Here is a 230,686-nt window from a genome sequence, read left to right on the forward strand (position 1 = left end):
ATATTTCTTTAAGTGAAGATGTTGATTTCTTCAGTAAACTTGGTGCTGGTTACTCCACTTACGACGAAGCTAAAGATGACCTAAACCTTTTGGCAGGACTTGGCTTCGAAGGTAAAATCACCGAAGCTCTTCGTGCTCGAATTGAATACCAATTGATGACAGAAATTAATGCGGGACCAGCTGACGACAGCACAGCAAGCATGTTCACGTTAGGTCTTAATTATCATTTCGGTGCTAAAGCAAAACCAGCGCCTGTAGCGAAAGCTGAACCACGCCCAGTCGCTGAACCAGCTCCTGCACCAGCGCCTGTCGTTGAAGAAAAGAAACCAGAGCCACCTAAAAAGCAAACTATTACTTTCCAATCACAACAAGACGTAAGCTTGTTTGAAACTGGAAGCAGTAAATTAAGTGCCGTTGGTACACGTCGTTTTGAATCGGTAGCGACTCTTCTTACCACCTACCCTCAATCAAAAGTAGACGTTGTTGGTCACACCGACAGCCGCGGTAGCGCTAAATTCAACCAGAAACTATCTGAAGAACGCGCTCAAGCAGTAGCTGATTACTTCGTTGCAAAAGGTGTAGATTCTAGCCGTATTACTGTTAAAGGTGATGGCGAGTCTAATCCAATCGCTTCTAATGACACTGCAGCAGGACGCGAGCAAAACCGTCGTGTTGAAGTAACAATTGAAGAGTTCACTGTAGAAGAGTAAAAGTAACTTCTAAATAAAAATGGCTTCCAAGAATGGAAGCCATTTTTTTTACTACTATTGTAGGTAATTCATTGCAATGTCACTGGTGCAAACATGAAACTTCGAATTACTTCACGTATCCAATTGAGGCACAAAATAGCTTTTCCAGTTATCACGGTTGCGCTTATTTTTACTGCTATCATTCTGTTGAGTACTTATCAACTACGCGAGCAAAATCGAGTTGATAGAGAATCACTTTCTCAACTTTCTCCGGCTATTAACGCGTTAAACTCCTTATCTAAATCGATGATTTCTCTAAGAAGTCTTTCCGAAAAGTTAGCTTTCGATTTCGACAGCGATAATAAACGCGCACAATACTCAGAAAGTTTTAAAAAGTTACAATCCGAAATCACCAGCGATGTTTCAATTATCACGGCGTCGCCAGTACCTGAGAAATCTGCTGTACAAGAGTTAGAACAAAACATTGCTCATTACATAGCAAGCCAAGAGAAAATGTATGCAAATGCTTCGCCTTCTACCTACTTTTTTGAAAATAAGCCAGATTTTAGCGAATTAGAGCAAACAACATGGCAATCTATCTGGTTATTGGATGCCAGTTTACTCAAGCATCAATCGGCAATATCGGATAATCGAGAGTCCCTAACTAGGCAAGCAACGCTTATTCTTGAGATCGGTGGTGCAGTTGCGATTTTAATTGCACTTTCACTTGCCTTTATGGTGAGTCGCTGGGTGAGTTCCGCCGTTGTTAAATTAACAGAATCGTTAAAGCAAATTGCATCAGGTGAAGCCGACTTAACTTATCGTATGCCACTAGAAAGCCAAGATGAGCTAGGTCAACTTGCAAAGGCATTTAATAGCTTTATTACCTCTCTTCAAGAAACGATCACAGAGATTATTCTCGCTTCTAACTCGGTAAGAGCAGAGATGGAAAATATTCGTAGTTTAACTCAAGGAATCGTTATTCATGTGTCGGAACAACAATCTCAAAGTGATCAAGTTGACTGCGCGGCACAGAGCCTTGATACGCTTAATTCCGACATGTCGACGAATATATCCACAACAGAATCCGCCAATGCTACCAGTGTAGAGAACTTACACTCTGCAACCGATTTTTTAAACAAAACAAGTCTTTCAATACAAAAGCTAGGTGAAGAGAATGTATTGGCTTGTCGGGTACTTGGAACTCTGGATAGCAGTGTAAGTGGGATCGTATCGATACTGGACGTCATCGTTGAAATTGCAGAACAAACCAATTTACTAGCGTTAAACGCTGCAATTGAAGCTGCTCGCGCTGGTGAGCAAGGGAGAGGATTCGCAGTCGTCGCAGACGAAGTTCGTACCCTCGCAACAAAAACTCAAAACAGCACCGATCAGATAAAAGGATTAGTTGAAGCGTTACAAAACAGTGCCAATGAAGCTAATTCAGCCATTCAAGTGAGCCAAGAAACGGGGGCGATAACGTTAAAACAAGCTGACGAAACCAGTACAACGCTTAAATTGATTTCTAGTAGCATCCATAAAGCATCAGAATCAAATACGTTATTTACTCGTACAGCCCAAAAACAGTTAGAGATTTCTAACGACATTCATCGAAATATGCAAAGTATTATAGAAAGTAGCTACCAAATGGTTGAAATGATAAGTAGTGCTGAGAATGCTTGCGAAACTCTGGCCGTGCAGTGCGAGAACATGGACAACTTAGTCGCGAAATTTGATGTGTAACGAAATACACTAAAACTCGAGACAGGAAATGCATCCTGTCTCAGAGTGATTATTATTTTAGGTCACCATCAAAATTGATAAGCAACGGACAATTTAACGTTTCGACCTGGCTCTAAGTCGTCTAGGCTAAATACTTCGCCCGAACGAGATTTAGACGTGCCAGAAGTGGATGCATGAGACACGTACGCCGCATCAAATAGATTATCGATACCAAATGTAAGAGCTAGCCCTTCTACTTGACTCGGAGCCCACTGAGCATAGATCTTATGAACATCGTAGGCTTCCTTAACTGGGTTGCCTTCAAGTACATTGCTTTCTTCCATTACATAGTTTGAATTCCAACCAAATATTGCATCAATATCGTAGGCTACGTATTCAAGGTTAAGAGAAACAATGTCTCCAACATCTGTACTGCGAGCACCGCGACCTGTTGCGTTAATCGGGTCACCAGATTCGAAGAACTTATTGTTTGAACGCGAATACGACAGGCGGGAGTTGAACGCATCGTACCCATAGTGGAAGCTCGCCTCAAAACCCGTTAGTTCAGCGTCTTCTCCGTTAAGTAACAGGTATGGTTTAGATGATCCCTGATACTTTTTGATGATGTAGTCATTAATTCTTGTGTTAAACACAGTCAAGTTTGCAGCAACAGAGTGATCGTTAATGCTTTTGGCAAACTTAATGCCGCCTTGATGGTTGAAACCTGTTTCCGGTGCAATGTCGTCAGAAAGCTTGTCTTCAAAGTTAATAAACGTTTCTAGAAGTTCTGGCGCTTTAAACAAAGTACGAGTACTGGCAAATAAGGTAACAGACTCAGTAATTCGCCAATCTACGCCACCAGCCCACGTTACTTTATCAAAAGATGTGTCATCTAAGTTAGTCTTACGCTTCACATTGTCATAGCGAACACCCACGGTTACATCAACTGTATCCGTTGCAGCCGTTTTGTCTTCAACATACAGTGAATGAGTGATTGCTTTAGAAGTATTAGAGTCACCTAGGGCGTATTCGTTCTCACTGTTTTGCTGTTTCATTTCGTAGCCGTAGGTTAATGTATTCGCTAAGCCGAGTACTGAAAGTTCCGATTGCCCTTTTACATTTCCTCCAGTATTCGTGCTTTCCGCCGTGTTTTCCCCAATTCTGTCTGTGGGCCAGAATCCAGGAATGCCAACTTCGTTTCGGAAAAGGTGAATTTTATTTTGATAAAGTGCCGCATTTAAAACTGAATTTTCTGTTTTTAGTTCATAACCTAACGTGTAAGTGTGGCGCGAATACTTGGTGTCGATTAAAGCATCAGACGATCTGAATTCATTTCCTTCGGCACCCCAGTTCGGGCGCGGGTTGTAATCGCCATGATCTCGGTAATAGTCGTATGAGAGCTCTATACGCTGTGCTTCATCAATATCCCACCCAGCTTTTGCTAAAAGGTTATTAACTTGCCCTTCTGAACCAATTGTTTCCGTTCCGTCACCATCTTTGAAGTTACTGCGCTTTATGCCATACAAATACACAAGTGCATCACCGCTATCAGAAAGCTTTCCGTATGCTGTCAAAGAGCCTGTTGAAAATGCATTAGATCCGATACCGCCGTATACGCGAGCGCCATACGTTTCATCGTAACGAAGTAAGTCTTTTGCGTCTTTCGTTTCAAAATAAACAGAACCGCCTATAGCGTTACTTGTTACCGAATTTGCGCCCACCTGAATATCGGCTGATTTTATGATGTCTGGGTTTAGTGTTAGGTTCCCCACATGGTGGAACATATTAGCGTTCTGAGATGCGCCATCTAGACGAATGTCGAGGTCAGTTTCATCCAAACCACGAATGTTGATACGCTGGTTAACGGAATGCGTTCCACCGACGTCTACCCCAGGAATGTCTCTTAGAAGATCGGACATGTGATCAGCTTGTTTTAGCGCGAAGTCATCAGAACTTAATGACTCAGAACTACTTTTTACACTAGTCCCCCACACCATTACTTCTTCAATATGAGACTTTTCTTCTGAAGCAGACGATATCGCAGGCGCACATATGCCAGCAATGACAAGGCTAATCAATGTTCTTCGGCTAGTAAAAGCACGTAACTTATCCATGGGTACCACATCCTAATTTTTACAAATGATAATTATTCGCAGATATGGTATTTGCTGATAGTATTGTTGAAAAGAATAAACAGTTATCCAAAATCGCTAAACGCTTATTAGGAACAATATAGAATGCCACCCGCAAAAATAGAACGGAGTTCCCGCTCTCATGAAACTTTCGCTATTACTCAATTTGTGAATAACGGAGGCGATCAACAAAGCGTTATCAATTCCACCCGTTCATCTAAAGACGTGATTGTAAAGGGAGAGTTTGTCGACTATCGCTCGAAAGCGGGTATCACCGTGCATGGCGGAGTCACTTCCGACTTAACAGACTGTCATATAGTTGCAACTGCTCCAACATCCGTCATTATCACGATTTTACTCGAGGGTAAGCTCGTTTTCGGTTATGACGACTTGCACTTTGAACTTGATGCTATCGATGCGCCACAGGCACTTATCGCCAATCTTAAAACGCCAGCTACGTTCCATAAACGAACTCAAAGTGGAAATAACGTCAAAAAGATCAACATAATGATCAAGCCGGAATGGTTCAATCAAAGATTGAATTTAACTTCTGAAGACAATATGTGGGATTTTCTTAATACAGACAAAGCACATGTTCGCTTTGAACCTAACAGAGATATCATTGAACTACTTAATGATTTTCTTCAAATAAAGAACCCTCAAACGCTCACTGAGATGCTGAAATTCGAAACCAACACTCTACTGGTTATGTCGAACGCCTTTGAGCAAGTTTCTTCTGAGATTCACTCTTCGTTATCTTCAGATCAACCTTTCAATTTCAACGGAAACATCTCGCACCTAATTAGTTACCTTGAAAGCAATTTGGATCAGGAACTTTCGTTGGAAGATATAGCTTCATATGCAGCCATGAGCACCTCAAACCTGCAGAGGCGCTTTAAACATGAAGTTGGTTACACCGTACTTGGGTACGTTCGCTATCGAAGATTGGCTCGTGCAAAGCAGGCTTTAGAACAAGGTTACAAGACCATCACAGAAGCCGCTTATGACGCTGGCTATCAGCACCCATCTAACTTCACTAATGCGTTTAAAAAACAGTTTGGTTATTCACCTAGTGATAGTGTCGCGGGTCAGTGCTGAATGATATCGCGCTGTGTAACGCTTACCCCTTTAACTTGAGCGTAGACCCTTTTTCCAATCTCAAGCTCAAGATCATCAACAGCCCATTGGGTAACGTTACACCACAAAGAACACTGTATGCTTAACTTAAGTTTAATGGCAACGCTCTGTTTGTCTGGTGAGGGTGATTGAACTTCCATGTCCTCAATGGTAGCTGGGATAACATTTCGTATAGATGTTTCTTGTGGCTCTGATAAGCATAAAGAGACATCATTTGCTCTTACTTGAATACGAACTGGAGATGAAAGATCTGCATCTATTTTTTGGACCCAAAGTTGGGTTTTTTCACACAATTTAAGCGCGGTCAACGCATACTTGGGGTGGTGAGATTCAACGATTGCATCAAACAATGTGCTTTGCTCAGAAAAAGATTGCCAAGGTCGCATTGCCTGAGAATCCCATACACTTTCTAGTGAGCCTGCAGCTTCAAGCTTACCTTGATTCAAAATAATCATGTGATCTGCCAAGCGAATGATCTCATTCAAACTGTGGCTTACGTAGAGAATTGGAACATCAATATCATTCGCCAGACGCTCCAAAAAAGGCATCACTTCACGTTTCCGTGGAAGGTCCAAAGACGCTAATGGCTCATCCATTATTAATAGAGAAGGTTTAGACAAAAGAGCACGACCGATAGCGACACGTTGTTTTTCCCCACCAGAAAGGTCGATAGGCTTTCTGTCCAGTAAGCTATGTAGCTGCAATAAATTACAAATAACATCAAAGTAAGCAGCGTCTTTTGTCGTGGTACCGTAGAGTAAATTTCCTTTCACAGAATAGTGAGGGAAAAGTCTTGCGTCCTGAAACACATAACCGATTCGTCGCTTTTCAATAGGCAGATTTTGACCGGATTCTCGGCAAAATAGTGTTTTACCATTAACCTCTATCCGCCCGTTGTCTGGAATTGACAGACCTGCCACAGCGTTTATCAAAGATGTTTTCCCAGCGCCAGAGCGTCCAAAAACAGCAGTGATCCCTTTTGAAGGAATAGACAAATCAACGTCTAAATTTAGCTGACCAAGTTGCTGCTTCACTTTTATTAGAATCATTTTCTCTCCTTAGAAATCAACCCAATTTTTTGATTGGCTTTCTTACTAAGAACTTCCGATACGAGCAATGAAATTAGAGCTACGACAATGGAAATAACACATAGACGCGCTGCTTCGTATTCCGCTCCAGGCGTTTCTATAAAAGAATACATTGCAAGAGGCAGTGTTTGGGTTTCTCCTGGGATACTAGAAACAAAACTGATCGTTGCCCCAAACTCCCCCAGGCTTCTCGCAAATGCGAGTAATGCACCCGTTATTACGCCGGGAATGGCGAGTGGTAACGTAATCGTAAAGAAGACCCGCAAAGGAGTCGCCCCCAAGGAACGAGCAACTTGTTCTAGTTTTGTATCAATACTTTCAATACTTAGTCGGATCGCTCTTACCATCAGAGGAAGTGACACAACCGCAGAAGCTAAAACAGCGCCTTTCCAATCAAAACTGAAAGCGATGCCAAACGTATCAAACAACCATTTTCCTATTGCCCCTTGCCTGCCCATACCGACAAGAAGTAGATACCCAATAACAACCGGCGGTAATACAAGAGGAAGGTGTATACACGCATCAAAAGCATTTTTGCCCCAGAAAGATTTTCGAGCAAGCAGCCAAGCAATCATTACACTAAAAGGCGTAAGCCAAATGACCGCATAGAGCGCGACCTTTAAACTTAAATAAAGTGCTTCTAACTCAAAATCTGTCAGCATCAAGGTTCCATTCCGAAGGCATATGAGTTAAATACGCCCTTTCCCTTGTTCAAATGTGTAACGTTTAAAGAATCGATAGAATCAAACACTACGCTTAAGTTTACCAAAGGGTAAACAATTAGGCAGAGCAATTTAATGTCGTAAGGACAAAAAGTGACAGTGTCATTTTTTCTTGCATTCACAGTACAAGTACTGCTGAGACCGCTAGAAATGGTCATTGTGGTAAGGTCGCCCAAAGTTTATCTAAGTTCATATATTCTTCAATGGCATCTGCAATACGATCAATGGCATCTTCTTTCATTTTTTCAAAGTTTACAGGTTGAATCTCTTCACTGCCTGCCCACTCCAGAAGTAGCCCCGTGGCCCCTTCTTCTTCAAATATGCCATGCAAGTAAGTACCAAAAATTTGATTGCAGTTACTGATAGCTCCATCATTTACTTGATATTCTAGCGAAATGGGTTGAGTTTCGTTGACTTGCGTCACGCCAGCATGAATCTCATAACCTGAAACAGGAAAAGATTGGTGTTCAAGTCGAAGTGTACCTTTAACTGTTTTAAGTTGCTTCTCAGGGTGGAGGACTGTTGTCATATTCAGTAAAGCGAGACCTTCGCTGTCACCCACTGTGCCTTCAATGCCATCGGGGTCCGAAATTGTATTACCGAGCATTTGGTACCCGCCGCATATCCCGATGACCTTACCTCCCAATCGGATATGTCTTAGAATATCTTTATCCCAGCCCTGTGAACGAAGATATTCAAGATCTTGCCGTACAGATTTGGTCCCAGGAAGAATAATTAGGTCTGCTCCTTGCAAGGACTCCCCTTTGCCAACGTATTCGAAGTCAATGTTTGGGTTTAATCGCAAGGGATCAAAGTCCGTATGGTTACTAATTCGTGTAAAAACCGGTACTTTTACTTTAAAAAGTTGCCCTTCGGACGTCACTTGTTCATTTGTGATAGCATCTTCCGCTTCGAGGTTTAGACCATGTAAGAAGGGTAATACACCTAAAACGGGTTTCCCTGTTTTTTCTTCAAGCCAATCTAAACCAGATTCAAGAAGTTTAATGTCGCCTCTGAAGCGGTTAATAACAAAACCAATCACTCGGTTTTGTTCCGATTGCGAAAGCAGTTCTAACGTGCCATATAGGTGGGCGAACACACCCCCGCGATCAATATCAGCCACAATAATAACCGGAACATCGGCATTTTCGGCGAAGCCCATGTTGGCTATGTCGTTTGCCCTTAGGTTAATTTCGGCTGGGCTACCTGCACCTTCAATTACAATAGATTCAAAATCACGTTGTAAACGTCCAAACGAGTCCATAACGCTTTCCATCGCGACCTTTTTATAGTCATGATAGCCTTCTGCTTCCATATTGGTTATCGCTTTACCCTGAAGAATTACCTGAGCGCCAGTATCAGAGTTAGGTTTGAGCAAGACAGGGTTCATATGGACTGAAGGATCCACACCACATGCTTGTGCCTGAACAGCTTGAGCCCGACCTATTTCGCCTCCATCTTTAGTTACAGCACTATTCAGCGCCATATTCTGAGGTTTAAAAGGGGCAACCTTTCTCCCCTTTCTGGCAAGCACGCGGCATAAGCCTGCCACCAAAACAGATTTTCCTGCGTCAGATGTTGTTCCTTGAACCATAAGAGCTTGAATAGAAGGGATCATAGTCGATTCATTTTATTGTGTATTTTGATTGAACGTATAGTAATGCTTATCACTAATTAACCTCAAGCTACATAGCACCCTAAACCAAATGAATTCAAAATGAACTTCCCCATCAGACATTGTTAAGGCTGTTCTTGTTTAACTGTATTCGAACTCAAGTCATAAGGATTATGAAACATGAAAGCCATTACTTTATCCATTGCAGCTGCACTCATCACATTACCTACTCTTGCGTTTGCTGGAGATAGAGAACAAGAGAAAAAGTACGTTACGTATAGTGGCCCGGTAGACCTAACCCCTGTTGCAGAAATGCTGAAAGATACCAGCTGGACAGCCGAGAAAGACGTCGTCACCGAAGGACACCTAATTAAACAAATCAGCAAAGATACCTTTATATTTACTGATGGAGATGCGCAGATCCAAGTAGAGCTAGACGACATAGTATTGACACAACCACTTAATGCCGAGTCAAAAATCCGTCTTTATGGTGAGTATGAAGGTGGTTCAACCCCAGAAATCGAAGTGGAACACTTACAGATCCTTTAAGATCTCATTGAAATATCGTTAAATTTAAATATTGGTCTGCTTTTTGCAGACCTTTTTGTATACCCGTATTTTTGGCACTAAGCCAAAGCGTAAAATGGATGGAATACATATGTTTGGACGTAAACGCCACTTAGCACTACTTTTCATGGCCCTAAGCCCGATGACAACTCTTGCTAACAATTTCAACTACTCTTCTGTTGAGTTTAGAGTCGGTGCTAGCCCCACTTCTTACGGCGCAGAAGGTAATTTGACGTTTACCGAAAACACCCATTTTATTGGCCGTTTAGACAGCCGATTCGAAGGTGACTACGACATCGCGGTCGGTGTCGGCTTTAACGGCCCAGCAACTGGGTTTGCAGATATCTTCGGTCAGATGCTGCTTCATAATATTAAAACGAGTGATGACAAATTTGTTGGTAACCAGTTTGTACCAGAATTGAATATTGGTGCTCGCATATGGGTGCTAGACAACATTGAAGCCAACGTAAAAGTGGGTCAGTTGGTTTACAGTGACACCACAGAGCTTACTTATAGCTTTGGCGGTCGTTTCCACTCAACTGACCAACTTTCAATTGGTGCAAACATCGCTGACAACGGTGTTTATGGCTCTCAGCTTATCATGGGCGCAAGATTCATGTTCTAACTCGGGTAGTCAAAAAAAGCCCTCACTTTAAGATTAAAGTGAGGGCTTTTTAAATGTTATTCATATATCTCTCGTTACTTAACTTTCTTCTGCACGTATTTTTTACTGACATCGACAACAGCGACATCTCTGAAGAAGCTTCTTCCTAAAAGCACTGGAAACGTAAGATGAGATCGATCAGCTAAAGTAAACTCTGTCTTTGTTTTCAAATCACCAATTTGAATATCACCCTCTACTACTGCTCTTCTTTGGTAAGAATCTTGACTAGATTGCTTGATACGAACCCAACGCTGCACAGGTAGAGTTAGCACCGGGCTTTTTTCTCCTTCGTGAGCAATTCTAAATCGAACGAAATCCTGCCCATTTTTGTCAAACGTTTCTATATCAACAGCGCTGATAGATGAAGTCGTTGCACCAGTATCGACTCGAGCTTTATAGCTCTCACCTAAACCGGCAATATGAACCCACTCTTTCTCACCGAGAACCAATTTTCCGTCGGGTGTTTTTAACATGTCCACCTCGTGTGTTGATTCCGATTTCCCACTGGCTTTTGGCTCAGAATGCACCCCTGTTTGAATATTGATACACGCAGTCAATACACCAGCGATTGCTAAGAAAATGAAAGGTCTACTCGACTTCATTACCACCTCTTATTGGTTAGATACGGTTACTATTGCTTCAGCTACATAAGGAATATCTTTTTCGGTAAGGCCTGCGATGTTTATACGCCCATCCCCCACACCGTAGATTCCATAGTTTTCACGCAGTTGAAGCATTTGTTCAGATGAGAAGCCTAGCACAGTGAACATACCTTTGTGTGACTGGATAAAGTCAAATTGGTCAGAGTTATGTGCATTTTTAAGCTCTGAACATAAACCTTCCCTTAGAGAAACGAGTCTATGCTGCATTTGCGAAAGTTCCTCTCGCCAAACCGAAGTCAGCTCTTTGTTTCCTAACACAGTTTTTACCAAAGCGGCACCGTGATCTGGCGGCATGGTGTAAGTCGCACGTGCTAACTGCAACAATTTCCCTTTTGCGTTAGCTGCTTCATTAGCATTTTTACCGACAACTATCGCTGCGCCAGTTCGTTCACGATATAAACCGAAATTTTTTGAGCAAGAAGTGGTAATGAACATTTCTTCAACGTGGTTTGCCATGTGCTGCAACCCTAACGCATCCTCTTCTAGCCCGTCTCCAAACCCTTGATAAGCAATATCAACAAATGGGGTAAACCCCTGCTTGGTTGCCATATCTGTAATGGCTTCCCAAGCTTTTAAATCGATATCAGCGCCCGTTGGGTTATGGCAGCAGCCGTGAAGTAAAACAACGTCTTCTGGACCAGCGAGAGATAAGTCTTCAAGCATTGCCGTAACGTCAACTTGCTTTGTTGAAGGGCTAAAATATCGGTAATGCTTAACTTTCAATCCAGCGGCTTCCATCACAGGTTGATGGTTAACATAGCTTGGATTACTTAGCCATATAGTGGTGTTCGGTTGGGCAACTTTCAGTAGGTCTCCCAACATGCGAAGTGCACCACTGGCGCCTGGAGTTTGAATAGCCGAAACGCGATCGTAAGCCGCCGTTCCTTTTAGCAATAAATCTACCATGCTTTGGTTGAATTCTTCACAACCAGCAAGCCCTACATAAGCTTTTGTTTTTTGCGTTGATGCGACGTGCTCTTGAGCTAAAGCGATCGCCTTCATAATTGGTGTGTCACCGTTACTATTTCGATAAACACCAATACCCAGATCCACTTTTTCGGTTCTAGGATCATTTCGGTAGGCAACAGAGAGCGAAAGAATCGGATCCTGTTTCGGTTCCGGTAGATGAGATAGCATGGAATTCACAACCCTTTGATATTCAACAGTGACAAGCAAGTTAACATTGTTACAACAAAAAATCGAAAGGAAATTGTGATTGTTTAAACGCAACGATTCAACCTGTTCGTCTTTGCGAATTTACACTTTCATGTAGTGAATGATTTGATTGGTGCTTCCACGCCAATTCAAATTAGGATCAGCTTGCTCCTGCTCAAACTTTCCATCAATTAAAACATCGATAAGATCAACCACTCGCTTTTGCTCGGTCGTCAGTTCGTCCATTCGATACCCCGTCCATAGCCATATGTCCTTGTCGGGGCACTCAGATTTTACGCGCACAACAATCCGTAAAATATCTGATACATTTTCAGGATGCAGTGGATCACCACCAGATAGTGTGAGCCCTCTTTTGGGTATACGCGTATCAGACAAATCTTTGATAATTTGGTCTTCGAGCTCCGATGTAAATGGATGACCTGAACACAAAGACCAAGTGGATTTGTTGTAACATCCCCGACACTGGTGAACGCAACCTGATACAAACAGTGTACAGCGTGTACCAGGTCCATTTACTACATCAACTGAATGATATTGATGGTAATTCATTAAAGGTGCTTAACTCTGCGTTTAACTTCTTCTTGCTTACCAAAGTTAAACGGTCTTGCGTCAGGGCTGCCCAAGTAGCCGCACACTCTACGAGTGACCGAAACCCTTGTGGAGTCATGGTTTCCACAACTTGGGCATGTAAAGCCCTTGCTTGTACACTCAAATTCTCCGGTATAACTGCAATCGTAGCACTCATCAATTGGTGTATTGGTGCCGTAATATGGAACTCGGCTATAACTGTAGTCCCATACGTTTTCTAACGCTTCAATGTTGCGTTGCATGTTCGGGAACTCGCCATAGCAGATGAAACCACCACTAGACACTTCTGGGTATGGCATTTCAAAATCGATTTTATCGTATGGGTTAACTTTCTTTTGCACGTCCAAGTGGAAACTATTGGTGTAATAACCTTTATCGGTTACCCCTTCAATAACACCATACTCTTTAGTATCAATTTGACAGAATCGGCTACACAAATTTTCACTCGGCGTTCCGTACAAGCTAAAACCATAACCAGTTTCGTCTGTCCACGTTTGTACTTGCGCCTTCATGTATTCAACGATGTTAAGCCCTTTAGATCTTAGCGTGTCGCTATCGTACATATGCTCAGATTCACCAAACAGAGCCACCATGGTTTCATGTATACCTATGTAACCAAGTGAAATTGAGGCTCTGCCATTCTTGAAAATTGAAGCCACGCTTTCATCTGGAGACAATCGCACGCCGCATGCCCCTTCCATGTAAAGAATTGGGGCGACTCTGGCTTTCACTGTCTCTAATCGAGATATACGTGTTTCTAAAGCACGACGAGCTAAAGCGAGTTTTTTATCTAACAGTTTATAGAAAGCTTTTTCACTGCCTTTAGCTTGAATCGCAATTCTAGGAAGGTTAAGACTTACAACACCAAGGTTATTCCTGCCTTCATGAATCAACTCACCATTCTCTTCATAGGTATTTAAAAAGCTTCTACAACCCATTGGTGTTTTGAAAGACCCCGTCACTTCAACCACTTTGTCGTAGTTAAGAATGTCTGGGTACATACGTTTAGATGCGCACTCTAGTGCCAACGATTTGATATCGTAGTTCGGATCCGATTTCTTGTGATTAAGACCGTCTTTGATAGCGAAAACGAGTTTAGGAAAGACGGCTGTTTTACGATTTTTCCCCAAGCCAGAGATTCGATTTTTTAAAATAGATTGTTGGATCAGTTTAGATGCCCAACTTGTTCCTAAACCAAAACCAAATGTGACGAATGGAGTCTGACCGTTTGCAGTGTGAAGTGTGTTTACTTCATATTCTAAAGACTGGAATGCGTCGTAGCACTCTTTCTCTGTACGAGCTTTAGCAAAAGCCTCAGGGTTATGAATGTCCCATTCTTTCGCTATTTCTAAATGCTTATTGTAGCTTGCCAATACGTAAGGCTCTAAAACCTCATCTATACGGTTAATCGTGGTTCCACCGTAGATGTGGCTTGCGACTTGAGCAATGATTTGAGCAGTAACTGCGGTTGCGGTAGAAATCGATTTTGGTGTATCGATTTCAGCATTCCCCATTTTAAATCCGTGCGTGAGCATGCCTTTTAAATCAATGAGCATGCAGTTAAACATTGGAAAGAAAGGCGCGTAATCGAGATCATGGTAATGGATATCTCCAGCTTCATGAGCTTGGACAATGTCGCGAGGCAAAATGTGAGTTTTAGCGTAATGTTTTGCAACTATGCCGGCCAGCAAGTCTCGCTGCGTAGGGATAACCTTGCCATCTTTATTCGCATTCTCATTGAGCAAGTCGGCATTACTTTGTTCAATAAGCCCTTCAATTTCTTTGTTCAAAACACTGAATTTTTCGCGCGCTATATCTCGGTCGTGACGATACTCAATGTATGAGCGAGCCAAGCCTTTATAAGGACCTTGCATCAGCTCGTTTTCAACCAGGGTTTGAATTTCCTGAATACATACTTCTAGGCGATTTTCTAGCGAATTGTAGACTGCGCTTGCAACCTGTTCGGCGTATCGGTAAAGCGCTTCATCAGATGTGTTCGATGCACTTTCTACAGCAGTTATGATGCGTCCTTTATCAAATGGTGCTTTCGCTCCATCCCTTTTAATGACAACTGTATTCACTTTTACTCCTCGGCACTGACTGGTTAAAAACACTACATATGCGCATTTTATTTCCAAACACACTATATGTGGTGGAATATTAGAAGTTATGCGTCGGATTGGCGTTTTGATCCAAATCAATAAAAACAAACGAGCGTGCAAGATCAAATCGATCTTAGTGGCGACGATCGCACATTTGGATTGTTTATTAAAATTGAACCAAACGTCATACTTTATCTATTAAAATTCCGTTATTATTCTTGAAAAAGACCAATAACAAATGAGATTCATTTTGAAACGCTTTCTTTTCCTTTTGACACATTTTTGCTGCTTATCAACACTCTTGGTTCACTTCCCTGCTGTGAGCGCGGAGTATACATTTTCCACTTGGAACCTTGAGTGGTTAACCACTAATCCAAGTAAGCGAATTGAGCCTAGCCAAAGAGAAGCCAGCGACTTTAAAGCACTGAGCAAGGTCTTTAGTAAAGTACCTAATCCGTCTTTGCATATAATGTCATTTCAAGAAGTGGATTCAAAAGAAGCGCTAGAGCAAGTAACTGGGGATGGTTATCAATACTTTTTCTCGGAACGGTCTAGAAGTAAGCATCGAGATTTACAGTTTGAGGGTATTAATCAATACACTGGGTTTGCTGTATCAAAAGGCATCAATGTTCAAAACCCAGATGATATTAATTTGATGCCATCTCAGTTTAACAAGTTACGGTTTGCTACTTATATTGTTGTTGATATTCCGAAAAAGAAGCCTATTCACTTGTTATCAGTACATTTGAAATCGGGCTGCTTTGCTGCAAGAAAGAATACCAATTCCTGCCGAGCCTTAGCCAAACAAGGCAAATCGCTTAATGGATGGATTAAAGAAAGACAAAAGAAAGGCCAATCTTATGCCATTTTGGGTGACTTTAACCACAACCTCGCCTATCCCAATGATTGGTTGTGGCGTATATTAACGAAAAACACAAGTACGCAAGTTAGTCTGACAAGTAAAAACACCAGAGCAGAATGCCGCGTGAGATCTCGTTCTAATCCAACAAAAACGCACCAGTATCGAAATCTAATTGATCATATAGTTTCGAGCCCTGATCTGCCGCTTAATCAGGCAAAACAAATCACCTTTACCAAACATGATGTCCTTAGCCATCGGCTCAGTGATCATTGCCCGCTGGTATCTACAGCCAAGCTGTAGTTTCATCATAGTGACACAGCGCTTAGTTTTTTTAACAAAACTATAACTTAACTAGGATAAATGCATCGTTATTGGTCATTATATAACGGTGTATTCTATTAAGTTTGTTAGTGATATATGAAAATACGATGGAAAGGTATGGGCGTGCGGTTGGCACTGGCAATGGCTATTTTGTCCTTAACCACGCTTATCGTATCTGGATTGTCCTCTTATACCTTTTTAGATATCAATACCCGACTAGAGCATTTGAACAATAATGATCTCAAAGCGTTGGATTATGCCGCAAAATTAAATGATAAGGTTCGCCTGATCATTGCCACAGCACCACTCTTAGGAACAGCTGATTCAAGCGTGTCACGCAACCATGCCATGGAAGAGATTAACCGCGCGATTGTTGAAATGAACCATGTTATGGCGCAATTCCCTGACTACCATAACTACTTTAAGAACATCATCACTCAAATCGGAAATAGCTTGAGTTTGCTTTATCAGAATGAAGCTCAATCGGATCAACTGACTTCTCAACTGAACTTTTTACTTGATGGATTGTTCCCACTATTGGAATTGGCAGGTGAGTCTCTCGATTCGTTATCCAGCTCTGAAAAGCAAGAAATTGAATATGCGCAGTTTCGGTCACTTATTTATTACCAGTCTGGTCTTGCCGAAAAATTATATAACGATGCCAGCTTTAACGAGTTGGATGAAACCATCTTGCGATTGGAAGAGTTGGGAAATAGATGGTGGGTGGTATGGCAAGAAAGCTCCCTTCCCTCTCAGCACCCAAACTTAAATGAACAATTGATTGTTCTGCATAAATTAACTTCTCGAGGTGGCAGGCTCTTTGCGCTAAAAGATGAATTAATCGACAGACATTACCAAGCTCAATTCTTACTCGAGAACAGCAACACACATCTACACCAACTCGCTGTACAAATTGAGCGATACACTGCCACTGTCAACTCCGACATTGATCGGTCGCTTAATTCGGCAAGACAATCATTGTCAGCTAATCAAAGGTTCGCTGTACTGCTTTCGCTAATCAGCATAGCAACAGCCGTGGCTATATCTTGGTTTTATGTAAAGAAAAATATCTTACAAAGAATTCAGCAACTTCAACTTAATATGAAAGCCATTTCGAGTGGGCATCTTGCAACACCTGTCGCGATTTCTGGTGGCGATGAAGTGACGGAAATGGCCAAAGACTTGCAAGTGTTCCAACAAACAGCGATTGAAGTTGAGCAAACTAACAAGCGGCTTGAGCAAGAAGTCATCGAACGTGCTACCGCAGAAAAGAAACTTCGTTCAACGCAAGACGAATTGATACAAGCCGGCAAGTTAGCGGCGCTCGGAGAGTTAAGCGTTGGGATAACACATGAAATTAATCAACCTCTCACAGCCGTGAACAGCCATGTAAGAAGTGCGAAATTGTGGTTGGACAAAGATAACCCTGAAAAAGCGATAACTAACTTAGATAAAATACAAAAGCTTCTATCCAAAACCGCTGCGATAACACGGCATCTTAGAGCGTTCGCAAGAAAAAGTGATGGCCATATGGAATCGGTACACTTGGAACCGGTCATCAACGATGCCATTCAACTTTTAGAAAGCCGCTACCCCAATGACATTATCACTTTTGAGCCCGACTCCCTTACGTACGTGTCTGCTAACACCATTCGCTTAGAACAAGTATTGGTTAATATTATTGGGAACGCGTTAGACGCGGTAGAAAAAGTCTCAGACCCGACGATATCTATTGCCGTAACGACGATACAAAATCAAACAAACATTATCGTTTCAGATAACGGTACGGGGATAAACCAAGAAGAAATCGAACACATATTTGACCCTTTTTATACCAACAAAGAATCGGGTAAAGGATTGGGGCTTGGCTTGTCTATCGCTTACAACATTATCAAAGACTTTGGTGGCTCTATTAGAGCGGAATCCAAAGCTCAGGAAGGTACAACCTTCACCTTAACACTCAAAACGAACTAAATAACTATTACAATGAAACATTCAATTCTACTTATTGACGACGAACACGATGTCGTCGACGCTGTCGGAGAAATGCTCGAACTTGAAGGGTTCGATGTTTCTACGTTTACTGAACCAGAAAAGGCACTCAAGCAGCTTAAGCCAGAAAGTAACCTAGCTGTTTTGTGCGACGTTAAAATGCCGTCCATCGATGGGTTGTGCCTATTAAGTGCTATTAATAACCGAGCTCCCGGAGTCCCAGTAATCTTAATGAGTGGGCATGGTGATATCCCAATGGCTATAGAAGCCATGAAAAATGGAGCCTATGATTTCTTAGAGAAACCACTAGAGCCGGAACTGTTAACCGAAAAGTTAACAATGGCCTGTCAGACTCGGCTCATGCAGCTGGAAAAGCACCCTTTGCCCAGTAGTACCAGTATAGAAGACGTCATCATTGGTGACTCCAGCAAGATGGAGAAGATCCGCACTCAAGTCTTAGCTCTTGCTAAATCAAATGTAGACACCATCATCAACGGTGAAACTGGGACAGGTAAAGAAGTCATAGCCAGAGCCTTGCACCAGTTTAGTAAACGGAAGTCGAAACCCTTCGTCGCCATTAACTGTGGCGGAATGAGTGAAAGTATTATTGAAAGCGAGCTATTCGGGCATGAAGCGGGGGCATTCACAAGTGCGAATCGCAAACGAATAGGTAAGATTGAGCAAGCAAATGGAGGTACCCTATTTCTCGATGAAATTGAAACCATGCCCATTGCCATACAGATAAAGTTACTTCGTATTATCCAAGAGCGTGTTATTGAACGAGTAGGCAGCAACGAGCTTATCAAGGTTAATATTACGATTATTGCAGCGAGCAAAGCAGACTTGTCGGCGCTAAGTGAGCAAGGACAATTTCGGAGCGACCTCTTTTATCGGTTAAATATAGCCAGTATTCATTTACCACCGCTTCGTGATCGCAAAGAAGATCTGCAAAGTCTGTTTCGATTTTTTGTCCTTCAAGCGTGTGAAAAATACAGCACTCGTGCCCCTTCTCTGTATCAAGAGCATATTCAGCAATTACACAAACACACTTGGGTCGGTAATGTTCGCGAGCTAAAAAACGTGGCAGAACGTTTTGTACTTGGCATCGTAGGAGATGGATTTGATCTCGAAGCGCCTATTGAAGTAGATAAAACGGCTAAGACACTGGGTTTTGAGGAACAAATTGATCAGTACGAAAAGAATTTACTCATAACAGCACTTTCTGACAGTAGTGGAAACATTAATCAGGTATCAGAAACACTAAACCTTCCACGAAAAACTTTGTACCGGAAAATGAAAAAACATCAGTTAGACAAAGACAGTTTTAAAGTATTGAAACGCTCATAAACTTCTTGCTTAACCAGCGCTAAGGTTACTTATCAAACGTCAAGGCTTCCCTTCGTCTTGGCGTTACTAAGGGTTTTCATTTGAAGGACAAAAATGACTCATAATCAAAACCTCAAATCTTATCTTATTGTTTTTATTGAGTATAATAATTGGCATGTAGCATGCAATTCTCCTTTTGCACATTAAAGTGCATTCTATAAAATGGAGAAATAACATGAAACAAACACTTGTGGGTACGACGCTCATTTGCCTAGGGCTAACGTCAGGGATTGCCTTCGCTAATGTTTCGGCAGATTTGGGTCCCCGCCCTATGTATCTTGTCGACAACATGGACGAAAGCGCACTAAAAACTAAGCTTCAAGCTTGTGAAGCCGGTCCTTTTCATCGAAGCGATTTTTCCATCGGTCACCGCGGTGCAGCAATGCAGTTTCCTGAACACACCAAAGAATCTTACTTAGCGGCAATTCGCACAGGCGCTGGGGTACTCGAGTGTGACGTTACTTTCACGAAAGACAAAGAACTAGTGTGTCGTCATTCGCAAAGCGATCTGCATACAACAACCAATGTACTCGCCATTCCTGAGCTTGCAAAAAAATGTACTGTTCCTTTCAAGCCCGCCAATTTGGAAACGGGAGAAAAAGCGCAAGCTGAATGTCGCACGTCTGACTTTACTTTGGCGGAATTTAAAACGCTTAAAGGAAAAATGGATGGAGCTAACCCAATGGCTCAAACACCTGAAGAATACATGAATGGAACACCTGGATGGCGAACCGATCTCTATTCTACGTCGGGAACGTTAATGACTCATGCAGAAAGCGTCGCTTTGTTTAAAGAACATGGTGTAAAAGTTACTCCAGAGCTTAAGTCCCCTGCTGTTGATATGCCTTACAACGGTTTTTCGCAAGAAGATTATGCGCAAAAACTGATTGACGAACTAAAAGCTGGCGGGATTAAAGCGAAGGATGCCTACGTACAATCGTTTAACTTGAACGATGTAAAATACTGGATAGCAAAAGAGCCTAAGTTTGGTCAGCAAGCTGTTTACTTAGACGATCGAGTCTACAACGACGAGAACTTTAAACCCACACTAGATAATATGAAATCCTTAGCAGAATCAGGCGTTAACATTATTGCACCACCTATGTACGCCTTGGTTACTTTGGACAGTAAAGGAAGCATTGTGCCTTCAGATTATGCCAAGCTAGCGAAAGAAGCTGGTCTTGATATTATCACGTGGACGTTAGAGCGCTCTGGACCACTAAACAACGGTGGTGGTTGGTATTATCAAAGTGTTAAAGACAGCATCAATAACGATGGTGATGCCATGGTGATGTTAGATGCTTTGGCACAAAAAGTAGGTGTTTTAGGTGTATTCAGTGATTGGCCTTCAACCGCTACTTATTACGCTAACTGCATGAAACTATAGTAGATAGGTTAATAAAAGAGTCGCTAAAATGCGGCTCTTTCTTTTTCACAGAAACGGTTTGGACACATTTGACCCAAACGATGGAAAAACGAAGGACAGATGTGACACATTTGTAAAATAAAAACAAATCCGACTTTCTATCTATCTGTTTATATTGAATTATTTAACATGGCACACTCTTAGCAATAACAAACTCGACCCTTTACATTAAATCAACAAAAAGGTTTCAAGATGAAATTAGCACCTAAAGGATTACTTATTGCTACCTCCCTGCTTTTGCCTTCATTAGCATTTGCGCAGACGTGTGAAAACAGAGGTGTATTGGACGACAGGTATTGTGATGAAAACAATGATCTTGTTGCTGACACACCAAAAAACAAAGACGACTGGCGCGACCCAAGTACATTGGTCTTTACATATACTCCTGTTGAAGACCCAGCTATATACAAAGATGCGTTCGCCGACTTTCAGGCACACTTAACTAAAATTACTGGCAAGCGAGTCATTTACTACACAGTGCACTCAAACTCCGCACAAGTTGAAGCCATGCGTTCAGGAAGACTGCACGTTGCTGGATTCTCAACAGGTCCAACAGGCTATGCTGTAAACCTTGCGGGTTACGTGCCTATTGCTGTAAAAGGCAACGAAAATGGTTTCCAAGGCTATAACTTAGTTACGATCGTTCGAAAAGATAGCGGCATCAACACCATGGACGATTTGAAAGGCAAACGTGTTGCCCACACATCAGCTTCATCAAACTCTGGTAACCTAGCGCCAAGAGCTCTCTTTCCAAACAAAGGGATAGTTCCAGACAAAGATTATAAAGTTCTTTACTCTGGCAAACACGATCAATCTATTCTTGGCGTATTTAATGGCGACTACGACGCTGCACCCGTCGCATCAGATGTTTACGACCGAATGGTCGCAGCAGGTCGAGTCGACGAAAGTGCACTTAAGATTATTTATCGCAGCCCTAGATTCCCAACCTCTGCTTTTGGCTACTCTCATGATCTCAATCCTGAATTAGTCGAAAAAATCAAAGAAGCGTTTTCGACTTATCGCTTTACGCCAGAAATGAGCGCGACTTTCAAAGGAGCCGATCGCTTTGCTCCTATTACTTACAAAGAAGATTGGGCGGTAATCCGAAACATCGCACACGCTACTGGGACTGCTTACACCAAAACAGGGCTTAAAAAGCTCGCAGAAAAAGAAGCCGCTAAACGAGCTAAGAAGAAAGCGGCGGAACTCGCTAAACAAGCCAAAAATCAGTAACACCTTAAGGTCTGTTGACCTTAGACAATAAATCTAATTTAAACACTCATCACTTTCCTATGCCCTCCTTTGGGTAGGGCATAGGCTTTTTAGAATACAAGGAATAAACGATGACAAGTACTCGTCCTCGTGGCATTGCCATCAATCAACTACAGCATTCTTACGTCCCAGGAAAACCGATTCTTAAAGGTATAGATGTCGACATTCAGGAGCCAGGTATCGTTGCGATCATAGGTCCTTCTGGTACAGGTAAAAGTACTCTTCTACGCTGCATTAACCGGCTAAACGATCCTACATCGGGTGAAATTCTTTTTAATGGCGAAGACTTAACGAAATTACAAGGTACACCACTCCGTATGTTACGCCGTCACATAGGTATGGTATTTCAGGAATACAATCTGGTTGAACGGTTAACGGTGATTGAAAATGTGCTCACTGGTCGACTGGGATACATGAGCGCTTGGAATGCATGGCGTCGTAACTATTCACAAGAAGACATCAATAAAGCATTTGAGCTACTCAACTTTGTGGGCTTATCTGATTTCGCCAACCAAAGAGCCGATAGCTTGTCTGGTGGTCAAAGACAACGTGTAGGAATTGCACGCGCTGTTATGCAAGACCCTTACATTCTTCTAGCAGACGAACCGACCTCTTCCCTCGACCCTAAAACCGCAGTCGAGATTATGGAACTGATGGAACAGCTGGCAGAAAAGAACCAGATCCCAGTGTTAGTTAACATTCATGACGTTAACCTAGCTAAACGTTATGCAAAGCGAATCATTGGTATGTGTGGCGGTTCAGTTCATTATGACGGGCACCCTGATGGTATTACCGAAGACGATCTCAAGGTTATCTACGGAGGTGAATCATGGCTGGATTAACCGCCAATCAACAAAACCCATTCAAAGCTCACTGGTCTAACAAGCTCATTTGGGTCGGTGTCGTTGCGTATTTGGCTTACAGTTTCTCGTCATTAGGGCTAAGCCTTGACCGGATTATAATCGGTATTGGAGAAAGTGAGCGTCTCCTTTCTCGTATGTTTCCGCCAGATTTCTCTAGAAGCAATTTGCTCCTTGATGGGCTTGCAGAAAGCCTGCAAATAGCGATCATCTCGAGCTTTTTCGGCATTGTTATATCACTGGTTTTAGGGTTACTTGCAGCTCGAAATATGATGCCTCTTATTGTCAATACACCTGTGCGTGGGCTCATTGCTCTTTGTCGTTCGTTTCACCCAGTGATCATCGCAATCCTGTTTGTTAAAGCTGTGGGTTTTGGGGCACTAGCAGGGATCCTAACTCTCGTTGTTGCTTCCATCGGGTTTATTGCAAAGCTTTTTGCTGAAGCGATAGAGGAAATTTCTTTCAAACAAGTTGAAGCGATTCGAGCAACAGGCGCCAGTTTTATCAGCGTTGTCTTGTTCGCCGTAATGCCTCAAGTGTTTTCTCGATTTATCGGATTTTCAAGCTATCAATTGGACTCAAATCTACGTAACTCGACGATGGTCGGAATTGTAGGTGCTGGTGGTCTTGGTGGCACTCTCTTTTCTGCATTCCAAAGATTCGATTATGACTTTGTTGCAGCGATCCTAATTACTATCATTACCTTGATTTTAATTGGCGAATTCTTATCTAACATCGTTCGGAGGATTTTCTGATGACGACTACAAATATTGATCATCACTGGGAACGATTTACGACATCAGAAAAACTGATGCGATATGCCGCTTACTTTTGTTTCGTTATGGCGCTGGTTTGGTCTTGGCAGACCGTTGAAGTTATTCCTGAGTTTTTATACGACGCTCCCGCCCAGTTTGCCGATATGTTTAAGCGGATGGTTCCACTTGAATATGGTTTTTACCCAGAGAGTGTTCATGAAGCGCTTATTGAGACATTGCATATCGCGACACTGGGTACATTGTTTACACTAATTTTCGCCGTGCCATTAGCATTGTTAAATGCTCCTAACATTACACCGTACAAAACCATCAACTGGATTGCGCAGTTCTTTCTAGTATCATCCCGCTCCATCAACTCTTTGGTTTGGGCGTTGTTATTTATCGCGTTCTTTGGTCCCGGAGTTATTGCAGGCATCATGGCGATTGCAATTCGAAGCATCGGATTCGTTGGTAAGTTGCTTGCAGAGGCGATTACCGAAGTCAACATGGGCACAATTGAAGCGCTAAGAGCGACAGGTGCTTCAACAGCAAGCATTTTGATTAAAGGATACTGGCCTCAAATTATGCCCGCGTTTTATTCCATTGTACTTTTCCGTTGGGATATTAATGTACGCGAATCAGCAGTTCTGGGTTTGGTTGGTGCTGGTGGTGTTGGTGTACTTCTAAGTGACGCAATGAACCTGTTTGAATGGCAAAAAGTTTCTGTGATTCTATTGAGTATCTTTGTGGTTGTCTTATTAGCAGAAGCGTTGGTGATTCAAATCCGTAAGAAACTGATTTAATTAGGGTTAGTTCAAACGGAAATAACCAAAAGTGAAAAGCCCAGAATTGTCTTCTGGGCTTTTTAATACGCTCGATACTTTGGCAATTTTCAGGCGAATTTAAATCGGTTTAGACACTCCAGCAACAAGTGCTAACTCTTCTGGGTAATCTCTTTGTATTGCAAGCTCTACCGCCCTTCCGACAACGTCTGATTCTTGGATGCCATTTAAAAATTCATAGGATTGAAAACGCTGTTTGTCTGAAATCATCTGATGCGAGTGCATGTGTGCGGCTATCTGGTCCGATGCTTCTATCGCCGATGAAGCCTTCACAATTTCCATGCGCGCATAGTTAGTCCCTTCAACCGAAATATCAGACGCTCTTAAAGTAAAATCTTCACCTGGTATTTGCTGTGCACCATATAAAGGTTTGCTCGCCATTTCCGCACTAGAAAAAGAGGGAATAAATTGAGCAATATGCTCGATTGCGCGATTAGTACGCGTCATTTGTTCTGACTCTGACCACCCAGCTTCTATCTTAGAAAGCAAGTAGTTGGGTAATGCTGGCTGAGAGCTTTTGTCATTGCTTGTGACTAGCCCATCATGAAATAGCGTAATGTCTTCCGTCATCCCGTGTAGCTGAAAAACGCCGTCCGCATAAGGGGTTAGCTGTGCCATTCCGTTTGGAGTACCTCTTTGCCCGTGAAATATAACTTCAGGCCACTGCTGATCGCAATCTTCCCAGCGCGTAACATAAGCGGCTTTAAATTCCACGAACCTTTGCTTTGGGCGTTGTGTCCAGTCGTCGACCATACCCGTTTCAAAGCCACCTGCATTAATGAGGTAATCTACCTGAGTATATTGGGTAGTTTCTTCGCTTAATCGAGAATGAGAGACACACCATCCACCATTGCTTTTCTCAACCTTTTCAACCTTAGTCTCCATGCGCAAATCGCAATTGATTTTGCTTGCTAACGCCAAGTCGAGTGTCGAAGAAAGCCTGAAAACACTCCAACCAAATTCCTGCACGGCGACAACTGGGTACTTAATATTGTCTAGGTTGGTATGCCGAGCAAAAGGAATCATCCAATCATCAAATGTAGCAGGCGTCTCTGGCTGCGTTTTCTCACGTAGCGCCGTTAGCTGCTCTTTTTCATACGTTACGTAATAGTTTTGAGGATCCCCCAAAACAGCATTCGACTCATCAACATCTACTAATGATTGGTAGTAGTTCTGAAGAAAATCAAGGCGTGGGAGAATCTCATCTGCGTTTCCTTCATCTGTGGTCGGCGTAACGATTACTGTGGGTCTGATGTTGATAGTATGAGGAAATAGCTTCACAGTATCGATAGATTGACGAAGCAATTTCGCGCATTGTTTCTCGGAGATTTCACGGTACAAGTTACCACCGGCATGAAGGTGGCAGATAGGTGGACCATTAACTAAGCTGTCGCGTTTTTCAAACAGAGTTACATCTAAACCTAGCTCTGAAAACTTGAGGGCGGCAGTAGAACCTGCAATGCCACCACCAATGATTCCAACACTTAATGTCTTCTGCTCTTTATTTTTTATGAGGGTCATGTCTTTAATACGTTTTTTAGGTACCTAAGTATTTTACTCAGATATTCATTTGAAGAAAATCACATTTTTCTTGTACCTTTTCGTTATAAAGAACGATCAAAAAAAACTTAAAAAAAACTTGACGAAATTGCCTTAAATTAAACACATTTCGGATTTGTGAATAACAAATTGCGTTGAAGTTCCTTAGCCATTGGCTTGGGCGAATGTATACCGATTATTCGCCCAAAGTTATCCAATTATTTATCCACTGATTTTGTGGATAAGTCATCATGAGTTATTCACAAGACCTTAATATGCGCCCTTATTCACTGGAATTAACAAGCGCTTTATCAAAGTGTTAAGAACCAATCCTAACGTCAAAAAACTGAGCAATGGTAAGAGAACCCATAGCCATGGATGTGCATTAGGTGTTAATTCAAAACCCCACTTCATCAGGCTTGCGACACTTGCTTCAGCGCCAAAGCTTGCGATAACACCGGCTGTAACCGCCATCAAACCAAATTCACACCACAGGGTATTTGAAATTCGTTTCTTTGAAGCTCCCAGTGTCCGATACAACCGAATTTCTTGCTGTCGTTGCGAAAGACTCAGTCTCAGAAGCGTAAAGATAAGCATCAACCCAGCCAGTACACCAAGGCCAGCTAAAACGGTAATTGCCCATACTATTTGGCTCAAAAGCTCCTGAATTTTAGCGCCCATCGTACTGATATCCATCACGCTAACCGTTGGGAATGCGCGAGATAACGTCGTTAAGAAAGGTTTATTTTCTTCCTCAATTCTGAAACTAACCAGATAAGTTGACGGGATACTAGCCAAAACGTCCGGTGAAAATATAAAGTAAAAGTTTGGTTTCATCTCTCGCCACTCTACGAAACGCACAGAATCGACCTTAGCTTCAACCGTTACACCATTAATCACAAAACTGAGTGTATCTCCAATCTCAAGCCCCAGCTCACTCATGACCTCTTGTTCGACCGAAACAGAGCCTTTTCCGACCCAGCTTCCTTCTAATAGCTCATTATGTGCAGGAATCTGATCTGCCCAGGTAAAGTTTAATTCTCGGCTGAGAGCATCTGTCTCTTCTTCAGATCCTTTTTGACTTAATACATAGTCTTTTGCGGGCACATTATTAATCGTACTCACTCGTCCCCGTATTATTGGATATGCATCAGACCGGTCTTGGACGTTTCCATCAAGAGTTTCAAGATAGTCGCCAATTTCTGTAGAGGCGATGTTTAAAGCAAACACATTAGGGGCATTTTCAGGCAGTGTTTGCTGCCAGTCGCTAAGTAAATCTGTTCTTACTAACCAGATAATAGAAAGCAGCATCAAAGACAACGCCAATGCAGCAAACTGAACACCACTCGCTACACTGGTACGGTTAAGTCGACTTACTGCAAGTTTCATTGTTGTGTTCATTGGTAACTTAGCGACAAGTCGTGTTATCAACGTACTGACTATTCCAAGTAATACAAACAACACAACGATGCCAACCAACACCATCCACACCATTAAGTTGCCGCCGTAGACTATCAGCATTGGAATCACAGGAACTAAAAGCAATAACAACGATTTTTTACTAATAGATTTAGTCGATTCCTGCATCACGTTTAGCGCGGGAGTATTGAGTAAATGTAAAAGCGGAATACCAAGTGCAGGTACGCTGATCAGAATACATGTCACCACAGAATACAGATAAGGAGCCGATCCGTACGAAGGTAATGGATCAGGGAGTAGATCGCCCATGGGTAAACGGAGAAGTACTTCCAATCCTATCCCAATGGCAATGCCGAAGGTGATTCCAATGGCAAATAGAACACCTAACTGAACCCACAACCATCTCGCAATCCAATTTTTGCTTGCGCCAATACTCTTCAACATTGCAATAGTCTGACGTCTGTTGGCTACATAATGTTGGCAAGTCAATACGAGCGTCGTTGCGGCCATCAATATGACAATGGCAACGGTTAGAGAAAGATATTGCTTGGTTCGAGTGAATACGTCAGACGTTCGGCTTTGTGTATTTTCTGTCAGCCATCTATCACTCGGAGTTAATTCTGTATCATCAACAATTTTTTGGATTGCAGCAGCGTCACCGTTAAGAAACAGTCGAAATTGAACACGGCTACCAACCTGTAGTGCGCCAGTTTTATCAATGTCGGCGGAGTTGATCATTACTGAAGGCATTTGCTGGAACGGATTAAAAGACAAGCCAGGTTCTTCAGTTATGATGCCTGATACTGTTAGGTCGGCATCCCCTATCGTGACAACGTCACCTATTTTAGTGCCAAGCTGGTCTTGCACACGGGGTTCTATCCATAACTCACCAGGGCGAACAGATGACCGAATACCGTCTTCACCCGTTAAGATCAGTTCCCCTCGTAAAGGGTACTCATCGCCTACTGCTTTAACCGTCACCAATTGCATGTCTTCTTCGCTAAATGCCATTGTAGCAAATCGCGTTAGATTGGTTGTTTGTAGGTTTTGTTTGGCTACTTGGTCTAGCAAATGATCAGGAATTGGATTAGCAGATACAAACACAGAGTCAGCAGTTAGAGCATCTTTTCCCTGCTTAACGATGACCTGCTCCATTCTGTCGGCCAGTGCGCTAAGGGCAAAAATACAAGCAATGATCAGTGTGAGTGCAGCTGAAATCGGCCAAAGTTGACCTTGTCTGATTTCTCTAATGCTCCAACGAAATAGTTGTCGATTAGGCATTTTGAGCTTGGGCGTGGCAACCGGGGTTTGCACTTCTTCCATTATGCCACCTCCAAGTGACCTGCTTGCATGTGGAACGTTCTATCACAACGCTTTGCAAGTTCAGGGTCATGTGTGACAAGCACTAATGTTGTACCGTGCTGCTTGTTCATCTCAAACAGCCGCTCGACAATATTTGCAGCAGTATGTTGATCGAGGTTTCCTGTAGGTTCGTCAGCAAACAGAATTTTCGGTTTGATCATAAAGGCACGAGCTAAAGCCACGCGCTGTTGCTCACCACCTGAAAGCTGAGTGGGAAGATGATTCTCTCGATGGCTCAACCCTACAGACTCTAACAATGCGCGAGCTCGGTCTGTATCTTCATCTTCACCTTTTAAAAGGCAGGGTAAAGTAACATTTTCTAATGCCGTTAGGCTTGGAATCAAAAGGAAACTTTGAAAAACAAAACCGACCGTTTCGCTGCGTAGTGCGGCACGAGCTTCATCGTCGAGTTTTGATAAAGGCTTATCAAGTAACGTAATTTCCCCTTGAGATGGCGTATCTAAACCCGCGAGCAATGTCATTAATGTTGACTTTCCTGCACCAGATGTACCTACGATGGCGACGCTTTCGCCGCGACTAATTTCCAAATTTACGTTTTCAAGGATTGTTAAATGTTCTTGATTAGTAGTAACTTGTTTAGAAACTGATTCAGCTCTTATAACGGATGATGGCATGTTGCGTTTCCTTTCGATCTTATTATGTGTTTTATTTTCTAACACGACGTTTAGTCAAACTTTACTTATTTTGGGCGATAGCTTGAGTGCTGGCTATCAAATGAAGGCTGAGCAAAGCTGGCCGTCTCTACTATCTCATTCGTTGAGTGAACATAACCTGAATGTCACTGTCGTTAACAGCAGCGTTTCTGGCGATACAACGGGGAATGGACTTGCCAAACTATCAGGTTTATTAGGCACACACTCCCCAGATTGGGTTTTGATAGAGCTCGGGGCTAATGATGGTTTACGTGGGTTCCCACCTAAAACGATCACTAAAAACCTAAGGGAGCTGATTGAAATCAGTGAACAATCTGGTGCCAAAGCGCTGCTAATGCAAATTCGTGTCCCACCCAATTATGGCATGCGCTACAGCAATATGTTTGCCGCTATTTATGAAGACCTCGCTCTTGAGTATAAAATTCCTTTGCTTCCATTCTTTTTAGAGCAAGTTATCTTAAAGCCTGAGTGGATGATGAGTGACGGTTTACATCCTAAGCCAGAAGCACAACCATGGATTTCGGACTTTGTAGCACAAGAAATTGCACCTTTTCTAAAAAATGACACCACAAACGAATAGTTTGCTGTTCTAGCTCAATTGAATATACCCATCATTAGTGTAAGGTTATGCGGTTACGATAATAATTAGGACCAAGACATGCAGAACAAGCCAGTGATTGAAGGTGTCGTTGCCCGCTCAGCAAACCCCGAAGGTTGTCAAGCTGCCGTAAGCAAGCAAATTGATACGGTTAAAAAATCATTACCAATTAATACTACGCCTAAACGTGTACTAATTTTGGGCGGCTCATCCGGTTTGGGGTTAGCCGCAAGGATCGCACTGACTTTCGGTGGTGCAAAAGCAAATACCATTAGCGTTTCGCACGAGCACGCGCCATCGGATAATTTCACTGGAAGTGCTGGTTGGCATAACAACGTTTACTTTGAACAAGAGGCAAACAAAGAAGATCGCGTAGCGGTTAATATCGCGGGTGATGCCTTTTCTTCGGAAGTTCGGGAGCAGGTTATAGAAGCGATCGAAACTTACTTTGAAGGCGAAGTCGATCTCATTATTTATAGCCTTGCTGCGGCAAAACGACGCAAAGACAATGACAGTTTCTGGTATTCCTCAATAAAGCCACTCAATGAAGCGGTTCAAGGTGCTTCGATACTGTTAGAAGATGATTCTTGGGTTGAAAAAACCGTAGAGCCTGCAAGCAATGAAGAGCTCGAATCCACAGTTCGTGTAATGGGTGGTGAAGATTGGGAAAACTGGATTGATACCCTAATTAATTCCGATTCAATCGCAACCGGATGTAAAACTATTGCGTTTTCTTACGTTGGTTCAGACGCCACGCACCCAATCTATCTTGATGGAACACTCGGTCATGCTAAAGTCGATCTTCATCAAACGAGCCACTCACTCAATATCAAGCTATCCCAATATCAAGGCGGTGCCTACGCTTGCGTTTGTAAGGCATTGGTTACCAAAGCGAGTGTGTATATCCCTACGTTCAGCCCATACATCATTGCGCTTTACAAGGTAATGAAAGATAAGCAAACACACGAAGGCTGTATTGAGCAGATGCAGCGACTGTTTAGGGAAAAACTGTATGTCAACAAAATCCCTGTCGACCCTGAGCGTTTGATCAGGCTCGATGAGTACGAATTAGACACGGATACCCAGAGAAAGGTATCTGATTTACTTAAAGAAATGAACGCCAGTAATTTCGCTCAAGTAGGAGACTACGAAGGCTTCAAATCTGATTTCCTTGAACTAAATGGATACTAGGGTCTGTTGACCTTTCGCGGTTAAATTTTGTTCGAGTTCTATGCCTTTTAATCGCGGCGCAAGGTGTGTAGCTTAGTCGTTCTAAGCAAATACCTTGCAACAAAGAGTAAAAGGGATAGAGTGGGGACGCCTAGTCGTACCCTTTGGGCAGCATTTGTGGCTTATTTCTACTGCGTTATCGCTCATTGATGTAGAGTGACTACACCGAATAAGCTCTGCCTTGTATAAATTACCCACAAATTGCTGCAAAAATCATCTCGAAAGGTCAACAGACCCTAGTGTTCTCAAAAGGTTACTAAAAGCGGTATTCATTTCTTACACGCCATTCTCCATATTACAACGAGAGTGGCTTGTATCGTTTTTGGTCTAATGTTTTAGCCCAAAACTCGTCGATAATTTGAATCAAAATGCTCAGATCTTGATCCCAATCTTCTGTTTTGTGCTGAAAGCGCAATGAAAAAATGGTGTACTGACTCTATTTTGCGACAATCCGTCATCTAATACCTTGAACGTGAATCCTGCGTCATATAATGATCGTAGGTAGGATGAAGAAAGATCGGGGACGGAAAGGATTCCATGTCAAAAATTGACGTTAGTCAGATTGAAATTCCAGCTTACATGCAAAAAAGCTGGCAACAAATCGTAAACTTGGTTGCGGAGTTATCCGACGTACCCTCTGCGCTTATTATGCAAGTGCATCGGCATTCTATCGAAGTATATAAAGCCTCAGATTCCGCCAACACCCCTTATAAAGAATCAGAATGTGAACCTTTAGACGGTAAGCTATATTGCGAAACCGTTGTTGAAGAGCAACGCTCTCTCACCGTGCCAAACGCATTGAAAGATCCTAAATGGGCGAACAACCCTGATGTTAAGTTAGGTATGATTGCTTATTACGGCATACCTTTGAATTGGCCGAATGGTGATCCATTTGGCACCATTTGTATTCTTGATAACAAAGAAAACCATTTTTCTCCCACGATTAAGTCACTACTCGACTCATTTCGAGAGTCAGTAGAATCGCAACTTGCCTTAATTTATCAACAGTACCAATTGGAGCAAACCAATAAAGAATTGCGTAACCGAGTTCAAAGCCGTACACAAGATCTAGCCAGTTTGAACTTTTCACTCGGAACAGAGATTGACCGTCGCAAAGCGGCAGAACAAAAAGTTCTTTATCAACAATCCCATGACTTGGGTACAGGTTTTCTAAATAGACTTGCTTTGATTGACGAGGCTCAGACATTACTTGGTCAGATGAAATCAACTGACAGTACCCTCGCCTTTGTTCATGTTGGTTTTACAAACGGGCGTCGATTGTTAGCAAAGCATGGTTATGAAGTGTTTGATACTGTACTCAAGGAGTATCGAAAGCGTGTTGGTTTCATTGATGTATTACATAGCATCACGGCCCGAACTTCCACTATCGACCTTGTTTTCGCGCTTGAGATTGAAGAGTCTCAACACAACCTTGAATCGCTCTGTCAACGCTTAGTGGACATAGGCCAATCGGAATTTTTTATTAACGGTCAGCCACTTCATTTACATGCATTCATTGGTGTCGCCACTTCATACGATGCAGATAACGCAAACTTAATGCTTAAGCACGCAGGTGAAGCAATGCTTGCTTGTAAAGATTCTGGTAAAAAATATGCGTTTTATGCCAATTCCAACATTACAACCCCCACCAATAACCAATTAGAAAGCTACTTGTTACAGGCGGTGAGAAACGATGATTTAACGCTCTACTTCCAACCAAAGGTATCGCCGAGGAATGGGTATTGGTTGGGTGCAGAAGCCCTCCTTCGGTGGAACCACCCAGTACTGGGGCAAGTCTCAAACGATTCATTAATACAGCTGGCAGAAAAGAACGGCTTAATTTTTGAAGTTGGCAACTACGTACTAAGAAGTGCCATTCAACGTGCCGCCGAGTGGACGAAGTACATGAAGGATTTCCGTGTCGCCATTAATGTATCTGCGGTTCAATTGCGAGATCCAAACTTTGTTGAACAAATTGAGCAATTGCTTGATTACTATAAGCTTAATCCAAAATGCCTAGAGCTAGAAGTAACAGAAACCAGCTTAATAGCCGACGAATTTCTCGCAGGTCAAACACTTCGCAAACTTCACGGATTGGGAGTGACGTTGTCACTAGATGATTTTGGTACGGGCTATTCTTCATTCAGTTATCTCAAGAAATACCCATTTGACTGCATTAAAATCGATAAAAGTTTTATCAATCAAATTTCGGGTAGTGAACAAGATAAAGAAATCATCCGATCTATTATTCATGTCGCTAAGAAGCTCAAACTGAAAGTGGTTATGGAAGGTGTGGAAAGTCACGACCAAGAACAGTTCATTCTTGATGAAGGCTGCGACTATGTGCAGGGGTACCTCTATGGCAAACCCATGAATACCCATGAGTTTGAAAATAGCCTTATCACTAAGAAATTCAATGGTCAGCGAATTGCAGCGCGGCACTAGAACAACCCACTGAGCAGACATCACCAGAGCCACAACCTTTCAGGTCGCATCTTTACATGGTTTGGGTATAATCCTCCCCACTCCAATCTAAATAGTGACTTCTCGAATGGATCAACTGATCGCATTACTTAAAACAATCGAAAAACAAAACTACCGCAGTTACCAAAAAATTAAAGGCAGTTACGATTTCGGAGATTTTGAATTATTCATTGATAGCACTCAAGCCGACCCATTTGCTCCTGCTTCGCGAGTTCGTGCTTTCCGCCAGTGGTCTTTGACCGGTTTAGAGTGGTTAAAAGAAACCTCACCAGCATTCCAACGCGCTGCCAGAGATTTTATTGCCCGCTCATTCGCCCACTTCGCAGCGCAAGAAAACAACGTATTTATCGCGTCGACGGGTCAAACGGTTTTGGACCATACTTCCGTTGTCTTTACCGAAAAAGGCATCGAGCTTCGCTTTAGAGTTGACCTCCCAGCAGATGGACGCACAATTCTCGGCAAGAAAGCGATTAACATTCTTACGTTTTACTTACCTAAGTTTATTCGTAAAGCGACCCTACACAGGGAGTTAGACATTGACCGTCTTAAGCAACACTGCGAAATCATCGAAGATCAAGTTGCATTAAGAAAACAACTTTCTGAACACAACCTAATGGCATTTGTCGGTAACGGCAGCGTATTACCTCGTAAAGCAGGTAACAGTGATTTACCGATGCAAGACGCGGTTGAATTCGCCTCTCCAGAATCGCTCACCATTGAGTTAGATACGCCTAATTCCGGAAAGATAAAAGGCATGGGTATTCCGAAAGGCATCACACTCGTTGTTGGTGGTGGTTTTCACGGGAAATCTACTCTACTGAACGCGGTCGAACGTTCTATTTATGACCACATCCCTGGCGATGGACGTGAATATGTTGTCGCTGATGAAAACGCAATGAAAATACGTGCTGAAGACGGCCGCTGCGTGCACAACTTAAACTTATCGAATTACATTAATCACCTACCGCAAGGTCGTAGTACGGAAGAGTTCTCTACTCAAGATGCATCTGGTTCAACTTCTCAGGCAGCTTGGCTTCAAGAGTCCATCGAATCTGGCGCAACTGCTCTACTGATTGATGAAGATACGTCTGCAACTAACTTCATGATCCGTGATGAACGCATGCAAGCGCTCGTTAGTAAAGGCGAAGAACCCATCACTCCACTGGTGGATCGTATTGGACAGATCCGTGATGAGCTCGAGATATCCACCTTGATCGTCATGGGTGGCTCTGGCGATTATCTAGACGTTGCCGATACCGTCATTCAAATGCACGACTACCAAGCAGTAGATGTGACTGAAAAAGCAAAAGAAGTGATCAAACAACATCCGACACAGCGCGTTCAAGAAGCGACCGAAGCGCTCGCTACGTTCTCTGAACGCTCATTTAATTCAAAATCACTGCAGGGTATTTTGGCCGAAGGTAAGTTCCGTGTTGGCTCGAAAGGAAAAGCACGTTTGAGGTTTGGTAAAGAGCAGGTGGATTTACAGGCACTTGAGCAAATCGAGTCTGAAAGTCAGATTAACGCTATTGGATGGGTGTGGTTTCAATTCGCTCAACTTCCAAGCTGGTCAAAGTTTCCAGCCAAAGATCTAGCAAACATGGTTAAGGAAGATAATTGGTTTGATGCTATGCCTAAGCACGGTGATCTGGCAAAACCACGAGTGATTGATGTTATGGCTGCATTAAACCGAATGAGGCAGTCTCAATTTAAAGCTGCGAAGTAACCAAAGTTCCACTCACTTTGAATTAGTTAATGATAATAAGTGTGTACTCAAACAGCTTTGATCGGACTGTTTGAGTATCACTTAGCTTGCTTTTATCGAAGTCATAGACATGTCTATGTTGTAGCCAAAAACAAAGGAGCCATATGGCTCCTTAATTGTATCTTTATCGAATTATTTTGATATCGATACTCAACTACATCCCAGTAAGCGGGATAAAATAGACCAATGCAGACCAAGCAAAAATCCATACACACACCATTACGGTGTCTAGCCAGTCTCTACTCCACATATGGTACTCTCCCAATGCATAAAATAAGTGATGCTCATGGCTAACTCGTAGCCGGCAGTGAATCATCTCTCGCATTGATAGAAGCAAAAAACAGACCAACTGTTCAATTTATGATCAAATAAATACTGTCGGGTCAGATTGAACGAGTTCGATCAGGCAATCAGCCATAGAGTGAGTTGACACAAATCCTTGATCTTCCATCTTAAGGATAGCGTCGTAGCCTTCCTTACCTTTCATCGTGTAAGCGGTTGAACAACCACGATAAATAATTTCATCTTCGACGTTTTTCCAACCCTTATCATGGCCAATCATTAGCTTTGTAATGCGACTGCCCATTGGCGCATCCGCATCGTATTCAAAACAAAGATTATGTGTGTATGGGTAACTACCCGACCCAGTGCCAATCACACCATTACTTAATGCGTTATTGATGGCACCTTCAAACATCTCTTTGAGATACTTACCTTTTATGTCGTAATAGCCCACAGGTATGGCAAACGGCAACAATTTTCCTGCCACTTCATCCACGGTAATTTTGCCGCTTGGTAGCGAATTCCTGACTCCACCAGCATTATGAATGGCAAACTCGACATTGTGGCCGTCGTTATTCATCACGGTATAGAATGAACGACAAACTATTGGCGCTAGTTCGCTGGGACCTTCTTCGTCGGGGATGCGGACGTGACGATAAACTTTTGACGCTTCTCCAATCACTCTCGCTCGAATCTCATTTACTTGTGGGCGATATTTGTCGTCAAGAATTGATTTCACCGCTTGATCTTTCGTACAGCGAATAACGTTCGGGTGGGTATAAATCACCGCTTGAGTTCTGTCGTACACAGAATCGTCGACAAGTTCGTCTAAGCTGGCATCCATTGCTAACCTGCGCCCAACAAGAAGTTCATTCTTTCCTTCAAATCGGGCGACTGTGCCATCTTCATTAAAATCGATTTCACAGTGCCCCATGAATTGAGCGTAACACCCAGCTTGAACAATTCTTGTGTTGTTGATTAGTAGCCCGTAGTCATCATGCTTGGTAAGGCCTATATCAGTGAAATCTCCTTGCAACACATGCGAATGACCACCAATTATCAAGCTGATCCCGTCAACATCTTCTGCCAACTGTTTATCGTCTTCATACCCTAAATGGCTTAATAGGATAATTTTATTGACGCCTGATGCGCGAATCGCATCTATCGTTTGCTCGGCAACCATCTTTGCATTCAAAAACGGGGTATCTGGATCTGGGTTCGAAATGTCTGCCATTTTATCGAGAGATAAACTGAATACGGCAATTTGTTCACCGTTGGCGTCAAACGTTAACCAACTGCCTTGTTTTTCTGCTTTGTTGTACGAATGCAGGTTTTGTTTAGTACGTAATTGATTAGGTTTATTGCACTCGGCGGACAAATCCCAATTACTCGCAATCATAGGAAAATTGATATTGTCGAGAAAATCAGCAACTGGCTCATTTCCCATATCTAATTCGTGATTCCCTACCACCATTGCGTCTGGTTCCAAGGCGCTAAGCATTTCTGCATTGGCTCTACCTTTAAACAAAGAAAAGTAAAGTGTGCCCTGAAAGCAATCCCCAGCATGCAGAAACAAGAAGCGGCGATCATTTTCGAGCGCTGTTTTTCTAATTTGTTGTAACCGGTTTGAAATGCGAGCAAAACCGCCAACACTGATGAAAGGAGAAACTTGCCTGCCGCTGATGTTTAAGTGAAGTTGAATGGTACTGGGTTCGAAATAAGAGTGTGTATCGTTGATGTGTGCAATCGTGATCGACGCTTTTTTATTTTGATTTTTCATTGTTTTATCTTACTGACCTTTTTGACATTCTATCATAGCCCCATGTGAATGACATATTAATGAATCATGGATAAGTTGGTGCTAAGTGTTTGTTTATTAAATACTGTGATCCTATTACCGCTTAAGCTTAACGAAATGGTATAAGCTTAAAACATAGTTCAAGAAGACCTTTTGGTATGTATGCAGTTAGAAAGAATAGAGATAGCTGGTTTTCGCGGGATTAAGCGTTTATCCCTGACTTTTGATGAGCTCACAACGCTTGTTGGGGAAAATACTTGGGGTAAATCCTCGCTCCTTGACGCACTCTCTATCGCACTGCCTAGTGACTGTGTGCCTTATGAATTTGTTATGCAAGATTTCCATGTTGACTACTCAATTGCAGAGCAACAGACCCAACACCTGCAAATTGTGTTGAGTTGGAAAGCCAGTTTCTCTGGTGAAGAACAAGCTGGACGCTATCGTAAAATAAAGCCGGTATGGATAACTGATGACGAAGGCACTAAGCGAATAATATATCGATTAAGCGCCACACGAGATCTCTTTAAAATCACCACCAACTATATGTTCTTAGATGCATCTGGCAATCAACTGCATTTACACCATGCCTATAAACTTGCTCAAGAATTGATGGCTCTTCACCCAGTCATACGATTGAAGGACGCAAGACGACAAGTCACGAATAACACTCAAAATGAAATCAACTCCCGAGCAGAAAAGCGGATTGAAAATACCTCAAGACGCTTATTGGCCATGCCTGGGCATGTGAACAAAGGAGAAATGCGCAGTAGTTTAAATTCCATGCAAAACCTTGTTGAACATTATTTTAATGTTCGTGGGCAAACTCGCGGGAATCCTAGGCGTCAGCGCGATAGAATTTTCTTTGGGAGCACAAGCCAAAACGACAAAAATGCGCTTATGGAGTTGGCAGATAAAACCAATAACAAACAGACGCGCTTGCTACTTATGGGTCTACTGAGCGCGTATCTACAAGCAAAAGGTCCGGCTGATTTAAGGCGTTGCGCTCGCCCCATACTGATTATTGAAGATCCGGAAGGACGTCTACACCCTACCCACTTGATACGTGCTTGGAGCATATTTCAACTATTGCCGATGCAAAAGATCATCACCACAAATAGCGGCGACCTTCTAAGCGCTGTGCCTTTAAGTACGATTAGGCGCCTGACTCGACATTCCGACCGAACAGTAGCGCATTCAATTTCAAATAAAAAGCTAACTGCAGACGAACTTCGAAAAATCGGATTCCATATACGCTTTCACCGCTCTAGTGCTTTATTTGCTCGGTGTTGGCTTTTGGTTGAAGGAGAAACGGAGGTTTGGCTTTTCAACGAACTCGCACGACTTCTCGATTACAACTTAGCCGCTGAAGGCGTGCAAATTATTGAGTTCGCGCAGTCTGGTTTGAAATCTTTAGTGAAAGTCGCGCAATCGTTCAATATCGATTGGCATGTCGTCACCGATGGCGATGCCGCTGGGAAAAAATACTCGGCATCAGTACGCAGCTTACTCAATCACGAACAAGAGCGTCACCGCTTAACCGAGCTTCCCGACAGAGACATCGAGCATTTCCTATACGCCAATGGATTTGAACCCTTTTTTCGTTCCCTTGTAAAAATCCCGATGGATCATCAAATTCCAGCCAAAAAAGTCATTGCGCGGGCTCTTAAAAAATACGCCAAACCCGATTTGGCGCTCGCCATTGTGAGTTACTGCGAAGATAACGGTACGGATAAAGTCCCATTACTGATTCGTTGGACCTTAAAACGAGTGGTTTCATTAGCGAACGGTAATCGCTAGTGGGCATCTTGCTTAGTCAGGTTTAGGTATTGGTGAAGTCGCTCCCCGCTCGCTTTCATTAAATAGCCAAATACTCCCCCCAATAAGAGCGATGGCACAACGAGTTGCCAGTTACCATTTGCAGCGAAAGTTGCACAGCAGCCAATGAACGTACCCGGAATATAACCAAACCAGCTTTTCTTAGCTTGTATACACATAAAAAATGCAACGATTGACGTGACGGCGTAACCGATAATTTCTAAGCTCAAGTAATCTGATAAGGTAATAATTACCATTGCCCAGAATACGCCAGATAAATTTGTAAGGAGAGAAGCACCAAGACCTTTCACACCGTCTTGTGGAGAAGCAAAGTAACTCGTGCAGCCAAGAAAACCAGCCCAACTTAGTAAACCTAAAGCGACAGATAGCCAACCCCAGATTCCGGAAAGAATGCCAGTTGTAAGTGCAATGGCAAATAGAACACTCATTGAAAAACCTGTATTGCAGTCAAAAAGAGATGTTATATAAACCGAGCAACATCGAATACGATCTAACTCACATTTATATATAGCGGTAAGGCGTGTATTACATAGAAATGTTAATGCAATCGATTTTATTGATGACGGCTATCATGTGTACCTATATGGAAATCGACTTAGCGGTGCACTACACCTGTGGTAAACCACCGGAGCGCATTGGAGTTAGAAAAACGACCGCTCGGGTCGCTTTATCAATATACATAATTTAGCGTTTCTTTTAACGCTGACTTAACTCGTTGCTATTGAAGAACCGTCACTACAAAAATGACGGTTTATTCTTCATCATACGAAGACCTTCTCTCTTAATACAATCCAGAAGTGGGTTATCAACCATGTCTGCCCGCCAAACAAAGGACAGCGTTCTTTCCATCTTCAGTTCTGGCACATTGAGCGCGACCAATTGACCGGATTCTATGAACCGCTCAACGTCTAGATAAGGAAGACAAGTAAGGTAAGGGCCATTTGCAACCATGCTTCGCAATACAGGTACGTGTTCGTATTCGCGCCAAACGTCTAAATCGGCAATTAAATTGTGAATGTTGCTATCAAAAACTTTTCGAGTACCAGATCCATGCTCTCGCAGTACCCATTTCGCCTGTTCGAGTTGAGCAAGGCTGACTTTATCTCGCTGGGCAAAGGGGTGATGAGCAGCAGCCACAACAGTCAGGTGATCTCTGCACCAAACTTCCTGATGGATTCTATTGTCGTCGCAACGTCCTTCTATCACACCTAAGTCGTATTTGTAATCCAACACGCCCTCAATAACACTGCGGGTGCTTTTCACTTTTAACGATATGCGCATCTCAGGAAAATCGTTATCAATAATACTGATAAGGTCTGGAACGAGATGTTCCGCAGGTGTTTGACTTGCACACAAGCGAACCTCACCACTTAATAAATGCTGGTCAAAAAAGCCCAGTTCTATCTGCTGCGCATCTTGCAAAAGTTTTTTTGCTTTAGGTCTAAGCCAAGTGCCCCAATGCGTCAACATCATTCTTTTACCTTGTCTCTCAAACAAAGGACGACCGAGCATTTTTTCAAGTTGAGCTAGAGACATACTTGTTGCGGATTGAGTTAACGAAAGATGATCTGCAGCTTGGCTAACACTTCCGGTGTCTGCCACTGCATCAAAGACTGCCAACTGTTTTAGTGAATAGCGCATAGATTTCCTTTTGAAATTCTTATCACCCCATATGACCTCAATAGAAAGCATTCTGAACTATTGGCACTGGGGTTCTTTTTTTGGTCATTTTACATGCATCTAAACTCTTATCAATAAAACTGATAAGGATCCTTAAAATTATCAATTTTTATCTGCTAACTAATCTCCCTATTCTGAATGTGAGCCATGCAACTACCGCATGAAACCATATAGGAGAACACGCCATGAACACGAGTCTAAGGAGCAAATATGCATGCACCTAACTCTTTAAACAAACCCATAAATACCCCTTCAGAGATGATGGGAGAAGCGGAAAAATATGCATTAAACAAAACGGCTAAGTCCACCAGCACAACGATTTATCTTGCCATGATGGCAGGCGCTTTCATCGGACTGGCTTTTCTATTTTATATAACAGTGACAACGGGCAGTGAAGGTGCTGCTTGGGGGTTGAGCAGGCTAGCAGGCGGAATTGCATTTAGCCTCGGTTTAATACTCATTGTACTTGGTGGAGGCGAACTGTTTACCAGTTCGGTACTGTCTGCCATTGCATTAGCGAACAAGCAAATATCAGTAAGTAAAATGCTGGCGACCTGGGGAAAGGTTTACATCGGTAATTTTCTTGGCGCGATGTTTTTGCTCGGATTGGTTGCCGCCGCTGGGTTATATCAGCTCGATCACGGTCAATGGGGCCTTAATGCGCTGAATATTGCCCAACACAAAGTTCACCATACGCCGCTACAAGCTTTCTCTCTCGGTGTTCTTTGTAATCTTTTGGTTTGCTTGGCTATTTGGCTTTCATTTTGCGCAACTAATGCGGCAACCAAAGCAGCCATGCTTGTTCTTCCTGTTGCCATGTTTGTTAGCAGCGGATTTGAGCATAGCGTAGCCAACATGTTTATGGTGCCACTGGGTATGGCTATTAAAGCATTCGCTTCGCCGGAGTTTTGGACTCAAGTAGGTGTGACACCTGGACATTACGCCGATTTGAATTGGATTCAATTCATCACTGCAAACCTGATTCCCGTCACTCTTGGCAACATTGTAGGAGGAGCGGTACTTGTCGGGCTTACAAATTGGTCGATTTACACAAGACCACAGCTAAAAGCCGCCCAAATTCATCCTATTACAACAACACAAACAACGTCTTCGCTTAAGGATTCCACTATGAACAGTAACGTAACAGTAAAAGAACTCATCACCCTTCCTTCCATTTCGCTTCCCGCGGATATGCCAACAGCGGACGCTGTCGATATACTGCTTGATTCTGGTCTTCAAGGCGCTGCTGTTACCGATAAAAATGAAAGGCTCGTAGGCTATTTTTCGATACACGATGTGTTGGTTGATTTATGGTGCCAAGACTACATTCCAGCGAAAGACCAAAAGGTCGTTGATTTGATGACGAGAGATGTGCTCGCATTGGATGCAAGCGATTCGCTTATTAACGTAGCAGAGTACGTGTGTATCGATAAAAATCAGCTTTATCCGACGACAAGTATGGGTATTGCTACCAGCTTCAGTAGCCTGTCATTGGAAGAGCGCGCAAAAGCGATGAAAGTGAACAAGCCTAAGTGCTACCCTATTCTTGAAGGCGATAAATTCATAGGTACCGTTACGCGAATGGATGTCATGCAAGCTCTTAGAACGGTTTACGGTGAGCGAGAGGAAACGCAAGAATCACGCTTAGAAATTGCTTAAATTATGATTCGCGCAGAATTAGATATAGAAATATAGAAAGAAACACTTAAAACAATGCCCCCATTAGCAAATAATCTAATGGGGGCATCAATTTTATTCGAAGCGATTTAATTACTTACGAATGCCTTCAACATGAAGTTCTAGGTCTACGTAGCTAGACGCACCCATTACCGCGATGTCGAAATCTTTAAGCTCTAGGCGAGTTGTACCAACAAAACCTGCACGATAACCGCCCCACGGGTCTTTACCTTCGCCAATAAAGTCTGCATCGATAGTGATTGGATTGGTTACACCGTGAAGTGTCAACTCACCTTCAATCGCCATTTTGCCGTTGCCTTTATCCGTCACTTTTGTGCTTTTGAAAGACGCTTGAGAAAACTTACCAGTGTTAATGAAATCAGAGCTACGTAAATGCTTATCACGCTCCGCATGGTTTGAATCTAAGCTTGTAGTGTCGATCACAACGTTAACTTTAGATGCAGAAACGTTGTTTGCATCGTATGAAAAGTCACCGCTGAAAGTGTTAAAGCGACCTTGGATAAAGCTGTAGCCAAGATGCGGAACTTTGAAGTTTACTGAGGCGTGTGCGCCTTTAGTATCAATATTGTAATCCGCTGCGCTTGCACCGAATGGCAAAGCCATTGCTAAAGCTAGCCCTGTGGCGAAAATCGATTTTTTCATTTTGAAACTCCTATCATTTTGCGTAGCGTGTCATCTTTGTCGATGAAGTGATGTTTAAGTGCAGCCGCAGCGTGAATTGCCACCAATCCTATTAAAGCGAAAGCCGCGTAATAATGGATCGTTCCTGCAATGTCAGGTTGATTGGCAAATAATTCCCCCATCGAGGGTACAACGAACCAATCGAATACTTCTATCCCACGATCATCTGCCGTTGAGATCAAATAGCCTGATGTAAACAATGTAAACAACAATAAGTACATCGCAATATGAGCTAACTTCGCCGCCAAAACCTCGTATGCTTTGCCTTCAATAGAAGGGTGGGCACTCAAATGTTTCCAAACTAAGCGAAACAACGTTACCAAAGCCAAAATCAATCCAATTGATTTATGCCAATACGGTGCCGTTTTATACCACTCACTATAGTAAGTTAGGTCAACCATCCATAAACCAACACCAAACAGCCCAAAGACTGAAAGTGCAGAAACCCAGTGTACGACTCTTGCAGTAAGCGAATAGTTTTTTGGAATGTTGCTCATTATGTTACTCATTATCATTATTTACCCAACTGTGTGGGTTATGTTTGCATTTGTGTTACCCAACCTTGGTTAGGTGCAACGAAGTATTTACCAAAAAGTACTTATCAAAAAGTAGTACAAACTGATTGACTCATTCGAAAAATTTGAACAATTTTGGGTGAACTATTAGAAATGAAGATGGTCGACAAATAATTTACAGTGTAAAAACACGAAACGATCCAGCTTTTAATTATTATTTTTCAATGCCATACAGCTCATCATCGATATCCGCAACTTTCCTTTCAATAACAGTCCTTGCATCGGTTAATGCTTGGTTATAAATCGCTGGTCCAGCCTTACTAATGAAAAAATCGAGTAAAAACTCTGCTTCAAATTGTCCAACCTCGGTATCCAGCTCATTTAATAAATACTCTTGAAGCTCTTCTACGAGTTCGTTCTTTTTCTTTCTTTCAATCTTTATCTCTGACATAGCCGTATGAGGTCTCGGTGGTTGTGAAATGAAAGTTTTTATTACCTTGAAGGGTCTAAAGTATTAGTACCTACATATCGGTAAATACGCAACGAATTGTACCAACATCAGGAGTTCCTTATGCTAATCCGGATCGCAAAATCATGGCAGTTAAAAGACAACGACATTACATCTGAAGCTGTCTATGACGATCGCCGCCAAGTTTTAAAGAAACTGGGGATTCTTGCTGCCACAGCACCAATAGCTGGGACAGCTAATGCTGGTATTTTTGATGTGTTTAAGTCAAAAGAAGCGGAACCCATTGTTGATCCCCGTAAACCTCTGAAGTCTGTGCCATCAAAATACAAAAATCGCACGCTTACGCTCACCCCTGAAGAAAAAATTCTGACATACAATAACTTCTACGAGTTCGGTACAGCCAAACACCAGCCCGCAGAAAATGCCAGAGGGTTCAAAACCGATCCTTGGCAGATAGAAATTGGTGGTGAAGTACATGAACCTTACACCATCGATTTTGCTGATATCCTAAATCAGTTTGCAATCGAAGACCGGTATTACCGATTCCGTTGTGTTGAAGCATGGTCGATGAACGTTCCTTGGCTTGGTTTTCCGATTAGCAAGTTAATTGAAAAAGCAAAACCAAAAGGGAATGCTAAATACGTCGCTTTCCAAACGCTTTACGACCCAGAAAGAATGCCTGGTCAAAAGTCCAGGCGCATCGGAGGGGGAATAAATTACCCTTACGTTGAAGGCTTAACAATTCAAGAAGCAATGCACCCTTTGGCTATTATGTCCGTTGGGCTTTATGGCAAAACCCTTGCGCCTCAAAACGGTGCACCGCTGCGTCTAATGGTGCCTTGGAAGTACGGTTTTAAGAGCATTAAATCTATTGTGAAAATCGTATTAACCGAACATCAGCCCCCAACAACATGGAATCAACTCGCAGCCCATGAATATGGCTTTTATGCCAATGTAAATCCACAAGTGGACCACCCTCGTTGGAGCCAAGCGTCAGAAAGGTTCATTGGCGAAGGCACTATTTTTAGTTCTTCAAGGCAGGATACGTTGATGTTCAATGGTTATGAGGATGAAGTAGCCAAACTCTATACTGGACTCGACTTGAACAGGAATTATTAATGACACTGAGCAACACACACATCATTGTGACCAAAGCACTCATTCATGTTGTTCAGTGGTTTTCACTCCTTTGGTTGTTCATGGCAGCAACCAATGGACACCTCGGTGCAGAACCAGTAGATGAAATCATTCATTTTACAGGTAAGGCTGCGCTGAATACCTTAATTGCCACCATGCTTATTACCCCTCTAGTTCGATGGTTAAAAATCGGGCAGCTAATCAGAACAAGGCGTTTACTTGGTGTATTTGCCTTTATGTGGGCCGCTTTGCATCTTTTAGCTTATGTTTCGTTGGATCTCGGCTACGAGTGGCTTTTGATACTCGATGAAATCATAACTCGCCCATACCTCATAGTTGGGGCACTCAGCTGGATTATCCTTTTGCTTCTTACAGTTACATCAACGAAACAAGCTCAAAGAAAGTTAAAAAAAAGGTGGCAAGCTTTGCATAATTGGGTCTATATCGCAGTCTTGCTTATACCAATCCATTATCTTTGGTCTGTTAAATCTGTAGGTATAGGACCCGTTTTATATCTAACATCTTCATTTTTACTACTATTATTTAGAAAAGATAAAGTAAAACGTTGGTTAGTAAAGTAAGGAGTCTTTGAGTTCTCCTTGCACTAGGAGAGCTCTGTTTGTTAAAAGATTTAGTCATTCAAGGATTGATTGATTTTCAGGAAGACTGCCTGAAATTATGCGAAAGCCATTACCCAACTGTGCATAATCGTGGCATGAGTGAGCATCACCTCGGTTTAGCGTTTGCTCGTAGAATGGCAAGCAAGTTTACAGAATATGATCACCCAAACTACTTCGAGTCCATAGAAAGCCTTCCGGTTCCTGACCAGCCTTTCCATTTCCGCGTATCCTCAGACATCGGGACTGTTTGGGTGCATAGCCACCATTTAATGAGTGCCAGTAAAAGCTGCCGGGAAAATATGTTAAGAGACATAAATCAATGGCAAGCTGAATATGGGTACGCCATACAACCGAATGATCTATTAGTTGTTATTGCCGATCACTGGTTTACTCGGGGAAAATGGAGCCGTGAGATATTAAGTTGGTGGAATACTGAACTTCCGAAGAACGAAGGAGAGTACAAAGAGCAAGGCGTCTTGTTATGGAAATCTGAGAGTTCGATCTACAAAGAACTGGAACAGCGGTTTTCTATTCGCCCTTGTTACCTTAGCTTTGCGCATCCCCTAAGAAAACCCAACACCAAAGACGCTATTCTTAAATACATACACCTCTACTCCATACTTGAATGGCATCGCTAGGCTCAATTTATAAATACTTTGCCCAAACTACCTAAACAACCCCCACTATTTGTCATCAAGTTTTAACATTTCGCAGTCAAGCTGAAATAAAACTCTTAAGTTGGCTGTGAAAAAACTAAAACGTTACCAATATGAACGCTACGCCGTTCTTTGCGAACTCGCCTACCCACGTACTTTTAAGCAAACCCGATACGGATTCGATCCTAACGGACAACGTGTCATTAACAACCGATTTGGAAAGGTGCTGATGCGCATTCTTTGGAGTCGTAACAGCGATGAAGTGATCATCGTTATAAAAGGGTCACACAACATTTGGGATTGGCTTCTAAACAGCGCAATGTGGCAAAAGTCCTGTAAATGCTGGGGGCTTCACTACTCTATTCACGCTGGGTTTCACTTCCTACTTACTCAAGAAAGTACGCCAGCGCATAAAAAAGATACGCTAGGTCGCTCAGTAATGGAGCGCGTCGAAGATATAGTGAAACCTTTAGTCGACGAGCAAGGAAAGAGAATAAGTATTACTGGTCACTCTTCGGGTGGAGCGATTGGTAACGTCTTGGCTGACTATTTAGAGACCCGTTATCCGAATTGCATTAAACGCGTAGTCACTTTTGGTCAACCAGCAGCTGGAAACTATCAGTTTAAAGCGCATTACAAACTGGCTAGAAGAACATACAGGGTATGCTGCGACCTCGATATTGTAACATTTATGCCACCCCTCCCTTTCGTGTATTGGCACGTCGGAAAGCTTTTGTGGCTATACAATGGGAAAATTTACGAAAACACTCCTACTGGGATCCGACTTTTACGTTCAATTCTAAGCTGGTTGATCCGCCCTTTCTCATACCATTTGATGAGGAAATATATTAGAAATAAAGACTTTTTTGATGAACGATAAATAATTCAAATAGTATTTTGATCAAATATAGATCTTAAGATCCCTATCAACGCTTTTTTTGATCTAAATACAAAATGTGTTTATTTAATTAATGAAGTTAGTGTTTGTTACAATTTTAATGAGAGCAGCTTCTAATTATATGTGAGCTTCGTTTGATATTTGAGCAACGGACTCATTTATAAATATTGTGACGAGTTCTATATTTTGTAAAAATAACTTCTTCTATGCACTTATTATTTATATTTATAGCAGCCATAAGAAATCATTATATTAACTATATATATCAACAAGTTAACAAATTAACTTTCAAATAAATCATTACAAGTCAATTAGGATTAGCATACCAAATAAATAGTCTTGACAATATTGATATTCTGCCCAAAATAGAGTGATGTTTTTAAGTATTTCGCTATTTTAATATATCGATCTTAGTATTGCCTTGAGCTTGTATGAAAGTATGATCTTATCTAATTCAGAAAATTTTACGCTGTGCCTTAAGCAAGACAAATCTGGTGAGCATTACGCAGAATACGATAACTTCGTATTGAGGAGTGTATTTCAGCCAATTTTCAATGCTGGCAAAGAAGTTATGGGGGTGGAAGCTCTTGTTAGAATTTCTGATCAGGAAGGTGAAACCATTCGACCGGACTTATTTTTTCATACCAACACATTTTGTATCGAAACTCGCATTGATGTAGAAGCACTAAGCAGAGCAATACACATACTCAATTTTGCTCAATCCAAACACCGAAATAAACAACTCTTCTTAAATGCCCTGCCCGACCCAGAACATAACCTGTTTCATGATTTGAGCCGCTCTGTATTAGTTAACAGACTCGACGAACTTAAAATCCGGACCAGGCAAATTGTTATTGAATTTGTCGAACTGCAAGTTAAAGACAATCAGATGTTATCTCGAGTGACTTCACTACTGACTCAAAATGGGTTTGGTATTGCGGTAGACGACTACGGTCAGCAAGCGTCTACAAAAGATAGAGTGAAGCTCATCAATCCCTCAATAGTAAAAATCGATAAGAGTCTAATGAATGACTTTATGGGTGGCATCGCATCCCCGCTCCTTTCTGCGCTTAGAGTTGCCACAGAAGTCGGTGCAAAAACCGTTATTGAAGGTATCGAATCGAAGGAACAATTCGAAAACATGGTCTCGTTGAACATTGACATGTTCCAAGGCTATCATTTGGCTCATCCAGAACCTTTGCATTCCGTTAACTGAGTTAAAGCAAAATCCCCTCAAGAAGCAGTTTTGTGCCGAATACCAATAGGCAGACATAGCATACTTGATATATAAACTTTTCTGATACTCTGTGGAGCAACCAAACACCCATATAGACACCAATAGGGGCTAACGGCACTAAAACAAATGCCGTCATTAGATTTTCCTTTGAGAAACTTCCTAACATCCCATAAGGCACGAGCTTTATTCCGTTCAGAATCCCAAACAAAACTGCCATAGTACTTACAAGAACTACCTTATCTAGCTTTAAAGGCAGTAAGTAAATGGTTGCGGGTCCACCCCCCGAATGAATAGCCGTACTAGAGAACCCACACAAACAACTCCAGATTATCCGCCATTTTGGATGTTTAAAAAACGTATGGTCACTTATGCCAAACCAATACAAACAGCAAAATAAAACGGATATCCCTCCTATCAACACTTTAATCAAATCTATAGATAACATTTCTAAAAGCAGACCAGCCGCAGCGATACCAAGTATTGCCCAAGCGAGCATCGAGCGGATCACGGAGTAATTTGCAGTTTTGTAATGATGCTTTACAGCAAAGATATCCATTACGATCAGAATGGGTAGCAATATTGAGGCAGCTTGAAGAGGGGAAATAGTCAGCGACATCATAGGAACTGAAATGCTCCCAATGGCACCACCAAACCCACCTTTCCCTATTCCATAAATTAAAATTGCAGGGATGGCAACTAAGTAAAAAAATGGGTCAACGATCATTTATCTCTTGCTGCCCAGTGAAACCCGCGCCTCATTAATTCGTCGATTTGAGAGTATTCTAGCTCTCTAATTGTGTGACCCACAGAGCAATAAAACACCTTGCCTTGGTCCCAACGTCTACGCCAAGCGATGGGCATTTTAGTGCCTTCTATCCAATGAAGGTGCTCGCCACTAAATTCAGTCGAAGCCAATACATCATTACTTGGATCTACCAACATGTAGTATTGCTCGCCATACATAGTGAAATCAGAGAGATTGTCTGTAATTCCATCTTCAGAGTCGTGAAATCGGATCGGATAGTGAATGAAATCATCAGAAGGAATTGGATTGTCCGGCCAACCGGGTGGATGAGCGACAAACTGCCCACCAATTAGGAAATGATAGGTTGGGTGATCTCTAAAAGCGTCTCCCATGTGTCCATGCCATCCTGCGATTCCACATCCTCCTGCAATCGCAGCTAATAAACCTTGCTCTTCCTCTCTCGAAATATTTCCGAATTCTTCTTGGTGGCTGCTTCTAGCGCTCGACCAGATAGGAATGATTAAGTCGATATCCGAGGTCAAATCACGATCCAGTAATGGAGAAAATGAATCATACACAACCACCTCAAACCCTTCATCTTTCAAAAGATTCGTTGCCCAAGTACAAAATGCTTCAGGAGTATGCCCCTCCCATCCACCTACAAACAATGCTGCTTTCTTCATTAATTTGTCTCCTTTTTGTTTCGTTGTTTGCGATAATTTGCCATTCTTGCCATGTCTTGCTCACCATAGCCAGCTTGGCTTGCCAAACATAATTGTTGATGGTTGATCGACATTTGAGGAACATCCACATCAGCTTTATTGGCCAGTTCAATCGCTAGCCTCATGTCTTTCTTCGCAAGATCGAGAGCAAACGTCACTTCATCCTCCACTCCTAAATAAAGAGGTGTACGAAAGCGCATCATAGGTGAGCCTGCTGCACTGAGATTAAGAAGTTCAAGCAACGCTTCATATTTAATGTTTAGCGGTTCAGCGAGTGATAGAATTTCCGCAATGATTTGGTTTTGGCTGTGAATAACACTGTTGATCAGCAATTTAGCAACGTGCCCAAGTGTAGGAGCTCCCATAAGAAAAGTTTGCTTCCCCATCAGACCAAAACACGCTTGCAACGTGCTGTTTCTTAATTCGTTAGTACCTAGCATAAAAACCAATTCGCCTTTTTCAGCAGCGTCTAAACTGCCTGACACTGGCGCATCAATGTATTGCACTCCATTTTCTGAGGCTGAAAGGTGCAATCGTTTTGATGTGGGTTCGCCGATAGTACTCATTTCAATCCAATAACGAGATCGCATGGAGCCAGAAAGGACGCTGTTTTTGTTTGTTAAATAAACACTTTCTACAGCTTTATCATCCGAAAGTATGGAGAAAACCATGTCACAGTGGCTAGCGATTTCCACCGGACTCTTAGCTATTTGGACAGAACCAAAGCGCGCTCGTAAATCCAAACTGGTTTGAACAGTTCGGTTATAAACCATCAACGAAATACCATTGGCAGCAAGATTTGAAGCCATAAGCCGCCCCATTTTTCCTAACCCAATAAATCCAATCTTCATGTAAGCATTCCTTTAATTTGGCACAATAAGTCATACACACCGTTTTCAAATCTTGATTCGCTATTTTTAAGACATAACTAGCCTAGAGCGCTAGCGAGCGCTCCAAAGATATGAGTAAAGTTATTGACCAGTAATCGCAGTGACTAGCGCACCTTCCGAGACTTCTTCTGAGGTGAATGTTTTGACCAGTTTTCCTTCATACATTGCGAGTATTTGGTCGCTTACACCGAGCACTTCAGGCATTTCAGATGAGATCACAAGTACGGCCAAGCCTGAGCGTGCTAACTCTCGAATAAGGGTATGAATTTCCGATTTTGAACCCACATCAATACCGCGTGTAGGCTCATCTAATATGAGTACCTTCGGCTGAATAGACAGCCATTTCCCTATAACGACTTTTTGTTGATTACCGCCACTCAGGTTGCCTACGGGATAAGAACCATCAGGTGATTTTATTGATAACTGCTGTGCGTAATCATCGTATATTTTTCCTTCCTTCCCCTGAAGTAACCATCCAAGCACAGAAAGCCTATCGACTTGAGCGATCGTCATGTTATCGCGACAACTCATTTCAAGAACAAGGCCTTGTTCTTTCCTATTTTCAGGAACCAGAGCGATCCCCGTATCAACGGCTACTTTACTGTCAGAAATAATGATTCGCTCGCCATTAAAGGTAATGTAGCCACTCTCTGGATTTCTTAATCCAAACAATGTCTCTGCGATTTCAGTTCGTCCCGCTCCAACTAACCCGTACATACCCACTACCGTTCCCTTTTTTAAGTCGAAACTGATGTCTTCGTAGTAAGGTTTCAGAGTTAACTTATTCACTTCAAGAACGGTCTCTCCGCCTAATTGAGGGTCAATACAGCCACTCTTATCAAGCTCCCGACCAATCATTAGCGCGGTTACGTCTTGCTCGTTTGTTTTGGCTGTTTCTAGCGTTCCGCGGTATTCGCCATCCCGAAGTACGGTGAGCCTATCGGACAGGGTAAAAATCTCATCCATCCGATGCGATATGTAAGCAATCCCTACTCCTGATTTTTTAAGTTCGTTGATCATGTCGAACAACACGACTTTTTCGTAGTCCGTTAACGACGCTGTAGGTTCATCAAAAATGACTATTTTTGGGGTGAACACCAACGCTCTAGCAATCTCAACCATGTACTTCTTTGCAATGGTCAGATCTGCTACTTTGTCGTTAGCTTTAAAATCACAATTTAGTCGAGACAATATTTCTGAACTTCTTCGATTCAGCGTTTTGCTGTCGACAAATCCAAGCCCGAAGCGCGGTAACATGCCTAAGAAAATGTTTTCTGCGACAGTAAGATCTTCGACAAGCGAAAGCTCTTGGTGAATCATTAAAATACCCTGATTTCTCGCATCCATAGGAGTTTTGAGGAGTACAGGGGTTCCATCTATCCGTACTTCTCCGTATTCTGCCTGATAGATCCCAGAAAGGACTTTCATCAACGTCGATTTACCCGCACCATTTTCCCCAAGTAACGCATGTACTTCACCTGAGCGAATATCAAAGCTCACATCATTCAATGCCACGACACCCGGAAACTCTTTACGTACACCCTTTAGCTCTAACGTTGGTGTATTAGGTTGTTTTTTTTCGGATGCTATTACGACTGATGTTGTTACGTCTTCTTCTATTAACGTACTCATGCCGTTACCCCTTTACTGCCAGATTGATTCACCTTCTTGTCAATAAACAAAACTAAAATCAAAATTGAGCCCATAATAACTAACACATAAAATGCAGGTACTTGGAGCAAGTTCAATCCATTACGTAATATGCCAATAGCGAGTACACCGCCTAGTGTCCCAATAATACTCCCTGCACCGCCTGTTAACCTTGTGCCTCCTAAAACAACAGCGGTGATTGTCCACAATTCAAAATCTCGCCCGAGATTTGGGGTTGCAGCCCCCATTTGAGTTGATAAAGTCACACCTGCAAATGCAGCAAAGAAGCCAACCAACACAAAGTTAATTACCATGTGAGGACCGACTCGAATCCCCGAATCAATCGAAGACTTTCTATTCCCTCCAACGGCGTATACATTGCGTCCATGAACGGTATATTTAAGTACGATATGCATAAGTAGAGTGGCGACTAAAAACAGCAGAGCCAACGTGGGGAAACCGAAAACATCGCTACTGCCAAAATCTGAATACGCAAAGTCGAGTGCATAAAAAGACTGCTCTTGCGTGTATACAAAAACAAGCCCGCGTACACCAATCATTGCCCCTAAAGTCACAATGAATGCGTCAACACCGGTTTTCCACACCAAAACACCATTTAAAAACCCTAACAAGGCGCCGGCACCTAGAGCAGCAATTACAGCAAGTGGAATTCCAATGCTTCCTTGTAAATCGACGGCTAAACTCGCCGAAAGTGCTACTACGGCACCAACAGAAAGGTCGATATTTCCGTTGATCATTACGTAAGTCATGCCTAACGCAATGAAACCGATCGTCGACGTTTGGATCAGAATGTTTTGAAAGTTAGTCACATCAAAGAAGTGCTCGGACGCAAAGCTGAATACGAAAATTGAAACAAGTACAAAAATCCAAATCGGCTGCGCGGTTAAGAATGTTTTTAGCTGATTCATGCTTCCCTCTTTTTACTCAGTATTTGGTAAACAAGCTTCCGCGCTTAGAGCCCACGTCGAGCCAAACCGCTAAAATGATCACAGCCCAAGTCACGAGCCACTGAGCGTAATATGGGTAACCCATAAGCAGTAAACCATTTTGGATAAAGCCCAGCATCAATACCCCAATAACCGTTTTCACTATACTTCCAGAACCACCAAGCAAGCTTGTACCACCTAAAATGATGCCCGCTAAAACAAGTAACTCATACCCTTGACCAACGTTGTTTTGTGAGCCCATCACTCTTGACCCTAAGATGAGCGCAGCAACGCCAGTAGAAAGCGCTGAAAGAATGTAAGTAGTAAAAACTAATTTGCTTCGACGAATTCCCGAATAAGTTGTAGCGAGAGGATTTCCACCCAACGAAAAAACTTTTCTTCCGTAAGATGTTTTCTTTAACAAAAGCTCATACACAATAGCTAAAACCGCAAAGATGATAATTGGAACCGCAATTGGTCCTATGAACCCTCTGCCAAAAAATGCAAACCACGTGTCTTCTTGGTTAGCAATATCGACATTTTGACCGCCGGTATACACCAAAATAATGCCTTGAATTGCCGAAAGCATACCAAGTGTCACGATAAGAGAATTGAGCCTAAGATATCCAATGAGAAAACCATTAATTGCACCGATAAGGAGCGTAAAAACAAACATGAAGAGAATGGCTTGAGAAGGACCAACCTTGTCATGCAAATCGACGACGATAACCGTCGAAAAAGACAGAAGTGATCCCACTGAAAGGTCGAGGTTTCCACCAATGACAACAATTGTGACGCCCAGAGCAATCGTTCCTATGATGGACGCTTGGCGAATCACCGTCATAAAATTATCGGTACTTAAGAAACGTTCAGAAAATACAGAGAAAACCACGATAGACAAAAGGAAAGCCACACTGATTCCGTGCTTAGCCATCATCTTACTCAACGAATGCTGAGGTAAGGGTTCATCAACCGATGGTTGTTTTTTACTTTCGTCATTTTTCTTATAGGTTTGTGCTGGTGGAGAGTCCATTGTCATACCGCTACCTTAGAAATGAAATTGATACGGTCCGAATAGATACTTTAAGAACTAAAATACAAACTCATTAACCATTAAGCTATTAAAGTGCAGTCCTCAAGATTCGCTTAACACTATCTTGATTTCCCTGCATAAGTTTTCAAAACGAGACCGTGGTATATCTGTGGCTTATCGAAACGCATCACGTTTCACTATCAATAAGCCACATCCATTACCGTCTACCTTTATAGCTTCTATTTGTTATATAGCTTCTATTTGCACAATTAGAAAACTGGTTTGGTAAATTGAGACATGTTGTCTTGGGTGATTTTTGGTGTATCAAAGTAGTTCTGCTTAGGTACCTCTTCACCATTCGCTACCGAAATAGCCGTCGCTAGTGCGTTTTTTGCGTCATCGACAGGAGATTGATATACCGATCCCCAATATTCACCGCGTCCCATGGCCTCATAACCAACAGCAAAATTGGTGGCACCAATGAATGCAATCCCTTCGCGATTTGCGGCTTTAGCAGCATTTAGCGCACCGACTCCCATGTTATCGTCGCCAGAGTACACGCCGTCGATGTTGTCGTATTTGGTTAAGAAGTTTTCCATAACACGCTGAGATTTTTCTCTATTCCAATCACCAGGTTGAGTTTCCATAATCACGACTCCAGGGCACGCCTCAGCCAATCGATCCTCAAAACCTGATTGTCTCTCGATTGCAGTGGTATAACCGGGTTGCCCTGAAATCTGCACGATTTTGCCTTTACCATCTAATGCATCACACATCATTTCCGCAGAATAAGCACCTTGAACAATATTGTTTGGACCAGAAAATGAAGCAATAAATTGCTGACCTTCTTCAGCGACATTTGAGTTAGTCACAACAACGGGAATACCGGCTTTTTTTGCTTTTCGGATGACAGGAACAACGGCTTTACCATTGGTCGGCCATATGATGATCACGTCCACTTTTTGCTGTATGAGATCCTGCATTTGGGCGATTTGACGAGCGACATCACCACCCGCATCCAGTACGACCGTCTTTACATTGCTCGTATTCGCCGCGGCTTCTTTAAACGCTTTTTCATAAGTGGTTTGGTAAGAATCGACCCCAACATTATTTTGGGTAATACCAATAACAAGATCTTTTGCAGTAACACCAAAAGCTGCTGATGCAGCCATTGAGGCTAATAGCGTTATTTTTACCGTTTTCATTGTTAACTACTCCTTGTTCACGTTATTGAGTGCCCTCTACCGCATACATCCCAATAATTCGGTCCTCAGGCACTTTCTTTATCTCTTCGTTTTATTGCATCACCATACCGCCATCAATCATGATCAGCTGTCCGGTCATGTAATCTGAATCCGGACTTGCTAAAAATGCAGCAGTACCCAGCACATCTTCTGGGTATGAATATCTGCCCAGTAAGATCATGTCTTCAGCAAGCTTATCCATTGATTCACCGGGTTTTTCGAATTTACCTATCGCCACCAAATCCTTGTCTAGTTGCTCCCATAATTCGGTTCTCACTACACCGGGACCATAGCCATTTACGGTAATGTTGTGCTGAACGAGTGCTTTAGCGCCACCATTAATCATGGCAAGAACTGCGTGTTTACTGCACGAATATGGAACAACATCATCAAAAGCCATACGAGACACAATTGAGCCGACATTTATAATTTTGTAGGGTTCTTTCTGTGGCCCTTGCTTAATCATCTGGCGAGCAGCTTCCTGCATTCCCATCAGACAGCCAAGCCCGTTAACGGTCATAATCTGATGCCAGTTTTCTTCAGTGATATCCATGAACATAAGCGGCTTGTTGATTCCTGCATTGTTAAGCATCACGTTAATTGAGCCAAATGCCGCAACCGTTGCTTCTACACCGGCAGCGATGTCTTCTCTTTTTGTGACATCCATCTTTACCGCAATCGCCTCACCACCAGCAGCCTCAATTCTCGACACTACTTCTTTACATCCTTCAATGTTTAGGTCAGCAACACAGACTTTGGCACCTTGTGCTGCATAATTTTCAGCAATAGCAGCGCCCATGCCTCTGGCAGCACCTGTGATCAGAACATGCTTTCCTTTGAGTCTGTTTATATCCACAATTCATCTCCTTTCTGTGTCAACTCAACTTTAATCTTAGTCATACCAAAAGCTCTGGTTTCATACTTCACACAAACCTTTAAATTTATTTTTTAAACCAACATTGCAAACGTTTGCATTGTTTTTGAAAATTTTTTTGCTTAGAAAGTTACAAATAGAATAGCTATTTACATATTTTTTACATCCCCTTTTTTGACTCAATTGTAAGAATGTTATTTCCTCTTTTGTTTTTTACTTTGATTTAATCTATATTCATCAATTAGTTAACCCACTTATTATTTGTTGTTATTAATGATTAAAAAATACTCAAAATGGCTAATTGATCACATTGTATCGTTCATCATGACCTAATCATGTTATCAGTATGTGACTTTTTATTTGCAAACGTTTGCAAATAGGGACAAGATATTTCAAAGTAGAGCAATAAAAATCATGAGGGATATTATGGATCAGGATCATTTAGAGTTTGGAGAGAAAGCTCGTCAACGATTGCTTACTGGCGCTAACTTATTAGCGGATGCAGTCAAGGTAACTTTGGGGCCTCGCGGACGAAATGTCGTTATGAGAAACTTCGATCAGCCACCAATCATCACCAAAGATGGCGTATCAGTCGCTGAAAAAGTGGCCATTAAGGGTCAAATGGAAGAAATGGGCGCATCCTTAATGCGCGCTGTTGCCTCAAAAGCCAACGATGAGGCAGGTGATGGAACCACAACATCGACGGTTTTAGCGCAGGCTATTTTGAATCGAGGTTTCAAGGCCCAGGCCGCTAACTTCAATATCATTGATATAAAATACGGAATTGAAAAAGCCACGTCCGCTGCTGTTGATGCGTTAAAAGCCTTATCCATACCTTGCAACAACGAAAGCGACATTCAGAATGTTGCCACCATTTCCGCTAATAATGATTCTACCATTGGCAAAATTGTTGCCGATGCAATACGTTCTGTTGGTCAGCATGGCGTTGTAACCATAGAAGAAGGTCGTGGTTTCAATACTGAATTATCCGTTGTTAAAGGAATGCAATTTGGACGAGGCTACGTTTCTCCCCATTTCGTTAACGTTCAAGGAAAAATGCAAGTTCTTCATAAAACGCCATTAATCATGTTAGTCGATGGCAAGTTACTCGACTATGACCAAGTAGTCCCCGCTATGGAGATATGCGCCAAAAAGAATCGACCATTGTTTATCATTGCCGAAGAGATAGAAGGCGAAGCACTTTCAACACTTGTCGTCAATCATATGCAAAAAACACTCTCAGCGGTTGCCACTCGTTCGCCCGGTTTTGGACCGAGGCGTTCTGCTATCCTTCAAGATATCGCTGCACTAACGGGGGCAACGGTCCTATCTGCGGAAACGGGATTAACACCGGAAGCAATTACAGAGTCCCATTTTGGATCGTGTGAACGCCTAGAACTGACTAAAGACCAATTCACCATTATTAAGGGGAATGGTACAGAAAGCGCTATAAATGAACGCATAGGAAAAATTAATGCGGAGATCGTCGACTCTGAGTCGGATTATGATCAGCAAAAAATGTCGGAAAGACGCGCCCGACTTTCCGGTGGTATTGCGGTGATTGAAGTCGGTGCTGCAACGGAAACAGAAGTAAAAGAGAAGAAAGCCAGAGTAGAAGATGCGCTTCATGCTACAAGGGCGGCAATAGAAGAAGGTGTAGTGCCAGGCGGTGGTATAGCGTTGCTTAGAGTCGTAGAAAATTTAAAGCTTCCAACACCTCGTTCACCCGATGAACAAGCAGGAATGAACATTGCGCTTGACGCAATGAAGGTTCCTTTTCAACAGATTATTACTAATGCAGGTCTAGACGCTGGTGTGCATCTCGAAAAAGTAAGCAAAAAAGAAACGAATTTCGGATTGAACGCGGCAAGTAACGAATTTGGCGATATGGTTGAAATGGGCGTCATTGATCCAACTAAAGTGACTCGTATGTCCTTACAAACCGCGAGTTCCATTGCTGCATTGATGTTAACCACGGAAGCCCTAATCGGTGATACCGATCCGGACTATGTACCTTCACATCACCATGAGCATTAGTGATAATAAAGAAATAGCCCAATCGGTATTGAATGGGCTACTCGTTTTGAGGGCAAACATTCTAATGAAAATGTCTTAAACCTTAACCTCATCTTGCCATGGGTGTTGAATCAACACCTCAGAAATTCTGTTTAAGAAAGCCCCGGAGTAACCACCATCAACAGCGCGGTGATCAAATGATTGAGTTAACATTCCTTGGCTCGAAATACCGACCGATTCTTGTCCATTGTATTCAAATACAGCAGGTTTCCTCGTAATAGTATCGACAGATAAAATAGCTACTTGAGGAACATTGATGATTGGTGTGGTGAAAGCCGTGCCATAAACACCATTATTTGAAAGTGTATAGGTGCCTCCCTGAAGCTCATCAGCACTCAACTCGTTGTCCCTCGCTTTTCTCGCTAAATAAGCTATCTTCTTTGCCAACCCTGATACATTGTAATCGGCTGCATTTTTAATCACGGGCACAACAAGCCCTTTATGATTTAAGTTAACAGCAATACCCAGGTGGATATCTCTCGACGTAATAAGCGTTTGATCCTCTACACGACCATTAAGGTCAGTAAATTCGGTCAACGCTATACAAACAGCACGGGCAATAAAAGCAAGTGGTGTAAGACTGCATCCATATTTTGTCTTAAATGCTTCTTTATGTTGAAGCCTAGTCCGCTCTACAGCGTCAAAACAAACATCAATGCCTTGTGCAACATGAACGGCTTCATCAACCGACTTCGACATTTGATGGGCAATCATTTTTCGCATGTGGTTGAAAGGTTTAACCGTCTCAAATTCTGAATACGAATTCGGTACCGAAAGTTCAGCCTGTGTTTCAATAGCGGGATGAAAGTCGTTGTTAATAGTAGGCTCGGTTTCAGCGGTCGTACTATCTAAGTGGTCTAAGACATCTTGCTTTGTTATTCGGCTGTGTTTACCTGTCCCCGCAATATCAGAAGCATGAAGATTGTGTTCTCCGAGTAATCGCCGCACAGCGGGTGATAGTGCATCCGATACCTGCTTTTGCTCCAATGACATCCATTGAAGTACGTCTTTTTTTGTTATCCGATTATCTAAACCCGAACCTACAATATCATTCAAATCAACGTTGTTATGCTTACACAAGTATTTTACGGCAGGCGATTTTAAGCCTTTATAGGTACCTTCAGTCGGCTCAGTTTCGCTAGTTTCTTCGACGGTACATAAAGAATGAGCCTCCTCACCTTCGACCTGCAAAGTCGCAACAGGTAAACCAACATCGATAACCTCACCCACTTGAGCATGCTTTTCAACAAGAGTGCCATTTTCGACCGACGGCACTTCCATTGTTACTTTATCGGTTGAAATTTCAAAAAGTGTTTCACCTTTTTTTACTTCGTCACCAACTTCTTTGCACCAAAGAATGATTTCCCCTTCTGTCACGGTTTCCCCGAGTTGGGGCATTACAATATCCATATTATTGCCTCATAAATTTGGGGAGCCTGGCCAATCAAGAGCGATGTACTGGGTTTCTAAAAACTCTCCCATCCCCATCTCACCACCTTCCCGACCAATGCCACTTTGCTTCATCCCGCCAAACGGGGCAGCAGGGTCCGATATCACGCCTTTATTGATTCCTACTACGCCAGCTTCGATTTGCTTCGCTACATTGACTGCGCGAGGAATATTTTCAGACATGACATAGGCTGCTAATCCAAATGGTGTGTCATTCGCTAAATTGACGGCTTCTTCTTCCGAATCGAAGGGAATAACAACGGCAACAGGTCCAAAGATTTCTTCTTGCAATATTTCACAGTTACTCGGAAGATCGCAAAGTACGGTTGGCCGGCAAAAGAACCCTTTGCCTCTCCATGTGTTTCCGCCGGTAACCAGTGTTGCTCCTTTTTCCACGGCATCTTGAACTAAGTGTTCCACTTTATATTGCGTTTGCTTATTCACCATAGGACCAACATCAACATCTGCATCCGTTCCAGAGCCAATAATAAGTTGTTCCATTTTAGTAGCTAAGAGTTCGTAGAATGATTTGTACAGGTTTCGAGCGACGTAAATTCGATTTGCTGCGATACATGATTCACCTGCATTTCGTATTTTCGCTACAAGCGTTTGTTCTACGGCTTTCACCAGATTTGCATCATCAAGTACAATGACAGGCGCGTTACCTCCAAGCTCCATTGACGTATTCACAACACGATCCGCTGCATTGTGAAGCAATGTTCTCCCTACCTCAGTTGAGCCTGTGAAAGAAAGCTTAGCGATTCGCTCGTCGGCAAACATAACTTGAGATACTTTTCTAGCGCTGATAGAGGGTAGAACAGAAACAACACCATCAGGTACGCCAACTCGCTTTAGTAGATCGGCGATATACAAAGCAGTTAATGGTGTTTCTGTTGCAGGCTTGAGGATAACGCTACACCCTGCTGCCAATGCTGGGGCAATCTTTCTTGTCGCCATCGCAGCGGGAAAATTCCAGGGTGTCACAAGATAGGCTATCCCTACTGCATGCTGACACACCATGATTGCTTTATCACCATTGGGGGCGGGTGACATTGTTTGATTCAGTTGAATCGCTTGTTCTGAAAACCAGCGAAAGAATTCAGACGCATAGTTCACTTCTCCTTTGGATTCGGCAAGTGTTTTCCCCTCTTCCAAAGTGATGATCTTGGCGATGAGTTCTTTTTCATCTTGCATCAGTTGGTACGCTTTTCTCAGAATCTCTCCTCGCTCTCTGGGCGCGGTCTTCTTCCATATTTTCAGCCCCTTTTCAGCGCTGTCTATGGCTGCTTCTACATGCTTTTCGTTCGCAGAAGCGACATACGTAAGAAGCTCTTCGTTTGCGGGGTTATAAACAGGGATATCGCGACTTTGGCTGTTGAACCACTTTCCACCAATAAATACACCGGTTGGCACCTTAATTCCGTCGACAATCATATTGACACCACCTTTCTTATTTCATCAATGATCCGATCAACGGAAGGGATGACATGGTCTTCTAAATTATCAGCGGCAGGCAAAGGGATATGGGGCGTTGTGATACGAGTTATCGGTGAATCCAGTTCAAAAAAACATTCATTTCCAACAATAGAGGCAATTTCCGCCCCCCAACCACATAACTGAGGATTTTCCTCTACGGTGACTAACCTAGACGTCTTCTTTACATCATTAAGGATGGTATCCACATCAAGTGGGACGAGGCACCTTAAATCAATAACTGAGCAATCTATCCCCTCTTCTTTAAGTTTTTTTGCCGCTTTTTCGGCTCTTGGAACCATTGCAGCTAAGGCGACGATTGTAACGTCACTTCCATAGTGGATTTGGTTAGCTTTCCCCAGCTCAACAACATGCTCGCCATTTGGTATTTCGCCTTTCATCGCGTAAAGAGATTTGTGTTCAAACACAATGACCGGATCAGGATCTCGAACAGCTGCGGCGAGCAGCCCTTTAGCATCCGCTGGATTAGAAGGTGCAACAACCTTAATTCCCGGTATCATCATTGCCCAATTTTCTAAACTCTGTGAATGCTGCGCCCCAAAGCGAGATCCTGCACCGTTTGCGGTTCTAATCACAAGCGGAATCGTCATTTGTCCATCAGTCATGTACCGAGCTTTTGCAATTTCGTTAGCAACCATATCCCAACAAACGGCCAAAAAATCTGAGAACATTATTTCAGCTATGGGTTTAAGCCCTGTCATCGCCGCCCCCATCGCGGCACCTAATATGGCTTGTTCGGATATAGGGGTATCCCTAACTCTCTCCGGACCAAATTCTTCATACAGACCAACCGTTGCTTTAAATACGCCTCCTGCTGCCGCGACGTCTTCCCCTAGAAATACGACGTCATTGTCACGTCGTAACTCTTGGGCAATCCCTTCTGCAACGGCCTCTCGGTAGCTGATTAACTTCGCCATTCCCAACCTCCATTTGCCCACACGTCTTTAAAACACAACGCCTCCGATGGAGCTGGAGATGTTTTTGCCTTTTCCGTGGCTTCGTCAATTTCATTTTCGACTTCAGCTTCTAGCTGTTCTATTCGGTTTTTATCCACCCCTTGTTGAAGCAAACGATCTCGATAGATATCAATTGGGTCATACGCGAGCCATTTTTCTAGCTCTTCCTTAGGGCGGTATTTTCCGGGATCTGCACGTGAGTGCCCTTGGTGACGATAGGTTTTGGCTTCGATTAAACTAGGACCCCCGCCTTGCCTCGCTTTTTCAATCGCCGACTGAGCCACTTCAAACATTGCATCGGCATCATTTCCATCCACAATGATGGATTCTAAGCCATACGCTGAAGCGCGATCAGCCGCTGGATGCTCAACCGCTGTTACATTGCCGATTGGCGTGTATTCCATATAAAGGTTGTTTTCACACACAAAGACAACGGGCAAAGACCAAATAACAGCGAAGTTAAGTGCCTCGTGGAATGCACCAATATTGGTTGTGCCATCACCAAAGAAAACAACCGTGACTTCACCGCTTTCTTTGTATTGGCTTTTCCATGCACTTCCAGTGGCAATACACAATTGCGCTCCGATAATAGCGTATGAACCCATGGCACCATGCTCGACACTCGTTAAATGCATTGAGCCACCTTTACCACTAAGAATCCCGCCTTCGCGACCCATTAATTCAGCAAACAATGCCGACATATCAGCACCACGAACCAAGGTGTGCGTATGACCACGATAGGTGCAAAAGGTATAATCGCCCTTTTTCATCGCTACACCAAAGCCAGCAGCTACCGCCTCCTGACCCATAGCTAAGTGATTCGTTCCCTTCACTAAATTTTGTAAAAACAGATCAGAAGCGCGTTGTTCAAACCCGCGGGCTCTGAGCATGGTCTTGTACAGCGACCATTGAATTTCCTCTGTAATTTCTAGGGGCATTTGTTTCTTCCTTGAATCAGTATTTATTTGCAATAAATAGGTCTTGCGCTGGAAACAATGTAATCACTTCAGAACCAGTCGCTGTGACGACAACTTCTTCTTCGATTCGAGCTGCGCCGTTGCCATCTGCCGAAGGACAATACGTTTCAAGGGCAAACACCATACCTTCTTGAAGTTCAAATGGATGTTCCATAGAGACTAAGCGGCTAATAATAGGACGTTCGTGCAATGCTAGTCCTATTCCATGACCAAACTGCAAACCAAAGGCTTCCATTTCACTCGCAAAACCGAACTCTTCCGCTTTTGGCCAAACCGCGGCAATTTTATCTGTCGTCATTCCTGGGCGAATAAGATCAATCGCTGCATCTATCCACTCTCTCGCCTTTTTATATGCATCCATTTGAGCTTGACTTGCGCTGCCCACATTGAGTGTGCGGTAGTAGCAGGTTCGATAGCCCATAAATGAATGAATTATATCGAAGAAGGCTTGATCACCAGGGCGGTACATTCGGTCAGTAAAGTTGTGAGGATGCGGATTGCCTCGCTCACCGGAAATCGCGTTGATGGCTTCGACATCATCAGACCCGTTGTCGTATAAGAATTTATTAACAAGTCCAACGCTTTCATTTTCGCGTTTTCCCGGCTTAAGCTCACACGCCAATTCGTGATAAGCGCCGTCAACCATCGCCGCCGCCATATTCAAAAGAACGACTTCATCCATCGATTTTATTTGTCTCGCTTCCAACATGAGTTGTTGGCAATCGCGGATTTCTAACCCTTCTGCTTTTAATGCTTCAAGCATTGGGAGTTCTGCAACGTCAACACCAACAGGCATATCTGCAACGCCTTCTGCCACCAGCAAATCTTTAATTTCTCGGGCAGCTTTTTTAAAGAGCCCAGCCTCCTCACCCATCGAACCTCGTAATCCAAGCATCCCAGATTTAAAGTGCTCTGCATCGATTAACGGTTGATATAACTGGTGGTGCTTGGCAGCAGAGCCGAAATCCCATAAATAGGGGTCTGAGTTTCCCGTGAAAAGAGAGTATCGGGCAATTTTGTCTCTTGCCCATTCTCCTATTACCGTACTCGTGAGGTATCGAATATTGTTGTTATCAAAGCAAAGAACCGCGCCAAATTCCGACTTTTCAAGAACTGTCTGTACACGTCCGACCCGATACCGGTGCAAACGATTGAAGTCTACTCTTTGCTCAAAATCCACGCTCATCTTCCCTGGCGCTGGAATCTTCTTAGACCAGTCCCAACCTGGCTCTATATCACTTTCTCGAACTATCCTTGGTTCTGTGGGTTTGACAATCTCCATAGACATTCCTTTGTTATCAATGCAAACGTTTGCAAACAAATTCCAAATAATAAGCCGTATCCGTACTATCCTATGTCTTAGAACACAGGCTATATTTAGATAGGCTTCAGCTTGCAAACGATTGCAGCACATAGTAGATTAATTGTCAATCATGTAATTAACATTATGTTTACATCATTTTCTCTATTCGCCAAAGTGCGAATAATAAAGTAAGGGATAAAGATTGAGCTCCTCACGAAGTACAAATAAGAAACGAGTAACCGTTAAAGACGTTGCTAATGCCTTGAATATTAACGCATCTACAGTTTCTCGTGCTTTAAGCCCCGATAAACAGCACTTAGTATCAGATCGAGTTGTAGAGCAGGTAATTAAGAAAAGTCGAGAAATGGGTTACAGCGTCAACCCCCTTGCTTCAGCACTTAAAAAAGGTTCAACGAAAACAATTGGTGTCATGATCCCCGACATCTTGAATCCGATGTTTCCCCCACTCATCAATCAGATTCAACAACGCGCTCATAAATTGGGGTATACACTGACGTTTGCATACACAGAAAATAACTCCTTAATTGCAATGGAAGAGTTAAAGCGACTTGTTTCCCGAAATGTTGATGGAATCATAATGGCATCTGCTTTTCGTGAAGACCCTACCGTTGAGTATTGTCAGCAAATGCATATTCCACTTGTGCTGCTTACACGATCAGTTGACTCACTCGTCACCGACCAAATACTTGTTGATGACAATGAAGGAATTCACCAACTCACTTCGCATCTATATAAATTGGGTCACCGAAAAATTGCTCATATTGCAGGACCAAGTGAGATTTCTTCTGGCTTTAACCGAAGATTGGCATTTAAAGCCGCTGCCGAGATGTACGATCTTCAACCCACATTAGTACAAGCTTCAGCGTTCTCTGAAGAAGCTGGTCACAATGCTTCTATAGAGCTGTTTGAGAAACACCCAGAAACAACCGCTGTAATAGCAAGCAATGACTTGTTGGCATTGGGTTGCATTGGTGAACGAGAAAGCCAGGGTGTCCACTGTCCAGATGACATTTCTATTACTGGAATCAATGACATGCCATTCTTAGACTGGTTTAGAATCCCGTTAACCACGTTGTCTATTCCTAATGTAGAGATGGCAAATGAAGCTATCAATATGTTAGTAAATCAAATTAAAGCAGGAACAGAAGAAGTATCTCCTCGTAAGGTTTTGTTACAGCCAAAACTTGTCGTTCGTCAATCAACAAGAAAGCTCGATAGCTAGAGCTTTCTGACTTGATTTTCTACTAAGGGTTAATCCCTTACAACTTTGTTAACGCGGTATTCGGCTTTAAGCAATACGATCTGCCTTTACTCTTCATTTTTTGGCTTTACAATGAGCCCAAACTCTTTATTTCCCTAGGTTCTCTCTATGTCAATTCAATGGTTTCCGGGTCACATGCACAAAGCCCGAAAAGAGATCGAAGAAGTCATTCCTCAAGTCGACGTTATCATCGAAGTATTGGATGCAAGAATTCCTTTCAGTTCTGAAAACCCAATGATCTCTTCACTTCGAAAAGACAAGCCCTGCGTAAAAGTCCTTAACAAGCGTGACCTCTCCGACCCTGCTATGACTGATCACTGGATAGAGCACTTCGAAAAAGAGAAAGGCGTAAAAGCCATGGCAATCACTACGTCTAACCCGCAAGAAGTCCATAAGATAATGGAATTGTGTCGTAAGTTAGCGCCTCACCGTGAGCAGATGGGTAAAAACATTCGCACGATGATTATGGGCATACCAAACGTCGGTAAATCGACAATCATTAACACTTTAGCGGGTCGAACCATAGCCGTAACTGGTAATCAGCCAGCGGTGACGCGTCGGCAACAACGTATAAATTTGCAAAATGGCATTGTGTTGTCGGATACACCCGGAATCCTTTGGCCAAAAGTAGAGAACCCTCATAGCGGGTTTAGGCTCGCTGCTACAGGAGCGGTAAAAGATACCGCGATGGAATATGACGAAGTTGCGTTTTACACCGTAGAGTACTTAGCCGAGCAGTACCCTAACCTTCTAAAAGAACGATATCAATTAGATGAACTGCCAACTTCAGACATTGAATTAATGGAAGAGATTGGTCGCAAGCGTGGTGCACTTCGCTCAGGTGGTCGAGTCGATCTACATAAGGCATCAGAAATCCTTCTCCATGAGCTACGAGGCGGTACCATTGGTCAGATCACTCTGGAACGTCCGGAAATGATTACGCAAGAGCTCATCGAAGTAGAAAAAGAAGCGGAACGAAAGGCAGAGCAAAAGCTTAAGAAAAAAGAAGAACGTCGCAAACGTTACCTGAAAAACAAGCGATAGTCCCACCATCTCATCCATCACCTCATTTTAAGCAGATCATTCGGTCTTCTCATAGTGAGGTGAATATTCCTCCAAAAGTTTACTCATGCTAGATGAGTAATTCTCGTTTAGACTGGCAGTTTCTGGATTTGATTGCCATGCTTATATCGATAGTTAGCCTTCAAATCGATGATTTACCACAACTTATACTGTTGGAAGTCCTTCTATTTGTGAAGATTATATTCTTTAATCTCCTACAGTTGGTCAATGTAATGGTTTTCATTTTTGGGACCTCACTATGAACTATTGGTAAAACTATCCAATAGACAATGTGATAGCTTGCTATTAATTTGATATAGTACTTAAGGTTACGCATAGTGAATTTGGGTATCTTGCTTACTACAAGAGTAAGAACATACCCTAAAGTTGCATGTCTGTTAATGGTTGCCGTTTAACCTTTAATGCTTACTAGGTTGCTTATGATTTTAAATAATCGTGAAGAGTTTAATGCACATTGTTTTATAGACGATGAGGGGCGGCATTATGCAAAATACGACAACTTGATCATTACTAGCGCTTTTCAGGCAATCATGACACCAACAATACAACCTTTTGCATATGAAGCTCTTGCAAGGTTTAGCAGTGAAACGACTGGCGAAAATATCCGTCCTGATATTTTGTTCGATTCAGAGCAAATCTCTATCGCTAAAAAGATAAACCTCGATCGCCTAACCCGCGCAATACACGTTCGGAATTTTTCACAGTTAAAAAGAAAAGATCTTAAACTCTTTTTAAATGTCCTTCCTGTATCAGGCGAATACAACGCCTTTATGGCCATCAAAGCAAGTTTACTTGAGAAACGGATTGTTGAATTGGGTTTGAGCACTCAGCAAATTGTTATGGAAATTGTTGAAAGTGCAGCGTTTGATAACCAGCTGTTGCTTGATGCGACCACTGCAATGCAAAACTCTGGGTTTCAGGTCGCTATGGATGATTTTGGTGTCAAGTCTTCCGACTTTAATCGGCTAAATTTGTTAAAGCCTGAAATCGTTAAGATCGATCGCTCCTTATTGCTAGATTACATGGCTGAAAATAAGACAGCGTTATTGGAAATAGTACGTGTAGCTAAAAATATTGGTGCAAAGCTCATCATTGAAGGAGTTGAAGAAGAAGCCCAGTACAACGCCATGAAAGCGTTAGGTATAGACTTCTATCAAGGGTATCTGTTTTCAACGCCAGAACCCCTTATGTGTACTGCGAAAGTAAAATAGTCACACTTTGGACGCTGATTCATTACAGCGCGCTTTTTAATTGAGCCCGCAAATCCCCAAAAGCACAGATTCTAGCTGTTCCCATGGCATAAGCTGAGTGTCGATAACCTCTATACGAGTTTCAAATCCCTCTAGGCTTATCTGATTTACAGATATGACGCCATTGGCATTGTTGATGGAGTAGCAGCCCTTGTCCGTATTAATCACGCCTTTTACTCGCTCTGCCGTTAAGTCACGTAACATACTCATTAAGAGTTCAAAATTGAAGATACATTCCGAACCAAAAACCCAACCACAACTATAAAAGCCCTGCCCTCTATTTTCCTTTCTAACATAAGTTTCATCAGGAGATAGGATGAATTCAGGTGAGTCTATCGCATGGTCATGTTGGTCATCACTCACTGCATCGAACGACGAGGGGTTTTGACTTTGTTTGGAAGCTGATTCAACTCGCCCATTCCTTTCAATATCTAGGGATTGAATATCCAGAATGCCTTTCTCGGTAACGATAGATACTTTTATGTTTTCTTGTCGTTTGGCCCAGTCTTCAAAATACAATAATTCCGACTCGCTACACTCATCTGCTTTGTTTGCTACCACAACATCTGCACTGGCGAGTTGGTCGTTAAAATTCTTGTTTTCTAAATACTTTTCAATTTGGAGGTTTCTAGGATCAACAAGAGCAATAGTGGCTTTTAAATCCACATAATTTTCGTATTGCTCGGAAAGTAATGTTGAAATCACTTGCTTTGGGTGACCTAGCCCTGTTGGCTCAATGATCAAGCGATCGGGTTTCTGACGTAACAACGCCGTAATTCCTACAGACATTGGAACGCCCGCCGTACAGCACATGCAACCACCAGGAACTTCTTTAATCAGTGCTCCTTGGTCGGTCAAAAGCGCTCCATCGATACCAATTTCTCCAAACTCATTAACTAAAACAGCCCAAGATTCACTCTCTGGCTTATTTTTTAACAAGTTAAGAATTGCGGTTGTTTTCCCGACACCTAAAAAGCCAGTGATAATATTCGTTGGAACCATCGTATTTCCTTTGGGCAAGCGTTGTTTAGTCTTAAGCAGCGCGGCATTATAACCATATTGTTATATTATTACACTTGTCATTTCTCAAAAGAGTCTCTTTCGACAACAAAACGATCTTCTCACCTTTTAGGTTGTTAATTTACCATTACGCAATAAACTCCAATCTCTTGAAATAAAGCCTATAGAAACTAAAAAGGCGCACCACATAAAGTGATACGCCTCAGACCTCGTTCTCAATCGTGAGTTTGCGAATTAGCTACCAGTCGGGTACTAACAACTTACGAGGATTTCCTGTGTTTTACTTGTCTTCCTACCAAATTTTAATGTAGAGCCAATTTTCTCCCTTCAATGAAGTGTCACGCTTGCTCTACACTTTTAGTATCGTCCATATCGGCTAATTTGCAACCGATTCTAAAGAAAGATCGTTTAAAGATCCTGCCAATGTCACACTTTCGCTTTTCAAATAGCTAATTGGAGAAAACAATCAGTACGACAACGGCACACTTCGCATTATTTCTTCGAAGACAATGCATCTTAAAAGCCCTTCGGTATAATACGCGCACTTAATTTATGCACCTTTGAATAGTCATTCAATAGAGTAAATGTAACTCCTTGTCGGCGACATTTAGGGTATGCATCACGCTAAATCCGTCACGCGGTAGAATTTTGTAGTAGAAGGAATCACATCATTGGACTGGAAACGCTTTATTTACTTCCAACATGTCCCCACGGCACAAGCGTCGCTCGCACTTGGATTTATTGGTCTTGGCCAAGCTTGGGCACTATATTTTCCTTTGTTTGGTGATGTAATACGCCCCTTTTGTTCTGTTGTTGGCTCTTTGCTCCTTGCTCCAGTCCTAATTAGGTATGTCACCTCTCCCAGGGTATTTCTTCATGATATCAAACACCCGCTACGAGGTAGCCTAATGGCTCCAATGAGCATGGCATTGTTAGTATTGTGCGATTATCTTGCCATATTACTCCCAAAGATTGCACATCCACTCTGGTTTGCGGCGCTCACTTTACACATCACCATGATGGTACTGTTCTTTTCATTTCAGATAAGTAACTTTAAGTTCACCAATATTTTTCCAAGTTGGTTTCTTTATCCTGTGGGAGTGATTAGCTCAACGTTAGCTGGTAGTACACTAGGTCACACGGTATTTTCGCAAAATATGGCAATGGTATGCATTGCCATCTATTTTGTTATGCTGCCCATGGTTTTGTATCGTTTGGTTTTCGCAGGTAAACTCCCCCGACCTGCTCGCCCAACCCTTGCCATCATGGCAGCACCTGTAAACCTTTCTCTAGCCGCTTATTTGGTTAATTTCCCAAATCCAGATCCCATTTTAGCTGGGGCATTGTCTGGTATTGCGATAACGATGACTCTTCTCATCTATCTCTGTTACTTCAAGCTGATGAGGCTGAAATTTCAGCCATCCATTGCCGCTGTTACCTTTCCTTCCGTAATCAGTGCAATTGCTATGCAAAGATTAACCACATGGTTTGCAGAGCAGCACACGCAGTGGGTATGGTTGCATTGGTTTGGCTTCTTCGAAATTACAATAGCAACAGTTTTGGTGGTGTGGGTATCGGCAAATTATCTAAAAATGTACTGGCCTGAGCTATCATTTAAGTTAAACAAGCCCAAGTAATTTATAGATGAAACTAATAGAATAATACTTGTTTATTTCAACAAATCTATTTAAGCCGCACTCCCTAAAGGGTAATTTAGATAACAAATAGATAAATAAAGGATAGCTTTTTTTGCAATAAGCGCCAAAAACATAAATATTGCATAATGACGTATCTATTTCTCTGGATATTAATAAAAGGGTCAGCTGACCTCACAAATATCCACATAAGAGAAATATCATGAGTAATTTTACCGCTAAACCACTGCCGTCTTTTATTGAGAATAAACTCGAGACATATCTCGAAAAGCACATCTATTCCAGAAATAACGGTAAACACATAGTACAAGGCTTACAACCTAGCGACGATTCGATAGTACTCAGAAGCAACGATTATTTGGCCATATGCAATCACGATTACATTAAGGCTCGGCAAATCAACGCATTGAGCAATGCGACTCGCGAACCCATCATGTCTGCTGTATTCCAAAGCCAAACGGTAGATGAAAGCTCTTTTGAACAGAAATTTGCAGATTTCCTAGGGTTTGACCATTGCATTATCACTCAGTCTGGGTGGGCTGCGAACGTTGGTTTACTTCAAACGATTGCCGACCAAGATACCCATGTTTACATTGATTTTTTTGCCCATATGTCTTTATGGCACGGGGCGCAGAATGCCGGTAGCAAAATTCACCCTTTCCTTCACAACAAGCCAAAGAATTTACTTAAACAAGTAAAGAAATACGGCCCAGGTATCGTGGTTATTGACTCGGTATACAGTACGCACGGAACCGTTGCGCCGCTTAAGGAATTCGTTGAGGTAGCAAATGAGCAAGGCTGCGCCATCATTGTCGATGAATCTCACTCGATTGGAACACACGGTCCAGACGGCGCTGGCTTGCTCTCTGAGCTTGGTTTAACTGATAAGGTGGACTTTGTAACAACCAGCCTAGCTAAGACGTTCTCCTACCGCGCAGGAGCAATCTTGTGCCATCACAAGGTACATGAATGTCTACCTTTTATCTCGTTACCCGCAATTTTTAGCTCAGGCATTATTCCTTATGAAATGGAAGCACTAAAAGCAACATTAGAGCTCATTAAAAAGAGTGACCATCGACGAGAGGATTTATTCAATAAATCTCATAAACTTATTTCAGGATTGAAATCCTTAGATATACGGACAGACAGCAACTCACAAATTGTTGCAATAGAAACAGGAACCGAGGAGAACACAGAAAGAGTACGTGATTTCTTTGAATTTAACGGAATTTTTGGTGCGGTATTTTGTAGCCCTGCAACACCAAAAAATAAAAGTGTTATTCGTCTATCTGTAAATAGTGAAGTGAGTGATGCACAATTAGACAAAGTATTGACTGTTTGCAGTTTAGCTAAAGAGCAAGGTTTGTTATCTTAATATGAAATTTAATCAGCTAATTGGTTAATTTATATATCCAGTATATCGGTTTAATTGATAAATAAATAAGCAATAAAATGAATAGGGCTATATGCATGGTAATTTATAAAACGTTTTATCTTTTTACCGATGCTACAGCCCTACATTTTTTACTCTAGCTGTGTCCTTTGAACAAATTTATATTTTGGGCTCACTTTATATCCAAGTAGACACTTTTTGTATCAACACATCTTTGGATGCAGGTTTTAATATGTAGTCGTTCATACCACTTTCTGAAATAGATTTAAGTGTTTTCTCGCATTTTTCACCAGTGAAGCAGATGATCGGTATATCTTTCCCATTGTGTTGATATTTTTGGTCTCGAATGGCGACTGTGGTTTCTATGCCATCCATCTCGGGCATTTCTAAATCCATTAGAATGAGATTAACGTCGTTAGAATTAAGCAAAAGCAGCGCCTCTCGGCCATTCTCGGCTTGAAGTACTTTATAGCCCTGCCTTTCCAAAAGAGTCGATGAATAAAGCCGAAGCGACGCATTGTCGTCAACAATTAAAATGGTTGTGTTTCCCTTATAGCCCTTAGGGGTTCTAGCAATGTCACTTCCCTTAGGTGCCTTTTCAAAGAATAACTTATCGAGTTTCGTCGCTAACCCTTTTGTGAACGCTGTTACCTCAAGTAATTCATAGGATAGTATTCGATTTAATGTGAGGTAATTCAGTATATTTCCTGAGTAGAGGTAGACAATTTTTCCTTCAAAGCTGCAAAGTTCCTTCTCAAGAGAAATGAAACGTGTTTTGTCTTCTTGATAGCTTGAAAGGTTCACCAATATTACATCTTGAGTGAGTTTGCTGGCGCTCAAATCCGAGCTTGTAGGCTCACTGTGGCTCAGTTCGTACCCAGTGAAAAAAGCGTGGGATTGAAGCGCATTGAGTGTTTCCCCTGCACTGCCAAGATAAAGCAAAGATTTATCTTTAACCACACTACTCTTCAAAGAAAAGACGCGCTCAGATTCGTATTTAGGGAATCTAAGTTCAAACTGTGTTCCTTTGTTTACTTCACTTTTACAAACGATAGTCCCTTTAAACGCTTTCATCACTTTACGACAAAACGGCAGACCTAACCCAAATCCACCTTTTTTGCCGGAAGTATAGAAATCGCTAAATATTTGCTCAATATTTTCACTGTCGATACCCGGTCCTGTATCCTCGACAAATATTGAATTAAACTCTTCTCCGATAACAAGTTTGATATCGATTTGGAAATCCGCTCGGTGTTTGTAATAAAGTGCGTTTTTCAACAAGTTGAAGATGACGTAGCGTAACAGCACATCACTACCAAAATAGGATTCGGATTCGTCAAATGTCAGTCGGATTAAACTTCTGTCCGCCGCATTATTGAAATGGAACCCTTCAATTGAACTCTCTAACGTTTCACTTAATGAATGTCGTCGGAAACTAGACGTGGATAGCTTGTGCTCATCAATGGAAGTCAACAAAAGGCTAATGGTTTCATTGCCCCTTTCAATGACATTGAGAGAGTCGTCAAGAATGCCATTAATCTCGTCTAAGCTTTTTGCATCGAGAGGATAGAAATCGGATAACTGCTGTGCATTGCGCTCCGGCAACAAGTGTTTCACAACCTCAATGGAACTGTAAACCGCACTTAAAGGGTTCCTCATTTCATGCGCAATCCCAGCTCCAAACGATTTTGCTAGCGAAACTTTAGATTCATTTTCTGTAAAGTTTCGATAATAAAAGAGTGTGCCAAATGCGTATGTAAAGAAAAATACGGGCATCAGCGTCCATTCAAAATACGTTACAGGATCACCTTGTACAAATATTGTCGCATAAGCAGCTGCATAGCCAGTAAGGCTTTGTAAGAATACGATTCTCGTGTCGTATATCAGTAAAATCTGAAGGAAAATCCCCGACATTAACGACATGCTCCAGATCATTGACCAATCGTTTTTCAAAAGCATGTAGAAAAAGAAATAAGGGATGCACACCCCTAACGAAATGACATAGTAGATATGCAGGTAGCGCTTTAAATAGATGGGCAAAACATCTCGAAGTAAAATAGGAACGAGTAATAGTCCGCATACAATTCGAAAGCCCAGATTTTCGTAGCTTTCAGGCGCTAGCCATGTCCAAACGAAGTAATAAGCTGGAAAACCAATAATCCCCATTAAAGCCACAATGGTCAGATTAGGTTCCGCGTATTCATAGATCTTTTTTGCACGATCGAACTGCATTAGTGTCCCTAGCCAAAGCACGATTATTCTTATCATATAGTCGGATTAGTTATAGCACAGAATAATACTCGATTCATTGAAACTGAGTGAAGTATGATCCACGCCAAACTTCTTCAAAAAATTGAATAACTCATTGTTAAATTGGGTAATTAGGTAAAGGTTCTGTGACCAATAATCTACAAACATTGAGACCACCGATTGGAAATTGACCAACCATAGAGCCGAAATACAAACCTCATTCATATATCTCTGTTGTTTGTACGCCAGTTCCCAAAAATGAGATTAAATTTCATTACAAAATCGACAACCATTTCGTGGTTGTCGAAACAAAGTGTTGCGAAATTCACCTGTCATCACTTATTCAGTCTCACCAGTTTTCGGTGTCATACCTTCAAATAGTAAAAGTTACTTTGAAGTAGATACTTGTTAAATCTGAATTCAATCTAATATAAAAAATGACTCTATTCATCGATTCATTAACCATCACAGCAAAGTCAGCACCAATAACAAAGCCCCTACAAGAGGGGCTCTGGTTTGACTGTTTTTTGCGCAGAAAAACGCGCTTATTGAACCGTAACTCTAAAGCAATTCTACCGACTGCTTTGCAATAACAAATTCTTCATTGGTTGGTATAACCATTGCGACTGCATTCAATACCTCCGATCGAGCAATCACGCCAGACGCGCCAAACCTTGCCGCTTCATTACCTTGTTCATCTTCTACAAAACCTAGAAGCTTGAGGTTATTCAAAATCTCACTACGAATTGGTAACGAGTTTTCACCGATGCCCCCTGTGAAAATAATAGCGTCAAGGTGACCCAGTGGAATTAGGTAAGAACCAATATATTTTGCAACACGGTACGTAAATACTTCAAATGCGAGCCTTGCCCCCTCATGCCCTTCATCCATCGCTTCTAGGATGCCACGAGCATCGGAAGTAAGCCCCGAAACACCAAGAAAGCCCGATTTCTTGTTCAAGGTTTCAAACACCTTTTCTTGGCTCCAACCTTTCTTCATCAGAAACTCAATAATGCCAGGGTCCAAATCACCGGAACGCGTTCCCATCATTAGCCCAGCTAACGGAGTGAATCCCATCGAGGTATCAACAGATTCTCCATTGCTTATGGCACATACTGACGCACCATTACCTAAATGCACGGAAATGAAGCTGGATTGATCCACCGGTTTGTTAAGCATTTTCGCTGCTTCACGGCTAACAAAGTAATGGCTTGTACCATGAAATCCGTATCGACGAATACCATACTCTTTGTACAACTCGTTAGAGATAGCTCCAGTAAACGCTTTTTGAGGCATGGTTTGATGGAATGCCGTATCAAACACAGCAAATTGAGGCAAAGCAGGAAAAGCAGACATCGCAGCATGAATACCCGTTGCACCTGCTGGGTTATGTAGCGGTGCAAGATCCGAAAGGCTCTCTATTTCTTGTAAGACATCTGCATTAATTCGAACCGTTTGAGTAAACCTTTCGCCACCGTGAACAATTCGATGACCGACAGCCACTATGTTTTCTGTTAGCTTATATTCTTCTACTAACCCAACAATTCGATTGATTGCATGGTGATGATGATTTTCAGGTGCATCAATATTATCTTCAAACTTATTACCATCGTATTTCCAGCTGATTACCGCATCAGGCAATCCAAAACACTCGCCTAAACCGCTGACAACGGCACTACCCGTTTCAGAATCAATAACAGCGAATTTAAGAGAAGAACTACCTGAGTTTATAACTAGAACAAAGGAATGAGACATAAGGTTATGAATCCTGTTTTTAGCTAATTTTCTGAAGCGATATGCTTTCGTCGAAGATGAAACCATTATTCAATGATTTTTTAATCTTTCAACTTTATTTTAATTAACAAGTCATGCAATTAAGAGTTTTGTTGATCTAGCGCAGCAAAGCATTTACTTCATAGAGAAAATTTAAAACCAATGAATAAGCACCTGAATACATATAAAAAACATCAACTCTCTTAAGATTAAAACGTCATATACGCTAAGCGTGATGAATTCTTAAACTTACGCACCCGCCAAGCTGACCATTTTACGAAATATGTTTGGAACGTTGTCTATACTTTATCTGTAATAGATGTAGGAAGAGGATTTCTTATACATCTAAAGCTTATGCGCAACACCTATTCGCGCAGCCATTGTTAAGGGTTAAATGTGATTCTATTTGCTGACTTGCTCGTTTTTCTGGGGATTGTATTTTTGGGTTTTGGGCTCAGGCCTGCTATCCAAATTTGCCAGAAGACTCATGAGCTAGGTTGGCAGATATTACTAACACTCATTATTACGTTCACGCTAGGCTACACATTATTCCTCTTATATTTACTCAACATACGTTCCGTAAGTTATATCGAATTAGGTATGGCGGCGATCTTGTTTGGGGGAAGCTTATTCGTTGCTTTAGTCGTCAACTACAGTCAAAAAAGCATCAATCAGATTGACGATATAGCTCAACTGGAGCGCTATAACGCGCTTCACGATTCTTTAACCAAACTGCCCAATCGTCAGTTTTGCATGCGTCAACTCGACAAACGCATTGAGCGGAGAACACCATTTTCTGTGTTGTTGTTTGATGTAAACAATTTTAAATACGTGAATGATGCAATGGGTCACCAATTTGGGGATATGTTACTCCAGCAAATAAGCCAAAGATTGAGTATGGTGTTGCCTAAACAGGCTTTTTTCTCTCGAATCGGGGGGGACGAGTTCGTCATAATTTTACGAACTGGTGGTCGAAAGCCTATTGAAGAACTTTATTATGAAATATCAGAGGAGTTGAGCCACCCATTCAATCTTGGTGAATACAGCATCATTACCTCCATCAGTACTGGCGTCAGTATTTACCCGGAATACAGCACAGAGAAAGATCAGATCCTCAAGCAAGCCGATGTTGCAATGTATGAAGCAAAGCGCTCCGGTTGCGGTTTGTATTTCTACTCAAGCCATCTAGCGGATAAAGCCAAAGAACAACTCGCCATATCCAGCCAGCTAACGTCCGCACTGCACAATCAAGAATTTGAGCTTCACTACCAGCCTATCGTCAACACTAGGTACAACTCTCTGTACGGTTACGAAGCGTTAATTCGGTGGCCTCAACCCGACGGTACGTTCATTTCACCCGAAAAATTCATTCCAATTGCAGAACAGTCGCATATTATTCGCGACATTACAGATTGGGTGGTTAATCAAGTAATACTTGATATGCAAATCTTTAATGAATCAGGGATCGACGCCAGTATTCACTTAAACCTGTCAGCTAAAGACTTAAATAGCCGAGCGCTATTTAACAATCTCAAACAATTGGTGGACAGCGACCAAATCAATCCTAGCCGACTTGTTCTAGAAGTGACGGAAAGCAATATGCTTAAAGATTTGAACAATACTAAACAAGTATTAGATGCACTGAGGGCGATCGGTTTTAAGATCAGTTTAGATGACTTCGGTACAGGTTACTCTTCGCTAACGTTGCTAAGAGAGCTCCCGATCGATCAAATTAAAATTGACCGCTCCTTTGTATCTGGCATGCACAGGAGCGATTCTGACCATGCCATTGTCCGCTCATCTATTTCGTTGGCACATGGGCTGAACTGCACCGTAATTGCTGAAGGCGTTGAAGAAACAGAACTGATGGCATTGCTCGACACTGCGAACTGTGACTATGTACAAGGGTTCATTAATGGTCGGGCACAAACAATAGACAATATTGTTTACTGGACAAAACAGCATCAACTAAAAAGCGCCATCTAGTAAATCCAAATTAGCTAAAAAAATTGGATAGACAAAATCGCGCCAGTTACTGCAAGTTTGATTGTCGACTCAAATATCACCGTTTACAAAAGTGATAACGAGTTTAAATAGGGTTTATTAATGGATTAAAACTCGTACCCCATAGTCACGTATAAGGCATATAGGTTTGCATCCCCTTCTTTCCCATCCTTCTTAAGCGATAGGTGGTTACCACGTAACTCAGCACCGAACTCAAAATTGTTATCCAATCGGTAGGCGCTTCCAATTGCCCACATGTACCCGAAGCCTTTTGCTTTTGGTTTGGAATCTTTATCAACCGTTAACGTTTTTTTGTATTCCAACGCTTCGACATACCCATAAGATAAACCAGCGCTGCCGTAGATATCGATACAGTCTGTTAGCGAATACGTTATTTTTGGCGCTGCGTTCAAAACAACAGAGCTAATTTCTTCCACTTCGTAAAGGGAAGACGTGTCTGACTTTTTCTTTGAGTTGTAATGAATATCGCCAGACAGCGCAACGCCCAAATAAATATCCTCCGCCTCAGCCCAACTTGAGGTCATACGCGAGTATTCAAGCGACAAAGATCGCCCTACCAATTCATAATCGCCAACACTCGCCACTTTAGACTGGAAACTGGATCCGCCAACCTTGGCAGTAAATAATTGATAAGCCTCTGGGCGCTTTTCTGCACTAGCATGTGAGGATAATGCGACTGCACTGGCAAAAACTAAAGCAAACTGTTTTTTCAAAACAATATCCAAATAATCTGACTGGGTTATGTTTAAAGAAGTTGAGCTTTGCAAGAAAATCTTCCAACAATGGCACCAAATTCTCATGATTGATTGAGCGCGCGAGATTCTACACAACTTATATGCATATCAATAGAGTGATTTATGAATTTTCGCTGAACAAATTACCTCTTATTTTCATTACGTGATTTAGAACACCTTATTATCCTCGGTACTAACTAGGCTCAGGCGTTTAAATGCGCATGTAAATTAATTGTTACAGATTATGATTTCGAGAAATTGGTGGATTTGTAGACGACCATTTACTTTTCATCGATAGTTACCACATCAACGCAACATATTTGCAACATCGTGGTGACTTATGACTAAGCAGAGCAAATATCAATCAAAGAAAGCGGACGAAAACGGTGTCATTCGGTGGACTGACGAAGAAAATAGCGTGTGGCAGACACTCATTCACAGGCAACTTAACTGTATTAAAAACAGAGCGTGCCATGAGTACATGGAAGGACTAAATAAGCTAAACCTTCCACAGGAACGTATTCCACAACTTCACGAAATTAATTCTGTACTCTCTTCAGAAACGGGGTGGCAATGCGAAGCGGTACCGGCCTTAATAAGCTTCGACAAGTTTTTCGAAATGTTGTCTGAACGAAAGTTTCCAGTTGCCACTTTTATTCGTAAAAGAGAAGAAATGGAATACCTTCAAGAACCTGATATTTTCCATGAAATATTTGGTCATTGTGCGATGCTGACTCACCCAGCCTTTGCTGCTTTTACCCACTCTTACGGTAAATTAGGGCTAAAGGCTTCTAAAGAAGACAGAGTTTATCTTGCCCGTTTGTATTGGTTCACAGTCGAATTTGGCCTGATTAAAAATAGCAGCGGAGTCAGCATATATGGTGGTGGAATACTTTCTAGCCCAGGTGAAACTCAATACGTTTACAGCGACCAGCCCGTATTCGCTCCACTAAACCCACTTGATGTTTTGCGAACCCCATACCGAATCAACATCATGCAACCAAAATACTTTTACATCGACAAAATTAGCGAGCTTTTCGACATAGCTAATCTTGATATTATGTCGCTTATTAAACACGCCAAATCACTGGGTCTACATTCGCCCATGTATGAACTTGAACACGATTAAGGAAAAATCATGTCAGAAGCACTGTTAGAGTCATCTTGCGAAGCGTGCCGTTTTGATGCGCCACAAGTTGAAACCGAAGAAGCCAAGGAGTTATTAAGCCAAATCCCCGATTGGCGACTCATCAATGTGAACGGTATTTCACAACTCGAAAGAGTCTATACATTTAAAAACTTTAAACTCGCTTTAGCGTTTACTAATCGCATTGGTGATATGGCTGAAGAAGAAGGGCACCATCCAGCACTGACAACCGAATGGGGAAAAGTGACCGTTCAATGGTGGAGTCACTCGATCAAAGGTCTCCATAAAAATGATTTTATCTGCGCAGCAAAAACAGATTCGCTGCTCTAAACAGTTTTACTCGTAACCTCAGGTTTGCATTGTAAGCCTCGAGGTTATGACGCTCCCTCGTCCTCAAACAATTCCCCCTTTACCCATAAGCCACATAATCAAAAGCGCTCGATATTAGCGCTAATTTGACCCCCAGATGATTCTCTAGTGACAAATACGTCACCTTTTAGTTCGTACACTAAACTTTAGAATTCAACCATTCTAATCACATAATGCGTGACAGTGATCTCATTAATACTAATAAAATGAGTTCAGCTTGATTTGATCTCTAAATAATGTACCCTTCTGCGAAGCAATAATGTTTAGACCTCTAAAGGAATGTGTGGCATCAAATGACAATTGCAGCCCCATGGGTAGAATTAGACAAGGCAAAAACAAAGTGGATATTTCGCAACCCAAACAAAAAGGACGGCGATGATATTCACCAGCTTATAGAGAGCTGTCCTCCTCTAGACACCAACTCCTCCTATTGTAATTTCTTACAGTCCTTTCACTTCAAAGACACATGTATCGTCGCTGAATTTGATGGTGAACTGGCGGGGTTCATTTCCGGTTATTGTAAACCTAGCTCACCGAAGGACTTGTTTGTTTGGCAAGTTGCCGTCTCCCCAAATCACAGGGGAAAAGGGCTGGCATTTTCAATGTTGAAAGCGCTATTGAAAAGAGAAAGCTTGAAAGCGATAGAGTGCGTGGAAACGACGATTACCGAATCAAATCAGGCTTCTTGGAGTCTGTTTAAGAAATTAGATAAAGAAAACGGGAACACCGGAAGCAAAACCATATTTTTGGATGAAGCCGAACATTTCAAAGGCAAGCACGATACCGAATATTTGTATCGCATCCCTCTACTTAAAATTTAACCCAAGGAAAAAGCGGTCCCACAATGGATATCTTTAAGAAAAAGGAATCTAAAGTCAGATCCTATTCAAATAACTTTCCAGTTGTTTTTCAAAAAGCGCAAGGTAGTTGGCTAGAAACAGAAAATAACAATAAGTATTTAGATTTTCTTGCTGGCGCAGGGTCTCTAAACTACGGACATAACAACCCAGTTTTGAAAGATGCTTTACTGACATACATAGCTAACGACGGCATTACACATGGCTTAGACATGCATTCTGAAGCCAAAGCGGAATTTCTACACGCATTAGACATGCATATCTTTGCACCACGCAATCTGGACTATAAAGTGCAGTTCACTGGTCCTACTGGAACCAATGCGGTCGAAGCTGCATTAAAACTCGCCAGAAAATTCACTGGTCGACAAAACGTTGTTGCGTTTACGAACGGATTCCACGGTTGTTCTATAGGTGCTCTTGCAGCAACAGGTAACCAACACCACCGTGGCGGTGCAGGAATGGCGCTCACTGGTGTAACTCGTATACCCTTCGAAAATTATGCCAACGTCGATGGGCTCGCGTTATTCGAAACCATGCTTTCAGACAACTCAAGTGGTCTCGATATGCCTGCTGCCGTTCTACTTGAAGCGGTTCAAGGAGAAGGAGGCTTAAACGTTGCCAGCAACGTATGGTTGCAAAAACTGAGCGCCATTTGTAAAAAACATCAAATCTTGCTGATTGTCGACGATATCCAAGCCGGCTGCGGACGCACTGGTACATTCTTCAGCTTTGAGCCTTCTGGTATCAAGCCTGATCTCGTGACTTTATCTAAATCCATTAGCGGGTTTGGTTTGCCAATGGCGGTTGTACTGCTTAAACCTGAGTTGGATGTTTGGAACCCAGGAGAGCACAACGGTACGTTTCGTGGCAACAACCATGCTTTCGTTACCGCAACAAAAGCGTTGGAACTGTATTGGACAGACAATCAGTTCGAACAACACATCTCTGAACGCGCTAGCCAAATTCACAAACACTTAGAACAATCACTTCTTAACTTCCCTCACTTATTTGAAAGAATAAAAGGTCGCGGAATGATGATTGGTATCGAGTGTAAAAGCCCTGATGTCGCTGGTCTTATTACTCGAAATTGCTTTGATCGCGGTATGATCATCGAGACTGCGGGACCGAATGACGAAGTTGTTAAATTCTTCTGCCCTCTCACGATTACAGAGGCTGAACTGGCTCAAGGCTTAGAAATATTTGAAGCGTCTTCTGAAGCAGCCGCTCAACAGATAGTAAAGAAAGCATCTTAGGAATTTAGAATGATTGTTAGAACTTTGGAAGAATGTCAAAACAGCGAGCGCCGTGTCGTATCAGACAACTGGGAAAGCGTCCGCATGTTGCTTAAAGATGACAAGATGGGCTTTTCGTTTCATATCACTACTATTTATGAAAATACGGAAACTCACATCCACTATAAAAATCATCTTGAGTCTGTTTACTGCATGAGCGGTGAAGGCGAAATCGAGGTAATTGGCGGTAAAACTTATCCAATTAAACCAGGTACGCTTTACATTCTCGACAAACATGATGAGCACTACCTAAGAGCGTACAAAGATAAAGAAATGGTAATGGCTTGTGTATTCAACCCGCCGATTACTGGCAACGAAGTTCATGACGAAAACGGCGTATACCCAATTGTAGAGTAACTCGCACCACGAATATCCATGCGGTCTTAAGCACGCTATGCGTTAAGATCGCATTCTTTAAACTAATCTTTTCACTTTTTTCAGCCAATTCCATTCCAAATAAAGCCAACCAGTTACCACCTTTCAACAAACTTACCCATTCCCAATGTCACGATAAAGCTGATGCCCACAAGCCAATGAAAAATAACTGTAGGGGTTGAAAGACGATTACTCATATATCACCTATGTTTGTATGGTTTTATTATGAGTAAATCATGCCCAACAACCAGTTAAAGTTCGATACCGTATCGTGTAAAGTTATGTAAATGTACTTAAAAGGCTCATAAATTTTACATTATCTCGTTTAAGAGATAAGTCGCGTGTTTCAAACTTAAAATCGCGTCTAATAAAAGAGCCGCTAAAAAGCGGCTCGATACAAATAGAAGATAAAAAGTTTAAGATAGAGTTAACTCATTCTTAGACAAAAATTCGATAGCATCCTGGCAGTTGTTCTTGGCCGCCTTGTACATATACTCAATGGCATGATCTTCATCTACTGCGCCGCCTTCTCCGCTGAACAACATTTGAGCAAGCATGTATTGTGCTTTTGGAACATTTAGATCGGCGGCACCATTTAAATACGTTCTCGCTTTCGCCATATCCTCAAACACACCAATTCCACTGGCGTATACGGTATAAAGGATCATCGCAGCATTAGTATTTTTTCCGCCATACGATCGTTTCAGCCAAAAGATACCTTCACTCTCGTTTTTCTCAGCCCCCAAGCCTACGAGCCGACCTACTCCTGTAAACAACTGGGCAACAGGTGAACCACGATAAGCATACTCAACAATGATGTTTACATTTACTAAAGCGTTGTCCACTCTTCTAGCTAGAAGCGCTTCCATGAAATCTTTATTGAGTAAATTTGCGCTGTCTTTGAAAAACTCATTAGATTCACGTTTAAGATCTTCATCATTTAATTCTTTTCGAATCAAAGAAGTGATAAATCTTTTCACTTTTTCTATGTCTGACAATTCCATGATCCTGAGTCTTAACCTTCGGTAGAGCCAAAAGTATGTCACGAAAACGTAAAATCTAGGTTAACGTTATACATTAATGCTAAGTAACTCGCATTCTCAACTTAGACCCGTGTACATCGTCTGAAGAGGCACCTAGGTATCGTGATGAAAAACACAGACTCATAGATGCCTCCAATGGTTTACCTTGCTGAATTACTTCGCATTACCCTCATTTTCCTGGGGCTTTTTCGGTGGGTTACTTGAAGAACGCTGCCAATTAACGCCTGAGCTGGGTTGGTAAGAAGGTCCTCTTGGGCTTCCTCTATGACCACCACCATTTGAGCTATGACTTCTATTCATGTTGCCTCCTTGTAAACATTTTAAGCGAGCAAACAAAGTGCAATGTGCACCAATTCAGTCTAAGTGAGTACTCCGATAAAATATGAGAGCAAACTTGCAGTTGGCCGGAGCTTCTAATAGCAGAGATAAGACAAAGCTCATTTACTTTGATCTACCCAAATTACGAAATAAAGATCGATAGCATGACGTGACCACTACCGATCTTTATACACGCCTAAAACATAACGGATGCTCAACCTAAATCAGTAAATCGCTAACTTCTCTTCTCGGAGATTCAGGTGTGGGTTTCGCTTTGCCCAGCCTAAACACCATTTGCACTGTATGCGCTTTGTGTACATTAAAGTGCTGTTTGAAGCTTTCTTGTAATGGAAGCATATCTTGATATTCCTGCAGTATTTGGCTCATTGGGTGTTGTGCAATACCCATTGAAGCCGTCACCAGATTGATTCTGTTGTATAAGCGCCCCACTTTTAATTGGTCTTTTCTTGTGTTTCCCTCCGTTATCAACATAGCAAAATGATGTGTGCTTGCAGTAACTGCTTTTGTTAGTTTGACCCCTTCTTTGCCAAAAGCCGTTGGATCTTTTTCAGCCGATTCACGACTCAAAAAGAACTGCTCTGCGACCCACCGCTTCGCGCCTAGAACACCGTTTTGTGGCAAACCAAAGCCATCTCTATACTGTTTGAATTCATCATCGTTAAAACGGAACATGCCTATTGTTTCAAGGCTGCGCGAACTTTTTTGCTCTTCTATTTCCATTGCTTGATTAAGGAAGTGTCGCATTTCTTGGTTGTATTCTTCCGTTTGCACCAATCTTAATTCGCTGCCTTTCGTTTCTACAACATTAAGGATAGCGTTCAACTCAGTATCCGTAAGCTTTGCATTAGTGTATTCGGTTTTATTTGATTGACGCGTAACAAGATAAGGGAACAAGGGATCCGGTTGAATGCTCGTATCTGGCACAAGTTTAATCGCTGCAACTGGCTTGTTTTCCAACACCTGATTACCGTACTCGCCTAGCGGAAAATATTGCACGTCTGCCTTTGTTGCAAAATGGCTTGCAGCCACGACTAGACTTTCAATAAACGTACCCTGACCAATATGGATTTGGCGATGAATCGGATCCGTTTGAGGTAACAACCTGTCCTCGTCGACATACAACAAAATTGTATCTTCGCCTTTAAAAGCGACCTTCCATGGCTGGATATTGTGAGGATTTGGGCACAACATTGCGTAGCTGATGAGTGTCTTCCTAAGATCCGAATAAGTCAGTGCCGGTCTAAATGAAAGATCAGAAGAGCTTGAAACATTACTGACCAAAACAGGTGCAGCAGCCAAAACGACTGCCCCAGCGCCCATCACTTTAATGAAATTCCTTCTTTCCATTGCTATACCCTCTTTAATTCATTTGCTAAACTGCATTCCATGGAATAAATATACATTCCAAGGAATATATATCAAGAGGTTTTGTTCATAATGTCGACAGAAAAACAGCAAACACCCATTAAGATAATGATTACATTAGGAATAATTAATCAACTCACCGACTCTTGGCTTAACAAAGCGCTGGCACCTATTGGAATTAACCAGTCCCAGTTCAATTTGCTGAATCACTTTTCACACCAGCCAGAACGCGAACAAACCATCAGCCAATTGGCTCAAGTTATGCAAATGAACCAGCCTGGCATTACTAAGGTGATCAACAAGCTCGCAAAGGATGGGCTAATTGAAATAAGAAAAGACGAAACAGATGGAAGGAAAAAGTGGATTAAAATAAACAGCGCTGGATTAGATAAGGTTCAGCTCGCTTTTATGAGCTTTATGCCCACAATCGAAGCTTGCTTTAAGAATTGGGATAATAACGAAATGCTGCAAATGCTAAAGCATTCCAATAAGTTAAAAGATTGGTTAGATGAGAATCGAGATCTAAGCTAGCTTCCCAGTGAAGGCAGTTTTGGGTTGGGAATAAGAATAGAATCCGTCTTATTAAAAGACACGACTTTAATTCAATGCCCGTAGCAATAAACCTACAGGCACTCATTGAATTTTTTCGCCTCTATTCTAGGCAAGCACCTTCTCTTTGATTACCGTTAAAACGCCTTGTTTATCTTGATGAGGCGCTTCAAAGCGAGCTAGCGCTTTTATTTCAGGATGGGCGTTTTCCATAGCGTAGCTGTGATACGTTTCTTTCAGCATTTCGACATCGTTGAAGTAATCGCCAAAGCTCATGCTCTGCTCGAAATCAAAATCGAACATTTTTTGTAGATGCCTTATCGCTGTGCCTTTTGAAGCGTCTTTATGCATAAAATCGAGCCAAATTTTTGCGCTTACTACCACTTGGTGAGAGTCTCCGAATTTTTCAGATACAACTGGGTATACGTGCTCTTCAGTGCCTTCATAATTCAGAATGGCTATTTTAATAAACTCATCATCGACATCGAGCAAATCCTCTACGTTTTTTACACGATGATAATAGTTTTGGATCTCTTCGAACTTACTCGGGTCATTCGTTTCAATGTAGGCTGAATCCTTTCCACATAAAACGATGTCTGAATTTTCAATTTCACGAACAGTAACAACAATATCGTGTACTTCTTCCTTAGGAATAACAGCGCTGTACAGCTCTTTCCCCTGATGCATGACGATCGCGCCGTTTTCTGCAATGAAAAGCATGTCATCTGCAATAGACTCAAACATACTCAACAAACTGTAATATTGCCTACCAGACGCAGCCGCAAATAGAACCTCTTTTTCGCGTAACGCATGAAAAATATCATAGAACTCTGAGGGAAGATTTTTTGAGCTATCGAGCAATGTGCCATCCATATCCGTGGCAATAAACTTAATCTTTTCTAACAAAACGACTCCAAAATACTTATCTACGATTTTTGCTTCAACAACAAAAACCTAGGCGCTGTAGACCTAATCTAATCATTGAAAACTAAAATGCCACAAAACGTTAATAGCGTGAATAAATTAATATCATGATGCACCCAAACCGTTACTTTTCCTTGTTAAAATAACGCATAGGAACAAATCGGATACCGCTAACCTCAGATTCAGAATCTGTTGCTTCAAAACCTTGCGATTCATAGAAAGAAACTGCATTGACTGATGATTTTAAGCTTACGCAGTCGAGTTCAGAACGATCCAAGAGGTGCTGCAATAACTTTTTGCCTACCCCACTTCCTTGCTGCCTAGTATCAACAAAAAGGTGAGTAATGTACGAACCTTCCCGGAGAGCCCCAAAACCAATAAGCTGTCCTCTTTCAACGGCTTTAACACTGTAAAAATTGGCTTTATCAAATACAGTTTTTAAATCAGGAAGCACTTTTGATATAAAGGTCATTCTTCCTTTTTCACTAAAATGAGGCAAAATATCAGAATTCGCGACCTTCTCTACAAGTTCAACGACTGCAGCCATATCGGTTTCTTCTACTCTTCTTATATCCATAGCTTTCTCCCATAGCCAAAAGCTCAACTTAACATCTTGTTATAAAACACTTAACTTGTTTTTTGTTAGAACATTAACATTAGTCTATTTTTTTTGGTGTACAATTAACTGAATGATATGCTGCTTTAACGGTCTAATGAATTACCGATATATGTGGCTTAGTGAACACGCAACACAACGCTTAGTCTTAATGCTGGTAACTTATTCTGGCAGCTCAAAATAGAGAAAGCGTTTAGAAAGAGACCCAAGTAATGACAGTAATGCTTTACCCTACCAAAACATCGCCAAAAGGCTATCGTGTACAAGATAAAGTACTCAATGTTCAGAAATACTTCCCTTTTTCTAAATTTGGAACACCCAAAAAAGCAGAAAAGTCTGCTCGTGAGTTCCAAGAACAACTCTCTGAAAAACGAAAGGTACGCGAAATTCGGCTTACACTCGATGTAAACCAAATATTCCATGCTGATGGCTCTGTTAAAGGGTTAAGCAAACGTCTTCGACGAACAAATAACGGAAGCGTGGTAGAAGTACTCAGAGCGCAAGTATCTGTCGATGGCAAGCAAGTTTCGACCGATTGGCAGCTGAAAAATCGCACCTTCAGAGAAGCTTATAAAGGAGTTCAGGATTGGATCTTAGAAAAGCGTGGAATCACAAGAACGCGTGAGATCACCAACCTTTTTAAAGAAGTGGAAGGCATGTACAAATAGCCACTCGATTTAATACACATATTATGAAAACGCAGCAACCGATTCGGTGCTGCGTTTTTCGTTTAGCGCACTCGTGCTATTCTTTTAACACCATATCAATACACATAACAGCCGCCAGAATAAGCTTTCTAACATCATCATTTTCTGGAACATCGCTGGCAATTTCCAACACATAGTTATCAGCGCTAGTAAACATTTCTTTCCCGATGCCAGCCCACTTTTTAGATACGTGAGCAAGCTCTTTATCGTTGTTTTTGAAGTAGAAGTCCCAACCAGTCCATTTACCTTCTAGTTGACACATCTCTTCACCACGCTTATCTAGCAGCGCAAATTTCCCACCTATTGAAAACAGTTTCTGCTCGAATTCACCAATCAATTCATTATTGTGGTCAGTCACTGTCACTTTAGATAAAAAAAGCGAAATTCCCCTTTGGATACGGACTACTCGTTGCCCATCTGGGGTTTTTATTTGAATATCAAACGGTGTCATCCGCTTATAGTCTGTAAAGCGCAGTAGTTTAGTAAAGAACCCAAGGGTGGGTTCTCGACACTCCATGATCATGTCACCTGATTCTGGGTCGTATATATCGAAGTTATTGGCTGCCTTAAACATGCCAACATGTTCCTTTACCAAAAACAGGTTTTTATTAATTACATCTACCACTCTATTCCTCCGGTGGGTTCATACCTAAGCCAAAATTTTCTTAGTAGTTCTTTTATCATTTAACTCTTTGATAAAAAGAAAAGTTTCCCAGTTCTATGAGAGCGAGCACAATTTGTTTGGGTAAGCGCAGCTTACATAGGGCGAGACTAATAAAATTCATATACTAACCATAAAAAACCGCTCCTTTTAAGAGCGGTCTTTTCATTTTTCACGAAGAAAAATCGTAAACTTATTCTTTGCCGTATACGTTATTTTCTTGCTCTTGAACTCGGATAAACGTGGTGCGCTTGGTCAGTTCTTTTAGCTTGGCTGCACCTACATACGTGCAGGTTGAGCGTACGCCGCCTAGAATATCTTGAATGGTGTTTTCAACCGGACCACGGAACGGCAATAAAACAGTTTTACCTTCTGCTGCACGATACTTAGCGACGCCGCCGGAGTGCTTATCCATCGCAGATTGGGAAGACATGCCATAAAACTTCATGTACATTTTGCCGTCTTTTTCAAGTAACTCCCCACCCGATTCTTCATGACCTGCTAGCATGCCACCAAGCATCACAAAGTCGGCTCCGCCACCGAATGCTTTGGATACATCCCCCGCACAAGAACAGCCGCCATCGCCAATAATCGTACCGCCTAAACCGTGTGCGGCATCGCCACACTCAATAATGGCTGAGAGTTGCGGGTAACCTACACCCGTTTTTACGCGTGTCGTACATACTGAGCCTGGGCCAATACCTACTTTCACTATATCCGCACCTGCGAGAATCAGTTCTTCCGTCATATCACCGGTGACAACATTACCAGCAGAAATTACTTTATCTGGGAATGCGGCGCGCACTTTAGAAACGTATTCACACAAGTGCTCGGAGTAACCATTAGCTATGTCGATACAAATAAAAATCAGCTCGTCGCTTAGGGCTAGAATATCTTGGGTTTTCTGGAAGTCGGCATCAGATGTACCGGTACTCACCATGACATTGTTCAACACGCTTTTATTAGCGGTTTTAACAAACTCCGCCCAATCATTTGTGGTGTAGTGCTTGTGAATTGCGGTCATGACACCATTTTCGGCAAGGGCTTTCGCCATTTCAAAACTGCCGACAGAATCCATATTCGCTGCAATGACAGGGACACCCGACCATTGACGACCACTGTGCTTGAATGTAAACTCGCGGGTTAAATTTACTTGGGAACGGCTTTTCAGGGTAGAACGTTTCGGGCGAAACAGGACATCTTTAAAACCTAACTTGAGTTCTTGTTCGATACGCATGGTATGCAATTTCCTTTAACTGTGTATTGCATGCCCGTAGAAAGTTGGCTGGCAGGCCGGCTTTCAAGCGCGAATCTCTTTGGCAGAAGAGTTTCACGTTTTTCGGACACAAAAAAACCGGAGCGTTGGCAGACGCTCCGGTTTTCAGCATTATAGGCACTTAAAGATTCCTGACAAGACTAATAATTGTAATTTTTTTGTGTTACCTTACCGAAGAAATCATACCCAAAACCCTACCTTTTTGCGTTTTATCCTATTCATTTCTCTGGTTTTTACCTCTTCAACGATACTACAACCTCTTTAATAACAACCAGTTAACGCTCATTAATTTTGGGGTTTATTTTTCTTTCAATCAACTGTATCAATAGCACTTATACTAATAACTAACTCTATTATTGAGGAGTACAGTCATGCTAAAGATCGCATTTTTCAGCTCTAAGTCTTACGACGAGCGAAGTTTTAATCACGAAAACGAGCATTATTCGTATGCTTTTGAGTTTCATGACTTCCGATTGACTGAGCAAACTGCTCGCTTGGCCTCTGGCTGCGAAGTGGTTTGCGCATTCGTGAATGACGATTTGTCTCAACCAGTACTACAACAGCTTGCTGATATCGGAGTTAAGGTTGTTGCTATGAGATGTGCTGGATTTGATCGCGTGGATCTCCATGCAGCTCAAGAATTAAACATCAAGATAGTGCGCGTTCCAGCTTATTCACCGGAATCTATTGCCGAGCACGCTGTAGGGTTAATGCTTTGCCTTAACCGAAAGTATCATAAAGCATACCAACGCACGCGCGATGCTAACTTCAACCTTGAAGGCTTGGTCGGCTTTAACTTTCACGGTAAAACCGCAGGTATTGTGGGCTCGGGTAAAATTGGTTTGGCGACCATGCGAATATTAAAAGGGTTAGGAATGGAAATTTTATGTTTCGATCCATACCAAAATCCTCAAGCTATCGATTTGGGCGTTAAGTATTGTGCACTAGAGGACGTCTATAAACACGCGGATGTCGTTAGCTTGCACTGCCCTTCGACTCCAGAAAACAAAAACATGTTGAACGCTGCTGCATTTGCCCAAATGAAAGATGGTGTCATGATTATTAACACCAGTCGTGGGGACTTGCTCGATTCTGCTGCCGCTATTGAGGCACTTAAGTCAGGTAAGATAGGGGCACTCGGTTTAGATGTTTACGACAATGAGAAGGAATTATTCTTCCAAGATAAATCAAGCGATGTGATTGTAGACGATGTGTTTAGAAGGTTGTCCGCTTGTCACAATGTGATCTTTACTGGGCATCAAGCGTTCTTAACAGAAGACGCCCTAAGTAGTATCGCTTCGGTAACACTACAAAACATTACGGACGTAATAAAAAATGGCGGCAGCATAAATGAAGTTGCTTCATAAGTGACTTAATAGCCCACTAAATCTTTACACCTAGGTACGTTAAACCTAAGCGCGTAAAATCTAAGTGCTTTACACAGAAGCGTAAGCCTTAGGATTGCCGCATAAAAGAAAGCCCGATAGTCATGATCTATCGGGCTTTCTCTTTAATGGCTATGTTACATGCTGACATCGGCTACCGAGTATTTTCTGTTTCGCCTGCTATAACTGCTTCTGCTGTGGCGTCTTGAATCGACAAAAACATCGATTTAACCTGCCCTGTTGGTGTTCGCATCGGGTTAAGAGTGACGTTTTGATACATAAACTCTGCCTGCTGCGTGATTGGGCGAACATTACGGCAACGGAACAAATACGGACGTTGACGCCAAGTGATAAAGCTGCGGCAACCCATATTGAATACAGGCTTTGCTTTAAGAACAAACCATTCTCTTGGGATTTCAGGGAACACCTCAAACAAAGACTTACCAATAGCTTCGTGCGCTTGTTTTCCACTGTGGTGGGTCATAAAGCCATTCCAAACCTGAATATTGTATTCACTATCCAGTACTACTAACCCCATTTCTGCGTTTTGTACTATATCCACCATCCAGTGGAACTGTTCGAATTCTGCAGGTAGATTCAGCATTACAGATCATCCTCCATTAAGTAAGCTAATTTGTTATCCAACAAAGGAAGAGATTCATCTACAAACATAAACAACAAGTCACAATTAATGTTCGTGCCGTCTATGTTGTAGCTTACTTCGAAGGTCATGGTTTTGGTGAACGATCCAGACGTGGACTGAATAATTGAATCGATTGGGATGTGTTGCCCCAATAAAACAGGAGAACTTTGGAAGAAGCGCACTTCGGACTGCTCGCCTAATCCGTTTAAGAACGAACCGACCAAAATGTTGGACACGTCCATTAACAACTCAAGTTCTTCATGCTCATTATCCGCTGGTAATTGCATGAGTTTGTTGATGTCGGTAACTGAAGAATCGCTAAGAAGTACAAGTGCCTCCCCTGCGATCCCTTCACCACTGAACCCTTGGCAAACCCCCGAAACTTGGTCATTGTCAGCCAAATCGCGTAGTGCCATGTGCAACTCACTGACTTCAAAAATATTTACATTAGGTAATGGTAAGTGCACAAACACATCGAAATGGCGAGCAAGCGCATCAGCCGCTCGACCAATCGCAACGTTGGCCACTTCCATGTATATGTCGCGCCTTTTAAGAACAGGGAGCTCAACCGCTGAGGGCATGTAAGTTTGTGGTTTTGTGGCTGGCTCAATAAGCGATTTTAGTGTTTCTTTTAAATCATCTTTGTTAATCGGTTTTTGCAAAAACGCTTTTGCCCCTAAGGACATCACTTTTTCTTTTGCTTTAGGCTGGATATCCCCCGATACCACCACCACTTTAATGTCTATTCCGCGTTTCCCAATCTCTTCAAGCGTACCGTATCCATCCAGTTCTGGCATGGTAAGGTCGAGAAACATCAATTTGAATTCACGCGTTTGAAGTTGTTCTAATGCATCGAGTCCATGAACAGCAAAAGTTATATCTGCCCCAAGCGAAGCAGGAAGTGAACGTGCCATCTGTTTACGGGCTAATGCGGAGTCGTCACAGATAAGAATAGGAAATGACATTGATTCACCATAGGTCGCGTATGAAATACATACTTAAAATAATTGCTTATACCCAAACCATAGTACTTTTTTCACTAAATTTTTACTTGGGCATCTTTAAACAGAATGGTGAACTTTAACACATCTAAAGAGAAAATCAGCGCAAGATTCCCACCACTTCTATATACAATATAGGATATAAATAAGCTAAGGAACGGCATATTGTGTAACCGATTAATTATTAATCATATTTTACCAATATGGCGGTTTTATCACGCTTAGTCTTAGGGTTACGATATCAGTTCATTTTGTTGCAAATGCAAAAAGGCCTTCCGTTTAGGAAGGCCTTTCATTAATTCTTTTGTTTGGCAACGTTTCGAGCGTTACCAATATTGCAATCTAAGCTTTTGCAGTGGTGAGTTTCTTAGGAACTTCTATAACGCTTTGGCGATAACTGAACCACAAATAGGTAATAACAATGGAGAAGTAAAGATAGGTTAATGAAAACACTAAAGGAGAAGTCATTAAGCCTTCGTTTACACCAATCATTACGCCAGAAACAGTAATGGTGAGCTTAGAAAGCATGCCGCAAAGTAGAAGTACCACTGCTAATGCCGGGAAGCGAGTACTACGGAAACAGAACCAGTAGCAGCTACCAACAGCCAACGCTGAAACAGCAAGCCCTAGCATGAAAGAATGAAAGTGATCCGCAGAAGCAACACCCGCAGATACAGAAGCCAGCAATATTAAAATCAGTTTCATATATTCACCATTACCTAAATTAAGGGAATGTGTCCTTTCATTATCGAAATCTTAGTTTTCAGCGTCATTTTGCGCATTTATCGCTCAATTTCAAGTAAAAAAATGTTACATAACGTTGATTTTTTTCTTACATAAACACGCATTTACAAATGGTTAACACCAGAAACATTTACTTACACTCGCAAAGCCTGATTTTTCAATTGAAATGCAGTTTAATAAAAATATATTCACATAAAATTAACATTCTAAATTCTCATCACTAAAGCAATGGAAATTCTGTTTTCGAGAGCTCGATCATCACATCCCCCCCTTAGTTGTGAGTTACCATTTAATTTTCACAACCATTAGAGTCTTACTTTGTTCGATAGTACTTATGGCGTTGTCATTCAGCGCAACTTCAAAGCGCTCTACGTCGATTTAGCTTTTGCCAATATCTACGGGTTTAGCACGGTAGATGAGATCTATAGATTAAGCAGCCTGCTCGATCTCATCGCGCCTAGTGATCACGAAGAAGCCATCGATACCTATCGAATGATTTTGACTGATCAGCAACGGCCAAGAATGCACTCCTCTGTTAATATCGATAGAAATGGTAGAGAGTTCTCAGTGCTGGCAATTGATCATGTTATCGAATGGGAGGGGAAACCTGCTTTGCAAGTGACCGTCATTGATATGTCAACTCAGGAAGAAGCGTTGATACAGCTTCGTGAGAATGAAAGGCGCTACCGTGAATTGGTAGAAGGTTCACTTCAAGGCATACTTGTTCACCGCGATTTTGATCCTCTATTGGTCAATCAAACCTACGTGAAAATGCTGGGTTATTCTGACGTTGAATCTTTTATGCAGACAGCTTCCGTTCTCGATCATATACCGGTCAATTATCAAGAGGTCGCTCTGTCTCGATATCAAATGTTGCTCGATGGAGAAAAAACCAGCCAAAACGTCACCGTCAGAAACACACGACTAGATGGGTCCACCGCTTATTTTAAGCTCTCCGAGCGCTTAATTGATTGGGATGGTCAGCCCGCCGTACAAGTTTCTGTGCTGGATGTTACAGAGCAACTCTTTATGGAAGAAAAGCTCACCTATCAGGCGAATCACGACTCCCTCACAGGGCTTCATAATCGTCGGTTCATGACAACGACTTTAGAAAATCGCCACTACCTCGACCAATCGATGAGCTGTATTTTGATTGACCTGGACGACTTTAAATCGGTCAACGATAAGTATGGGCATTCCGGTGGAGACAAAACGCTCAAGGCGTTTGCTGCCGTATTAAACGAGGTGTTGGGCGACCAAGCATTTAGCGCACGATGGGGAGGGGAAGAATTCATTGTATGCATGAGTGACTATAAATACGAGCAAGCACTTTGCTACGCTCAGGCAATACGATCTAAGGTAAACAAATGGGGCTTTAAAGAAGCCACAACAGCTTCATTTGGCGTCGCTTGTTCTAGTGACGAAGACTCCAATTACAACACGATGATCCAACGAGCAGACCGTGCATTGTATGAAGCGAAAAAACTTGGAAAAAATTGCATCGTCACCACAGACAAAGACTTTTACAGCTAATTCAACCTTTCATTAACATCATTCCAACACTGTCAATACCTACCCCTAACTAATGAAACTCTGATCCCGAAATTATTCCGAATTTATGTTGAAAAAGGGATTCCAATCACATCGGGATTGTTTATAATCCGCGCGCACCTCTTGTGTCTTTTTTTGATAAAGACAAAAAATATTTTAGAACCTAACAAACCCTCACGGGTGGATTGAGATAAGAAATGAAAAAAATCGATAGAGCGATGCGAATTCTACTGGCTGGATTCTGTATCAACCTTTGCCTAGGTATTCTGTACGCCTGGAGTGTTTTTAACAAAGCATTAGTAAGTGACTTTGGTTGGAGCGCTTCCGACGCATCGCAGCCCTACGCAATCGCCACGATTACTTTTTCTATCTGTCTTCTTGTTGCTGGCGTACTTCAGGACCGTATGGGTCCTCGAAACATTCTTATTTTGGGCACAACGCTCACCGGTCTTGGCATGATAGGTTCAAGCTTTGCGGATTCCGTTCTTCTAAGAAAGGTTTAGTGAATGGCTTAATTGCTGCCGGATTTGGTTTAGCAGCGGTTTACCTAGCCCCAGTTACATCAGCACTTATTTCTTCTTACGGAATTAACTCAAGCTTTATGATCTTGGGTATTGGTGTATTGATCATTGCTGTTCCGCTGGCTTGTACCATCAACAACCCACCAGCAGGTTACACACCAGAAGCACCAAAAGTGAAAGCAGGTAAAGCGCCTGTTGTCACCAAAACGCCAACCGACATCACTTGGCGTAACATGCTAAAAACGCCTCAGTTCTACTCCTTATGGATTATGTACGCGTTCGCCGCATCAGCTGGTTTGATGATCATCGGTAACATCACAAACATTGCTAGCGTTCAAGCAAACCTACCTAACGCGGTTTATCTAGCGTCTATTCTTGCCGTGTTCAACTCAGGCGGTCGTGTTGCAGCTGGTATACTTTCAGACAAAATAGGTGGCGTGCGCACGCTTCTTTTGGCGTTCGTTCTTCAGGGCATTAACATGGTTCTGTTTGCAACCTTCACTTCAGAATTCACACTGATCATCGGAACAGCTATCGCTGCGGTTGGCTACGGTACTTTGCTTGCTGTATTCCCATCTATTACCGCGGAATACTATGGTCTTAAGAACTACGGTACTAACTATGGTGTTCTTTATACATCTTGGGGTATCGGTGGTGCAATTGGTGCTGCGGTTGTTGGCTACTCAATGGCGAATGGCACTGGATTTGGGTTGGCTTACACCATCTCAGCAGTCATGATGGGCGTTTGTGTTGTACTTGCACTGGTTACTAAGCCAATCACTGAAGAGAAAGCGGAGTCACTTAAAGCTTCTGCTTAAATCTTATTGAACATCTTCTCTAAAAGAGCTTACCCTCAGGGGCAGGCTCTTTTTGTTTATATGTATTTTAATGCGCCCTACTCCCGAACTCGCACCAGACTATTACCACAAAAACTTTCAGCTTCTTCTCGACCACGCGCTTGGCATCTATGGCGACCTTTTATTGGAAGAAGAATTACTCTGGATCGATCGATTCCAATCACTGAGTGTGTCGTCTCAGTGCTTGCTCATAAGAATGCTATCGCGTAAAGGTGAGTGGTTTCGAAGCGATAAGCTCGTTTACGAAGAAATAGAAGATATTCAAACGAGCTTAATTGAACTCGAACAGCAAAGACTTATTCTGTTACCCGCTTCCCTTAGTGCAAAAACGCTTGCGCATGAACTACTCACGAAACCTGAAATCGTCGCTCTTTTCCCTTCGGCTGGTAAATCGCTTCCGAAAGCAACCATCATAGCCACATTATCAGAAGAAGAAATAAACACGGGGCAACTTCAATTTTCATGTATTCAATTGCTCCACGCTAAATTGATGCCGATTTTTACAGCGCTGTTTTTCACCAATACCCAGCAGGATTTCACTCAATTTGTATTGTCCGATCTTGGTCTTAATCAATTCGAAAGCTACAAACTTAGCCGTGAGCTTCGCTACTTTAACCACCGCGATGAGCTGGATTTATTACTCCAAATCAGTGAACTCAACAATCAATATTATGAACAACGAAAACCGACGTTAGAACAAGTAAATCATTGGTTAGGCGAGCTCCCACCAGCCTGCACCCACAATGACATCAACAACAAGAGATCTCACTTAGTTAATAAGCTGGCACGCGATTTAGAGCGCTTCGAACAATACGATTCTGCTGTAGATTGGTTCAGCGAAAACACCCTCCCCCCTAGCCGGGAGAGACGAGCTCGCATATGGGAGAAGCAAGATAGAAACGAACAAGCATTACAACTTGTGAGAGAGATGATTGACTCTCCCTATGATGTCGATGAAAAGGAAGTAGCTCAACGAATTGAACGCAAGCTACTTAGGAAATTGGGGCAAAAAGCCAAGCAACAAAAGAAACCGAATATTGAAGAAACATTCATCGAGTTGGATTTGTCTCAAAATAGGGTTGAGATCGCCTCTCAGCAGCATTTTAGCCATGAGGGCTGGGATGTGTTTTATCTCGAAAACGGCTTTTTAAATGGGTTGTTTGGCTTAGCGTTTTGGGATTGTATTTTTGCGTCTGTGCAAGGTGCGTTCAACCATGCTTATCAATATCGACCATTAGATCTTTATCGTCCCGAGTTTTCACAAATTAGAGAAATTGAATTAGACCAAGCTTTTAAAGAATTTTTGAACTGTGGCTACGAAACCCTAGAAAAACGTTATATAGAAAAGCAAGGAAAAGCTAACCCCTACGTGATTTGGGAATTGTTTACACCAGAACATATCCAACTTGCAGAACGCGCATTGCCTAAAGAAAAATTAGCCGACTTATTTAAAGTGATGCTGTCTGACATGCGGAACTTCCGTGCAGGACAACCCGACTTGGTCGCATTTAAAGGTGCTCAGTTTAAGTTTATTGAAGTAAAGGGACCTGGAGATAAACTGCAGCAAAACCAAATCCGCTGGTTACAGGTATTTCAGAAGATAGGAATAAACGCAGAAGTTTGCTACGTCAATTTCCCCAGAAAAAATTCAAAATAATTTGTCATTTTTTACAAGTTTATAAGTCGCTGGTTATTGGTCACATTTTATACACTGCCATCTGTAAGTTATTGGTTTGTACCTTTCTCAATTTTGGTCTAAGGCGAGATCTGATGATCTAACTTGAATTCGTTGTCTATAATCCGATTGAGAATCACCCTTTTGTTCGGGTTATTCGCTCTGAGAATCATTCCAAAGTGGGGGGATTTAACATGGGTATTCAAGACAAAATTGAAGACTTGGAACAACAGATTTTCATCGCGTGTTCTGAAGGAAATTTCGACCAAATGTACTTGCTAGAAAATGAACTGGAACAGCTAAGAGGTCGAATTGCTTTTGGAATGGAGGAAGATCCCTATGCGTTAAGCGGCTCGTTCTTAACCGACGACTAGGGTAAATTACCCCGTACGCATTATCCAAACGATTCAAACAAATGGCGATAATAGCCATTTATCAAAAACCCCGGTCAGCAAGCTCCGGGGTTTTTGATGCGTATCGTATTTGTTGCCCTTACGCCTTTTAAAAGCCTTATAGGTCTAGTGCTTTCAATGCCGCCAAAGACTTTGAAAGAATCGACTCCAGTTTACCGCGCGTGGCTTCAAATCGTTCAATCGGTTGATCGGATATTTCAATTTGTTCGAGTTCTTTTCGCAGTGCTACAAGCCCCATGCTGGATGCTGAACCTTTTAACTTGTGAGCGATGGACGCTACTTTTTCTTGTTCGCTTTCTTGTACTGCATTTAGGATATTCGCCCACTCTGCGGAAGATGAATGCGCAAATACAGTAATGAACTCCTGCACTTTTTGCTTTCCTAGTACTTTGACATCTTGCTTCAATACTTTTTCATCAATCAAGTCTGGGATATCTTCGCATGGTTCATCTATAACGCGATCTTGATTGCTAACGGCTATACCTTCATCTTGTTTGTTAAGGCTCTCCTCAGCATCAATAGAAGGGCTCACAGTAGACTTTGGCAGACTGTCGAAAGGTTCTTCGCCGTCGAGCATTTTGGCTAACGTAATAGCAAGCAATTCTCTTTCTATTGGTTTTGGGATAAAAGCATCAAAACCGGCCGCTAGATATTCTGTCACTTCTTCATCAAACACATGCGCAGACACCGCTACCATTGGCGTCAGTTCACCACCGATACTCGCAGACTTTTCCCGTTCGATCTTTCTAAGCCGGTCTAGTAAATCGACGCCATTACAATCTGGTAAATTGATATCCAACATAACAATATCAAAAGCTTCAAGCTGTATTCTTTGCTCTGCTTCCAAACCAGTCATCACGGTAACAACGTTGTGCCCTAGGTGTTGCAAAAACCCTTCTGCAACCACACAGTTAACTGGATTATCTTCAACCAAAAGCACGTTTGCTTGTCTGGTATTCAAAGAAATAGATGCCTCTTTCACTTCGCATTCTTCACTGCCAATTTCAAGGGGCAGACGAAACCAAAACCGGCTACCTTCGTCCAATTCAGAATGCAGGCCAATTTCCCCGCCCATGGCTTCTACCAGTTTCTTGCTAATGGCTAAGCCTAATCCCGTTCCACCTACCTGATTTTCCCCTCCAGACGCTTGGGTGAACGCATCGAATAAAGTATCTAGCGATGATTGTTCAATCCCGATACCGGTATCGGAGATTTCAAAATAGATCTGTTCCGGATATTGTTTGTCTCGACCAACGTAAATATCGATTTCACCTTCTTGGGTAAACTTAACGGCATTCCCCACCAAATTGGTCAAAACTTGGCATATCCTTATCGAATCGCCAATAAAATAACGTCCAATGTCCATTTGTACTTCTTGGTAGACCTGCAACCCTTTTTCCGTTGCTCGGCTTGATAACATTTGAGTGACGTCACCAACCAAACTGACCAAGTCAAAGTTTCTTGGCACCACTTTTAAATGCCCAGCTTCAATTTTTGAGTAATCCAACACATCATTAATGATGTTTAACAAACTCGTACCACTTCGATCAATGATATCTGTATATTGATGCTGTTCTTCGGTAAGTGGTGTTTCTTTAAGAAGATTGGCCGTGCCAAGTACACCGTTCAAAGGGGTTCTTATTTCATGGCTGATGGTGGCTAGAAACGCCGATTTCGCTCGATTCGCTCGTTCAGCTTCATTTCTCGCTTTGGCATGATTGAGTACTTCAAGGTTGAGTTTTTGGTTGGTGTTCTTTAACTCTACAGTGCGATGGTCGACGATTTCTTCAAGATGCTCTTTATGTCGTTCCAATTCCTGTTTGGCTTGCGCTTCTCCCTCCGCAACGACTTTGAGCGTTTGGGCGGTATCACGAGCCACCAGTATTGCCCGTCCCATATCTGCCAACTCATCCTGCCCGTGTACTTTCATATCTATATCGAGACGCCCTTCAGCAACAGAAAATAAAGCAGAAGAGTACTGGTTCAAGCGCACAACCACAGATTGATAAACCACTTTCCAAATAATGATGCCCACGATCGAAAGCCCCAAAATGGAAAGCAAAATCAAAGTCCACTGAGCCATAGTGAGCGTTTGAGATACATTAGCAATGGCAATTGAAGAACTCTTATTGGAAGAGTCAACCAATTGGTTAACAATATTGTTTAACTGGGCAAATAACTCATGAGTCTTAGCGTTCAAACCGTTCGCTAATTCTTCATTTTGGTGTCTTTGCATAAGCAGTTCAAAGATCTGATTACTGGCTTGTAATTCATCAATTAGAGCGCTCATTTTCACGGAGCGAGTTGGATCTTCTACCGATCGAACCCGACGTTCCATGATAGTAAGGTTTGAATCGAACTGGGTTTTCAGCTCTTGGATACGTGGGAATACCGTGACACTTTTTACTTCTTCAATCTGGGTGAGCAAGCGATAAGCCAGCAAATGAAGCTCGTGAAGCCTTTCCGTCAGATCCATATCCACTTCAACTAAGGTATCCAACGCTTTATAAGCCAATTCGGAATCGTTGTTTTCCAATAGGTCGTAAACATGAGCAACATTGGCAACAGCCACAGTGCTTGAATTCAATACCTGTGTACGAGCTAGACCTTCAAGTTCATCGGCTTTCAAGCGCATTAATTCCACTGAATGACCAATCTCTCGGGTGAGCTTTAGGCGTTTTTCAACGGAAAGCCCCAGTTCCGCGAGGTTATCTATGATGCTTTGAACGTTAAACTCTAAGCGGTCAAGCAAGGTATTATCGAAAGAATCTGAGCCAAGTAACTTGATATGAGAGAGGAGCTGATTAAGCTCAGAGAACAACATTTGACCATATCGCTTCACTTCCTCTGAATTCTCGGAATTAGAGAGCAGCTGTGCGGAATAAACGATACGCGAGCTTAATTCCGACACCTGACGCGCCTCTAGCATCGCTGGGATCGCATCATTAGTTACCTGCCGCTCCGTTTTGGCGACAAGCGAAAATCCGGCAATTCCGATGACAGATGCCATAACCATCAGCGATGCGATCGCGATGAAGGAGTATAGGAGCTTACTGCCTATACTCGAAGGGGATAACAACATAGTTGCCTCAAGCGAAAAAATAGAATTCAACGGTAAACATTGTGTTTATATTCAAGCTACCGCAAGATGCGGTATTCAGTTATATTTTGCCGTGATTATCCAGTAGATACTAACCATCATGCTTAGAACACTCACATATTTTTCATCGTCAGTGCCTGTACGCGCTATACACTACTCTATCTTGGTCTCTGGAAGTTTGATCTTATCTGCTTTTCCTGTTTTGGCTATGGAAAAAATCGTGACTGCGGAAAAAGCTGTATCTGTAGAGAAAACTTTGTCTGTGGAAAATATTGCGGCTCCGGAAAAAATCTGCGCAATTTACCCTCACCTAAAAGATTCGTACTGGCTTTCCGTTAACTATGGCATGGTTGAAGAAGCGAAGAAACAACAAGTCGAATTAAAGGTTCTGGAGTCTGGCGGCTACCCTAATATCGCGCGCCAAACACAACAAATTCAAGAGTGCCGCTCTTGGGGCGCTCAAGCAATCATATTGGGCACTGTGTCACCAAGCGCATACCAAAACAATCTTAACCTTCTGGCTCAAGGTATTCCTGTATTTCAAACCGTAAACCAACTCAAAACGAATGCTGAAACAAAAAACATTGTACATGGATACGTTGGCGTGGATTGGTACAACATGGGTTACGAGACCGGTCAATACTTAGAAGGTTTACACCCTAAAGGCAGCGGGAATGTTCGCATCGCTTGGCTGCCTGGTCCTAAGCAAAGAGGTGGAACAAAACCCGTTGAGCAAGGTTTTCTTGATGCAATTAAAGACAGCGATGTTAAGGTTGCGGTATCGATGTGGGAAGACAACGACAAAGAGTTACAGCGTAACTTGGTGCAGCATGTTTTAGAAAAAAATGACGTTGAATACATCGTTGGCAGTGCTGTAGCAATTGAAGCGGCAATCAGTGAAGTGCGCATTGCCAAGCGTAAAGACGTTAAGTTGGTTGCGACGTATTTGAGCCACGGAATTTATCGCGGCTTAAGACGAGGTAGAGTCGAATTTGCCCCTACTGACAAGATGGTTTTACAAGGAAAAACATCCATCTTGCAAGCAACGCGCTTTCTTCGAGGTCAGCCCTACGATTCAGTATACGCCCCTAAAATTACACCGCTTACCGCAGGGGATATACCTAAAAAAATTGTTGTAGATTCGTTATCTCCTGCTGAATATCGTCCTGTTTATATGTGGTCACCAACTCCTGATTCCAATTAGAGACATGCTCGCGCGAGTTTGCAGAATTGCTCCCCGTTTGTTGTGTTTTGTCATAAAACGTTGGCACAATAGCAAAGCGAATCATTCATGGAGTTAAGAATGCAAAAAACAATAAGAAAAATGCCCGCTCATAAAAACATTGCTCTGGTTGCGCATGATAATCACAAACCAGAATTGCTGCGCTGGGTAACAGAGAACAAAGAAAAGCTTCAAGGACACTTTCTTTATGCTACCGGGACCACAGGCCACATGCTCAGTAAAGAGACAGGCTTGGCTATTAAAAGTTTGATAAGTGGACCAATGGGCGGGGATCAACAATTAGGTGCGTTAATATCAGAAGGGAAAATTGACCTAATGGTATTCTTTTGGGACCCACTCAATGCCGTACCACATGATCCTGATGTAAAGGCGCTTCTGCGCATTGCAAGTGTTTGGAATATTCCTGTGGCAACAAACCGAGCGACAGCTAACTTTCTATTTGCTTCCACTTTACTCAATGAAGAAGTAGATATAGAAATCCCCGACTACGATGCGTATCTAGCAAAACGAACCTAACTCAGTCTAGATGGTGGTTTAGATAACAGCACAAGTTAGTGCGCTTATATCCAGCTGTAAGCTTGACCGTCAATATAGTAAAAACGCCGAATGATCGTCATTCGGCGTTTTTCCTTTATATACCCAAGTGACCTCAAGGTGCAGGATTCAGAGCCTCATATTCTGCTTCAATTCAAGGAAAAGAACGCAATGGAATGACGAGTCCTTTTCAAGTTCTTAAACGATGAAGCGAGGCAGAATATGGGCTCCCAAGGGCGAGTTTAACTGGCTTTCATACTTCGTTATCGATTCTTGATTTAGAACCACTAGATCTTCAAATCGATGCCTTGCCTGAAAGCCAGTTAACTCTCGCTGAACCTAGCATCTTGAGGTTACTTGGGTATAAGGATATTTCTGATATCTGGAAAAAATGCTATTTCCGTTTAAATACCAGTGAAGCGTTAACTGAAACTGTAGGTGAAATAGCAATCGCTCCTACGGTTTCAGACAGCGCTTCTAAGTTTGCTTCAGGTACGCCAAAGCTTGCTGCACTAACAATAACAGGCTTGACCGAGCTAACGACAATGTACTGAGGCGTGTTAATCACCAAAAGAGACAACGTCACTTTTTTATCCATTCCGTAGAAATTTAACGTAGCATCAATATTCTTGATAGTAGGTTCAGTAAGGCTTGATACTTCCGCGAGGTCGACCTTACCTTTCAGTGTCGCTTTAGGGTATCTACCCGTATCGAAAAAAAGTTCACTCAACCTCTGATTACGAATAGGAACAATCGTGTCTACAGATGCCAATTCGATCTCTAAAGTGAACTTGCCACTCGCATCGATTCTGCCATCAATTTCCGTGAATTTAGCAGGCTCAACGATGTACTGCTTCTTGATGGTCGCAAAGTTTACCGATGAAACATTCGAATCTAACAAGTAATGATGGTGCGCTGAATGCGCTGGTGATAGCAATAGAATGGGTAAAGAGAATAAGGTTGATATTGCTAATAGTAGTCGGGCTGACTTTTTCATACTCAATTCCTTTCGAGATTCTTAACGCCCTTCTTCTTTCGAAAGCAATTTACACTCAGTGCTTTTTGAACAATCTATAAAGAAAAGGCTGTGATTTTGTAAGACGAACAGCGCTTACGCATTGTTCGTACTAGTAAATCACAGCCGAATGTCTCATAGATAATAAATTTAATGCATATCATAGGGTATACAGATCTTTTGCTATTCACCCCATATGGCTAATTCATTACCGCTAGGCTCCTTAAATTGAAATCGGCGTCCACCCGGGAACTCAAAAATAGGTCGTGTTATTTCGGCGCCTTGAGATTTAACGATGTCGAATGAGGTTTCAAGATCATTGCTATACAAAACAAGAAGCGGCGCTCCGTCGTTTGCAGCGCTCACTACATCCGATTGAAAGAATCCCCCCATCAAACCCTTAGCGGTAAAAGCGGTGTACTCTTCCCCATAATCGGTAAACTCCCACTGAAATGCTTCCTCAAAAAACAACTTAGTTTCTTTTAGATTGTTCGCAGCAAATTCAATGTAATTGATTGAGTGATGTTCAAAATCAGTAGGCGACGACATGTTTGCTTCTCCAATTAAAGTCGAGCTGATCTGCGGTTTTCAAGGCAAGTTCCATTTTTGAAAGCCGGGACACAAGTTGTAAACTCATGTCTATACCCGCCGTCATTCCCGCAGAAGTAATGATTTCCCCATCCTCTACCCAACGAACGTCTTTAACAAGTTTCACATCTGGAAATTGCTGTGCGAGATCATCTAAATGCTGTTTATGCACCGTTACACGCCTGTCGGTTAGCAATTTCGCTTGAGCGAGTAAAAATACCCCATTACACACAGAGGAAACTATTTTGACTTTCGTTGATTGCTCCTGAAGCCAACGGATCACTCGGCCGTTTTTCATCTCATGGGAGTACACGCCTCCTGAAACAATCAATACATCTAATTCTGGATGGTTATGGATGGAGCGATGTGGAACCACTTGATAGCCATGCCTTGCGGTAATGGTATCGCCGGATTCACTGATCAGATAAGGGAGGAACTGCGCGTCGAAGTTTGCTGCGAATTTATTAGCCGTCGCAAACACTTCGTAAGGACCGGTAAAGTCGATGGGTTCTGCGTATTCATAGATAAAAATCCCGATATTCATGGTTACCCTAGCCTATTTATTTTTTGATAACGGGGTAACCTCCTTCTCTCAATTCTTCCACAAATACAGAAGGTTGAGCGCCGTACATTACCCACGCTTTAGATTTTGCCCGAGTTAAAGCAACGTAAAACAAACGACGCTCCTCAGCATGGGCATAAGTATCTTGGGTTTGAATAAGTGCACTATCGAGATGGTGTTGTCGTTCCATTGCTGGGAACTGACCTTCATCAACACTCAAAATAAAGACAAAATCCGCTTCCTGACCTTTACTTGCATGGCATGTCATAAACTTTATGTCCAAGTTAGAGCAAGATTTTTGCCAATCTTTTAATTGCTCTGGACAGTGGTAATGGTTACGCCCTAGCAGTAATACCTCTTTTTTTGAGGTCTGTTTTTTGTCTAGTTCCAGAAGGGATTTTTCAAGTATAGCCATATGCAACAAAGTAATAGACTTTTGTTTCACCGTCTTGTGGCTTGTCACATTTTTATGCAATTGAGATGGGTTTTGTTGTATGAACTTATTAGCGACTTCCCCTAGCATATTGTTAAAGCGGTATGTGGTATCCAAGTAATGGATAGAAGCACCAGGGAATCGAGAATCGAAGTCTGTTGTTAGGCTCACATCAGCACCAGCAAACCGATATATAGCCTGCCAATCGTCTCCTACAGCGTATAGAGAAGCCTGCTGCTTAGTTTTTGGTTGGTGGCAAATCGCCTCCAACAACTCAAGCCGAGCCGGTGAAATATCTTGATATTCATCGACCATAACATAGCGCCACTGAGGTCGATACTTGCCGCTCGCAACGTATTTGGTTGCCTTAGTGATCATGGTGTGAAAATCGATCTGGGTGTTGTCTTTCAGCATTTGACTCCACGCCTGATAACATGGCCAAACAAGCTGCAATTCACTGTTTAAACGAGAATAGTCTTCATGATCGATAATACGCTGCTGTATTTGCTTTTTACCGATGTTCATTGCGCACAACTGTTCTAGCTGTTTTTGTAACCACGCGATGAGTTTAGGGTTCTCGGACTGGGATCCTAGCTCTTCATCCCCTTTTAAATAGGCAATTGGCCATTGAGAAAGATGTTTTTGCCAGCGCTTAAATTGATTTTGCGTTGCCCAATGTTGTTTTAGCCATTGAACACACCAAGCTTGCTTCATGCTATCGTTGGTTGCCAATGGCGTAATTTCTATCGACTCATTTTCAACATGACGAATGATTTCTAACCCTAATTGATGAAATGTTTTTACCGTAATGGCATGCCCATCACTGCCTAGTTTGCTTTCTAAACGCTGACGCATTTCGTCTGCCGCATCACGCCCAAACGCCACCATAAGCAATTCTTCTGGTTTGGCTTGATGGCTTTGAAGCAAATAAGATACGCGAGCCGTGAGGACACTTGTTTTACCCGTTCCCGCTCCTGCCAGTATTAGGTTATGGTCATTGTTCATCAAAACAGCTTGTTGCTGAGAAAGGTTTAGTGGGCTCGATTCGCACTGTGCAAACAAGACTTGCCAATATTCACGCTCTTTCTCTAGCCAGTCTAAATTTCGTGATTTCTGATTCTCAAACCCATTTCCTAACCAGTCTGATACCTCGACCATGGCTTTGGGCATTCGCTGCTCGGCTTCTTCTAAACTCATATTCAACAGAGAAAAGTCGTTAACGACGCTGTCCGTCCAGCTTTGAAGCTGGGAGGTTTGTAGGTAAGAAGGTTGATTTCTAATTAGGGTAAGCGCTTCGCGCCATGCGGGCAGTTTTTCGTTTAGGCTCTGACATTGGTGAAAATGCCAGTCAGAATATTCTTTCTGAGCATATTGAATAAAAGCATTGCAGTCCGCCCAAGGTAAACCTTGCACCAACCAAGCTTGTTGAGTGCTGTTTTTTTCATGCGCATGAAAAACTAAACTGCCCCAGACTAAACCACGCTTCAATGTAATCGAGCCATCCCATACCGAAAAGGGAATATGCTCTTCACTTTGCGCGGAGTTCAAAACCAGTTTGTCGTCTTCGACACTGACTTCATTGTATTCCGTCTGAATTAAAAACTTGGCAGATCGTGATGCCGCTAACTGCATTGAGTGAACCCTGATTCGGTATTATTTCGTCTATGGGGAATCTTAAATCACACCGGGTTGTAGAACAACGCTAAGTCTAAGCTCATCGGCTATTAATTCACCATACACACTTTTTCTTGGTGCTAAGTCATATCCTTGATACTGTCGTTAGTTACACTAGTGCGTGTTACTCTTTGACAAAAAAGAAATTATAAACTGTGCCTCTATTGACTATTTTTCGCCACTACTGGTCTAATAAAACCATTAATTACAGCGTTCGCATCACTATTGCCCTTATTGGGGTTGTTATCCCTTGCTGGTTTTACGAACAAAACACGGCCATTGTCCCGCTAATCTTAGGCATAATTGCCGCTGCTCTAGCAGAAACTGACGACAGCTTTTGGGGAAGAATGCGTGCGCTTATTCTCACCTTTGTCTGTTTTGCCATCGCAGCGTTTTCCATTGAGCTTCTGTTTGATCTTCCCATTTTTTTCGCCATTGGATTATTCGCGTCAACCTTTACTTTTATCATGCTAGGAGCGATAGGTCCCCGCTACGCCAGTATTGCCTTTGGCTCTCTATTGATCGCGATATATACCATGCTAGGCGCTCACGAGAGCCCCAATATATGGTTTCAACCCGTTATGCTTTTAGCGGGTTCGGCTTGGTATTACTTTATTTCCATGATTTGGCAGATATTTTGGCCAATGCAGCCCGTGCAACAAAGTTTAGGCAATGTATTTGAAGAACTGGCCAATTATTTGGATGCCAAAAGTGAGCTATTCCACCCTGTAACCAATTTGGCACCTCAACCTCACCGAATTCGTGAAGCCAGCTTAAACGCCGCAACGGTTACCTCTCTGAACCAGTGCAAAGCAACATTGCTGTCTCGTTCTAAGCGTGGGCATATAGACGGGCCAAGCGACCGTTTTCTCAACATTTATTTCCTTGCGCAAGACATTCATGAGCGAGTCAGTTCTACTCACTACCGTTATCAAGACCTAGCGGAGCAGTTCAAACACAGCGACGTGCTCTTTCGCTTTAAACACCTGCTCCAAACACAAGCAAACGCCTGTCGACAGATATCCAAATCTCTGCACTTAGGTAATCAATACGATCACGACGACAAAAACGCTGAAGCCTTAAATGAACTTAACGATTCAATTTTGTTTTTGCAGGAACAAAAAAGAACAGATTGGTCCCTATCTCTTAGCCAGTTAAGTTATCTATTCAGAAATTTATCTACAGTTGAAAAGCAACTTAGTAATGTCAGCAACCCCGACGTTAAGCAAAACGCAGAGGACGATGTACTAGACGATACCACCGCACATACCCCAAAGGCGATGTGGTTACGAATTAAAAGCAACATGACACCTAGCTCCATTCTGTTCCGTCACGCGGTTAGAATGTCGATTGCTTTAACTGCTGGATATGGTTTGATTCAAGCTTTCGACATAGATAAAGGGTATTGGATCTTACTCACCACCCTTTTTGTATGCCAGCCAAACTACAGTGCAACTAGGCAAAAACTGACGGCGCGAGTTATCGGTACAATTGCAGGTTTGCTGGTCGGTGTTCCGCTGCTCACGTTTTTTCCTTCCCTAGAGAGCCAGCTCGTCTTTATCGTCCTTTCCGGTATTCTGTTTTTTGCCTTTCGTATTAATAACTACGGTTTTGCCACCGCCTTTATAACCCTATTAGTATTATTCTGTTTCAACCAATTAGGCGAAGGGTTTGCCGTTGTGCTACCTCGTTTAACAGATACGTTAATCGGGTGCGCCTTGGCGGTACTGGCCGTCGCATTTATCTTGCCGGATTGGCACTCGAAACGATTGCACAAAGTGATGGCAGAATCGGTTATCGCCAACCAAAGCTATCTCGCTCAAATTATTGGTCAGTATAGAGTTGGGAAAAAAGACACATTGGCATACCGCATTTCGCGACGTGATGCTCACAATAAAGATGCGAGCCTGAGTTCTTCAATCAGCAATATGCTGGTTGAACCTGGTAAATATCGGTCTGCCGTCGACGAGAGCTTTCGCTTCCTTACCTTGAATCACGCATTACTCAGCTATATATCTGCTTTGGGTGCCCACCGAACGCGTTTACAAGATGAGACTATCCACCAGCTTGTTTTGGATTCGCACAGAGCCATTCACAAGCACCTTGAGATCCTTCATAAACAGCTGAATGACCAATGTGAAGAATGCGATACGTCTGTTATCGAAGAGACAGATATTGAAAAGCGGTTAAGTGAATGGCGAGATGAAGATGAAAGCTCGGCTCGATTGGTCTTGCAACAACTTCATTTGATCTATCGAATGCTACCTGAGCTTCATTCGTTAGCGGCGAAATTTGCGGTAAGAGTTCCGAATAGCGCTCAATAGCTGTGCCCTCGTTGCGTGCTCTGATGCTCATCCGAATACGATCTTTTCCTTCTCCTATTGGTCATCCCCTTTCTGCATTGTCACTTCCTACAAATGTGTTTATGGGTAAAGATCACATATCTTTTATTATTTACTCATTTTCTGACAAAAATTGAACAAACGACGATTTCGATGCTCTTAATGTAGGTCGCGTTAGTATTTAGCGCACAAAGTTTCGCTATCGGTGCAATTGAGACATTGACTATCATTAAGGTTGGAAAAAGAAAAATGCCACAGCATCAGTATGAACAATTGAGGAGTAAGGTTCTGGAGTTGACTCCTGCTCAATTGAAAGACTTACAAACGGAAATAGAAGGGAAGCTAGACAAAAACGGGACCCAAATTGAGCTTACTCCTGAAGAAATCGAGGCGATTTGTCACCTTTTTAAAGAGTAATTACCCCATAAAGTTGAACTTTTACTGGCTAAAGTTTAACCTTTAAGTAGATTCTGAGGTAACGATCAATGCCAGTCTCATCGATACATTCCGGTCATGTCATTCTCCAGCAGTCGAGAACCATGGCAAAGCAAGCAACAGAGGAGCTCAATGAAGAAGCTCGTCTTGAAAAAGCTCGCACGGAAAAAATGGCAGAAGATGAGCGAATACAAGAAGTTCAGCCCGACGAAGAAATTAGAGCTTCAGAGCGCGCAGAAGAAATTCAAGAAACCGATGCCGCGCGAGAAACCGAAGCCGACTACCAAGAATCATTCAACCGCCTACCTAGCGCCGAAGAAGAGCGCGACACCAGACAAGAAGAAATCACCAATGAAAGCAGAGACGAGTCTGATTACGTCGAAGCTGCCGCCAAACTCAATCAAGCCAAAAGCTACAACAGTGTTGGAGCAAGTGTTGTTTCTCGCTCCAACGACATGATTGGCTCTATGTTAGATATCTCGGTTTAAACTCATCTGTTCAAACTTCCACTGAGCCTTTCCTAGACTTTATAATCGATGCCAAGATTGCGCTTCCCATCACCGTGACAAGCACACCAAGTGAGACTTGCGTTGGAATTGCCCACTCTGTTTCAACCAAAAGCATTTTTATACCGATAAAAATCATGATGAAGGCTAATGCCGGCTTAAGGTATACAAACTTCTCCATCATGCCTTGCAAAACAAAATACAGAGAACGTAGCCCAAGTAAAGCGAACACATTCGCAGCCAAGACGAGAAATGGCTCACGCGTTACGGCAAATATGGCTGGAATCGAATCCAGAGCGAACATCACGTCCATCATTGCGATCATTGCTATGACGATCGCCATGGGCGTCAATATGAACCCTAGGTTATCTCTTATGTACAGCGCATTGCCTCTGTAATCGTCGGTCACTCTGGCAAACTTGCGAATGATCCTTTCCGGCAGCGGGCTCAGTGCTTCTTGCTCTTCGGGTTGCGTTAGCTTATAGCCTGTCCAAATAAGGAAAGCGGCAAACAAGTATAAAGCCCAATGAAATTGTTCTAGCAATTGTACGCCAATCGCAATCATCGCAGCGCGTAAGATGAGTGCTCCTATAACGCCTAAAAGCAGTGCTCTCGGACGCAAATTTTCTGGCACTAAGTATTGGTGAAAGATAATCGCAAACACGAAAAGGTTATCGACACTAAGCGATTTCTCTAACAAGTACCCAGTAAAAAACGCGGTAGCTGCTTTACTTGAGGTATAAGAGCTCCCCGGTGCGTACCATTCCCAAAAATACAGAATAGATACGCCAAATGCTAAGGCAACCAATACCCAAATAACACTCCAAACCGCGGCTTTTTTTACCGTAATATTACCACCACGAGTTTGCCAAATATCGACACACACCAACATTAAAGTCAGCGCACCAAATGCAAAATAAGCAAAAGGACTCATTAAACACCTCATTCCACAACACAGCTAATTGCGAAGAGACGGCTTATAGGCGTGCACCCTCGCAAACCAACCAAAATGCCCCCAACCCGTTGAAAATGGTTGAAGCAATTCTGGCAAATGAATGCGTTGGTCTCGTCAGAGTGAAAGCTGGTAAGGGCTTATACTTTTGTATGCCGGAAAAGCGAACGCTTAACGGGATGACGACATACAAACTAAGAGTTCTTAGTAGACTACTCCCCAATACAGGCGGATAGTATTCCTGTATTGAGAGAGCGTCAACACGATTTTTCACATTATTTAAGAGGGATACCCGTTAAGTATACGTGTAGGAAAAAAACCGTAATAAAGTAGAGAACCAAACTGATTGCGTGCGTTTTAATTTCTTGCGAGACAGGGGGAATAGCTGGCTTAACCCACTCACCCTCTCTTCGATTGATAAGCATGATTTGGATAACAGCCCAAAGTGCTAATCCACCAAACAAAACAACGGAGCGCTGCTCTCCATTACTAAGTAAGTGCGCCACAGACCAAACGATCACACTCATCAGTTGAGGGTGGCGAATGTACTGCTTCAACCGAGTTTTTCCTTGAGCTGCGCCAAACAGAATAAAACCTACCAGCATGAGTAACATGGTTAACCCACGAAATTCCGGACCAAGGACATACAAGTAATTCGGTACGGTACTACGCCAGCCGAATATGATCATCAGTAATCCAGCGATAACCACCAGTGAAAAAATGCCTTTGTAACCGTTGGGACCGACCTTCTCGATAAGGTTAACTTTTACCTGCGGGGTGAGTGACGGGACGTAATGGATCACGCTCCATATGAAAATACCTAAAATCAATAACAACATTGCTTACTTCCTTATATTTGTTTTTCTCCATTATTAAGCAGCTGTTACGAATTTGATGGGGATTTGATCCCATACTTTGTGTGGAATTTAAAAACCGAGCACTTGGCTCGGCTTTGAAACAGTTTATAAAGCTGTGATCGTATATGGATTGACTGTTAACGCAAAACTCGCCCAATAAAGGGTTTACCCTCTAAAGCGATAGGATTGATCTCTGACTACCACCGATTTGGGTGTAAATCGAACCAGCACGTTGCCTGGAGAATTTTGAAAATCTACAAACCTTTGTGGCCATTTCAGTACTTCAGAACCTAAATACTTACTCAGAAGTCGGTTCGCTTTAACTTTATCAAACTCATCCAGCTCCGCGGTTCCTCTCAAGCCTATATGTTGCGACTTTCCTGAATCTTTATCCCAGTCAACAATGCTTATAGAGCAGTTAGGTGACTCATTTACTCTTTTTGCAAACGAGTCTCCTTTAACGCTGATAATCCATATCTTTTTGTCTTCCCACAAAAACCATACAGGGGAGCAGCACGCTCCATTTCCAGACATACTTGCTAAGAATGCATATAACGGACGAGTAAGAAACTCATCTAAATTCAGGCGGTCATCCTGCTCTATTATTTCCACTTAATGTTCGTCCTTTTTATATTCGTTAAAACTGTTCGAAAAAGTATTTAAGCTCTCTACTAACTAAGCGTAATGCCACCATCCACAACGAGTGTGTGCCCGACAATATAACTTGCCTTATCGGAGAGCAGAAACTCTATTGCATCGGCGACTTCTTCCGTTTTGGCGAATCGTTTCATGGGAACAGCTTGAGACACACTCTCTCTGATGTTTGGATCTGTTTTCGCTCTTTCCTCCCACCGAGGAGTCCAAGTGACACCGGGGGCGACGGCATTTATGCGTATTCCGCGCTCAATATTTTCAATCGCTAAAGAACGCGTTAACCCCTCAATGGCATGTTTAGCCGCGCTGTACATTGACGCATTAGGCGTTGGTCTCAACCCATTTATTGAGCTTACATTCACAATTGCCGCGCCTTCAGACATCAAATTAAGCTCGCTTTGCAAACAAACTGCTTGTGCCCAAAAATCGTGATTAAGCGTATCTTTTAGCTTTTCTTGAGCGACCGTATGAAACTCTCCTAGAGACCCTATCGCTGGCGATGCATTATTCACAGCAATGTCGAGTTTTCCGTAACGCTGCGCCACATGTCCAAATAACGTTTTTAATGCTGCTTCATCTGAAATGTCGGTAACATGGTAATCGACGGCTTCAAGAATTGGGTACTGACGGATGGACTCATCCCAACCGCTTTTATTTCTTGAGCAAGTTATCACTTGAAAACCTTGCTCAAGTAATCGCCGTACCATCTCTAAACCGATGCCTTTTGAACCACCTGTTATCAAAGCCGTTTTCATTTTCAATCCCTCGTTTTTATTCCAGCCTGTTTCAGCATACTTGCCAATTATGGAGAAGTTTTTACGTAAATGACGGTGTTGTCCAAATCTCCGTTTTTGATTCTTCGCGTATTTTTCATTGTGGTCTCAAGCTGGTAGCCACATCGTACTGCGACCATCCAACTGCGCTGGTTTGACTCTGCCGCTTTAATTTCAATACGGTTTGCACCTAGTTCTTCAAAAGCATAGGTTTCAAGTAGAGCAACGGCTTCCGTTATGACGCCTTTGCCTGCAGCAGAGGTTCTCAACCAATACCCTATTTCAAAAAAAGGCACAGACTGATCTCTGATGATCAATCCTATCGCACCAAGCAGTGTTCCGGATTCCTTGCAAATAATGCTGTATCGAATGTCACCAACAAAGTTCTCATACTTTTCTACTGCCTCTTGCGCGCTTTTCGTCGCTTGCTCGAGAGTTAACGCGTGTTGCACCCAAGGCAAATATTCTTCGAGTTCTTTTTTGCTTTCAATTACCGCTTCAAGCATTTGAGGTGCAATCTCGATCGTAGGAGGCGCCAACCGAATTCGTCTGTTTTCCATTTGTTACCTATTTTGAACGTTGAACCGTATGAAGTGCATTTCTTTATCTACGTCGATGTCTTTTTCTAATGTGTATTTACGCCCTATCGCATTCGTAATTGCCGCTTCCCAAAACGATAATGCGCCTAAATTTTCAATCAGCACTCTTATCTGCCATTCACCTGGGTAGTGATTCAAAACTTGTGCAATAGCCTCTTTCCCAACGCCTTTTCTCTTGTATTTTCGCAAGATGAAAACTGTTCAATATCATAGAGGCTAAGATTTATTGGGTACTTTCGAATCAATACAAACCCTGCAATGTCACCATCAACCAAGATAAAATACGGTGCGTGATCTTCTCTATCCCAATAAACATCAAAGTTCGAATTATTGTAAATAAATAACCCCTCTTGATTAGGGCTCCACCCCATGTATTCAGACATGTCGTAGATGTAAAGAGGAAAGAGGTTTTCCAAAATATGACGGGATGTAAGATCTATTTCTTTAAGTGACACTTCCATATGATTCTCGTTATTTATCTGAACGTTACACTATATTCATTTACTAATTAGAAAGCGACAGTAATGCGCTAACCATCATCTTAATTGCCATGGTAGTAAGCAAAATTTTAATCCACATAATGAGTTTTTCGTTCTTAGTCGCCATTCTTAACTTTGTTCCAACAAATGAGCCTAGAATCGAACCAATCACCATATAAATAAGAAGCTGAACAGAACCGAAGAGAGAAGTACCTATCACCATAAATACCGGGATTTTGGCTAGATGGCTGATGGTCATGAACATGGAGCTGGTGGCGATTATGTGGTCTTTTGATTTTAGTTCTTTTGTTAATACGGAAAGAGACAAAGGCCCTGTTGCCCCTACAATCAGACCTAATCCTGTTTGGACCATTCCAATCAGATAATAACTTTCGTATCGGCTAATAAACTTCGAAAATCGTTGGCTCCAAAGATTGAGTAGAATATAGAGCCCAATTCCAACCGGAACATACTCCATCGATATATTCGAGAGCAAATACCCAAACAGCAAAACGCCGACAAACGATCCAACTAGAAACTGAGGAAGTAACGCCCACTGCACATCTTTTAAAGAAAAGAGCATTCTTGAAGAGTTGCTCGCTAACTGAGTAATACCATGTATAGGGATGATCAGACTGGGTGGCAGAAACGTAGGCAATATGGCGATCAGTAACATCCCTCCCCCAAAACCAATGACACCCGCCACCAATGAGGTGACAAAAGACAAAAGACCTAGTGTGTATTCAATATCCATTTAATTACGTCTGCTCTGAACTTAGTTGCGTTTCAGAGCTGTTTGTTTCGAAATCGCTCGTTTTATTTCTCTTAGCCGTTACTTCAAGAATAATCTTCGCGACGAGCTCATCCACCTTGGTTGATTCATCGATAACGATACCATTTTGTTTATCAATAGACTGTAAAATCACGTTCCTAGCTCGTTTAGGAAACAGCCATATCAGCTTGAGCAAGCTCGGTAGAATAAGAATCTCTGGGCAGTTATCTGGTAGTTCTGGTCGGGATTTGAAAAGGTATGGAAGATTTCTTTTTATACAGCGAAGCAAACAAATATGGCGTGGAATATCTAGAAAAACAATAAAATCGGCATTTTCCCTAACTGCCTTAGAAACCCCTTCAATTATCCAGCTCTTGGGTTCAATCAACCCTTGTTCGCCGTGAGTTCTTTCTTCTTTTGAAGCAGGTATCCAACCCTCTTTCCAAACCACCCCGTCCAAGCTAGCGACGGGCAGGTCCAAAGCCTCACCTAACGCTTTTGCGAGTGTCGTTTTTCCTGAACCGGCATTACCCGTTATGTTGATTCTCATAATCCCTTACTTAAATAGAGTAGATGTAACTACCTAATGTTTAGAGCAATATTAACGAGGGATTATATCTGGATTGATATAAAAAATGGCAGCCGAAGCTGCCATTTTTGGGAACTGTAAGAACGTTTATTCCCAATCAAGTATAACCTTGCCAGACATGCCCGAACGCATAATGTCGAACCCTTTCTGGAAATCATCGATTTTGTACTGATGAGTGATAATCGGAGTTAAGTCTAATCCAGATTGGATCAAGCTTGCCATCTTGTACCATGTTTCGAACATTTCACGACCATAGATACCTTTAATCACCAAGCCTTTAAATATAACCTGGTTCCAATCGATAGCCATGTTCGATGGTGGAATGCCCAGAAGTGCAATACGACCACCGTGGTTCATGGTTTGAAGCATTGTGCTGAATGCCGCTTGTACACCAGACATTTCAAGCCCGACATCAAACCCTTCTGTCATGCCCAGTTCTTGCATCACGTCTTCAAGCTTTTCTTCAGCTACGTTTACCGCTCGTGTCACGCCCATTTTGCGAGCTAAGTCGAGACGATATTCGTTCACGTCTGTAATCACCACATGGCGAGCACCTACATGCTTTGCCACTGCCGCAGCCATAATGCCAATAGGACCGGCACCGGTAATCAGTACATCTTCACCCACTAAATCGAAAGAAAGTGCTGTATGTACTGCGTTACCAAACGGGTCAAAGATTGAAGCTAATTCATCCGAGATTTCATCTGGGATTTTGAAAGCATTAAACGCAGGCAATACAAGGTATTCCGAAAAACTACCCGTACGGTTTACACCCACACCTTCTGTGTTGCGACACAAGTGCGTGCGACCACCACGGCAGTTACGACAGTGACCACAAGTAATGTGACCTTCACCTGAAACGCGATCGCCTATTTCAAAGCCGCGAACTTCTTGGCCGATTTCGACCACTTCACCCACATACTCATGGCCAACAACCATAGGCACTGGAATCGTTTTTTGTGACCACTCGTCCCAGTTGTAAATGTGAACATCTGTACCACAGATAGACGTCTTTTTGATTTTGATAAGAATATCGTTATGACCGATTTGAGGTTTCTCCACCTCGGTCATCCAGATGCCTTCTTCCGCTTTTAGTTTGGAAAGTGCTTTGATTTTCATTATTTGATGATCTCCATGTCACGGCCTACTTCAATGAAGGCATCAATTGCTCTATCTAGCTGCTCGCGTGAATGCGCAGCCGACATTTGTGTACGAATACGTGCTTGCCCTTTTGGCACTACAGGGAATGAGAAACCGACAACATAAATGCCTTTTTCTAATGCGCGCTCTGCAAATTCAGCCGCGACTTTTGCATCACTCAGCATGATTGGGATAATGGCATGATCTGCGCCGCCCATTGTGAAACCAGCCGCTTCCATACGAGCACGGAAATGCGCCGAGTTTTCCCAAAGTTGAGTGCGTAAGTCGCCAGATTCAGCAAGAAGGTCCAAAACACGGATAGACGCTGAAACAATCGCAGGCGCGACAGAATTAGAGAACAAGTACGGGCGAGAACGTTGACGCAACCAGTCAATCACTTCTTTTTTACCCGATGTGTAACCACCTGACGCACCACCCATCGCTTTACCTAAGGTGCCTGTAATGATGTCAATGCGATCAACAACATTATGGAATTCGTGTGTACCCGCACCATTTTCACCCATGAAGCCCACGGCGTGAGAATCATCAACCATCACCAACGCTTCATATTTATCTGCAAGGTCACAAATGGCTGGAAGGTTAGCTACCACGCCGTCCATAGAGAACACGCCATCGGTAACAATAAGCGTATGACGAGCACCTGCTTCTTTCGCTGCGATAAGCTGCTGTTCTAGCTCATCCATGTTATTGTTTGCGTAGCGGAAACGCATCGCTTTACATAGGCGAACACCGTCGATAATGGAAGCGTGATTCAATGCATCGGAAATGATCGCATCTTCTTTACCAAGAATGGTTTCAAAAAGCCCGGCATTGGCATCAAAACAAGAGGTGTAAAGAATCGTGTCTTCTTTGCCTAGGAACGTTGATAGTTTTTGTTCTAGTTCTTTATGAGAGTTTTGTGTTCCGCAGATAAAGCGAACAGAAGCCATACCAAAACCGTGCTCATCCATGCCGCCTTTCGCCGCTTCGATAAGATCTGGGTGGTTAGCAAGACCAAGATAGTTATTAGCACAGAAGTTAAGTACTTCTTCACCAGTCGAGATAGAAACCGCTGCTTTTTGAGCAGAAGTAATGATTCTTTCAGATTTATACAACCCTTCGTTTTTTACTTCTTCAATTTGGGTTTGGATTTGCTGATAAAATGCAGAAGACATGTTCTCATTCCTTCATAGTTTTTGTTGTACTGCGCACAGTGGTTTTTATTTTAATTGAACTCATTAGCGACTATTATCCCTTACGATGGAAAACCATTAGTGACTCATAGGCACAAATAAGGAAAACGTCGCGACATGCTTAATCAAAAACTCATTGCTCTGCTGCCCGATCTCGCTGCTTTTATTTTAGTCGTAAACGAAGGAAGCTTTACCGCAGCTTCTAAGAAACTGAATGTGACCCCTTCTGCTTTGAGTAAACTGATTACACGGCTAGAGCATGCGCTGGCTGTAAAACTGTTTGAACGAACTACGCGATCATTGGTGATTACGGAAGCAGGTAAAAAGGTGTATGAGCAGAGTGTCGTGATGGTGAATGCCGCACAGCAAGCGATAGATATATCCGAAGCAGATCACACAGAATTAGCCGGTAGCATTACAGTCGCCGCGCCAGAAGCCTATTTAAACTCTGTTTTGCAATCGCACATTTTGCCTTTTCTTGAAGCATACCCTGACATACAGTTGAAACTGCGAGCGGTAGATGGCGATATCGATTTGAGTCAAAATATTGATATCGCGTTTCGTCTCACCGATAAGCCTCATGAAAACCAAGTTCTAAAAGAAATACGCAAAACCAATCTGGTCCTGTGCGCTAGCCCAGATTACCTATTACGAAAAGGCACGCCTAATCACCCAACCGATCTTGCTGATCATGATTGCCTTTATCTTGCAGAGACCGACAGCGACCACATCTGGGATTTTTTAAAAGACGATGAGTTCTTTGCTGTCGCCGTATCCGGTCGTTACGCCGTTAACCACTCCCAAATGCGATTAGCGGGTGTAAACAGCGGTTTAGGGATAGGTATCTTCCATGATTTTGTGGTGAAAGAGGCGTTAAAAGATGGGAGTGTGGTTGAGGTCTTATCAGACTGGACGCTAAAAAGTAACTACCATGGTGCCGTTGCCATGCAATACGCGCAAACCAAATACATGCCTGCAAGGCTGCGCGTATTCATCGATTACATCGTAGAAAAGCTTACGGGTGACTAGATTTCAATCCTAATTCAATTGTACCTTTGCCATCAATTCAACCAAGGCAGCATTGAGAGTTTCATCTTTCACTTTACCTTGATCCATGTCGAAGTTATCGAAAAAGCTTGGTAGCGAAAAATCACCAATAACAGAGCCACCAAAGTGAGGGATTGCACCTACGGCAGTGGCGAGTACATTTTTAGCACCACCCGGACCAGGTGATGTTGCCAAAACGACAACAGGTGTATTCTGGAATAACTTCATATCGACGCGAGATGTCCAATCGAACAGGTTTTTGTATGCCGCGGTATATGAGCCGTTATGTTCAGCGAATGAAATGACAATGGCATCTGCACTGCCCAGCTTTTCATAAAATGCTTTCGCTTCTGCCGGCTGCCCCAATTCTTTCTCTCTGTCTGTGCTAAACAGAGGCATTTCATAATCGTTGATGTCCAACACCTCAACGTCAGCGCCATCAATTAGGCTGGATGCATAAGTCACAAGCTGCTTGTTGATAGATTCACGGCTACTGGTTGCTGCAAATGCGATAATTTTCATATTTATACCTTCCTAATTTTGTTAGACGACAGACATGGCTTTTATTTCAATCTACCGCTTTTCATGATTCTGTTTTGTATCGATTGATAGACACTTTACATTGATTCTATTTGAAGATTAATAATGTCGATGTAAAATCATTATTTCCATATGACTCTTAATTGCATAATTTAAGGAAGATCATGGCTACCGACACTCAATTACTTGATGGCATGGTTATTTTCGCCGAAGTGGTATCGAAAGGCAGTTTCACCAAAGCAGCGGAAAGCACAGGGCATTCTACGTCTTACATCAGCAAAGAAATCAACAAGCTAGAAGAAAGGCTCAGCGCCCGACTGCTACACCGAACAACCAGAACACTAAGCTTAACGCCTGAGGGAGAGCTGTACTTCGACCGTTGCCAGCAGTTGATCTTAGATGTAGAGGAATTAGGAGAAACACTGAGTGGGAAAAATGCAACACCAAGAGGTACGCTTAAAATTAGCTGCCCCGTCACCTTTGGCTTGTCTCGTATTAAGCCTGTTTTGGCGAAATATTCAGAGCAATACCCAAATGTCTATTTGGATATCGACTTAAGTGATCACAAAGTCGACATGATTGCGGAAGGCATCGATATCTCTATTCGAGGTACATCCAGCCAACTTGAAGATTCAACATTAATCAGCCAGAAAGTGATGACCAGTGATAGCGTCACCTTTGCTTCTCCGACCTATTTAGCCCGTTGTGGCACCCCTACTCACCCATCTGAATTAAAAGATCACAAAGCGATCTGCTATAGCTTGATTAAGAATCCATCTCAATGGACCTATTGGGAGAAAGACGGAACCAAAAAGTCAGTCAGAGTAAAGAGCAAACTTCTAACAAACAGCCCACAACTTGAATTAGCCATGTGTAAAGAGGGGCTCGGTATCACGAGAATGCCTACATTTAACCTAGGCAATGAGCTAGAAACAGGCGAACTGGTCGAATTGTTCAGTGATTACCCCAAAGTACAAATTAACATGTATTTGATTTACCCAAGCCGCAAACACATGTCGGCCAAAGTTGCCAGCTTTATTGATTTCGTGAAGCAGGAATTAGCAACATCGTGATACTAAAAAGCTCCCGAGAGAGCTTTTAATAAGCAATGCGTTTTATTACAAATATCGTGATTCAGTTGACCTATCGAATGTTCGAATATGTCACAGAGTAACCGCCTTTAGCGATTAGATTTCTACTATGTTCAGCCCCTGATAGTGATAGAATCTCCGCATCAAAATTTCTGAGAAACTCTATGTTTATCCATCATGTGAACGGTATCGACTGGCTGGTGATTACAGCTTTTGAAGAACTGAAAACTATGTTTATCGAAGAAGCGGGGGCGATCCCCTCTTACTTCTCTACCACCAGCGAATTGAATCTGATTGCTCAAGCCAAGCGTAGTTATGGATATTTGCCTACACTCAGCGGCGTAATCACCGACACCGGTACATTTCAAAGCCAGAATAACGAAGAAGATTTGAATCCGCAGCTTGCCTGCTTAGTTGAGGGGCGTGGTCGGGTGTTTATCTATCATGGCGGGTTTGTGGCTTTTGTGGATGACGACCAAACTTTTATTACTCGAATGGCCTGAAAACAAAACGCTCGATGAAGTGCATCGAGCGTTTGGTTCGTCGATTAAGCTACCCCATATGTGTATGGGTCACTCAATTTGGTATGGTTTGCGACTTCGCTAAGGCGATTTATAGCCTCTGCGTTACGCAAACCAATTATGCAGTTTTGGTGTAGCTTTCATAAGTAACGCATCCAAAATCAGTACGGTGACGATCGTTGCGCCAGCCAATGGAAAGGCAAAGCCGACCAGCACCATGGTTACTGCGCCCAGCTTCCAAATTCCACTTTTTTCAAATGTCGGTGGCGCACCCAGTTTTTTCTTACCCGCTGGGCGGCGTTTCCACCACATAATCACGCCTGTTACACAAACCGCGATAAAAGCTATACAGAAAAACACATTCAATAGCTTGTTGATAATGCTCACTTCACCAGTGTGAAGAGCAATACCTGCTGCCATGAACTTCGCCATCCAGCTGTAATCTTCCCATGTGACATCCGCCAAAATCGCACCCGAGTACTGATCAATGTGAGTGGTGCGATCTTGAGTTGGGTCGGTAATGTCTCCACTCATGGTATTGGCACCTAGCGTAAATACCCCAGTCTCGCTTTTCGGTAAGTTCAGTTTGTACGTTGTCAGCCCCAACTTGCTGGCGGTTGCGACGACTTCATCAATCGAAACTGTCGAGGCAATCTGAGCTGGATTATCATTTTGATGACTTCCGTGGTCACCATGATGCTCGTGCCCTGTCGACTCTGGTAACGGTGTTTTCTCTAATCCCCAAGGCACTTCTTCTTCAACACCATGGTTTAGGCTTGCGTGTGTTTTATCAGATAGTGGTACATCTGCCCATTTTTGTGCTGGGAAACTGCTCCAAGGTTGTACGAACTTACCACCCCATACGCCAGCCCAAGCGAGCCCAGAAACTAAAAAGAAAAGTAAAACAAGAGACAGCACACCGCCAAGATTGGCGTGTAGATCTCGCATGAAAATCCGTACACCACTTTGTGAACGGATTTTCAGAAATCCTGCTCTTGAAGCGTTATCGGATGGTAGCCAAAGGTATATTCCTGTGACTAAAAGAACGATGGATAGGCTAGCCGAGATTTCAATCAGATAGCTGCCCACATCACCAGCTAACAAAGTGCTGTGTATCTCGTTAGCCAGAGCGTACCAACTGTCGTCTCGGTTAATCTCACCCACGATATCCCCATTGTATGGGTTGACCAGAATCAGGCGGTTGGAACCGCTATCCAATCTCACGTTAAAGCGATTTGGCGCGGTATCCGATGCGGCTGGAATGAACTGAGTCACCGTTGCGTTGTCATATTCTTGCTTAACTAAAGCGAGTTGTTCAGATACAGCTATACGTGAATCGGTCGGTTCCACGACCAGAATCTCGCCGTGTCGAATGCTTTCTAATTCATCATCAAATAGCATGACAATGCCAGTCAAAGACAGCATCAACATAAAAGGGATGACAAATAACCCTGCATAAAAATGCCATCTCCAAGTAAGAAAGTAGAGGTACTTTGAACGTGCAAAGTCCTTTGGTTGAGCGGTTTGAGTGCTTCCCAACATAATAATTTCCTTTATAAAAGCTAAAGACACTCCGTTCCGCCGTGTTTTTATCAGGTTCTAAGCTTTTCTTGAGCTAAGCATGGCAAGAACCAAAAACACAGGCATACGAGTGCTTGTTATTTTTGTATTAAGTGTGTTTGTTCAGGAAATAGAAATGGGTGGAGCACGAGGTATTTGCCATTGATAACGCACGTTTAGAGCCAAAAAAACGTATTGGCTTTCAATGGCAAAACTTAAAAGTTGGAAGATCGGTGTAGTTGGAAGATGGCTGTGATGAAAGGTGGAATAATGGCTAAAAGGACAAGGCTTACCACTGTGGGTTTTAACCTCTTGTCCTTCTTCTACTTGAACCAGTTCGAAGCCGTTAACCGTACAAAGCATCGCCCATACACCGGCATTACTGCCATGTGCATTGATAACAGGCATAAGCGTTATCAGCACCCAACTTAGGGCGCAGGCAAATAGCATGCTTTTGTTCATTGGAGAACGGCGGTTCATAACCCTTCCTTATCTATTGGCAGGCAGGGTATCTTGTATTTATAAAACTTTCAAAGGTACAGAGTGCTTACTCAACAGCGATCACACTGATCATGGTAAGAATTTGTAATTTGTGAGCAATAATTCTTCTATCTCTTCCAAAAGCAATGGTTTGGCGTATAAAAACCCTTGAATGTTGCTGCAACCCAGCTCTCTCACTTGAGCCAGTTCCGAGGTGTTTTCTACCCCTTCTGCAATGACATCCATTCCTAAGTTTTTAGCCAATTCAATAATGGTACGAGTGATGATTTGCTTGTCTTTGTGCATGTGTATTTGGGTCACAAACGAGCGGTCTACTTTCAGTTTACTAATAGGATAATGCGACAAGTAAGCGAGGTTTGAATAACCTGTTCCAAAGTCGTCGACACTTAGGCTTAAACCCAATTCTCGAAACTTTTGAAGTGTGCTAATCAAACGATCTTCGTCTTTCATCAATATGGATTCGGTCAGTTCCAATTCCAAAAGGTTTGCAGGAACACCCGTTTCTTTGAACAGGGACTCCACTTCGCAAAGCAGGTTATGATGGTAAAATTGAATGCCTGAAACATTGACGGAAATGGGTTTGCAGTCGATACCCTTTTCTTTCCAATCAACCAATTGATTCAAAACAACCTTGATGACATACAAGCCGATTTCTGAAATCAAGCCAGACTGTTCAGCAAAAGGGATGAAATCCGCGGGTCCAATTTCCCCTTTCTCAGGATCTTGCCAGCGTATCAACGCTTCCATTGCTTTGATTTCGCCCGTATCACTGTCGATCATTGGCTGATAGCGTAAAAACAACTCTTGGTTGTCAATCGCGCGGCGCAGTCGTTTTTCCATCGTCCAGTGCTTGAGTGTCATCCCCTCAAAACGGGATGAGAACACCTGAGCTCGGCGTTTACCTGATATTTTTGCTTGGTACATGGCTATATCTGCATTGCGCAGTAATTCTGTAGACGTATCACCGTGGGCGGGGTAAACCGCCAGCCCTATAGATGCTGAGAAATTGAACTCATAGTTGTCTACCTGAAATGTCATACCAACCTGATCCAACAAATGACGGCCTAGCACTTGAGTTTTTTCTTGGTCAAAGTCTTCTTTCACCACCACCACAAATTCATCTCCACTGTGGCGATAGACTTCTCCTCTATCCCCAATGGCTTGTTTTAGCTTATTGGCGGCGGCTTTCAAAGCGGAATCTCCCGCAGCATGCCCTATCGAATCGTTCACAATTTTGAAGTTGTCCAAATCGACAAACGCGACAATAAATCGAGAGCCAGACGCAATAAGTTCGTCTAAATCGTTTTCTAGCGAATAGCGGTTTTTTACAAGCGTTAACATGTCGTAGTGTGCAAGAAAGGCGAGCTTTTCTTCGGCTTGTTTTCGTTCGCTTATATCTCTGGCGGTGCCAGCTGTGCCGACAACATTGCCTTCCTTAACAACGGGAACTTTGATGAGTTCGATCCAAGAGCGTGTGCCATCCACCGACGTTGCCAAAAACTCGTGCCGAATTGGCGAAAGTGACTTCATGACTTCTTCGTCGTCTTCACGGTATTGGACCGCGTCTTCATATCGCGATAGGTCAAAATCTGTTTTGCCAATTAGCGCTTCGTAGTTAACGCCAAAGGCTCGTTGAAATTCCGCGTTTACGGCAAGAAAGCGACCTTCAGTATCTTTTATCCACGCAAGATCTGGAATGCTATTCAGAAGAGTTTGATACCGGTTAGTTCGATCATTGAGAGCTTGGTTTAGCTCGCGTAGCGAGGCGTTTTCTTTTTCAGAGTCTGCTAGTTGCTTTTCAAGTTCCACCAGCTTCTTGCTGGTAGAAATGACATGAAAATGAACCAATTGAAGGAAGGCGAATAAGGTTAAAAAAAGTGCTAAACCAGTGGTAACGATAGCCTCGGGAAACGTAAAAATGACCGCAAGGCATATCACCAAGATCAATATCGTACTCAAGAGCCAAAATAACTTACGATCTTGTATTGTCCGAGCAATGTTCAATGGTAGCATCTCAACCCCCACCGACTAACAGAGAGATATTCAGTATAAATTAACTGACGCGAAAAAAGTCACTTTTTGATAGTTTTATGAACAAAGCTGAGTATTTAATCAGTAAAACATTGAATAGTCGTTAATTATTTTTCTTCCACGTAGCGCAAGAAATTGCAGAAACTGCTCTGGAGACCGTGTTATCACTTTCTCTTCAGTAATTCCGCAACGGTCAATTAAGTCCGCTGCTAGATCGAGATTCCCGACATCCAAACAAAAATGCGCATCCGAACCTGTTGTGATAAATGCGCCTTTTTCTTGCGCAATACTGGCAATTTCAGCACAGCGCTCCACGCTGCCAGCACGGCTGTTTCCTTTTAAAGACGTATTATTGATTTCTATCGCTACATTGTTTTCTACCGCACACTGAATAACTGTTTCAAAGTCAAAATCGTAATTGGGGTTACCCAAATGCCCGAGGGCATCAACCCTTCCCGATACGATGATATTGATGAGCGCTTCAGTGTGTGTAGCGCGATCAATAGGCTTAAAAACAGCTTCATGAAAACTCGCAATGACCCAATCTAGGTTTTTATCGACAGAAAGCGGGATATCGATTTCCCCTTCTCTGTTCATAATGTTCGACTCTACACCGCGTATAATGGCAACGCCTTCAATAAACCGTGGAAGCACACGCTGATTACTGAAAAACCAGTAATGTGGCGCGCCGGGCATAGACTCTGAATGATCGGTTGTGCAAAACATCGCTAAGCCACGTTCTTTGGCAGATTTAGCATTTTCGATAAGCGTGCTATAGGCGTGCCCACTGGCGTAGGTGTGCGTATGTGTATCGACAAGTAGTTTCATTTATGGGTAGCTCGCTAATATAGGTAACTCGTTAATGGCGTAGTGAAAATCATACCAGTTCTCTAAGTGGAATCTAGATGCCTAACAAAATGTGTCATTGTGTGACATCGTTTCCGAAAGTGCGAAGAGATCTAGCTCAAACATTCCAACATATATGCACAAACATCCAGTTACAAAACTTGCATATAAAACAACCTTTACGATACTTAAATAGTATCAGTTACAACACCTTAAAAAATAATAGAGACGATACAGCTCAACTATACACTCACCTGAGCCCTTGCACTATTGGCTCAGTTTTACATCGCATTTTGTCAGTTTGCTACATGGTGAAAAAGTATGATCAAGCACCGCTATCCTCTTAGCATTCATATTACTAGTCTCTTCATGGCGCTCGCTACCGTTATTGGAAGTGTTTTAATCGCAATAAGCTACCACCACTCCCAAGAATTGTTGCAAGGTTCTGCTAAAGAATTGAGTAATGAAAACAGTGTAAAACTGGAAACGTTATTTAGGGAACAAGTCGCGCCCGTTTTAACGACGCTAGATTTTATGGCGATGAGCAGTTTCATTCGCCATCAACGCGACTCCGTTGAAAAAGGCGGATGGCTGGATTCGCTGGAAATGATCTTCCAAAGAAACATGAGTTTAGTCGCGCTTTACTACGGCTCTGAAAACGGTGATTTTACGTTATACCGACCTTTATATAATCCCAAAACCGCTAAGCAATTCAACGCGCCTTCCGGCAGCGAAATATTATTTCGTACCACAAACGTTGAAGGTAGAAATGAATCCATGTTCTTGGATGGCGATAGCCAAGTGGTGTCCGCATCTATCCGTTACGATAACCAGTACGACCCACGTAATCGCCCTTGGTATAGCCACGCTTCCGATGACGGGCAAATCCACTTAACGGAACCCTACTATTTCTACTGGTTAAAAGATATCGGCGTCACTTTTGTTCGAAAAACAGCAAACTTAGAATTTGTTGTTGCAGCCGATTTTTCATTAGGTGGACTTAATAACAGCATCAGTGAACTTGCTTACGATTCAAAAAGCCAATTGCTGCTTTTTGATAGTGCGTTGAGACCCTTGGCATCGCACCATATGAAAACCCCGCCGAGTGCGACAAATAATTCACATTTAAGCGTTCAACTCGAGAACACGGTTTTTTCCGATCTTAACCTCCGCAACACACTAGGCTATCAATACCATACGATTACGCATGAAGGTATTGATTGGTCAGTCACTTTAACGCCTGTAGAGCTAACCGATAACGTCAACCTATGGCTTGCTGAGGCAACTCCACAAGATGCACTGCTCGCCAACTTATATTCAATGCGAGACAAGCAAGTCTCGGTGGCTGTGTTGATGTTGCTAGGGTGTTTTATCATTGTTTGGTACATAGCAAAGCGTATCGCTAGCCCATTACACAATTTGTATCAGCAAACAGATAACATACGTCGCTTTGAATTCACGAAAACACGCTACCCGAAAAGCTTAATTAAAGAAGTGAATGACCTCACTCAATCTGTCGAACTTATGGAGCATACACTTCATGATTTGCTCAAATTACTCCATGAAACAGCCAGCAACCGCGACTTCTCTCTACTAGCGAAAAACATCACCCATCAAAGTTACATTGTCACCAAAGCGGAAACCATTGTCCTTTCCGTTTGGAACAAAACGACGAAAAAATTTGATGAAAGCGTTAACCAAGCCATTATCCCCTTAAAGATTAATATCAATCTTTTGCTCGACAATTCGCCAGAGGTTTGCAAAAAACTTAGAGAAGGTGAAATAGTTCATTTATCCAAAGATGACCCTGTAATGAAGCCTTACATGGTGTATTTCTATAACTCGGATCTTTACCTGTTTCCGTTGCTTAATCGCGACAAAAGTTTGGTCGGTATTCTGACACTTGGCTACGAACGACCAGTGACAGAAGCGCAGAAGGAAAAACACGACTTCTTACGAGAGTTACTCTCCTTTGCTGCAATTGCAAAAGAAAACATCGATCAAATTCAACAACAAAAAGACATGTTAACTGCCTTCATCGAGCTTTTAGCATCCGCGATCGATACCAAATCCCCTTACACTGGTAAACACTGTCAACGTGTTCCGGCGCTTGCTGAAATGCTCACACAAGCGGTTGTTGACGATAAAGGACGTTTTGCCGACTTCTCAATGTCTGAAAAAGAATGGGAAGAGTTACACCTAGGTGCTTGGCTACACGACTGCGGTAAGATAATCACACCAGAATATGTAGTTGATAAAGCAACCAAACTCGAAACCATATACGACCGAATTCATGAAGTTCGTATGCGATTCGAATTGCTTAAACAAACCGCCCATACCCAATATTGGAAAGGCATTTGCGCCGGGCAAGACAAAGCACAGCTTAAGAAAGATCTGGATGAAGAACTACAAGCACTGGATCAGGATTTTGAATTCATCGCTGAATGCAATGTTGGAAGCGAGTACATGAATGATGAAAAACTCGCCCGTATTAAAGAGATAAGCAAGCGTCAGTGGAAGAGAACCATCAGCGATAGGCTTGGTATTTCCTGGTTGGAGAAAAAGCGTTGCGACCCAGCTTCAGCATTACCAATAATGGAATCGGTATTGTCCGATAAACAGGTCCATTGCATTCCTTGGGCACAAGGATTCAACCCGAAAAAGATGTGGAAGGAAAACTTCACGCTCACGCCTGGTGAATATCATTATAACCGTGGTGAACTTTACAACTTGTCTATCCGAGTCGGAACGTTAACAGACGAAGAAAGATTCATCATAAATGACCACATTATCCAAACTATCGACATGCTTGATCGATTGCCTTATCCAGAATATCTGCAGAACGTTCCTGAAATTGCAGGCGGGCACCACGAAAGAATGGATGGAACTGGCTACCCTCGCGGTCTAAATGCCGGAGAGCTCTCAGTACCAGCCCGAGTGATGGCAATAGCCGATATTTTTGAAGCGCTTACAGCGAGTGACCGACCATACAAAAAAGCAAAAAGTTTAAAAGAATCGCTCTCTATTATGACGAAGCTTGCCATATCTGGTCATATCGATACTGAGTTATATTTGTTGTTTTTACAGCAAGGGGTTTATATGAAATACGCTAAAGCTTACTTGCAAGAAGAACAAATTGTTGAGGTTGATATCAACGCACATATGACGGAGGTTCTGATACACCTTTCTAAATTGGCTTATGAATCTGAAGGTTCAGATTCGAGTGCGGTAGCTAATTCAAATCCAGCAAACAACTCAACCAGAATTGAATCTTAAGCTTTTATGAGGGCGAACTAAGCCCTCTCTTTAATGTAGGTCCATTCTATGCGCCGCTCTCAAATACATATGGTAAGTGGCGCGCACACTTTTTAGCAACGAAACCCAATGAGTCAATAACGTGGTTTTCAATACGCGAATTGGCTTTAATGAACGGATCAACTTAAACGAGCTATTCAACTTTAACACCAGCCCCTTTAACGTATTTAAAGCGCTAGCCAAGACAATCAAGAGCACCCCTACAATTTTATGTTCATCCAACACCTCGTCGAACAAAGTCACCTGCCAGATACAAGTGAAAACTAAATTGGTGTATATAAGTGGCGCTAACTGTGAGCCTGTATCAACCAGTTGGTAGGCTTTGGCACGAAAAATCTGCGTATTAACAATCAGCAGTGCCAACACGCCTAACATCATCCAGATAAATTCATGTTCTTCCGGCATCGACAAAATCAACCTGTCCGCGTCACTCGGTCCAATGATAAACGTTAAAGGCAACAACATGAGAAAGGCCAGGAGGAAAGACCAAGCATTCAGAGAAACCGCTGTCATCGTTCCCTTGGTTGCACGAAACAAAGCCAACTGAGATCCCGCGCCTAGTACCCCAGCCCCAAGCCCCAACAACAATTCCCATTTAAAGCTGAAACTGGAAAGATCGCCAGCCAGAGCAACAACACCCGCTAACATAACCACTAAACGTACGATGTTAATAGCCGAAAATTTCACTTTAAAAATGAGGCGCTCTAAAACTGGGATAAAAAGTGGGCCAGTGCTGAAAAGCACCACGGATTCCACCAGAGTCAATGACTGCATCGACATAAGGAAACACAGCTGACATGCTGCAATACAAAAGGATCGAATAAGCAAAGGTGTCCACATTTTTCGATGTGGTAACACAAACCGACTCAAGAACATCATCAAGAACAATACAATAGCGGGGAAGAGAAACCTGAGCATACTGAGTAACTGGACACTAAAGCTTTCTGTAAGAAATTTTGAAAACACACCATTCAAAGAAAGGCTAAAAGTAGACGCGAGCATAAAAACAATAGGTTTCGATAACTTCATAAATATCTCCTGTTTGAGTGTATTTTAAAACTCAACAAGAGATAGGAATAACGATTTAATCTTACGTCACTTGTAAGTTAAACTTACATATATCCAATCGAACGAACGTCGAAACTAGGGTTTTACTATGCCACCATTTAAATCAATTTATACGTTTATTGCCGTTGCTCGCTTCGAGAGCATGACTCAGGCAGCCGACTATCTTAATGTCAGCCATTCGGCGGTGAGCCAAGCGATAAAATCCTTGGAAAACTATTTGGATGTAGCCCTGTTTATTCGAGTTGGAAGAGCGATAACGATAAGTGAACAAGGTCAAAAATACTATCAACAGGTCTCACCCGCCTTTGAAGAAATTGCGGTCGCTACTGAAAAGCTAAAAACAGCCCCTGATGATGGTCGGCTAACCATAAATATGGTTGCGTCACTTGCATTACATTGGTGGATACCACGAGTTGAATCTTTTCAAGAAGCCAATGCGCTGCTTGATGCGAGGATATCGAACCTCAATAGTACGTTTGATTTACAAAAAGAAGGTGTCGACCTCGCCATTATTCAAGGTCAAGAAAAACACTGGCAAGACTACTATTGTCATAAGTTACTCGATGATGAACTCGTTATGATTGCGCACCCAGACATCGCACTGGCTTATTCCACTAAATCCCCACAAGACGTAAACGACTTACTTAACCACATTCCTGCCATATTCGTGTCTAACGATAGAAGAAAAGACGACTGGAAATTTTGGGCAAGTAGCCAAAACATTTCGCAGCCAAAGAAAGAAAACAACCTCACATTTAACACTTCCGTTCAGGCTATTCATGCGTGCCGGAGAAAACTCGGAGTTCTGGTTACGCATAAACTCTTTGTGGCAGACGACCTTCAACATGGATTACTTGCTCAAATCGGGAATAGTGTAACGCATCCAACAAATACGTTTTTCTATGCCTGCCACCCTTCAAATCTAAGATCTGAAAGCGTGAAATCACTGCGGAAATGGTTAGAGCAAGAGTTCTTAAAATAGGAAATGCTTCAGTATTAGAAAAACACAAACACCGACTAGCGTTGTGGTAAGCACATTTTTTGTTTTCCATGCAATAAAACAAGATAACAAGGCTGCCCAAATATAAGGGCTAGAAAGAGATACTTGGAGCTCGCCTTCTGGTGCAAATACTATCGGCGAAAGAATAGCGGTAAGCACAGCTGGGCTTGCGTAGCTGAGTAAGCGATGAAATTGGTGGTTTAATCTAAGTGGCAACTTGGGTTCTAAAAAGAGGTAGCGACTAAAGAAAACCACGGATGCCATTGCAAATATATAAAGATAGATCATGCCTTGCCTTTAAACCTTTCACAAAAATAACCACTTAACATGGCCAAAATACTCGCAATCACCAAGCCTCCTTCGACTTGTTGCCAAGCAAATAATACGGAGAACACTAAAGCCACAATAACCGAAACCAGAACCGCAATATTTTTTATAGTAGGGACAACAATCCCAATAAACGTCGCTGCAACGGCAAACTCCAACCCGAGCTCACTTAAATTTGGAATCGTCGCGCCTGCGATAATGCCCACTAGCGTTGCTAGATTCCAAATAAGATAAAAACTAAATCCTGCCCCAAATGCATACCATGGTTTAAATTGATTGGGTGTCTGACTTCCACAAAACGCAAACAGTTCATCCGTTAACAGAAACCCTAATACAAACCGCCATTTGAAAGGCAACGGGCTGATTTTGTCTCGCATGGCAACACTGTATAGGAAGTGGCGAGATGTAATGAAGAATACCGTTAAAACAAGGGCACCTAATGTTGCCCCTGCCTTGATCATTCCCATTGCGACCAATTGGGCGGCTCCTGCAAATAATATAAGAGAAAAGGCTTGTCCTTCTAATGCGGTTAAACCACTGTCTATTGCAAATGAGCCTGCCAAAATCCCCCAAGGCACCACAGCAATACTCAGTGGCATCATCTTTAAGGAACCTTGGATAAACAGTTTGGATCGGGATTCTGAGATCATTGATATTCCTAAAGTATTTATCTCTATAAATGCGGAGGGTTTTTGTTGCGACAGTGTCTAAAAACGAGAGTTGATGGTAACTCAGATCCGATGACGTTAAGCAGCTTTGGCATATTGCATGGGTGTCACCCCTAAAGCTGATTTAAAATGTCGGTGAAAATGACTTTGGTCGTGAAAGCCTAAATCATTTGCAATGTCTGCCACTTTCATCCCTGCACGTAACCATTTCTTCGCCACTCTTAACCTTGCTTGCAACTGGTATGCATGCGGCGGAATCCCATAAGCCTTTTTAAACTCACGAGCAAAATGGTACGTGCTTAAATGTGCCATAGAGGCCAATTCTTCTAACGAGACGTTTGCCTGCGGTAAGTCATCCAAAAACTCTTTGGCGATTTGCATATTGTTCTTTGCAACACCTGGCAATTTTGAGTCTGGGCAAGTCTTCCCGTGGCGAAGTACCAAGGCGAGTAACGTTTGATAAAGGCAAGTTTCACGGGTTAGTCGATTACGGCTACGTTTCAAAACCGAAAACAGGGAACGAAACTGATTCGCTAATAGTGGGTCGTAAACTACGGGCTCAGGAAAAAACGGAGCACCGCATAGAGGTTGACCGATCAACTCAAAATGTTCAGGTAAAGGGTACATGGCTTGATAAGACCACCCTCCTTCGCTCGCTGAGTGTCCATTATGAAGTTCATCGGCGTTAACCAATATAATGCTGTCGCTTGGCGCAATATGATACCCACTGCCACGGTAGAATCGCTGAGCACCCGTTTCGATAACACCAACTGTATAACCTTCATGACTGTGACGAGAAAAGTTTTGTTTTTCAAAGCAAGCGTCGAGCAGCTCTAAGCCACCTAATTCCTGAGCGATATTGTAATTCGCTATTTCTTTCGCTTTTTTTGAACGCTTTGCTGGCATAACGATCCTTGTTACTACCCTATCAACTTAGGATACGGAATATAGTGCTTACTAGAAGTTGATAAGTTAACGGCATTGAGCTGGTTAAAATTGTACAATATTGCTCACTTAGCTATCCGCCTGAAAGCAGGGTAATTTCGTTACTTGTTCCAAGTGATATCGCAGAATATCTCCACGCGCCACTTGCCGCTCTCAAAGCACAAGATAGATTCACTCAAGTTATGGGCAAACGGTTCTTGCCAAATATCTTTTGGTGCTATATCCAACAATGCCGTAATTATCGTTTTTATCCAACCAGCATGAGAGACAATTACAAGAGTTTGATTGGGGCATTCTGTCGCAATATCCTCAAGGGCTTGTAACCCTCTAACCTTTACCTGCTCGAACGATTCACCTGTATCCGGTTCATACAGATCAGGGCGATTCCAGAAGGCGGTGTATCTTTCATTATCATTTGTATTGACGTGTTCTGTGGTTTGCCCTTCCCAACTGCCAAGATTTATCTCTCGTAGACCTTCCATGGTTTTGATTTGATTAGTATCGAGACCAGTAAGTAAACTCGCAGTGTGCACCGCTCGACCACTTGGGGAAGCCCATACAGAGTCAAACTGAACATTGTCTAATTTGTCTTTCGCTGATTGAGCTTGTTCAATTCCTAATTCTGTTAGAGGGGAGTCTTCATGCCCTTGCAGTCTTTGCTCAAGATTCCATTGTGTTTGCCCGTGCCTAAATAAATGTATTCTTGTCATCCTTTCCTCCACTTATCGAATACTGCCGTTTTATGTTCGATTACATCGAAACAACGCTAAAGATCTCGGATCACTTGGATATATTAACAAGACTATCGCATCTATTCATATCTCTAACTTTTAGCCATCAAATTGGGCTGGGCATAAGCACAACGTTAGGCAGGTGTTATGGGCTTTATAATGAAACAATTGTTCTAAATTGGAACAACTAAGAATAGCCGTCTAGACTAAAATAAAATAATAAATACTGGCAGCACAACGTCGACAACCAAGATTGGGAACGAGTAATGGGACTATTTTCAATTTTAAATGGAAAAAGCCAAAACAGTGGAAACGTAAGTAACCAGATTATCGACAATGCCCTGGATGCTATTGTTTCTATAGATAAAAATAATAAGGTTTTCTATTTTAATCGTGCAGCCGAAAAGCTGTGGGGATACTCAGAAAAAGAAGTTATCGGCAAAAATGTCAAGATGCTGGTACCACAAGAATTTCAACCTAACCACGACGAATACGTCAACAAGAATAGGACAACAGGGCAAAATGTCATTGTCGGTACTTCAAGAAAGCTAGAGCTGGTAAGAAAAGATGGTAGTAAGGTTTGGGTGAGCTTAGCTCTCTCTAAAACCAAGTTACCAGATGGAATTGGCTACTCTGCTTTTGTTAAAGACATTTCAGAAGAAGTTAACGCGCAACAACGCATGTGCAGCGACGCGCGTTTTGAACAATCCCACCCTACCAAAATGAACAACGACAAAATGTTAACAAGTTGTTAATTAACGCCCGTGTCAGGGTCGATTTTAATAGTCGGTGAAGATGAAGTGACCTTTGTTGTGATTCGGTCATCACTGACAGATACATCTACGTTTATATTCCCCCCCGTGTTGGAGGACAAATATGGATTGTTTACCACCCCTTCATTACTTGGACTTGATGAAAACCATTTCTTGAAGTCGTCTACCACATCCATTAACCCAGCTGAAACAGGGAAACCTTCAGGAAGTTGACTTCTATCAACTTCAGACTGGCGACGAACATTAATAGGAGAGAAGTCAGGGGCGATGGAAAGCCCGTATCCTACGCTGGTCATTTTTGCCAAGTTAGCAAGAGAGAAAAAGCGACCTAGCTTATTTTTTGTCGGTTTATCTGTAGGTTTATCTGTCGGGTTATTTGCACCTGGTATATCCCCACCACCAAAACCACCACCTGGCATGTTTACAACAAACACTGGCATCGCGCCTAAGTCTTGAAAACCACCTTTACCACCTGTGGAACTACCTTTCCCTTTACCTAAGAATCGTCCAGCAGCATTAGCTATATCTAAACCTTTTTTAGCCGCAACCAAGCCACCTACAGCCCAAATGGCAGTCTCACCCCATTTCAACCAGTTTTGAATGGTGTCATCGTCAATGCTGTTAATTGCGTCAGAAAGTTCACGAATAGGTTCAGCAAGCCTCTGGTTGGCAAACTTATCAAAAGAATTCCCCAAAAGCTGCAAACTTGCAGCGGCATCACCTGCTGCTACAGCAGCATCTGCAAGAGTAACAGAGCCATCACCAGTAATTGACATAAACCCATCAAAGGCGTTTGCCGACCCTGTACTTTTATACAAGGCTGTTAGAACGTTGAATGCTTTCTTTGCCTCGTCTGTTAAATTAAGCATTGCTAAGTTTTCTGACATTCCACCTGACTGATTAACGATCTCCTCCATGATTAACGGAAGAGGTCGCATAACTTCAATGCCTTCCTTCAGCTTCTCTTGATCAAAAACGCTAATACCACCGAGCTGTTGAAGCTTCTTCACTCTATCTGGAGAAGTAAGATCACGAATCAAAGATTCGAACACAGTTACTGCTTGTGCGTCTGTTCCCACACCATCTCTAATAACCTGTAATGCCGCCCCAAGTTCAGTAACCGCTTCTGCACCTTGCCTACCTGTAGCAGCATAAGCCGCGAATATTTGAGGTATACTCAGCCATACTAGCTAAGGTAAAAGCACCACTTTTGCCTTGTTTGTTTAGAACATCAATTGACGCCATAGCGGCTTCTGAACCTTCAATTGCAAGCTTTTTAAATTCGGTGAAGATACCACCGACTTGTTGACCTGCTGCACCAGTTGCTTGAATCACAGTGGCTATATTTGGTAGGTTTTCCATGGCATAACCTAAATCACCTGTTTTCGTCAATATCTCTTCGATAGCAGATAGAGATTCACTGGGATCTATTCTAATACCTTCTAGGTTACTGACTCTTTGTATTTCATCATACAACTCAGCTGCTTTATCTTTACTTACCTCTGCTGCAATTGATAGGCGACTTAAACGCCTATCTAATGAAACAAATCCTTTTGCAACTGCTCCCGTAGCAAATGCAGCAGCCATGCCTATATATCGATTACCTAACGCGTCGATACCCCGACCAGCTGCGGCGGTCGTAGTTTTGACTAGGGTCATTGCCTTTTGATTTTTCTTAGCGAACTCACCCATAGAGTTTCCATAATGCCTAGCTTTTGCCGCTAAGTTGCCCGCCAAGTTTAATGTAATCTCTGTCTCTAACTTTTGAGCCATACCGCCCCCATAAGCAAAGGGCTAGCCAATGCTAGCCCTTCTTGATGTTATAAATCTTGAGAAACTAAAATCTCAACCGCTTTATAGTTGGTATTGTCTTCCCCGTTCTCAAGAGTACGACGCAAGACGATCTTCTCTGCGGCAGAACGGTAAGCAACAGGAACAACTAGTACAGTAGGCTTAACCTTTAACGATTTACCTTCGCTGTCTTTCTGCTCCATCATTTTGGTCATCATCAACTCAAAATTAGCTTCTGTTAAAGCAGCTTTAGAACCAAATGCCATTTGCCAGAATGTATAGCCAGCGTTACCACGAGCACGAGTACCGAAAGCGTAATTATCGGTAGTGAAAACATTGTAATCAGTGGAGTCAGTCACCGATTGGAATTCTGGCTTTAAACGCTCTTGCCAAACTAAAGGTTTAAGAGGGCGACTAGTATCTAACATGTACCAGCCTTGACCAGTATCCGTATCAGGATCGCCAATTACATTTGAAAATGTATTTACGCCATCTTCTGACGGGTGGTCAGCGTCAAAGAACGGTTGTCCGTCATAACAAACTTCTGTGAAGCCATTTTTTAGTAAACCAAAAACGTGCTCATCTGGGTACATTTTTGCATCGTAGCCCATTTCTTGAAAGATGATGCCATAGCGACCATAGTCATTATCTTCATAGTCAACACGTGGGATTTCTACGGAGGACTCAAACATCTTGTTCACGATGTTATAGCCGTGTTTTGTCAGATTCTTCATTTGTCGAGAACCGATCCATTCTTTAAGGCGTGGGAAGTCCCCTAACCAACCATAGCCAGTAGCACCAGCAGAAGATGGAAGAACAGTAGCAATCATCGGGTAATCTGGTTTTGCACCTTCAGCACCCACATCAAAGCGACCTGCAAACGCGGTTTTAGATTCAATGACTACATTAGTAATATCGATTGGAGTTGGCATTGTTAAACCTCTTTATTCTTTACATTTAAAAACTGTTCTTCGGAAATTCCAACATTTCGACAGACAGCTAACTGTGTTTCATTTAATGACGATGAATTTTGCTTTGTTTTATGTGGCGTATTGGTACTCTTATTTAAATAAGAAAAACCAGACGTGCTACCAGCAAACTTTTTAAACTCATCAATCCCTTGGCTACGGCAGCAAGCAACTAAAAAATCACGCTGTGCGGGAGTAAATACGGCATCACTTACATAACCATCAACTAAGGATTCAATTTCCTTTTTCTCGGCTTGACTATCGCGAGAGTTTAAAGCTGACAATAATTCATCATCAGAGGTGACATTAGAACCAAGGGCTTTTGATAGCTTTTCCCACTTATTATCTGGTTCGTTCTGTCGGCTATTTAAAGCTTGCATTACTAGGTTTGGCTTATTGGTTAAACCGACACTAGATAACGAAATAACTTCTTTGCTTTCGTTGTAATTGAATGCAGGTGATAAAAAACGATACTCACGCGAGTTAATTGCACTTGCGGCTTTCTTCGTCCAATCCGCTTTAGCCCATATTTCACCATTGCGAATTTCTAACTCTTCAATCCAACCAGCAGCAGGGGCTTCTTCTCCTTTTGTTGCCTTTAGTTCTTGACCATGTTCGTAGTCAATAACCATAGGGACTTTCATTTCATGAAAGGCGTGTAGGATAGCTTTAGGATTTCTCAAAACCCAACTGCGACCATCCAAACCTTTGATGTCAGGTACTACTAGGTAGAATCTGTACCCACTGACTCGCTTTTTCGTCTAATTCTTTACATAACGCTGTAACGGGCATAACTTTAGCCTCATACCATGTTTAAACTACGTTTAAATCGCTCTATATTGATTTAAACATTTTCTTTTGATCCAATGCTCAACCAAAACGGAAAGCTTCAATACAGCGCGTTACGCGAGCATTTCCCCATCATTACCTGAATGCAATTCTGAAACCGCCATACTTGCAGTTAAAATTACGTTCCAGTCTTGAGCTGTTATCTTGTAATCGCAAATATCACCATATGTAAAAATGACATGATGCTTACCAAGGTAACTAATAGAAGCAGCCGCATTTTCATTAAGAAGCATTAAGCCCTTAATCGCTTGAGTATGTTTGTCATTAACTGGTTTGAAATCAGGCATATTAACTAGATGTTGGTGCTGAGCATCAACTAAACCGACCACTGTATCTCTAGATGCATTTGATAATGGTTCTATTGATACTGTCTTAACCAGTTCGCCATTAATAAGAACACCGTCAATTAGATTGTATAAATACATTTACTTCACTCCATCCATTGCTTTTCTAATTTCAGCGTCAGCCTTTCTGCAAGCCTTAATAACTCTTTGAATTGCAATAACAGACATTCCATATTTTCGAGACAGTTCATTAGCATTGTTACCTTTGAACTCCTTATAGATAAGTCTATATGTCACTGCTTGTTTAAATGCATCATCACTAGGCAAATAAATTTGACAGCCACCAAATACCGACACCATTAAACAAATGAATTTAACTGTATCTCTTTCTTCAAGATTAAATTCCTTTGAACGAGATAAGAACTCGTCAAATACTTTTGTTTTTGATGGGTTCATTTTAATCAAATCAATAACAACGTTTAACGCCATATCTTTGTTCGCAATATCTAACCAACTAATTGACATTGTTAATTATCCTTTAATATTTCTCTTACTCTGCTTTCTTGTATCATTTTATTATTAGCTATTGCTTTAATTGAAATTCCATCTTCATGCATCAGCCTAATCAATTCATGCTCAACCGTTCGATGATAGAAAGCAAAGCCATTGATAAGTCGATTTGACTTTTTAGGTTTGCAGTTGTGCTTTTTCAAAGTTCGATAGACTGCCTGTACACTCATACCAAACTCGCTAGACAGACTCTCAACGCTTTTACCTGCATGACAATCTTGCACAATCATCAACTCGGTCGCATCTGCCTTCAATTTTTTTAGCTTGCCAAAATAAATTTGGGCTGTTTCATCAGCTTTAGTACCTGAGAACATGGATAGCATATCTTCTTTTAATGCAGCTTCTAGCTCTGGTGTTGGTTGGATACCAAAAAAACGATCAAGCAAGAAACCCATCATCAAGATATTCTGATTTATTTCACATGCCATTATGGAAGTCCGCGTTTGCTTTGATAAATCCATATTAATATACATACCTAATAAATACGGAGTAACGCGGATTATTTAAAAATTGTTATAGTGGGAGGGGGTTTTTATAGATATGAAAAAGCCCCTTTAAAGGGGCTTTGAATTTCATCGACAAGATGAATAAATGTTACCTGCGTATTTAATGTAAGCGATATTTATTGGTTTGACAAGCTCGGATATATTTCTTCATTCAGAAAGCGATTAAAAGCGGTTCGAGAGATCTTAAACTTATCTGCTAACCCTCTATGCTCAATTTCATTGTTCACATAAGAAAGGATATCTTTTTGAGTGTACCGCCTTGATGAAAGCATTACCGCCACTCGCGCTCTAATATCAGTTGGTAGCTGTTGAACCTTATAAAGCCTCTTTGCTTTTTTCGGTGATGCTGCTTTTCTAAGGATCAACAAAACATTTTTAACACCAATATTACGAACCAAGTTAGCCAGTTCGTAGCTCTCAGCCGCTGTTAGTCTAGAAACCGTCATATCACATAGCCTTCTGTAGGTGTTTTTTCATCAGATTAATTACTTCTGACGGTGATACACCTAACTCTTCTGACAGGCCAATTAACTCAACTTGCTCAGTTATCGTTAACGGTTGAGATTCTGGAAGAGACCTATCATTTTTACAAGCTTTTGAAATGGTGTTGAATTGTGATGATATCAGGTTTGAGCGCATCGTCATTTCCATGACAACAGTGTAATCGCACTTTGTATGACCTTTGATCCAATGATTGTATAAAGAGAAAAAACCGTTCAAGTTACCAGCTAGAGACTCAACGTCTTTATGAACCTTCTTTCTAAAATCGGTACTTGGGACATATTGATCTATATCAGAGTGATTTGGGTTGTATGGCGTGAGTATCTCAATAGACTTACCGTCAATAGTGACGAGTAAAGGGGAATTGACGCTATTTTCTTGAGGAAAATTGTTAGGCATGATGGCCTCCTTGGATATTTTATATATCGCCATCAGGAGGTTCCAATCTCACTGGTGGCGAACTGAGCAGGGTTGGAACTACCGTATCCAAGAAACGGCCTAACCGAAGTTAGCCCTACTCAGCTCACCATTGTGAGCTTACGCACAAACAAAAAAACACGCATAGGCGTGTATTGTGCGCCTCGGATAATAACAGGGTTCCAATCCTGACGCTAGATTTTGCTAGCGTGTTTTCATCTTAGATTGAAGATTGCACTTCGTCAACAACTTTCGAGACTACCAAAATGAGCAATAAAAATTACATATGTAATCTATCAACTCGATAGCGACTAAGTGATGATTTAGTCAATTTAGAGCTATCAGGAAGACCTTGCTCTTCTATCAGTTTATTGACTGCCTTTAATGCCTCTCCATGGCTCAATGTTCGAATCAATTTAATGACTCGATTTCTAACCTCAAAAGGTAGACAATCTACTTTGCTAATTCGCCCCATTTTAAACTCTCAATTGGCTTTAGATTTAACCAATATCGAACTAATTCCCCTATCAATAAAAATAACGGCATTTGCTTTAACATCACCAATTGAAATTTAACATTTCGTTAACATCTGGCTTTTATTAGATCCTTTTCCTCTTTCAACTTAACGAAAGGTCACAGGGTGGATAAGCTTTAAAATTCAATGAGTTAAAAAGAAAGGGGCGACATGAAAGAGAAAAGGATCCTTCGTCCTTTTCTAATGGTGAGAAAAATACCTTTTTAATCGAAATATAGACGAGTTTAAACTTATCTTTAAGCTATAAATCAATAGTTTAAATACCGTTTAAACATTTTCACAAACTCTGTAATTGTGCTCACTTTTGCAGGCTTAAATCGTCCTTTTCGTCCGTTTGTCCCGATATTGCTCATTTCAGCAAAAGCTAATGTAATGCGCAACTTCGACTAACTAGAGCAAGGCGAACCTAACCCCATCCATTGGCACTCTCGCCCCTTAAAGCCCCATAGAGCAAGGGATTAGAGGCTAAATTATTTCGGGATAATCCCTAGGATTCCGAGACAATCCCCACGTATAACACACGATAACACCCTATAACACAGATTGTTCATATCAATAGTCCCTTTACAACGCATAGAGCAAGTCCTTGCTCAGTCAGTTAACGCTGTTGTTTCTATAGACGGGCAAAACTGCATCACCTACCTAAATCCAGCTGCCGAGCGCTTGTGGGGTTATACACAAGAAGAGGTGCTTGGAAAGAATGTGAAAATGCTTGTTCCACGAGAACTTAGAGACAAGCACGACTCACTTGTGAATGCCAACCGAGAAACCCGGATAGATAAGATCGTTGGTACTAGTCGAGACGTTGAAATTGAGACAAAAGATGGTCGACGAATTTGGGCAAACCTCTCTCTATCAAGAATTGAATTAAATGGTGAACTTGGATACACCGCGTTCGCACGCGAAATTACTCAAGAAAAAGCCGCCAAAGAGCAGATGGAACAGGTGCTTTACCAAGCCATTGATGCCGTTGTTACCATCGACAAAGACAATATCGTGACCTTTTTCAACCCTTCAGCGGAAACATTGTGGGGCTACAAAAGCGCAGAAGTTATTGGAAAGAACGTAAAGATGCTCGTGCCAAAGATTCATCAATCACGCCATGATGAATACGTAAATTCAAACAGGCGCACGGGCAAAGATAAAATCGTCGGCTCTAGCCGAGAGTTATTAATGGAACGTAAAGATGGCGTGGAAATATGGGTCAGCTTCTCCCTTTCTAAAATCGAAGTAGGTGGTGAAATCGTTTACACCGCGTTTGTGCGAGACATTACGGAAGAACGCACTGCAAAAGAAACCATCAATCAAACCCTGTCTCAAGCACTTGATGCAGTCATTACCATTGATGAGCGCGGAACGGTAAGTTTCTTTAACAAAGCGGCGGAAGCGCTTTGGGGATACAAACCTGAAGACGTTATCGGTAAAAACGTAAAAATGCTGGTTCCAGTAGAGCTTCAGGCGAATCACGATGGTTTCATTCAGCGCAACATCAATACTGGTGAAAATAAAATTGTGGGTACAAGCCGTGAAGTTCCAATTAACCGACCAGATGGAAAAGAAGCTTGGGGTCTGCTTTCTCTTTCTAAAGTCAGCCTTGATGGCAAAACCATTTACACGGCATTCATTAAAGACATTTCTTCAGAAGTTAAGCAACGTAACGGCATGAAAGAAATCATGGATCGTGTTGGGACATCAAGTAACGAAATCTCAGAGATTGCCAAGGTCATCGATGGCATATCAGATCAAACCAACCTACTCGCTTTAAATGCCGCGATTGAAGCGGCGCGCGCAGGCGAACATGGTCGCGGGTTTGCGGTCGTTGCGGATGAAGTAAGGCAGTTGGCTTCTAGGTCTTCTGAATCCACCAATGAAATAAATCGCCTCAGTGATGATACGCAAAAACTCTTAACGGAATTGGCTAATGTATTGAAGCTAAAAACTGGTGAGTAGCAGAACTGTTAGCCTTTAAACATCAAGAGGCGCACCTCGCGCCTCTTTTGAATTCAACTGATTACACCCAACCTTCTAAATATTTTTGCTGCGGTTAACACAGCTTGGTTGAATACAAAACGTATAAAACTCGCACAAAGTTAATCGGTAGATGGCCAATAAACCCTTATAATCCGACTTTGATATTGTAAGTTTCGGTGACTCTTCCTTGTTTTATCTGCCTTCACGGGTAAAATCTTTAACAAAATATAATTACATACTTCACTCATGCCAAAACTGAATGCACTAGAAAGTACAGAGCATTACTCCATTCAAGAACAGTGTTCTTTAGGACAAATAGATACAAAGCTTGCTCCAGATAATAGCCCGCCAGTCCTCGCACTGCCGCGTTCGCCATTCCTAACAGACAAAGCGATTGAAAGCCGTTGGAATAGTATAGGAAAACCAGACGTGCGTGATGCATTACTCGACTCAAGCACGCACAAGCAAAGAAAAGCGTACAGCAAGAATATTGAGAACTTTATCGGTTCCGTCAAAGTTCCATTGGGCGTCGCGGGTCCGTTGCGTGTTAATGGGTTATTTGCTAACGAGGATTTTCTTGTTCCACTTGCTACCACGGAAGCCGCACTTGTTGCGTCTTACCATAGAGGATGCCAATTGATTACCGCATCGGGCGGTGCATCTGCCATGTTAATCAATGAAGGGGTTACCCGAACACCAGCATTCATGTTTGAAAGCCTAGCCATGGCCGGTCAATTTGTTGGGTGGGCAACCAGCCAATACGAGACTTTTAAAACACTGGCAGAATCCACTACTCGCCACGGAAAACTGAAAGACATCAGTATCACCATCGAAAGTAATCAAGTATTTTTGGTATTTGAATTTCTTACAGGTGATGCGTCAGGTCAGAACATGGTGACCATAGCGACCAATGCTGTTTTTGAGTTTATCTTAAAACATTCCCCAATTGCGCCTAATCACGCCATTCTTGATGGCAACCTATCTGGGGACAAAAAGGCCAACGCTCACACTATGCGAAGCGTGCGAGGGAAGAAAGTCTCTGCGGAAGTGCATATTCCACGGAAACTGGTTAAGGAGTTCTTGCACACAACACCGGAAGACATGGTCAAATTCGGTCAAATCACCACCTCTGGCGCACTCTTAAGCGGCTCTATTGGCGTCAACGCTCATTTTGCCAATGCTCTTGCTGCACTGTATATCGCCTGTGGGCAGGATGCAGCGTGTGTCGCTGAATCTGCCGTTGGTATGTCTCGTATGACGATAAAAGATGATGGCGACTTGTATGCTAGCGTAACGCTTCCAAATCTAATGCTCGGAACCGTTGGAGGTGGCACAGGGCTCCCATCACAAAAAGCCTGTCTCGATATTATGGGGTTAAGTGGTTCTGGCAAAGCGAGAGCACTTGCAGAGGTATGTACATCTCTTTGTTTGGCCGGAGAGTTATCGATTGTTGGTGCCTTCTGTTCAGGGCACTTCACAAAAGCGCACAGTAAGCTGTCGCGCTAATTCGACTTTGAAGACTTAAGTCCACTTCAAACAGCACATATCAAAAATGCATTTAAAAAGCCGCCTATCTCATCTGAGTTAAGCGGCTTTTTTGAATCTAGCTTTATTGAACTTAGCTTTGTTGAACTTAGCTATTTTGAAGTGATAAAACGTACAGCTTAGTCGTCTAGAAAAAGTGCCCATTGATATGGGTTCGATTACCTTCCGCTGTTAGGGATTCCCTATAGAAGCTCAGAACTTTCGCGTTTACAAAAATAATGCTTACCAAGATCAACATACAATAAAGAGGCCAGCCAAGTAGAATCCCCATCCAATGAACCTGCTCTGCTGGCGCGGAAAGCGTAAAATAAAACAGCGCTGCTTTTGCTGCAAAACTCGTTATCCACATCGCACTGATTTTTTGCCACATCCTCAGGTATTCATCAGGAAACTGACGGTTTAATGCTTTCAAATGATCGTACGTGGCTTCTGCAAGTAGCATGGGTAACGGAAAACGAAGAAATGAAAATACCAACATTATCAGACCAATTTGCAATGCACTGGCCATTAGTGAAAATTGTGGGAACGATTCTAAAAGCGCAACAGGAACATGTAACGACACCATCCATTCTATTAGCCCAAACAAAGCAAAAAAGAAGGCAACAATGCTCTTTCTAGTCGAATAAATAGAAACGAAACATCCGTAAGCGGATAAAATTAAGATGCACCAGAACATTCCGAATAAATGCACTAGCGAGTAATACAGAATAGCGGGCACCAGCAGGACTAATACATTTTCCTGACTTATGATGCTCGGTTTGACGAGCCTGTTCATATTGTCTTCCCTGACCAACGTTTTTATATATAAAAATACGTTTGGATTTCTTTCCTGTCTTAGCCGCAGGTTATGATTTTTTCCAAACGCTCGATACTTCGTTAGAGAAGTATCCAAAGGTGTCTAAATATAATCCAGACAATTTTTTATTATTTTGATCAATGTATCAGATACAAGGCCAAGTTAACTGCTTTTTATAATAATAGATTTATAAGCAGCCTTTTTATTAAGAGCCCGTCGCAGATTTAGGGGTTTCACTTGACAATAAATCATTGGTTTTAAAATGATAAAAAGCATTGTAAAGAGGTTTCTCTTTAAGCGGTTTAACAATAACGTAATTGGCTCCCGCATTGAGAAATGCATTTTTCGTTGACTCAAACGCATCCGCAGTACAGGCATAAATAGGCGCAATGATCCCCATCTCTTGCCGCATGCGACGCGTGGCCTCAACACCATCTAAATTCGGCATTTGGTTGTCCATCAAGATCAGATCGTATTCATTTGTTTTGACTTTTTCCATTGCTATCAAGCCATCTTCGGCCCAATCGACATCCATTCCATATTTCTGACAAAACACTTTTGCAATGAAGGCATTACTCTTATTATCTTCTACCAATAGGACTCTTATTTGAGTGTCAAATAACGATGAAGGATCTAGGCTTGAAGCCTCTTCTTCTTCGGACGAAATATGACTAACAGATGTAACTGGCAGCTTAATACAGAAAGATGCTCCCTCTCCTAACAAGCTCGTCACTTTAATTGACCCACCCATTAAATCGAGTAAGTTTTTTACGATAGCAAGACCTAAACCACTTCCACCATATTCACGTGTGGTTGTTGATTCGGCTTGCACAAAAGGTTCAAACATTGTTTCTAAGCTGCTTTCAGTAATACCAATACCTGAATCACGTACTTCAACATTCAAAACTTCTTTACCTGGTTCTGGGCTCTCTAGTACGAACCGAACCATTACACCACCAGTAGTGGTAAATTTGACGGCATTACTCAGTAAGTTAAATAGAATCTGATTCAATCGAACTTGATCGGTTCGAATAACTTGTTTAGCTGATATCTGATTCTGAATCTCAAAAGACAGCCCTTTATTGACACAGAGGGGCGTATAAATTGTTTCTAGCGACTTCACTAAATCTTCGAACACAAATTCATTGAATTCTATATTCAACTTACCCTGCTCTATCTTTGAAAAATCTAGAATATCATTAAGTACGGTGAGAAGATGTTCACCACTTTGGTAAAGAATATCGACTTTTTCTTTATTTTCTTCCTTCTCGAGCGTGCCTTGAAGGATTTGAGTGATGCCTAAAATACCGTTGAGAGGCGTACGAATCTCATGGCTCATTTTGGCTAAGAAATCTGCTCGCGCAACTGCGCTTCGCTCGGCTTCAATCCGAGCTAAGTTACTTTGCTTTTCTGCCTCAATGAGGGTCGTGATGTCTTGCCCTTGTCCGATGATCGCGTGGATTTCATTATCAAGTTCAAGTGGAGATAAATTCCACCGATAAATTTTATTATCTATAGGAACATTAACGCCCATTAATGTTTCGCCCGTCATCACCATTCTCAAATAAAAGGCGACTTTACTTTGGAAGCTCTTAAATCGATCATCAATGTCGCTATCACTTAAGCCTAATTTGGAATTGAGCGCCCTCTCCGCTGCGGGGTTCATTCTAAGTACGCCACCTTCTGTATCCCACACGATGATTGGAGAAAGTGAGAAATTGAATAAATCCTGAAAAGATTTGTCTTTTTCTCTTAACTCTTCAAACGTTTTTTCCAACGTATGCCCAACGTGATCAAACTCGTAAATGCTTGAGCCTTGAAACTCAGAAGATTCAATTCTGTCACCAGCAGAACGTGTGTACTCCATTAAGCTTTTTAATTCATTAGAGACAAGTCTTTGAATAATCTGGCGTGTCAAAAGCGCTAATGCAAACATGGTAAACATACTGATAGCTAGACCAACTTTGTAATTTTCCTCTAGCGTCAATATGTTTGAGTTAGTTTGAATCGTGTAGATATATATTGGGGTGTCTTCCCCATTGATAAGCAAGTTTGTTGCATTAAACAGATGCCCACCAGAGGAACCCGTATCGCCTTGGTTTAAGTCTTCTAACACTTCTGAATACAGTGGCTCTTCTGGTTGAATGGTACTCGCGATAGCTGTGTCACCAATCATCATGATGACAGCATCGCTGTTGGAGGCGACCTGAAGTTGATCTATCAATGATAAATTTCGATTGAGAACAACCGATATATACAAATGTCCCAATACTTGCCCATTTTCTAGACTGATAATTGGGGTTCGACGAATCAATAGATTTCTTTCGCCTAGCACTGTGTCTTGGCTTAGATAATGCCAGTCACGCCCGAAGCTGATAGATGTCGAGATCCGCTCCATATGAACTTCTGTTAAGCCATAGAACAGACCATTTCCATCATTCCATTCAACTTCACCTCTGTCTGTGGTTATGAACCGAAAATCTGGTGTGTTCAAAGGGTCATTTTGTTCTAAATCTAGGAAGAAATAATCAATTTTATTTGAATGGATATCGGCTAAGTTGTTCTGAAGTGTAATGTTAAGGGCATTACTGTCTTGGTGGCTTTGCAACGTTGCTAATTTATAATCAAGTAGGTTTTGCAACAAGCTAGAGGTTTGAGATGAACTGCGAGCCACCTCCTGCTTTATAATGCTGGATGAGAAGTGGTAGCTCTGAACCATTACACCTATGGTTAGAACACCAAAAATAATAACGATCAGGCGAACAATGAGGTTCGCCAGCGAGCGCCTTTTAGTTGTAAGTTTTTTAATCATCCTAGCTCAGCTTTTCCATTAGTCAGAATATCTGAAAGCACGAAGCTTTAATTCTTGTATTCTTTCTTCACTGTCTTGACTGGTTACTATCTCAAAATCTCCGGAATAAACGGTTGGGACAGGTTTATCCTCTAGGTCCATTTTAATGGCTTCCGCCATCGCAACACCAGTATCATCGTTCATTCTCATAATGGTAACATTCAATTCACCTTTTTGTATCGCTTCAAGCTCTGCACTTCCACCACCCCAGCCGTTAATTACTATATCTTTGCGACCCAGCTCTTTAATTGCGTCAGTTGCCCCCAACGCAACATCGGTAGAGCACGTATAGATAAAGGATAAGTTGTGACCTTGACTAAGCGCGTTTTTCGCCGCTTCGTATCCGCTTTGACGACTCGCTTTTGTGTAAAATGACGAACGTAATTGGTACGCCTCACCCTCGTTACTCATCGCTTCAATAAATGTATCGCCGCGCGCGGCACTTATGTAACCTTGCGAAAAGAAAAGTACAGAGTAGTCGCCACCGCGAGGAAAACGGGATTTAAAATGGCTTGCGAGTGCACGGCTACCTGTTGCGTGGTCAAACCCAACATACATGAATGGCTGGTTCTGAGACCATGCTTTAAGTGGAGTGGTAATGTTTTGAAGTATGAGTTTTGTATCTGGGCTGTTTAGAACGTGCTCAATGAATTTTCGGTGACGACCGGTATCAAGTGTAAAGATCAAATAACCGGATTTGTTGCGTATTGCCTCCATCAACGAAGCACTTTGTTGCCTAATGTCGACATTAGGCCGCGTGAATACTTTGTTAATTTGGTAATCAATGCCCAATTCATCCATACGTTTACTAAACGCAGTGATGTTACGTCGCCAATAATCTGAGACTTGTTCGCCAGGATAGATAACGGAAATCGTTACTGGTTTCGTTTGCCTTACTGCTAAGGGTGTTGGCTCAGAGCGAACAACCTCACTAAAACTCCTCACGAGCCCCTGCTGTTCAGGAAATGTTTTTAGAAAATCACTGTATTCCCAATAGCCATTGAGAGCTTGTGCTGCATTTAAGCCGGATGTTAGAGCCAAACTTAAGGTGCCAACCAAAAGATGTTGCAATTTCATATCTTAATCACCAATTTGCGTGATGCCTCACGATAATATAGTTGATGTAAAAAAGAATTTATATCGCAATTGCTTAGGATGAGTCTGACTGCTTATCCTTAACGCAATTCATGGTAAAGTCTGGCACGATTCGAAGAAAATGCATCATATTGCATTAGCATTTTGCTACCTAGGATCACCAAAATGCTCTAAATATAGAATGGTAGCTGCGGTTCTGGAGGGAACTTCTAGCTTTTTTAGCAAGCTTTTCATATGAACTTTCACTGTGGACTCTGAAATAAACAAGCTATCTGCTATTTGTTTATTGCGAAAACCCTTAGCGACTTCTTGCAGAATCTGTTGTTCACGGTCCGTTAATAGGTCCATTACAGATGGTTTATCACCTCTTTCGATTAAATATTTGCGAACTTCTTCGCTATAAATTTGGTTACCGGACATGGACTCTTTAATCAACGCAATCAAGTCATCTGGTTCTGTATCTTTCAGCAAATATCCGTCGGCACCTGCTTTAACCATAACATCAATGTCATTTGGGCTATCAGATACCGTTAAAACCACAATTCGAGCCTCAATGTCTTCAGATCGAAGTGCTTTTAAGGTATCTAGACCCGACATGCCCTTCATATTAAGATCAAGCAAAATCAAATCCGGTTGAACTTTTAAAGCAATAGCAAGTGCATCAGGGCCATTACTTGCCTCACCTACTACGCTAAATTCGTCTTCAAAGCTCAGGAGTTGAGCGATCCCTTTGCGCATCAAAGGATGGTCGTCAACGATGAGTACATTACAGATCGTCATGTTGATCCTCTTTCACTGTATAAGTTAATTGTATTTTACAACCATTCTCTGGTTTGCTTTCTATCTCTAACCGACCGTTGAGCCTACCCGCTCTTTCTTCCATAATGCTTAACCCATAGTGATTAAGCTTTTGGTGATTTACATCAAAGCCAATACCATCGTCTTCTACGACAACCCGCATTTCGTTATTAGACTTTGTGCAGTTAACTTTTATGTGTTTTGCCTTGGCATGCTTCACTGCATTCAAAACAGCCTCTCGAACTAATTGAAGTACATGGATTTGTTCATTGGCTTTAAGATTCAGTGAGGCAACTTGGTTGTTAACAGTAATAACAGAATCCGTTTGCTCTCTCAGTGGGATAATCATTTGAACAAGCGCTTCATCAAAATTCGCATCCTTAATTGAAAGGCGAAACGTATTCAGCAACTCTCTAAGTTGGGTATAAGCCCCCGTCAGCCCACTATCAATATCCGATATAATGGACGGTAGTACGGCTCGTTTCTTATCTGATTCACTGTTAAGCATCCTCTTTAGTAAGCTTACTTGAATCCTAAGACAAGATAAGGATTGAGCGAGTGAATCATGAAGTTCACGCGCTATTGTTGCCCTTTCTTCCATTAGAATGAGGTATTCTTCTTGTTTTTGAGTCTGAGAGTAATAGATACCCTGAGTGAGCACTTGAATGATGCTGTTAATCAACTCTTGATCAGGACACGGCAGCATAAACTGAGTTTCTAGTGTTCCCAGTACCTGATTGTCCAATTCTAGTGTTGTACGATTCCATTTGTTATTTGGCTTAGCCATACCTCTTTCAATGACTTCGCTTTGCTGAGGATCGCCTAACGTCAACTTTACCGCGGCGACCCCCTCTAAGCTGAACATAAAATCTATGACTTTCTCGATGTGACTTTTTGTAATCCGAGAAACGTTAAGTGCCTGTGAGCAGTGATACAGCACTTGCAGCGACTGATTAGCATGGCGCAATCGGTGAGTTTTCTCTTCCACCGCAGTTTCTAGACCACGATAAAGATGCCCTAACTCGGTGGCCATTGAGTTAAATGTTTCCGTTAGTCGAGAGAGTTCATTATCCCCAGACACATGAAGCGCCACATCAAAGTTCCTATTTTGAATCTCGTAGCTCGCATGACTTAACCTGTTTAGTGGGTTAACTATTTCTCTTCTTACGTAACGTACTACAAACGTAGAAATAATGAGAATACCGCCCAACCCCACACCACCTATCCACGATAGCGTAATCAACTTCTGTTCTGAGTATTCTTGTAACCCGAACACAAATTCGTCGATCTGTTCTACAAAATCGGCGACCTGACTTAAATACACATCGTTCTGTTGGGAATGTAGCAAGGTATTGAGCTGCTGCCACCTTTGGATGATCAACATATATTCTTGCTGGATATCCGCCGGGACTGTCCAGTGTCGAAGAGCCGACATTGAAGGTGAGAACAAAGAATTTTCAAATTGTTCAACGTGCAGATTAAAGTCGAGTGAATCACTTTGAATGTCATACGCAAGCCGATAACTCTGCATTCGCATCGATCCGGCAACATTTACCGCTTCCGCATCATTCAAACTCGATGCCAAAGTAAGAATCGCAAAACTCGTTGTCGTTATCGAGAGCAATAGGATGAGCAACAAAGCTTGCGCAACAGTGCTTGTTACTGGTTTTTTGGGTAACTTAAACAAAATTGTTTTCTCGTCTCGATTCCAAGTTCAAAGCAATAACCCCAGTAGAATTCTTAATGAACCAATTATTTTGAACATATTACCAGCCATCTCATAACCATTAGCGCTTGAATTGTTGATATTTTTATTGATCTAAAACAGTTTAGACTCCGATTACCCCTTTAGGGTTATTTAATCAATTGTGACTAAAACTAAACTATTTATGTGCAGTAATGAAGATCTATTAATAGATTTTAATGGCTTATATAAGAGGTTGTTTTGGTTGATCAATTCCGCAGGCGTTTTTTTTCACGAAAGCAAGAAGCTGAGACTCACCCTCGGCTGCCTTGGTTGAGTGGCGCTAACGAATTTACCGACCAGTGTACACGCTGCAATAAGTGTATAAATGAATGCGAAACACAAATCATCAAGCGCGGCAGTGGCGGATTTCCAACCATTGATTTCGATCTTGGTGAATGTACGTTTTGTTATCAATGCGCCGACGCATGTCCAGAACCTCTTTTTCTTAGCCAGAATGAAATGGCATGGCAAGCCAAAGCAATCATCAATAAAGATTGTCTTGCCTCCAAAAATGTCGAATGTCGATCTTGCGGTGACCAATGCGAAACCATGGCGATTCAATTCAAACTCGCTGTAGGTAAAGTCGCCCAACCCGAATTAAACCTTGATGAGTGCAATGGCTGTGGTGCGTGCGTTTCTGTGTGCCCAACTTCATCCATCAATGTGAGCATACAAAATAACGAGAGATAACTATGTCACTAAATGAAGTGCATATTTCCAGCTTAGTGGTGCATGTGTCACCAGAACATCTGTCACAGACAAAGTCTCGAATTGAAGAGTTTGACAATGCAGAAGTTTTTGGAGACAGCCCTGAAGGGAAAATTGTGGTGGTTTTGGAAACAGAAAACCAAGGCTTCATCACAGACACCATTGACGCGATTAATAACTTGCCGGACGTCCTGAGCACAGTTTTGGTTTATCACCAAATCGAAACTGACCTAGACGACAAGAATGAAAACACTGGAACGCAACATTCCCAATTAGAGGGTGAAGTATGAAAATGACAAGACGTGCGTTTGTGAAAGCAAATGCAGCAGCATCGGCAGCAGCCGTCGCAGGTGTAACACTACCTGCATCGGCCACCAATCTGATTGCCAGCTCCGATCAAACTAAAATCACATGGGACAAAGCACCTTGTCGTTTTTGTGGAACGGGTTGTTCAGTATTAGTGGGAACTCAGGGCGGCAAAGTAGTCGCAACTCAGGGTGATCCTGAGGCACCTGTTAACAAAGGTCTTAACTGCATCAAAGGTTACTTCCTTTCTAAAATCATGTACGGAAAGGATCGCCTGACTCAACCGCTACTGCGAATGAAAGACGGAAAATTCCACAAAGACGGTGATTTTGCGCCAGTTTCTTGGGATACCGCTTTCGATATCATGGCAGAAAAGTGGAAAGATGCGCTGAAAAAACGAGGACCGTCTGGTGTCGGAATGTTTGGTTCTGGCCAATGGACCGTAATGGAAGGTTATGCTGCAGCCAAAATGATGAAAGCGGGTCTAAGATCAAACAACATTGATCCCAATGCTCGTCACTGTATGGCATCTGCTGTTGGCGCGTTTATGCGCTCATTCGGTATCGATGAGCCAATGGGTTGTTATGACGATTTTGAACACGCAGACTCTTTCGTACTGTGGGGTTCAAACATGGCTGAAATGCACCCAGTACTTTGGACACGTATTACCGACCGTCGATTAAGCTTTCCTCACGTCAAAGTTAACGTACTTTCCACCTACTACCACCGTTCATTTGAGCTTGCGGACAAAGGCTACATATTTGAACCGCAATCCGACCTTGCTATCGCCAACTTTATTGCACATTACATTATCGAAAATGATGCTGTTAACTGGGATTTTGTTAACAAACACACCAATTTCAAGCAAGCGACGACAGACATCGGTTACGGATTGCGCGATGACGATCCTCTACAAATGAAAGCTCAAAACCCTAATTCTGGGAAAATGAGTTCTATTTCCTTTGAAGAATACAAAAAGTCTGTTGCCCCTTATACCGTCGAAAAAGCATCAGAAATGTCTGGAGTTTCACAAGAAAAACTCATCGAGCTGGCTAAACAGTATGCCGACCCAGACACTAAAGTGATGTCACTCTGGACAATGGGTATGAACCAGCATACTCGTGGCGTTTGGATGAACAGCTTGATCTACAACATCCACCTTCTTACGGGCAAGATTTCAACGCCGGGTAACAGCCCATTCTCGCTAACCGGTCAACCTTCTGCATGTGGTACAGCGCGTGAGGTAGGTACATTTTCTCACCGTCTACCTGCTGATATGGTGGTTGCTAACCCTAAACACCGCGCATACGCAGAAAAAATATGGAACATTCCTCCAGGCGTTATTCCACCGAAACCTGGGTACCACGCTGTACTTCAAGACCGCATGCTAAAAGACGGTAAGCTAAATGCTTATTGGGTAATGTGTAACAACAACATGCAAGCGGGTCCGAACATTAACAATGAACGTCTTCCTGGATATCGCCATCCGGACAACTTTATAGTGTGTTCAGACCCCTACCCGACAGCAACGGCTCAAGCTGCCGACCTTATTTTACCTACAGCAATGTGGATTGAGAAAGAAGGCGCGTACGGAAATGCGGAGCGTCGTACTCAAGCTTGGTACCAACAAGTTGACACCGTCGGCGAGGCAAAATCTGACCTTTGGCAGGTAATGGAATTCTCTAAACGCTTCAAAATGGAAGAAGTTTGGACCGAAGAAATGCTAGCCCAAGCGCCTCAGTACAAAGGCAAAACCATGTACGACATGTTGTTTGCTAATGGACAGGTAGATAAATATCCAATAGAAGAAGCTCGTGAGTTAAATGACGATGCGCACCATTTCGGCTTCTATGTTCAGAAAGGTCTGTTTGAAGAATACGCGGAATTCGGACGCGATCACGGTCACGACCTAGCACCGTATGATGTTTATCACCAAGTTCGTGGTCTTCGATGGCCAGTCGTCGATGGCAAAGAAACGTTATGGCGTTATAAAGAAGGCTCCGATCCATATGCGAAAAAAGGATCGGGTTGGGATTTCTACGGTAAGCCGGACGGTAAAGCACTGATTATTTCCGCGCCGTACGAAGCACCACCTGAAGCACCTGATTCTGAATTTGATCTTTGGTTATGTACTGGTCGAGTTCTTGAACATTGGCACACAGGCACAATGACAAGACGAGTGCCAGAGCTCTACAAAGCAGCACCTGATGCTGTTTGTTACATCCACCCTGCTGACGCAAAAGCACGTGGTCTTCGCCGTGGCGAAGAGGTTCTTATGTCTAACAAACGCGGCGAAGTTCGAGTGCGGGTAGAAACCCGAGGCCGAAATCGTCCACCAGAGGGCTTGATATTTGTGCCTTTCTTCGACGCTAGAATCCTAATTAATAAGCTGATTCTTGACGCGACCGATCCGTTATCGAAGCAAACCGACTTTAAGAAATGTCCGGTGAAAATCACCAAGATTGCGTAACGCAAAGTCGAAAGATAACACTGACCGCCATTGCGGCGGTCTGATCAGAATTTAGCCACAAGGCGGAGATTTAGAATGAAAAAACTCATGTTAACACTGCTGTCGGTGGGCGCAGTATTAAGCGGAACAGCGGTTGCTGAACTTGAAAATCTAGGTGGAATCGGGGGCGTCGAATCCCTTCGCGGTGTAAGCGAATTGGAAACAACTCGCCCTGCAGACGATTTTAAAAAGTTCCCTAGGGAACAAGTTCTGGAAAGCAGCTATGTTTATCAACCACCATTGATCCCTCATAACATTCGTGGTTATGAAGTTTCTTTGAACGCCAATAAATGTCTCGCTTGCCACAGTTGGAAGAATGCAAAAGAAATGGGCGCCACGAAGGTCAGTGTCACCCACTACGTAAACCGCGAAGATGCAGTGCTGGCAGACATGTCACCAAGACGTTACTTCTGCTTGCAATGTCATGTTCCTCAAGCAAACGCAAAGCCGCTTGTAGAAAACGAGTTTAAGAGTGTCGACTCACTGAACAAGTGATTAGTCACTCCATAAGAGGCGAATTATGAAAATACTAAAAGCGTTTTGGAAGAGACTGATAAGCCCTAGTAAGGCAGCCGTAGGGGTTGTGCTTTTTATGGGTTTTGCCGGTGGTTTACTCTTTTGGGGAGCGTTCAACACGGGTATGGAAGCCACAAACTCGGAAGAGTTCTGTTCTGGTTGCCACGCACCAATCGTAGCTGAAATTCAAGAAACTATTCACTATTCTAACCGTTCTGGTGTTCGTGCTATCTGTTCTGATTGTCATGTCCCCCATGATTGGGGTGACAAAATTGTTCGCAAGGTTCAAGCATCTAAAGAGTTGTTTGCTCACTTTGTGTTAAAGACAATTGACACACCAGAGAAGTTTCAAGATCGTCGAGCCTACCTTGCAGAAAGAGAGTGGTCTCGATTTAAGAACAACGACTCTTTGGAATGTCGAAATTGCCACGAATTTGAGTTTATGGACTTCTCTGAGCAAAGCACAAGAAGCGCCAACCAGCACTCAACGGCGTTAGCTTCTGGTGAAAAGACATGTGTCGATTGCCATAAAGGTATCGCGCACAAATTACCAGATATGCACGGTGTAGAAGGCTGGCAATAAGGAGATTTAAATGAGTAATCTAGAATCAATTATCTGGCATGTGTTGGGCTATTCTGCAATGCCAGTCATCATTATTGGTGGTTTCCTAGGGGTCGCAGCCGTGTCTTTATGGATACTATCACTTGGAAAAGACAAGAAAGTAAATTGATAGAAACCTTTGCTTGCTGAAGCCTGTATGGCTTAAAAAAAGAAAACTCCCACTATTGTGGGAGTTTTTGTTTTAAGCCAACTGTGTTGTTAGTATTATTATTTCGAGATATTAAGCGGTTTCCGCTTCTTTCTCTTTTACTATGTCTTCAATCACTGGCAGCGTTTGTTTTACATAGTTTCCAGGAGCGAGTCCCAGTACTGGGTAGTCTTCATTACCAATGCTAAATGGCTCGCGCTGTTCTTCTGGGTTAAAGCTCAACAACCACTTGTTCCAATGCAACCACCATGAGCCATCATGATGTTCAGCATTTGTCATCCACTCTTCAGCAGTGTCATCAAGATTATCGTTTGTCCAATACCCGTACTTTTTCTTGTCCGGGTGGTTAACAATGCCCGCTATGTGACCGGATTCACCAAGTACAAACGTCTTGTTTCCGCCAGTGTTAAGTGCACCACGATAAGTGCCTTGCCACAGAGCAATATGATCATCTTTCGTGGAAATAAAGTAGCTTGGGATACGGATTTTATTCAGATCAATCCAAACACCACCAATTTTTACGCCTTTATCTTTAACAAGCTTGTTCTCTAAATAAAGCTGGCGAAGAAGGAAATTGTGTGTTTTAGCCGCTACATTCGTACTATCACTGTTCCAATACAACAAATCGAAATCTACTGGGCTATTGCCCTTCAAGTAGTTATCAACGTAGTAGTTCCAGTATAGGCTGTTTTCACGCAATAGACTGAATGTCACGCTCAATGAACGTCCATCCATGTAACCTTGTAGATTGTTCTGGGCTTCAATCGCTCGAATTACAGTGTCATTGATATACGCACCGACTTCTCCTGGTTGTGAGAAGTCTAACAATGTCGTGAAGAAAGACGCAGATTTAATCCGCTTTTTCATTCTTTTCGCAGCATAATAAGCAACTGTAGAAGCCAATACCGTTCCACCTATACAATATCCAGCAGCATTAATTTGCTCCTGTCCAGTAATAGATTCAATGGCATTAACTGCTTTTACGACACCCTCAGTAACGTAGTCACCAAACTCAACGTTTGCCTGTGATGGACCTGGATTGCGCCAAGACATCATGAAAACGGCGTGGCCTTGTTCAAGCAGCCACTTAACCAACGAGTTTTTCTCTCGTAGGTCAAGAATGTAATATTTATTGATGAATGGTGGAACAATTAGTAGCGGTGTCGCATTGATTTGCTCAGTAAGAGGGCGATATTGAATGAGCTCAAATAGCTCATTTTGAAAAACCACTTCCCCTTTGGTATTGGCGACATGCTCACCGATTTGGAATGAATCGGTATTGGTCATACGAATTTTAAGGATGTCTGCACTTGCTTCAACATCTTCTCTGAAATGCTGAAGACCTGTTACCAAGTTTTCGCCATTCTTCTCCATCGTCAGTTTCAGTAACTCTGGATTAGTTGCGATAAAGTTGCTTGGCGACATTGCGTTAATCGTTTGACGAGAAAAGAAATTCAACCTTTCTTTGGTTTTCTCGTCTAATCCTTCAACTGCGTCAATCGTGTCCATATAGGTACGACTGAAGAGTAAGTAAGATTGCTTTATGAAGTTGTAATAGGCGTCTTCTTGCCACGCTTTGTCCTGAAAGCGTTTGTCGCCTTTTTCAGATTCTATAACCGAACCTTGGTTGGCTTGGAGTGCTACTTTTTGCCAAATTTCCAGTTGCTGCTCCCACCATTTGGTTTGAACTTCCAGCATTGCTGCTGGTTGTTGAGCGGCTTTTTCTAGTAATTCGGTGGTGTCTTCAAGGCTGATTTCTTGCATTGCCTTGTTTAGAGGAGTGTTAACGGCTGCCTTGCCTTGCTCAAGATCTTTCCACCATTGCTGGTTGCTCTCTTGGAGCTTAACAAGGTAGTCCGATAAGAAGTTTTGAAACATGATAAAACCCTTTCATCGGATCAAAAAAACGCCACCCAATAGGGTGGCGCCATCATCTTAAGCTGGAGTAGAAGCTTTCAGATTGTCTGCAGTAATAGTCTCAACATCATCTTTAAATTCAGTAGCAATAGACTGCAGTTTATTGCTATCTTCTGTTAGCTGCTGAGAAAGGCGAGTAAGTACAGATAGCTGCTGGTTGCTGAAAGAAGCCAAAGAAGTTACATCTCTTACTTCACTTGCTGCTTTCATCTGAGAAAGACCTAGCTCGCTGTATGCGCGAATGGCATTTAGGTGTAGCTCAGTCACTACTTCAGCGTTTTTTGCGACTAGTTTGTTGAACTTTGTGTAAGGTTCAAAAGTTTTTTCAGTTTGGTCAGTGAATGCTTTAAAAATATCTGTGTACATGGTGTCTCTCCTGATAAACAATTTTCCATTGAGTGAATCGATTTCAATTCATTTGAGGCAGTAGCCTCAATGAGTAAAACAGTCTTTAACTGCGTTTAAGTACCACAGCCGTTCCCATTCCACCGCCAATACATAACGATGCCACACCTGAGCTGCTGCCCTGACGTTCCATTTCATGGATTAGAGATACAATGATTCGGTTTCCAGACGCCCCTAGAGGATGACCTAGTGCAATTGCGCCGCCATTCATGTTTGCTTTTGAAAGAATCACGTCTTTTTCAACTTCGTGATGTTCAGCAAGTTGATGAACAACGCCGAGAGCTTGAGCAGCAAACGCTTCATTTAGCTCGAACACGTCAACATCTGAGATAGAAAGTTCAGCTTTACTTAGAGCTGATGTCACAGCCTTAACCGGTCCTAACCCCATGACTTTGGGATCTAGACCTGTCTGTGCATAAGAAGCCAGTTCGCATAGAGGTGTTAGGTTTAAGCGCTTTACAGCAGACTCCGATGCAACGACCAATGCACTCGCACCGTCGTTAATACCGGATGCATTACCGGCGGTTACCGTACCTTCTCTATCGAAAGCAGGTCGTAGTTTTTGCAATCCAGCTAGGCTCGCATCCACTTTTGGGTATTCATCGGTATCAAACGTGATCGTTTCACGGCGGCTCTTAACTTCGACAGGAACGATTTCTTGCTTGAATTTCCCTGCCTCAATCGCAGCAACTGCTTTTTGTTGGCTCGACAACGCATATTCGTCTTGAACCTGGCGAGTTAAACCAACTTCCTTAGCAATGTTTTCAGCAGTAACACCCATGTGGTATTGGTTGAAAACATCGGTTAAGCCATCTGAAACAAGCAGATCTTTGAAGTTAAGATCACCCATTTTGTGACCTTGGCGTAGACTTGTTGGGGCAGCAAAAGGAATTTGTGACATGACTTCAACGCCCGCAGCAACAACCACTTCTGCGTCACCACTTCGGATATGAGAAGCCGCATCCATCAACGTTTTCATACCACTGCCACACACCATGTTGACCGTGTATGCAGGTACGGTTTCTGGTACACCAGCAAAAATGGCGGCTTGACGCCCTATGCTCATGCCTTGACCAGCAGCAACTACGTTTCCAACGATCACTTCATCAACGTCTGAAGGTTGAACATTGGCAGCTTCTAGTGCCCCTTTGATTGCTACTGCACCCAGTTCACCAGCAGGTGTATTTTTCAGAGTGCCGCCAAACGCGCCAATGGCAGTACGCTTTGCCGCGACGATATAAACTTTTTCCATTGTAGAATCCTTAGTAACGTTGAATTAACTCATGTACAAACCGCCATTTACCGACAATGTTTCACCGGTAATGTAGGCAGCTGCGTCGCTTGCAAGATAGCTAACCGCTTTTGCGATCTCTTCTGGCGTTGCGAGTCTCTTCATTGGGATTCCACTCTTAATGGACTCAAGTACGTCTTCTCTAATAGCCGTCACCATAGGCGTAGCCGTGTATCCGGGAGCAACAACGTTAACTGTTACACCTGCACGTGCACCTTCGGCAGCCAGTGATTTAGAAAATCCAATCATCCCTGCTTTTGCAGCAGCGTAGTTGGCTTGCCCGAACTGACCTTTTAGACCGTTTACTGAGGAAATATTGATGATTCGCCCACCACCCTTTTCACACATTGCGGAAAAAAGAGGCTGGGTAACATTGAATAGACTGTTTAGATTGGTATCGATAACTTCAAACCAACTGTCAGCCGACATTTTTTTGAAGACTCCATCTCTGGTAATTCCAGCGTTGTTAACAACAATATCTGGCGTACCTTCTTCTACGAGAAGTTTCTCAAGCCTTTCACTGCATTCTGCAGTGTTCGTTACGTCAAGTTCAAAGAGCAAGACTTGCTCTTCGGTGAATTGCTTCTCATCGAACCATTCTTTTGCACATTGATAATTCCCAGTGTAGTAAGTCGCAATAATACGATAACCTTCACTAACCAATTGAGTGCTAATAGCCGACCCGATTCCTCCCTTGGAACCAGTGATCAAAGCGAGTTTTTCCATTAATGACTCCGTTCTTACAACAAGCGTGACGCAAGACGTCAAAACCAACTGACGTTATTTTTAACGTCTCAATGAGATTTATTCTTAATCTATTTAATACGTTCAAAGATTCAGATTTATTTTTAATTTAATAGAATTCTATGACGTTTTTATTTCTTGTTATTTAAAATAAGCAACATTTCTAATAAATCTACTTACAAAGTTTGGTTTATCGCCAAAACAAGATCACCATCTCAAATATCATGCACTTATGTTAACGAAATACTGAATAAGAAACTTATATTTTACATTTCAGAAACATTATCGAGCAATTTTTAATCAAAAGCTTTATTTATCATAGAGTTACGCTCGTTATATATAGATGTATTATTAAATAATAAAAACTATATATTCATTGTTATAAAACACATTAAACATCAATGGATAAATAAATTGATTATTCTTCATCTAATTACAATGACAGTTATATCATCAAATATTATTTTCAGATCAAAAGTGATGCCAATTCATAAAATAAAGAAGAGTATATAATTTGAGGTTATTTACTTAAATATAAATACAGGAATGGGAAAAAATAACCTTAGGGTGGATTTTTCATTCTCTATTCATTCAAAATTTTGATATTAAAAGTTTCTAATTTTGATCATATGGAAGACATTACCTCAATCGTTTTTTGTAAAATCGATTAGCATACTGGGTCATTTTTCAGTAGAAAAGCCAGTTATAAAACAACTTGGATCATTCAATCTACATTTCCAATGTTTCTTTATAACTGGCTTTCAGGTGCGCACTAGCTAGAGGTAAAATTTAGAACGTGAACGCTAAACTGCCTGATGCGCCAAACTGATTGTTTCCCGCGTAACTACCTGCGAGATCAATGTTAACCACATCAAAGGGGCTGAAACCTAGCCCAAATGTGACAGAATTGTCTACTGTACTTTTGGTGTCAATCTCATAACCTAATCGTAATTGAGCCCAGTCCCAAGCGTTCGCTTCTGCTCCGAGTCGGACAAACTGAGTATCATCATCGACTCCTACAAAACGCGTTTGAGCCATTAGATCAGCATCTGCTGCCAAGGTAAAGAACTCTGAAACAAAAGCTCCTCCTACTGTTATCTGCGGCGACAGTTCGTATACAAAGTTCGTTTCAGTAGTTATTGATTGTTTTAGAACGTCTTTAATGGCTAACGCCCCTCTAAAATTATCTCCGAGTAACCATACCGCGCCCAAATCTAAGTTGAATGCTGACTCTGTTGTTTCTCCTTCATCATAGTCATTGATTTTGAAGTCATTAACGTTAATGTTTTGCGAGTACGTAGTCAGGTTTTGAAACTTAGGAGTCACACCAAAAGAAAACTGCTGACCACCAACGTTAAGTTGCTTAGCTAGCGCTACCCCTATTTCGGTGTAACCAAAAGCAACCAAATCTACATCGGTGTTTTGAACTCGCTGCGTCGTATCCGTAAGACCATCAGATACTTTCGACGCTACGTTTGTTACCCCAATAACTTCAACGTAACCAGCAGTAAATAGGTTAACAGACACAACTTGAGTTGGAATTGCTACCGCCAGTCCGAGGTTTCCAGACGCGGTAAGGGGTTTGTGACCAGACAATGAATCTAGTTGACCGTTTAGCTCTTGAAGTAAAGCTGTGCTAGGTGATGACTGCACTTTTTCAAAGGTGTTTTGCACATCATCAATAAGCTCTATTGCGTTATCGGTATCCCGAACTTTCACTCCACCAGCAGGAATAAGCAAAGCAAAATCATCTGAATCTTCACTGACCGCAGAAAGCGCTGGGTTGTAGAATGGAGCGACTAAGTATTCCCCAGAGGCAACCCCAGTATTCCCCATACCATTTCCGCGCCCATCGGCAACATGATTAGCTGCGCTGACAGACAGCGACAACAAAGATAAGCCAAACACCACTGCATTTTTGTTATTCATAATCTATTCCAATTATTATTTATGTAGCTCAACTATTTTCATAAATGATATGAAGATAATTTCTCTTTCAATAGATTATTGTAATGTATGACTTGAGTTGCGACCGCGATTTAATGTGATCTATAACGCCTTTTAGAAAGGTTGAACCGGATAAGAAAAAGAATGTTAATTTAAGAAAGTAAAAAGGGATACGCCAGAAACGAGTTTTTCTTTCTGCGCTTTTGGCAATTGCTTGATTTTGTATTCTAGTTTTAACGCTGCACTTTTAGAGTCTGCAACGTAGAACCACTCAAGTGTTAGAGGCATTTTTCCGCGTAAAAACTTTGCCCCTTTACCCAGCTGATGCTGGCGAAACCGACGAATGACATGGTCGGTTACGCCACAATACAAAGACGCGTTTTTGTCTCTTATAAGGTAAACAAACCAAGCGTCTTCACTTATCATTGATTAATGAGCGCTCGAAGCTGGGCAAGAGAATCCTTAAGCTCTGACACTTCTAATTTTAGCTCAGCCACTTCACTTTCTAGCGCATCTACTCTCGTTGTATCGCCAGAAGACTCAATTGAAGCAGTAGCAAGAGATTCGATATCAACTTCACCACAGAATAAGTGCTGATAGCGAGATTCACGCTTTCCTGGCTCACGAGGCAGTTTTACAACTAATGCACCCTCTTCACGTGCAGCAAGCCCTTCCAGTACACTCTCCGTTTCTTTTACATCAGTAAAGGTACAAAGCCTGTTTGTGCGTGTACGGAGTTCTCCTGGCGTTTGCGCTCCTCTGAGTAGCATGCAGCAAACTATCCCTTTTTCTTGCGCAGTAAACTTCAAGCTTCCAAATTCTGTATTACAGAACCTATGCTGATACTTCGCAGCACGAGAGTTAAAGCTGCTTTCGTCGGTCACGAGTCTGCGTTGTATGAGTGAGTCCAATGCGTTTTGTACATCACCTTCAGATAATGAGAGTACAGGGTCTCGATTGCTCTTCTGATTACATGCAGACGTTAAGCTGTTTAAAGTAAGCGGGTAATGATCTGGCGTAGTCACTTCCTTTTCTATTAAGCAGCCAATCACGCGAGCTTCAATAGCGTTCAATTCAATGCTCATTCAACCTTCCTTTTTGTTCTGCCCCCTGATACTAACCCTTATCTAGTGGTTAGTTACCAAAGGAATTCGTTGTGGCTTGCCATCCAAAGATAGAACAACTATTTTACTTCGGCTCAGTTCTATCTCGGTAATTTCTTGCAACTGACGACCTGTTTTATACGAGGAACTGAGCTTAGTTCTTGTGGAAGCGCAGTTCTCTTTGGTGTCGCATTCATCTATAGGTGTCATAGTTTCGCGGTAATTGTTTAAATACTTAGGAAGATGATATAGCGGTTCAGGAGTTCAACACAACTGTTCTCAGAGTGTATGTTTAAATTTTCATCATAAGATGCAAGGGATTGATCTAAAGTCTGTTAAGCGTTCCTGCATTATGTTTTAATCAAAAAAAGTTACTCGTTTTGATTTTGGGGAAAAAATCCTATGAACAACGTATTTGAAATCGTTAACCAAGCTCGTCGTAAAAACAAACTAAAGCGTGAGTTGCAGGACAACGATAAGAAAATTCGTGATAACACTAAGCGTGTTGATCTACTAGAAAACCTACTGGACTACATCAAGCCAGAAATGAAGCCTGATGAAATCGTTGCTATCATCAAAAACATGAAAGCTGATTATGAAGATCGCGTTGATGACCACATCATTAAGAGCGCAGAAATCTCTAAAGTTCGCCGCGACATTAGCCGTAAGATCCGCGAGCTAACAGAAGCAGATAAGCAAACTCAAGGTAAAAAATAAGCCGATTCGCTTATCCAAAACCGCTTTCTAACCCCTGCTACGCAGGGGTTTTTATTTCATTCCCTCTTAAAATCTCCGCATCAAGTTTTACTGATTCGTTCAACACAAATAGGTATACAAGATTTATTTTTAACGTTTAACGTTTGCGTAATCGCTTACTTTCACTTTCCTTAACACCTTGTATTCCAGACCTATTCAGCTCTTGTTATAGTTAAACAAAATGACCATTCGGGGCAAGGATAACCCCCACCATCTCATGAAGAGAAGAATTGGTAGCTGTAACACCGATGAGACTATGAGGGTCAAATAATGGAATTTAGCACTGTAGAAATTTTAGGTTACGCATCGTCAATCATGGTAGCGATCTCGCTAATGATGAAAGACATCGTATTGCTTCGAGTACTTAACTTTATTGGATGTGCACTTTTCACAAGCTATGGCCTAATGATCGACGCTATGCCTGTTGTCGTCACCAACGGATTTATCGCTTGCGTGAATGTATACTTCCTTCTCAAAATGTATAACGAGAAAAAAGCTGAAAACTTGGAAACGGCAAAAGCGTAAATACTTTTCCCTTACCGATTGAAGTTCAGTCAATTTTATTAAAAAAAGCTAACTATAGAAGAAAGACCCAATCGCATTGCCATTGGGTCTTTTTTTATATTCGAAAAAGGAAACACTGAATTTGATAAAAAGCACTAAGCTTGATAAGAAAAGCACTATGTTTGATAAGAAAGAGTTTGAAATACGGGGTACATACTCGCCCCGTAAGACGACAAATACTTCCCAACTCTAGAAGACGCAATCTCTGCTACTGGGTAATCAAAGCGGCTGTTCCACTCAGTAGTTAGATCCATCTCTTTAATCAAAGCATCGCTAATTGCTTTAGGCGAAGTACCGCCAATAACAATGCACTCGGGATCAAACCAGCTCAGAGTAAGCAGCAGTGCGGGCATCAACCGTTCTGCTGAGCGTTTTATCCAATTCGCGACAATCGGATGAGTGATATCGGGAATATCTTCCAACTTCACCACATCTAAACCTGCATCTTGAAGCTCTATAATCAGTTCTCGAAGACACGGCCTCAACTTATCACGCCTATTAAAAAACGTGCCGATTTCTCCCGCATTGTTGTGCCTGCCTGAATAGAGTTTTCCATCCATAATCACAGCCCCGCCAATCCCGTGACCTATTTCAATCAAAACCAAATGCTTTGTCTCTTCCCAAAGCCCAGAATAATATTCACCGACTGCAGCCACCTTACAGTCGTTATCGATCCAGACCGGATAATCGAACTGTTCTCCGAATAACGCCGCTAAATCAACATTTCTCCAGTGCTTCATCTGATCGATGGTGTGAACACATTTGCCATCAGACATATGTGGACCAGGCATCGAAACCCCTATTCCCAGAATTCGAGCATTCACTAATCTGTGCTTTACCGTTAGTTTCTCTATCGATTTCTCAATGAGAATAATGGTGTCCTTTAAAGGTTGAGATTCGTCGTAAAAAATTTCGACGCGATCCAATATCTCACCAGTAAAATTGGCAAGCGCTAAGTCAATCTTTGCGATATGAAAAGCCACACCAAACGTAAAAGCAGCATAAGGCGACAATGAAACGGGCTTTGCTGGCTGTCCACGCCCGCCTTTAACTCGCTCACTTTCATGAATAAGCTGCAAACTCAATAGCTCTTTACAAAGAGTCGTCACTGAGCCTGTACCAAACCCTGTTAACTCGGCAATTTTTGTTCTGGGTAAAGAACCGTGCTGGCGAACAACGCCAAGAACCTTTTTTTGCCCTTCTGTCAGGCTAAGTTGAAGTGGTTTAATTGGAGACAACATGTTCCGTTACTGATTCCCTATATACTGCTTTTACTTGATAAAACACATGAGCTTATTGAGCGAGAGCCTGCTGACCTTTCTCGGTTACTCTATATTTTCTATGTTCAACATTCGGTATTTTAGACGGGTTCAAGCCCTGCTTCGTAAACCAAAGATTTCAGCATTGCTATATCATCGTGACTGATCATATCAATGAGTCCGTCGCGTAACCAACCGATTATTTCATTATGAACATCATAACCAAAGTGCCGATTAAAATGTTCAGTAGGAGATAAACCGTTACTCATCGTTGGCAAAAACATTCTGACACACAACCCTTCGTTCTTATACGCCTGTAAATCTTCGACATGAACATGAGGGTACTCAACACAAACACAGTCCGCATTAGATGCCTTAACCGCCGCAAGCTGATCATTGTAACGTGCCAACGTCACCACTTGAATGTTCAAGTTTTCTATCGAGCTTTTTGCGATATTGAGTAGAACGTGGTCGAACGAAAGAAGTTGAATGTGTTCGATACTACCGGGTAGCGATTTTAGCAGTTTATCTAGCTCGCTAATAAATTCCTTATGCCGCTTACGTTGTTTAACCTCAACAACCAACCCAACCCCACTATCCATTGCCCAAATTAAACACTCTCTAAGCGTTGGAATTTTAGTTCCGGCAAACGATTGATCAAACCAACCGCCGAAATCGAGCGCGCTTAAATCAGACAAACTCATTTGCTCAACATACCCCGTCCCATTAGAGGTGCGGTCGACACTATGATCGTGGATAACAACAATTTCATTGTCTGTGGTCATCGCTACATCTATCTCAATGGAATGCGTTCCTTCTTGCAGTGCTCCCTCAAATGCTGGAAGTGTATTTTCTGGATAAACATGGCAATACCCCCTATGACTATTAACAAGGACCTTTCCCAAATGAGCCACATGGAAATTAAATGACATACAGCAACCTTATTCTTTATTGAAAAGTTTAATAAAACTGTAATCCATCTATGATTGATGTTCAATCTCTTATTGCTGATTATTTTATCATTTCTTTATTCTTTTATTTATCAACTAGATACACAGATATTAGTCGAAACACAGTCTTGATTTATCCAATAAGTAGAAGCTCGTCACAATATTTTTGAGAATCATTCATTAGGATTATTCTTTGTAGGCAAGTTTAATAAGGAAGAAAAAAGCCGATGTTGCAAATTAAGGATGTAACTAAGAAGTTTGGAGACTTTGTTGCTTCAGACAATATTTCATTTGAAGCAAAAGCCGGAGAGTTTGTTACGCTTCTGGGTCCTAGCGGATGTGGAAAAACCACTCTTTTAAAGATGATAGGTGGTTTTCTGTCTTTGGATTCTGGAGAAATTCATATCAACGGGCACCAAGTCGACCAGCAACCGCCCGAAAAACGAAGTACAGCGATGTGTTTTCAATCTTATGCCCTCTTTCCGCATTTAAGTGTTTCCCACAACATCTGTTTTGGGTTGGTTCAGAAAAAGATGCCGATAGAGGAGCAACGCGCAAGGTTGGCAGAGGCAATCGCCCAAGTCGGACTTGAAGATCATAAGGATAAGCTGCCGTCCCAACTTTCCGGTGGTCAGCAACAACGCGTTGCTCTAGCACGAGCAATGGTTATGCGCCCAGATGTGATCTTATTCGACGAACCATTATCTAACCTTGATGCCAAACTGCGTGAAAGTGTCCGTTTTGAAATCAAATCGCTCCAGAAAGAGCAAAACCTTACGACAGTTTATGTCACGCATGATCAAGCTGAGGCGTTGGCCATGAGCGACAAAATCGTAGTGCTGAATAAAGGCTGCATTGAACAGATAGGCTCGCCTGAACAAATTTATTTTCAACCTAAAAACCGATTTGTAGCAGACTTCATTGGTGCAGCAAACATTCTTCCAGCCAAGGTTTCTCATACCGACACCAACAATTTATACAGAGTCGAGTGTGAACTTGGCATCTTTATCACTCAATCCGACACCGCACCCATTTCAGAAAATATTTACATTTGTTGGCGCCCTGAGTCGGCTCATGCAGCGCTTAACGACGACGAAAACCAGTTCCAAATTCAAGTGGAGAACCTTGCTTTCCTTGGAAATGTCACAGACTTGTTCGGACGAGCAGCCGACGAACCTAGCGGTCAAAAAATTCGAATTCAGCTCCACCAAAAAATGACTTGCAGAGCTGGCGATAAAGTCTCGTTTCAACTACCTAGAAACGCGATACGTTTTTTGGAGGAGGTATAGCCGTGAAAGCTTATGTACTTCTTATTCCTGGCTTAGGCGTCATTCTGTTCTTGATGGGCAGTGCTCTCTATGCCGTTGTCGCCCAAAGTTTTGGCATGGTCAGCCTGACAGGTGAATCGTCATTTACGTTTACTTTTTGGCAAGAGATGATTTCCGATCCAATTTTACAGCGTTCGCTCGCTTATTCATTACGCACGTCCACTCTAGGCAGTTTGGGCGCCATCATAATCGCTTACCCCATTGCCATGTGGTTAAGTAAGCCATTACCCGCAAAACCACTGCTTATAGGTGTGTTGCGTGCTCCAATGTTTGTACCGGGGTTAGTCGCCGCGTTCTTACTTATAAATGTCATCTCGTATCACGGCATTTTGAATGAAGGGCTGATGGCTTTAGGTCTTCTCGATAAGCCACTCCGCTTAACAAACGATAAGTTTGGTTGGAGTGTGATCCTATTGCAAATCTGGAAAAACGTCCCGTTTGCACTCATTTTATTGGGTGGTGCTATCAACAGTATTCGGAGTGACATTCTTAATGCCGCAGACGATTTGGGAGCCTCTCGTTTTGCAAAATTTAGGCAGATCATTTTCCCGCTCACCATTCCCGCATTGCAAGCGTCTTTGATATTGATATTTATTGGTGCCCTTGGTGATTTCGCCTTTGCTTCTATCGCGGGTTCACGAAACGCTTATTCGCTCTCTATGCTGATGAACTTTACCGCGACGCAGTACTACGAATGGGAGAAAGCCGCCGTTATCGCCATGGTTATCATGCTTGTTGCTGTTATTTCCGCCGTCGTCATTACCTTAGTCACCCAACCTTTCGCAACCAAGACTCGTTCCGTTATTACGACCATTCAAGGGAGGAATTCGTAATGACTAAAAACAGCAAATGGGTCATCTATCTAAGTGTCGGTTTTTTCGTTGTGGTCAACGTATTGTGGCTCGGAATTCCTTTCGCAATGGCTGTGCTTTGGTCTTTGGTCGACCCTGCTCATCCCTGGAGTTTCCCCGATATTTTCCCACAAGTTTTATCTTTTGCCCGATGGTCTGAAATTTGGGAAACCACCTCTCTCGAAGAAGCTCTTATCAACAGTTACACCGTCGCTCCCGCCGTTGCGTTTCTTACGGTTTGCCTCGCGACACCGACAGCCTATGCGTTTGGTCGGTTGGATTTCAAAGGCAAGAAAACGGCAGAGATTCTAACGTTACTGCCAATGGTTATGCCTTCAATGATACTGGCTATTTTCTTCAGCGGAATGCTCCTCCAGCTGGGTATTTCAGAACCTTATGTCAGCATTGTTATCGCACATACGGTGCTCGCTCTTCCCTACGCAATTCGTATTTTAAGCGCTGGGTTTAGAGCCGTACCTCAAGATGTTATCGATGCATGTGCAGATATGGGAGCTAGCCGCTTTACCACCTTTCGTCATGCCTTCATGCCGATGCTGAAACCGAGCATGCTGGCTTCACTCATCTTTTGTCTGGTGATCAGTATTGAGGAATTCAATATGGCTTACGTATTGGGTGCCCCCGACTTTATTACCGTTCCAACCATTTTGTATTCCTTTCTGGGGTACTCATTCATCCGTCCGGATGCGGCTGTGGTGTCACTATTTCTAGTGATTCCTAACGTCATACTTATGCTCATTATTGAGCAACTTTTAAAAGGAAATTACTTGTCCCAATCCACGGGCAAAGCTTAGTAAACGAGGAAATTATGTTGAAATTTACCCCCTTAAAAGCGCTACTAGCTGGAATGCTGGCTTGTGTCGCGACGTCGGCATCTGCATACGACGTCACTAAGATGACATGGAAAGAAATAGAAGATCAGGCAAAGAAAGAAGGTACGGTTAGCTTTGCGGTATGGTACCTGCAACCCGGGTGGCGTGAGTTTGTAAAAGGCTTCGAAGACCAATATGGAATAAAAGTTCGAATCCCTGAAGGTACATTAGACGGAAACCGAAATAAGCTAATTGCGGAAAGTAAGCGTGAAAAAGGAAAGCTTGATGTCATTGCTTTAGGTGCATCGAATATTAAGATTTTCTCTCCAGAAAAAGTGCTTTTAAAATTGGATGTATTACCTGAGATTACAAACCTTAAAACGGAAAGTGAAGGGTTTGACTCAGAAGGTTACGCGGTCACATTTTGGGGTAACCAAACCGGTATTGCGTACGATCCTTCACGTATCAAGGAACAAGACTTGCCCCAAAGTTTTGAGCAGCTGAGCCAGTACATGGAAACCAACTCGAAATCATTTGGCGTGAACGATCCAAATGGCGGTGGTTCTGGTGGTCGGTTTATTGAAGCCGCGATAAGAAATTATTCTGGAGAACCGAAAGGCAAAAAACTCAGCTCATCGGTAACTCAAAAATGGAGTAAAACTTGGGATTGGTTCAATCAGTATGAAGATAACATGGTGATTACCGCTTCTAACGCCGACAGCCTAACACGAATCAACGATGGTGAGATTGTTCTTGCTCCTGCATGGGAAGATCACCTCGCTGGCTTGCAAAAGCGAGGAGCAATAACCTCACGTCTAAAGTTCTACATCCCTAAATTTGGTATGTCAGGTGGCGCTAATTTTGCGGCTATTGCCAAAAACAGCCAAAGAAAAGCAGCGTCTGTACTTTTCTTACATTGGCTAACCAGTGCTGAGACTCAAACAGCCTTGAATGCGAAATTCGGCGTTGCACCACAACACCCAAATTCCGACGCCAGCCAAGCACTCGTCTCTCAAGAGATGCGCAGCCGCTCTACTCAACCTTTTAACGCCATTTACGGTAAAGAAATGAGTAAGCAGTTTACGCAAAGGGTACTTATGAAGTAACTATGGTCTGGCTCAATAGGCTATTCCCTTCTATTGAGCTATAATCATTCTCCCCTCAAAAACAGATGCGGAAGCATCTGTTTTTCTTTATACAACTCTGACCTTACATATCTTATTCATTGACCAAAGTGGAGCGACTTTGCTTAAAAGCCTCCTAGCTCTTCGGGAATTATTCGCTCGATCTAACATTTTAGGGTTCTTCACACGTTATATCCTATATGGATGCCAGAATAGCTTCTATACTCAAAGAAAAATTAAAACTTTTATGCACCTAAGGCGGTCGGGTATATGAATTTTTCACACAGGTTATTGGGTCTTTTCGCTACTCTTTTCATACCGCTTCATTCTTCTGCTGACACATCTTCCATCAATATTTACCTCGATGCTGATCGATCCAACTACATTGAATCCGCCCGCTCCATTGAACAGGGTATAAAAACGGCATTCCAGGAAGTGGACAATACCATTCAGGGGCGCAAAGATAATTTCGTCGTTCTAGATCACAAGGGTAATTCTGTCCGAAGTAAAAAAAACATGGCTAAGTTCCTTAACGATCCCGACGCTTTGGTCATTTTTGCAGGTCTTCATTCGCCCCCGTTAATTAAATACCGAGAATACATAAACAAAAACCAAATACTCACACTGGTGCCTTGGGCGGCTGGCGCGCCTATTACGCGTTATCCGAGTAAAGAAAACTGGGTGTTTAGGCTTTCCATAGACGACAAAAAAGCAGGCGAGAGAATGGCAAGCTTTGCTGTAAAAGACAGAAAGTGCAAAACCCCTCATCTATTATTGGAAGAGACACCTTGGGGAAAGTCTAACCAAAGAAACATGACATTAGCGATAGGAAACTTTGGGTTAGCCGAACCCAAAGTTACTTGGTTTAATTGGGGGATAAATGAATCTGGTGCACGAATTAAAATTAGGGAAATAAAAAGAGCTAACGCCGATTGCATCTTAATGGTCTCAAACGCATCCGAAGGTGTTCAAGTCGTTAATGCAATGGCATCTATTCCTTTAGAAGAAAGGCTTCCGATAGTCAGTCACTGGGGTATTACAGGTGGAGACTTTGCAGAGAAAGTTCCTCACGCTATTCGCTCTCGGCTCGATCTTTACGTGATTCAAACCTGTTTTTCATTTCTGTCTTCTCCAGAAACTTCTTTGTCCACTAGCGTCCTTGAACAGGCGATACAGCTATTCCCATCAGAAATCCAAACGCCCAACGACATAAACGCTCCAACAGGATTCATTCATGGCTACGATTTATCCAGAGTTCTGATTCAAGCGTTGTCTCAAATAGAGCTTGGTGAAGATATGGTCGAAAACCGCGCCAAGGTTCGGTTGGCCCTTGAAAGCGTTGATGCGCCCGTTAAGGGGTTGGTAAAAACCTATCACACACCTTTCAGCGCATTTTCAGACGATCAACCTGATGCTCATGAAGCGCTTGGGTTAGAGGATTTATGCATGGCCAAATTCAATCAAACAAACAACATAGCTGTAATTCAAAAAAATAATGTGCGTTGAGGAGATTGCCTTTGCTTAAGTCTTTATCGGCAAGACAACTATTTATACTGTTCATTACTATCGTCGCTGCGCTGTTCGCAGGAATCGGTGGCATGGTGATCAACCACCAAAGCAGAATCGCACTCACGTCACTTCAGTCAGAAGCCACCAAACTTGAACAGGAGTCGGCAAAACGGCACGTTTTACAGTACCTTCAAGATAGAGAAACCGCGTTCAAGCGTTTGTCTTCCTCCCCAGCTTTAGTCAATGCTGCGATGGGAAACTCGGTCAGTCCACAAGAAATATTCGATCACATAAAAAAAGAGCGTATTTTCAATGACTCTATAAAAGTCGCCTTGTTCGACATAGCGAGCGATCTCGTGTTTAACGAGATAGATTTTTCTTATCGAGAGCAACTTTCACTGGACTCGGTTAACAGGATACTAATAGACAATGGCTCGCTAATTGTTTCTCTTGTCCAAAAATACAAAGAGCAGTTTTTCTGGATGTACGTTCCCATTACGTATAACAACTCTGTTGAAGGTGTCTTTATGGTGGAGTTTAAATTCAACAGCCAAGACTTCTTTTCGGGGCTAATGAAGGATGGCCAGCGTTGGATTGCACTTCAGCAGCTTGAAACTAATGTTAACCCTCGCCCATCACAAGCGTTTCCTTGGCGTGTGTTTGAAGTCCCCGTTAATCAGTTTGGTTTGATTCTACTGTATGGCATTAATACCGATTTGGAAAATCAACAGCGAAGTACTCTACTCTATAACCTAGTCAGTACGACGTTCATCGCCTTTGTTGTGTGTTTAATTGGCGCATATTTATTTGGTCGAAAACTACTGGTTCAACCTTTTGAAGAACTTGCGTTGTCTCGGCAACAATTGGCAGAATCTTCTAAGCAGCTAAAAGTACAAGAAGAGGAATCTCGTCGATTGGCAAAAGTCGCCAGGCATGCCAAAGATGTCATCATCATTACTGATGTAAATGGAAATATTACGTGGGTAAATAACGCATTCACTCACCTTACTCAGTATAAAGCGGAAGAAGTTATAGGGAAGAAACCTGGAAATTTGCTCCAAGGGAGAGAAACTAACGCAGACACCAAACGACGTATTCAAAAAGCAGTAAGCAACTGCCAAGGCATAAGAGAAGAGATTCTAAACTACAACAAGTCTGGCGAAACGTACTGGATAGATATAGATATCACCCCAGTTTTAGACGAATCCGGCGTAATTGAAGGGTTTATCGCTGTAGAAAGGGATATTTCAGAGAAACAAAGACTGCAAGCTTCATTAGAAGACGCAAGAGACAAAGCAGAAAAAGCGAACTCAGCAAAATCACATTTTCTCGCGAGCATTAGCCATGAGATACGTACTCCCATGAATGGTATTTTAGGCATTGCACAGCTCATAAACAAAACAGAGCTGACGGATACCCAACAAGAATACCTCGATACCCTACAAAGCTCTGGCTCTCATATGATGTCATTACTCAATGACTTACTCGACTTTTCAAAAATCGAAGCTGGGTTACTGGTATTAGCGCCAGAAAGTTTTTCCCTATTGGACCTTATCAATGAAATTGAAACCACATACACACCATTATGTATGGAAAAGGGCATTGAGTTTAAGTGCTTGCATTCTATCGACAGTTCAGTATGGCTATTGGGCGATAATGGAAGAATTCGACAAGTTCTAACTAACTTAATCAGTAACGCTCTTAAGTTTACTGAGAAAGGCAGTATTACCCTAGAAGTGTGCTTGAATACACAGCCCGAGAATATGCAACCTATGCTAAGTGTCTCTGTATCAGATACAGGAATCGGTATTGACCCGAGTAGGCAAACCGAAATTTTCAGTCCATTTATCCAGGCGGAGAGTAGCACAACAAGAAATTATGGAGGAACAGGGCTTGGGCTCGCTATTGCCGATCAAATATGTAAGGCAATGTCTGGAAAAATTGAGTTACTCAGTGATGTGAATAAAGGAAGCCAATTCATTGCAAGTTTTGCACTGCAAGTGGGTCATTCAGAAAAAAAACGAATAAAAGAAAGCCATTCTGAATACCAAGCAGGCGGCAAAAAAGCGCTCATTGTAGAAGACAACCGTGTTAATAGCATGATCATGAAAAAATTTCTTCAAACACGTGGCTTTGATTGCGATTTTGCTGCAACAGGTAAAGAGGCCATAGACTTAGCAGAAACCAACTTCTACCCAGTTATCTTAATGGATAATCACATGCCAATTATGGATGGAATACAAGCCACAACGATCATTCGTGCACAAGAAGTAAAAGGTAGACAACCGATTATTATCGGCTGTACCGCAGACGCCTACGCAACAACTCGCGAAGCAATGATTAGCGCAGGGTGTGATGATGTTTTGGTGAAACCGGTAAAAGAAACACTGCTCGATAACATGCTACATCGTTTACATGCTACATCGCTTAAATAGAAATCGAGTCGCATAATACCGTCAACTTAAAACGCCACATCTAAATCATTGATACTAAAAAACAAACAGCGAATTCAAACAATCAAACCAACAACAATAGCGCTGAATCACTTCCCTATTTTTAATCGTTTATTGAGTCTTCTTCATCATGAATACCCATAAATAAAATGAGACATAATCCACAGTATTAATCATTTGTGTTAATGAACTGTTACACCCACTATTAGTGTGTGCGATCCAAGTTTTCCTTTACATTTCCTACAGTAACAGCACTTCCCCGCTCTAACGGCTTGCATTTTTGCAGCTATCAACTCTATTACCAGACCAAAATCTTATTGAACATGAGCTTCAAACACACTAGCCTTATTTATATTGAGACTCAAAGTCTCAATATAACAATTGAGATTATCATAACACATCCAATACCTACCACTTTTGGAATGAAAATCACGAAGAATGGACACAACTAAAAGACTTAAGGAAATGAGCATGAAACTAAGACATAACGTTGCGACGTTACTTTGTTTTGGTCTTGTATCGACCCAAACTTACGCCCTAACGCAAGAAGAAGCGAGTAACGTAGGCGCGTACATCGAATCGGTACTGGTACCCAATTACACAAACACAGTAAATTCAACCGGTACAACTTACAAAACTCACCAGCCCCCATCCATTAACCAAGCAGCGGTAGCGTTGGATTATTTGGAGTTTGCAGAAGTCGTTCACACTGCAAACGGATCACCTCGTGGTTGGACAAGAGTGGATAACGTTATCGACTATGATTCAGGTTTCTACGCGGGTATTTATCAAAAATCCAACACCGTTGTCGTTGCGTTTCGTGGCAGTGAACTAGGCACTTCTGACTGGGTTACTAATGGCATTATGGTGCAAGATATGGTCCCTGCTCAGTATGCAATGGCCATAGAAAAATCGATTGAAATTAAAAATCAATATTCTGGTTACCAAATACATTACACAGGTCATAGCCTTGGCGGAGGGTTAGCAACAGCAGCGGCGATAACAACCGGGGATCCTGCAACGGCGTTCGACGCTTCAGGTATTGCGAATGCCGTTTTAAATGAAATCAAATCAAAACATGCTGATCAAGGAAAGCCGTCTAATCAATGGCAAACAAACGCCAGCCAAATTACGAATTTCAACCTAGAAGGTGAATTCGTATCCGACCTAGATTATCAACAAGACGCCGATACCCTTGGTCCTACATCGAAGCAATATGGTGATATTCACTATTTGTCTGCTTCACGATTCACCCCACTATTTCTCGTTAATAATGGATTAACGCGCCACTTCACAACACCTCTCAAAGAAGAGCTGATGTTTCTTTCTCAACCCATTTTTCGAATCAATACTAATGATTACAACGCGATTGACAACGATATAAATAGCTTCACCGCAGCGTTCTATATCGATTGGACAGATGACACCCTTGATGTTCTGTTTTGGCAAACCAACTTTGCAATCAATTCATTGCCAAGCTTGCTAGCCGACCTAGGGTTCTAACCGCGCTCATTAAGCAGTGCATAACACTCTATAAAATCATCACATCAACTATCTATCGACAGTCATTATCTGTCTTAGTAAAAATAAGGTGTTTATCATGAAAACGAAACCATCGATTAAACGAGCTGCTGTAATCAAAACTGGAATAGCGGTTGCCATCTCTGCCGCAACAATTGCAGGTATGCCAGCCAACGCTGAAGATAAAGTACGCTGGAAAGTTCAAGCTGTATTTGGGACACATTTGCCCGCCTTAGGCGACCCAATCAAGTACGTATCTGAACAAATTAAAAAAGCCAGCAACGGTAATATCCAATTCAAAATTTATGAGCCAGGGAAGCTGGTTCCGCCATTTGGAATTACTGAAGCGGTTAAAAATAAACAACTTAACGCTGGATACACTTGGTTAGGTTACGACCAAGGAAAAATACCTGCTGCTGCTTTATTTGCCGCTGTGCCATTCGGAATGGAACCATGGGCTTACGCTTCTTGGTGGTACGATGGAGAAGGCAAAGCGCTTGCAGAAAAGCTGTATGCAAAACACAACATTCACCCTGTTTTGTGCTCTGTTATTGGCCCTGAAACTGCAGGCTGGTTCAAGAAAGAACTCACTTCTCTAAAAGACATAGAAGGGCTTAAAATTCGTTTTGCTGGGCTCGGTGGCAAGGTGATGCAAAAAGCGGGGGCATCGGTCACTGTATTGCCAGGTGGAGAAATTTTCCCTGCATTAGAAAAAGGCGCCATTGACGCGAGCGAATTTTCTATGCCTGCCATCGACCAAATGATGGGCTTTGACAAAATAGCCAAGAACAATTATTTCCCTGGTTGGCACCAAACGTTCACCGCCTCTCACTTAGTAGTGAATGCTGAAACTTGGAAGTCCCTTTCAGATGGTCAGCGCGCCATGATTGATATGGCATGTACCGCGGGTACGTTCCGAGCACTAACACGTGGAGAAGCCCTTCAAGGTTCAGTGATTAAAGGGTTTGAAGCCAAAAACGTCACCGCTCGCCAGTTACCCGACGAAATTTTGGGTCAGCTTAAATCACTCACAGATGAAGTTATGAGTGAAATTTCAGCTAAAGATGCAGATTTTAAAGAAATCTACCAATCTCAACAGGCTTTTGCTGAAGAATACGATATTTGGAAGTCAAAGGCTTACTTACCTAACAACTACTAAAATCAACCAGAACACCCATTATTTAGTGGCGTCGAATAGACGCCACTTTTCTCAGAGGACGCCGAATATGAGTTCCATATCTCTCCCAGAGTCCAATAAAAAGGCACTGCTTAGCCAGCTTCCAGAAACGAGCTTGTCTATAGCTCTGGATAAGATCATAGGTAAAGTGAATGATTACATGATTTGGATTTGGCCACTTCTAATGTCGATCATCGTTATAAACGTTTTGATGCGCTATTTGATTGGCGAGGGTCGGGTTGAATTCGAAGAATTACAGTGGCACCTGTACTCCGCTGGCTGGCTATTAGGGCTAAGCTACTGCTTTATTACTGACTCCCACGTAAGAGTAGACATTCTATACGACCACTTTTCTATAAAAACAAAATGCTGGGTAGAGTTGATCGGAATAACCACGCTTCTGGTCCCATTTATAGTGATCGTTTTAAACTATTCACTCCCCTTTATTGCGTATTCTTGGCAGCTAAGTGAAGTTTCTTCAGCTCCAGGCGGACTGCCCTATCGTTGGTTTATTAAATCCATACTTTTTGTTGGATTCGCCTTTCTTACTGTCGCTGTTATCTCACGATTGTCTCGTATCCTCGCTGCTTTGATTTCCGGTAGATTCACCCAGCATGGAGGTGAGAATGGAAATTAATGAAATTTTAGCGATTGGCATGTTCGCCACTTTCATATTGCTGCTTTTTACTGGTTTTCCTGTCGCATGGATCCTTGGCGGCGTATCCATTTTATTCTCCGCTATCGCACTCGGTTTAGACACGTGGGCAGACACATGGATTGGCATTGATTGGCAATATGTTTCTATCGTCATCCCTAGAATATGGGACACCATGAATAACTGGGTGTTAGTCGCGCTCCCAATGTTTATCTATATGGGGTTAATGCTGGATCGTTCTGGCGTCGCACAAGATCTAATGACAAATCTCGTTCGGTTGTTCGGACGAGTTAGAGGTGGTTTAGCCATTACCGTCACCATCGTTGGCTTACTGCTCGCCGCATCAACAGGAATCATAGGGGCTGCTGTTGTTTTGCTGTCTGTTCTTGGTATTCCTCTAATGCTAAAGCAGGGTTACAGTAAATCACTCGCATGTGGAACAGTTTGCGCCACGGGAACGTTAGGCATATTAATACCCCCAAGTATTATGCTGGTTATGATGGGCGACCGAATTGGTCTTTCCGTTGGTGACCTGTTCCTTGGCGCTCTTTTCCCTGGTCTGCTGCTCGCTGCGCTTTATGTGGGCTACATCGTTTTCACAGGGTTAATCTCACCAAGTAAAGCGCCGTTGTCTGAGTCGGCTGAACCGGTATCCATTCTTGTGATTTTACAAGTATTCCGAGCCGTACTCGCACCTGCAGGGCTTATCGTCGCCGTTCTTGGATCAATATTTTTTGGTATCGCAACACCTACCGAAGCCTCAGGCGTAGGTGCGGCAGGCGCGACACTTCTCGCTTGGTCTAAAGGCGCGCTGAATAAAACGGTGTTAAAGGAAGTTGGAGAAGAAACCACCAAAACCACCGCTTTTATATTTGCTCTTTTCGTTGGAGCGACCGCATTTTCTTTGGTACTTAGAGGATTGGGAGGAGATGAGCTGATAGAAGGTGCGCTAACGAATCTAGACTTGGCTCCAAGCGGCATTATTATTGCGATTTTAATCGCAGTTTTCTTGTTAGGGTTCTTTCTAGATTGGATAGAAATCACCTTGATTGTGCTTCCACTCGTTGCTCCGGTGGTTTTATCCCTTGGTTTCGACTTAATCTGGTTTACCGTACTTTTTGCCGTTTGCCTGCAAACTTCATTTTTAACACCACCCGTTGGATTTGCCCTTTTCTACATGAAAGGGGTTGCTCCAGATGGTGTCACTATTGGGGATATTTACAAAGGGGTGATTCCGTTCATTTTACTTCAAGTGATAGCACTTGCCATTGTGTTTAACTTTCAGCAAATCGTCACTTGGCTCCCAGGAGTCGCCTACGGGTACTAATGAGAAACTAAAAAGGTCAGGCATTGCCTGACCTTTTGAATTAGGTGCGGTATAGCACTTTAATAACATGCCAACCAAACTTAGTTTTGACGACCATAGGTTTTAATACTTCGCCAGTAAACACGGCTTTATCGAATTGAGGAACCATTTGCCCTTTTTTAAATTCACCTAGATCACCACCTTTCTTTCCAGACGGACACGAGGAATACTTCTTCGCAAGCGTTTGAAATTTAGCACCTTTCTTTATCTGGCTAACAATGTCTTCTGCTTGTTCTTTATGCTTAACCAAAATATGTAAGGCTGCTGCCGTTCTCGCCATGGGGTTGTCCTCTGTTTTTGAAAGGCCCGAATTGTAACCCAAACGTGAGTTATGTGCATCGTTAGAATGGAATGAAATATAACCCTAGCAAAATCATATACATCCATTACCAAACAACCATTGAGCCACAGGCGAAACAATTAGATTCATTTTAATTGATCTAAATGTGAGCCAAAGAGGCTGATTGATTGTAAAATGAAAGAGAGTTTACTTACGCGGATTTATATATGAAAAGCAAAGCCAATCAGTCTCAAGGAATGCTGATGTTTAAGCTAACGATTCAGCAGAGCTTTGCCATCGGCACATTGAAAGTTAGGGAAATTGTACCTTATGCTCAAACCACACAAATCCCCTACTCTCACCCTCATGTCGTCGGAACTATACCAATTCGAGATTTGACGGTACCCGTTATTGATATGGCTGCGGCAATTGGATTTCGCCCAATAGCACGTGAAGAATACGAGAACAGCTATTTAATTGTGACAGACTGCTTACGCACCATTGTGGCCTTTATGGTACGCGACATTGAGAAAATCATTGAGTGTGATTGGCGTTCGATTGAATCTGCGCCTGATACAGTGGGCGACAACGTGTTCGTAACAGGTATCACTCGTCATAAAGAAAAAATCGTTCAAATGCTGGATGTTGAACTTTTGCTATCCAAAATATACCCAGAACATGACAGCCAGCGTATTCCAATTTTAACCGACGTAGAACGCGAACGCCTTAAGCCTCTCAATATTCTTCTGGTTGACGACTCTAGCATTGCAAGAAAACAGCTATCGGATGCGTTGGACAGCATCAACATCCCTTATCAAGTGTGTAAAAATGGTATAGATGCATTGAATTTGATGAAAGATGATGCGGCTAACCACAAGCCAATCGATATTTTAGTTAGTGATATCGAAATGCCTGGACTGGATGGATATGAACTTGCTTTCGAGGTTCAAAGCGATACCGCGCTGAGCCGATCATATAGGATTTTACACACCTCACTTTCGAGCGAGATTTGCGTAGATCGAGCACATCAAGTAGGCGCTCACGAAGCCCTAACGAAGTTTGATGCCACTGAACTCGTACAGGCAATGCTCAGAGGCGCTAAGCAAATTGAGGAATCAGTCAGTGCGGCGTAACGTCATTATTTAATTCCATTATCAGCCGGTGATTTCGCCGGCTTTTTTGATTTCCTCTCTTTCTCTCTCTTCCACATCCTGCCACTGCGACATATCTCACATAAATATGAAAGCGATAGCAATTGGTGTTAATCGTTGTTTCAGATCAACAAAGAAAACCAATTTCATAAGCAAAGTGAGCATATACCCAAACGACCTCTCCTAACACAAAAGAGAGGCAATAAAGCAATGTATAACAATAATGGAGAGTCTGAAATGACAAGCGCATTTTACATCCCTACGGTCAATCTAATGGGAGCAGGTTGCTTAACTCAAGCCGTCGATAGCATTCAATCACAAGGTTTCACCAAGGGGTTAATAGTCTCTGATAAAGTGTTAAACCAAATCGGAGTCGTGAAACAAGTAAACGATTTGCTTGCTGAAAGAGCAATTGCAACCGTTGTTTTTGATGGGACCCAACCAAACCCTACGATTTCCAACGTAAACGAAGGCTTAGAGCTGTTGGTAGAAAATGGGTGTGACTTTGTTATCTCATTAGGTGGTGGCTCGCCCCATGACTGCGCTAAAGGTATCGCACTTGTTGCGGCTAATGGTGGAAAAATTGCCGATTATGAAGGCGTTGACCAATCAGAGAAGCCTCAGGTACCACTTATTGCCATCAATACAACGGCTGGTACCGCATCCGAGATGACACGCTTCTGCATCATTACAGATGAAAAGCGTCATATTAAAATGGCGATTGTAGACAAGCACACTACGCCTCTCATGTCCGTTAACGATCCTGAGCTTATGCTTGCAAAACCTTCTTCACTAACCGCTGCGACAGGAATGGATGCATTAACTCATGCCATTGAAGCTTATGTGTCTACTGCTGCAACACCAATCACCGATGCAGTCGCAATAAAGGCTATAGAGCTCATTCAAGCGCACCTAAGAACGGCGGTAAACAAAGGTGAAGATATAGAAGCCCGTGAGCAAATGGCATACGCTCAGTTTATGGCTGGAATGGCATTCAACAACGCGTCTCTGGGTTACGTTCACGCAATGGCACATCAACTTGGTGGATTTTACGATCTACCACATGGCGTATGTAACGCCGTTTTGCTTCCGCATGTGCAAAAATATAATGCTCAGGTATGCCCTGCTCGCCTAAAGGACATTGCAGCAGCAATGGGGGTAAACGTAACGGATTTAACTGATGAGCAAGGTGCGGAGGCTGCATTGAGTGCCATAAAACAGCTTTCTGAAGATGTTGGTATTCCGGCAGGGCTAGAAGTTTTGGGGGCAAAATCTGAAGACATTCCCTTACTTGCAGAAAACGCCCTGAAAGATGCGTGCGGATTAACGAATCCTAAGCAAGCAACTCATGATGAGATTTCTTCGATTTTCGCCGCGGCTATGTAACTCATAGCCTAAGTAGCAAATAATCTCAGTTCTAATCAAAAAAACCAGCCAATTGGCTGGTTTTTCTTTCAAGATACTTTTTGGTTTTAGCCAGCCATACGAACTAAGCTTTTTCCAAACAACACATCCAGATCTTCACGAGCAGATTCACCGTAGTTATCTTCTACCATCTTGTATAAACGCTCTATTCCAGCTCGAGCGAATTCGTGCGCATTTTCTGATGTCACGACATGGTGGAATAGCAATCTAAGAATTGCTAAGAACTCTGCATTATCAAGGGCTTTAACCCAGCTGGATTTAAAACTCTCAACCCCTTCATCCAGAACTAGGTGTGTTACGAACATCTTAAAGATTCGTCCATCTAGTGCTGCTGTGAAATCCGTTTTCTTAGGGAAGTGGTGACTGATACCTGTACGAGAGACGCCTGTTTGTTGACTCAAAGTGGTGTAAGACATTTTGTCGTAGCCCAATGTAATTAACTGGTCTACAACTGCATCCATAATCTTTTGAATGGTGATTTCGGTATCTTCTTTACTACGCTTTGGCATGTTAGGGCTCATCTATTTATATGTTTAAGTACACTCAAAATCGAGCATGAGCGACTTATAGTATTATGTTCTATATTTTTAAAATCTCAACAGATTGAGGAATATATAAGCAATTATTCACGAAATTTGTGATTTGCTAGGAGTAATTCATAAAGAGCGAGATCGATAAATATTCGCTCATTTGATTTACCCGAATACCGGGCAACAGAACTTTATTTAAAGTGACACTATTGCAAATGATTCCGATTTCCCGAATCTTCTTACAAATTACTCAATTGGGCAATATGACCTTATTTTACGACCCGACAAATCGACATTCCCATTCACAGCCTCGTGACGAATGTCACATAAATACGATGAATATATCGTTACAAAACACTATTCCATGAACTCGTCGAAGCCAATAATTTAACACCAACAAACTGAAATTCTGTGGTTTTAAAGACAGCAGAAGAGTAACATACCCTCATTAATTGTAAGAGGATACGTTATGACAACGAAAGTAGAAGAAAACCAAGTTTGTGAAGCATGTGGATGCAGCGCAGAAATGGGGTTCATTATCAAAGAAGGCGACGATGTAGCAAACATATCTTTGTTCGGTCGTGATCTCACTGCATTAGAGTCTGAACTCAATAAATACATAGATCTAGCAAAAACAGTATCTGACGAAGTGACGTATGAAAGCCAACGCATTGAAGGCAAAATCGGTATTGAAACAAGATTCCAATTCACCTGCAGTGCCGAAAAACTCATCTTTGAATTGAAGACGCGTGCACTAGCCCGATAAGCTGTACCAATACAGATAAACAACCAATACAGATAAACATTAGATAGGCGGCTTTCTCTAGCCGCCCTTAAACAAGATCGGATCCCCTCATCCATCCTGTTCCAATTGAAGCCACCTTAGATCCCCATTCAATTCAAATTCTTGCTCCTTACTGCAAATTAAGTACAACTCACCTACCTGAAGCACAGCGCCGAGTGTGTACGCTTTATCTTCGTAGTAACACACTTTCTCAAACAGTTTGCCATCAGTAACGATGACTGAAGATTTCGGCGTGGTTACCGTTTTAGCATGAACACCAACAGAAAGAATCGAGATTGCGAATATAAGAAGTTTGCCCATAATGATCCTAAAGTTAAGTTGATTATGCCCTTGTAAACTCTATATAAGACAAGGCTTTGATTTTATGGATATTGAGCTTACTTGCTCACCTATAACTTTAGCAGGACTTGCAGCCCTACACAGCTATACTGCCTCCAATATCTAGGTCTCGGTACTGGAATGACTTGGGTATAACGCTTACTATCAGATAATAGTCACAGTTTGAACTTGAGTGCGTATGAAAGCTGGTTATTTGTTCATTGGATTGCTATTGAGTGGCATTGCCCACACCAAACCACTGGATCAATATAAATTACTGAACCACATTGACTCTTATGGCAATGTAAATCTAAGAAATACCCACTACACATCTCTTCCTGACGGGATGGTGGTGAAAAAAAACCTGAACATTGCGAAAACAGCGATTGAGAAATTGCCCAAAGGTTTAGAAATTGGAGGGAGCTTAGATGCCTCAAACAGCCAGCTTTCATTTATTGCTAAAGGAACCAACATAAAAGGATATGGCAACTTTCTTGGTTCACAAATAACTACATGGAATGCTAGCGTGAAAGTGGGTGGCTACCTTAATTTTACAGATACTCCTCTTGAAACCTTACCACCTGGGTTAATTGTAACAGGTGACCTTAGCGTTATTCGCACACCTTTGAAAGAGCTTCCTCAACCCTTAACAGTAGAAGGAAATTTGTACATCGGCGGTTCTAATATAACTAAACTACCCGATGAGCTAACGGTTGATGGCAACATATACCTTGGCGGCAATCAGATTACATATTGGCCAAAGGACTTAAAGCTCGGTGGGGCCGTCGCAAGGTAGCCCTCTATCGACTTAGAACAAACGATTTATACAGAAGAATACAAAAAGGAGCGTTAGGTAATAACGCTCCTTTCTAGGTTCTTTGAATGTATAGGTGAAGAAGCTCAGAGTCTAAACTCTCAAAGGCGAGCTTTTTCGGGTATAAAGCTGAAAAAGCTAGCCTTGGTTCGCGACTGGGTTTGCGTACATTTGTTTAAGAAAATCATGCGCGCCTTCTGGTAATTCTCGTAGCTTACTGTCCAGTGAATCCTTCGCTTTTGAGTCAGCATGCTCCGCATCAGCAGCGGCGTAATAGTTGATAGGAAAGAGCTTGTAGATAGAATGAATCTGATCATCAATTTCTTGAGCCAACTCATCCGGTGTTTCAAAGTCATCTTCAATTACATTGCCGAAGCTAACATGAACACGACCTTTATACCCAACGATGCCTTGAATGATACTTTCGATATCTTCAAATTCACTTTTCTCGTAACTGCCTGACTCTGCTTTCTCAAACAATTCTTTCGCTTTGGCAATATCACACGGGTCGTTTTCGTAAGAAATCGCCACAGGTACAATTTTCAGCGTTTTTATGTATTCTGAGAAAGGCATTTTTTGCTTCCGACCTTCTACATGCAACATTTTTAGAATGGCTGGATCCGTTTTGTCATTTCCATCTTTAGCTCTCCCCTCTTTCTGAGCAATCCAGATAGAGTTATCGGTATCTAGAGAGTGTTTTATGTAAGAAGACAACTGCCCAAGCGCTTTCATCATTTCACGCGGCGCTTTTGCACTGCGTTTTACTATAAAGCTTTTATTCAGCTTCATGAGTTCAGTCGCGCACGGTTTCTTCAAAAGATTATCGCCGATAGCTATACGGACGGTCTTATGCTGATTGTTATACAACCCCCAGTTCACCAAAGCAGGATCCATCGCGATATCTCGGTGGTTTGAGATGAACAAGTATGGGGTATTCTTATCTAGCAGTTCCAAACCAGAATATGTAACACCGTCAGTCGTCACGTCGAGCGTTTTACTGAGGTATTTTTCAACTTCTAATTGAATTGCTTCAACGGAATCCAATTTAGCCCACTTGAACTTAAGGTAAACCTTAACCATTGGACTGACTATATTTTTAAACCAACTTGCATGGTTACTGAAGCGATGCTCTAAGATAGCAGAGATAAATTCTTCATCATTAATTAGGCGTTCAATGGCAGCGGGAATCTCGTCATCATTGTACGGACGAATTTCTTTATAAGGATCCGTTTTATTAGTCATCTAATCTATACGTCAATTTTAAAATCCGGCATATTCTACGCGTACTTGAGAAAACAAGCAGCTAATGAATGCGTCGTTTAATTAAGGTCAGACCAGATTATATACTAGGGTCCTTTGACCTTTCATTAAATAGAGGCTTGTTTTTTTATTTTTACGCTGGTCGCGTGTATAAGGAGTAGAGTCATAAACGTGGTATTTATTCCCTCATCGCGTTAGAAATTACCAAACTCTGACGTGATAATCTGCTAAATGTCCCAGTTTTCATTGGCATTTACACTAATAAAAGATACTCTTTTCCACAGTTAAAGTATCCGGAAACCCTTTATGAATTATGCAGTAGAGCATCAAAATACAGTTTACTCATTTCTGGTAACCACACCTCGCAAAAAACGTCTTAAGCACAGCCTAATTTATGTTGAGTCTGGGCTGGTTCTAGTGAAGCTTGGTAAGAATGAATATGCTGTAGAACAAGACAGCGCAATTTGGCTGCCTATAGATTGTTTAACGTCTGTTACTTTCGTTCCAGGTTCAACGGTTTCTCAAATCGATTTCTCTGTGCGCTTGCAAGACAAATTCCCGACTCAAGCGGGCTTCGTTTCCTTGCCACCTGTCTCTAAAGCCATATTAGAGAAGCTTTCTCAGCAAAAACTTAAAGACGAAGAAATAAACAACCTTTTGGATGTAATACGAGACGAATCAAGAACGCTAAGGCCCCTACTCGATATGTCACCACTGAGTATGCAGATATCCCAGTGGAGCGCAGATGAAGAGAGCAGTTTAAGCAAAGAATTGTTATTGGTATTGAGCCTTCGCGAAGCCAAAAAGAAAATGCAATCAGGCACGAAGAGAAACGTTGTCATTGATGAGTTTTTTGCTGGTCGAGAAGAGGAATTCGAACAACTGGCAATGCTGGTAATGGGTGAAAGCTTATAGAGGTACGCCTATAAACATCGGCGAAAGTTCATAGAATGTGAGATATAAGTAAGAAGAGAAAGAAAAGAGATAAAATAGAAAAGTGCCTTAAAAAGGCACTTCCACTTGTAACATCACGTCGCCAGGCTGTAAGTTATGCCAACGATAGTCAATTCGCATTCGCGGTTCGTTATCGTCCCTCTCACCTAAACCTAAACTGAATTTCAAACCCGTAGCTTCAAGCTTTTCAGAATAAGTCATCTCATCAAATTGGCTGTCATATTCGTCTGGCATCCAGACACCAATGCCAAAATGATTACTTTCAACACTTGAATATAGCAACGGATCACTGCCACTTTTAAGCGTCCATTCTTCCCAGTAATCGTCGTTACTCACTGGGTCGATTATAAAGTCTTTCACAGATGTGAGGCTTGAGGTAAAAGCATCAAATGAATGAGCAATCGATGCACAAACCGAATCTTGCTCTTTTTCGACCATTATAATTGAGGTTGGAGACTGAAAAGAACTACACGCAAAAGCAGGAATCGTAAAGAAGCCAAGCATACAAAGTAAATTGTAACTACGTTTGGTCATCGATGTGAGCCCTCTAAAAAATTCTTCCTATATCTTCCGATACAACGCGTGATTTCGCAAGAAATTATTGACAGATCGGGTAGTTAGAGCTGATATCGATTCATTTTGAGCCAATTTCTCACGAATTAGCGTACTTCGGACTGGAATTCTTTCAGGGCATGCCATTACTGACCAGCGCTTGGTGATCTCTTGAGAACAGTAAAACTTGGAAAAGTTGAAGAAATTATCAGGACCAATGACAAACGTTAGCTCGGCATCGGGGTAGGTTTCTTGGAGGGCATTTAAAAGTGCATACGTCGTTACACTCTCTTCTGGGCGATATAAATTCTCTTCTATTCGGCACAACTCAACGTTGGATTGAGCTATATCCGAAATAAATCCGTCTACCATCTGGCATCTTACATCGAAATCTGCCATCTCTTTTCCCCATGCATGCGCATAGCTTGGTACGAGCAAAACTTTATCGAAATGCGTTAATGATTCGATAACACTTTTATGTCCAAGAGTTGGTGGGTTGAAAGCACTACCAAAAATTGCAATATTTTTCATACATTCGTTACTGGAAGAAATTCCATCATTTGTAACACTTCAGCCCAAGTATCCGAGAAATCCATTTCGGTAACTTTTTCAGGCAAATCGGTGTTTAATAATAAAAAGATTGGGGTATGATATATCCAAGTGACCCTAAGATACAGGGCTATAGGTTTAGAGTGCCACCTTTAACTCACTTAGGTATGAAAACTCGGCAGCACAATAAGGAAACAGAATGGAACATCAAATCCGTGACGAGATGCGAGTATTGGCTTCGATCGATCCTCATTTTGAAATTCAGCGTCGCGTTGATTTTATTAAGCGTAAACTTCAAGAGTCTGGTTGTAAGTCTTTAATTTTGGGTATTAGTGGCGGTGTCGATTCCACTACATGCGGAAGACTGGCTCAACTCGCAGTAAACAAGCTTAATGAAGAGTCTGACAACGCTGGCTATCAATTTATTGCAGTACGCCTTCCCTACAGCGAGCAAAAAGACGAAGACGAAGCACAACTGGCACTGAGTTTTATACAACCTTCACATTCTGTATCCGTAAACATTCAAGCGGGTGTAGATGGCTTACATAGCGCTTCTCACATCGCACTCCGAAACACCAATTTACTCCCTCAAGACCCAGCGAAAATAGATTTCGTAAAAGGGAATGTTAAAGCACGCGCTCGAATGGTCGCACAGTACGAAATTGCAGGTTATGTCGGTGGTTTAGTTCTAGGAACCGATCACTCTGCTGAAAACATTACTGGCTTCTATACTAAATTCGGAGATGGAGCGTGCGACTTAGCACCGCTGTTTGGTTTGAGCAAACGTCAGGTTCGTGAAATTGCGGACACCTTAGGCGCGCCAGAGCTGCTTGTTCATAAGGTTCCAACAGCCGATTTAGAAGAACTTGCGCCACAGAAAGCAGATGAAGACGCTCTGAATCTCACTTACGATCAAATAGACGACTTCCTTGAAGGAAAACCTGTCTCTGAAGAGGTCACCCAAAAGCTCGTTGCGATTTACAAAGCAACTCAGCACAAACGTCAGCCTATTCCTACCATTTATGACTAAGTGTTCCAGCACAGATTAGGTTGAGTAAAACCAACCAAATTAAGTGACTTCCACCAATAAAAAACAGAGAACCTAAGTTCTCTGTTTTTTTGTTTCGTAATCGTTAAGCTTTAAGGTCTGTCGATATAGAGACGTCACCAAGAGGCGTACTACAACAAGCCAAAACAATGTCATTCGCTTTATCTTCTGGCATCGAAGCTGGCACATCTGGCGTTTCAAACTCCCCGCGAATGACTTTCACACGACACGCGCCACAAAGCCCCGCTCGGCAACTGTTCGCTATACTCATTCCAGCATCTTCAGCCTGATTCAAAAGGGGTTGTTGGTTATTCCCTTCAAACGTTTTTCCATCCACCGTCACTTTTATCTCTTTCAACGGCAATTCAACTGGCTTGGCTACGCCGAATGCTTCCTGATGATACTGACTTTCATCCAACCCCATTTTCATCAAAAGATTTTTAGATTTGGTCATAAAGCCACTAGGACCACATACGAAAACCTGCCTTGATAACAGGTCAGGTATTTTCTTTATATGGCTTAGCGACAGCCGCCCCGTCAACCCGTGCCAACTGGAATCTGGTTGCGTTAAAGAAATCACTACATGCAACCCCGGATAAATCATATTCAGCTTCTCTAGCTCTTTACGGCAAGGGATGTCTCGCTCAGTACTGCATTGATGATAAAAAACAACGTTATTAACTTGGTCGTGATCCGAAAGGTAACGAAGCATAGAGAGCATTGGAGTCACACCACTGCCTGCGGACATTAGCAGCAAGGGATGAAGCGTGTTTGTGAGGTGGAATGCGCCATCAGGCGTATCTGCCACCAGCGTGTCCCCCACTTTGAATCGATCGTGCAGCCAATTTGACACCGCACCTTCATTGATTCGTTTTACCGAAATGGCATACCTGCCAGGTCGTGTCGGACTGGAGGATAAGGTGTAGCGGCGAGAAAGTTTACCTGCTGGTGTATCAATTTCTACTGGCAGATGTTGACCAGGTAGATAGCCGGGTAAGGTGCCTTTCGCTGGTTCCATCCAAAACGTCAAAAAATCACGTGCTATGGTTTCTTTCTCCACACATGTGAGCGTTAACTTGTCTTTCGAATTATCTTTGTACTCTTCTTTAGGTTTTGCTTCTAAAACCTCCACCACATCACCGGCGCGAATGATACCTTCATTTTTAGCAACAAGATTTTGACCAAAGAACACACCTCCCCGTTTGTTTGCTCGGAAGGTGGAGAATGTCTTTAGAGGCTCTTTTGAGGTTTTAAACTCCCCAGTTTGTGTATTTACTGTCGTTAGAATGCACCTTTCACATGGCTTTACCGCTTCAAATTCGACATCACCAATTTTGATTCGCTTCCAACCGTCTTCCGCAAAAGGTTCAGTATCAGAAACCACCAAGTTGGTTCGGAATTGATCCATTGAATTGGTTTCGCCACTTCTTTTATTTAATTCCGCTAGTGATGCTTCGCTGATCACAAGGAGAGGATACCCATCAGCAAAGCTAACGTTCGTTTGGATTTTTTCTCTAACGCGGTTCGACTGCTCACCACAATAAAGCAGCTGAACTGGTATGCCCAAAATTCGACTAAACCAATCGTTCGCCACCGGAGTTGTCGACAACGCATTAAAATTGTCGTTCCAAACCTGAGCTGACATCACTTCTCTTTCTAAATCAGCGTAACGGAGCCTTAACGTCGGCATTCCTGGGTAGGTCATAACAAATCCGTCAGGTTGAAGCACAGCGTCTACTTTCACCATATTGGGGTGTTTTCTCGCCGTGACCATTGAACCATCCATCGCCGCGACCATGAACCTACGGTCGAAAGTCAGCCCTTGCTTCTCTACCCAAGCTTTTGAAAGTCGAATTCCTCCGATGGATTTAACAGGAAAAACGTTAATTTGCGATAAGTACGGTTTTGTCATTGTTATTCACTACTCTAAAAGACTTTTGTCTTTGTGATTTTCAATAATGGAAGCTGGAAGTTATTACTTGAATGCTTAGGGAGTCATAAGTGATGCTCGATTTAGGATAACGGTACAATAATGAATACGATGAATCGAGAGAAAGATTCACACTTTGTTACACCTTGACGTATCAGCTAGGAAAAGCATTTAATTATACGTTATGTAAGTTATTCACGCTTTTCAAGCTGGCTAATTCGACACAAACGTTTAAGCACAGCTAGCCGAAACATACTTAGGTTATAAATACTTCTTCGAACTAAGTCATGTGACTAGGGAAAGGTGGAACACCAAATGATGTAAAAGTACCTTTAATAGACTCGAAGGTAAAAAAGGCGTGAAAGATCACGTGTTTTTGTCTATCATCCTGTCGCCTAAACGGTTGCGTTTTTAGACTTTTCGTCGAATTCCTACTTTTAGGCTCCTGTTTTATCTTAACCTGGTGGGAGCTTTTCAATGACAACAATTACTATCACTCGTCCTGACGACTGGCACGTTCACTTACGCGATGGCGATGTTCTAACCGACACCGTACGCGATATCAGCCGCTATAATGGTCGTGCTCTGATAATGCCAAATACCATCCCACCTGCAACCGATACCGACAAAGCGTTAGCGTACCGCGAGCGCATTATGGCACAGAATCCTAGTGATAAATTTGAGCCACTGATGTCTCTTTACCTAACGGACAACACCACTTCTGATGAAATTCGCAAGGCAAAAGCTTCCGGTAAAATTGTAGCCGCGAAACTATATCCTGCGGGCGCAACAACCAATTCTGATTCAGGTGTTACAAACGCTAAAAATATCTACCATGTGTTAGAAACCATGCAAGAAGTTGGCATGTTGCTTTTGATTCACGGTGAAGTCACCACTCACGACGTCGATATATTCGACCGCGAGAAGAAGTTTCTAGATACCGTTCTTGCCCCTATCGTTAACGACTTCCCTAACCTGAAAATCGTTCTTGAGCACATTACAACTTCCGACGCTGCAACCTTTGTGAAGAACGCGAACGAAAACGTCGCGGCAACAATTACCGCGCACCACTTACTGTTTAACCGTAATCACATGTTAGTGGGCGGTATCAAACCACATTTCTACTGCTTGCCAATTTTGAAACGCAATACGCACCAACAAGCGTTGATTGAAGCAGCCACCAGCGGCAGCAAAAAGTTCTTCCTAGGGACAGATTCTGCGCCACACGCAAAAGGAGCGAAAGAATCTGCTTGTGGTTGTGCAGGCTCTTACACTGCTCACGCTGCAGTAGAACTTTACGCAGAAGTTTTTGATAACGAAGGCAAGCTAGAAAACCTTGAAGGTTTTGCAAGCCACAATGGTCCAGATTTTTACGGGCTTCCTCGCAACCAAGATACAGTCACACTGGTTAAAGAATCTTGGGATGTGGCTGAAACTATGCCATTTGGTAGCGACATAGTTGTGCCAATCCGTGCTGGTGAGCAGATTGAGTGGAAAGTAAAGTAACTCGTTAATACTGATCGATACAACGATTAAGTAACCTAAATCAAATGCCCGCAAAACATGCGGGCATTTTTTATACTGGTCGATTCACTTTATATTGGTCCGGTGTCATTCCTGCATAGCGTTTAAACATTGTGATAAACGGGCTGGCTTGGTTGTACCCCAGAAGAAACGCCGTTTCCTTTACCGACTTACCTTTTCGAAGTAACTCCATAGAATGCAGGTAACGTATTCGTAAACGCCACTCAGTAAAACTCATCCCTAATTCGCTTTGGCAGTGCCTTGCAAGAGACCGCTCGGTAGTGTGAACGCGAGCAGCCCAGCTTTTCAAAGAGTCGTTGTTAGTTGGGTTCTCTTCTAAGCCTCTTAGAATAGGAGCTAACATCTTGTGACTGGAGGTGGGTAAAAAGTGATGTTTCTCAGGCGCCATTGCCAATTGATCCAGTAAAACATCAACTAATCGCTTATCTTGCTCCGATTCTGCCGAACACACATCTCTCTGTCGAAAATCTTCGATAATGGCTGTCATAATCGGCGTTACACCCAGTAGGCAAGTCTGTTTTGGCATGTGCTTTGTCTTATCTGCACTGACATTGAGCGAACAGTAATCCAAAGGCTTTCTATTAAAACTGTGGTGCAATACACCAGCAGGAACCCATATTGCCAAATTGGGTGGCGCTAGAAATCGTGTCTTATTAGCAAACAGCTCCAACATCCCGCCTCGAATAAATTGCAATTGCCCCCAAACGTGGCAATGTTCTCGCGTAACAGTATTCGAATTGAACGCATCAAAATTCATGTACACATCTGAAGGCAGCTCTTCAAAAGAAATAGCTGGATGGGTATTGGTTTGGGGCTTCTCTCTCATCTTCCGCTTCGTACTCATACTGTCTTTTGGGAGATAGATATCATTATACCGACCTAGCTCATCAAATCACCATTGAATTGTTGTGTTGGGAGTTATTCTTGTACTGGGTGGTATTCTTAAACTTGTCACCCAAACCTCGTTTGAAAATCACACAACCCCCCTTATTTACTCACCTCTAAAATAGTCTCCACAATCTATTGGTGGTTTACCCTGCAAATTCAAGTTGATAGTATGCGCGTCACAAATCATCGCTAACTCAATTAGCGTTAGGTTGCAATTCACCTAGATACGAATAAAGACATGACAAGCTCAGACGACAAAATACCAACCAATGCTGCTCAGAATTCATTAATTGAGATGCAGAGCGTGTGCCTAGATATAGAAGGCAACCGAGTCCTTAAGAACGTGTCTTTTGCAACCAAGTCTCGCCGCTTGGGAATAATTGGTCGCAATGGCTCAGGAAAATCGACCCTATCACGTGTTTTATCTGGTTTGATAGAAATACAGTCTGGTAAATTGGAAGTGGCAGGTATCGACCCCTACAATAATAGAGGTGCGGCTGTCGCACAAATTGGCATCTTATTTCAAAACCCCGATCATCAAATCATCTTCCCTACTGTTATTGAGGAACTTGTGTTCGGCTTACGACAGCAGGGGCAAAGTAAGGCTGAGGCGAAGTCGAATGCCTTAAACATTTTGGCTAAGTTTGGCAAAACTCACTGGCAAGATGTTCATACCGCTTCTCTATCACAAGGTCAAAAACACTTAGTTTGCCTAATGTCTATTGTCGCTATGCAGCCCAAACTCATTATCTTAGATGAACCGTTTGCAGGGTTAGATATTCCAACAAAACGACAACTTCAGCGGTACTTAGATTCTTTCGATGGGTGCTTGGTTCATATCAGCCACGATCCTGCTGATATCGAACATTATGATCAAATATTATGGTTAGAATCTGGACAAATTGAGGAAGTGGGCACACCTGATGCAGTGTTGCCAAACTACCTTGCAGAAATGAACCGATTGGGAGACAGCGATGATATCTCTAACCTCACCAATTGAAACGAGAGCACATAACTGGAGTGCAGGGCTAAAGCTTGCTCTACTCGGTGTTGCCACAATCAGTTTATTTTTTGTGGAAAGTATCCTCTTACATAGCATTTTTCTTGCTCTAGTTATTGTTCTTTATGCCTTACCGGGCAAAGTGTTTTTTCTACACGGTTGTCGGCAGCTAAAAATTTTATGGCCATTCGTCGCTATTGTACTTGCATGGCATACATGGACAGAGGAATACCAACTTGGTGCGGTTATCGTTATCCGAATGCTATCTGCCGTCGCACTTGCAAACTTGGTGACGATGACAACACGACTATCCGATATGATTGATGTGGTGCATTTCTTATCGCGCCCATTTAGGCGTTTAGGCTTAAGTACTCAAGCCTTAGAGCTAGCGATCGCGTTAGTCATTCGCATGACTCCCGTTTTGATTTCTAAAGGACAAAGCCTAACTTTCGCTTGGCGAGCTCGTTCTACCAAACGATCTGGCTGGCGCATTATTTTACCTTTTACCGTTCTTGCACTGGACGATGCGGACCACGTTGCCGAAGCTCTCAGAGCTCGCGGTGGCACTACTAATCTGGAGAAAAAATAAATGGAAAAGAACATTGCTTATACCGCTCTTTTTGCGGGTTTGATAGCCGCCCTTGGCTTGATCCCAAAAATTACGTTGGCATTTGGCGTCCCCATCACTGCACAAAGTCTCGGCATTATGCTTTGCGGCACTATCTTGGGTGCAAAACGTGGTGGATTAGCCGTACTTCTGTTCTTGTTGCTCGTCGCTATTGGTCTTCCACTATTGTCAGGTGGTCGTGGTGGAATCGGGCTCTTCTTTGGCGCTACTGGCGGCTTCTTAATTGGCTGGCCGATTGCTGCGTTTGTAACAGGATTCATAGTAGAAAAGTGGCGTAGCGGTAATCTAACTCTTATAGCCAGTGTTGCGTCTATGATTGGCGGAATTATCGTGATGTATGTATTTGGTATTGCTGGTATGGCTATCGTTCTTAAGAAAACGCTTCTTGAGTCCGCGGCTCTTGTTACCGCCTTTATTCCAGGTGACATCATCAAGGCCATTATTGCTGGTCTGTTAACATCGGCAATCGCAAAAGCTCGACCTGCAAGTTTACTATCAAGAGCGGCATAGATCCCCTAATCTAGCCAATCTCGTATATAAATGCCTTGTATGTAAAAAAGTTTGCCACGAAGGGGGAACGATTGTGAAAACTCTAATTTATACCGACAACGTTTCAAACAACCATATTCTGTATTATGCGTTGGCAAAACTCCGTGGCAAACAGAACGTTTTTTTCGTTAATGCCAATGAAATTCTTGAAGGGGCTTTGACTCAAGATATCGACCTCTTCGTGATGCCTGGTGGCGCAAGCCGTTACAAATCGGCGAAATTAAATGGTAAAGCCAACACGTTAATTAAAGATTACGTTGCAAATGGGGGTTTTTATCTTGGAATATGTGCTGGTGCCTATATGGCATGCGCGCGTACTCTTTGGGCAAAGGATTCACCATTTGAAATTGAAACTTCAAACGAACTCTCGTTTTTTAATGGCACGGCTGAAGGTCCCATTGATTGTTTTGGCGAGGGGGATAACTTTAACAGCACAAAACCTAACGTTGTTTCTTTGAATGTCCTTCAAGGATCAAACACCCTACTCCAATCTTCCCTCTATATGGGCGGTAGCTTATTCAAAGCTGCGCCAGACGAAGATGTTGAAGTCATCGCAACATTCTCTGATTTACCAAATGCTCCAGCAGCTGTTATCAAAGGAAAATTTGGTAAAGGTCAGTATATTCTGAGTTCTACACATCCCGAATACGATACAGAAGCTGTCGAACTCATGCGTTTTGATGTTGTAGGAAATGAATATATCGATTTCACCGAATTAGAAAATGCCTCATCCCTAAACCTAGCCTTATTAGCTCAACTGCTTGCAGAATAAGCCAACCCCAAAGTAGCGTTGTTTTCACTGCCGTTTCTTTCCAAGACTGCCTAACCGTTAATTAAGCTAACTATCTCAATAATTGATTTCATTATTCATGTTTGAAAACAATTAGATAGCCATTCACCTTAAATACCTTAGTTTAATTAACTAGTTGAATTTCAATCAAATCATCCATTCTAATAACTTGAAATAACAGCAAAGCAAACTAAATTTAAAGTGGGAATAAAGAAACTTAGGTCATTGGAATGAAAACACTTCAGTCTGTATGGGACGGCAAGCATTGGCAAGATGCAGAAGAGATAAAGCAGCTTAATAGTGACAACACTTTGGTTTTATTATTTGGCTCAATTAATAATGAAAATCATGCCATTCAACAATTACGCAATTACTTGCCAGATGCCCAACTTACAGGCTGCTCGACTGCAGGTGAAGTTTCTGGAGTTCGAGTGCATGATAACGCGCTCGTGGTAACGGTAATTTGTTTTGAGAAAACCCCCATACGTATGCTGCGTCTGAAAATGCCAGACGAAGAAATTAACCAAAAAGACATTGGGATCCAAATGGTGAAACAGCTAATGGAAACGCCCGATTTGAAGCATATTTTAGTGCTCAGCGATGGGCTATATGTGAATGGCTGTATGCTAACAGAGGGGTTTGAGTGCGCTGTCCCTGAGCACATTAAGGTGACAGGAGGGCTTGCTGGTGACAACGAATCCTTCAACAAGACCTACGTACTCTACCAAGATGACGTAGCAGAAAAACAGATCGTTGCTGTCGGCTTCTATGGTGAATCAATTTCAGTGAGTTATGGCTCACGTGGTGGTTGGAGTCCATTTGGTTTAGAAAGAAAGATCACGCACTCCGAAGAAAACACACTTTATGAATTAGACGACGAGAACGCCCTAGACATATACAAGAGCTACTTAGGCGAACTCGCTTCCACCTTACCAGCTAGTGGGCTCAGATTTCCGTTAGAGATAACCGACCCCAGTAAATCAACGAAACTTGTGCGCACACTACTTAGCATTGATGAAACGTCAGGCTCAATTACATTTGCCGGTAACGTACCCTCAGGCGCAACCGCCATGTTAATGCGAGCAAACGTTGAAACGCTTATAGAAGGTGCGCAAAGTGCTGCCGAAGTGTGTCGACAGGATATGAACGACTCCCCACAATTTGCCATCTTAATCAGCTGTGTTGGACGAAAAATTCTTTTGAAACAACTCGTCGAAGATGAAGTGGAAGCAGTAAAAGACGAGCTTGGCCCATCAACAGTACTTTGTGGGTTTTATTCTTACGGAGAAATCGCTCCTTATGACAGGCACTATCCGTCAGAGTTACATAACCAAACGATGACTATCACAGCATTTTCGGAAACTTGATATGCACAGACTTCTCAAACGTCAATTGCGCAAAGCTTTTCCAAATGGTGTGCCAAAAGAAGGGGAAACCTTCAACGCTGATCAAATCAACACGTTTATAGAAATGGTTGATCAAGGCTATCAATCAATGGCAGAACAGCTAACAATGACCGAACGAACCCTCGATCTGAGCTGCACAGAATTAACCAATAGGAACCAAACTCTTAGCTTGATATTGGACGCGCTTCCAGACATGAGCTTTTGGATTGATAAAGAAGGTCTTGTTCGGGATATTCGCTCTGGTAATTTCAGCCCACCATTTATTGACGCTGAAGAAAATTTTAAAGCCATAGAAGACTTAGATATCGTCATTAACTCTCCTGAACTTAAGAACTTCCTAAAAAATTACCAATCCAAAAGTGGTAAGGCAGCTGAATTAAACCTTTATGCTCAAGAGACGCACTACCAAGTAAAAGCTAGAATTACACCCATTAGCCATACTCGTTGGTTACTGGTGTTGCGAGATATTTCATTAACCAAACAACTTGAAATGCTTCAGAAGCAACGAATGGAACAAATTCAAAAAGCTCAGAAACAACTTCAAGGGCTCGTAAACGCAGCACCAACGGGCATTGTGATATGCAACCCCAAGCAAGAAATCATTATGGTAAATCAGTACATCAGTACTATTTTTCAAAAACCTAAAGGAGAGTTTCTTGGTAAAAATCCAACAGAACTTGTTGCAGTAAAGCATCGAACTTCTTTACGTGCGCAGGTTATTGATGTTTTAAAGTGTGAACAAGAGGAATGCAGCCGACGGTTAGATACTGCCATTACGTTACCTTCTGGCAATCTAATGCAAGCAGAAATAGCGCTAAGTACACTCATGTTTGATGATCAGCTTTTGATTATTATGTCTATTTCTGACATTAGCGATCGCAAACAGCTGGAAAAGAAATTGCGTGTTCTTGCTTCTACCGACCCGTTAACAGGTGCACTCAACCGACGAAGTTTCAATGATTATACTGAGCGCGCCATTTCCACTTGTATCCGTATCAATCGCCCTCTCTCGCTCATCATTTTAGATATCGACTTCTTCAAAAAAATCAACGATACATATGGCCATGCCGCTGGTGATGAGGTTCTTGTTGCTGTTGTATCGAAAATTGGTGAGGTAACAAGAGATGTGGATATTCTTGGCCGACTTGGAGGTGAAGAGTTTGCTGTTGCTCTTCCTAATTCATCATTGGAGCTAGCCAAAGAAATCGCTGAACGAATAAGACAAGAGATAGAAAGAATGGTTGTGATTAATTGCAATCACAATATTAGGTTGACTGTCAGCCTTGGCGTTATTACCCTTTCAGGCACATCACTTGAAAAACCGTTAGAGTGTGCCATAAACTCTGCTGACGAATATCTTTACTTTGCAAAAGAACATGGCAGAAACCAAGTCGTCGACTCCGAAGGCTTTAAAAAACGTACAAGCTAATATTCTCAGGTGAAATTTCTTAGGTTACCCTTTTTAATCACTACTATTTGTCTTTGACTCATCGCTATCTAGTGGCTGATGTGTTCTTAGGCTTTTTGCAAAACAGACATTCCTAGCCATCTCTTTAAACCCCACCGCATTGTGACAAGCGATACTAGCTAAGTTATTAATATCTGAATCGCTTGCTAACCAATCAAAACCTTGGCGTCGAGCCCAGCCTTCCGCTTGCCTCAAAAGCTTTTTACCAAAGCCCTGCCCGCGATAATCCCGCTCAATGAACCACCCCTCGATATAAGGGACACCTCTAGCATCGACTCCTTCTGCGTGGCTTCGAATGTTTAACTCAATAAAACCGACGATCTTATCTTCTTCATTATCCAGAACAAATACCTCGACAATGTGAACACTAGTAAGGTCAAAAAAGGATTCTATATCCAGTTTGTGCATTGATAGTTCATCGGGCCATAATTCATTTCTTAGTATCGCCCACTCTTCTTTGTCTTTGCGCTCTGCTCTTCTAACGATCACGATATTTCCTTGAAGGGTATGTTCTAGGTTGCCAACCTCTACTGATTATTTTTAATCATAGTCTCTATTTTTGTCATTGGAATGTAAGTAAAAAAAATGCGAGTGTAAAAACACTCGCATTTCTATAAATGTGGACCAGTATCAAATTACTTTACTGCACACACTTTCGTCCAGCTGCCATCGCTTCCTGGTACAGATGATGTATACCAGTTTGCTTTGTAAACAACGTTGTTGTGAACCATTTGGTCACCACCTGTTGCGTGGCTTGGGTTACCCGCCCAGTCAGTTTGAGGCCAGTTAGGGTAAACGTTGATACCTGTAGTACTGCAAGTACCATCGCCAGGACCACCTGGATCACCGCCACCAACTAGGTCGCCAATTGGTAGGCTAGGCTGTTCAAACTTGAACGCGTACTCTTTACCATTTACTTTCACACTGTAGTTAGCAGGACCTGAGATTGGTAGGTAGTAAACCATATCAAGCTCGTAAGTACCGCCCGCTGGTAGTGCTTTCCAGTTTGGTAGAGAGAAAGATACGCGGTGCATTGGTCCGTCTAAACCACCAATGTTGTTCGCACGTGTATGACCAGAAGCAATCACTTTCAGACCGCCACCAGATTGATCTTTAGCGTTATCTGGAGCAGATACTGGGATATCAAACTGGAACTCAGTTCCACCAGGTAATTCAGTACCTGTGTTGTTCGTAAACGTGACTTTAGGGTTGATTGGGTAGTTTTGATCACCCACTTTAAAGCCACCAACACTTACAGCAATATCAACAGCTTCAGTTGGTGTAGGTAGAACACCCACTTTGTTTCCATATGGTGTTGCCGCTTGGAACTTGTCGTACATCGCTTTTGTCATGGTGTTACCCATGTGGTACTCACCGTTGCCAGTCGTACAAGCTTGCTCAGTTGCATCAACCGTTGTGCGGTTTCCTTGAGCATCTAGCACGTAACAGTTGTAGTCACCCGCAAGTTCCCAGAACATGATGCCACCGATTTCTTTATCGATAACGTAGTCCGCTTTTACGTTGATGGAGTCTTTATCTTCTGTAGAAAGGAATACGCTCTTCTGGGCGTTCCACAACCAAGGTGCTACAGCCACACTGTCATAGTGACGTACGTAGTTACCTACAAATTTGTGGTCTGGGTTGTTTACTGGGTCTAGATTGTACGCAGCAGCATATGAACCGTAGATTCCTTTTTCAAGGTTTTTCGCGTGCCAGATTGGGTTAGAACCTGCACCCATCTCAACACCGTTAGCATCTTTATCGTGCCACATGTTGTCGAGGCCAGTTGCACCGTAACCACAGTTGTTCTTTTCGCCTTCGCCCGTACCAGGAGAACATTCTGCTTGGTTAGGAAGAGGAGCACGACCCCAAAGACCGTTTTCACCACCCGTTACACCTTGCCAACCACGTGAGTAGTATGGAACACCGATGTTGATACGACCAGCAGGCATAGAACCGCGGAAGTAGTGGTAAGCCCAGTCAGTATTTAAGTAACCGATACCACCGTATGCCGCTGTACCGTATACATTCCACTGCGCTAGCTCAGAATCTTTACCTGTGTCGTACAACGCTGCGTTATGACCTACGTGGTCGTTCCACGCACCGTGCAAGTCGTAAGACATGATGTTTACGTAATCGAGGTACTTAGTAACGTCAAACGTTTCCATACCACGAAGCAGGTAACCTGAAGAAGGCGCTGCAATTGTCAGCATGTAGTGGTTGCCATCTTGTGCAGATGCCGCATCCACTTTCTGACGAAGTACTTTCATCAACTCTTGGTACGAAGCCCACAAGTACTTACGACGAGGTTCCATAAACGCTTTATCGTCTGGGTTACCAGCACCTGCCATTGATGTTGGGTATTCGTAATCGATATCCAAGCCATCAAACTTGTACTTACGCATCATTTCTACAGCAGACGCTGCGAACTTTTCGATGCCCGCATGGTTGATAGAACCATCGGCATTGGTCGTCATTGTGTAGAAGCCACCGTCTGCTACACGCTTACCATCAGCACCAAAGTGACCACCCGTTTCGGCCCAACCGCCGATGGAGATCAACGTTTTTACGCCGTGTTTCTGTTTTGCAGTGGCAAGTGCACCAAAGTGACCTTTAAAGCCCAACGCAGGATCAACTTCAACACCAGGCCATGTTTTACCAACTGCTGCGTTGTTTGGATCGTTAACATCACCAACATTAACTTTACCGTCGGATCCAATGCTCACAAATGCATAGTTAATATGGGTCAACTGCTCCCATGGAATATCTTTAACTAAGTATTGTGCTTGAGGGTCATCACCAGCACGCCAGCTAGTGAAGTAACCGATAAGTCGTCTTGGGTGATCCATACCCATTTTTTCACGACCTTCTTGGTCGTAAATTGTACAATAAGGGACGGTTACGCCAGGAGTTTGATAAAGACCGTCTGGTCGACAAGCTTCGTGATCTACTGGTGTTGCAGCCGCCGCAGGGGCAGAAAATGCGCTTAATGCCAACATGCATGAAGCAGCGATAGTGCTTAATGAGAAAAGACCCTTTTTCTCACTAATTTGGTGCGAATGATTCATCTCTTTATCCTTAAAATCTATTAGAAAGATCAAACTGCTCAACGCATCAAAACTTAGAATGCGTTGCAAAATAACCATAGATTGGACTAACGAATTCGGCACCTATAAAAGATCTAATTTGAACAATGACTCGCAAACACATGTTAATTTTATGCAACAAGGTGAATCAGATTTTGTAGCAGCAACTAAATTTTCCACCAGAAGAAAGTCGCTATTGATCTATATCAACATCCACATTATCTCGGAATTCTGCTCGGCACACAGACTAATAACCTAAAGTTGCCATCTAAAACAAAGGTTTAGTTTGCACAACTCTGACACAGAATTAACAGTAAAATTGCAACATTTCATTTTCATTTGCTTTTTTATTGTACTGACAGATTCTGTCACCCCGCTTTTTTAATATGTTCCTGAACTCAACAACAAGGAACACAATCATGGAACAAGTAATCGAAGTAGTTAATTACAAAGTATTGGATGGCGTTACTGAATCGCAACTACTTGAAGCATCAGATCAAATCGTTGGTTTTTTAAAACGCTCAGAAGGTTTTTTGTATCGCTCGTTGAGCTACAATCAGCAAAAAGAAACATGGACAGACACGGTATATTGGCAAGACATGGAAAAAGCACAAGCTGCATCAAAAGAGTTTATGGCTGCACCTGAAACCCAAGATTACGCGTCAAAAATCCAAATGGAGTCCGTGGATATGCAGCATCAAATCATCAAGTCAGATACTGGCTGTACGAACTAACGTAATCAAATTGAAAATTTTCCTACCCGTAAGGATGTAATAGACACATGAGTAAATCTGAAAGACTGTTCGAACTATTGACTTTATTACGCTCAAAGCGTTACGCCGTCACAGCAAAATACCTCGCTGAGACAATGGAGGTCAGTGAACGGACCATCTATCGAGATATTCAATCACTCATTTTGTCTGGCGTCCCAATTGAAGGAGAGGCGGGAGTTGGATATATGCTTAAATCTGGCTCTCACCTTCCACCGCTTATGTTTAGTGAACAAGAAATGATGGCACTTGAGCTCGGGATGAGAATGGTAAGAGCGTGGTCCGACAAAGAGCTTGCTGACGCCAGCCGGTCTGCATCTCGTAAAATTATGTCGGTCCTTCCGGATAGTCTTAAGCGGCAAGTTGAGGAGTTTCCTCTTATCGTGCCTGACTATCATATCCAGTCAGACACCGCTGCGCGAAGCCAAATGCTGCGTAATGCGACGAAAAATCAACAGACAGTAAAAATGAAGTATCAAGCTGAAAGCGGTGATGTTTCAGAGAGGCTTATTCAGCCTTTAGGGCAAATATTTTGGGGTAAAGTTTGGACACTGATTGCTTGGTGTGAGTTGCGAAATGCTTATCGTAATTTTCGTGTAGACCGGGTAATTGCACTGGAAGTTCTAGAAACTCAATTTGCGACAAGTGATACAAAATCACTTAAGCATTACATTGCTCAATACGCGCCACCGGACTAGTCACGCGTATTGGCTTCGTCGGACTTAAACGGTTTTAGTCTTCGTCTAGCCAACTCATTTCTGGCAGCTCGTCTAAGTGTTCTTTGTACCTTTTCAAATTAAAAGGTTCTTCATTTTTCACAACACCAAATACTTCTAACATTAACGCACACGCGATCATATCAATGGCGTCTTCACGAGAGTTACCCGTCATCATAAGGCGCATTAACGTCTCTTTTACTTTGATCGGATCACCATCGGCTATTTGGTTTTCTACTACTTCGCGAAGGTGTTCATCCGTCATTATTGTTTCTTGTTCGTTGCTCATTGTTGATCCAGCCAATTAAAAACAGGCAGAGTATATACTCAAGCTACCTCAAGATGCTAGGTTCAGCGACTTCTCATATATAGATCTTGGGCTTGGTTTTCAGGCAAGGCACCGATTTGAAGGTCTAGTGGTTCTAATTCAATAATCACTGAGACAATTGAAGAATATCAAGAGCGTCTTCGTTTTTAAGTAATATCCTATAGGCGTTAAAGTCTATGTGAGAAAAACGATGAAAAGTAGCAGCGACATTTTGCGTGGAAAACTGAAAACAGAATTCAAAACGGTATCTGCAATGATCGAGATTTATTGCAAGGCACATCACTCTCCTTCCTGCACAGACTGTCAATCACTAGAAAGTTACGCCGAAACACGTTTGGATCGTTGCCCTTATGGTGAAACCAAACCAACGTGTAATCGCTGCCCAATCCACTGCTACAAACCTGAACCCAAGGAAAAGATGAGAGTCATTATGCGATATTCTGGTCCCAGAATGCTGCTTCATCACCCTATATTAGCTATTCGGCATCTAATCCATGAAAAGCGTGAAGTACCCGATTTACCGAAGTCCAATTTGTCTAATCGTCACTTGCGATTAAAAACGGAATGTTCCTGACAAGAAGTGCCACCATATTGTTGCCAAAGTGTACCCTCGGAGATTCGATCGGCAAGTAAACACGCAGAACCTGCAGCTAGCGTCCATCCATACATTCCGTGCCCAGTATTCGCGAACAGATTACTTGCTCCAACTCTATCAATAATAGGCATACTCGATGGTGTACACGGTCGGCTACCTTCCCATTTTTCCAGTATCGTGTCGTAATCAGCAGCATCAGGAAATCTTGACCTACAAACCTCTAACAGCTCTTCTACTCGATCAAGGGTATTTTGGGGTGAGCTCTGAACAAAATCAGCAAACCCCGCCACTCGCACTTTGTTGCCAATACGACCCAGTACAAACTTGTTGCTGATGTCAGTAATACTGACATCCGGAGACGTTTCGATCGCCGGAAAAGTTAAGCTATAACCTTTTACCGGATAGATAGATAATGAAACGCCTAACGGTTTTAACAGCGCATCCGATGCATGACCGGCCGCCATTACGACTTTATCGACACTTATGTCACCCAAAGTTGTGTTTACTGTAGTGATCGTGTTTTGTTCAACATCTAACCCTGTCACTTCACAACCAAGGTTAATCGAAAACTTTTCATGTTCGTTGAGGTATTTAAGCATTGAATAACAGAAACTTTCAGCGTCTCCAATATCATCTATATCGGAGTAAAGCCCTCCAGCTAAGTTAGCGCTGATGGCTTTTAAGGCGGGTTCTTTGGTCACGCACTCTGAAGCGCTTAGAGTGTGTTGTTGGTAACCCCAATTTGCTTTTCTTTCGACGCTTTCTTTGGCGCTATCTAATGCCGCTTGGCTTTCATACACAACCAACTTTCCACAAGGTCTGAAATCAAACTCAACACCAGTCTCGCTCTGAATACGATCCATCGCTTTTTTTGAATATAAGGACAAACGAAATAGGTTTTCGCTGTTCTTTTCCTCATTAAATGGTAAGCCGTTGTAGAGGAATCTCGCTCCCCATACGTTGAGTTTAATTGACGACTGCCATTGAAATTTAAGTGCGGGATCTTGTCCTGCAAGTACGGAAGGGATTTTCTTAATCAAATTAAGAGAAGCCATCGCATCCACAAAGGTGTAGCTTAGCTGAGCACCGTTTGCATGGCTTGTTCCCATCGCGACGGTGCTCTCTTTCTCCAACACCGTGACTTTATACCCACGCTTTAGCAGCTCATACGCTGATGTAAGACCGATCACGCCTGCGCCAATGATCACGATGTACTCTGTACCTTTCTCTGGCATCGAATTCCTTCCCTGAAATACGGTTTGTCTTAACCCTTATTGAGTAAATCTACACTTAAACTCTAGGAACCTCAATGAACAAGATTTCAGCATTTTTTTAGATTATTCCCCTTAATAAAAAACCTCCAACATAGTTGGAGGTTTGAGTTTCATATCTTCTTGAATGACCAATTATAATTCGAGTTATCCAAGCTTTAGAATTTTCGCCTGGCTGTCTCTACTAGGGGGAAGTTGAGAGTTTTGACCGCCACTGAGTCTAAAGAAATCCATTGTCTTGTTCATATTACTGGCTTGCTGCGCCATCGATTCCCCAGCAGCAGAAGCCTCCTCTACCAGTGCTGCATTTTGCTGAGTCATCTGATCCATCTGAACAATCGCAGTATTGACCTGCCCGATCCCTTCACTTTGCTCTCTCGCAGAATCGGTAATTTCTTGCATCATAGCGCTCACCTTAGACACGGAATCCACGATTTCTTGAAGCGTTTCACCAGATTGATTCACGAGTTCAGTGCCCTCCTCCACCTTGGTTTGGCTATCGCGTATCAGATCTTTGATTTCTTTCGCAGCTTGCGAAGAGCGCTGCGCAAGATTGCGAACTTCACCAGCAACCACAGCGAAGCCTCTTCCTTGTTCACCAGCCCTTGCGGCTTCGACTGCTGCATTCAAAGCCAATAGATTAGTTTGGAAAGCAATTTCATCGATGACACCAATGATTTCAGAAATCTCTTTACTGGAACTGTTGATCTCTTTCATCGCAGCGACAGCTTGGTCGACAACCTTGCCGCCTTTCTCCGCTTGCAATTCAGCCTCTTTCGACAGCTCATTAGCATTTTCCGCACGTTCCGAGCTTTGTTTCACTGTACCCGTCATTTGCTCCATACTGGCTGATGTTTCTTCAAGGTTAGATGCTTGTGCCTCCGTCCGCTGGCTTAGGTCGGTATTGCCTTGAGCGATTTCATTCGCGCCTTGAGAGACCGAATTTGCCGAGGTTCGAATACTGCTGATCACCTCTGTCAGCTTTTCTGCCGTGGCATTCGTATCTTCTTTTAGCTTACCAAAGCTGCCTTGATAGTCGTTGGTGATGCGCGACGTTAAATCCCCTTTAGCCATGGCTCCTAAGGTATTCATTACATCATTCATCGCAACTTCGACCGTACTTACTAGGTCGTTAAGCCCCATGCTCAAGTTACCAAAGAACCCTTCTTTACCATCTAAGTTGATTTTCTTGCTCAAATCACCATTAGATGCCGCCATCACGATTTCGTCGATTTCTTTTTCAATATTAACTTCCGCAGTCCTATCGACCCACTCGACAACCGTACCGATTCGCTTGCCGTCTACTTCAATAGGATTTGAAGTAAGGGCAAAAACGCGGTTGCCGATGTCTTCAACAGACCGATTGGTGTTTTTAAGTTGGCTCAACGTGCCACGTTGCTGAATTGGATTTTTGAAGAATTTGGCAACATCAATACCATGCAAACCGTCCAGTTTAAACTCTGGTATTTGCTGCCTGATGTCTGGCTCCGCCACTCGCATCATTTCTTCGAGCGCTTTGTTGGCATAGATAACTTTAAGCTCAGGATCCGCAATCATCACGTTGCCAGAAACACTATCCAGAGCATATTTCACCCGAGCATTTTCTGATGCAACTCTTGCTTTTTCACGTTCTTCCGCTAACCAATCTGTACGATCATCCCACTCTACAACCGTACCTACCCGTGCTCCATTGACCGAAACAGGGTTAGCAACAATAGCGAACGTATGACCGCCAACAATGATTTCGTGTTCAAACGTACTAGAGAGCTTGTCTAAACGCGGTAAGTGCTCGGTGAAAGCACGGAAGTACTTATCGATTTTCTGACCGCTTATTCCTTTCACATCGAAGTCTCTTACATCGTTTCGGATATCTCTCGATGCACTCTCCATCATCGACTTAACTGCATCATTCATGTAAATGACATCGTAATTTGTGTCTACGATCATCACTTTGCCTGACGAGCCATCTAGGGCGTACTTCACGCGAGCATTTTCTGAAGCAACGCGAGCTTTCTCATGCTCCTGCGCTAGGTATTCAGTACGATCATCCCACTCTACTACCGTTCCGACTCTTTGATTATCAACGATGACAGGGCTTGCAACCAATGCAAACGTACGCCCTCCAATTTCCAATTCATCTGTGAAAGTTTGAGTTAAATGATCGAAGGTTGTTTTTTTCTCAGCAAAATATTTGAGGTGTTTATCGATGGGATTCCCCATCAGCGATTGATGATCAAATCCTGAAATGTCTTTCTGGATATCCGATTCCGCCTCTTTCATCATGCTCAAGATAGAGTCATTCATGTAGATAACGTTATAGTTACGGTCAGCAATCATTACGTTGGAACTGGCGTTGTCTAAAGCGTTTTTAATACGCGCATTCGTGCCCGCTATTCTGCGTTCTTCTTTCTCTTTTTCTCTACCTATACGCAAGTTATCACGCATTTTCAGCATGGATAAAAAGACGCCTTCAGGTTCACGCTCATCGTATTTCTCGTCAAGTTCACCGCGAGAAATGGCGTTTGCTATTTGGGCGAGTTCGCTCGGGTCTTTGCCCAATTGACGCATAACGACTTTCGTTAAAAGGAACACAATCCCAACACTAACCAGAAGCGCGACAACAAATACAATCACAATAGTGTTGACTGCGTTTTCATTTTTAGCTTTGAGTTCTGGTCCAAGTCGATCTTGATCGTTCTTCACCGACAGTTTTAAGTCTTCTACCAATGCAGCAAACTGAGGACCAATCACATCGAGTGTATTGCTCATTTTGTCATTGCGGTCAACAATGATACCCACGACGCTTTCAAAAGCGTTCATATACTCTTTTTCCATTGCCGACGTTTCAGATACCAAAGCGAGATCGGAAGACGAATCAATCAGAGTACGGAGTTCTTGAATTTCTTTGTCAAAGTTGTTGAATTCAAATCTTACTCTTTCAGCAGCCGATGTTTCGTTACTTTCGAGATACTTGATCACATACAAACGTGCGAGCAATAAGTTACGCATCGCTAAGCCAGTACGATACCCAAGTTCCGAGTTGGCATTCTCTGACGCACTCAGCATCAGTGCCGTAAGATTCTTCTCCATTTTTGGTCCACGAACATTCAATACGTCATTAACGAGCTCATTACGTTCAATACGATAACGCTTTATCACATTAAATGTTTCGTTGTAGTTGTGGATTTCTTTGTTAAGCTCTTTGACCATTGCAGCCCTTTCAGGCTTGTTGATCTCTTTGTCGGCAACTTTTAAAAGGCTTTCAACTTCTTGAAAGTAATCGTTGTACTGGTCTATATCCTTCTGGCTGCCTGTGAGTAAGAAGTCTTTTACGTTCATTCTTACCATCAACATGTTCGATTGAAGAATGCCGGCAAGGTTACTGTCTCTTGCCAACTCGCGGTAATTCTTAAAGCCATCTGACGCTGTTGTTAAAGCCAAGTACGAAGTAAGCCCAATGATAGCCAAGGTCAGCAAAACGGCGGTAAATGCCGCAATAAGCTTGGCTTTGAGCGTCTTCAACAACTGCAAAGATCTCGTGGTATTTTCCATTATTATTCTTCCCTAGTTTGTTTGGGGATAAGAAACCTTGCGATAAGAAAAAAGTATAGAACTCAAAGTTCGGCGAAAATCACACTTTTGATTTGTGCGTTTTATGGCGGTTTTATTTAGAAACAACTGAATAAGAAGGAAAAAAATAGAAGAGGTACAATTACACAATCAAAATGCAATCGATTTAATATGAAATATCAAACAAAATTTTTATTTTATAAACAGCTCATAAGTGAGAAGCAGATCACTTTACATGAAAATGATTCTCACTTTGGGTCATGAGATTTCTGTTTTGGTTCAAATCACAGCCATCAATCAAACGCACCAAGCAAGCATCAAAAATACCAATTGCTCGATAAGGTTACTTCCGCTTGCTTGTCGTGTTCAATTTTGACTCGGGTGTCCCACGTAGCGCTGTCACCAAACCTGTTTTCCCAACTGAGCTTAAAGGATGTTGAATGTTCTGGATTAATAGTCGCATATGGGGTGAGTTTCAAATGCGACTTCCAGAGACTGTTTGCTGTGTAGAGAAGCCCCAAATCTATTCCGACATAAGAATCGTTAAATTGAGTCGCGTCTACTCTTACCGAAGGCATGGCGTACATTGCTGCTTCTCCAAAAATTCGTGTAGCAAAGCCGAAGCCCGAATAAAGGCGAAACCTCTCATCGTTTTGTGTCTTCAGATCCGCTTGTTCAACCGTAACACGCGTATTCCACGCCCAACGTGACTCTTCAAACAAATCGACGTCCAATATGTTCAACGCAGCAATATTCAAAAAATCAAATGAGTGCAACCAAGCCTTATTGCCGTCTGTCCGAATTCTTGCGTCTAAAAATGTTGCGTTAGAATCCTTAAACCGAGAAGCTTCTATAGATAGAAAATCGTAATAGCCAATTCTTGTTCTAAACTCCATAGCGCCGCCATTTTGCAGATTATGAACCCACGCAATGCTGCCTAAAATTGGATTTTGGGCTTGATGTGGTGGCAAACCCTCTTGCCTGATCTTGCTAAGTTCGGCTGGCGCTAACTCCAAATTAGCAAGCATGAGCTTTCTTTTTGTCGCTTTGTAAGCATCGATTTCGACCTCGTTTGCTCGCGACATTTCCAACTCGACGTAATCATAGAGGGTGCTTAAGATTTTGGATTTTGACGTGCTATTCAACGCAATGTACTCGTCGCTATTCAAAAATTGAACGTTATCAATTAAGCGCTTCGCTATTGCCTTTTCTGTATAAGATAAATCTACGTACTTCGCATGCAAACGGTCGTATTTTGAATCTCTTTTTTTAACCTGGAGCAGTAAATTTTCTCCATGATGCTTTGTTTTCGCAATATTTTTAAAAACATCGATCGGCATATCCCAAGGTTGATTTTGATTTAATAATGGGGAATCGACGACAACATTAATGAAGTTCGCCAATTGAGATGCACAGTTAAACGATAAGAAATAGTAAGTAAACTTCGCTTGCCCCATTTCCCAAAGATGATCTTGCAACAAATCGACTTCTTCGGCAGTCAGGTTTAACTCATATTCCCACAAAACACGTTGTTCGATCTCTGCATAGCTAGCGTCGTAGATGTAATAGTCTTCTTGGGTGTAAGAGGCTTCGTATCCTCCCAATAAGCCATAAGCCATATATTTTATTGGTCCATCGCCGTCGGGGACGTCGGCTCCATAGTTAATGCTCATGTCCAGTAAAGGAGAGTCTGTATCTGACTTTCCAGACGGTTGATTCATCTTTAACATCAAATGACCAAAGAACGACGCCGGATTGCCGAAAAAACCTGAAACAAAAATAACACTGACCGACTCGGCATTGTTCATGTGCTTCCAATCGGAATAGGTTGGGCAATTTATCTCTGGCAATATGAGCGAGTCGCCGAGTTCCCGCTTTAGCCACTGCACACGCGCTGGATACACACATTGTGGATGTAGATCGACGGGGTATTCACCTTGTGGCTTTTTAATGGCGTTTATCGTTTCAACCAACTCAGCAAATGCGTTATTGCCACCTTCAGGTGAAAGAAAAAACGAACCATTTTTAATTTGGCTTGACCCATTTTTAAAATGAAGAAGCTTTTGCCACCGAGGTGACACCGCAAGTGCTTCTGTGGTTGAAGAATGTAGCACTTGTCCAGTCGCGTATTCTTCAGCAACGCTTTTTGTTGCTGCAATGCTTTTTGTTGCTGCAATGCCTTTTGTTGAAATAAAAAATGAAAAGCATGTCGAAGCAAGGCTGACTAAGATAATTTTATTCATGGGATATCGCATATAAAAAAGCGCATGAGAATCCCCATGCGCTTGTTACTTCAATATAAAAATGTAAGGTTTAAACAGCCTGGCAAGTACCAGATGTTTTATCTAACGAGCCCACTAGAGAATTAAAGTAGTTCACTACTTTTTCTTCGTGAGAGGCGTTCAAGTAGTATTCGTTCTCTACATGTTGTTTGAAATCGTTGCGAATAGACGCTGACATCTCTTGGCGAGCGGCATCGTCACATTCCAAAATGTCTAACATTGCAACGACGTGTTCACCATTACCCGTTGCAGTATCTTGTTCTAGCATTGGGTAATTTGAATCAATAAACTTTGCTGCCGCCCATAAAGAGAAACCACAAAGTGAAGGGGTCGTCAGATAAGAAGAAGATGCATCACTTGTACTGGATGAAATATTTAGAGTAACCGCTACCCAGCCACCAGCGACACCGCCAGTAAGAGCATGACCTGTTCCACATTCTTTCAAATAACTTGCATTGGCAAAAGACGAAGAAAGCAGCAATGCAAAAGCCAATAAGATTTTTTTCATTTAGATGTACCCTTAAATATCATTATTAACGATTTACACAGGGTGACATATATTTCCATTGGCATTTATTTTCCCTTCAACAATATCGTAATACTGTTCAACGTTTTTTATTTCTCCGTCTAAGGATTAAGTGACGTGATATTCTACTAATAAATATATTTAAGAGGTTTTGAAGTTTACGCTAAACAAAACCGATATTATTGTCGAATAATCAATTTTCGATTAATAAACTCTAACCCAGACTGATATCGCTTTGCCGAAGCATTTAAAGCAAGCTCCATGGCACTGTCTGCGATTAACTCAAATTGCTGTGGCAGCGAATTCACTTTTATAGGTAGAAAATCAAGAAGTCTATTATCACCAAAAGTACCAAGCTTGATTGTATTCAGCAGCTCAGGTTTGTCTAACAAAGCATCGAGTATCCCTTCCAACAGAGTATAAGAAGTCACTACGATGGCATCTGGAACGGTACCCATATTTATCCAATTTGAAAAAAGGGCGTGCCCATTCTCCCGATTAAAGTGGTTGCCATAAGCTTTATATACTTCGCAATTATGATCACAAACAGCTTTCAAAAAACCCATTTCACGCTCTTTGGAAACATTCAGTTCTGGCATTGCGCCCAGTAACCCTACCGATTTTACAGAGCCGCTCATCATCGATTCTGTCAGTGACTTAGCACCTTCAAAATCCTCACTGATTACACAGGCAAAATACTCATCGTCTAATGCTCGGTCAATAGCAATAACAGGGGTGCCGCTTTGCTGAATCTGACGATAAAAATCGGAACCATCGGCAATAGCACTGGCAACAAAAAGTGCATCAACTCTCCGGCTAATAAGTGCATTAACGACTTTTTTTTCCGTTTCAGGATCATCATCAGAGCACCCAATTAAAATCTGAAAGCCAGCATTTCTAGATTGCGCTTCTAGCAATTTCGCCAACCTAGCGTAACTGGTGTTTTCAAGATCAGGAATCACCAGCCCAAAAGAACGGCTGCTGCCCGCTCGTAATGCGGATGCCGCATGATCAGGACGAAACTGGTGCTCTTCTACCACAGCCATTACTTTTTTCTGCGTTCTTTCGCTGATACGGTATTTTTGAGCTTTTCCGTTTATCACGTAGCTTGCTGTTGTTTTCGAAACGCCAGCCAGTTTGGCTATTTCATCGAGTGTCATATTGGATCCTGCTGTTGTGTGCGATGGATCATAATTCGGGATCCTGATGATATTTTAGGTTTGAATTATAAGCTGAATCGTTTCAGTATAAAAGCTGAAAGGATTCAGCAAAACGACAAAATGTGAACAATACCCACGCGTTTAAGTATCTATTTGATGCGCATGCAGGCGTTCGGTTATACAAATATACAGCGTTTGCTGAATTTTTTTGACCAAAAAGCTGAACCGATTCAGCTAAATTGCAATATCGTGAATCGTGATTAGCCATAGATTCATGAAACTACTTTACGAGGTCTCCATGCTGACATTGAAAGAAAGCGACATTACTTTAGGTTGCCAAGCTGGTTCTAAACCGCAAGCCATTCAATTAGTTGCGACCACTTTGAACGCAAAAGAATTAGTGGAATCAAACTACGTTAAAGGGATGTTAGAGCGCGAATCTCAGTCTTCTACCTACCTTGGGAACGGCATTGCCATCCCTCATGGAACAACCGATACTCGCAAGTTAGTTAAGAAAACGGGCGTTAGCATCCATCACTTTCCTCAAGGAGTCGATTGGGGCAATGGCAACATCGTTTACCTTGCCATTGGTATTGCTGCAAAGTCTGATGAACATTTAAGTATCCTAAAACAACTGACCAATGTGCTCTCAGAAGATGACGTTCAAGACAAGTTGAGAGTCGCGACAAAAGCAATCGAAATCCTCGATATTTTGAATGGAAAAAGCTCAGCTAAATCGGTATTGGAAGAGACATCCATTCTTATCGATTTTCCCGCAACGGATATGGTGCAACTTACTGCGGTTACCGCTGGAATCCTAAAGAATCAAGAAAAGTGCAGTCACAACACCATTAGTGATCTCCTTTCATCCGAACCGGCTCATTTAGGGCAAGGTTTGTGGATGGCAAGCTCTAGCAAAGGTGTACTAAATACGGGGCTCTCGTTTGTATCAGTAACCGATTCCTTCACCTTTCAAGATAAGGAGGTAAAAGCACTTATCGCTGTCGTAGCCATCGATGAATCCCATATTCCTTACCTTACCGCTCTGCAAAACATCATTGAACGAGGCGAGCAATCTACCCTTTCATCCTCTTCAGCTTCACAGGTGCTAGGGATGCTTTCCTCTAAAGAAATCGATAGCAAAGCCTCAGCTGTAGATAGCGCGAATGAACTAGAGGGCGTTTTCAAGATAAGAAATGAACATGGATTGCACGCACGCCCGGGTGCCATGTTGGTTGCAGAAGCTAAGAAGTTTGAATCAACGATAAAAGTTGAAAACCTGAATGGTGATGGAAAACCCGCTAACGCCAAAAGCCTAATGAAAGTGATTGCCTTAGGTGTAAAACGAGGCAACGAATTGAAGTTTACGGCTTCGGGACCCGACGCTCAACAAGCACTTGATGCTATTGGAGTCGCGATTGAATCTGGCTTAGGTGAAGGATAACTCTATGAAAAATATAGTCACCATCACTCTAAACCCAGCGCTCGATTTAACTGGCACGTTGGATAGACTCAACCAAGGCAGTGTCAGCTTGGTCAATGAAAGCGCATTTCATGCCGCCGGCAAAGGAGTGAATGTCGCACGAGTGCTTAAAGAGCTTGGCGCAAACGTTACAGTGACCGGTTTCTTGGGCAAAGATAACCAAGAGATGTTTTGTCAGCTTTTCGATCATATTGATGTAAACGACCAATTTATCAGAGTAGAAGGCGCAACCCGCATAAACGTAAAGTTGGTCGAACATGACAAATCCGTCAGTGACATCAACTTCCCGGGCGTTGCTGTTACAGAAGAAGATAAACACCGGTTCGAAAATACACTTTTAGAACTCGCGAAAAGCCACGATTTGTTTGTGCTCGCTGGCAGTTTGCCACGTGGCGTTACTCCGCTTGAGTGCGCAAACTGGATAGAAATGCTCACCAAGCTCGGTAAAAAGGTCGTATTCGATAGTAGCCGAGAAGCATTGGTGCATGGTATTCAATCCAGCCCTTGGCTCATCAAGCCTAATGAAGAAGAATTGGGATACTTAGTTAACCAACCCCTCTCCAGTGTAGAAGCATGCATAAATGCTGCTGCCGCTCTCGATGATCTCATTGCAGAATCACAGCCAGCTAAAAGCTCTTTACCTATCCAAGACTCGCTACCGACAGAAAACATAGCATCTATCGAACGCGCTAAACCAGTAGAAAGCTCTAAGCCAATAGAAAGTGCTAAGCCTATCGAAAATCTTGTTATTTCTTTGGGTGCTGACGGTGTTCTTTGGCGAAGAGACGATTATTGGCTGCACTCTACTCCGCCCAAAGTCGACATCGTTAGTACGGTTGGCGCAGGCGATACTCTCGTTGCCGGGATGTGCTGGGGGCACCTTAACCAATGGGACGATGAGCAAACCTTGTCATTCGCAACCGCCTTATCGGCTTTAGCCGTATCGCAGGTAGGTGTTGGGGTTCCCGATCTCAACACAGTCACTTCCTTACAACACAACATAACAATTAAAAGAATATCTAAACTTTAAAGGTTAACATTATGAACATCTCTATTGTTACTGCTTGCCCAAGTGGTGTCGCTAACACCATTATTGCTTCCGGATTGTTGAAAAATGCTGCAAAAACGTTGGGGTTTAACGCCAACGTAGAGTGCCATTCAACTATTCGCCAAGTAGATTTACTGTCTCAAGACGTCCTTAACGAGTCCGATGTCATTGTCATTGCTGGCCACGAAGGCTTCGACACCCAACGATTTATTGGGCTCAAAGTTTACCAGCAGCCCATCAGCACTGTGATGGAGAATCCACAAGCATGGCTTAAAAATGCCGTTGAAAAAGCCGAAGTACTCACTGAAGAAAATGCCTCAAAGCCCGTGACAAATAGAAATAGCGCTCCTCTTGACACCGGCGCCCCCCAAAATTTGAATGAACGCGCTAAAAACATTGTTGCCATCACTGCTTGCCCCACTGGCGTTGCCCACACATTTATGGCAGCAGAAGCGTTGGAAGGAGAAGGTAAGCGTTTAGGGCATAAGATCAAAGTAGAAACTCGTGGCTCAGTTGGCGCAAAAAACCAATTGACGGATGAAGACATCGCAAACGCGGATCTCGTGATCATTGCTGCTGATATAGAAGTACCGTTGGAACGCTTTAACGGCAAGCTTCTGTATCGTACAAGTACAGGGTTAGCACTGAAAAAGACCAAGCAGGAAGTAGCGTTGGCCTTTAAAGAGGCTTCAATCTATACCCACTCTGGCAATGCATCTTCGACAAACTTTAAAAAGGAAAAAACAGGCGCTTACAAACACCTAATGACAGGTGTGTCACATATGCTTCCATTAGTGGTAGCTGGCGGTTTAGCCATTGCTCTTTCCTTTGTATTTGGCATTGAAGCGTTCAAAGAAGAAGGAACTCTTGCAGCAGCACTAATGACGATTGGAGGAGGCTCAGCTTTCGCATTAATGGTGCCAATATTAGCTGGGTTCATCGCCTTCTCCATTGCGGACAGACCTGGATTGGCGCCCGGCTTGATAGGGGGCATGCTCGCAAGTTCGACTGGAGCAGGGTTCTTAGGCGGTATCGCCGCAGGTTTCATTGCTGGTTATTCTGCAAAATGGTTAGCAGACAAAGTGTCGCTGCCGCAATCGATGGAAGCATTAAAGCCCATTTTGATCATCCCGCTTGTTGCAAGCTTGTTTACTGGCTTGATCATGATTTACGTTGTCGGTACCCCTGTTTCCAGCGCTATGAACGCGTTAACGGAATTCCTTAACACAATGGGTTCCACCAATGCTGTTTTACTCGGCATAATCTTAGGTGCAATGATGTGCTTCGACTTAGGCGGTCCCGTTAATAAAGCGGCATATACGTTTGGTGTAGGTTTGCTTGCAACAGAAACTTACGCACCAATGGCAGCAGTCATGGCGGCAGGCATGGTTCCAGCACTAGGTATGGGGCTGGCGACATTCCTCGCTAAAGATAAGTTCGACGCGAGTGAAAGAGAAGCCGGAAAAGCATCCTTTGTGCTCGGACTGTGCTTTATTTCCGAGGGTGCCATTCCGTTTGCCGCGAAAGACCCAATGCGTGTAATCCCTGCTTGCATGGCTGGCGGTGCTTTAACTGGCGCACTATCTATGCTGTTTGGTGCCGAACTACTTGCGCCGCATGGTGGGCTTTTTGTCTTGCTCATTCCAAACGCCATCAGCCCAGTATTGATGTATTTAGTCGCCATCGCTGCGGGAACAGCATTAACCGGATTCGGATACGTTGCATTAAAAAAACACGCAGAGCTTAAAGCCGTCACAGCGTAGCCTTCGTGTTCAATATACCCACTTAGCCTCAGTAAAAAGTCTCAGTATAAAGCCTCAAATACCGCGAAAGTATTTGAGGCTATCCTCAACGCTTTTTTAGCCCAGCTCTGTATCTTCAGCTTACTCTTAAACGAATAAAAGGGTTGCTCTTTCGCTCTTCTTCTAGTTTTTCGCCCGTTCGACCTTTCGTTTCCTTCTAATATCCCATCACCACCACAAAGATAATGAAATCGGACAGAACATCATAAATCCATGCATATCTCGTTTACTTTTTCATTTTATAAAATCTATGATGCGGAATTCAGAGTCTCGTAAGCTGCCTCTGTTCAAGGAAAAGAAAGCAGTGCAAAGACTCACCCATTCCAAGGTACTTAGACCTAAAAAACAACAAGGAAAATCCATGAGTTTCAACAAAGAAGACCTTAGTGGTATCGTTGGGAAAAGTGTTATCTACGATTACGACCAAGGCTGGCGATACGAGTGCTACGTAAAGAACGACCACACTATCGACTATCGTGTTCACAGTGGTATCGTTGGCGGGCGCTGGGTAAAAGATCAAGAAGTGGTCATGGTTCAGATTGCAAAAGACGTATTTCGAATTTCTTGGGTTGAACCAACAGGAACAGACGTTTCATTGTCTTTCAATCTCGTAGACTACATCGTCCATGGAACTATTTATTTCCCACGTTGGATCGTTGAAAGTCCCGAGAAAATTGCTTGTTACCAAAACGAGCATCTTGAAGAAATGGAAGCGCTACGCGATGCTGGTCCTGTCTACCCCACTGAATTAATCAGTAGCTTTGCGACGCTCGTCTACTTAAGAGAATGTGGTGAAAACAACGAGCAAGTCATTGCTTGCCCGCCACATGAATTACCAAGTAATTACCCTGAATGCTTACCTGACAAAAATCTTTTGCCTGCCTTGTAATGTTGCTTGCTGCCTCCAGCAGGCAGCAATTAATAACAACATCATTGCCAATAGGCTAACTCCGCCCGCTTCAGAGCTAGTATCGCTCGTAGCTTCAGCCTCTGGTTCTGATTTAGGGACGACGCCTCCTGTGGTTGAGCCGTCAACAGAGTATTTCGGTGTTTCGTTCCCAGCCAATACGCTATTTATCCAAGGAACGTAATCTAATACCTCAGTAAACACCCCATGGACAGAGACTGAAGGGTTGCCACAAACGCTTGGTCCAAAGCTCGCAATGCCAATTTGTCGGTATTTGGAGCCATCAAACCAGAGTAGCGGTCCACCAGAGTCCCCCTGACAAATAGCACCATGAAGACCAGATGTGGAGTTGTAATCGCCCTTTGTACAGATGTGCCCTCCTTTCACCGATGCAAAAGCGGTACAAGTTACTTGGTCAACGTAATCCAACGCCACTTGAAGTAGATGGTCAGAACTGTCGTAGTTTGACTTGGTGTTCCCGTGCCCTACCGCTTGAAACTTTGCGCCGTTAACTCGATAGTTTGTGTCATCACCACTAACAGGTAGTGGTACAAATTGAGAAGAAGGCACCCCTTCCATCGCGTATTCAAGTTCAATGATCGCGATGTCATTCTCCCATAGGTAATAGGATCCGTCTCGGTAGTCATCTCGATAATAAAAAGATTTCGCGGGTATTTTTTGCGCGCTATTAAAATCCCCCTCGCGCTCTAACTGCAATACGACAGTGGTATATTTATTGTAATAATTGTCTTGGACACAATGTGCCGCTGTCATTACGTGTTTCGCATCTAGAATGGTTGCCCCACAGTAATTACCGTAGTAACCGTAATCTTCACGTCTATCGTAATAAAGGCTTGCCATGTAAGGATAAGATGAAATGTAAGCGTTGTTTCCGTTAACAATTGCTGGTGAAACTTGTTCAGCACTGACTGCGTACTGAGCCGAAAAAACAAGCATTAATAACAACACATTGCGCATAGAACTCTCCCCAATAAACATCCCAAAGATATTGAAGCTCTATAAAAATAGTAGGAGAGATTTAGATCACACGGCATAAATTAATTGAACATCGCACCTCGACGCTGAGCCAATTTATAAAAACATATTATTAACATTTTAATTACATCATCAATATCAGTAAGTTATCTGGTGACGGAAAAAATAAAAAAAAAGAGCCTCATATGGAATGAGACCCTCTATTATTTATAGCGTGATAGATTACTTACGTTTTCGAGCAATACTGGCAAACATGAGAAGCGCCATCGCTAACCACCCTATAGACCCACCGCTACTACTGCTTGTGTTTGGACTTAAGCTGTATTTCTGCAACCATTCTCTTCTGAGTGCATCATTAGAAATGGCTTTTGGCGTTTCATTGCCAGCGATCACACTAGCAATCCAAGATTGATAGTCTTTCACTTCTGTATAAACAGAGGTCACTTTAGTTTGATCTGAACTTCCACATGTACTGGTGACAAAGCTTGCTATACCAACTTGATATTGTATTTGTGAGTTAGGGTCCGTCCAATAAGCGGGGCCTCCAGAGTCACCTTGGCATACACTGTTCAATAACCCAGATGCAGTATTAGTGTCTTTGAAACATAAGTGACTATCGGTTAGCTTATTTCCGTTGACGAATGTTGAACTGCACTCTGCTGGGGTCGCAACTTCCAAACTGGTTTTAAGCAGTGGTAAGTATCCGTATTTCTGTTTTCTATCATCATTATTGCTTTGAGTGTTCCCATGACCAACCGCAGTAAAAACAGCAGACGAAGTCGCGCGGTATGTCGATTCAATAAAATCCGTCATTGTTAATGGTATAGATGGGAAAACACTTGAAGAAAACGTAAGAGGCGTTTCCAACTTGAGCAGGGCTATATCGTTAGGCAGCAGATCTTGATTGGAATCTGAGTAGTTGTCTGGGTAATAAATCGCGCTGACTCGAACTCGCTGTTTCGCGCCAAAGGGTTGAACTTTAGAGGGGAAATCTTCTTCATTATCTAATTGAGGGACAACCGTTGTTAACAGGCTCGCCAGCGTATTGTTATAAACACAATGGGCAGCAGTCAGTACATGATTAGCATCTATGATGCTTGCCCCACAATAGTTGCCAGTGGAATAACGCCCATCGTATTCAAGCGTATCGATGAAAAGTGTGGCAATGGAAGGGTAATTCGTACTGCTCGCCACACTCCCATTGACGATTGCTGGGTTGACATTATTGGAAGCAATCGCAGTAAAAGGCATCATCGTTAGCAATGTAATCAAAGATTTAGTCATATTTACCCCTCTATTTCTATGTTTTACGATGGCTCATTTAAGCATCGCTCAATCTTGTAGTCGATGATCATTATATCCATTCATACAGCATATTCGATGTTTCAAACGTAACCGCTCGTAAGCATCACATTACATCGGGTCAAAAAAAAGCGGCTATTCCGTAAAGAATAGCCGCTCAGATTTTCGAAAAATTTAAAATTAGCCGCGATAGTAACGCTGAGGTACAAACGGCATTTTCTCAACAGTCATTGCCAGTTTTTTACCACGTACTTCAGCAAATACCTCTGTACCAATGGCAGCAAATTCTGTTTTTACATAACCCATAGAAACTGGCTTACCCGCTGTCGGGCCCGCAGTACCACTGGTTACGATACCGATTTCATTGTCATCTGCATCAAACAACTTTGCCCCTTCACGCACTGGTGCTTTCGTTTGACCAATCAAGCCAATACGCTTACGAGAAACATTCTTCGTCGCGATTTGCTCAAGAATGATGTCTGCGCCAGGGAAACCACCTGCACGCTCGCCATCTGTACGACGAATTTTCTGAATGCCCCACAATAGGCTTGCTTCAACAGGTGTCGTTGTTGTGTCTAGATCGTGACCGTAAAGGCAAAGACCACACTCCAAACGCAATGAATCACGTGCACCAAGACCAATCCACTCCACTTCCGCGAATTCAGTTAGCGCACGAGCCAACTCTTGAGCTTTACCAGCTGATACAGAGATCTCGTAACCATCTTCACCGGTGTAGCCAGAACGGCTCACCAAGCAAGGTTCACCAAGAATCTCAATTGAACGAGCATCCATAAATACCATCTCACATACTTCAGGTGCAAGGCGCGCCAATACTTCCGCAGCTTTTGGACCTTGCAATGCAAGCAAAGCGCGATCTTCAATTAGCTCTAGTTCTACCGACTCAGGCAGGTTAGCGCGTAGGTGGGCAATATCTTGCTCTTTACACGCTGCGTTAACGACAACGAATAGATGATCGCCAAAATTAGCCACCATCAAGTCATCCATAATGCCGCCTTCTTCATTTGTGAAGAACGCGTAACGCTGGTTTCCTACAGGAAGATCAACAATATCAACCGGAACAAGTGCTTCTAACGCTTTCGCCGCATCAGGACCGTGAAGCTTAAGCTGCCCCATGTGCGATACATCGAACAAGCCAGCCGCATCACGTGTATGCAAATGCTCTTTCTTCACACCCAATGGGTACTGAACAGGCATATCGTATCCTGCAAACGGTACCATTTTCGCTCCAACTTCTACGTGAAGCGCGTGCAGTGGGGTTTTCAGTAATTCAGTCATTGTATTCTCCATATCGCCAAGCCCTGGCTGACTTCGTCGACGTTTTAAAACTGGCTTAAAAGGTAACAGTTCGTTTCCCTTTTATAAAAACAAAGACAGTCGATGGTGTTTTATCATCAAATACTGTCTTTTCGCTTTGTAAAGACACACAGATGTTTCTACAAAGTTAAGATTTGTTTCCAATAGTAGATAAAGTTGACTCGCTTTTAAACCGATCGGACGTATAAGATCAGTAAAATTGTGATATTTCACAACTTTGTTACATCATACATTGGTGTGTTTTTTGAGTATTTATTGTGAAATTTTTTATTAAATGAAGCAGTTACGAAAGCAAAGCAAACGTTTGCCTTCACTATAAGAAACTTAAGGAATTTAACGTTATTTAGCCGTCACCCACAAAATTTGGGCATCTTCATCACTGGTCGAGACCAACATATGACCCATATTGGCGTCATAATAAACGCTATCGCCAACGGTCATCGGAACGGGTTCATAAAATTCTGAAAAGAACAAAACATCCCCTTCTAAGATCAGAAGAAACTCCTCTCCGTCGTGACGAACCCAATCGTTATAATCTTCAAAATTCCTTGCCCGTATACGGCTTTTAAACGGCATCATTTTTTTATTAGAAAGTTGAGTGGCCAGTAGCTCGTGCTCATAGGTGGGAGTTGGGTGGGGTTTACCCTCTCCAGAACGCGTAAGATCTCTCCTACCCGTTGCCACTTTTTTTCTTGGTGGTTCAAAGAGTTGAGGCATATCTATTCGCAAACCATTCGCCAGTTTTTGCATGGCTTGGAACGTAGGCGAAATTTGTTCGTTTTCTATCTTAGAAAGCGTGGATCGAGCAAGCCCTGTACGCTTGCTTGCATCTTCCAAAGTTAAGCCAAGCTTCATTCGGATTTCTTTTAAGCGCTTCCCAAGCTTTAACGGTTCGATATTCTCGTCTTGAGGCTCTTTTGCAAGCGTTACTGATGGGTACTCATCGTAGATGTCTTCAGACATGCATCCCTCTTATTTTCGTACTTCCTAATGCTGTTCTTTTATTGTGCACAGAGACGCGTGAACATGAAAGTAGTCGGATGAAATTAAACAGTGCGCCATGTAGCAAAATAGGAAAACATGTTTCCAATAGGAAATTTTTGATTGATTGTCTACTCAACTAACGTTATGTTACGACCTTGTTAGATGGGGAACTTTCTCGCACATTTCTAACGTATTACGTAATAGGTCATTTACATACAAAAAACACTGCCATTCGAGTGCAACTTACCCTACAATCCGCACCGAAAAAGCAAACGTTTGGCTAAAACGTCGTTTTAGATTGAAATTGCCAAACCCATTACGTAGTAAACGGCAGAAATGAGAAGTTCACGGACTCGCGCTGGAATGGCTTCAGAACGTAAGCCATTTCAGAGAAACAAAGGAAGCCTGGCTTAATTAAAGAACACGGCCAATTTAGAGCCATACTAGCCAGACAAATGGAAGGTTATCTGCCATGAACAACAAATCTTACCAAAATCACAGCCTTGAGAACTTCTTCTCTACTAACCTCGCTGCCACAGACGACGCTGTTTTCGCTGGAATCCAAGCAGAAAGTGCTCGTCAAAACGACCAAATTGAGCTTATCGCTTCTGAAAACATCGTATCGAAAGCGGTAATGCAAGCCCAAGGCACATGCCTAACAAACAAGTACGCAGAAGGTTACCCGGGTCGTCGTTACTACGGTGGTTGTGAACACGTAGACACCGTCGAAGCCATTGCAATTGAACGTGCAAAGAAACTATTCGACTGTGAATACGTAAATGTTCAGCCTCACTCTGGTGCGCAAGCAAACGGCGCGGTGAAGCTGGCATTGCTGCAACCTGGAGACACCATTTTGGGGATGTCTCTGGATGCTGGTGGTCACCTAACACACGGTGCACGCCCTGCGCTTTCTGGTAAGTGGTTTAACGCTGTTCAATATGGCGTAGACAAAGAAACTCTAGAAATTAACTACGATGATGTTCTTGCACTAGCAAAAGAGCACCAACCTAAAATGATCATCGCGGGTGGCAGTGCTATCCCACGTGTTATCGATTTCGCTAAATTCCGCGAAATTGCAGACGAAGTTGGCGCTATCCTAATGGTCGATATGGCGCACATTGCCGGTCTTATCGCAACAGGCGCTCACCCTAGCCCACTACCTCACGCACACGTTGTAACAACAACAACGCACAAAACACTTCGTGGACCGCGTGGTGGCATGATTCTTACCAATCACGAAGACATCATCAAAAAAATTAACTCCGCAGTATTTCCTGGATTACAAGGCGGTCCTTTAATGCATGTGATCGCCGCCAAAGCCGTCGCGTTCGGTGAAGCATTAGGTCCAGAATTCAAGACTTACATTGATACTGTGGTAAGTAACGCAAAAGTTTTAGCTGAAGTATTGCAAAATCGTGGCTGTGACATCGTGACTAACGGTACGGACACGCACCTAATGTTGGTTGACCTTCGTCCGAAAGGATTGAAAGGAAACCAAACAGAAGAAGCGTTGGAACGTGCAGGCATCACATGTAACAAAAACGGCATACCATTTGATTCAGAGAAGCCTATGATTACATCAGGCATTCGCTTAGGTACGCCTGCCGGAACAAGCCGCGGTTTCGGAAATGAAGAATTTAAACTGATCGGAGAGTGGATTGGCGATGTGCTGGATGGCTTAGTAGAAAGCCCAGAAGGCAACGCAGAAGTCGAGCAACGCGTTAAAAAGCAAGTGAAAGACCTCTGCAGTCGCTTCCCGCTTTACCAATAATAATCATCACCTGGGAATTTTTGGAGACAAATCAATGGACAATACACTGAAGTTTGCTGATAGCCACGAGTGGGTTAAAGACAATGGTGACGGCACCGTTACTATCGGTATCTCAGAGCACGCTCAGCAGATGCTTGGCGATGTCGTATTCGTAGACCTGCCAGAAGCAGGCGACAGCATTGAAGCGGGCGAAAGCTTCTCATTAGTTGAATCAGTAAAAGCAGCGTCAGACATTTACGCGCCTATTACTGGTGAAATTGTTGAAATCAATGAAGAGCTAGAAGACAGCCCTGAACTGATTAACGAAGAATCGTACGAAGGCGGTTGGATCGTTAAAGTTAAGATGGCAGACGCTTCTGAACTGGACAACCTGAAAGATTCAGAAGAATACCTTAACAGTATTGAAGACGAATAAATAATCGACGAGTCGCGGTAGATAGAGATTATGACAGAGTTACTTCACAACCTAAGCACGGACAACGAGTTTATTGCGCGCCACAACGGCCCAAATAAATCAGAACAAAAACACATGCTGGATGCGGTTAATGCATCTAGCTTAGATGCTCTGATTGAAGAAACCGTACCTGCACAAATTCGCCTAGAGTCACCAATGAGTGATGAAGCTCCTATGAGCGAAGCAGACATGCTTCTAGCGATGAAAAAATTTGCTAACCAAAACCAAATCAAGCGTACTTTCATTGGCCAAGGTTATTACAACACCTTCACGCCGAACGTGATTTTACGTAACGTGCTGGAAAACCCTGGTTGGTACACAGCTTATACACCATATCAACCTGAGATTTCTCAGGGTCGTCTTGAAGCATTGCTGAATTACCAGCAAATGGTGATGGATTTGACGGGTATGGAAATTGCCAACGCATCCCTACTGGACGAAGCAACAGCAGCCGCTGAAGCCATGACCTTGTGTAAGCGTGCAGGTAAAAGCAAAAGCAACGTATTCTTCGTCGCGGACGACGTGCACCCTCAAACTCTTGCGGTAGTGAAAACTCGCGCCGAGTTTATTGGTTTTGAAGTAATCACTGGCACAGCAGAATCTCTGCCAGAGCACGATGTATTTGGTGCTCTGATTCAATATCCGGGTACAACGGGTGAAGTTCGTGACCTCAGCGATATCATCGCTAAAGCACAAGCAAACAAAACGCTTGTAACGGTTGCAACGGATCTACTCGCTTGTGCCCTATTGAAACCGGCTGGAGAAATGGGCGCCGATGTTGCTATCGGTAGTGCGCAACGCTTTGGTGTTCCAATGGGATACGGCGGTCCTCACGCGGCATTTATGGCCACTCGTGACAAGCACAAACGTACCATGCCTGGCCGTGTTATCGGTGTTTCCATCGATACAAAAGGCAACCAAGCGCTTCGT

General features: G+C 42.5%; 209 protein-coding genes and 1 pseudogene (2 of these 210 only partly in view). 97 read left to right on the forward strand and 113 right to left on the reverse strand.

All coding sequences use genetic code 11. The annotated features are described in order from the left end of the window. Together LDO37_RS23440 and LDO37_RS23445 are read left to right on the forward strand one after the other, a co-directional pair. Positions 1-710 carry the 3' portion of an OmpA family protein gene (locus LDO37_RS23440; RefSeq protein WP_224056085.1) on the forward strand. It extends 301 nt beyond the left edge of the window, so 710 of the gene's 1,011 nt are visible here — the last part of the coding sequence; its start codon lies off the left edge, out of view; the stop codon is at positions 708-710. A gap of 93 nt (positions 711-803) precedes the next feature. Next, positions 804-2,432, forward strand: a complete 1,629-nt coding sequence (locus LDO37_RS23445; protein ID WP_126607247.1) for a methyl-accepting chemotaxis protein — start codon at positions 804-806, stop codon at positions 2,430-2,432. A gap of 68 nt (positions 2,433-2,500) precedes the next feature. On the opposite strand, the gene LDO37_RS23450 is transcribed toward LDO37_RS23445, so the two are convergent. Further along, entirely contained in the window at positions 2,501-4,525 is a 2,025-nt protein-coding gene (locus LDO37_RS23450; RefSeq protein WP_126607246.1) for a TonB-dependent receptor domain-containing protein, read from the reverse strand. A gap of 123 nt (positions 4,526-4,648) precedes the next feature. On the opposite strand from LDO37_RS23450, the gene LDO37_RS23455 reads away from it, so the two are divergent. Further along, complete coding sequence (locus LDO37_RS23455) at positions 4,649-5,641, forward strand: helix-turn-helix transcriptional regulator (protein WP_126607245.1); 993 nt, start codon at positions 4,649-4,651, stop codon at positions 5,639-5,641. Here the strand turns inward: LDO37_RS23455 and modC are convergent. The 3 genes from modC to LDO37_RS23470 all read right to left on the reverse strand — a co-directional run bounded on the left by modC (position 5,632) and on the right by LDO37_RS23470 (position 9,108). Continuing rightward, positions 5,632-6,729, reverse strand: a complete 1,098-nt coding sequence (gene modC / locus LDO37_RS23460; protein ID WP_126607244.1) for a molybdenum ABC transporter ATP-binding protein ModC — start codon at positions 6,727-6,729, stop codon at positions 5,632-5,634. The two genes, LDO37_RS23455 and modC, sit on opposite strands and share 10 nt — an antisense overlap. Then, positions 6,726-7,430, reverse strand: a complete 705-nt coding sequence (gene modB, locus LDO37_RS23465) for a molybdate ABC transporter permease subunit (protein ID WP_101115047.1) — start codon at positions 7,428-7,430, stop codon at positions 6,726-6,728. Before modB ends, modC begins: the two co-directional genes overlap by 4 nt. Before the next feature lie 214 nt (positions 7,431-7,644). Continuing rightward, positions 7,645-9,108 (reverse strand): cobyric acid synthase, encoded by a 1,464-nt coding sequence (locus LDO37_RS23470; RefSeq protein ID WP_126607243.1) that lies wholly within the window; start codon positions 9,106-9,108, stop codon positions 7,645-7,647. Between the two features lie 177 nt (positions 9,109-9,285). Between LDO37_RS23470 and LDO37_RS23475 the strand changes: the two genes are divergently transcribed. Next, entirely contained in the window at positions 9,286-9,654 is a 369-nt protein-coding gene (locus LDO37_RS23475) for a YgiW/YdeI family stress tolerance OB fold protein (protein WP_126607242.1), read from the forward strand. 109 nt (positions 9,655-9,763) lie between these two features. Continuing rightward, positions 9,764-10,297, forward strand: coding sequence for a hypothetical protein (locus tag LDO37_RS23480; protein WP_101115043.1), 534 nt, complete (start codon positions 9,764-9,766; stop codon positions 10,295-10,297). A gap of 74 nt (positions 10,298-10,371) precedes the next feature. On the opposite strand, the gene LDO37_RS23485 is transcribed toward LDO37_RS23480, so the two are convergent. The 4 genes from LDO37_RS23485 to nrdD all read right to left on the reverse strand — a co-directional run bounded on the left by LDO37_RS23485 (position 10,372) and on the right by nrdD (position 14,843). Further along, a complete protein-coding gene (locus LDO37_RS23485; protein WP_126607241.1) occupies positions 10,372-10,938 on the reverse strand; it encodes an ATP-dependent zinc protease family protein in 567 nt (188 codons plus the stop codon). A gap of 9 nt (positions 10,939-10,947) precedes the next feature. Continuing rightward, positions 10,948-12,135: an amino acid aminotransferase gene (locus LDO37_RS23490; RefSeq protein WP_126607240.1), complete on the reverse strand. Its 1,188-nt coding sequence runs from the start codon at positions 12,133-12,135 to the stop codon at positions 10,948-10,950. Positions 12,136-12,255: 120 nt separating this feature from the next. Beyond that, the gene (gene nrdG, locus LDO37_RS23495) at positions 12,256-12,723 is read right to left on the reverse strand and encodes an anaerobic ribonucleoside-triphosphate reductase-activating protein (RefSeq protein WP_126607239.1); all 468 of its coding nucleotides are present in this window, start codon (positions 12,721-12,723) and stop codon (positions 12,256-12,258) included. Then, on the reverse strand, positions 12,723-14,843 hold the full coding sequence (gene nrdD, locus LDO37_RS23500) for an anaerobic ribonucleoside-triphosphate reductase (RefSeq protein ID WP_126607238.1): 2,121 nt from the start codon (positions 14,841-14,843) through the stop codon (positions 12,723-12,725). Before nrdD ends, nrdG begins: the two co-directional genes overlap by 1 nt. A gap of 271 nt (positions 14,844-15,114) precedes the next feature. Here nrdD and LDO37_RS23505 point away from each other — a divergent pair, with 271 nt between their 5' ends. From LDO37_RS23505 to phnE (LDO37_RS23540), 8 genes are all read left to right on the forward strand, one after another. Further along, entirely contained in the window at positions 15,115-16,026 is a 912-nt protein-coding gene (locus LDO37_RS23505) for an endonuclease/exonuclease/phosphatase family protein (RefSeq protein WP_224055915.1), read from the forward strand. Positions 16,027-16,143: 117 nt separating this feature from the next. Further along, positions 16,144-18,021 (forward strand): sensor histidine kinase, encoded by a 1,878-nt coding sequence (locus tag LDO37_RS23510; protein WP_224055916.1) that lies wholly within the window; start codon positions 16,144-16,146, stop codon positions 18,019-18,021. A gap of 12 nt (positions 18,022-18,033) precedes the next feature. Continuing rightward, a complete protein-coding gene (locus LDO37_RS23515) occupies positions 18,034-19,386 on the forward strand; it encodes a sigma-54-dependent transcriptional regulator (protein WP_399482006.1) in 1,353 nt (450 codons plus the stop codon). Between the two features lie 214 nt (positions 19,387-19,600). Then, a complete protein-coding gene (locus LDO37_RS23520) occupies positions 19,601-20,812 on the forward strand; it encodes a glycerophosphodiester phosphodiesterase family protein (protein ID WP_126607611.1) in 1,212 nt (403 codons plus the stop codon). Positions 20,813-21,043: 231 nt separating this feature from the next. After that, complete coding sequence (phnD, locus tag LDO37_RS23525) at positions 21,044-22,084, forward strand: phosphate/phosphite/phosphonate ABC transporter substrate-binding protein (RefSeq protein ID WP_101115035.1); 1,041 nt, start codon at positions 21,044-21,046, stop codon at positions 22,082-22,084. Positions 22,085-22,194: 110 nt separating this feature from the next. Continuing rightward, the gene (gene phnC, locus LDO37_RS23530; protein ID WP_126609302.1) at positions 22,195-22,965 is read left to right on the forward strand and encodes a phosphonate ABC transporter ATP-binding protein; all 771 of its coding nucleotides are present in this window, start codon (positions 22,195-22,197) and stop codon (positions 22,963-22,965) included. Further along, on the forward strand, positions 22,953-23,738 hold the full coding sequence (gene phnE, locus LDO37_RS23535) for a phosphonate ABC transporter, permease protein PhnE (protein ID WP_126609301.1): 786 nt from the start codon (positions 22,953-22,955) through the stop codon (positions 23,736-23,738). The genes phnC and phnE (LDO37_RS23535) overlap by 13 nt, the downstream gene beginning before the upstream one ends. Further along, entirely contained in the window at positions 23,738-24,541 is an 804-nt protein-coding gene (gene phnE, locus LDO37_RS23540) for a phosphonate ABC transporter, permease protein PhnE (RefSeq protein ID WP_126609300.1), read from the forward strand. The genes phnE (LDO37_RS23535) and phnE (LDO37_RS23540) overlap by 1 nt, the downstream gene beginning before the upstream one ends. Positions 24,542-24,640: 99 nt before the next feature. Here phnE (LDO37_RS23540) and LDO37_RS23545 read toward each other — a convergent pair whose 3' ends face one another. From LDO37_RS23545 to LDO37_RS23555, 3 genes are all read right to left on the reverse strand, one after another. Beyond that, entirely contained in the window at positions 24,641-26,101 is a 1,461-nt protein-coding gene (locus tag LDO37_RS23545; protein WP_126609299.1) for an FAD-dependent oxidoreductase, read from the reverse strand. Between the two features lie 288 nt (positions 26,102-26,389). After that, positions 26,390-28,861, reverse strand: a complete 2,472-nt coding sequence (locus tag LDO37_RS23550) for an ABC transporter permease (protein WP_126609298.1) — start codon at positions 28,859-28,861, stop codon at positions 26,390-26,392. Beyond that, positions 28,861-29,535, reverse strand: coding sequence for an ABC transporter ATP-binding protein (locus LDO37_RS23555; protein ID WP_126609297.1), 675 nt, complete (start codon positions 29,533-29,535; stop codon positions 28,861-28,863). Before LDO37_RS23555 ends, LDO37_RS23550 begins: the two co-directional genes overlap by 1 nt. Between LDO37_RS23555 and LDO37_RS23560 the strand changes: the two genes are divergently transcribed. From LDO37_RS23560 to LDO37_RS23575, 4 genes are all read left to right on the forward strand, one after another. Then, positions 29,534-30,154 carry an arylesterase gene (locus LDO37_RS23560; RefSeq protein ID WP_126609296.1) on the forward strand — a complete coding sequence of 207 codons (621 nt, stop codon included), beginning with the start codon at positions 29,534-29,536 and terminating at the stop codon, positions 30,152-30,154. The genes LDO37_RS23555 and LDO37_RS23560 overlap by 2 nt on opposite strands. A gap of 78 nt (positions 30,155-30,232) precedes the next feature. Next, entirely contained in the window at positions 30,233-31,363 is a 1,131-nt protein-coding gene (gene fabV, locus LDO37_RS23565) for an enoyl-ACP reductase FabV (protein WP_126609295.1), read from the forward strand. Between the two features lie 576 nt (positions 31,364-31,939). Then, complete coding sequence (locus LDO37_RS23570; RefSeq protein WP_126609294.1) at positions 31,940-33,847, forward strand: bifunctional diguanylate cyclase/phosphodiesterase; 1,908 nt, start codon at positions 31,940-31,942, stop codon at positions 33,845-33,847. A 106-nt stretch (positions 33,848-33,953) separates the two neighbouring features. Beyond that, on the forward strand, positions 33,954-35,612 hold the full coding sequence (locus LDO37_RS23575; RefSeq protein WP_126609293.1) for an ABC-ATPase domain-containing protein: 1,659 nt from the start codon (positions 33,954-33,956) through the stop codon (positions 35,610-35,612). Positions 35,613-36,015: 403 nt separating this feature from the next. Here LDO37_RS23575 and LDO37_RS23580 read toward each other — a convergent pair whose 3' ends face one another. Beyond that, a complete protein-coding gene (locus tag LDO37_RS23580) occupies positions 36,016-37,713 on the reverse strand; it encodes a bifunctional metallophosphatase/5'-nucleotidase (protein ID WP_126609292.1) in 1,698 nt (565 codons plus the stop codon). Between the two features lie 180 nt (positions 37,714-37,893). On the opposite strand from LDO37_RS23580, the gene LDO37_RS23585 reads away from it, so the two are divergent. Beyond that, positions 37,894-39,528, forward strand: coding sequence for an ATP-dependent endonuclease (locus LDO37_RS23585; RefSeq protein ID WP_101115023.1), 1,635 nt, complete (start codon positions 37,894-37,896; stop codon positions 39,526-39,528). Here the strand turns inward: LDO37_RS23585 and LDO37_RS23590 are convergent. Together LDO37_RS23590 and LDO37_RS23595 are read right to left on the reverse strand one after the other, a co-directional pair. After that, positions 39,525-39,995 carry a DUF1097 domain-containing protein gene (locus tag LDO37_RS23590; protein WP_101115022.1) on the reverse strand — a complete coding sequence of 157 codons (471 nt, stop codon included), beginning with the start codon at positions 39,993-39,995 and terminating at the stop codon, positions 39,525-39,527. The two genes, LDO37_RS23585 and LDO37_RS23590, sit on opposite strands and share 4 nt — an antisense overlap. A gap of 307 nt (positions 39,996-40,302) precedes the next feature. Further along, entirely contained in the window at positions 40,303-41,208 is a 906-nt protein-coding gene (locus LDO37_RS23595) for a LysR substrate-binding domain-containing protein (RefSeq protein ID WP_126609291.1), read from the reverse strand. Positions 41,209-41,457: 249 nt separating this feature from the next. Between LDO37_RS23595 and focA the strand changes: the two genes are divergently transcribed. After that, the gene (focA, locus tag LDO37_RS23600; RefSeq protein WP_126609290.1) at positions 41,458-42,906 is read left to right on the forward strand and encodes a formate transporter FocA; all 1,449 of its coding nucleotides are present in this window, start codon (positions 41,458-41,460) and stop codon (positions 42,904-42,906) included. Between the two features lie 111 nt (positions 42,907-43,017). On the opposite strand, the gene LDO37_RS23605 is transcribed toward focA, so the two are convergent. From LDO37_RS23605 to LDO37_RS23615, 3 genes are all read right to left on the reverse strand, one after another. Next, complete coding sequence (locus tag LDO37_RS23605; RefSeq protein WP_126609289.1) at positions 43,018-43,587, reverse strand: YceI family protein; 570 nt, start codon at positions 43,585-43,587, stop codon at positions 43,018-43,020. Next, positions 43,584-44,123, reverse strand: a complete 540-nt coding sequence (locus tag LDO37_RS23610; protein ID WP_126609288.1) for a cytochrome b — start codon at positions 44,121-44,123, stop codon at positions 43,584-43,586. Before LDO37_RS23610 ends, LDO37_RS23605 begins: the two co-directional genes overlap by 4 nt. A gap of 232 nt (positions 44,124-44,355) precedes the next feature. Beyond that, positions 44,356-44,592, reverse strand: coding sequence for a DUF2164 domain-containing protein (locus tag LDO37_RS23615; protein ID WP_126609287.1), 237 nt, complete (start codon positions 44,590-44,592; stop codon positions 44,356-44,358). Positions 44,593-44,712: 120 nt separating this feature from the next. Between LDO37_RS23615 and msrP the strand changes: the two genes are divergently transcribed. The 5 genes from msrP (at position 44,713) to LDO37_RS23640 (ending at position 49,137) form a co-directional block, all read left to right on the forward strand. Further along, a complete protein-coding gene (msrP, locus tag LDO37_RS23620) occupies positions 44,713-45,729 on the forward strand; it encodes a protein-methionine-sulfoxide reductase catalytic subunit MsrP (protein WP_126609286.1) in 1,017 nt (338 codons plus the stop codon). Further along, positions 45,729-46,328 carry a protein-methionine-sulfoxide reductase heme-binding subunit MsrQ gene (locus tag LDO37_RS23625; RefSeq protein WP_126609285.1) on the forward strand — a complete coding sequence of 200 codons (600 nt, stop codon included), beginning with the start codon at positions 45,729-45,731 and terminating at the stop codon, positions 46,326-46,328. Before msrP ends, LDO37_RS23625 begins: the two co-directional genes overlap by 1 nt. A 38-nt stretch (positions 46,329-46,366) precedes the next feature. Next, positions 46,367-47,005: a hypothetical protein gene (locus LDO37_RS23630; RefSeq protein ID WP_126609284.1), complete on the forward strand. Its 639-nt coding sequence runs from the start codon at positions 46,367-46,369 to the stop codon at positions 47,003-47,005. A gap of 106 nt (positions 47,006-47,111) precedes the next feature. Further along, on the forward strand, positions 47,112-47,903 hold the full coding sequence (locus LDO37_RS23635) for a lipase family protein (RefSeq protein ID WP_224055459.1): 792 nt from the start codon (positions 47,112-47,114) through the stop codon (positions 47,901-47,903). Positions 47,904-48,360: 457 nt separating this feature from the next. Continuing rightward, positions 48,361-49,137 (forward strand): EAL domain-containing protein, encoded by a 777-nt coding sequence (locus tag LDO37_RS23640; RefSeq protein WP_126609192.1) that lies wholly within the window; start codon positions 48,361-48,363, stop codon positions 49,135-49,137. Position 49,138: 1 nt separating this feature from the next. Here the strand turns inward: LDO37_RS23640 and LDO37_RS23645 are convergent, their stop codons facing one another. The 8 genes from LDO37_RS23645 to LDO37_RS23680 all read right to left on the reverse strand — a co-directional run bounded on the left by LDO37_RS23645 (position 49,139) and on the right by LDO37_RS23680 (position 57,245). Next, on the reverse strand, positions 49,139-49,882 hold the full coding sequence (locus LDO37_RS23645) for a sulfite exporter TauE/SafE family protein (RefSeq protein WP_126609193.1): 744 nt from the start codon (positions 49,880-49,882) through the stop codon (positions 49,139-49,141). Further along, complete coding sequence (locus tag LDO37_RS23650; RefSeq protein ID WP_126609194.1) at positions 49,879-50,586, reverse strand: ThuA domain-containing protein; 708 nt, start codon at positions 50,584-50,586, stop codon at positions 49,879-49,881. Before LDO37_RS23650 ends, LDO37_RS23645 begins: the two co-directional genes overlap by 4 nt. Next, a complete protein-coding gene (locus LDO37_RS23655; protein ID WP_126609195.1) occupies positions 50,586-51,476 on the reverse strand; it encodes an NAD(P)-dependent oxidoreductase in 891 nt (296 codons plus the stop codon). Before LDO37_RS23655 ends, LDO37_RS23650 begins: the two co-directional genes overlap by 1 nt. Before the next feature lie 120 nt (positions 51,477-51,596). Continuing rightward, the gene (locus LDO37_RS23660) at positions 51,597-53,147 is read right to left on the reverse strand and encodes a sugar ABC transporter ATP-binding protein (RefSeq protein WP_126609196.1); all 1,551 of its coding nucleotides are present in this window, start codon (positions 53,145-53,147) and stop codon (positions 51,597-51,599) included. Continuing rightward, the gene (locus LDO37_RS23665) at positions 53,144-54,094 is read right to left on the reverse strand and encodes an ABC transporter permease (protein ID WP_126609197.1); all 951 of its coding nucleotides are present in this window, start codon (positions 54,092-54,094) and stop codon (positions 53,144-53,146) included. The genes LDO37_RS23660 and LDO37_RS23665 overlap by 4 nt, the downstream gene beginning before the upstream one ends. 16 nt (positions 54,095-54,110) lie before the next feature. Continuing rightward, the gene (locus LDO37_RS23670) at positions 54,111-55,151 is read right to left on the reverse strand and encodes an ABC transporter permease (protein WP_224055460.1); all 1,041 of its coding nucleotides are present in this window, start codon (positions 55,149-55,151) and stop codon (positions 54,111-54,113) included. Between the two features lie 263 nt (positions 55,152-55,414). Continuing rightward, the gene (locus LDO37_RS23675; protein ID WP_126609198.1) at positions 55,415-56,350 is read right to left on the reverse strand and encodes a sugar ABC transporter substrate-binding protein; all 936 of its coding nucleotides are present in this window, start codon (positions 56,348-56,350) and stop codon (positions 55,415-55,417) included. A gap of 91 nt (positions 56,351-56,441) precedes the next feature. After that, a complete protein-coding gene (locus tag LDO37_RS23680) occupies positions 56,442-57,245 on the reverse strand; it encodes an SDR family NAD(P)-dependent oxidoreductase (RefSeq protein ID WP_126609199.1) in 804 nt (267 codons plus the stop codon). A 444-nt stretch (positions 57,246-57,689) separates the two neighbouring features. Here LDO37_RS23680 and groL point away from each other — a divergent pair, with 444 nt between their 5' ends. After that, on the forward strand, positions 57,690-59,300 hold the full coding sequence (gene groL, locus LDO37_RS23685; protein ID WP_126608764.1) for a chaperonin GroEL: 1,611 nt from the start codon (positions 57,690-57,692) through the stop codon (positions 59,298-59,300). 75 nt (positions 59,301-59,375) lie between these two features. Here groL and LDO37_RS23690 read toward each other — a convergent pair whose 3' ends face one another. The 5 genes from LDO37_RS23690 to LDO37_RS23710 are packed head-to-tail and all read right to left on the reverse strand — an operon-like array spanning position 59,376 to position 65,497. Continuing rightward, complete coding sequence (locus LDO37_RS23690) at positions 59,376-60,737, reverse strand: dihydrolipoamide acetyltransferase family protein (RefSeq protein WP_185829872.1); 1,362 nt, start codon at positions 60,735-60,737, stop codon at positions 59,376-59,378. Positions 60,738-60,758: 21 nt separating this feature from the next. Beyond that, positions 60,759-62,222: an NAD-dependent succinate-semialdehyde dehydrogenase gene (locus LDO37_RS23695; protein WP_126608762.1), complete on the reverse strand. Its 1,464-nt coding sequence runs from the start codon at positions 62,220-62,222 to the stop codon at positions 60,759-60,761. Beyond that, positions 62,219-63,199: an alpha-ketoacid dehydrogenase subunit beta gene (locus LDO37_RS23700; RefSeq protein ID WP_224055462.1), complete on the reverse strand. Its 981-nt coding sequence runs from the start codon at positions 63,197-63,199 to the stop codon at positions 62,219-62,221. Before LDO37_RS23700 ends, LDO37_RS23695 begins: the two co-directional genes overlap by 4 nt. Continuing rightward, complete coding sequence (locus LDO37_RS23705; protein ID WP_104400635.1) at positions 63,187-64,176, reverse strand: thiamine pyrophosphate-dependent dehydrogenase E1 component subunit alpha; 990 nt, start codon at positions 64,174-64,176, stop codon at positions 63,187-63,189. Before LDO37_RS23705 ends, LDO37_RS23700 begins: the two co-directional genes overlap by 13 nt. Before the next feature lie 16 nt (positions 64,177-64,192). Further along, on the reverse strand, positions 64,193-65,497 hold the full coding sequence (locus LDO37_RS23710; RefSeq protein WP_126609831.1) for a M24 family metallopeptidase: 1,305 nt from the start codon (positions 65,495-65,497) through the stop codon (positions 64,193-64,195). 223 nt (positions 65,498-65,720) lie between these two features. Here LDO37_RS23710 and LDO37_RS23715 point away from each other — a divergent pair, with 223 nt between their 5' ends. The 3 genes from LDO37_RS23715 (at position 65,721) to LDO37_RS23725 (ending at position 69,094) form a co-directional block, all read left to right on the forward strand. Beyond that, a complete protein-coding gene (locus tag LDO37_RS23715) occupies positions 65,721-66,761 on the forward strand; it encodes a LacI family DNA-binding transcriptional regulator (protein WP_126609830.1) in 1,041 nt (346 codons plus the stop codon). Positions 66,762-66,908: 147 nt separating this feature from the next. Further along, a complete protein-coding gene (gene ylqF, locus LDO37_RS23720) occupies positions 66,909-67,844 on the forward strand; it encodes a ribosome biogenesis GTPase YlqF (protein ID WP_126609829.1) in 936 nt (311 codons plus the stop codon). Positions 67,845-68,302: 458 nt separating this feature from the next. Continuing rightward, a complete protein-coding gene (locus LDO37_RS23725) occupies positions 68,303-69,094 on the forward strand; it encodes an EAL domain-containing protein (RefSeq protein WP_185829936.1) in 792 nt (263 codons plus the stop codon). Between the two features lie 36 nt (positions 69,095-69,130). Here LDO37_RS23725 and LDO37_RS23730 read toward each other — a convergent pair whose 3' ends face one another. After that, positions 69,131-70,135 carry a CobW family GTP-binding protein gene (locus tag LDO37_RS23730; protein ID WP_126609827.1) on the reverse strand — a complete coding sequence of 335 codons (1,005 nt, stop codon included), beginning with the start codon at positions 70,133-70,135 and terminating at the stop codon, positions 69,131-69,133. 689 nt (positions 70,136-70,824) lie between these two features. Here LDO37_RS23730 and LDO37_RS23735 point away from each other — a divergent pair. Together LDO37_RS23735 and cqsA are read left to right on the forward strand one after the other, a co-directional pair. Beyond that, positions 70,825-71,790 carry a TDT family transporter gene (locus LDO37_RS23735; RefSeq protein ID WP_185829935.1) on the forward strand — a complete coding sequence of 322 codons (966 nt, stop codon included), beginning with the start codon at positions 70,825-70,827 and terminating at the stop codon, positions 71,788-71,790. Between the two features lie 220 nt (positions 71,791-72,010). Further along, entirely contained in the window at positions 72,011-73,183 is a 1,173-nt protein-coding gene (gene cqsA, locus LDO37_RS23740) for an alpha-hydroxyketone-type quorum-sensing autoinducer synthase (protein WP_126609826.1), read from the forward strand. A gap of 195 nt (positions 73,184-73,378) precedes the next feature. Here the strand turns inward: cqsA and LDO37_RS23745 are convergent, their stop codons facing one another. Then, entirely contained in the window at positions 73,379-75,433 is a 2,055-nt protein-coding gene (locus LDO37_RS23745; RefSeq protein WP_185829934.1) for an ATP-binding response regulator, read from the reverse strand. Positions 75,434-76,012: 579 nt separating this feature from the next. Next, positions 76,013-77,206: an acetate/propionate family kinase gene (locus tag LDO37_RS23750; RefSeq protein ID WP_126608197.1), complete on the reverse strand. Its 1,194-nt coding sequence runs from the start codon at positions 77,204-77,206 to the stop codon at positions 76,013-76,015. 618 nt (positions 77,207-77,824) lie between these two features. Here LDO37_RS23750 and LDO37_RS23755 point away from each other — a divergent pair. Then, on the forward strand, positions 77,825-79,210 hold the full coding sequence (locus LDO37_RS23755; protein WP_148112141.1) for a putative bifunctional diguanylate cyclase/phosphodiesterase: 1,386 nt from the start codon (positions 77,825-77,827) through the stop codon (positions 79,208-79,210). 125 nt (positions 79,211-79,335) lie between these two features. Here the strand turns inward: LDO37_RS23755 and LDO37_RS23760 are convergent, their stop codons facing one another. Then, positions 79,336-79,962, reverse strand: a complete 627-nt coding sequence (locus tag LDO37_RS23760; RefSeq protein ID WP_185829825.1) for an outer membrane beta-barrel protein — start codon at positions 79,960-79,962, stop codon at positions 79,336-79,338. 361 nt (positions 79,963-80,323) lie between these two features. Between LDO37_RS23760 and phhA the strand changes: the two genes are divergently transcribed. From phhA to LDO37_RS23785, 5 genes are all read left to right on the forward strand, one after another. After that, on the forward strand, positions 80,324-81,112 hold the full coding sequence (gene phhA / locus LDO37_RS23765; protein ID WP_126608194.1) for a phenylalanine 4-monooxygenase: 789 nt from the start codon (positions 80,324-80,326) through the stop codon (positions 81,110-81,112). 9 nt (positions 81,113-81,121) lie between these two features. After that, entirely contained in the window at positions 81,122-81,460 is a 339-nt protein-coding gene (locus tag LDO37_RS23770; protein ID WP_126608193.1) for a 4a-hydroxytetrahydrobiopterin dehydratase, read from the forward strand. Between the two features lie 332 nt (positions 81,461-81,792). Then, positions 81,793-82,320 (forward strand): diaminobutyrate acetyltransferase, encoded by a 528-nt coding sequence (gene ectA, locus LDO37_RS23775; protein WP_126608192.1) that lies wholly within the window; start codon positions 81,793-81,795, stop codon positions 82,318-82,320. Positions 82,321-82,343: 23 nt separating this feature from the next. Continuing rightward, positions 82,344-83,609, forward strand: a complete 1,266-nt coding sequence (gene ectB / locus LDO37_RS23780; protein WP_224055464.1) for a diaminobutyrate--2-oxoglutarate transaminase — start codon at positions 82,344-82,346, stop codon at positions 83,607-83,609. Between the two features lie 9 nt (positions 83,610-83,618). After that, a complete protein-coding gene (locus LDO37_RS23785) occupies positions 83,619-84,005 on the forward strand; it encodes an ectoine synthase (protein ID WP_126608268.1) in 387 nt (128 codons plus the stop codon). A 434-nt stretch (positions 84,006-84,439) separates the two neighbouring features. Here the strand turns inward: LDO37_RS23785 and LDO37_RS23790 are convergent, their stop codons facing one another. From LDO37_RS23790 to LDO37_RS23800, 3 genes are all read right to left on the reverse strand, one after another. Beyond that, a complete protein-coding gene (locus tag LDO37_RS23790; RefSeq protein WP_221768545.1) occupies positions 84,440-85,021 on the reverse strand; it encodes a tetratricopeptide repeat protein in 582 nt (193 codons plus the stop codon). Between the two features lie 198 nt (positions 85,022-85,219). Further along, entirely contained in the window at positions 85,220-85,366 is a 147-nt protein-coding gene (locus LDO37_RS23795; RefSeq protein WP_185829832.1) for a hypothetical protein, read from the reverse strand. A 237-nt stretch (positions 85,367-85,603) separates the two neighbouring features. Next, entirely contained in the window at positions 85,604-86,752 is a 1,149-nt protein-coding gene (locus LDO37_RS23800) for an Acg family FMN-binding oxidoreductase (RefSeq protein ID WP_126608270.1), read from the reverse strand. A gap of 90 nt (positions 86,753-86,842) precedes the next feature. Between LDO37_RS23800 and LDO37_RS23805 the strand changes: the two genes are divergently transcribed. Continuing rightward, positions 86,843-87,301 (forward strand): MarR family winged helix-turn-helix transcriptional regulator, encoded by a 459-nt coding sequence (locus LDO37_RS23805; protein ID WP_126608271.1) that lies wholly within the window; start codon positions 86,843-86,845, stop codon positions 87,299-87,301. A gap of 126 nt (positions 87,302-87,427) precedes the next feature. Here LDO37_RS23805 and LDO37_RS23810 read toward each other — a convergent pair whose 3' ends face one another. Then, positions 87,428-88,225 (reverse strand): Cof-type HAD-IIB family hydrolase, encoded by a 798-nt coding sequence (locus LDO37_RS23810; protein WP_185829833.1) that lies wholly within the window; start codon positions 88,223-88,225, stop codon positions 87,428-87,430. Between the two features lie 142 nt (positions 88,226-88,367). Continuing rightward, the gene (locus LDO37_RS23815) at positions 88,368-88,820 is read right to left on the reverse strand and encodes a GNAT family N-acetyltransferase (RefSeq protein WP_126608272.1); all 453 of its coding nucleotides are present in this window, start codon (positions 88,818-88,820) and stop codon (positions 88,368-88,370) included. A gap of 251 nt (positions 88,821-89,071) precedes the next feature. Here LDO37_RS23815 and LDO37_RS23820 point away from each other — a divergent pair, with 251 nt between their 5' ends. Further along, positions 89,072-89,527 carry a hypothetical protein gene (locus LDO37_RS23820; RefSeq protein ID WP_101112961.1) on the forward strand — a complete coding sequence of 152 codons (456 nt, stop codon included), beginning with the start codon at positions 89,072-89,074 and terminating at the stop codon, positions 89,525-89,527. A 76-nt stretch (positions 89,528-89,603) separates the two neighbouring features. Here the strand turns inward: LDO37_RS23820 and LDO37_RS23825 are convergent, their stop codons facing one another. Together LDO37_RS23825 and LDO37_RS23830 are read right to left on the reverse strand one after the other, a co-directional pair. Then, positions 89,604-90,191 (reverse strand): phospholipid scramblase-related protein, encoded by a 588-nt coding sequence (locus LDO37_RS23825; RefSeq protein WP_126608273.1) that lies wholly within the window; start codon positions 90,189-90,191, stop codon positions 89,604-89,606. Between the two features lie 229 nt (positions 90,192-90,420). Continuing rightward, on the reverse strand, positions 90,421-91,464 hold the full coding sequence (locus LDO37_RS23830) for a GMP reductase (protein WP_126606465.1): 1,044 nt from the start codon (positions 91,462-91,464) through the stop codon (positions 90,421-90,423). A gap of 410 nt (positions 91,465-91,874) precedes the next feature. Here LDO37_RS23830 and LDO37_RS23835 point away from each other — a divergent pair, with 410 nt between their 5' ends. Next, the gene (locus LDO37_RS23835) at positions 91,875-92,870 is read left to right on the forward strand and encodes a 2-hydroxyacid dehydrogenase (protein ID WP_126606463.1); all 996 of its coding nucleotides are present in this window, start codon (positions 91,875-91,877) and stop codon (positions 92,868-92,870) included. A 172-nt stretch (positions 92,871-93,042) separates the two neighbouring features. Here the strand turns inward: LDO37_RS23835 and LDO37_RS23840 are convergent, their stop codons facing one another. The 3 genes from LDO37_RS23840 to LDO37_RS23850 all read right to left on the reverse strand — a co-directional run bounded on the left by LDO37_RS23840 (position 93,043) and on the right by LDO37_RS23850 (position 95,237). Then, entirely contained in the window at positions 93,043-93,492 is a 450-nt protein-coding gene (locus LDO37_RS23840) for a PAS domain-containing protein (RefSeq protein ID WP_101112955.1), read from the reverse strand. Continuing rightward, a complete protein-coding gene (locus LDO37_RS23845) occupies positions 93,492-94,496 on the reverse strand; it encodes a response regulator (protein ID WP_126606462.1) in 1,005 nt (334 codons plus the stop codon). The genes LDO37_RS23840 and LDO37_RS23845 overlap by 1 nt, the downstream gene beginning before the upstream one ends. A gap of 378 nt (positions 94,497-94,874) precedes the next feature. Then, positions 94,875-95,237: an NADH:ubiquinone oxidoreductase gene (locus LDO37_RS23850; RefSeq protein WP_126607955.1), complete on the reverse strand. Its 363-nt coding sequence runs from the start codon at positions 95,235-95,237 to the stop codon at positions 94,875-94,877. A 357-nt stretch (positions 95,238-95,594) separates the two neighbouring features. On the opposite strand from LDO37_RS23850, the gene LDO37_RS23855 reads away from it, so the two are divergent. From LDO37_RS23855 to LDO37_RS23870, 4 genes and pseudogenes are all read left to right on the forward strand, one after another. Beyond that, a complete protein-coding gene (locus LDO37_RS23855; protein ID WP_126609528.1) occupies positions 95,595-96,809 on the forward strand; it encodes a sensor domain-containing diguanylate cyclase in 1,215 nt (404 codons plus the stop codon). A 215-nt stretch (positions 96,810-97,024) separates the two neighbouring features. Then, positions 97,025-98,166 (forward strand): annotated as a pseudogene (locus tag LDO37_RS23860) (OFA family MFS transporter). Between the two features lie 70 nt (positions 98,167-98,236). Continuing rightward, positions 98,237-99,862, forward strand: a complete 1,626-nt coding sequence (locus tag LDO37_RS23865; RefSeq protein WP_224055465.1) for a VRR-NUC domain-containing protein — start codon at positions 98,237-98,239, stop codon at positions 99,860-99,862. 212 nt (positions 99,863-100,074) lie between these two features. Continuing rightward, entirely contained in the window at positions 100,075-100,254 is a 180-nt protein-coding gene (locus LDO37_RS23870) for a hypothetical protein (protein ID WP_101112949.1), read from the forward strand. A gap of 136 nt (positions 100,255-100,390) precedes the next feature. Here LDO37_RS23870 and torS read toward each other — a convergent pair whose 3' ends face one another. Further along, entirely contained in the window at positions 100,391-103,375 is a 2,985-nt protein-coding gene (gene torS, locus LDO37_RS23875; protein WP_126606483.1) for a TMAO reductase system sensor histidine kinase/response regulator TorS, read from the reverse strand. Positions 103,376-103,526: 151 nt separating this feature from the next. Between torS and torT the strand changes: the two genes are divergently transcribed. Next, positions 103,527-104,597, forward strand: a complete 1,071-nt coding sequence (gene torT / locus LDO37_RS23880; RefSeq protein WP_399482026.1) for a TMAO reductase system periplasmic protein TorT — start codon at positions 103,527-103,529, stop codon at positions 104,595-104,597. A gap of 99 nt (positions 104,598-104,696) precedes the next feature. After that, positions 104,697-105,152, forward strand: coding sequence for a methylglyoxal synthase (locus LDO37_RS23885; protein WP_126606482.1), 456 nt, complete (start codon positions 104,697-104,699; stop codon positions 105,150-105,152). Between the two features lie 412 nt (positions 105,153-105,564). Here LDO37_RS23885 and LDO37_RS23890 read toward each other — a convergent pair whose 3' ends face one another. The 4 genes from LDO37_RS23890 to helD all read right to left on the reverse strand — a co-directional run bounded on the left by LDO37_RS23890 (position 105,565) and on the right by helD (position 109,400). Continuing rightward, complete coding sequence (locus tag LDO37_RS23890) at positions 105,565-106,167, reverse strand: YceI family protein (RefSeq protein ID WP_126608238.1); 603 nt, start codon at positions 106,165-106,167, stop codon at positions 105,565-105,567. Positions 106,168-106,368: 201 nt separating this feature from the next. Continuing rightward, the gene (locus tag LDO37_RS23895; RefSeq protein WP_126608239.1) at positions 106,369-106,734 is read right to left on the reverse strand and encodes a VOC family protein; all 366 of its coding nucleotides are present in this window, start codon (positions 106,732-106,734) and stop codon (positions 106,369-106,371) included. Continuing rightward, complete coding sequence (locus LDO37_RS23900; RefSeq protein WP_126608240.1) at positions 106,718-107,317, reverse strand: DJ-1/PfpI family protein; 600 nt, start codon at positions 107,315-107,317, stop codon at positions 106,718-106,720. The genes LDO37_RS23895 and LDO37_RS23900 overlap by 17 nt, the downstream gene beginning before the upstream one ends. Before the next feature lie 16 nt (positions 107,318-107,333). After that, positions 107,334-109,400 (reverse strand): DNA helicase IV, encoded by a 2,067-nt coding sequence (helD, locus tag LDO37_RS23905; protein ID WP_126608241.1) that lies wholly within the window; start codon positions 109,398-109,400, stop codon positions 107,334-107,336. A 197-nt stretch (positions 109,401-109,597) separates the two neighbouring features. On the opposite strand from helD, the gene yccS reads away from it, so the two are divergent. From yccS to LDO37_RS23920, 3 genes are all read left to right on the forward strand, one after another. Further along, on the forward strand, positions 109,598-111,766 hold the full coding sequence (gene yccS / locus LDO37_RS23910; RefSeq protein WP_126608242.1) for a YccS family putative transporter: 2,169 nt from the start codon (positions 109,598-109,600) through the stop codon (positions 111,764-111,766). A gap of 267 nt (positions 111,767-112,033) precedes the next feature. Next, a complete protein-coding gene (locus tag LDO37_RS23915) occupies positions 112,034-112,201 on the forward strand; it encodes a hypothetical protein (RefSeq protein ID WP_180958450.1) in 168 nt (55 codons plus the stop codon). A 68-nt stretch (positions 112,202-112,269) separates the two neighbouring features. Further along, the gene (locus tag LDO37_RS23920) at positions 112,270-112,707 is read left to right on the forward strand and encodes a hypothetical protein (protein ID WP_126606937.1); all 438 of its coding nucleotides are present in this window, start codon (positions 112,270-112,272) and stop codon (positions 112,705-112,707) included. Between the two features lie 10 nt (positions 112,708-112,717). Here LDO37_RS23920 and LDO37_RS23925 read toward each other — a convergent pair whose 3' ends face one another. The 11 genes from LDO37_RS23925 to LDO37_RS23970 form a co-directional block, all read right to left on the reverse strand. Next, positions 112,718-113,659 (reverse strand): TerC/Alx family metal homeostasis membrane protein, encoded by a 942-nt coding sequence (locus LDO37_RS23925; protein ID WP_126606935.1) that lies wholly within the window; start codon positions 113,657-113,659, stop codon positions 112,718-112,720. A gap of 293 nt (positions 113,660-113,952) precedes the next feature. Then, positions 113,953-114,516: an NnrU family protein gene (locus LDO37_RS23930; RefSeq protein ID WP_126606933.1), complete on the reverse strand. Its 564-nt coding sequence runs from the start codon at positions 114,514-114,516 to the stop codon at positions 113,953-113,955. A 183-nt stretch (positions 114,517-114,699) separates the two neighbouring features. Continuing rightward, positions 114,700-115,146 carry a pyridoxamine 5'-phosphate oxidase family protein gene (locus LDO37_RS23935; protein WP_126606931.1) on the reverse strand — a complete coding sequence of 149 codons (447 nt, stop codon included), beginning with the start codon at positions 115,144-115,146 and terminating at the stop codon, positions 114,700-114,702. Between the two features lie 59 nt (positions 115,147-115,205). After that, the gene (locus tag LDO37_RS23940) at positions 115,206-115,943 is read right to left on the reverse strand and encodes an SDR family NAD(P)-dependent oxidoreductase (protein WP_126606929.1); all 738 of its coding nucleotides are present in this window, start codon (positions 115,941-115,943) and stop codon (positions 115,206-115,208) included. Between the two features lie 47 nt (positions 115,944-115,990). Continuing rightward, positions 115,991-116,521, reverse strand: a complete 531-nt coding sequence (locus LDO37_RS23945; RefSeq protein ID WP_126606927.1) for a GNAT family N-acetyltransferase — start codon at positions 116,519-116,521, stop codon at positions 115,991-115,993. A gap of 3 nt (positions 116,522-116,524) precedes the next feature. After that, positions 116,525-116,698: a hypothetical protein gene (locus tag LDO37_RS30295; protein WP_317982737.1), complete on the reverse strand. Its 174-nt coding sequence runs from the start codon at positions 116,696-116,698 to the stop codon at positions 116,525-116,527. Further along, positions 116,695-117,021 (reverse strand): hypothetical protein, encoded by a 327-nt coding sequence (locus tag LDO37_RS23950; protein ID WP_317982738.1) that lies wholly within the window; start codon positions 117,019-117,021, stop codon positions 116,695-116,697. Before LDO37_RS23950 ends, LDO37_RS30295 begins: the two co-directional genes overlap by 4 nt. Before the next feature lie 43 nt (positions 117,022-117,064). Further along, the gene (locus LDO37_RS23955) at positions 117,065-117,793 is read right to left on the reverse strand and encodes a sulfite exporter TauE/SafE family protein (RefSeq protein WP_224055466.1); all 729 of its coding nucleotides are present in this window, start codon (positions 117,791-117,793) and stop codon (positions 117,065-117,067) included. 4 nt (positions 117,794-117,797) lie between these two features. Beyond that, positions 117,798-118,361 carry a P-loop NTPase family protein gene (locus LDO37_RS23960; protein WP_126610133.1) on the reverse strand — a complete coding sequence of 188 codons (564 nt, stop codon included), beginning with the start codon at positions 118,359-118,361 and terminating at the stop codon, positions 117,798-117,800. Positions 118,362-118,487: 126 nt separating this feature from the next. Continuing rightward, positions 118,488-119,519, reverse strand: coding sequence for an L-threonine 3-dehydrogenase (gene tdh, locus LDO37_RS23965; protein WP_104400568.1), 1,032 nt, complete (start codon positions 119,517-119,519; stop codon positions 118,488-118,490). Continuing rightward, positions 119,519-120,715 carry a glycine C-acetyltransferase gene (locus LDO37_RS23970; RefSeq protein ID WP_126610134.1) on the reverse strand — a complete coding sequence of 399 codons (1,197 nt, stop codon included), beginning with the start codon at positions 120,713-120,715 and terminating at the stop codon, positions 119,519-119,521. The genes tdh and LDO37_RS23970 overlap by 1 nt, the downstream gene beginning before the upstream one ends. 135 nt (positions 120,716-120,850) lie before the next feature. On the opposite strand from LDO37_RS23970, the gene LDO37_RS23975 reads away from it, so the two are divergent. After that, positions 120,851-121,762 carry a LysR family transcriptional regulator gene (locus LDO37_RS23975; RefSeq protein WP_126610135.1) on the forward strand — a complete coding sequence of 304 codons (912 nt, stop codon included), beginning with the start codon at positions 120,851-120,853 and terminating at the stop codon, positions 121,760-121,762. A gap of 9 nt (positions 121,763-121,771) precedes the next feature. Here LDO37_RS23975 and LDO37_RS23980 read toward each other — a convergent pair whose 3' ends face one another. Further along, entirely contained in the window at positions 121,772-122,302 is a 531-nt protein-coding gene (locus LDO37_RS23980) for an NADPH-dependent FMN reductase (RefSeq protein ID WP_126610136.1), read from the reverse strand. Between the two features lie 182 nt (positions 122,303-122,484). On the opposite strand from LDO37_RS23980, the gene LDO37_RS23985 reads away from it, so the two are divergent. Continuing rightward, complete coding sequence (locus LDO37_RS23985; RefSeq protein WP_126610137.1) at positions 122,485-123,393, forward strand: LysR family transcriptional regulator; 909 nt, start codon at positions 122,485-122,487, stop codon at positions 123,391-123,393. A gap of 182 nt (positions 123,394-123,575) precedes the next feature. Then, the gene (locus tag LDO37_RS23990) at positions 123,576-123,914 is read left to right on the forward strand and encodes a cytosolic protein (protein ID WP_126610138.1); all 339 of its coding nucleotides are present in this window, start codon (positions 123,576-123,578) and stop codon (positions 123,912-123,914) included. A gap of 123 nt (positions 123,915-124,037) precedes the next feature. Here LDO37_RS23990 and LDO37_RS23995 read toward each other — a convergent pair whose 3' ends face one another. The 4 genes from LDO37_RS23995 to LDO37_RS24010 form a co-directional block, all read right to left on the reverse strand. After that, positions 124,038-125,474, reverse strand: a complete 1,437-nt coding sequence (locus LDO37_RS23995) for a PepSY-associated TM helix domain-containing protein (protein WP_126610139.1) — start codon at positions 125,472-125,474, stop codon at positions 124,038-124,040. Between the two features lie 141 nt (positions 125,475-125,615). Next, the gene (locus tag LDO37_RS24000; protein WP_126610140.1) at positions 125,616-125,972 is read right to left on the reverse strand and encodes a hypothetical protein; all 357 of its coding nucleotides are present in this window, start codon (positions 125,970-125,972) and stop codon (positions 125,616-125,618) included. Between the two features lie 90 nt (positions 125,973-126,062). Continuing rightward, positions 126,063-128,006, reverse strand: coding sequence for a putative bifunctional diguanylate cyclase/phosphodiesterase (locus LDO37_RS24005; protein ID WP_126610141.1), 1,944 nt, complete (start codon positions 128,004-128,006; stop codon positions 126,063-126,065). Between the two features lie 99 nt (positions 128,007-128,105). Continuing rightward, entirely contained in the window at positions 128,106-128,852 is a 747-nt protein-coding gene (locus LDO37_RS24010; protein ID WP_126610142.1) for a phosphatase, read from the reverse strand. A gap of 339 nt (positions 128,853-129,191) precedes the next feature. Here LDO37_RS24010 and LDO37_RS24015 point away from each other — a divergent pair, with 339 nt between their 5' ends. Further along, positions 129,192-132,146 carry an HD domain-containing phosphohydrolase gene (locus LDO37_RS24015; protein WP_126610143.1) on the forward strand — a complete coding sequence of 985 codons (2,955 nt, stop codon included), beginning with the start codon at positions 129,192-129,194 and terminating at the stop codon, positions 132,144-132,146. 30 nt (positions 132,147-132,176) lie between these two features. Here LDO37_RS24015 and LDO37_RS24020 read toward each other — a convergent pair whose 3' ends face one another. Beyond that, entirely contained in the window at positions 132,177-133,214 is a 1,038-nt protein-coding gene (locus tag LDO37_RS24020; protein WP_126610144.1) for a DMT family transporter, read from the reverse strand. A 127-nt stretch (positions 133,215-133,341) separates the two neighbouring features. Here LDO37_RS24020 and LDO37_RS24025 point away from each other — a divergent pair, with 127 nt between their 5' ends. Then, the gene (locus LDO37_RS24025; RefSeq protein ID WP_126610145.1) at positions 133,342-134,235 is read left to right on the forward strand and encodes a LysR substrate-binding domain-containing protein; all 894 of its coding nucleotides are present in this window, start codon (positions 133,342-133,344) and stop codon (positions 134,233-134,235) included. On the opposite strand, the gene LDO37_RS24030 is transcribed toward LDO37_RS24025, so the two are convergent. From LDO37_RS24030 to LDO37_RS24045, 4 genes are all read right to left on the reverse strand, one after another. After that, on the reverse strand, positions 134,227-134,541 hold the full coding sequence (locus LDO37_RS24030; protein ID WP_101113935.1) for an AzlD domain-containing protein: 315 nt from the start codon (positions 134,539-134,541) through the stop codon (positions 134,227-134,229). The genes LDO37_RS24025 and LDO37_RS24030 overlap by 9 nt on opposite strands. Next, positions 134,538-135,230, reverse strand: coding sequence for an AzlC family ABC transporter permease (locus LDO37_RS24035; protein WP_126610146.1), 693 nt, complete (start codon positions 135,228-135,230; stop codon positions 134,538-134,540). Before LDO37_RS24035 ends, LDO37_RS24030 begins: the two co-directional genes overlap by 4 nt. 96 nt (positions 135,231-135,326) lie before the next feature. After that, positions 135,327-136,154 carry a helix-turn-helix transcriptional regulator gene (locus LDO37_RS24040; RefSeq protein WP_126610147.1) on the reverse strand — a complete coding sequence of 276 codons (828 nt, stop codon included), beginning with the start codon at positions 136,152-136,154 and terminating at the stop codon, positions 135,327-135,329. 140 nt (positions 136,155-136,294) lie between these two features. Further along, complete coding sequence (locus LDO37_RS24045) at positions 136,295-136,903, reverse strand: histidine phosphatase family protein (protein WP_126610148.1); 609 nt, start codon at positions 136,901-136,903, stop codon at positions 136,295-136,297. 287 nt (positions 136,904-137,190) lie between these two features. Between LDO37_RS24045 and LDO37_RS24050 the strand changes: the two genes are divergently transcribed. Beyond that, positions 137,191-137,679, forward strand: coding sequence for a PAS domain S-box protein (locus tag LDO37_RS24050; RefSeq protein WP_224055467.1), 489 nt, complete (start codon positions 137,191-137,193; stop codon positions 137,677-137,679). On the opposite strand, the gene LDO37_RS24055 is transcribed toward LDO37_RS24050, so the two are convergent. From LDO37_RS24055 to LDO37_RS24095, 9 genes are all read right to left on the reverse strand, one after another. Then, entirely contained in the window at positions 137,676-138,776 is a 1,101-nt protein-coding gene (locus LDO37_RS24055; protein ID WP_224056019.1) for a hypothetical protein, read from the reverse strand. The two genes, LDO37_RS24050 and LDO37_RS24055, sit on opposite strands and share 4 nt — an antisense overlap. A 58-nt stretch (positions 138,777-138,834) precedes the next feature. After that, positions 138,835-139,470, reverse strand: coding sequence for a hypothetical protein (locus tag LDO37_RS24060; RefSeq protein WP_224056018.1), 636 nt, complete (start codon positions 139,468-139,470; stop codon positions 138,835-138,837). A gap of 47 nt (positions 139,471-139,517) precedes the next feature. Beyond that, positions 139,518-140,420, reverse strand: coding sequence for a Mu-like prophage major head subunit gpT family protein (locus LDO37_RS24065; protein WP_126607713.1), 903 nt, complete (start codon positions 140,418-140,420; stop codon positions 139,518-139,520). A 2-nt stretch (positions 140,421-140,422) separates the two neighbouring features. Beyond that, positions 140,423-141,160: a phage protease gene (locus tag LDO37_RS24070; protein WP_224056017.1), complete on the reverse strand. Its 738-nt coding sequence runs from the start codon at positions 141,158-141,160 to the stop codon at positions 140,423-140,425. Positions 141,161-141,358: 198 nt separating this feature from the next. Continuing rightward, positions 141,359-141,730 carry a 6-phospho-beta-glucosidase gene (locus tag LDO37_RS24075; protein ID WP_126607711.1) on the reverse strand — a complete coding sequence of 124 codons (372 nt, stop codon included), beginning with the start codon at positions 141,728-141,730 and terminating at the stop codon, positions 141,359-141,361. Next, positions 141,731-142,114: a Mor transcription activator family protein gene (locus LDO37_RS24080; RefSeq protein WP_126607710.1), complete on the reverse strand. Its 384-nt coding sequence runs from the start codon at positions 142,112-142,114 to the stop codon at positions 141,731-141,733. A gap of 2 nt (positions 142,115-142,116) precedes the next feature. Further along, the gene (locus LDO37_RS24085) at positions 142,117-142,587 is read right to left on the reverse strand and encodes a hypothetical protein (protein WP_126607709.1); all 471 of its coding nucleotides are present in this window, start codon (positions 142,585-142,587) and stop codon (positions 142,117-142,119) included. Between the two features lie 194 nt (positions 142,588-142,781). After that, on the reverse strand, positions 142,782-143,111 hold the full coding sequence (locus tag LDO37_RS24090) for a phage protein Gp27 family protein (RefSeq protein WP_102558700.1): 330 nt from the start codon (positions 143,109-143,111) through the stop codon (positions 142,782-142,784). A gap of 1 nt (position 143,112) precedes the next feature. Next, on the reverse strand, positions 143,113-143,565 hold the full coding sequence (locus LDO37_RS24095; RefSeq protein ID WP_126609369.1) for a hypothetical protein: 453 nt from the start codon (positions 143,563-143,565) through the stop codon (positions 143,113-143,115). Positions 143,566-144,661: 1,096 nt separating this feature from the next. On the opposite strand from LDO37_RS24095, the gene LDO37_RS24105 reads away from it, so the two are divergent. Both LDO37_RS24105 and LDO37_RS24115 read left to right on the forward strand, forming a co-directional pair. After that, positions 144,662-146,068, forward strand: coding sequence for a PAS domain S-box protein (locus tag LDO37_RS24105; protein ID WP_284190138.1), 1,407 nt, complete (start codon positions 144,662-144,664; stop codon positions 146,066-146,068). A gap of 267 nt (positions 146,069-146,335) precedes the next feature. Further along, a complete protein-coding gene (locus LDO37_RS24115) occupies positions 146,336-147,595 on the forward strand; it encodes a hydroxymethylglutaryl-CoA reductase (protein WP_126609371.1) in 1,260 nt (419 codons plus the stop codon). Between the two features lie 166 nt (positions 147,596-147,761). Here LDO37_RS24115 and LDO37_RS24120 read toward each other — a convergent pair whose 3' ends face one another. The 5 genes from LDO37_RS24120 to narQ form a co-directional block, all read right to left on the reverse strand. After that, on the reverse strand, positions 147,762-148,409 hold the full coding sequence (locus LDO37_RS24120) for a DUF3159 domain-containing protein (RefSeq protein ID WP_126609372.1): 648 nt from the start codon (positions 148,407-148,409) through the stop codon (positions 147,762-147,764). Positions 148,410-148,635: 226 nt separating this feature from the next. Continuing rightward, on the reverse strand, positions 148,636-151,242 hold the full coding sequence (locus LDO37_RS24125; RefSeq protein ID WP_224055471.1) for a LuxQ periplasmic sensor domain-containing protein: 2,607 nt from the start codon (positions 151,240-151,242) through the stop codon (positions 148,636-148,638). 18 nt (positions 151,243-151,260) lie between these two features. Then, complete coding sequence (locus LDO37_RS24130; RefSeq protein WP_126607006.1) at positions 151,261-152,358, reverse strand: autoinducer 2-binding periplasmic protein LuxP; 1,098 nt, start codon at positions 152,356-152,358, stop codon at positions 151,261-151,263. A 165-nt stretch (positions 152,359-152,523) separates the two neighbouring features. Further along, positions 152,524-153,156, reverse strand: a complete 633-nt coding sequence (locus LDO37_RS24135; protein ID WP_126607007.1) for a response regulator — start codon at positions 153,154-153,156, stop codon at positions 152,524-152,526. Further along, positions 153,143-154,861: a nitrate/nitrite two-component system sensor histidine kinase NarQ gene (narQ, locus tag LDO37_RS24140; protein ID WP_126607008.1), complete on the reverse strand. Its 1,719-nt coding sequence runs from the start codon at positions 154,859-154,861 to the stop codon at positions 153,143-153,145. Before narQ ends, LDO37_RS24135 begins: the two co-directional genes overlap by 14 nt. 258 nt (positions 154,862-155,119) lie before the next feature. Here narQ and napF point away from each other — a divergent pair, with 258 nt between their 5' ends. The 6 genes from napF to LDO37_RS24170 all read left to right on the forward strand — a co-directional run bounded on the left by napF (position 155,120) and on the right by LDO37_RS24170 (position 159,691). After that, the gene (gene napF / locus LDO37_RS24145; RefSeq protein ID WP_126607009.1) at positions 155,120-155,611 is read left to right on the forward strand and encodes a ferredoxin-type protein NapF; all 492 of its coding nucleotides are present in this window, start codon (positions 155,120-155,122) and stop codon (positions 155,609-155,611) included. Between the two features lie 2 nt (positions 155,612-155,613). Further along, positions 155,614-155,919, forward strand: coding sequence for a chaperone NapD (locus tag LDO37_RS24150; protein WP_126607010.1), 306 nt, complete (start codon positions 155,614-155,616; stop codon positions 155,917-155,919). Further along, positions 155,916-158,405, forward strand: coding sequence for a periplasmic nitrate reductase subunit alpha (gene napA / locus LDO37_RS24155; protein WP_126607011.1), 2,490 nt, complete (start codon positions 155,916-155,918; stop codon positions 158,403-158,405). Before LDO37_RS24150 ends, napA begins: the two co-directional genes overlap by 4 nt. A gap of 75 nt (positions 158,406-158,480) precedes the next feature. Beyond that, positions 158,481-158,939 carry a nitrate reductase cytochrome c-type subunit gene (locus LDO37_RS24160; RefSeq protein ID WP_126607012.1) on the forward strand — a complete coding sequence of 153 codons (459 nt, stop codon included), beginning with the start codon at positions 158,481-158,483 and terminating at the stop codon, positions 158,937-158,939. 25 nt (positions 158,940-158,964) lie between these two features. Next, complete coding sequence (locus LDO37_RS24165; RefSeq protein ID WP_101113950.1) at positions 158,965-159,543, forward strand: NapC/NirT family cytochrome c; 579 nt, start codon at positions 158,965-158,967, stop codon at positions 159,541-159,543. A 10-nt stretch (positions 159,544-159,553) separates the two neighbouring features. After that, the gene (locus tag LDO37_RS24170; RefSeq protein ID WP_126607013.1) at positions 159,554-159,691 is read left to right on the forward strand and encodes a TIGR02808 family protein; all 138 of its coding nucleotides are present in this window, start codon (positions 159,554-159,556) and stop codon (positions 159,689-159,691) included. A gap of 111 nt (positions 159,692-159,802) precedes the next feature. On the opposite strand, the gene phaC is transcribed toward LDO37_RS24170, so the two are convergent. The 7 genes from phaC to LDO37_RS24205 form a co-directional block, all read right to left on the reverse strand. Next, positions 159,803-161,608, reverse strand: a complete 1,806-nt coding sequence (gene phaC / locus LDO37_RS24175; RefSeq protein ID WP_126607014.1) for a class I poly(R)-hydroxyalkanoic acid synthase — start codon at positions 161,606-161,608, stop codon at positions 159,803-159,805. A 57-nt stretch (positions 161,609-161,665) separates the two neighbouring features. Continuing rightward, positions 161,666-162,013, reverse strand: a complete 348-nt coding sequence (locus tag LDO37_RS24180) for a phasin family protein (protein ID WP_101113953.1) — start codon at positions 162,011-162,013, stop codon at positions 161,666-161,668. A gap of 85 nt (positions 162,014-162,098) precedes the next feature. Further along, positions 162,099-163,304: an acetyl-CoA C-acetyltransferase gene (locus LDO37_RS24185; protein ID WP_126607015.1), complete on the reverse strand. Its 1,206-nt coding sequence runs from the start codon at positions 163,302-163,304 to the stop codon at positions 162,099-162,101. Between the two features lie 24 nt (positions 163,305-163,328). After that, on the reverse strand, positions 163,329-164,069 hold the full coding sequence (locus LDO37_RS24190; RefSeq protein WP_126607016.1) for an SDR family oxidoreductase: 741 nt from the start codon (positions 164,067-164,069) through the stop codon (positions 163,329-163,331). Positions 164,070-164,876: 807 nt separating this feature from the next. Next, the gene (locus LDO37_RS24195; RefSeq protein WP_126607253.1) at positions 164,877-166,016 is read right to left on the reverse strand and encodes a conjugal transfer protein TraF; all 1,140 of its coding nucleotides are present in this window, start codon (positions 166,014-166,016) and stop codon (positions 164,877-164,879) included. A 165-nt stretch (positions 166,017-166,181) separates the two neighbouring features. Further along, the gene (locus tag LDO37_RS24200) at positions 166,182-166,460 is read right to left on the reverse strand and encodes a GIY-YIG nuclease family protein (protein ID WP_126607684.1); all 279 of its coding nucleotides are present in this window, start codon (positions 166,458-166,460) and stop codon (positions 166,182-166,184) included. Next, complete coding sequence (locus tag LDO37_RS24205) at positions 166,457-167,119, reverse strand: YceH family protein (protein WP_126607683.1); 663 nt, start codon at positions 167,117-167,119, stop codon at positions 166,457-166,459. Before LDO37_RS24205 ends, LDO37_RS24200 begins: the two co-directional genes overlap by 4 nt. Positions 167,120-167,539: 420 nt before the next feature. Between LDO37_RS24205 and LDO37_RS24210 the strand changes: the two genes are divergently transcribed. Beyond that, entirely contained in the window at positions 167,540-167,854 is a 315-nt protein-coding gene (locus LDO37_RS24210; RefSeq protein WP_101113960.1) for a DUF496 family protein, read from the forward strand. 309 nt (positions 167,855-168,163) lie between these two features. Beyond that, on the forward strand, positions 168,164-168,418 hold the full coding sequence (locus LDO37_RS24215) for a YgjV family protein (protein WP_101113961.1): 255 nt from the start codon (positions 168,164-168,166) through the stop codon (positions 168,416-168,418). 155 nt (positions 168,419-168,573) lie between these two features. Here the strand turns inward: LDO37_RS24215 and LDO37_RS24220 are convergent, their stop codons facing one another. Both LDO37_RS24220 and LDO37_RS24225 read right to left on the reverse strand, forming a co-directional pair. Further along, on the reverse strand, positions 168,574-169,698 hold the full coding sequence (locus tag LDO37_RS24220) for an ROK family protein (protein WP_126609895.1): 1,125 nt from the start codon (positions 169,696-169,698) through the stop codon (positions 168,574-168,576). A gap of 119 nt (positions 169,699-169,817) precedes the next feature. Next, on the reverse strand, positions 169,818-170,648 hold the full coding sequence (locus LDO37_RS24225) for a glycerophosphodiester phosphodiesterase (RefSeq protein ID WP_126609896.1): 831 nt from the start codon (positions 170,646-170,648) through the stop codon (positions 169,818-169,820). Positions 170,649-170,893: 245 nt separating this feature from the next. Here LDO37_RS24225 and LDO37_RS24230 point away from each other — a divergent pair, with 245 nt between their 5' ends. From LDO37_RS24230 to LDO37_RS24275, 10 genes are all read left to right on the forward strand, one after another. Next, positions 170,894-171,955: an ABC transporter ATP-binding protein gene (locus LDO37_RS24230; RefSeq protein ID WP_126607468.1), complete on the forward strand. Its 1,062-nt coding sequence runs from the start codon at positions 170,894-170,896 to the stop codon at positions 171,953-171,955. Positions 171,956-171,957: 2 nt separating this feature from the next. Continuing rightward, positions 171,958-172,827 (forward strand): ABC transporter permease, encoded by an 870-nt coding sequence (locus LDO37_RS24235; RefSeq protein WP_221768527.1) that lies wholly within the window; start codon positions 171,958-171,960, stop codon positions 172,825-172,827. Further along, positions 172,827-173,657, forward strand: coding sequence for an ABC transporter permease (locus tag LDO37_RS24240; RefSeq protein WP_126607467.1), 831 nt, complete (start codon positions 172,827-172,829; stop codon positions 173,655-173,657). Before LDO37_RS24235 ends, LDO37_RS24240 begins: the two co-directional genes overlap by 1 nt. Before the next feature lie 14 nt (positions 173,658-173,671). Next, complete coding sequence (locus LDO37_RS24245) at positions 173,672-174,781, forward strand: ABC transporter substrate-binding protein (protein WP_126607466.1); 1,110 nt, start codon at positions 173,672-173,674, stop codon at positions 174,779-174,781. A 288-nt stretch (positions 174,782-175,069) separates the two neighbouring features. Next, complete coding sequence (locus tag LDO37_RS24250; protein ID WP_126607465.1) at positions 175,070-176,305, forward strand: ABC transporter substrate-binding protein; 1,236 nt, start codon at positions 175,070-175,072, stop codon at positions 176,303-176,305. Between the two features lie 11 nt (positions 176,306-176,316). Then, on the forward strand, positions 176,317-178,743 hold the full coding sequence (locus LDO37_RS24255; protein ID WP_126607464.1) for a PAS domain-containing hybrid sensor histidine kinase/response regulator: 2,427 nt from the start codon (positions 176,317-176,319) through the stop codon (positions 178,741-178,743). Positions 178,744-179,232: 489 nt separating this feature from the next. Beyond that, the gene (locus LDO37_RS24260; RefSeq protein WP_185829775.1) at positions 179,233-180,264 is read left to right on the forward strand and encodes a lipase family protein; all 1,032 of its coding nucleotides are present in this window, start codon (positions 179,233-179,235) and stop codon (positions 180,262-180,264) included. Positions 180,265-180,361: 97 nt separating this feature from the next. After that, positions 180,362-181,441 carry a TRAP transporter substrate-binding protein gene (locus tag LDO37_RS24265; protein WP_126607463.1) on the forward strand — a complete coding sequence of 360 codons (1,080 nt, stop codon included), beginning with the start codon at positions 180,362-180,364 and terminating at the stop codon, positions 181,439-181,441. A gap of 67 nt (positions 181,442-181,508) precedes the next feature. After that, entirely contained in the window at positions 181,509-182,096 is a 588-nt protein-coding gene (locus tag LDO37_RS24270; protein ID WP_126607462.1) for a TRAP transporter small permease subunit, read from the forward strand. Then, positions 182,086-183,441 carry a TRAP transporter large permease gene (locus LDO37_RS24275; RefSeq protein ID WP_126607461.1) on the forward strand — a complete coding sequence of 452 codons (1,356 nt, stop codon included), beginning with the start codon at positions 182,086-182,088 and terminating at the stop codon, positions 183,439-183,441. Before LDO37_RS24270 ends, LDO37_RS24275 begins: the two co-directional genes overlap by 11 nt. 40 nt (positions 183,442-183,481) lie before the next feature. Here LDO37_RS24275 and ppiC read toward each other — a convergent pair whose 3' ends face one another. After that, a complete protein-coding gene (ppiC, locus tag LDO37_RS24280; RefSeq protein WP_126607460.1) occupies positions 183,482-183,760 on the reverse strand; it encodes a peptidylprolyl isomerase PpiC in 279 nt (92 codons plus the stop codon). 227 nt (positions 183,761-183,987) lie between these two features. On the opposite strand from ppiC, the gene LDO37_RS24285 reads away from it, so the two are divergent. Then, entirely contained in the window at positions 183,988-184,893 is a 906-nt protein-coding gene (locus LDO37_RS24285; RefSeq protein WP_126607459.1) for a chemotaxis protein, read from the forward strand. A gap of 255 nt (positions 184,894-185,148) precedes the next feature. Beyond that, positions 185,149-186,297, forward strand: a complete 1,149-nt coding sequence (yiaY, locus tag LDO37_RS24290; RefSeq protein WP_126607458.1) for an L-threonine dehydrogenase — start codon at positions 185,149-185,151, stop codon at positions 186,295-186,297. A gap of 86 nt (positions 186,298-186,383) precedes the next feature. Here the strand turns inward: yiaY and LDO37_RS24295 are convergent, their stop codons facing one another. Continuing rightward, a complete protein-coding gene (locus LDO37_RS24295; protein ID WP_101113975.1) occupies positions 186,384-186,845 on the reverse strand; it encodes a TetR family transcriptional regulator in 462 nt (153 codons plus the stop codon). A gap of 490 nt (positions 186,846-187,335) precedes the next feature. Between LDO37_RS24295 and LDO37_RS24300 the strand changes: the two genes are divergently transcribed. Then, entirely contained in the window at positions 187,336-187,632 is a 297-nt protein-coding gene (locus LDO37_RS24300) for a YfcZ/YiiS family protein (protein WP_126609434.1), read from the forward strand. 87 nt (positions 187,633-187,719) lie between these two features. On the opposite strand, the gene LDO37_RS24305 is transcribed toward LDO37_RS24300, so the two are convergent. Then, positions 187,720-187,971, reverse strand: a complete 252-nt coding sequence (locus tag LDO37_RS24305; RefSeq protein WP_126609433.1) for a YnjH family protein — start codon at positions 187,969-187,971, stop codon at positions 187,720-187,722. A gap of 217 nt (positions 187,972-188,188) precedes the next feature. On the opposite strand from LDO37_RS24305, the gene LDO37_RS24310 reads away from it, so the two are divergent. Then, a complete protein-coding gene (locus LDO37_RS24310; RefSeq protein ID WP_126609432.1) occupies positions 188,189-188,785 on the forward strand; it encodes a hypothetical protein in 597 nt (198 codons plus the stop codon). A gap of 156 nt (positions 188,786-188,941) precedes the next feature. On the opposite strand, the gene LDO37_RS24315 is transcribed toward LDO37_RS24310, so the two are convergent. After that, on the reverse strand, positions 188,942-190,045 hold the full coding sequence (locus LDO37_RS24315; protein WP_126609431.1) for a 1-acyl-sn-glycerol-3-phosphate acyltransferase: 1,104 nt from the start codon (positions 190,043-190,045) through the stop codon (positions 188,942-188,944). A 324-nt stretch (positions 190,046-190,369) separates the two neighbouring features. Between LDO37_RS24315 and LDO37_RS24320 the strand changes: the two genes are divergently transcribed. Next, the gene (locus LDO37_RS24320; protein WP_126609430.1) at positions 190,370-190,978 is read left to right on the forward strand and encodes an AraC family transcriptional regulator; all 609 of its coding nucleotides are present in this window, start codon (positions 190,370-190,372) and stop codon (positions 190,976-190,978) included. A gap of 87 nt (positions 190,979-191,065) precedes the next feature. Here the strand turns inward: LDO37_RS24320 and LDO37_RS24325 are convergent, their stop codons facing one another. Both LDO37_RS24325 and LDO37_RS24330 read right to left on the reverse strand, forming a co-directional pair. After that, positions 191,066-191,551, reverse strand: coding sequence for a hypothetical protein (locus LDO37_RS24325; protein WP_126609429.1), 486 nt, complete (start codon positions 191,549-191,551; stop codon positions 191,066-191,068). Between the two features lie 27 nt (positions 191,552-191,578). Further along, positions 191,579-192,100, reverse strand: coding sequence for a nicotinate-nicotinamide nucleotide adenylyltransferase (locus tag LDO37_RS24330; RefSeq protein WP_126609428.1), 522 nt, complete (start codon positions 192,098-192,100; stop codon positions 191,579-191,581). 217 nt (positions 192,101-192,317) lie between these two features. Between LDO37_RS24330 and nadE the strand changes: the two genes are divergently transcribed. Further along, positions 192,318-193,148, forward strand: a complete 831-nt coding sequence (nadE, locus tag LDO37_RS24335; RefSeq protein WP_126609427.1) for an ammonia-dependent NAD(+) synthetase — start codon at positions 192,318-192,320, stop codon at positions 193,146-193,148. A gap of 103 nt (positions 193,149-193,251) precedes the next feature. Here the strand turns inward: nadE and LDO37_RS24340 are convergent, their stop codons facing one another. Next, the gene (locus LDO37_RS24340; protein ID WP_126609426.1) at positions 193,252-195,078 is read right to left on the reverse strand and encodes a hybrid-cluster NAD(P)-dependent oxidoreductase; all 1,827 of its coding nucleotides are present in this window, start codon (positions 195,076-195,078) and stop codon (positions 193,252-193,254) included. A 495-nt stretch (positions 195,079-195,573) separates the two neighbouring features. Between LDO37_RS24340 and pyrC the strand changes: the two genes are divergently transcribed. Beyond that, a complete protein-coding gene (pyrC, locus tag LDO37_RS24345) occupies positions 195,574-196,602 on the forward strand; it encodes a dihydroorotase (RefSeq protein ID WP_126609425.1) in 1,029 nt (342 codons plus the stop codon). Positions 196,603-196,672: 70 nt separating this feature from the next. Here the strand turns inward: pyrC and LDO37_RS24350 are convergent, their stop codons facing one another. Beyond that, entirely contained in the window at positions 196,673-197,467 is a 795-nt protein-coding gene (locus LDO37_RS24350; protein ID WP_126609424.1) for an AraC family transcriptional regulator, read from the reverse strand. Positions 197,468-197,767: 300 nt separating this feature from the next. Here LDO37_RS24350 and LDO37_RS24355 point away from each other — a divergent pair, with 300 nt between their 5' ends. From LDO37_RS24355 to LDO37_RS24380, 6 genes are all read left to right on the forward strand, one after another. Further along, entirely contained in the window at positions 197,768-198,529 is a 762-nt protein-coding gene (locus LDO37_RS24355; protein WP_126609423.1) for an energy-coupling factor ABC transporter ATP-binding protein, read from the forward strand. Next, a complete protein-coding gene (locus LDO37_RS24360; RefSeq protein WP_126609422.1) occupies positions 198,504-199,118 on the forward strand; it encodes an energy-coupling factor transporter transmembrane component T family protein in 615 nt (204 codons plus the stop codon). The genes LDO37_RS24355 and LDO37_RS24360 overlap by 26 nt, the downstream gene beginning before the upstream one ends. Continuing rightward, on the forward strand, positions 199,119-199,667 hold the full coding sequence (locus LDO37_RS24365) for a biotin transporter BioY (protein WP_126609421.1): 549 nt from the start codon (positions 199,119-199,121) through the stop codon (positions 199,665-199,667). It abuts the gene before it with no gap. Positions 199,668-199,740: 73 nt separating this feature from the next. Continuing rightward, positions 199,741-200,478, forward strand: a complete 738-nt coding sequence (locus LDO37_RS24370) for a BPL-N domain-containing protein (protein ID WP_126609420.1) — start codon at positions 199,741-199,743, stop codon at positions 200,476-200,478. Positions 200,479-200,726: 248 nt separating this feature from the next. After that, entirely contained in the window at positions 200,727-201,863 is a 1,137-nt protein-coding gene (locus LDO37_RS24375) for an FIST signal transduction protein (RefSeq protein ID WP_126609419.1), read from the forward strand. A 1-nt stretch (position 201,864) separates the two neighbouring features. After that, a complete protein-coding gene (locus LDO37_RS24380) occupies positions 201,865-203,331 on the forward strand; it encodes a sensor domain-containing diguanylate cyclase (protein WP_126609418.1) in 1,467 nt (488 codons plus the stop codon). Positions 203,332-203,364: 33 nt separating this feature from the next. Here LDO37_RS24380 and LDO37_RS24385 read toward each other — a convergent pair whose 3' ends face one another. Then, positions 203,365-203,859 (reverse strand): GNAT family N-acetyltransferase, encoded by a 495-nt coding sequence (locus LDO37_RS24385; RefSeq protein ID WP_126609417.1) that lies wholly within the window; start codon positions 203,857-203,859, stop codon positions 203,365-203,367. Positions 203,860-204,005: 146 nt separating this feature from the next. Further along, a complete protein-coding gene (locus LDO37_RS24390) occupies positions 204,006-206,438 on the reverse strand; it encodes a chitinase C-terminal domain-containing protein (protein WP_126609416.1) in 2,433 nt (810 codons plus the stop codon). A 437-nt stretch (positions 206,439-206,875) separates the two neighbouring features. Here LDO37_RS24390 and LDO37_RS24395 point away from each other — a divergent pair, with 437 nt between their 5' ends. Both LDO37_RS24395 and LDO37_RS24400 read left to right on the forward strand, forming a co-directional pair. Further along, positions 206,876-207,190 (forward strand): hypothetical protein, encoded by a 315-nt coding sequence (locus LDO37_RS24395; protein WP_126609415.1) that lies wholly within the window; start codon positions 206,876-206,878, stop codon positions 207,188-207,190. Between the two features lie 47 nt (positions 207,191-207,237). Further along, a complete protein-coding gene (locus LDO37_RS24400; protein WP_126609414.1) occupies positions 207,238-207,924 on the forward strand; it encodes a helix-turn-helix transcriptional regulator in 687 nt (228 codons plus the stop codon). Between the two features lie 34 nt (positions 207,925-207,958). Here the strand turns inward: LDO37_RS24400 and LDO37_RS24405 are convergent, their stop codons facing one another. Beyond that, positions 207,959-208,231, reverse strand: coding sequence for a hypothetical protein (locus tag LDO37_RS24405; RefSeq protein ID WP_101115145.1), 273 nt, complete (start codon positions 208,229-208,231; stop codon positions 207,959-207,961). Between the two features lie 229 nt (positions 208,232-208,460). Here LDO37_RS24405 and LDO37_RS24410 point away from each other — a divergent pair, with 229 nt between their 5' ends. After that, a complete protein-coding gene (locus LDO37_RS24410; protein ID WP_126609413.1) occupies positions 208,461-208,844 on the forward strand; it encodes a nitrous oxide-stimulated promoter family protein in 384 nt (127 codons plus the stop codon). Here LDO37_RS24410 and LDO37_RS24415 read toward each other — a convergent pair. The 5 genes from LDO37_RS24415 to cra form a co-directional block, all read right to left on the reverse strand. Beyond that, on the reverse strand, positions 208,814-210,100 hold the full coding sequence (locus tag LDO37_RS24415) for an FAD-dependent oxidoreductase (RefSeq protein ID WP_126609412.1): 1,287 nt from the start codon (positions 210,098-210,100) through the stop codon (positions 208,814-208,816). The two genes, LDO37_RS24410 and LDO37_RS24415, sit on opposite strands and share 31 nt — an antisense overlap. Positions 210,101-210,283: 183 nt before the next feature. After that, positions 210,284-213,688, reverse strand: a complete 3,405-nt coding sequence (locus LDO37_RS24420; RefSeq protein WP_126609411.1) for a methyl-accepting chemotaxis protein — start codon at positions 213,686-213,688, stop codon at positions 210,284-210,286. A gap of 335 nt (positions 213,689-214,023) precedes the next feature. Then, on the reverse strand, positions 214,024-215,949 hold the full coding sequence (locus LDO37_RS24425) for an Lnb N-terminal periplasmic domain-containing protein (protein WP_185829887.1): 1,926 nt from the start codon (positions 215,947-215,949) through the stop codon (positions 214,024-214,026). 70 nt (positions 215,950-216,019) lie between these two features. Continuing rightward, a complete protein-coding gene (locus tag LDO37_RS24430; protein WP_126608953.1) occupies positions 216,020-216,496 on the reverse strand; it encodes a DUF3015 family protein in 477 nt (158 codons plus the stop codon). Positions 216,497-216,693: 197 nt separating this feature from the next. Next, a complete protein-coding gene (gene cra / locus LDO37_RS24435) occupies positions 216,694-217,674 on the reverse strand; it encodes a catabolite repressor/activator (RefSeq protein ID WP_126608952.1) in 981 nt (326 codons plus the stop codon). Between the two features lie 298 nt (positions 217,675-217,972). On the opposite strand from cra, the gene fruB reads away from it, so the two are divergent. The 4 genes from fruB (at position 217,973) to LDO37_RS24455 (ending at position 222,896) form a co-directional block, all read left to right on the forward strand. Next, positions 217,973-219,118: a fused PTS fructose transporter subunit IIA/HPr protein gene (fruB, locus tag LDO37_RS24440; RefSeq protein WP_126608951.1), complete on the forward strand. Its 1,146-nt coding sequence runs from the start codon at positions 217,973-217,975 to the stop codon at positions 219,116-219,118. A 4-nt stretch (positions 219,119-219,122) separates the two neighbouring features. Then, a complete protein-coding gene (locus tag LDO37_RS24445; RefSeq protein WP_126608950.1) occupies positions 219,123-220,187 on the forward strand; it encodes a hexose kinase in 1,065 nt (354 codons plus the stop codon). A gap of 11 nt (positions 220,188-220,198) precedes the next feature. Continuing rightward, positions 220,199-221,968 carry a PTS fructose-like transporter subunit IIB gene (locus LDO37_RS24450; RefSeq protein WP_126608949.1) on the forward strand — a complete coding sequence of 590 codons (1,770 nt, stop codon included), beginning with the start codon at positions 220,199-220,201 and terminating at the stop codon, positions 221,966-221,968. Between the two features lie 400 nt (positions 221,969-222,368). After that, complete coding sequence (locus LDO37_RS24455; RefSeq protein ID WP_126608948.1) at positions 222,369-222,896, forward strand: phenolic acid decarboxylase; 528 nt, start codon at positions 222,369-222,371, stop codon at positions 222,894-222,896. Here the strand turns inward: LDO37_RS24455 and LDO37_RS24460 are convergent. The 4 genes from LDO37_RS24460 to LDO37_RS24475 all read right to left on the reverse strand — a co-directional run bounded on the left by LDO37_RS24460 (position 222,864) and on the right by LDO37_RS24475 (position 227,510). Beyond that, complete coding sequence (locus LDO37_RS24460) at positions 222,864-223,892, reverse strand: S1 family peptidase (protein WP_185829886.1); 1,029 nt, start codon at positions 223,890-223,892, stop codon at positions 222,864-222,866. The genes LDO37_RS24455 and LDO37_RS24460 overlap by 33 nt on opposite strands. Before the next feature lie 240 nt (positions 223,893-224,132). Further along, complete coding sequence (locus LDO37_RS24465) at positions 224,133-225,194, reverse strand: S1 family peptidase (RefSeq protein WP_126608946.1); 1,062 nt, start codon at positions 225,192-225,194, stop codon at positions 224,133-224,135. 198 nt (positions 225,195-225,392) lie between these two features. Next, entirely contained in the window at positions 225,393-226,520 is a 1,128-nt protein-coding gene (gene gcvT, locus LDO37_RS24470; protein WP_185829885.1) for a glycine cleavage system aminomethyltransferase GcvT, read from the reverse strand. 366 nt (positions 226,521-226,886) lie between these two features. Further along, positions 226,887-227,510: a helix-turn-helix domain-containing protein gene (locus LDO37_RS24475; protein WP_101115159.1), complete on the reverse strand. Its 624-nt coding sequence runs from the start codon at positions 227,508-227,510 to the stop codon at positions 226,887-226,889. Between the two features lie 493 nt (positions 227,511-228,003). On the opposite strand from LDO37_RS24475, the gene LDO37_RS24480 reads away from it, so the two are divergent. The 3 genes in view from LDO37_RS24480 to gcvP are tightly spaced (at most 34 nt apart) and all read left to right on the forward strand, a layout consistent with a single transcriptional unit that may run on beyond the window. Further along, entirely contained in the window at positions 228,004-229,302 is a 1,299-nt protein-coding gene (locus tag LDO37_RS24480; RefSeq protein ID WP_126606964.1) for a serine hydroxymethyltransferase, read from the forward strand. Positions 229,303-229,336: 34 nt separating this feature from the next. After that, complete coding sequence (gene gcvH, locus LDO37_RS24485) at positions 229,337-229,717, forward strand: glycine cleavage system protein GcvH (RefSeq protein ID WP_126606963.1); 381 nt, start codon at positions 229,337-229,339, stop codon at positions 229,715-229,717. Positions 229,718-229,747: 30 nt separating this feature from the next. Then, positions 229,748-230,686, forward strand: partial view of an aminomethyl-transferring glycine dehydrogenase gene (gene gcvP / locus LDO37_RS24490; protein ID WP_126606962.1) — the 5' portion only. Its footprint extends 1,926 nt past the window's final position; only the first 939 of its 2,865 coding nucleotides appear in the window; it begins with the start codon at positions 229,748-229,750; its stop codon lies off the right edge, out of view.

The sequence above is a fragment of the Vibrio penaeicida genome (genome assembly GCF_019977755.1).
In the GTDB taxonomy this organism is placed as follows: Bacteria; Pseudomonadota; Gammaproteobacteria; order Enterobacterales; family Vibrionaceae; genus Vibrio; species Vibrio penaeicida.

Excerpts from the sequence above, each read along its gene's own strand:
- LDO37_RS23445 (WP_126607247.1), top strand. The coding sequence starts at position 804 with ATGAAACTTCGAATTACTTCACGTATCCAATTGAGGCACAAAATAGCT.
- LDO37_RS23450 (WP_126607246.1), bottom strand. The coding sequence starts at position 4,525 with ATGGATAAGTTACGTGCTTTTACTAGCCGAAGAACATTGATTAGCCTT.
- LDO37_RS23455 (WP_126607245.1), top strand. The coding sequence starts at position 4,649 with ATGCCACCCGCAAAAATAGAACGGAGTTCCCGCTCTCATGAAACTTTC.
- modC (WP_126607244.1), bottom strand. The coding sequence starts at position 6,729 with ATGATTCTAATAAAAGTGAAGCAGCAACTTGGTCAGCTAAATTTAGAC.
- modB (WP_101115047.1), bottom strand. The coding sequence starts at position 7,430 with ATGCTGACAGATTTTGAGTTAGAAGCACTTTATTTAAGTTTAAAGGTC.
- LDO37_RS23470 (WP_126607243.1), bottom strand. The coding sequence starts at position 9,108 with ATGATCCCTTCTATTCAAGCTCTTATGGTTCAAGGAACAACATCTGAC.
- LDO37_RS23475 (WP_126607242.1), top strand. The coding sequence starts at position 9,286 with ATGAAAGCCATTACTTTATCCATTGCAGCTGCACTCATCACATTACCT.
- LDO37_RS23480 (WP_101115043.1), top strand. The coding sequence starts at position 9,764 with ATGTTTGGACGTAAACGCCACTTAGCACTACTTTTCATGGCCCTAAGC.
- LDO37_RS23485 (WP_126607241.1), bottom strand. The coding sequence starts at position 10,938 with ATGAAGTCGAGTAGACCTTTCATTTTCTTAGCAATCGCTGGTGTATTG.
- LDO37_RS23490 (WP_126607240.1), bottom strand. The coding sequence starts at position 12,135 with ATGCTATCTCATCTACCGGAACCGAAACAGGATCCGATTCTTTCGCTC.
- nrdG (WP_126607239.1), bottom strand. The coding sequence starts at position 12,723 with ATGAATTACCATCAATATCATTCAGTTGATGTAGTAAATGGACCTGGT.
- LDO37_RS23510 (WP_224055916.1), top strand. The coding sequence starts at position 16,144 with ATGAAAATACGATGGAAAGGTATGGGCGTGCGGTTGGCACTGGCAATG.
- LDO37_RS23515 (WP_399482006.1), top strand. The coding sequence starts at position 18,034 with ATGAAACATTCAATTCTACTTATTGACGACGAACACGATGTCGTCGAC.
- LDO37_RS23520 (WP_126607611.1), top strand. The coding sequence starts at position 19,601 with ATGAAACAAACACTTGTGGGTACGACGCTCATTTGCCTAGGGCTAACG.
- phnD (WP_101115035.1), top strand. The coding sequence starts at position 21,044 with ATGAAATTAGCACCTAAAGGATTACTTATTGCTACCTCCCTGCTTTTG.
- phnC (WP_126609302.1), top strand. The coding sequence starts at position 22,195 with ATGACAAGTACTCGTCCTCGTGGCATTGCCATCAATCAACTACAGCAT.
- phnE (WP_126609301.1), top strand. The coding sequence starts at position 22,953 with ATGGCTGGATTAACCGCCAATCAACAAAACCCATTCAAAGCTCACTGG.
- phnE (WP_126609300.1), top strand. The coding sequence starts at position 23,738 with ATGACGACTACAAATATTGATCATCACTGGGAACGATTTACGACATCA.
- LDO37_RS23545 (WP_126609299.1), bottom strand. The coding sequence starts at position 26,101 with ATGACCCTCATAAAAAATAAAGAGCAGAAGACATTAAGTGTTGGAATC.
- LDO37_RS23550 (WP_126609298.1), bottom strand. The coding sequence starts at position 28,861 with ATGGAAGAAGTGCAAACCCCGGTTGCCACGCCCAAGCTCAAAATGCCT.
- LDO37_RS23560 (WP_126609296.1), top strand. The coding sequence starts at position 29,534 with ATGTTGCGTTTCCTTTCGATCTTATTATGTGTTTTATTTTCTAACACG.
- LDO37_RS23555 (WP_126609297.1), bottom strand. The coding sequence starts at position 29,535 with ATGCCATCATCCGTTATAAGAGCTGAATCAGTTTCTAAACAAGTTACT.
- fabV (WP_126609295.1), top strand. The coding sequence starts at position 30,233 with ATGCAGAACAAGCCAGTGATTGAAGGTGTCGTTGCCCGCTCAGCAAAC.
- LDO37_RS23570 (WP_126609294.1), top strand. The coding sequence starts at position 31,940 with ATGTCAAAAATTGACGTTAGTCAGATTGAAATTCCAGCTTACATGCAA.
- LDO37_RS23575 (WP_126609293.1), top strand. The coding sequence starts at position 33,954 with ATGGATCAACTGATCGCATTACTTAAAACAATCGAAAAACAAAACTAC.
- LDO37_RS23580 (WP_126609292.1), bottom strand. The coding sequence starts at position 37,713 with ATGAAAAATCAAAATAAAAAAGCGTCGATCACGATTGCACACATCAAC.
- LDO37_RS23585 (WP_101115023.1), top strand. The coding sequence starts at position 37,894 with ATGCAGTTAGAAAGAATAGAGATAGCTGGTTTTCGCGGGATTAAGCGT.
- LDO37_RS23590 (WP_101115022.1), bottom strand. The coding sequence starts at position 39,995 with ATGAGTGTTCTATTTGCCATTGCACTTACAACTGGCATTCTTTCCGGA.
- LDO37_RS23595 (WP_126609291.1), bottom strand. The coding sequence starts at position 41,208 with ATGCGCTATTCACTAAAACAGTTGGCAGTCTTTGATGCAGTGGCAGAC.
- focA (WP_126609290.1), top strand. The coding sequence starts at position 41,458 with ATGCATGCACCTAACTCTTTAAACAAACCCATAAATACCCCTTCAGAG.
- LDO37_RS23605 (WP_126609289.1), bottom strand. The coding sequence starts at position 43,587 with ATGAAAAAATCGATTTTCGCCACAGGGCTAGCTTTAGCAATGGCTTTG.
- LDO37_RS23610 (WP_126609288.1), bottom strand. The coding sequence starts at position 44,123 with ATGAGCAACATTCCAAAAAACTATTCGCTTACTGCAAGAGTCGTACAC.
- LDO37_RS23615 (WP_126609287.1), bottom strand. The coding sequence starts at position 44,592 with ATGTCAGAGATAAAGATTGAAAGAAAGAAAAAGAACGAACTCGTAGAA.
- msrP (WP_126609286.1), top strand. The coding sequence starts at position 44,713 with ATGCTAATCCGGATCGCAAAATCATGGCAGTTAAAAGACAACGACATT.
- LDO37_RS23625 (WP_126609285.1), top strand. The coding sequence starts at position 45,729 with ATGACACTGAGCAACACACACATCATTGTGACCAAAGCACTCATTCAT.
- LDO37_RS23640 (WP_126609192.1), top strand. The coding sequence starts at position 48,361 with ATGATCTTATCTAATTCAGAAAATTTTACGCTGTGCCTTAAGCAAGAC.
- LDO37_RS23645 (WP_126609193.1), bottom strand. The coding sequence starts at position 49,882 with ATGATCGTTGACCCATTTTTTTACTTAGTTGCCATCCCTGCAATTTTA.
- LDO37_RS23650 (WP_126609194.1), bottom strand. The coding sequence starts at position 50,586 with ATGAAGAAAGCAGCATTGTTTGTAGGTGGATGGGAGGGGCATACTCCT.
- LDO37_RS23655 (WP_126609195.1), bottom strand. The coding sequence starts at position 51,476 with ATGAAGATTGGATTTATTGGGTTAGGAAAAATGGGGCGGCTTATGGCT.
- LDO37_RS23660 (WP_126609196.1), bottom strand. The coding sequence starts at position 53,147 with ATGAGTACGTTAATAGAAGAAGACGTAACAACATCAGTCGTAATAGCA.
- LDO37_RS23665 (WP_126609197.1), bottom strand. The coding sequence starts at position 54,094 with ATGAATCAGCTAAAAACATTCTTAACCGCGCAGCCGATTTGGATTTTT.
- LDO37_RS23670 (WP_224055460.1), bottom strand. The coding sequence starts at position 55,151 with ATGACAATGGACTCTCCACCAGCACAAACCTATAAGAAAAATGACGAA.
- LDO37_RS23675 (WP_126609198.1), bottom strand. The coding sequence starts at position 56,350 with ATGAAAACGGTAAAAATAACGCTATTAGCCTCAATGGCTGCATCAGCA.
- groL (WP_126608764.1), top strand. The coding sequence starts at position 57,690 with ATGGATCAGGATCATTTAGAGTTTGGAGAGAAAGCTCGTCAACGATTG.
- LDO37_RS23690 (WP_185829872.1), bottom strand. The coding sequence starts at position 60,737 with ATGCCCCAACTCGGGGAAACCGTGACAGAAGGGGAAATCATTCTTTGG.
- LDO37_RS23695 (WP_126608762.1), bottom strand. The coding sequence starts at position 62,222 with ATGATTGTCGACGGAATTAAGGTGCCAACCGGTGTATTTATTGGTGGA.
- LDO37_RS23700 (WP_224055462.1), bottom strand. The coding sequence starts at position 63,199 with ATGGCGAAGTTAATCAGCTACCGAGAGGCCGTTGCAGAAGGGATTGCC.
- LDO37_RS23705 (WP_104400635.1), bottom strand. The coding sequence starts at position 64,176 with ATGCCCCTAGAAATTACAGAGGAAATTCAATGGTCGCTGTACAAGACC.
- LDO37_RS23710 (WP_126609831.1), bottom strand. The coding sequence starts at position 65,497 with ATGGAGATTGTCAAACCCACAGAACCAAGGATAGTTCGAGAAAGTGAT.
- ylqF (WP_126609829.1), top strand. The coding sequence starts at position 66,909 with ATGTCAATTCAATGGTTTCCGGGTCACATGCACAAAGCCCGAAAAGAG.
- LDO37_RS23725 (WP_185829936.1), top strand. The coding sequence starts at position 68,303 with ATGATTTTAAATAATCGTGAAGAGTTTAATGCACATTGTTTTATAGAC.
- LDO37_RS23730 (WP_126609827.1), bottom strand. The coding sequence starts at position 70,135 with ATGGTTCCAACGAATATTATCACTGGCTTTTTAGGTGTCGGGAAAACA.
- cqsA (WP_126609826.1), top strand. The coding sequence starts at position 72,011 with ATGAGTAATTTTACCGCTAAACCACTGCCGTCTTTTATTGAGAATAAA.
- LDO37_RS23745 (WP_185829934.1), bottom strand. The coding sequence starts at position 75,433 with ATGCAGTTCGATCGTGCAAAAAAGATCTATGAATACGCGGAACCTAAT.
- LDO37_RS23750 (WP_126608197.1), bottom strand. The coding sequence starts at position 77,206 with ATGTCTCATTCCTTTGTTCTAGTTATAAACTCAGGTAGTTCTTCTCTT.
- LDO37_RS23755 (WP_148112141.1), top strand. The coding sequence starts at position 77,825 with ATGGCGGCGATCTTGTTTGGGGGAAGCTTATTCGTTGCTTTAGTCGTC.
- phhA (WP_126608194.1), top strand. The coding sequence starts at position 80,324 with ATGACTAAGCAGAGCAAATATCAATCAAAGAAAGCGGACGAAAACGGT.
- LDO37_RS23770 (WP_126608193.1), top strand. The coding sequence starts at position 81,122 with ATGTCAGAAGCACTGTTAGAGTCATCTTGCGAAGCGTGCCGTTTTGAT.
- ectA (WP_126608192.1), top strand. The coding sequence starts at position 81,793 with ATGACAATTGCAGCCCCATGGGTAGAATTAGACAAGGCAAAAACAAAG.
- ectB (WP_224055464.1), top strand. The coding sequence starts at position 82,344 with ATGGATATCTTTAAGAAAAAGGAATCTAAAGTCAGATCCTATTCAAAT.
- LDO37_RS23785 (WP_126608268.1), top strand. The coding sequence starts at position 83,619 with ATGATTGTTAGAACTTTGGAAGAATGTCAAAACAGCGAGCGCCGTGTC.
- LDO37_RS23795 (WP_185829832.1), bottom strand. The coding sequence starts at position 85,366 with ATGAATAGAAGTCATAGCTCAAATGGTGGTGGTCATAGAGGAAGCCCA.
- LDO37_RS23800 (WP_126608270.1), bottom strand. The coding sequence starts at position 86,752 with ATGGAAAGAAGGAATTTCATTAAAGTGATGGGCGCTGGGGCAGTCGTT.
- LDO37_RS23805 (WP_126608271.1), top strand. The coding sequence starts at position 86,843 with ATGTCGACAGAAAAACAGCAAACACCCATTAAGATAATGATTACATTA.
- LDO37_RS23815 (WP_126608272.1), bottom strand. The coding sequence starts at position 88,820 with ATGGATATAAGAAGAGTAGAAGAAACCGATATGGCTGCAGTCGTTGAA.
- LDO37_RS23820 (WP_101112961.1), top strand. The coding sequence starts at position 89,072 with ATGACAGTAATGCTTTACCCTACCAAAACATCGCCAAAAGGCTATCGT.
- LDO37_RS23830 (WP_126606465.1), bottom strand. The coding sequence starts at position 91,464 with ATGCGTATCGAACAAGAACTCAAGTTAGGTTTTAAAGATGTCCTGTTT.
- LDO37_RS23835 (WP_126606463.1), top strand. The coding sequence starts at position 91,875 with ATGCTAAAGATCGCATTTTTCAGCTCTAAGTCTTACGACGAGCGAAGT.
- LDO37_RS23840 (WP_101112955.1), bottom strand. The coding sequence starts at position 93,492 with ATGCTGAATCTACCTGCAGAATTCGAACAGTTCCACTGGATGGTGGAT.
- LDO37_RS23845 (WP_126606462.1), bottom strand. The coding sequence starts at position 94,496 with ATGTCATTTCCTATTCTTATCTGTGACGACTCCGCATTAGCCCGTAAA.
- LDO37_RS23850 (WP_126607955.1), bottom strand. The coding sequence starts at position 95,237 with ATGAAACTGATTTTAATATTGCTGGCTTCTGTATCTGCGGGTGTTGCT.
- LDO37_RS23865 (WP_224055465.1), top strand. The coding sequence starts at position 98,237 with ATGCGCCCTACTCCCGAACTCGCACCAGACTATTACCACAAAAACTTT.
- LDO37_RS23870 (WP_101112949.1), top strand. The coding sequence starts at position 100,075 with ATGGGTATTCAAGACAAAATTGAAGACTTGGAACAACAGATTTTCATC.
- torS (WP_126606483.1), bottom strand. The coding sequence starts at position 103,375 with ATGTTGTTATCCCCTTCGAGTATAGGCAGTAAGCTCCTATACTCCTTC.
- LDO37_RS23885 (WP_126606482.1), top strand. The coding sequence starts at position 104,697 with ATGCAAAAAACAATAAGAAAAATGCCCGCTCATAAAAACATTGCTCTG.
- LDO37_RS23890 (WP_126608238.1), bottom strand. The coding sequence starts at position 106,167 with ATGAAAAAGTCAGCCCGACTACTATTAGCAATATCAACCTTATTCTCT.
- LDO37_RS23895 (WP_126608239.1), bottom strand. The coding sequence starts at position 106,734 with ATGTCGTCGCCTACTGATTTTGAACATCACTCAATCAATTACATTGAA.
- LDO37_RS23900 (WP_126608240.1), bottom strand. The coding sequence starts at position 107,317 with ATGAATATCGGGATTTTTATCTATGAATACGCAGAACCCATCGACTTT.
- helD (WP_126608241.1), bottom strand. The coding sequence starts at position 109,400 with ATGCAGTTAGCGGCATCACGATCTGCCAAGTTTTTAATTCAGACGGAA.
- LDO37_RS23915 (WP_180958450.1), top strand. The coding sequence starts at position 112,034 with ATGCCACAGCATCAGTATGAACAATTGAGGAGTAAGGTTCTGGAGTTG.
- LDO37_RS23920 (WP_126606937.1), top strand. The coding sequence starts at position 112,270 with ATGCCAGTCTCATCGATACATTCCGGTCATGTCATTCTCCAGCAGTCG.
- LDO37_RS23925 (WP_126606935.1), bottom strand. The coding sequence starts at position 113,659 with ATGAGTCCTTTTGCTTATTTTGCATTTGGTGCGCTGACTTTAATGTTG.
- LDO37_RS23930 (WP_126606933.1), bottom strand. The coding sequence starts at position 114,516 with ATGTTGTTATTGATTTTAGGTATTTTCATATGGAGCGTGATCCATTAC.
- LDO37_RS23940 (WP_126606929.1), bottom strand. The coding sequence starts at position 115,943 with ATGAAAACGGCTTTGATAACAGGTGGTTCAAAAGGCATCGGTTTAGAG.
- LDO37_RS23945 (WP_126606927.1), bottom strand. The coding sequence starts at position 116,521 with ATGGAAAACAGACGAATTCGGTTGGCGCCTCCTACGATCGAGATTGCA.
- LDO37_RS23950 (WP_317982738.1), bottom strand. The coding sequence starts at position 117,021 with ATGGAAGTGTCACTTAAAGAAATAGATCTTACATCCCGTCATATTTTG.
- LDO37_RS23955 (WP_224055466.1), bottom strand. The coding sequence starts at position 117,793 with ATGGATATTGAATACACACTAGGTCTTTTGTCTTTTGTCACCTCATTG.
- LDO37_RS23960 (WP_126610133.1), bottom strand. The coding sequence starts at position 118,361 with ATGAGAATCAACATAACGGGTAATGCCGGTTCAGGAAAAACGACACTC.
- tdh (WP_104400568.1), bottom strand. The coding sequence starts at position 119,519 with ATGAAAATCAAAGCACTTTCCAAACTAAAAGCGGAAGAAGGCATCTGG.
- LDO37_RS23970 (WP_126610134.1), bottom strand. The coding sequence starts at position 120,715 with ATGTCTTCTGCATTTTATCAGCAAATCCAAACCCAAATTGAAGAAGTA.
- LDO37_RS23975 (WP_126610135.1), top strand. The coding sequence starts at position 120,851 with ATGCTTAATCAAAAACTCATTGCTCTGCTGCCCGATCTCGCTGCTTTT.
- LDO37_RS23980 (WP_126610136.1), bottom strand. The coding sequence starts at position 122,302 with ATGAAAATTATCGCATTTGCAGCAACCAGTAGCCGTGAATCTATCAAC.
- LDO37_RS23985 (WP_126610137.1), top strand. The coding sequence starts at position 122,485 with ATGGCTACCGACACTCAATTACTTGATGGCATGGTTATTTTCGCCGAA.
- LDO37_RS23990 (WP_126610138.1), top strand. The coding sequence starts at position 123,576 with ATGTTTATCCATCATGTGAACGGTATCGACTGGCTGGTGATTACAGCT.
- LDO37_RS23995 (WP_126610139.1), bottom strand. The coding sequence starts at position 125,474 with ATGTTGGGAAGCACTCAAACCGCTCAACCAAAGGACTTTGCACGTTCA.
- LDO37_RS24000 (WP_126610140.1), bottom strand. The coding sequence starts at position 125,972 with ATGAACCGCCGTTCTCCAATGAACAAAAGCATGCTATTTGCCTGCGCC.
- LDO37_RS24005 (WP_126610141.1), bottom strand. The coding sequence starts at position 128,006 with ATGCTACCATTGAACATTGCTCGGACAATACAAGATCGTAAGTTATTT.
- LDO37_RS24010 (WP_126610142.1), bottom strand. The coding sequence starts at position 128,852 with ATGAAACTACTTGTCGATACACATACGCACACCTACGCCAGTGGGCAC.
- LDO37_RS24015 (WP_126610143.1), top strand. The coding sequence starts at position 129,192 with ATGATCAAGCACCGCTATCCTCTTAGCATTCATATTACTAGTCTCTTC.
- LDO37_RS24020 (WP_126610144.1), bottom strand. The coding sequence starts at position 133,214 with ATGAAGTTATCGAAACCTATTGTTTTTATGCTCGCGTCTACTTTTAGC.
- LDO37_RS24025 (WP_126610145.1), top strand. The coding sequence starts at position 133,342 with ATGCCACCATTTAAATCAATTTATACGTTTATTGCCGTTGCTCGCTTC.
- LDO37_RS24030 (WP_101113935.1), bottom strand. The coding sequence starts at position 134,541 with ATGATCTATCTTTATATATTTGCAATGGCATCCGTGGTTTTCTTTAGT.
- LDO37_RS24035 (WP_126610146.1), bottom strand. The coding sequence starts at position 135,230 with ATGATCTCAGAATCCCGATCCAAACTGTTTATCCAAGGTTCCTTAAAG.
- LDO37_RS24040 (WP_126610147.1), bottom strand. The coding sequence starts at position 136,154 with ATGCCAGCAAAGCGTTCAAAAAAAGCGAAAGAAATAGCGAATTACAAT.
- LDO37_RS24045 (WP_126610148.1), bottom strand. The coding sequence starts at position 136,903 with ATGACAAGAATACATTTATTTAGGCACGGGCAAACACAATGGAATCTT.
- LDO37_RS24050 (WP_224055467.1), top strand. The coding sequence starts at position 137,191 with ATGGGACTATTTTCAATTTTAAATGGAAAAAGCCAAAACAGTGGAAAC.
- LDO37_RS24060 (WP_224056018.1), bottom strand. The coding sequence starts at position 139,470 with ATGGCTCAAAAGTTAGAGACAGAGATTACATTAAACTTGGCGGGCAAC.
- LDO37_RS24065 (WP_126607713.1), bottom strand. The coding sequence starts at position 140,420 with ATGCCAACTCCAATCGATATTACTAATGTAGTCATTGAATCTAAAACC.
- LDO37_RS24075 (WP_126607711.1), bottom strand. The coding sequence starts at position 141,730 with ATGTATTTATACAATCTAATTGACGGTGTTCTTATTAATGGCGAACTG.
- LDO37_RS24080 (WP_126607710.1), bottom strand. The coding sequence starts at position 142,114 with ATGTCAATTAGTTGGTTAGATATTGCGAACAAAGATATGGCGTTAAAC.
- LDO37_RS24085 (WP_126607709.1), bottom strand. The coding sequence starts at position 142,587 with ATGGCATGTGAAATAAATCAGAATATCTTGATGATGGGTTTCTTGCTT.
- LDO37_RS24090 (WP_102558700.1), bottom strand. The coding sequence starts at position 143,111 with ATGACGGTTTCTAGACTAACAGCGGCTGAGAGCTACGAACTGGCTAAC.
- LDO37_RS24095 (WP_126609369.1), bottom strand. The coding sequence starts at position 143,565 with ATGCCTAACAATTTTCCTCAAGAAAATAGCGTCAATTCCCCTTTACTC.
- LDO37_RS24115 (WP_126609371.1), top strand. The coding sequence starts at position 146,336 with ATGCCAAAACTGAATGCACTAGAAAGTACAGAGCATTACTCCATTCAA.
- LDO37_RS24120 (WP_126609372.1), bottom strand. The coding sequence starts at position 148,409 with ATGAACAGGCTCGTCAAACCGAGCATCATAAGTCAGGAAAATGTATTA.
- LDO37_RS24125 (WP_224055471.1), bottom strand. The coding sequence starts at position 151,242 with ATGATTAAAAAACTTACAACTAAAAGGCGCTCGCTGGCGAACCTCATT.
- LDO37_RS24130 (WP_126607006.1), bottom strand. The coding sequence starts at position 152,358 with ATGAAATTGCAACATCTTTTGGTTGGCACCTTAAGTTTGGCTCTAACA.
- LDO37_RS24135 (WP_126607007.1), bottom strand. The coding sequence starts at position 153,156 with ATGACGATCTGTAATGTACTCATCGTTGACGACCATCCTTTGATGCGC.
- LDO37_RS24150 (WP_126607010.1), top strand. The coding sequence starts at position 155,614 with ATGTCACTAAATGAAGTGCATATTTCCAGCTTAGTGGTGCATGTGTCA.
- napA (WP_126607011.1), top strand. The coding sequence starts at position 155,916 with ATGAAAATGACAAGACGTGCGTTTGTGAAAGCAAATGCAGCAGCATCG.
- LDO37_RS24160 (WP_126607012.1), top strand. The coding sequence starts at position 158,481 with ATGAAAAAACTCATGTTAACACTGCTGTCGGTGGGCGCAGTATTAAGC.
- LDO37_RS24165 (WP_101113950.1), top strand. The coding sequence starts at position 158,965 with ATGAAAATACTAAAAGCGTTTTGGAAGAGACTGATAAGCCCTAGTAAG.
- LDO37_RS24170 (WP_126607013.1), top strand. The coding sequence starts at position 159,554 with ATGAGTAATCTAGAATCAATTATCTGGCATGTGTTGGGCTATTCTGCA.
- phaC (WP_126607014.1), bottom strand. The coding sequence starts at position 161,608 with ATGTTTCAAAACTTCTTATCGGACTACCTTGTTAAGCTCCAAGAGAGC.
- LDO37_RS24180 (WP_101113953.1), bottom strand. The coding sequence starts at position 162,013 with ATGTACACAGATATTTTTAAAGCATTCACTGACCAAACTGAAAAAACT.
- LDO37_RS24185 (WP_126607015.1), bottom strand. The coding sequence starts at position 163,304 with ATGGAAAAAGTTTATATCGTCGCGGCAAAGCGTACTGCCATTGGCGCG.
- LDO37_RS24190 (WP_126607016.1), bottom strand. The coding sequence starts at position 164,069 with ATGGAAAAACTCGCTTTGATCACTGGTTCCAAGGGAGGAATCGGGTCG.
- LDO37_RS24195 (WP_126607253.1), bottom strand. The coding sequence starts at position 166,016 with ATGAATAACAAAAATGCAGTGGTGTTTGGCTTATCTTTGTTGTCGCTG.
- LDO37_RS24200 (WP_126607684.1), bottom strand. The coding sequence starts at position 166,460 with ATGATAAGTGAAGACGCTTGGTTTGTTTACCTTATAAGAGACAAAAAC.
- LDO37_RS24205 (WP_126607683.1), bottom strand. The coding sequence starts at position 167,119 with ATGAGCATTGAATTGAACGCTATTGAAGCTCGCGTGATTGGCTGCTTA.
- LDO37_RS24210 (WP_101113960.1), top strand. The coding sequence starts at position 167,540 with ATGAACAACGTATTTGAAATCGTTAACCAAGCTCGTCGTAAAAACAAA.
- LDO37_RS24215 (WP_101113961.1), top strand. The coding sequence starts at position 168,164 with ATGGAATTTAGCACTGTAGAAATTTTAGGTTACGCATCGTCAATCATG.
- LDO37_RS24220 (WP_126609895.1), bottom strand. The coding sequence starts at position 169,698 with ATGTTGTCTCCAATTAAACCACTTCAACTTAGCCTGACAGAAGGGCAA.
- LDO37_RS24225 (WP_126609896.1), bottom strand. The coding sequence starts at position 170,648 with ATGTCATTTAATTTCCATGTGGCTCATTTGGGAAAGGTCCTTGTTAAT.
- LDO37_RS24230 (WP_126607468.1), top strand. The coding sequence starts at position 170,894 with ATGTTGCAAATTAAGGATGTAACTAAGAAGTTTGGAGACTTTGTTGCT.
- LDO37_RS24240 (WP_126607467.1), top strand. The coding sequence starts at position 172,827 with ATGACTAAAAACAGCAAATGGGTCATCTATCTAAGTGTCGGTTTTTTC.
- LDO37_RS24245 (WP_126607466.1), top strand. The coding sequence starts at position 173,672 with ATGTTGAAATTTACCCCCTTAAAAGCGCTACTAGCTGGAATGCTGGCT.
- LDO37_RS24250 (WP_126607465.1), top strand. The coding sequence starts at position 175,070 with ATGAATTTTTCACACAGGTTATTGGGTCTTTTCGCTACTCTTTTCATA.
- LDO37_RS24260 (WP_185829775.1), top strand. The coding sequence starts at position 179,233 with ATGAAACTAAGACATAACGTTGCGACGTTACTTTGTTTTGGTCTTGTA.
- LDO37_RS24265 (WP_126607463.1), top strand. The coding sequence starts at position 180,362 with ATGAAAACGAAACCATCGATTAAACGAGCTGCTGTAATCAAAACTGGA.
- LDO37_RS24270 (WP_126607462.1), top strand. The coding sequence starts at position 181,509 with ATGAGTTCCATATCTCTCCCAGAGTCCAATAAAAAGGCACTGCTTAGC.
- LDO37_RS24275 (WP_126607461.1), top strand. The coding sequence starts at position 182,086 with ATGGAAATTAATGAAATTTTAGCGATTGGCATGTTCGCCACTTTCATA.
- ppiC (WP_126607460.1), bottom strand. The coding sequence starts at position 183,760 with ATGGCGAGAACGGCAGCAGCCTTACATATTTTGGTTAAGCATAAAGAA.
- LDO37_RS24285 (WP_126607459.1), top strand. The coding sequence starts at position 183,988 with ATGAAAAGCAAAGCCAATCAGTCTCAAGGAATGCTGATGTTTAAGCTA.
- yiaY (WP_126607458.1), top strand. The coding sequence starts at position 185,149 with ATGACAAGCGCATTTTACATCCCTACGGTCAATCTAATGGGAGCAGGT.
- LDO37_RS24295 (WP_101113975.1), bottom strand. The coding sequence starts at position 186,845 with ATGCCAAAGCGTAGTAAAGAAGATACCGAAATCACCATTCAAAAGATT.
- LDO37_RS24300 (WP_126609434.1), top strand. The coding sequence starts at position 187,336 with ATGACAACGAAAGTAGAAGAAAACCAAGTTTGTGAAGCATGTGGATGC.
- LDO37_RS24305 (WP_126609433.1), bottom strand. The coding sequence starts at position 187,971 with ATGGGCAAACTTCTTATATTCGCAATCTCGATTCTTTCTGTTGGTGTT.
- LDO37_RS24310 (WP_126609432.1), top strand. The coding sequence starts at position 188,189 with ATGAAAGCTGGTTATTTGTTCATTGGATTGCTATTGAGTGGCATTGCC.
- LDO37_RS24315 (WP_126609431.1), bottom strand. The coding sequence starts at position 190,045 with ATGACTAATAAAACGGATCCTTATAAAGAAATTCGTCCGTACAATGAT.
- LDO37_RS24320 (WP_126609430.1), top strand. The coding sequence starts at position 190,370 with ATGAATTATGCAGTAGAGCATCAAAATACAGTTTACTCATTTCTGGTA.
- LDO37_RS24325 (WP_126609429.1), bottom strand. The coding sequence starts at position 191,551 with ATGACCAAACGTAGTTACAATTTACTTTGTATGCTTGGCTTCTTTACG.
- LDO37_RS24330 (WP_126609428.1), bottom strand. The coding sequence starts at position 192,100 with ATGAAAAATATTGCAATTTTTGGTAGTGCTTTCAACCCACCAACTCTT.
- nadE (WP_126609427.1), top strand. The coding sequence starts at position 192,318 with ATGGAACATCAAATCCGTGACGAGATGCGAGTATTGGCTTCGATCGAT.
- LDO37_RS24340 (WP_126609426.1), bottom strand. The coding sequence starts at position 195,078 with ATGACAAAACCGTACTTATCGCAAATTAACGTTTTTCCTGTTAAATCC.
- pyrC (WP_126609425.1), top strand. The coding sequence starts at position 195,574 with ATGACAACAATTACTATCACTCGTCCTGACGACTGGCACGTTCACTTA.
- LDO37_RS24350 (WP_126609424.1), bottom strand. The coding sequence starts at position 197,467 with ATGAGAGAGAAGCCCCAAACCAATACCCATCCAGCTATTTCTTTTGAA.
- LDO37_RS24355 (WP_126609423.1), top strand. The coding sequence starts at position 197,768 with ATGACAAGCTCAGACGACAAAATACCAACCAATGCTGCTCAGAATTCA.
- LDO37_RS24360 (WP_126609422.1), top strand. The coding sequence starts at position 198,504 with ATGATATCTCTAACCTCACCAATTGAAACGAGAGCACATAACTGGAGT.
- LDO37_RS24365 (WP_126609421.1), top strand. The coding sequence starts at position 199,119 with ATGGAAAAGAACATTGCTTATACCGCTCTTTTTGCGGGTTTGATAGCC.
- LDO37_RS24375 (WP_126609419.1), top strand. The coding sequence starts at position 200,727 with ATGAAAACACTTCAGTCTGTATGGGACGGCAAGCATTGGCAAGATGCA.
- LDO37_RS24380 (WP_126609418.1), top strand. The coding sequence starts at position 201,865 with ATGCACAGACTTCTCAAACGTCAATTGCGCAAAGCTTTTCCAAATGGT.
- LDO37_RS24390 (WP_126609416.1), bottom strand. The coding sequence starts at position 206,438 with ATGAATCATTCGCACCAAATTAGTGAGAAAAAGGGTCTTTTCTCATTA.
- LDO37_RS24395 (WP_126609415.1), top strand. The coding sequence starts at position 206,876 with ATGGAACAAGTAATCGAAGTAGTTAATTACAAAGTATTGGATGGCGTT.
- LDO37_RS24400 (WP_126609414.1), top strand. The coding sequence starts at position 207,238 with ATGAGTAAATCTGAAAGACTGTTCGAACTATTGACTTTATTACGCTCA.
- LDO37_RS24405 (WP_101115145.1), bottom strand. The coding sequence starts at position 208,231 with ATGAGCAACGAACAAGAAACAATAATGACGGATGAACACCTTCGCGAA.
- LDO37_RS24410 (WP_126609413.1), top strand. The coding sequence starts at position 208,461 with ATGAAAAGTAGCAGCGACATTTTGCGTGGAAAACTGAAAACAGAATTC.
- LDO37_RS24415 (WP_126609412.1), bottom strand. The coding sequence starts at position 210,100 with ATGCCAGAGAAAGGTACAGAGTACATCGTGATCATTGGCGCAGGCGTG.
- LDO37_RS24420 (WP_126609411.1), bottom strand. The coding sequence starts at position 213,688 with ATGGAAAATACCACGAGATCTTTGCAGTTGTTGAAGACGCTCAAAGCC.
- LDO37_RS24425 (WP_185829887.1), bottom strand. The coding sequence starts at position 215,949 with ATGAATAAAATTATCTTAGTCAGCCTTGCTTCGACATGCTTTTCATTT.
- LDO37_RS24430 (WP_126608953.1), bottom strand. The coding sequence starts at position 216,496 with ATGAAAAAAATCTTATTGGCTTTTGCATTGCTGCTTTCTTCGTCTTTT.
- cra (WP_126608952.1), bottom strand. The coding sequence starts at position 217,674 with ATGACACTCGATGAAATAGCCAAACTGGCTGGCGTTTCGAAAACAACA.
- fruB (WP_126608951.1), top strand. The coding sequence starts at position 217,973 with ATGCTGACATTGAAAGAAAGCGACATTACTTTAGGTTGCCAAGCTGGT.
- LDO37_RS24445 (WP_126608950.1), top strand. The coding sequence starts at position 219,123 with ATGAAAAATATAGTCACCATCACTCTAAACCCAGCGCTCGATTTAACT.
- LDO37_RS24450 (WP_126608949.1), top strand. The coding sequence starts at position 220,199 with ATGAACATCTCTATTGTTACTGCTTGCCCAAGTGGTGTCGCTAACACC.
- LDO37_RS24455 (WP_126608948.1), top strand. The coding sequence starts at position 222,369 with ATGAGTTTCAACAAAGAAGACCTTAGTGGTATCGTTGGGAAAAGTGTT.
- LDO37_RS24460 (WP_185829886.1), bottom strand. The coding sequence starts at position 223,892 with ATGCGCAATGTGTTGTTATTAATGCTTGTTTTTTCGGCTCAGTACGCA.
- LDO37_RS24465 (WP_126608946.1), bottom strand. The coding sequence starts at position 225,194 with ATGACTAAATCTTTGATTACATTGCTAACGATGATGCCTTTTACTGCG.
- gcvT (WP_185829885.1), bottom strand. The coding sequence starts at position 226,520 with ATGGAGAATACAATGACTGAATTACTGAAAACCCCACTGCACGCGCTT.
- LDO37_RS24475 (WP_101115159.1), bottom strand. The coding sequence starts at position 227,510 with ATGTCTGAAGACATCTACGATGAGTACCCATCAGTAACGCTTGCAAAA.
- LDO37_RS24480 (WP_126606964.1), top strand. The coding sequence starts at position 228,004 with ATGAACAACAAATCTTACCAAAATCACAGCCTTGAGAACTTCTTCTCT.
- gcvH (WP_126606963.1), top strand. The coding sequence starts at position 229,337 with ATGGACAATACACTGAAGTTTGCTGATAGCCACGAGTGGGTTAAAGAC.